The sequence below is a fragment of the Gottfriedia acidiceleris genome (assembly GCF_023115465.1).
In the GTDB taxonomy this organism is placed as follows: domain Bacteria; phylum Bacillota; class Bacilli; order Bacillales; family Bacillaceae_G; genus Gottfriedia; species Gottfriedia acidiceleris_B.
In genome coordinates, this window is sequence record NZ_CP096034.1 from 2651984 (window position 1) to 2882669 (window position 230686).

Below are 230686 nucleotides of genomic sequence, written 5' to 3' on the forward strand. Positions count from 1 at the left end.
CCAAGTTCAGTAGATCGTCGAGAATTATCTTAGGGAAACTTCCCCATAATTGCGATTTTACGAAGTACACAACCCCCTTGAGTACCAAGGGAGGAACTAGTGTTCTTATCAATTATCCATGCAAGTACATATTGCAAATTAGCGTCTTAGTGCTAATTGAATTTTCTCCACTTTACGTATATTCCAACCATTAAGTATATAATATCTTTTTTTAAAAAAATTATAGAATGTTTCCTCCTATACTTGGAACAATACCATTGTATTTACGTAGAAAGGAGGGTAATTAGAAATGGATATTCAAAAATTAGCCGATCATGAATCATTGGATTTACATGAAGTTATTAATTTCAAAACCCTTTGCTTAGCGAAATCAAAACTAATGCAAGGACTGGTATTTGATGATGATTTGAGAGCATTAATGCAAAAAGATGTTGAACAATCCATGCAAGCACTTGGAGAATTACAGGCAATTTATAAACGTGCACCTTTTGAAGCTCCTGTTCCTCAAAACCGTCCAACTCCAATAATAAATTAAAAGGAGGCAAATTCATTGAATCATGACTATTTAGACCCAATAAACTCGCTACATGTACCTGAGCTAGCAGATACCACATTTGCGATGGATTTTCTTCTTCGTGCCAAAGAAGGTGTTCGCAATATTGCGGTCGCATTAACAGAGTCAGCATCACCTGATGTTAGAACCCTCTTACGAAACCAATTAATGCAAGGGATTGCTATGCACCAAGAAATTACAGAACTAATGATTAGTAAAAAATGGTTCCATCCATACGAACTAAGTGAACAATATCAATTAGACCAACTCTCTGCCAACAATACATTAATGATTGGCAAAATGAATCTATTTCCTGTTGAGAACAATAGAAAAGGATTGTTTGACCGAACACCTGATGAACATTAACACTGGAGGCTTGTAACCAATGAAGGCAGTAACGTATCAAGGTATTAAAAATGTAGAAGTGAAAGAAGTTCCAGATCCCAAGATTGAAAAACCAGATGACATGATTATAAAAGTAACAAGTACAGCTATTTGTGGGTCTGATCTTCACCTAATTCATGGCATGATTCCTAACCTGCAGGAAAACTATATTATCGGCCATGAACCAATGGGAATTGTAGAAGAAGTAGGTCCAGGTGTGACTAAGGTAAAAAAGGGAGATCGAGTAATTATCCCCTTTAACATAGCATGCGGTGAATGCCATTACTGTAAAACAAATTTGGAAAGCCAATGTGATAATTCGAATGATAATGGTGATATGGGTGCCTATTTCGGATATTCTGGTACGACGGGTGGCTATCCAGGTGGGCAAGCCGAATATTTAAGAGTGCCATTTGCCAACTTTACCCATTTCAAAATTCCAGAGACTTGTGAAGAATCAGATGAAAAGTTAGCAGTTATTGCCGATGCGATGACTACTGGTTTTTGGAGTGTTGACAATGCAGGCGTAAAGGGTGGAGATGCAGTTATTGTTCTTGGCTGTGGTCCAGTTGGTCTTTTTGCTCAAAAATTTTGTTGGCTAAAAGGAGCAAAGCGTGTCATCGCCGTAGATTATGTAGACTATCGTTTGCAACACGCCAAACGTACTAACAAAGTTGAGATTGTAAATTTCGAACACTTTGAAAATGTAGGAATGCATTTGAAAGAAATAACGAAGGGCGGCGCTGATGTTGTCATTGATGCAGTTGGAATGGACGGTAAAATGACTGATTTAGAGTTCCTGGCAAGCGGATTGAAACTTCATGGTGGAGCATTGGGTGCGTTTATCACGGCTACACAAGCAGTTCGTAAAGGCGGGACTATTCAAGTTACTGGTGTTTACGGAGGGAAATATAATGGATTCCCAATGGGAGATATTATGAACCGAAACGTCAATATTCGATCTGGACAAGCACCTGTGATTCATTATATGCCATATATGTTTGAATTAGTGACGACCGGGAAAATTGATCCAGGTGATGTCGTAAGTCATGTACTGCCACTAAGTGAAGCAAAGCGTGGCTATGAGATTTTTGACACCAAAATGGATAATTGTATAAAAGTCCTTTTGAAACCTTGAGGAAGGAGGTATAAAAAATGAACTACGCCTTACATGAAGTTCTTGAGGTCCATGAGATGGCTGCATTTAAGACCACTTGTTTAACGAAATCTAAAACGATGAAAGCGTTAGTTACAGATCAGCTATTAAAAGATATTATGCAGCAAGACATTGATCTATCTACTAGACAATTACAAGAATATTCTACAATCCTTTCCAACGCTAAGCAGTAAATTAGGAGATGAATAAACATGAATCCAATCATTGAAACTTTAACTGGCATGGACGCACTAACGGATCAAGTGGTTGCAATGGATCTACTCATTTCAGCTAAAAGTGGTGTTAGAAATTATGCCATGGCAGTTACAGAGGCAGGAACACCCGAAATTAAAGACATGCTCACTCGTCATTTAATGGAAGCTCTTGATATGCATGAACAAATTTCCTCATATATGGCAGAAAAAGGATGGTATCATGCTTGGGATACAAACGAACAAATCAATTTAGATTTAAATAATATCAATACAGCATTGAACTTACCCACTCTATAAAATTAAAATAGGAGCAGTTTAGCATTACCAACTTAAACTGTTCCTAATAAACCATTTATATTAAAATGATTAACCACCATTTTCTTTTACAATTACAAACTTGATGTCTTTTCATTTATAAAAGAGCTATATTAAGCTTATTACGACCATTTGCTCGATGCTTACCAGTTCAAATTTCACAAAAAATTGAACCAACTATTTTTATTATCAAATGGTAGGAGCAGGAAATTCATTAATTTTCATACGAAGTAAACTATAAGGTTTTTGTCGCAGGTCTTTTCCATAATGAAATCTTGCCTGCCGATGTAATTGGTTCACAATGACATATAAGTATCCATCAGGGCCAATCGAAAAAGTATCCGGCCATAAAATTCTCGGATCATGTGCGATGGTTTCCATTGTACCATTTGGCAATATCTTTCGAATACTATTGTTCTCATAATCTCCAGCATAAATAGATCCTTTTGCATCAGTAATCATTCCATCAGAAGCACCTTTTTCTCCCAAATACTCCACATGATAAGCTAAATCCATGTCCGGTATATTTCTGTCTCTCAGGGCTTCTGTTGAGATCGAGAACAGATGACGACTTGTTAGTGGACAAAAAAATAATACCTTTCCATCCGGAGAAATCGCAATACCGTCAGACGCCAATCTAAATGGAGAAGTCCCGCCATCTTTATTTCGATTCATCAATACTTTTCCTTCTACTTTCGGTATAAAATAGTGATCGGGTGAAGTTGAATTTGCTCCATTTAACCGTCTAAACGCGTTTCCATTTTCTAAATCTACGACGATAATAGCTCCTGGTCCTTTGGAAGAAGAATCCGTTATATAGGCATAACCTGCGTTTCCAACACGAAAATCAAAGCGGACATCATTCAGGTAAGTTGTTGGCAGGACAACATCTTCTGTAAAGGTGTATACGCTTCTAATTGTATTGGTTTTTAAATCAACAGCGACTAATTTTGCTCCACCTTTAATAGGTTCAGAAAAATTGGGTGCCGCTGTATCTAATACCCAAAGCGTTCCTCTTCCATCAGCAACTACACTTTGGACACTGATGAAAGTCATAGTGATATTCTCGGGATTAACCAAATTGGTTTGTAAATTAGGATAAGGCTGCAATTTATCCTCAACAATTTCCGCCACAGTAAATTTAACATCATCTCCCCATTTCGGAAAACAAATAAAAATTCGACCAGTTTCCGAAACACTAACACCTGTAGGCATAGTGCCATAAAATGCATAAACTAGTTCTAACTTACCGAAATATTTTTCCATAGGTAGCATATGTGTCATGAAATCCTCCTCAACTATTTAAACGGGATATCACCTATATATGATTTATATTTTTTTTAGTGCATGTATTTTCTCAAGAAGACATAGAACGACTGGACTCAATATCTGGTATCGCTACACGTATGGCTGAACAAAATACTCGCCGAAATCGGAACAGATTTAGAGAACCAGTTTGGAAGTGCACTTACATTATGTCCTTGGGCAGCAATAGTTCCTGGACATAATGAAAGTGCTGGTAAAAGGAAATCACCTAAATCAAAAAAAGGCAATAAGTATTTAAAATCAGCCTTAACTGAAGCCGCACATTCCGAGGGTGCATCAACTACCATGGAGCAATGTATCGATGAACAGCAGCACGAAAAGGTAAAAGAAGAGCAGGAATAGTAGTAGCCCAGCCATGGTAAGATTCGCCTATTATCTTCTGACTAGGAAAGAAATGTACAGAGACTTAGGAGAAGATTATGACAAACCAAAAGAAGTATCAATAGTCAGTCATTCGGTTAGAAGGCTAGAAAAATTAGGGTATTCTGTAAAGATCGAAGAAGTCTCTTTATCCATCAATCAATTATCTAACTTTTTAATTTAATGGACGCTTTTTATAAAATATAAAGACGTCTTTTTTCACATTATACCTTGAGGTTTTTTCATGATAGTTGAACAAGCTACACCTAAAAAAAATTTTCACCTTCTTATCTATAAAAAAAGACTTATCATCTTTAAACATGATAAGTCCTTCAAAAAAAGATTAAAGTTTAATAGAGACTAGTTTCAATTCAGTCATCTCTTGTATTGCATACTTTATGCCTTCTCTTCCATAACCGCTTTCTTTTACGCCACCATAAGGCATTAAATCAACTCTAAATGTAGGAACATCGTTTACTAGCACGCCACCTACATGTAATTTTTTAGTAGCATATAATGCCCTTTGTAAGTTGTTTGTATAGACACCAGCTTGTAATCCAAATCGACTATTGTTTACTTCATTTATTGCTTCATCAAACTGTTCATATGAATTAATAACGACAACTGGACCAAAAATTTCTTTACAGGATACATCGCTGCTGTTCTTTACGTTTGTTAAAATAGTTGGTTTATAAAGACGTTCATCTATTATATCCCCACCAGTTACTAGATTGGCTCCATCATTAATAGATTGCTTAACCCATTCATTTATTCTAGCAACATCTTTTTTAGAAATTAATGCACTAATATCTGTTTGAAGGTCTAACGGCGAACCAATATTTAACGATTTAGTTGCATTTTTCATCTTCAATAGGAATTCATTATAAAGTGTATGGTGTACAAAAATTCTTTGTAATGAAATACAAACTTGGCCGTTATAAATAAAGGCTCCCCATACACAACGATTAATTAATTCATCAGTTAACTGGCTATCTTCATCGATGATCAACGCTGAGTTTGAACCTAGTTCTAACGTTACTTTTTTTAGTCCTGCTTTGTTTTTTAATGAGATGCCGACTTCAGGACTGCCGGTAAATGTAATTGCGTTCACGTCAGGATGTTTTACTAAAGCATCACCGATTTCGGAGCCCTTTCCGGTAATCAGGTTAAACGCACCCTTAGGTAAATCCGTTTTATTAATCATTTCAGCTAATGCGATGGCAGAAAGTGGAGTCTGACTAGCTGGTTTTAAAACAATTGTATTTCCTGCAGCAATTGCAGGACCAACTTTATGTGCTACTAAATTAAACGGGAAATTAAACGGTGTAATTGCACCAATTACCCCAACTGGCTCTCTAACTGTATAAGTGACTCGACCTTCACCACCTGCTACTGCATCTAGAGGGATTGTTTCCCCGTATATTCTTTTTGCTTCTTCAGCGGCTATTTTATATGTTGCAATCGTTCGATCAATTTCACCTAAAGCAGCTTTTAGGGGTTTGGATGCCTCTAATGCTAAAATTTCAGCAAGTTTTGAACGATTTTCTTTAAACTGTTCAACTAATTGTTCTAAAATGACACTTCTCTCATATGAACTGAGCTTTTCCATTTGAGTTTTTGCGTTATTAGCCGCTCTGATCGCTTCTTCCAAATTCTCTATCGTTGCGATTGGTATTACAGCTAAAACTTCACCAGAATGAGGGGCAACAAGGTTTTCATGTTTAACTCCTTCAACCCAACTTCCATCTATATAAAATTGTTTTTTCATTCTATTTCACCTCAGTTACAAGTTGACTAGCAACTTGATGTATTGATTGTTTTATAATATCCAGTCCTTCATCTATTTCCTCGTCAGAAATAATTAAAGGTGTTAAGAAACGAAGAACATTACTATGAACACCTGCGCTAAGAATAATGACTCCATTCTCATAACATTTTTTTGTTAATGCTGCAACAAACTCTTTTGCTGGTTGACCAGAAGTAGGATCTATAAATTCGATCCCTACCATTGCTCCTAGTCCTCTAATATCATAAATAATTGGCAAATCATTTTTCAATTGACTAAAAAATAATTTGATTTTTTCTCCAATCGATCTAGCTCGAATCCATAATTTTTCACTTTCAATTTTTCTAATCACCTCGAGCGCTGCTACACAACCTAAAGGACTTCCGCCATAAGTTCCACCTAGTTCACCGGGTGAAGCCGCATCCATTATTTCAGAACGACCCGTCACCGCACTAATTGGTACACCCGCTGCGATTGATTTTGACATCGTGATTAAATCAGGTTCAATTTCAAAAATCGTTGATGCAAATAATTCCCCTGTTCGCCCAAATCCTGTTTGAATTTCATCCGCTATGAACAAAATTCCATGTGACTTACAAATTGTATATACTTCTTTTATAAATTTCTTTGGAGGAACAATAAATCCTCCTTCTCCTTGTACGGGCTCCATAATAACCGCTGCCACTTCTTCTGGTGACACCTCTGTTAAAAGAAAATCCTTAAATTGAGAGATACAAAAATTAATATATTCTTCTTCAGATAACTCTTTTGGTCTATTTGACAAATAAGGGAATTTAGCTTTATATGTAGCAGGAGCAAATGGTCCCATTTTATATTTATATGGTTTTACTTTACTTGTTAAGGACATTCCTAATAAGGTCCGCCCATGAAATCCTCGAGTAAACGAAATAATTCCAGGTCGACCAGTGTACTTCCTCGCAATTTTAACAGCATTTTCAACTGCTTCAGCACCGCTATTTAATAGAATTGTTTTTTTAGAAAAATTCCCAGGCGTTATTTCAGTTAATTTTTTAGCTAAATCAATATAAGACTTATACATTCCTACATGAAAGCAAGAGTGGATTAATCGCTCTGATTGATTTTTAATCGCTTGTACAACATTCTTCGGAGTATGTCCTACATTTAACGTACCAATCGCTCCAGCAAAATCTAAAAATTTATTACCATCAACATCCTCAACGATCGTACCGTTTGCTTTTTCTACAAAAACAGGTGTATTATTTCCAACTCCATTTGGAACAAACTCATTACGAAACTCAATGAGTTCTTTACCCTTTGGCCCTGGAACTCCTGCTGAGACATTAACAAATTTTCGATTATTACTCATGCTAACTCTCCCTCTCGTAAAAATAATTTCATTTCAATCTATAAAATTATTAAATTATTAGCTCATTACTAATATACTCACTTTCAAACATTTAAGAATGAAATAAAACTTGGCAAAGGGCTTTTAAGAGGGAAAGGAAAAAGCCACTCAGGAGAGCGGCAATTTAATTTAAAACATTAATAATTCGCGAATGTCTTCTTCTGTTAAATTAAATGAAGGTTTACCATTCGTTTCAATAATTTCTCCTATTAATTGTTTTTTCTTCTCTTGTAGTTCATTCATTTTATCTTCAATTGTACCTTTAGCGATTAGCTTGATCACTTGAACATCATTCATTTGACCAAAACGATATGCTCGATCTGTTGCCTGGTTTTCAACCGCAGGATTCCACCAATTATCATAAAGAATAACTGTATCAGCACCAGTTAGATTGAGACCCACTCCACCTGCCTTTAATGAAATTAGAAAGAAGTGATGTTCACCAGCATTAAAACGATTACAGATCGATAGACGTTCTTCTGAAGGAGTTTTTCCATCTAAATAAAAAAATTGTTCTCCCATGATAGAAAGTTCTCTACCGATTAAATCTAACATTTTCGTAAATTGCGAGAATATCAATACTCTTCTACCGGCTGTTTTTGATGCCTCAATTATCTGAAATAGCTGTTCAAACTTAGCTGAACTCCCTTCATAACCATCTAAAAACAAAGCTGGATGGCAACAAATTTGTCTTAAACGCGTTAAACCGGCTAAAATTTTGATCTGATTTTTGCCTAATGTAAATTTATCCACTGCTAAGTGTTTTAGTGTGTCGTGTCGTAGTTTTGCTAAATATGCTGCATATAATTTTTTTTGTTCTGGTAACAATTCAACAGATTCCTTCGATTCGATTTTCTCTGGAAGTTCCTTAAGAACATCTTCTTTTAATCGTCTTAATAAGAAAGGCCGCACTCTTTTGGAGATTGTTTTCCTAGTTAAATTACTAAATTCCTTTAACGCTCCAAATAATTCTGGAAAAACTACATGATAAATTGCCCAAAGTTCTTCGAGTGAATTTTCAATAGGCGTACCAGTTAATGCAAACCGTTGATCAGCATTTATCTTCTTTACTACTTTAGCTGTTTGAGTAAAAGGATTTTTAAAATTTTGTGCCTCATCAAAAAATACTGTATGAAACTTTTGCTTTTCGTACCACTTTATATCATTTCTTAACATCGAATATGAGGTAATTATTACATCGATATTGACTAGTTCTTTTTGTATTTTCAACCTCTCATTTTTATTTCCATCAATGACAAGCGCTTGAATTTCAGGTACAAATTTGAATATCTCGCTTAACCAGTTATACGTTAATGCGGTCGGACAAACAATTAGGATTGGTGTATTAAATGAACGGATTTCGTTTAAAACAGATTGTATATAAGCAAGGCTTTGAATCGTTTTACCTAATCCCATATCATCCGCTAAAATTCCTCCAAATCCGAATTTAGCTAAATTCTTCATCCATTTATACCCAAAAATTTGATAGTCTCTTAACAGATTTTTCATTGTTTTAGGTACTTCTTCTACAATTTCATTTGGATTTATTAAACTCTCGTAAAAATGATGCAATCGATCTTCAATTTTAAATAAACTAGTGTCTTCCGTAGAATCTACTAAATATAGACAATTTTTTATGGGTAAGTTTAATACACCTTCATAATCAAATTCCTGCTCAGGTACTGCATTTAAAAATCGCCTGATCTCTTGTAATTCTCTCGTTTCAAGCGAGTACAAAGTACCATCATGTAAACGAAAATATTTCCGTTTCTCTTTCAGTGCTAATAACACTTCTTTGATTTGTTTCTCAGGAATGTCTAATTCAAATTTAAATTCCAACCAATTCGTTCGTTCTCTTTTTAAATTAACGCGTATTTGAGGTTTCTTATTTTCTTTAAATATTCGATTTCGAACAGCGGTCGTTGCATAAATTTCAGTTAGTTTTTCAAGTTTAGGTACTATATTTCTTAAAAAATCGTATTCAAGTTCTTCATTTTGTAAGAAATAGCCACCTTCAGTTTTTGAAAATGAACTATCTTCCATTAATTGTAATATTTCAATTTCTTTTTCTTCATTTCTAATTAACATTTTACTCAGTTGATTTTCTCTTTTATCTAGCCGATTAATCACAATGCGATCATAATGAAATTCAAGCCCTGCAAGTAATTTATTTTTAATACGATCTAAATATAGCTTTGCTCTTAACGGGGTTTCTGAATATTGGTTTGATAATGAAGTAGGTATTTGCACCTTACCAAGCTTTAAAAGACCTGGGATTACTTTCTCAACGTAGAGATGAATTTGGTCTGTGGGAATATTTATTTTTTCATGTGCTGTGTTTTGAAATATTTGTTTTAACTCAACAAGTCGATTAAATTCCTCTATATTAAGATTATATATTCTTCCACGATATAAGACTGTTGAATAAGCTTCCAATATCGTTAATTGTTCGATTCCTTTTGCAGTTAAAAAGTATTGACCATCTAAATGCACAATTTCAAATTCCAATGGTAATTTATCTTCGGTAAATGAAATTTCATTAAATGGTTTTCCGTTTTCGATTATTTTGACGTTTCCTGAAACTGTTAATAAATTAATAAATTGGCTCCAAATTGTCGGAGAAATGAACATATATTCATTTTTCTTAGTCAAAGGATCATTAAACATTTTTTCATCATCTAATAACTTTATTAAAAGTTCCCAAATACGATTAACTTCATTTTGAACACAATGTATATTAGGATCAAAAATAATATCCGCCGAAATTTTACTTGGTTTCCCCTTTTTAACATCCTTTAAAAAATTTCGTAGATTTTCTACATTCCTTTTTCCAAATGTCATTGCAATTCCAAGTAGTTTATATCCTTCACTCATTTCAATGACTTCGCAAATAAAGTCAAAATCTATTATTTGCCGATCGTCAAAATGCTTTAATTGTCCGCTTTTACGAAACGTTTTATTATGAAAAAGTTCTAAAATACCATTCGATCTAATGGAGTTTTCCATAAAAACATCAATTTCTGTTGGAATTCTCTCGTTTTTCTGAAGTTCAAAAATTGAAATTAAAACTGCAGCTATATGTTGACAATCCGTTTTAATTGAAGTTAGTTTAGGACAAGTGCACTTGCAATAAACATCACCATTTTCTTCTTTTAAAACATGAACGGTAAAATCTTCATTTCCTATAACTGTTGCAGTACAAGCATTATCATAATATTTTTCGATTTGTACTTTATTTGCGCGATAAAAAGAGTCACCCCTTTTGAAGGAGACTGTACCGCAGCGTTCTTTTATGATTTTATGATTCAATTTTATTTTCAATTAACTGCTCCTTCCAAAATAAATAGAATGAATATAACTATCTTACCATTAATTATTTATTTATCTAAAATATTGCTTCAAATCTTCTTATAAAAATAGAAAAAAAGAAGCCATTTTTGACTTCTTTTTGTAAAAATCTATTTTTGTTCTACAATTCCATGTCTAAAAGCATAAATTACAGCCTGAGTTCGATCAACCACTTCTAATTTCGTTAAAATATTACTTACATGCGTTTTTACTGTTTTTAATGAAACAAACAAAGTATCGGCGATTTCTTGATTTGATTTACCTTCAGTCATTAAATGGAGCACTTCTTGTTCTCTAGCCGTTAAATCATCATGTAATTCGCGTTGAGTAGATTTTCTCATTCTATTCATCATTTTCCCAGTAACAACTGGTTCTAAAACTGAGCCACCTTTATATGTCGTTCGTATTGCATTAGCGATATCACTAGCTCTAGATGTTTTTAACATATAACTGATCGCACCAGCATCAATTGCGGGATAAACATTTTCATCATCAATAAAGCTTGTAACAATAATGATTTTTGCTTCTGGCCATTTTGATATAATTTGTTTCGTCGCTTCAATTCCATCCATAACTTCCATTATTAAGTCCATTAATACAATATCAGGACGTTTTTCTAATACAAGTTCTACGCCTTCTTTTCCATTACTTGCTTGACCAACCACTTCAATATCAGATTGAGTACTTAAATATGTAGAAACACCCATTCTTACCATCTCATGATCATCAACTAACACGACTTTGATCAAATTTCCCACCTCTATTCAATTACTGGAACTTTTACTTCTATCTGGGTTCCTCTTTTTGGTATACTTACAATTTTTGCCGTTCCACCAATTTCAGAAGAACGTTCACTTATCGATTGCAATCCATACGAACCAGTTTTTCGGTTCTCGACATCAAAACCAATACCATCATCAATCATTCGCACTAATACAAAATCTTCAATTTTTCTAACTCGTATTTCAAAGGTTTTTGCATTTGCATGCCTTAAAGTATTCGATAATGCTTCTTGAATAATTCTAAATATATGATCCTCTACACCTTTTGAGAGTGTAATATCATCGATTTTCCATTTCAATTGAAGAGCTTGACGATTTGTTAATTCAGTTAGAAGCTTTTCTACGCCTTCTTTTAAGCTTTTACCTTCTAACTGAACTGGTCTTAAGTGTAATAAAAGTGCACGCATTTCTGATTGAGCATTAATCGCCATTTTTTCTATATATTGTAATTGTTCTTTAAAGGTAGTTTCACCAAGTTCATTGATCGCAGAAATCATCATCGAAATCGCAAATAATTGTTGGCTAACTGAGTCATGTAATTCCCTTGCTAATCTATGTCGCTCTTTCGTAACGACATCTTCAATTGTCTGAGATTCAATTAATTTCTTTTCATCTACTAATTTTTGAACAGTCTTCCTTGAATCTTCAATTTGCTTAGATATTTTTTGAAGTTGTAATTCAATTTCGTTATCAATTGACCGAATTGAATTCGCTGATTCTTTATGATAAATTCCATTTTCTGCCTTTACTATACCTTTTAGTAAAGCTTTTTCATTATGACGAATCGTGCTTAAAACAGCTGTACTATAAACAATTGATATAATTATGATTGCTACTAATAATATTAATAATAAAGAAAAATTTCCAATTTTATACAAAAACAATTTATCAAGGAAAGTATGATCAATGAAATAATAAACAACGCCACAGATTAAAATACTGGATGTAAATGCAGCAAGACAGATTGATAAAAAGATACCTTTATCAATTTTCATTTATTTGTCACCTCAATATTTCCGATTGCTAAAGAAGTGACAATTTTTAACTTTCTTGAAGCTTCTTTATAATCATTAGAAGTGAACTTACAATTCTTGTTAAACCCGTTCAATTTATTTTTAAGGATATTAATTTTTCCATATAAAGTAGAATGTTGGATTGAGACTTCTAAATCATACGGCACATACAATGTAATGTTACCGATGATTCCATTTAATACCAACACTGTCTCTCCTTCAGGAATAAATGACTCAGAAAGATCGATTATGACATCTCCAATTCCAAAATAATAATTTACATCTTCTAATTCAAATGAATCATTCTTTAGATGAATATTTGTGAAAAAACGATTTGAAATAAGAGAATTTGTTTCAAAGACACCTGTATTCGTTGTTTCAACTATATTTGGTATAATGACTTTTGCATTAAATTTAGAATTAACGAATATTAAATATCCAACATAAATCACAATAAAGGATAGTACTCCTAAGATCGATTTCAATTGAAATACATTACTAATAAATAAAATGATTCCTCCAAAAAACGCGATATTCGCAGAAGTAGAAGGGTAAACTTTACGTTTTTTTGCCCCGTACTGAAACAAATAAATACCTACTCCAGCTGCGATTATTGCAAAAGGATTTAAAAATAGATCAAATAATAATCCTATGCCTGCAATTATGAATAATAATCCTGTTAATTCATTGCTAGACAATCGTCTAAATCGCTTCATATAGCTCTCCTCTATTCACCTAAACTAGCTTGTTAATAGCAATCGAAAGCTTTTGTTATTAACTATTCTACTATGTAGTTTATCTATTTTTTGAGGGTTTTGATACAAACTTAAGTATTGTCTTATCTCGGTCTTAAGACTGAGATTTTTTTGAGGAATTATGTAAGTAATTTTGGACTCGTTATGAGTAAGGTAAGCGCGGATTTTTGTCTTTTTACTTACTCATGAACATCTTATGAGTTACTAAATCCCGGTTTCTTGCCTTTTTCCTTACTAATGAACCTCTTATGAGTCACTAAATCACGCTTTCTTACATTTGTACTTCCTCATAAACCCCATTATAGTCACTAAATTTCAAAAGAAAAAGAAGAGTATAAATACTCTTCTCTCTTACTTATAAGACTTAGTATTCATCATTTTACTAATTTTTTTCCACTTATCTCTTTCTTGTCTAGCTAGTGATGCGTCTTGTTTACGTTCTGCATACGCTAGTTCTCTCATTAATTTACGATAGCTTGTGAGTCTTTGCTGATCTAGTTCGCCGTTTTCGATTGCTCGGTTGACCGCACATCCTGGTTCGTTTGCATGTGTACAGTCAGAGAATTTACATGATTTTGCTAATTCTTCGACATCTGTAAATGTCGAGCTTATATGTTCTTCTCCACCCCAAAGTTGTAATTCTCGCATACCTGGTGTATCGATGACCATTCCGCCAGATGGTAGGAAAAATAATTCGCGGTGTGTTGTTGTGTGTTTACCACGATCGTCACCTTCACGTACGTCCTGTGTTATTTGAATTACTTCACCGATTAGCGCGTTTAATAATGTAGATTTACCAACACCTGAAGAACCAAGTAAAGAAACAGTCTTCCCTTCTGAAATGAGCTGTTTCAGTTCTTCAATCCCTTCTCCATTTGTACTATTTACAGAATAAATCGGTACACCAAATGCAATCTCTTCAACTGCTGCAATTTTGGTTGGTAAGTCAGTGCATAAATCTTTTTTTGTTAAAACAATAATTGGATTTGCTCCACTATCATAGGCAACTAGTAAATAACGTTCTAATCTTCTTATATTAAAATCGTTATTTAATGCCATTACTAAAAACACGTAATCTATATTAGCAGCTACTATTTGTTCTTCAGTTTTTTCTCCTGCAGATTGCCTTGAGAATTGACTTATTCTCGGCAATACCTTTTGGATAATTGCTTTGTTTTCACCTTTTAATGGTTCGATTACAACCCAATCTCCAACGGATGGATAATCACTTTTTACTTTTGCTTGGAATTGAAATTTCCCAGAAACTTCACCAGTTAGTTCAGTTTCTCCATCATGCAATTTATAAATTTGTCTTTGTTCTGAAATTACTCTTGCAACTACAGTATTTTGATCCTTTTCTCCGAACGTTTCGTTCCAACCTAATTGTTTTAAATTCATTTTGTCCTCCAATTATATAAGGACAATAATGAAGATTTACTCCATTTTTTGTCCTCTATTATTTACCCTCTTCTGAACTAAATTAATTAACTTTCCCATATTCATCACTCCGTTTCATATATAGTACTTTTAGTATATCCAAATTTTAGAAAATCGTCCATATGAATTGATTGAATATTAAAAAAGGACAAAACATTCTATTTTTATTTCGACATATTTTGACAATTCCCATTCTTTTGTTTAATTAAACTTTTATAATATTAAAGTAAAAAATAATAAAAACCCTTGAAATATTTCAAAAACTTATTATTATTTAAATATAGGTCTTTTTGTTTAGACTGTACTAATACAGGTCAATCGACAAAGTCTAAAAATACTAGTTTAATAAGAAAAATCAGTATTGCAAGATTTGTCTGACAATATAAAAAACTTTACAGAAATACGCTATTGTGTGTTATACTAAAATAGTAAATTGGTCCCAAGTTTTTTTGCGGATCTAGATAAAAAATTTAGTAGCATTGTTCTGTTGAAAAAAGTTAGAAATTTTTTTTAACTCAAATTGTCGAAATTTGTTGAATTCGGAAATTATTTTTTATAGTAAATTGACAGAATAGTATATGAATTGACGACAATAAATATTCATACAGAAAATTACACAAAATAGCACTAATGAGGGAGGAATTTTGAATGAGCGTAGCAGCAAAACAAAACGTTTCATCAAACGAGCAAAATCAAAAAACGAAACACCCACCTGGCCTTTACTTACTTTTTGCAACTGAGGCTTGGGAGCGCTTTAGTTATTATGGAATGCGTGCACTTTTAGTTCTTTACTTAACAACTTCAGTAGTTCAAGGTGGACTAGGATTTAAAGATGCTTGGGCACTACAACTTTATGGATTATTTACTGGATTAGTATATTTCACTCCAATCATTGGTGGTTGGATTACAGATAATTTCCTTGCAAAGCGTGCTGCGATAACACTTGGTGGTATTATTATGGCAGCTGGTAATATCGCATTATTCGGTATTCATTCTTCAACAGGTTTATATCTTGGTTTAATTTTAATGATTATCGGTAATGGTTTCTTCAAGCCAAACATTTCAACAATTGTTGGTGAACTTTATGAAGGAGATGACCCACGTCGTGATGGTGCATTCACAATCTTCTACATGGGTATCAACTTAGGTGCATTCTTTGCTCCACTTGTTACTGGTTACTTAGCACAAACTTTATTTATGTCAAAAAATGCTGCTGGCGATGATTTATTCGGTTACCGTTATGGTTTCTTAGCAGCTGCAATCGGTATGATTATTGGTCAAATTATTTTCAACTTATTAGCATCAAAATATCTTGGTGACTTAGGTACAAAACCTAATGCAAAAGTTGTGAAAGAGGGTAACAGCGCTTCAGTTAAGGATATCCCTCTTACTAAAAAAGAAAAACAACGTACTACTGTTATCTTTATCTTAGCTGCATTCGTAGTATTTTTCTGGGCTGGATTTGAACAAGCTGGTTCATCATTAACACTTTATACTGAGCGTTTCTTAGATCTTAAAGTTGGAAGCTTCAATGTACCATCTGCATGGTTCCAATCTGTTAACCCATTATTCATTATGCTTTTCGCTCCTGTTCTTTCTATGATCTGGATTAAAATGGCAAGAAATGGTAAAAACATTAGCGTTCCTGCGAAAATGGCAATGGGTCTTATCCTATTAGGTGTTGGTTTCGCATTCACAATTATGGCAGTTATGAAAACAGGTTCTGATCCAAATCATATTACTGTAAAAGCAAACATGTTATTCATGGTTATGACATATTTCTTCCATACAATTGCTGAATTAGTACTTTCACCAGTTGGGTTATCAGCAGTATCTCGTTATGCACCTGCTAAACTTGCTTCATTATTAATGGGTGTATGGTTATCATCAAGTTTCATTGCAAACTTAGTTGGTGGTCAATTAGCTGCATTTACAACAACTCTTGGAATGTTACAAGTATTCTTAGCAGTAGGTGGAGCAGCAATCGTTGCAGGTTTAATCTTACTTGCTTTATCACCAAAACTTGCAAAAATGTTAGACTAATTACAAAATTAAAAGAACTCGATATGATCGAGTTCTTTTTTTATTTCTGCATTTTTATTTGCCAGTACTTCCAAAACCACTAACTCGTTCTTCCCCTGCGAAATCATCATCAGCTAATAAGAACTTTTGGAAAACAGCTTGTCCAATTCTCTCACCTTTTTGAATGATCACAGGCTCCTTCGAAACATTTATTAATTGCATCATGATATGGCCATCGTTTGAAGGATTGCTATAGTAGTCTGAATCAATAACCCCTACCCCATTTCCTTTCATTAAACCTTTCTTTAACGGTGTAGACGAGCGTACAAATAATGCTAAAAATTCGTCTTTTTGCATATACGCTTTTAATCCTGTACCAACAAGTTTGATCTCGTTTGGATTTATAATTGTCTCTTCAATACATTCGATATCATATCCAGCTGCATGAGTAGTTGCTCTTTTTGGTAGATTCACTCCACAATTTTCGAATCCTTTTGCTATTTCAAAACCTCTTATTTTTTCCAAAACTTTCACCCTTTACCATTTAATCCATTTCTAGTGTAACATAGATATTTTCATAATGATAAAATTATTATAGAACGTAAAAAAGAGGCTGTCTTTCTAAACAGACAGCCTCTTACAAATTATTGACTAATTTTATAATAATCTTGAGTGTTATATTGTCTAAATCCACAATCGATATATAATTTCTTCGCGTTACTATTTTCTAGGGCAACTTCTAAATGAATTTCGTTTCCAATCTCGTTTTCTTTTTGAATGGTTTGGAGTAATGCATTTTTTCCATATCCCCTACCTTGGTATTCTGGAAGTATTGCAAATCCATAAATCCAACTCTCATTATTTTCTCGTAGCAAACTCATTTTACCAATTTTTTCATCATTTACTTCTATTATAAATAAATCACGATCTGGTTCATTTAAAATACGTTGATTGTACTTCTTTGCATCACTATTTTCAAATCCAAAACATACAACATCTAAATTTGAAATAAATGCGAAATCTAATTGCTCTGCTTTCGTGAATTTAACGATTGGTGTAAATTCTTTTACCACTTGGTTTTTCCAAACCATTTGATATTCAGAAAATGAATAGTTACATTTATTTTGATTTCGAATAAATCCTTTCGCTGATGCTGAAGCTTCAGGAGCATTTAATAAAATGGTAGTGGTAGGAGCTATTGAATTAAGTGCTTCATTTAACAAACTAGAAAAAATTCCTTTTCGTCGATAATCTGGATGAACCATACCGCAGATTTCAACTTTTTCTCCAAAGTAGTAAGTCGCTAAAAATCCAACTAATTGATTTTCTTCATAGTGAAAGAAATCTTCTTTTATATCTTTTCTTCGATTTCTTAACATTTCCCAGTTTAACTTTAAAGTTATTTCATCAAATTTTTCACATGTTTCTTGTAGTATGTTAATTTCGTTTAATTGTTTTTCTGTCATCATATTTTCCACCTTCTTACACTACTTCGCTTAGTCCCTTTAGAGTTATTCAGCAAAAAAGCATTTCTTCCTTTATTGAGATTCCATTAATCGAAATCAATTACTATTTATTTCTTCAAGAAGTAGATCAAGTGCATAACTTTGATTCGATGATTTCATTTTGGTAATGAAAAAGTCCTTTTTAGTTTGAAGTTCTTCTATTGATTCTTGAAGTGATTTTTTCGTTAAATCCTCTTCTTCCAGCATTAATGCAAAGCCTTTTTCTTTAAAAGAATTTGCATTTACTATTTGGTCTCCCCTACTTTGATTTTTCGTAAGTGGGATGATTAACATCGGTTTATGTAACGCTAAAAATTCAAATATAGCATTTGACCCACCTCTTGTGAGAATCATTTGAGATGCGGCCAATACATCTGCTAGCTCGTCGTGTACATATTCAAATTGCTTATATCCTTGAATATTTTTTAAACTTTCATCAACATTTCCTTTTCCACATAGATGGACAATCTGGTACTTTTTCGTTAGATCTTGTAATGATTCTCTAACAGTTTCATTGATTTTTTTTGCTCCTAAACTTCCACCCATAATTGTTAATATTGGTATATAGCTTTTAAAATTAAGGAATTGTAAGCCCTTTTGCCTTGAGCCATTTAATAGTTCTTTTCTTATAGGTGAACCAATAACTGTTGTTTTATTTTTTGGAAAATAATTTTTTGCTTCTTCAAATGACGTAAAAATTTTTGTAGCAAATCGCTGAGAAATTTTATTTGCAAGTCCTGGGGTCATATCACTTTCATGAATAAAAATTGGAATTTTCAATGTGCTAGCAGCAATGATTACTGGTACAGAAACAAAGCCACCCTTTGAAAAAACTAAACTTGGCTTAATTTTTTTTAATACTTTTCTGGCGTCAAGACAGCCTTTTATTACTCGAAACAGGTCAATAATATTTTCAAAATCTATATATCGTCTTAATTTTCCGCTTGAAATCCCGTAATAAGGTAATTCAATTTTATTTATTAGTTCCTTTTCAATTCCTTTTTTTGATCCAATATAATGGATATCCCAATCATTTTTATTTAATTCATTTATAATGGCGATATTTGGTGTTACATGCCCCGCAGAGCCCCCACCGGTAAATACTATTGTTTTCTTAGACATATTAACTCCAATCTATTTTCTTTTTCAATTCCCAAATTTTTAAAGTCCATACTGGGACCAAAATAGCCTACTATAATATTTTAATCTCCCAAAAATTTTAACTCTCTATTTTTTCTCAATTTTATATCTTTATGTACCTTCATAGCTAAAAAATGCATAATTAGGCAAAGTATTCCCTTCATAAATTCACCAAATCAGAGTGTATTTCCTTTAAAAAGTAAAAATGCATTACTTCTTTTTTTAGAAGTAATGCATTTTCTCTGTTGTAAAATATGTGTACCTTACACCATGTTCACTGGCTAAATGTATCGAATGGATAGCGACTTCGCTCCAAAATCAATAAAATAAATCAAACGAGCCTATCTTTTATCGTTAGGATCTACTTCAAACCATTCAGACATCGATAAGTTGGTAGTAGAGTCTTCCCAATCATCAATTGATAAATCAGAAAAATCCGTTTCTAATAATTGTTCAGATGTCTTCTTTTCATTAGAGACGTTACCATGATTGTTATGTTGGTGTTGTTCTTCATTATGATTTGTAAAATCATAAGTTAATTCCGAATAATTTTTTTCATTAAAACTAGTTAATCCAGTTACTAGACCGCTCGATTTACTTTCGTCCATTGTACTTGCAGAATACTGGTTTATATTTTCTATATTTTGATTATTATACTTTTTCCTATTAGCTACTCTTGAGTTATGCTGCTTTTCCTCAAAAAGGTCTTGATGCTCTTGTTGTTGATGGTCTTCATGCTTATGATGTTCATGATTTTCATGATGCTCTTTATGACCTTCGTGCTTTGGTTCAAAAATACTTGCTGAAAATTCCTCCACATTATGTATTAGATTTTCAGCCCAATTAGGATGATCAGGATGGTGTTCATGACCTTTTTGATGCTTTTGATGTCTGTTTTGCTCATCATGTTCATGATGCTCGTTATGCTGGTGATTTCCTTTATTATGATCTATATTGTGATGTGAGTTTAATTCATTTTCACTGTTAATCATGGATAGTGTAGTTTTTAATTCTTTTTCTATATTCACAATTTGATGGTCAAAATTATGTAATTGCTTTTTAATTTCTTCCATATGAGACTCTATTTCATCTATTCTTTTGTTAACCTTATGCAAATTTTTTTGATGTTCATTTTTTTTCAAATCAAATTGCTCTAATAATTTATCAAATGAAAGATCCATTTTTCTCACCTATTTCGTTTTTTAATATTATGTGTAAATCCACTGTATCCAAATCCTATTTAATGTAAAATTAACATTAATCGTAGTTGAATTTGTAAAATACAAAAGGGACTCCTTTTAGAAGTCCCAATTAGAAACAGTATCATTCATATAATTTAAATAAAATTTTACCAGTAATAACCGTTACATCGTTCTGATTCTTTGCATTTACTTTAAAATGTAGTATATTTTCATCGACTTTATCAAGTGTTGAATTCAATGTGATGACATCATTTAGGAATACCATATTTTTGAATCTTATAGAGTAATTTTCAATAAAGCCAACTTCTAAAAAATCTGAAAAAAGCTTTGCTAAATTACCCATTGTCCACATGCCATGTGCAATAATTCCAGGTAAACCAGCCTTCTTTGCTTCCTCATCAATTGTATGAATAGGATTATAATCCCCTGATGCTCCTGCGTATTTTATTAAATCAATTCGAGATACTGGTTCAAGTACGACAGGTTTCATCGAGTCGCCAATTTGTAAATCTAATAATACCGTCATACCGTTAACACCTTCCTAACCTCTTCAGTTATAATAACAACTGATTTAGTCGTAAAAATAATATTGCCTGCTTGATCTTCTCCGTTATCTGACAGTACTAGAAACCCCATAAAGCCATGTCCACCACGTTTTTCATAATAGTCTTTTATCTCTGTATAACAATTAATGGTTTCACCAATTAAAAGTGGCCTTTTATATTCAAATGTTTGCTCACCATGAATTAGCCCAACATTAGGTAGGTTAAAATTCTCTATCTTCCCATAGTCAAATACTCTAGGAAATGTTGTTGGAGCAATATTTTGTCCATATCTAGATTGTTTTCCGTATTCTTCATCAACATAAATCGGATGTAAATCCCCAATTGCTTCAGCAAATTTTTTCACAGCACTACTTTCTACAGTATTTTTTACTGATTTAGAGCGTTTACCAATAAACGATTTAAACATTAAATTCACCTCATTTTTTAAGCTTTAGGTCCACCTGCAACATATAAAACTTGCCCATTTACATAGGAAGACTTTTCATCAGCAAAGAAAGCAACTGCATTTGCAATATCCTCTGGTTTACCTGTTCTTCCTGCTGGTATCTGACTTAAACTTGCCTCAACAAGCTGCTCAAAAGTAATACCGATTCGATTTGCTGTTTCCTTCGTCATTTCAGTTTCGATAAACCCTGGTGCTACAGCGTTAGAAGTGATTCCATATTTACCAAGTTCAATTGCAAGGGTTTTCGTTAGACCTTGCAAACCAGCTTTTGCAGTTGCATAGTTTGATTGACCACGGTTCCCAAGCGCCGATGTTGAAGAAATATTAATGATTCTTCCATATTTTTGTTTTACCATAAAGGCTTGTGCAGCACGTACAACATTAAAAGAACCTTTTAAGTGAACATCCATAACAGTATCCCAATCTGAATCTGTCATTTTAAATAATAAATTATCGCGAATAACACCGGCATTATTGACTACAATATCTATTGAACCAAATGTATCATGTACTTCTTTCATAGCAGCTTCAACTTCATTGGAATTTGTAACGTTTGCAACTTTAGTGTATATTTCATACTGCTTAAATTCTGAAGCAGTGTGTGAAAGTGCTTCTTCGTTCACGTCAATAATCGCTACTTTTGCTCCTTCTTTTGCAAATAATTCGACAATTCCCTTGCCGATTCCTCTACTACCACCTGTTACAAAGGCTACTCTACCTTCAAATCTTCCGACCATATATCTCTCTCCCATCTTTTAAACGTATTGTCCTAATTTAACATGTCCTTTTAGTAAATTACGTGAAATAATTAAGCGTTGAATTTCATCAGTTCCGTCGTATATTCTCCATAATCTTGCTTCACGGTACCATCTTTCAATTGGTAGTTCTTTTGTATATCCGATTCCACCATGAATTTGAAGGACGCGGTCAACAACTCGATTTCCCATATTCGAACCATATAGTTTCGCCATTGATGCTAAATGTCTATTGTCTTCTCCTTGATCGAGTGTATATGCTGCATTTAACACGAGCCATTTGGCAGCTTCTATTTCAACAGCCGAATCCGCTATTTGCCATTGTATAGCTTGTCGTTCGGCAATTGGTTTTCCGAATGTTTCCCTTTCTTTTGAATAGTCAATAGCCATTTGTAATAAACGTTCAGCTGCTCCAACTGCTGTGGCCCCAACAATCCATCTTGCAAATCCAATCCATTCAAGTCCTAAATTGTAGCCACCATTTAATTCACCTAAAATATTTTCTTCAGGCACACGGACATTATCAAATACTAAACCAGCTGGTCCCCATTCGCCCATAGTATGGATAAATTCGGATTTCCAACCCATTTCCCGGTCGACTATAAAACAAGTTACCCCATCTCTTCCACCAGTTTTTTGATGTCTTTCTTTGTCCGTAATTGCAATGACCATTACAAAATCCGCTTCATTTCCTCCTGTAATAAATGTTTTCTCACCATTTAATACCCATTCATTCCCATCCCTTCTAGCGGTCATTTTAATGTTTTGAGTATCAGAGCCGGCATTCGGTTCGGTCATTGCAAAGCATGATTTTTTATCACCATTTATTGTAGGAATAAGGTATTTCTTTTTTTGTTCTTCGTTACAATAAAATAAAATATTATCCGCATAACCACCAAATTTAAAAGGAACGAATGTTTTTGAAATTTCCATATAAATAATTGCTAACATCATTTGGCCTAAATCAGCACCGCCATATTCAGTAGGTGTATTAATTCCCCAAAAACCAGCTTTTTTTGCTTTCAATTGAAGTTCCTTTTCAACTGCAGGATCTAAGCTTGGTCTACCTTCACGCTCATTTCTAAGTACTTCATTTTCTAAAGGGATTAATTCTTTTTCAACAAATTTTCGAATTGTTTTTTGAATCATTTTTTGTTCGTCAGTGAGGCGTAAATGCATTTAAGTTTCCCCCGTTTCGATCTGAATCAAAGTTTTTCATATCAAAAATTCATTATTTTCTAGGCTCTAAAATCACTTTTCCAACAGTTTTTCTTGATTGCATTATCGTATGGACATTGGCTGCTTCACTTAATGGAAATACCTCTCCAATCGTAATCTTTAATTTTCCTTCAGCTAAATAAGTAAATAACTCTTCTAAGCTTTGTTTAATTAATGCTTTTTTTCTCAAAAGAGGAGGTAAGAAAAACCCAATTACTGATTGATTTTTTGCCATTAATGAAGATGGGTAGAACTTACTTTGCAAACCACTTGCTACACCATAAATAACTAATCTTCCGAAGTAAGCTAAGCAATTTAGCGTTTTGTAAAAAACATCGCCACCTGCCATCTCTAATGCAACATCTACACCTTTTCCATTTGTAGCTTCAAGTACTTTTTGTTCCCAGCCTTCTTCTGTATAATTGATTAATACATCAGCGCCCATCTCTTTTGCTAGCTGTAATTTTTCGTCTGTACTTGCTGTAGCGATTACTTTACCGGCTCCAAAAAGCTTCGCTAATTGCACTGCTAAAGTACCTAGACCACCAGCTGCGGCATGAACTAAAACGGTTTCTCCTGGTTCTAACATACCCATTGTTTTTAAGATATGATAAGCACTTAATCCTTGGACGGGTAATGCAGCGGCTAGTTTAAAATCCATTTCGTTCGGTAATGGAATGATTGACCGCTCATCTGTCAGGGCAAAATCTGAGTATCCACCACATTCCAACATTGAAACAACTCGATCACCAATTTTTACTGAGGTAACCTCATCTCCAATTTCCACTACGACACCAGCAACTTCAGCACCAGGTACATACGGCAAAGTAGTTTTGACTACATATTGATTTTCTCTACGGGCTGTATCAGCATAATTAACACCTGCTGCATGCACTTCAATTAATACTTCTTTCCCCTTTGGTACTGGTCTTTCAAGTTCGACCTTTTCTAATACCTCAGGACCACCAAATTGTTTAAATTGAATTGATTGCATCGTAAACTTCCTTTCAGTTTTTTATTTATTAGTAAAAATCGCTTTTCTTTTTTCTTTAAATGCAGCAACACCTTCTTGATGGTCTTCAGTTGCTACCATTAATGGCTGTGTAATTCTTTCAAGTTCTAGCATTTCATCTAAGGTTGATGTAAAAGATTGATTAATTAATTTTTTCATCATCCCATTTGCTTTTCCAGGACCTGCGGCTATTTTATTTGCAAATTTTACTGTTTCTTCAGCCAAGTTTTCAGGTGCTACTAGTTTGTTAATCATACCTAGCTGATCCATTCTTTCAGCAGGAACTGGCTCTGCAGTAAAGAAAAACTGTTTTGCTAAATATGGACCGATTAATCTTGGTAGGAAATAAGAACCGCCTCCATCAGAGATTAATCCCACTTGAGAGAAGCTTAATGCAAATTTACTATCGTCTGCAGCGATAATTAAATCACATGCTAAAGCCAAGTTAAAACCAGCACCAGCTGCAAAACCATGAACTGAAGCAATTACAGGCTTTTCGATTTCACGAATCGTTTTAATAACTGTATTTAGGATTCCTATATGCTCATATACTGCATTTGGCGTGACGTTTCCCATCGTTTTAACATCTCCACCAGCTGAAAATGAACGACCTGCACCATTTAGTACAATTGCTTTAATTTCCGGATTCAGTTTTGCTTCATTAAGCGCTTCAGTAATTCCATTCAACATGTCAAAACTAAAAGAATTTAGACTTTCGGGCCTATTAAGTGTTAAAGTTAATATCCGCTCTTTAACGTCTACTAATAAATGTTGTTTACTCATTTATTACACTCCTTTTATACGTATCTAGTTAACTGCTATTTCATTGGCAATCCTAATCAGATTTTCTGCGAATTGGTCAAACTTTGCAAAACGCTGATCACTTGTTTGACCCGCTTTAAATCGGTAGAAGATTTGTTGAACAATTACTGCTAATTTAAAATAAGCGAAAGCCATGTAGTAATTTATGTTAGCTAAATCTCTACCACTTTTCTTTGCATATGACTCAATAAATTGATTTCTTGTCATAAATCCTTCTTGAATCGTAACAGGTGGCTTACCTAATCCAAATTTTAATAAATCCGGATCATCATTTTGAATCCAATAGCATAAAGCGACACCTAAATCAGCTAATGGATCACCGATTGTTGCCATTTCCCAATCAAACAGTCCAGTCATTTCTTTTAAATCATGACTAAACATCGAATTATTCAATTTAAAATCATAATGAATGATTGATGACTGATGATTTTTTGGTACATAATTGTTTAACCAACTCATTAGTCGGTCAACCTCGGAAATTTCACTAGTTTTTGCCCTATTATAACGTCCAATCCAGCCATTAACTTGTCTTTCCATAAAATTCTCAGGTTTTGTTATGTCTAGGAGTTTTGTTTTTGTATAATCTATGGAGTGTAACTCAACCAGCTTATTTACCATTACAGTAGATAATCTTTTACGATCTTCAATTGTTACGTTTAAATGTGGGGGAAATAATGACTCAAATACTTCACCATTTTTTCTTTCCATCATGAAAAATGGACTACCTACAATTTCTTCATTTTCAGAATATAAAATGGGCTTAGGTGCAGCCGAAAAGTGTGGATGTATTTCTGATAAAATCCGAAATTCTCTTTTCATATCGTGTGCTTTTGGAGCAACTGGGCCAAGTGGCGGCCGTCTTAACACAACCTCCCATTCCCCAATTTTTAGTAAATAGGTTAAGTTTGAATGCCCAGCTGAGAACTGACGAATCGTTAATTCTCCATCTGGAAGATCATCAATATTTCTTTCTAAAAATTTATGTAAAGCTTGAGGATTTAACTCTTCACCTTTGCGAACATTAATCGTTTCTAATTCTATTTTTTCAGCCATATTACCCCTCCTTCACTTTGAAAATTCAGTTTATTTAACAACTAAATGCCTTTCTAACTGTTCTCTAAATAACTCAGGAAGTATTTCACTACGCTGTTCTTTAAAATTAAAAAATACGATGATCGCATTACCTTTGGCAACCATCTGATTTGTCTCTTCACAACGAATTTCATGCTCGAGATGAAAGCTTTTGGTTCCTATTTTTGAAATATAGGTCGATACTGATAATTTTTGATTAAAGTGACCTTGATTCACAAAATCACATTTCGTAGATGCTAGAATAAACTTCCAATCATCTAGATTCATTGAATAGCCAAGAGATTGGAAGAATTTAATTCGCGCTTCTTCTAAATAAATAAAGTAACTAGTATTGTTTATATGACCTAATGCATCGGTTTCACAAAATCTAGGGGTAACGGTGAATTTTTCCATAAAACAACCTACCTTTATCAATTATTTTGTATTTACCAATACTAACTGGTCGGTATGTAAAGGCGAAGGAGACAAGTGATTAATCCCCTACTTTAATCCCTTTTAAGATCATTTCTTGGAATGACTTCGCGATTTCAAATGCATTTTTTTGTCCCTCTGCGTTATACCATTCATAACTCCAGTTCATAACACCTAAAATACCGAATGAAACGATTGGTACGTCTATATCTGACCTTAAATCACCATTTTTTATTCCTTCATTAAGAAGTTTCTCAATATTAAATCTGTATAAATCTCTTTTTGCTTTAATTTCTGTTAAACTTTCAGGATTTAAATGTCTCATTTCACGATAAAATACCTTTGCACTTGGACCTTGCCTTTTAATGTCCATTAAGCTTAAATAAATGACTTCAAATAGCTTATCTGAAAAGCTTTTCTTTGAATCATTAATAACTTCTTCCTGCTCATTTAATACTTCATCAATAAATTGAAGGTGAATTTCCATAAGAAGCTGTTCTTTGCTTGTATAATAGTAGTAAAAAGTTCCTTTTGTCACTCCAATCGATTCGACGATATCTTGAATAGATGTACTCGTAAATCCTTTTTTATCAAATAGCTGTATAGAGTGTTCCTTAATTTTTTGTTTCATTAGATGTCCTCGCAATCTTAAAAATTCAATAGAATTATATCATAGTACAAGGAAGTCTTTATCATAATCCAATTTTTTCATGTTAATAAATAAGTATGTGTGGTTGGTTTCCACTGCATGATCCTCGCTTAAAGCTTTTGTAATTGTAGGATATAAGAATTTCAACAATATCCAATCTTCCATTACCCTAAATAAATAGAGCTTTCTTCTTCTCTAATAGCTCTTCTTAATATTTTGCCAACATTGGTTTTTGGTAGTTCTTTTCGGAATTCGATTATTCGTGGAACTTTATAAGTCGCTAAATGATTTTTGCAGTATTCCTTCATTTCTTCTAATGTAATATGTTTATCTTCTTTAAGGACAATCACTGCTTTAACTGTTTCACCTCTATAAGAGTCGGGTACCCCTATTACAACAGCCTCTTTTACGTATGGGTGCTCATAAATTACTTCTTCTATTTCACGAGGATACACATTATAGCCACTTGCTATAATCATATCCTTTTTTCGATCTAAAATTGAGACATATCCATCTTCATCGACGCTCGCAATATCACCAGTATATAACCATCCGTCTCTAATTGTATTTGCCGTTTCTTCTGGCAAATTCCAATAGCCTTTCATCACTTGAGGTCCTTTAATAATTAATTCACCAATTTCACCTACTGGAACTTCGTCTAATCCGCTAGCTAAGTCAACGATTTTTGAATCAGTAGATGGATAAGGGATTCCCACGGTACCAGGCTTTCTTGCTGCAAATGCCGGATTACTATGAGTAGTTGGGGATGCTTCAGATAATCCGTAGCCTTCTAAAATAGTAGCACCTGTCTTTTTTTCAAATTGCTTCATTAGTTCTACTGGCATCGGTGCACTTCCACTATTGCAAAGCTTTATTGCATCGATCCCATATTGTTCAGACTCAGGATGATTGATTAAGGCAATATACATTGTTGGAACGCCTGGAAATAGTGTAGGTTGTTCATTTTTTATCGTATTTAAAACTTCTTCTATTTCAAAACGTGGTAGGATGATCATTTCGTTTGCCATGAATACACTTAGATTAATACATACTGTCATTCCATAAACATGAAAAAACGGTATAATAGATAAGACTCGCTCACAACCAGGATTGAATGCGCCTTTAAAAAATTCGCTTTGCTGCATTATATTTGCATATAGATTTCGGTGGGTTAGCATTACGCCTTTTGAACGGCCAGTAGTTCCACCAGTGTATTGAAGAATTGCAACATCTTCATGAGAATCAATCGGGACTGGTTTCACTTCTTGATTTCCGCTTTGCAAAAAGCTTCCAAATGATATTCCTTTGTCATAAATCTCTTCTGTACCAGTTAAATTTACTAGGATAATTTTCCGTAAATTTGTTTCTTCAATTAATGGTTTGACGGTAGGGTACAAACTGTTTAATACAACAATTGTTTGAGTTCCTGAGTCATTTAATAATTCCTTTAGTTCCCTTTCAACCGACATTGGATTTATTTGGGTTACGATTCCACCTACAGTTAGAATTCCATAATATGAAATAACATATTGTGGACAATTTGGAAGCATGATTGCAACACGGTCACCTTTTTGAATACCATCTTTTTGTAAAGCAGAGGCAAATCTCTTTACTGCCAATTGTACTTCTTTATAAGTGTTTTTTTTACCATAAAATGATAAACAAGAATGATTAGGATAGTTCTCAACAGTTTCGTTAAACATTTCTGGAATTGATTTTGCCGGAATAGATAGTTCTTTTGCAATATATTCAGGATAGTGAGCTAACCAAACTTTATTTATTGTCATACATAACTCCCCATTTCTGATCATGAATATTGTTTTAAACAACTTTTCAAACCTACTAGATTAGAATAGTAATCCTCCACCATCAACTGATAACGTAGCTCCAGTCACGAACGATGCTTCATCAGATGCTAAAAATAGTGCAGCTGATGCGATTTCATCTGGAGACCCTATTCTACCAAGTGCATTTGCACGGGATAAAATCGGCCACTTTCTTTCATCATTTTTCCATTCCTTAATAATATTTGTATCAATTATTCCTGGAGCAATGGCATTCACTCGAATATTATATTTTCCGTATTCTAACGCTGCATTTTGCGTTAATAATATTACTCCACCTTTAGATGCATTGTATGCACTTACATATTTCTTTCCTTTTAAGCCTAGCAAACTAGCTGTATTGATTATCACACCGTTGCCAGATTTTTTAAGCTCAGGAATTGCGTATTTTATGCCTAGAAATACACTTTTTAGATTAATTTCGATTACTTGATCCCATTCCTCTTCCGCTAAGTCTACACTTCTTACTTCGGAGTTTCCTATTCCAGCATTGTTAAACAAAATATCAATTCTACCAAAATGTTCTACAGCTCGCTTCATCAAATTTTGAATGCTTTTGCTTTTTGCAACATTCGTTTTAATGAAAATAGCTTCTTGATTTTTTTCTTTTATAACACCTAACGTTTCTTCGCCAGTAACTTCATTAATGTCTGCTATAACAATTTTTGCTCCCTCTTTTGCGAAGCGGATAGCAGTAGCACGCCCGATCCCACTACCTCCTCCTGTAATAACTGCGACTTTATCTTTTAGTCTCATATCGATCCTCTCTCAAACTTAATTTAATTTGAATTAATTTTTTATTGTCGAGAAGTTTTTTTCTGTAGTATGTTTTTTTAATTCTAATCTTGCTAACTGCGCTCGATGTACTTCATCTGGACCATCAGCTAATCTTAGCGTTCTGGCATTTGCCCATTGAGCAGCTAACGTATAATCATCAGATACACCTGCAGCGCCAAAGGCTTGAATAGCGCGGTCAATTACTCGTAAAGCCATTGAAGGTGCGACCACTTTTATCATTGCAATTTCTGCTTTCGCCTCTTTATTACCAACAGTGTCCATCATATATGCGGCCTTTAAAGTTAGTAATCTAGCTTGCTCAATTTCGATTCTTGAATTAGCAATCCATTCTTGAACTACGCCTTGATTTGCGATTGGCTTACCAAATGCAGCTCGATTTTGAACACGCTTACACATTTCTTCGAGTGCTCGTTCGGCAGCACCAATCAATCTCATACAATGGTGGATGCGACCTGGACCAAGTCTACCTTGTGCAATCGCAAATCCTTTCCCCTCTCCCCATAAAATATTACTTGCAGGAACTTTTACATTTGTAAACGTAATTTCTGCATGTCCATGCGGTGCATGATCATAACCGAATACTGGTAATACCCTTTCGATTTTTACTCCAGGTGTATTTAACGGGACTAGAATCATAGATTGCTGTTCATACTTAGGTGCATCCGGGTTCGTTTTACCCATAAATATTGCAATTTTACATCTAGGATCCCCCGCTCCAGATGACCACCATTTCCGACCATTGATGATATAATAATTACCTTCTTTTTTGATACTCGCTTCAATATTTGTTGCATCAGAAGAAGCGACCTCAGGTTCGGTCATTGAAAAGCAAGAGCGAATTTCACCATTTAAAAGTGGTACTAACCAATTTTCCTTTTGTTCTTTCGTACCATATCTTTCTAAAACTTCCATATTCCCTGTATCTGGTGCACTACAATTAAACACTTCTGGTCCAATCATAGATCGTCCCATAATTTCGCATAATGGAGCGTATTCTAAATTCGTTAACCCTGCTCCTAGGTCACTTTCAGGTAAAAATAAATTCCATAATCCTGCTTGTTTTGCTTTTTGTTTTAATTCTTCCATAACCTGCGGTACATCACTCCACCGAGTTTCTTGAGCATTTAACTGCTGCTCATATATTCGCTCATTAGGATAAACATAAGTTTCCATAAATTTTGTTAATTTTAATTGAAGCTCCTTACTTTTTTCCGTATATAAAAAATCCATTCAATCATCCCTTTCAAGTTACAGTGTTTTATAGAAAAATATTTAAATAGTTTCCTTTGAATAATTGACATGAACTACGCTTTCACCATCTACAAATATTGGTACAACATTAAAAATACTTTTACTAGAAACAAATTTTAATTCCTCTTCAAATCCATAGCGAATTAACATTTTACCAACATTCGATTCAGCTAAAATATCATTACATTTTGCTTTCAACCCCAAATAAAAATAATGGGCAGACTTAGCTGCATCGGATAAATTGAAAGGACATGATTCATTTACTAAGCAATCAATAAAATAACCTGCTCCATAAAAATCTTCCAAATTAAATTGTCCTGAAGATCCCGAACATACTAAAATAACAGACTCATCTTTGTAGGATTGTCTTAAGTGATTTGCAACTGCATTTGCATTTAAAATTGATGCAGCGTATACTTTTTTTGCATTTTGAGAATTTTTTAACGCCACTGTTCCATTCGTTGTTGATAATACGATTGACTTTTCAGAAACAATTTTCTTTAATGTTAATGGATTAGGGGATAGAAAACCTTCAATTGTATTCCCTTCATATTCCCCTATTAATAGATATTCTTTGTCCAAATTTTTATTTGTGAAAAGAACTGCCTCTTGTCCATTCATAACAGGTATGACCTCTTTTGCACCAAAGGCTAATGCCGCTGTAATTGTGGAAGTAGCAAGCAATACATCAAAGACGACTACTATCTTTTCATCGTTTAGTTTTTGATCATCAATTTCTTCTTTTTTCATCAAAAGATGAAGTTTGCCCATTTACAAAACTCCTTTTTTGATTATGATGTTTCAATCATTAAACGATCGATGTTCCACCATCAACAACTAGAATAGACCCAGTCACATAATTCGAAGCTGGCGCTGCTAAAAATAAAGCCGCACCTTTTAATTCGTCTTCATTTCCAAATTTCTTAAGTGGTATAGATTCTAATATTTCATTTGTTCCGTGGGAAATAACATCTTTAGACATTTTTGTCGGGAAAAATCCAGGAGCTAATGCATTGACATAAATGCCACTTGGACCCCATTTCGCAGCTAAATCTTTTGTAAAACTGATCACTGCACCTTTACTTGCACTATAACCAACAGCATTCATTACGTCTGGATTCGTTCCCACTAAGCCAGCAATAGAAGCAATATTTATAATTTTTCCAGATTTTTGTGCTAACATGATTTTCCCTACTGCTTGAGACATTAAAAACGTACCGGTTACATTAACATTCATTACTTTATTCCATGCCTCTAATGGCATTTCTTCAGCTGGTGCTCCCCATGAAGCACCACTATTGTTTACTAAAATATCAATTCGGCCAAAACTATCCTTCGTTTCGTCAACTACTCTTTGTACATCCTCTTTCTTTGTTACATCACACTTCAATGCGAAAGATTCTACTCCTAAACTTTTCAATTCTTCACTAATTTCCTGGCATGCTTCCACATTTCGAGAACAAAGTACTACATTTGCACCTGCTTCAGCGAATCCTTTCGCAATTTGTTCACCAAGACCTCGTCCACCACCAGTTACAATAGCTACTTTCCCAGTTAAATCAAATAACTCTTTTACGTGCATTTCAAATCCTCCTAAAATTAGTATTTATTTCATAAAGCCCCTATCTTTGCTCAAAACTATCATTTCATTTTAAACAAACGTCTAGATACTAACCAGTCGGTATGTTTGTTAATTAGATAATACAAGAAAAATTCTGAATATTCAATATTAAATGTTATTTATTTTTTTATGTTACTTTTTATCCATATTCAAATTGACTAGATTATTTGCTTACTATTTTACTTTTAGTTAGAATACATATTTTGAAATATAACTTTTTTAAACTACTATTTCTAGTAAAATCTAACAACAAAAAAACGTTGAAGTGTTTAAACTAATAAATTATTGAACCTCCTTCATTTATACGGCTCCTTTTGTTTGTAGCTCTACAATTGGCTTAATTAGAATTTTTTATCCCGATTATTAGTTCCAATTGCAACCTACAATAAGCAAAAAGGAGCCGTTTTATTCATTATGAAGTACTATATTATTCAAATAAATTTTTCACTATTTAATCTGTTTACTTTGCTGGTTGTGGGCAGTATCATACTAAAGTTTATTTGGATTCATTATCGTTTAATGGTGGATTCGATGTGGTATTTGAATTTGGTTTGCTGTTATACGTGAAAGTGTAAAGAAGAAGAATGAGGATTAGTATACTTGCTAAAATATCTTGAATGTAAAAACTCGTTTTGTGATTTGCCCAAAGTGTTTTGCTAGAGCCTATTTTTTGTTTCGATTCATGAATATATTTTTTTACATCTGGATGGTACGGATAGATTTGTTGGATTCCTTCGAATTTTGACAGAGCATCTTTGTAATAGCCGGCCCAGTAAAAAGTTAACCCTTCTTTGAACAATTTATCAGTTCGGCTTTTTGTATCATGTACGTCAGCTTTATTGACAACTTTCTTCAACGTGTTCACAGGTACCGCAAAATGAAATCCTTGCACTTCTTGATCATTTACCATATCTCCTCGAAAGGTGAGTAAGCCAATCAATTGTCCTTTGTTGTTGATGATGGGTCCTCCACTATTTCCATGGGTAGATGCTGCATTTATTTGAAGGACCGGACTACCTGCTAATGTAGTTTTTGAGATTGCTGAGATTTGCCCTTTATTCATCGTGGGGATAACATAACTATGCATGGAAAGTAATTCAGAATCTGCTGCAGCTGGGTAGCCAATCACCCAAATATTGTCTTGATCTTGAATAGAATCACTGTTTCCAAGGGGAATCGTAGGATAGTTGGAGCCATCGATTTTTAAAAGTGCCACATCTTTTCCATGATCGGTTGGTTGTTGATACCTTTTGACGACTGCGCTAAAAGGATCATCTACTGTCGGTAAGTACACGTCGACGCCTTTTTGGAAAATTTCGTAACTAGTATACTTTTTTAAGTACGCATCTGTGTATTTGTGCGTCCAATTATTTTCCGTAGCAACATCATCCACAAGAATTGAAAATGCCTCAGAAACAATATCATGATCGGACAATTGATGAGAATAAACGAGAACATGTGCGTTTGTCACAATATAGCCGTCCGGATTAATGATTGCGCCAGATCCAAAACCGTCCAGTTCAGTTTTATAATCCCATTTCTTTAATACACTCGTTACGCGTTTATCATCTAAAGGAATCGTCCATTTCACAATCGCATAATCAACAATTCGAACTACCGCTGGCTTTGTCGTTTCAGCTAATTGTTGAGGTTTTAGTATGTAAGGGGCAGATGGTTTCGTCGAAGTGAGCACAAACGATGTAACGATTAAGATCGCCAATACAATACAAAATGGAATGGTCACGAATGCCTTTTTTTTCATTCCAAACATCCTTTCATTTGTTTTGCTTACGATCATCTCCCAATAGGAAGTACATACACTAAAGCAAAAAAATGACATAACACCCTTACTCATCCTTGCACATTTTTCCCATTGGATTCATTCCACAAATAAACTAAATTAGTTAGTTTATTTTCTTTTTCTTTAATGCAAAAGAAAAAGCCGCATTTATGCAGCTTAAACCCTTTTACTATTGTATGGGAATTAAATATAAAAAAGATTTATTTATTGAAATTTCTTCAATAATCAATCCTTCCTTTGTAAAAATACGCTAATTCAAATGTTATTTTTTGAAAATTAAGGGATCGTTATTAAGTCTACATTTAGTAACCATTTATCGATTGCTGATTTAGGATAGTAAAACTCAGAGCCAATTTTTATATGAGGAAGTTCACTTGAATAACCACCGTCTCCATCATCTAACTCAGTTAGTTTGTGAATTTCCTCTTTACTTAAACCTAAATAATCAACTAATTCCGTCTGTGTTAATAGTTGATGCTGTACAGCTCGACTCGTTGTAGCTTTTGTCCCTAATCCATTAGAAATCTTCCAACTTCCAATTATGATACATACCCCTAAAAGAAAAATTGATATAGCTACTAAATAATTTTTCATCTGTTCACCTCTGTTCATTTAATTCAACATAGGTACACATTACCCTTTTTAATAAAGCAAAGGTCTAACGTTTAAAAATATTATTCTTCCTTTTCACATAAAGGCAAAACAGTAGAATTTTTGATTTCTCTTAAAGCTAAACTTGTTTGAATTCTTGTAATTCCGAGTTGATTTAACTTCCGAATAAAGTTCTCCAATTCCTTTCGTTCTCTGTTCGCAACTTTTAAAAGATAGTCATACTCTCCTGTTAATAAGTGGCACTCTAAAACTTGAGGCATGGATTTTAATTGCTTCTCTAACACGTCTAATTTATCAGCTTGATGGATATTTGTGTTGATAAAAATAAAACAAAGTAAGTCAAAACCTAGCTTTTCTTGATTTAAAATTGCAACTTGCCGATCGATGTATCCTTCATTTTCTAAACGTTTAACTCTCGCATGTGTAGCAGGTGGTGACAGGTTCACATGTCGCGCTAGTTCCGTATTACTTATTTGGCTTTCCTTTTGTAACTTATCTAAAATTTTAAGGTCTACTTCATCTAACACTTTATTTCCTTGATATTCCACTATTATCTACTCCCTTTCAATTATTCGGAAAAAAGTTTGAATTCAACATATAAAATGAATTATATTCTTTGAAATGATAAATTTAATTAATATTATTTTGTATTTATAACATTATACAAAATATTATACGGTAAAATAAACAATTATGTTAAACTATTTAAAAAACAGTAAGATATCACTGTGTAAAGTCTTTTAAACCTTAAGAACAATGAATTAGGGAGGTTACATATGCCAATCTTTTATATACTGTTGTTATTATTAACAAGTTTGTTATGGGGAGGGAATTTTGTCGTTGGAAAATCCCTTGTTGGTCATGCTTCTCCAATAACCTTAACAACTTTAAGATGGGGAATAGCAATTATTTTATTATTACCAATAGTATGGTGGAAAGAAAAGAAGATTTTACCTCCACGTAAAGCTATTCTTCCATTAATGATGATGGGAGTTACAGGTGTTGTTCTATTTAATCTTTTTCAATTTATGGCATTAGAAAAGACATCTGCAACGAATGTTGGGTTAATTTCGACCTTAAATACAATTTCCATTGCTTTATTTTCATCATTGTTTTTAAAAGAAAGAATAAACTTTTTACAAATATTTTCGATGATTATTTCGTTCTTTGGCGTTATTCTTGTGCTTTCAAAAGGAGATATGAATCTACTATTCTCAATGAAATTAAATTTAGGAGATTTATGGATGGTCATTGCCGTATGCATATGGGGAATCTATTCAGTATGTAGTAGATGGGCAACAAGGCTTATATCGCCTATGATGTCTACTCTATACTCAGGGATATTTGGATTCATTGTAATCCTCCCTTTTAATCTCACAGATTTTACGCTTGTAAAAATGAATGGCTCATTTATATTTTCAATTTTATATACTGGCATTATTTCAACTGTCTTATGTATGCTCTTTTGGAATATAGGTGTCCAAAAAATTGGCGCAACTTCAGCCGGTATTTTCCTAAACTTCAATCCCATTTTCACAGCCATTTTAGCGTTTTTCATATTAAATGAAAAAATGACATGGATTCAAGGACTTGGGAGCATAATTGTTATATTAGGTAGTTTCTTGTTTACTTACTTTAAAACAATAGGAATGTCTAAAAACAAACTGACTGTAAAAGAAGCAATGAAATCTCCAGCTTAAAGTTTGATCTGTTGTAGGTTAAAGTGATCTAACTAAAAATAGATTGGTAGTAAAACTGTTTTGTTTATTATGATGGGAAGATTGTTCATCCAAAGTATATCGGTTAATTGAATTAACAAATATAAAAATAGCCTGTATCAACGATTAATTGGTAATCTTAGATACAGGCTTTTTCTATTATTCTTGTTTTCTATAAGGTATACTTATAATCTGATGAAAGATTAGTTCCAATTAGACGATCTGTGAGAGATACTAATAATTCACTACAAATTTGAATGCTATATAGTATATTATTGCAGTTTTATTCTATAAATTAAAACCATAACTATTGGGTGCTAATCCCTTCCCCCTGATTTACTTACATAAATAGGGAAACGGTGTCTTTTTTAATGTTAGTTGAAATAGTAATCACATTCTTATTCAACTAACATGCAATTTAGTATAAGAAAAAAATCCAATAAATAGCCGTTCAGTTGTTCAAATTTTACAATGCGTTAGTTGCATAAGTTAGTATAAACTTTGTAAAAAAATTCAATTTGAGCAGGATCAGTATCAATAACAAATTAAAATTGAGGTAACTTATTGATCGAATAACACTATGAATAGTATTAATAAGACTATCCCAATAGGTATCGAAATTAACAATTGTTTCCACTTTTCATAATTAATAATAACTACTATTATGGATACTAATTCTAATATCCATAGAGAAACTCTTTCACTGATATTCAATGAATCTGGGAAATATATAGCAGTTATTAATAAAAGTATAGCCCAAAAAATTGAATATTTAATAATACTTAAAGCTAATTTATAGTGCACCATAATCCATTCCTTATTTACTATTTTTTATGAACATTATCATATATCTTTGTATTAATTTTATAGTACTAGACTCGGAGATTCTTATTTAATGGTTCAGTCGGATTTTTAAAAATTAATTCTTAATCCATGTTAGCATACGTAAAATAAGAAACGGTTCTAACCAAGTAATCAATAAAAACATGATAAAAAACGAAGATACAGCAAAAAACTTAGTGTTCCCTCTTTCTCTTTTGGAAATTGCTATAAAGCTACATATCGCCCCGAATAATAAAGATAAAAAACCAATTAAAGCAATAAGTTCGTTGAAGCCAGGAATTACATAAATTATTCCAAACAAAGCCAATCCAACAATTAATAATATTATCGAAAACGCACTGAAATTTTTCATATTTTCACCTCTTTTAATATCATTAATTTTTTAGGCTCGCTACTTAATATTTTAACATATATTTCCATTTTTTTGTTATCTTATTGAACTATCCTGCCATTTTGTTGAATAAAATAAGGAGCCTGTCCACTCCCAAAATGAAAAACGACTACATAAGCAATCCGATTTTACATCTGAAAACAATATTTTACATCTGAAAACAATATTTTTCATCTAAAACAATATTTTTCATCTAAAACAATATTTTTCATCTAAAACAATATGTATATTTTTTGAAACACTAAACTTCCACTTAGTTTTAGAAAGAATATCGACTTTTTATCCGTTTATTTTATATTCAACTAACGCATTCTACTTAAAAATATAAGGTTAATAACATAAATCCCTTACGCAGATTAATTTGCTTTCGTTCAATTACAATAAAAATATATTTAAATGTCCTCTTTTTGAAGACATTCATTGCTCTATTCTTGTTTAACTCACAAGTTAATTGGAAATTACTGAAAAACTGTATGGTACTTAGTGTATAATAACAATGAGGTGTTTATATGAGTAAAGCTAAAGCTAAAGGCGGTACAGGTAGAGGTACAGATAAGAAGGGTTGGAATAGGTGGCAAGCTAGTGCAAAAAAAGCAAAGAATGCGAAGCCATATGTAAGCAAAGGTACTAAAAATAAGGGAAATTCCAAAACAACTAATAATAATTCAAATGGCTAATTATATTCGATAATTATATGTATCTTCATTTTATATGGTCTTTAATACGTTAAACCATTTTCTTTACCAAGATCCACGTTAAATAGTACCCTTATTCTTTTTGAAAATAAGGGTTTTTTAATTTAAAAGACATAAAAAGAGTCGGATTCTACTTTATAGATTCCGACTCTTTTTTTCAATTAAGCCTTTTTAACATTAGTTGCTTGTGGCCCGCGTTGACCTTGTTCTACTTCAAACGTAACAGCTTGACCTTCATCTAATGATTTAAATCCATCAGTTTGAATAGCTGAGAAATGTACGAATACATCATCACCATTTTCACGCTCAATAAATCCAAATCCTTTTTCTGCATTAAACCATTTTACTTTACCATGTTCCATTTTTGTAACCTCCCAGTGTGGCTAACACACATTGTAATAGCCCAATTTTAACAATATAGTTATGAATTATCAAATTTTCATCAAAAAAAAAATAAAATAACTGAGTAATATGGTTAATTTAAAGTCGATTATTGTATAACTAACTCTTGCAATATTGTAAAAGAGAGTCTCCCTTTTTTTCTCCAAATTACTAATTGTTTGCTCTAATTCCTTGATTTTTTTATTAGAAATAAAAAAATTATTTGCTGCATATAATCTTACTTCTTAAATAATTATAATTACGATAAATACTACTTCTACTCTCGAAACTAATACCTTTCTTCAATATATATTTCACCTTTTATAGTAACAATCTCTAATTGAACTAAAGCAGTGCGTTAGTTGCATAGTAAACTAAAATTTTCTATTGGCTTCTTCCTACTAAAGTTGATGGTAAACAAGTGAAATAACGAGTGCAATTATCGGTAGAACAAAACTAAATTTGATACTTTTCCAGTAAATTTTATTGAGTTTATTAAATTTCTCTGTGTAATCCGAATATGCAGCTTTGACCATTTCATAAACTTCTGTTTCAGTTTCATCATAACTTTTCTCATCTCTTTTATTTATAAACTGCTCAAGCTTTGGGAAAAGTACTTTGTTTATTTTTCGAGAGTTAGAAAAACGCCAAATTATTTGATATAGCCCAAACCCCAAATTCCATGCGAAAAACAAACTGATTAAAGCCTCAATAAAATCTGAGTTTAGATTTTTTCCGAACTCCTTAATAGCACCCATAATCAACATCAAAATGAAAGTAGTTAAAATAATATAGATGAACGCAGTTAACGGCTTTATTCGGTAGATTTTTTTTATATCTTCCAAAATTTCTGTTTTACTCTTCGTCATTAAATTCATTCCCTTTAGATTTATATACAGCATAATGGAATGCACTATTTAAAGAATTGATTCTGTTGCATTTCCCTTGATCCACTATAAATTATACCTAATTAATCGTTATTTGTAATTTGGGGAAATTTTGCCCTTTTCAGTAGATTTTCAAATTATTTTTATTCAAATAATGTGCCATTATGTTAAATAGATCAGAGCCTTGATAATTATTTTTATATTACAAACAACCACAAAGATGAGAGTTACTACCTAAAGGATTTTTAAACAAAGTAAAGAATAATTAAAGTAGTAGAAAATTATTGAATTGACGTTTTTAATTGAAATTTGAATTTCAACTCTAAATTTAGGTATAAAGTATCAAAAAATTTAAAACGATGACACGTTAATCAGATATAGAATCACTATACTTGGATTTTTCTAGGATAGCTTCATTCCCAACTATTACAAGTTCTTCTTTTTTAAGTATTCAATGAATCAATTGAATAATATTGACAGGTCATAGGGAGGTAAAGGATGAAAGAAAATAACAAGACTCTTATTTTAATAGGTCTAATGATTGGAGTCATCTTCTCAGAGCTTGATGAGACAGTCGTTTCAACAGCTATGCCAACAATTATTAGGGATTTAGGAGGTTTAGCGCTTTACGGTTGGGTTGGTGGAGTTTACATGCTTTCGATGACCTCCTTTATGGCAATACTCGGCAAACTTGCGGATTTATATGGACGAAAAAAAATATATTTATTTAGTATGGGATTATTTATGGCTGGCTCAATTATTAGTGGTACAGCTCATTCTATGGAAGTCCTTTTAATTGGTCGTGGAATTCAAGGAATTGGTGCTGGAGGGTTAATGCCACTTGCGATGGTCATTTTCGGAGACAGTTTCCCAGTTGAACAGCGTGCTAAGCTACAAGGTATTTTCGGAGCTGTTATGTTTATACCTCAACTACTTGGACCGCTCATTGGAGGATATTTTGTACAGCATATATCATGGCACTGGATCTTCTTAGTAAATATTCCAGTAGGAGTTTTAGCTGCAATTTTATTAGCTTTAGGATTAAATGAATCGAAAGTAGACAAAAAAATCAATATCGACTGGTTTGGTGGGATTTTACTAGTTACCACATTAATCAGTTATCTGCTTACTCCTGTACTTCATCAAACAGAAGGATATGCATGGAGTGATCCTAAAATGATCGGTTTACTAATTTTAGGAACTATTTTACTTGGATTATTTATATTTGTAGAGTCAAAAGCAAAAGAACCAATTATTCCATTACACTTATTTAAAAATAGAAACTTTGTTGTCATTTCGGCTCTAGTATTTGTATTTGTTCTTGCGATAATGGGCTCACTTTCATCTTTCCCCTTCTTTTCACAAAATGTACTCGGTTTAACACCTACTGAATCTGGTTATTTAAATTTACCAATTATGGTTGGTGCGATGGGTGCAAGTGTAGTTGCTGGTCGAGTAATGAATAAATTCTCTTATCGAAATATTTACGGTGTTTCATTTATTATACCCATGATCGGTTTCTATTTACTTACAGGTATTACCGCTCACACTTCAATTATTACATTCGTAATTTATTTCATTATTCTTGGACTTGGATTCGGTGCACTATTTAACAATGCATTAATTGTTCAAGAATCAGTTGAAAAGGTAAATGTAGGGATTGCTCAATCGGCCGTTATGTTATTTCAATCCATTGGTATGACGATTGGCTTTAGTTTATTTGGTTCTCTATTAGCCTCTAAAATTACATCAGGAATGAAATCATTAGCTGGAAGTCTTACCGTAGATCAAATGCTACAATTAAAAAATGTACAAAATGGTATGATTCCATCCAATCTTGATCCGAACTTACTTGAAAAAGTAAAAACAGTCTTTTCTTATGCATTCCAGGATTTATATTGGGTATCTTTCGTGCTTGCTATTTTAACATTTTTAATTTGTTGGGGTCTGAAAAAGGAAATTTTAATAAAGAAAGATGAAGCAAGTGAAGTAAAAGAAGTAAATTCAATCTAATTAAAAAAACCATTCCATTTTTTTGGAATGGTTTTACTATTTTTAGTCGATATTATTTGTTTGTTATATGCTTAATTACATCTTCTAAAGATTTTTCTGCCATCGATGATAATCTTAAACTATGGTTCTCAAACTCTAAATGTGATGTAACTCGATTCGGAACAATTACACAGTGTAATCCTGCTTTCGTTGCAGCGATTAATCCATTCAACGAATCTTCAAATGCGATAGCCTCTGATGCTTGAACTCCAATTTCCTCAATTGCTTTTAAATATAATTCCGGATCTGGTTTAACTTTCTTTACATCACCCTTCGTCTTAATTACTGAAAAGTATTCATAAATATTTAATTTTTTTAAGAAGCTTTCTACCCACTGTCTTGATGAGCTAGATGCCAAAGCGATTTGTAATCCAGCATTTTTTGCTGAAATTAAATAGTCTTCTACGCTTTCTCTTAATGCGGGCTCGAGGAGTTTCACATCAACTAGCTCTTTTGCCATTTGTTCGATCAGCTCTTTTTCAATAGGTTCTTTTAAATTTGAATTAATAAAATCGAATAAAATTTCATCACTTGTTCCTACAACTTCTGAAAACTTTTGAAGCGTTAACTCCACTTCATACCGATGTAGTACTTCCTTATATGCTTCGAACCATACAGACTCAGTATCGACAATTAGACCATCAAAATCAAAAATTACAGCTTTAATCATCCCATTTCTCCTTTTCCTTAATTAGACAATTTTACTATATTATGGTTATTTTAGTTTCATATTGTACGTTTTATTTAGCCAATCAGGTTTAATGAGAGAAAATACGTTTAAATTATGAGACTCATCCCCTTGAACTAAATAGCCTCTCAGTAATCCTTCTTTTTGAAACCCTAATTTCTCTACTAAAGTAGATGAGGCTATATTATCTGGAAAAATAGAAGCTCCAATTCGATATAGTCCTAGTTTATTAAAGCAATATGATGTAATTTCCTTAATTGCTTCTGACATATATCCTTTTCTCCAATATTCAGGTAATAGATCATATCCAATTTCCGTTCTTCTAGCGTGTAAGACTAGATTATTTAAACCAATTGTCCCGATTAATTTTTTTGATTCTTTTTCAACTATTCCAAAGCGCATTCCTTGTTGATTTTGAAATCTAGTTTGAAAGGAATCTATCATTTTAACCGCTTGATCTTTTTCAGTAAAGGGGTCCATACCATAGTATTTAATTACCTCCTCATTTGAAAAGATGGAAAAAATCTCATCAACATTTTTTTGTGTAATTTGCACTAAAGATAATCTTTCTGTTTCTAAAATTGGAAAATCCATCATGTTACCCCTTTCTTATACGTCGAATAATCTCATAAAATCAGTTTGTTTATTTGAAGTACCTTATTTTACCATATATCATGATTTAATTTTCTTAATTTTTATTCGATTATTTCTTATTCATTTATATCTAATTCCTCATGAAAATCATTCTGTACAAAAGTATCCTTTTTTTTGTATTATCCAAAAGTTGGGAATAATCCATTTTCACAGAAATAGAAATAAATAGACTCATTTCATTCATAAGGGAGAACAGTTACATGAACAATCCATTAAAAGTGAATCCACAGCATTTTTACAAAGACCCATATTCGTATTTTAGTAACGCTAGAAAAATAAGTCCTATGCTTTATACGGAGCTATTTCAGAGAACTGGAGGCTAGTAACAGGCTATAGAGAAGCAGAAATCATGCTAAAAGACCCCCGTTTTATAAAAGAAGCAACCAAAGTCACTCCACCTGAACAAATACCTGAAAGTGTTATGCCTGCAATTGCGATAAATCGAAAAATGATGTTATTTCGAGATGCTCCTGATCATACAAGACTGAGAAATCTCGTGAACAAAGCATTTTCTCCAAGAATGGTTGAAAATTTACGAACATCGGTAAATGAAATTGCTGATTATTTAATTGCAAATATGAAAGGAAAATTTACCCACGAACTAATACGTGATTTTTCATATTTACTACCTGTATTTGTCATAACTGACCTATTGGGTGTTCCTAAAGAAGATCGGGATTTGTTCCGCGATTGGTCCGATGCATTTATTAAATTTATTGATTTTAATACGACTATGGAGGATTTAGAAATAGTTTCAAAAGATCTTCTTGATGCTTCAAATTATTTCAGAAATCTTATATCTAAAAGAAGAATTGAACCTAAAGAGGACTTAATTAGTAATTTAATTTTTGCAGAGGAATCTGGTGATAAATTAAGTGAAGACGAAATGATCGCAAGTTGTCTTCTTTTATTAATAGCCGGTCATGAAACTACTGTTAATTTAATCACGAATGGTTATTATTTATTATTAAAACATCCTGAGCAATTTGAGCTATTAAAAAATGATTTAACGTTAATCCCTTCAGCTATTGAAGAAGTATTAAGATACGAATCACCTGTTATTTTTACATCAAGGTGGGCTAGAGAAGACTTTGAGTTCGCTGGAAATTCGATTAAAAAGGGCGATTACTTTATGGTTTCATTAGGTGGAGCTAATTACGATCCAACAGTCACAATTAATCCTGAAACATTTGATATCACCCGGAAAAATATAAAACATTTATCATTTTCATCCGGCCCACATTTCTGCTTAGGTGCCCCTCTTGCTAGATTAGAAGGACAAATTGCACTTGAAAAACTGATTAGACATTTAGTGAATCCAGTTCTAATTGAGGAGCCAACTCGCCGTAAAAATGTTGCATTTCGAGGGTTTAAAAGCTTAAAGATTCAGGCAAGTATTCAGTAAAGTTTCTAGCAAATTATGTACTTTTCCAGATAGAAATTAAATTTTAATTTTCTAAGTTGTAGTAATGAAAATAATACAATATATAACATAAAAAAGAGCATCTTGATCTCGATGCTCTTTTTTACTGTTCAAAATCCTTCATTAAAAGGGACCAAAGAAATAAAGTTCTAAATGAATTCACATTTGGCTTATTTGTAGTAAAATATTTAATCCTTTTTTTAAATCTTCTAACGAAGCGTAGGCATAAGAAAGACGAATATGGTGTAAATCTCTTGGTTCATAAATATAACCTGGATTGATCAATATATTTTCTTTAAGTAATTTTAAAAATAAAGTCTTATTTACAATCGGATTATGAAATCTGAGCCATATGTAGAAACCACCTTCCGACTTTTTCCATGAAGCTATTTTTTTAAATTCCTTTTCTAAAATTTCTTCTACATAATTAGCTCTTCTTTGCAATTGTTCACGAAGGTTTATAAGATGCTTTTCGTATAGACCGTTTGAGATCCAATGTGAGACGATTTCTTGCGAAAAGGCACTTGAACCATAATCTGTTTGCATTTTAATATCAGCTAATCGTTCAATTACAGGTGAAGGTGCAACAACCCAACCAATTCTTAATCCTGGACTTAGTGTTTTGGATACACTTCCTATATAAAGAACTAGTCCTGAAGTATCAAACGATTTTATAGCAGGTGTTGATGATTCAAAAAGCAATTCGTGATAGACATCATCTTCAATAATCGGAATTTGTAGCTCTTTGCATGTATTAAATAGATTTTGCTTCTCTTCCAACGACCAATTATAGCCCGTTGGATTGTTTAGTGTTGGCACACAGTAGAATAAAGATTGCTTCTTCCCTTTATGTGCCCGTAAATTATCTTTTAAGTGATATTCCCTTGATACTGAAATCATTCGCATACCATTTGATTGAAAGGGATGTACTGAATTTAAATACGAAAATTGTTCTTGAAATAAAATGGATCCCTCTTCCAATAATCCAACTGCAATTAATTGAAGTGCTTGAAGTGCACCCGAAACAATTAAAATATTCTCTGGTGCTGATTCAATACCACGTTTTTTTAAATAATTACATAAAATTCCTCGGAGCTTTTCACTTCCTTGCGGAGATGAATAGCCAATTGCTTTGGAATCAAGTGAGATCTTTCTTAACGAATCTTCTATTTGTTTAGTTGGTAGTAATTCAGGTGATAATTCACCTGTTCCAAGTCGTATGATATGATCCATTTGCTCGTATTCATTTATGAGTTGAATCGTATGGTAGTTTGGTTTATGAATACTTGATTCAATATGTCTCTGCCAATTTGGTTGATATTTGCTCAAAAGTACGTTCCAAGAATTGTTAGCCACATAAACCCCTGAACCCATTTTGGATTCGATCAAACCATCTGCCCTTAATTCATCAAGTGCAAGTTGTACGGTACTACGATTCACATTAAATTGCGTTGCTAGTTGACGCTGTGTTGGAATCTTTGTGCCAACAGACCAATCACCTCGTTCAATACGAGATTTTATCCAATCTACAATTTGCTCTTGCACAGTCAAATGAGAATCACGATTTGGTTTCCATTTCATCTAACTCCCCCTAAATTGGATGGATATAAAACCATCCAATTGGTTGTTTTCTTTTAGTTTTATCATAGTACGATTGTAATTGAAAGGGAGTTGATTTGATGGAAGCCATTATTCATGGTCTAGTCTTAGCATTCGGACTTATTTTACCTTTAGGGGTACAGAATGTATTTGTATTTTCACAAGGTGCCACACAACCAAAACTAATTCGGGCGCTTCCAGCGACTTTTACTGCTGCTGTATGCGATACTTTTTTAATTCTTTTAGCTGTTTTTGGACTTTCCACGATCGTTCTACAATTTGAATGGCTAAAAATTAGCTTGATGATTGCTGGCATTTTGTTTTTAGTATACATGGGGTATGTTATTTGGAAATCTAAACCTGTAGCAAATGAATCGAAGAACAGTGCATTACCTAGCCGACAGCAAATCATTTTTGCTTTATCAGTTTCCTTATTAAACCCCCATGCAATCTTAGATACAGTAGGTGTAATTGGAACAAGTGCATTAAAATATGTCGGTAAGGAGCAAGTTTTCTTTACGATCGCATGTATTACAGTATCTTGGATTTGGTTTTTTGGATTAACGGTCGCAGGCTCAGTCATGAAGAAGGTAGATAGTACAGGAGGTTTAATGAATTTATTCAACAAATTCTCCGCCTTGTTTATTTGGGGAACGGCTATTTATCTTTTAATTGGATTAACTTAATGTAGATTATAGGATGATCAAATCATGATCATCCTTTATTACTAGTGGAACTTAAGCATTGAGTAGTTGATAAAGCTATTTTTAAAATTATCTTTTTTCAATAGGTTTAGCAAAAATAATAGATATTAAAAATTCAATAAATCCACCGCTAATAGAACCGGCAAATGCTGAGTTCATTTCGCCATGAAATAGGAATACTCTAACTAAAAAATACGATATTGCAAAAGAAAATGCGTATATCAAATAGAAATAAATGCTCTTTTTAGAAATCATCTAATCCTCGTTAAATCATTCTATACTAATTAATTCAACAGCTATTTTAATAAACCTTTAAACTATTGAATTAAAAAATAGGAGCTCTTGCCCACGTCATTTAAGAAGTAAAATGACAGACTAAAATCTTGTTATTAGTCTGTCATTTCAATTTAAGTATTCAATTAATTAGAAGCAACTAATTCAATTTCGGACTGATAATTACCAACTTTAATTTCTTTTCCATTCACTTCATTCTTAACAACTAGTTTTCTCATTAATAAGTTTTCCTCAAGCATTCCTTTAAACTTTTCAATGATTTCAATAAACTCTGGATTAGCTGTTATTCCAATGTCTACGCGCATATTAATTGGTAGATTTAATTCTTTTCGGTATTCTTGAATAGATCTGATTAATTCTCTTACAGTACCTTCGTGGATAAGATCTTCTGTTAGTAATGTGTCGAGGGTCACTGTATATTCGCCATTCGTCGCTGATGCAAAGCCTTCTCTTCCGCTTTTTTCAACTAAAATATCTTGTGCGTCGACTTTTACAGTTTCCCCTGATTCAATTAATACATTAACGTACCCACTCTCAATCACTTTTTTTGCATCTTCATTTGTTAATGATTGAAGTGATTTATTGACTAAATTTGAAAGCTTTCCAAATTTTGCTCCTGATTTTTTAAAATCCAGTTTCATTTTTAAGATTGAAAACTCATTTTCGTTGTTTACTTGTTGGAATTTTTTTACGTTTAGCTCATCTAAAACAATTTCTTTATATGACTCCCAATTGATCTCCTCATTGTTACTAACTAAAGTTAAACTAGCTAGTGGCTGTTTGATCTTTAATGAATTTGCATTTCGGATGCTTCTTCCAAGTTCCACAACTTTTAAAACTGCATCCATTTCCTTTTCAAGCAGAACATCGATTAATGTTTCATCGCAAACTGGAAAATCAGATAAATGGACGCTTTGTTTTGTTAAATTAAAATAAACATCTTCCGCTAAGAATGGTGTAAATGGTGCTAATAATTGACTTACTTTTGTTAATACTTCAAACAGTGTATAGTAAGCCGCTGCCTTCTCTTCATTCATTCCACTTGACCAGAATCGTTCTCTTGATCTTCTTACATACCAATTGCTTACTTCATCTACTAGTTTAGCGATGTCTCTTGCAGCATTTGTAAATTGATAATCCTCTAAATTTTTCGTTACATTTTTGATTGTGCTATGCAAACGAGAAATGATCCATTTATCCAATGTACTTGATTGATACTCATATTGTTTTTTTGCATTAAATCCATCTAAATTTGCATATAAACTGTAAAAACTATACACATTGTCGAATGTATCGATGAGTTTCGACTTCGCCTCTTGAACGACTCTTTCAGAAAAACGCTTCGGGTTCCAAGGCGCACTATCTACTAATAATGCCCATCTTAATGAATCAGCACCATATTTTTGAATTAATTCTACTGGATCAAGTGCATTCCCTTTACTTTTAGACATTTTTTGTCCATTTTCATCTAATACATGGCCTAGAGATAATACTCGTTTATACGGTACTTTCCCGGTAAATAAAGTAGATACTGCAAGTAAACTATAGAACCAACCTCTCGTTTGATCAATACCTTCAATGACGACATCTGCTGGGAATTGTTTTGTAAATTTCTCATTATTTTCAAAAGGATAATGATACTGGGCAAATGGCATCGACCCACTATCGAACCAGACATCAATCACTTCAGGTGTTCTTTTCATATTCCCTTTACAATTTGGACAGTTAAGAGTAACTTCATCAACAAAAGGTTTGTGCAGTTCAATTGAGTTGTCAATTTCTTCAACCGAATGGTTACATAATTCATTTATACTTTTTGGTGCTAATTGATGATTACATGAATCACATTCCCAAACATTTAATGGGGTGCCCCAATATCTTTTTCGGCTAATATTCCAATCAACCATTTGTTCTAAAAAATTACCGAATCGACCATATTTTATATGATCTGGATGCCATGTTACTTCTTCATTATTTTTAATAAACTGTTCCTTTAATGCGGTCGTTTTAATAAACCAACTTTCATTCGCATAATAGAGTAAAGGTGAATCACAACGCCAACAATGCGGATAGCTGTGCTCATATTTTTCTTTACTAAATAATAATTCATTTTCGGCTAAATACCTTACTATATCTACATCACACTCTTTAACAAAACGACCTTGAAAATTAGGTACTTCATCAGTATATTGGCCCTTTTCATTTACTACATTTACAAACGATAACCCATTTTCTTGGACAACCTTATAGTCATCTTCACCGTATGCAGGTGCGATATGAACAATTCCAGTACCACTACCTTCAGTTACAAAATCTGCTTTCACAACTTTATGACCAACTTCAACTTTTACGAAATGAAATGGTGGTAAATAACTAATACCGATTAGTTCTGCCCCGAGAAATTCAGATAAAATGACGTATTCAGCTTTTAATACTTTATCTAATAATGCCTTAGCAAGAATATATACTTCTTCACCTTTTTTAGCACGAACATATTCCATTGTAGGATTTACAGCTAACGCTACATTAGCAGGAAGTGTCCACGGAGTTGTCGTCCATCCAAGGAAATAGACATTTTCTTCATCTTGCAATTTAAACTTAACGGTTGCAGATAAATCTTTAACGTCTTTATATCCTTGCGCTACTTCATGTGAACTTAGTGATGTTTGACAGCTAGGGCAATAAGGTGAGACACGATGGCCTTTTACTAGTAAACCTTTTTCATGGATTGTACCTAGGATATTCCATACACTTTCGATATAAGAATTATCCAATGTTACATATGGGTCATCCATATCCACCCAATATCCTAACTGTTCAGTAAAATCTCGCCATTGTTTCTCGTAAGTAAAAACACTTTCTTTACATTTATCAAGGAAAGCTTTTACTCCATAACGTTCAATTTCTGCCTTACCTGAAATGCCTAACATCTTTTCAACGCCGAGTTCAACTGGTAAACCATGAGTATCCCATCCAGCTTTACGAACAACTTGGAAACCAGCCATTGTTTTATATCTAGCTACCACATCTTTTATAGTACGACCTAATGCATGACCAACGTGTGGTAGTCCATTTGCAGTTGGGGGACCTTCATAAAAAACAAATGATTCATTATGTTCTCTTTGTTCAACTGATTTAATAAAAGTATTTTCTTTAGACCAATGTTCACTAATCCTTTTTTCACGATTTTGAACAGATTCTTTCATGTTTTCTTTTTTCATATGATATCGCCTCTCTTATTTTTTTAAAGCACACAAAAACCCGCCCCTATAACAAGGGACGGGTTTAACCGCGATACCACCCTAATTCTATTGAAAACATTCCGCTCTTCAATAGCACTTTAGTCACGTACAATCATACGCGTTCCTTTTAACGGTAGACACCCGTTCAAACTTACTTATGTTTTCAGTTTGACTTCTCGGAGAGGATCTTCATTTAAGTACTATTCACCGGATTTCAGCTTCCCCGGCTCTCTGTATAACAGTAACAAAAATTACTTTTCTCGTCATTGAATTCATTTGTGTGCTTTAATTGTTATTTATTATATCCACCGACTACTAAAAAGTCAAAGTTTTCTTAAATTTTTTTTACTTAACTTAAATTCATATGCCAATGGAGATAATAAATGGCAATGTTAATGATCTTTTTAGTAAAATATCTTTTCTGCAACTAAAGAAAGAAAAGCAGAATTATATCTCTTATTATATTTTTGTTTTATTTCCTTACTACTTTTGTTAATCGTTAAACTTTCTCATAAATTTTTTAAAAACTAATGAAGAATATTGTGTTAAACTGATTTTGGTGAAAATTAACGAGAAAAAGGGGTGCCGAAATGATCAAAACGATGGCTGTATACAAGGACGGAACCCATGCGTTTGATGTATCAATAAAAGAATTAAATTCCGAACAAATTGATTGGGTTTGGGTCGATATTGGAAAACCTGAAAAAGAAGAAATTGACCTATTGAAAACTCATTTCCACTTCGATGAAATAGCAATTAAGCATTGTGTAAGTTATAAAGAAAGACCGAAAATGGATTATTACGATGGCTATCGTTTTATCATCCTACAATCATTGCAGGAGAACATGCAACAAGATGAAATTGATCTCTTTTTATCCCACAAGTACATCGTTTCATTTTGTTGGGAGGAATCAAATGCGATACAAATTGTGTGGAACAAACTAAAAGGATTAAAAAGTACAAAAGGAATAAAACCAGAACGAATCCTGTATCATATTTGTGATGAAATTGTTGATAAATTCTTTCCTATCGTCCAAAAAATTGAAGATGACATCGAAGAGATTGATGAATTAGGATCAAATTCCGATCTAAGCATGATCGATGGAATTAAAACACAATTAAGTAAGTTATCAAAGGTAAGAAAAACAGTTAAACCAACAAAAGATTTAATTTATCGTATATTAAATTCAACACACGTTGAAATTGACAAAGAAACGACAAAGAAATTACGAATCGTCTACGAACACTTAGTAAAATTATTAGATGACATTGCAGATAACAGGGAAATGGCAAATGACATCAGAGAAAGTTATATTTCAACGAACTCACACAAAATGAATAAAACGATGAAAATGTTAACATCGGTCTCGATAGTGTTCATGCCACTAACATTCATCGTAGGTGTATATGGTATGAATTTTGTTCACATCCCTGAGCTTCAATTAAAATATGGTTATTATTACTGTTGGGTAATCATGCTAATCATGGTGTTCGGATTAGTGATGTGGTTCAAGAAAAAAGATTGGTTCTAAACTATTGGTTATAAAAAACTATCTACTTCAAAATTTTTCTTTTTGCATATAAACTATTAAAAAACTATCCAACAAAAATAAGATGATCTCTGTATAGAGGTCATCTATTTTTATTCTATTCATACCTTCGTACTTAGTTTTTTATTTTAAAATTTCAATGAATCTGCTGTTTTTTCAAACATAACACTTTGATCAATTAAACCACAAGTTCCACATTGAACTAAATATTCTGGACCTTTATATGGAACAAAAAATGGATCTAGCCCACTTGAAACGTATTCTTCTATTTCAACATCTCCGCTTTGTGCATTTAATTTAACTGCTTTTGGGTTTTGTTCGATTAAATAAAATCTACTTTTGTTTGTTTTACAACGTGGACATGCTAATTTATGCATATTTTCACCTCATTTTATTCATATAAGGTTACTATTCCATTAGATTATTATATTTATTCATATTAATTTGTATTTAATTTGCCTTCAAATACAATCTTTCTCCCAGTCGGTTCAATTTCTACCTTTCCATTAACCATTTGTTCTGAAAATATTGGGACTTCCATTCTTTTAACTGGTTTATAGCCTTCTCTTTCCATTCTTTCTAAGCAATCATTAATTGTTTCATTTTCAAAGACTTCAAATTTTTTCTTACTCATCTATTTTCCTACTTTCTACTATTGTTAATTCTATCTAAACTTGATCGAATTCAAATCAAAATATAGTAAAAAACCTTACTTTCATTTGAGAGTAAGGTCTGACTGACTAAAATTATTTAATCGCGAAGCCTCGATAGGAATCGAAGTGCTTCAATATAAACCCAAATGACTGTTACTAATAAACCAAAAGCACAATACCACTCGAACTCTTTTGGTGCACCTTGTCTAACACTTGTCGTAATTAGATCAAAATCCAAGAATAGATTTAATGAAGCAATAACAAGTATCGCTAAACTAACAAATATTCCTATTGGACCAGATTGATGGATATATGGAATTGGAACATGGAAAAGTTGAAGGACCATCGTTAGTAAATAAAAGATAAACACTCCGATTGTTAAACCGAAAACAATTGATCTAAAACGGTGCGTTACTTTAACAAGTCCAGTAGCATAACAAATTAATGTTCCTGCTATAATGGCAATTGTTAATAGAACCGCTTGAAGGACAATCATTCCATATGTTGCTTCGTAAACTGCTGAAATATTACCGATTAGAATCCCTTCAACTGCTGCATAAATAGGTGTAGTAATCGGCGCAATTCTAGGAGAAAAAGATGTTACTAACCCAATAATGAATGCAACGATTAAACATCCAATAAACACTTTAGAATTAAGTGTTCCTGTAGCTGTTAGATAAAATGAGTATCCTGCTGTTGCGATTAGTAAGATTAATGCAATCATTGTTTTACCAATTGTCCCACCAATCGTCATCGCTTTAGCAGCATGCCTTGATTTGGTTAATCGATCAGAATTTAAGATAGGATTTGAACTCCTCATTTAAACTCCTCCTTTATTTTATACTTTTATTTTACCATTTTTAGTAAATTTCTTAAACTTTAAACAAGCTTTAGTAAAATATATGAAAAAAGATGTCCAAAAGGACACCTTATTTTAAAAAACTAAATTAAAATTTAATTTTATTAGCTAAAAATGATTGTAATTCACTTATTGCCACACGAGTTTGCTCCATAGTATCACGGTCACGAACAGTTACTTTTCCATCTTCAATTGATTCGAAGTCGTACGTAATACAGAAAGGAGTACCGATTTCATCTTGACGTCTATAACGTTTACCAATTGAACCAGTTTCATCAAAATCAACATTGAAATCTTCTGCTAATGAAGCAAATACTTCTTGTGCATTTTCTGATAATTTTTTTGATAATGGTAAAATCGCTGCCTTATATGGTGCTAATGCAGGATGTAGACGCATTACTGTACGAGATGTACCATCTTCTAATGCCTCTTCTTCATAAGCATCAATTAAAAATGCTAATGTAACACGGTCTGCACCTAATGATGGCTCGATACAATATGGAACGTATTTTTCATTTGTAATTGGATCATGATAGGTGAAATCTTCTGTTGAATATTCCATATGTTGTTTTAAATCATAATCTGTACGAGACGCAATGCCCCATAATTCGCCCCAACCAAATGGGAATTTATATTCAAAGTCAGTTGTCGCGTTACTATAGTGTGATAATTCATCCGCACTATGCTCACGTAAACGAAGATTTTCTTCTTTCATACCTAAAGCTAAAAGCCATTTATTAGCAGTTTCTTTCCAATAAGAATACCACTCTAACTCTTCACCTGGTTTACAGAAGAATTCAAGCTCCATTTGTTCAAATTCACGAGTACGGAACGTGAAATTTCCTGGTGTAATTTCGTTACGGAAGCTTTTACCAATTTGAGCAATACCAAATGGTACTTTCTTTCTCATTGTACGTTGAACATTTTTGAAGTTTACAAAAATACCTTGTGCTGTTTCTGGACGTAAGAAAATTTCATTCGTACTCGACTCAGTAACACCTTGGAATGTTTTAAACATTAGGTTAAATTGACGAATATCTGTAAAATCATGGCTACCACAATCAGGACAAGCAATTTTATGTTCCTCAATCAATTTAGCCATTTCTGAAAATGGAAGACCATCAACGATAATTTCCATCCCTTTTTCTTCAAGTGCATTTTCGATTAATTTATCTGCACGATGACGAGCTTTACAATTTTTGCAATCAATCATTGGATCATTAAAGTTACCAATATGACCTGAAGCTTCCCATGTACGTGGATTCATTAAGATTGCAGCATCTAGTCCAACATTATATGGACTTTGTTGAACAAACTTTTTCCACCAAGCTTTTTTCACATTGTTTTTTAATTCAACACCTAGTGGACCATAATCCCACGTATTTGCTAAACCACCGTAAATTTCAGATCCTGGAAATACAAATCCTCTGTGTTTAGCATGACTTACTACGACATCCATCGATTTTTCTGACATTTCATTTACCTCCAATTTTCAATTGTTTTTTGAAAATGCAAGAATGAAATAAAAAAGCTCTCATCCTTAGGCATTTTCTGCCTAGGGACGAGAGCTGTATACGCACCCGCGGTTCCACCCTAGTTGACAATTAAAAAAATTGTCCACTTTAAAAATTAACTCAGGAATGCCTTTCGCTAAAGGTTTTGATTGAGCTCACACCATCCTCAATTCGCTAGACAAAATAATCTTTAGGTACTTCTTTCCGTCAACGTTATATGTAATAAATAATATGTTGTTATTTTAACAAAGTGACAATGATTAAGTCAAATATTATTATGAACAATTTTAATAAAAAAATACCGTGAAATTTTTGAATATTTTTGGAAAGCTAACATGTAAAGATAAAACCTTTACAGTATGAGCATTACTTGGTATGATAGAAAAGTTGTTTTATTTATATACTATACTATCAGAAGGGAGTGCTAGTTTTGAGTAGCAGCATTTTTTTAAAGAAAAAGAAACGTTCAGCAGTATTGCTTGATAAACATCATTCCATTCGTTTATTAAAGACAAACAAAAAGCGAATCGTAAACAAAAGAAACAATAAAATAAAAGGGTTCGAACAATTACTTGTTAAAGAATTAAACGAGGAAATGATTTCAACTTCAAACAGTACGGTAAATGAAATTTCTGAAAATGTAAATACAGTAGTGATCGAAGGACTTCCAGTAACATTTCTTCTAAAGCTTGGAAAAGAGTTTTTCTCAGATTTAGAAGCAGTGAAGTACTATTATAATAGTAAACATGAAGATTTTTACAAGAATCGTAGTTTACTAGAGGAATCACTTCAATCTTCAATTAACAATGCGTCAAGTGAAGAACAATTAAAAGTTTCGGAATTTATTTCTAATAAATAATAATTATTAATGAGGGAATCCATATGGGGTTCCCTCTTTTATTTTCGATGAGAAAATCATATATAGACCGACTGAACTGCAAATAAACCTTAGAGAGTTCTGCCAAATATCTTTAAAAAAGTCTGAAAAATAGACTTGAAATGATTAGTGCCTCCTAGATCCCCCCCTCTCTGTATACCACACTCGTTCACATCAAAAAAAGGATGATCACATGTCAGTTGACCCGACTCATGATACATCCCCTTTTCGTTTACAGATTCATTAAGCTAAATAAGCTTTTTTCACTTCTTCATTATTCATTAATGTCTTACCTTCACCAACCATTTGGATCTCACCAGTTTGAATTACATACCCGCGGTGAGCAATTTGTAATGCTTGGTATGCGTTTTGTTCGACTAATAAGATTGTCATTCCTTGTTTGTTTAGTTGCTCAATAATTTCAAATATTTGTTCAACGATAATTGGAGCAAGACCCATAGATGGTTCATCTAGCATTAGCAATGATGGTCCCATCATCAGTCCTCTACCAATTGCTAGCATTTGTTGTTCTCCTCCACTCATCGTACCGCCTTTTTGGCTTAAACGCTCTTTCAGTCTTGGAAAATAATCAAATACCATTTCCATGCGTGCAGCGATTAGTTTTTTATCTTTAACGGAGAAAGCACCCATCTCTAAATTTTCTTTTACACTTAATTTAGAAAAAATTCTTCTTCCTTCTGGTACATGTGCGATTCCTTTTAAGGCAATTTCATGAGATTGTAGCTTTATAATTTCTTCACCTTTATAAATGAGCGTTCCAGATTTTGGTTTAACTTGGCCACAAATCGTTTTTAGAGTAGTAGATTTTCCAGCACCGTTACTTCCAATTAACGTTACAATTTCACCTTCATTTACTTCAATGTTAATATTTTTCAGTGCTTGAATACCACCGTAAAAAGAGTTAATATCTTTTAATTGTAATAGCGTCATCTTTTCGTACTCCTTTCACTATGCAGTAGTCACTGCACTTTTTCCTAAATATGCTTCAATTACTTTTTGATTATTTCTAATTTCAAGAGGTTTTCCTTCTGCAATTTTTTCGCCATGATCAAGGACAAATAAATACTCGGATATTTCCATAACAAGCTTCATATCATGCTCGATTAAGACGATTGTTAAGTTAAGGTCATCTCTCATTTGATAGATTAAATTAGTCAATTCTTTCGTTTCTTTCGGATTCATCCCTGCAGCTGGCTCATCTAAAAGTAAGATTCTTGGTTGAGATGCTAATGCACGCGCGATTTCAAGTCGTCTTTGTGCACCGTATGATAGACTCGATGCTTCCTCATTATAAACCTCAGCCAATCCGACGTATTCTAACCATTTATATGCCTCTTTCATCGCCGATTGTTCTGCTTTTTTAAATTTAGGTAAATGGAAGATTGTTGAAAAAACACCATACTTTAAATGCTGATGCATTCCTACCATGACATTTTCTAATGCTGTCATACTATTAAATAAACGAATATTTTGGAATGTACGCGCGATCCCTTTTTTATTAACAGTATGTGGCTTTAGCCCTACTAAACTCTCATTTCCTAGCAAAATTTCACCACTACTAGGAGTGTACACACCTGTAATCATATTAAAAAATGTTGTTTTTCCAGCTCCATTTGGTCCAATTACCGCTGTAATTGAGCCTTCTTTAATTTCAATATTTACATTATTTACAGCAGTTAAACCGCCAAAGCTTTTCGTTAAATTCGTTGTTTTTAACATTTGATAACCTCCCCTCTTAAAATGAAACTGTGCGTGTTTTTTCTTCGACGACAGTTTGATCTACGACGTCTTCTTTTGGAACAACCTTATTTTTGGCAGGCAATAATCCTTTTGGCCTAAAAATTGCTGCAAGTACTAAAATAAGTCCGAAAATCATACGTTGCATTTTAGAAGGCGATAGAGCCGGTGGTAAATTAATAACTCCATCTAATGTTAATTGGTTTAAATAGTTTGTTACCTCTGTTAATACTTGTAAATTTAAGATTGTTACAAGTGTAGCTCCAAGGATAACACCTGGAACACTACCCATTCCGCCTAAAATAACCATTACCAAGATCGTAATAGACTCAAGTAATGTAAAGCTTGTTGGGTCAATAAACATTTGCTTAGCAGAGAATACTACTCCCATCATACCTGAGAAAGAAGCACCGATTGCAAATGCTATTAATTTCGTACGTACTAAGTGAATACCTGAAGCTTGTGCAGCGATTTCATTCTCACGTACCGCCTTCCAAGAACGTCCAAGCTTCGAATCTTGTAATCTAGTAACAGCTAAAATGACGATTGCTAAAACAACTAACACGACATAATAAAATTGTCCTGAATTATCAATCTCTAAACCAAAAATAGTAGGAGCAGGAATCGAAGAAATACCTTGTGCCCCTCCAGTAATATTTACTGGTTTATCTAAGTTATTAAATACAATTCGAATAATTTCTCCAAATCCTAGTGTTACAATTGCTAAATAATCACCTTTTACACGAAGTACTGGAATACCTAATAATACACCTGCAATTGCAGCGATAATTCCACCGATTATAATAAATACCCAGAATGAGTTTCCTGAAAACGGAAGGAAATCAAAATGTAAGAAATTCGTAACTTGTTTAGTTGAGAAAATTGCATAAGTATATGAACCGATTGCAAAGAAGGCAACGAATCCTAAATCTAATAGACCCGCTAAACCAACTACTACATTTAATCCAAGTGCCATTGCAACATAGATTCCAACTAAAGTCGCTACACCCATATATGATTCAAATGCTGTACCTTGTGATGCAACATAAGGCATAATCACCGTTAAAACTAGGATTCCAATGCTCCATTTTAATTTGACTGGAAAATTAGTTTTATATAATAAGTAAAGTGAGAACAAGATTAATAGAAATGCCGTTACGGATTCTTGCAAAAAGTATAATCCTAATGATGTAACAACGAGATAAGCACCTAAGAAAATACCTTGTAGTTTATTTGATTGTTTTAACCCATTTAATAAGCTCTTCATCTAATTCACCTACACTTTCTCAGCTACAGGTTTACCTAATAAACCTTCTGGCTTGAATATTAGAACTAGAATTAAAATTCCAAATGCAACAACATCTTTATATTCTGATGGGAAAATACCATGTGTTAAAGTTGATAAATTTGTTGCTGCAAACACTTCGATGACACCGATCAATAAACCGCCAAACATTGCACCACGAATATTTCCGATTCCACCTAATACTGCAGCTGTAAATGCTTTTAGGCCTAAAATAAAACCGATATATGGGTCAATTGTGCTGTACTGTAATGCAAATAATACGCCAGTTGCACCACCTAATCCAGAACCTAAAAAGAATGTTAAAGAGATGACTTTGTTAACGTTTACTGACATTAATGATGCAGTTTCACGATCCTGTGCAACTGCACGCATTGCTGTACCCCATTTTGTTTTATTGATGAAGTAATCTAATGAAATCATCATTACAACTGCAACGACTAAAATAATGATTGATGCTGATTTAATTTGTGCATTTCCAAATGAAGAAAGAATTGAGCTAGTTTTAATTTGGTGTTGTCCAGAAAATAGTGATGGGCCAGTAATAATGTAATTTCCTTCTTTTAATTCAGCAATAAAACGTACAATATCTTGTAGTAAAAATGAAATACCGATTGCTGTAATTAATGTAATTAACTTTGGTGCTTTTCGCAATGGACGATACGCAACTCTTTCAATCCCCATTCCTAGGAAACCAGTTGCTAATGAAGCTACTATTAAAACAATTGCTAACACGATAATTGCAGGTAAACTACTTAATAAACCTAAACCAGTAAATGTAATTAATACAGCAGTACCAATAAACGCACCTACCATAAATATTTCTCCATGTGCAAAATTGATTAGTTCCAATATCCCATAAACCATCGTGTAACCGAGTGCTACAATTGCATATACTGCTCCTAAAACAAGACCGTCTATTAGAACTTGAGGTAGTGTTTGAATTACTTCATTCATGTATAAGACCTCCTATAAATAATGTAGTATATTTACTATTAACTTCCAAAATTTTACAATTTTTTCATCTTATTGAGAGAAAAAGAGTATCACATTTTACAGGATACTCTTTTCTTTAAGACTGGTAGAGTTTGTTTCTAATTATGGTTTAGTAACTTCGCCTTCTTGAGTACCAGGGTATTTAGCTTCTTTAAACGTATAAATAAATACTTTCGCGTATTTGTTGTCCCCTTTATCGTCGAAGCCCACCTTCGTTACTACACCATCATAATCTTGAATTGCACGTACTGCTTTTTCAACTTGTTCACGTGTTGGCGTTTTTCCTTTATTATCGTTGATCGCATTTTTTAATCCTTCTAATAAAACGCCAGCAGAATCATAACCGTAAGATGAGAACGATTCAATGTTTTTATTAAATTTAGCTTTATACGCGTCAGCAAAAGCTTTACCTTTATCAGTTTTTAACGTATCACCAGCTACTGAAGTATAGTAGAAGTTTTTAACAGCATCTCCAGCAATATCAACTAAACCTGAAGAGTCCATTCCATCTCCACCCATGAATGGGATGTTTAATCCTTTTTCACGAGCTTGTTTTAATAAAATTCCACCTTCAGCATAAAGTCCACCGAAGAATACTAAATCAGGCTTTTTCGCAATTGCGTTGTTTAGTACTCCGTTAAAGTCTTTATCTCCGATTGAGATCCCTTCTTCACCTAAAATTTTAGCGCCTAATTTCTCAGCAGCAGCTTTGAATTCATTAGCTAAACCAGTTCCGTAAGGTGTTTTATCTTGAATGATAAAAATATTTTTTGCTTTTAAAGTATTAACAGCGAAATTTGCACCTGCAGGACCTTGGAAGTCATCACGAGCACAAATTCGGTTAACGACTCCTAATCCACGATCAGTTACTTCATTTGCAGTATTTGAAGGAGATACCATTACAATATGGTCTTTCTCATACTTTACAGAAGAAGGAATTGCTACACCAGAGTTTAAGTGTCCTACAACACCAAGGATTTTATTGTCTGCAGCTAACTGCTCAGCATTTGCTACACCTTTTTTTGGATCCCCTTGGTCATCATAAGGTACAAGCTTTAAATCAAAGCCTAATTTTTTGAAAGCTGCTTTTTGATCCTCTAAAGCAAGCTGAGCTCCAAGTTTAATGGAATCACCTAAAATTGCATTATTACCAGATAATGGTGTATTTGTCGCAATTTTAATGACCTGGTTCCCATCCTTTGAACTATTACTACCACAGCCTGCTAAAATACCCGCAGTTAATGATACTGATGCTAAAATTGCAAATCCCTTCTTAAAAACCATATGTACGCCCCCTTAAAAACCTATTTTTTGAAAATTTAAAATTCTTAAGAAAATAGTAAGCTATATTTTTTCGTTAGACAAGTTCTTTCGATTCAAAATATTTCGACAATTATGTCGATTCGTTGTTATTTTAGGTAATTATTCCCATTAATAACCAATTTTCCTTATTTCAAAATATAAAATTAAAGGATTTTAATATAGTTTACTAGGTTAATCTTAAAAATATATTTTCCTAGTATCATTTTACATTTCCCGACAAATTCGACAAAAAAACCTATTCCAAAAAGCTTGGAATAGGCCTAATTTAACTATTTTCTTCTTTTTTATATCGAATGATCGTCTTTATTTCACCAGAATCATCTGTATCCATAACAAATGATCCATTACTAAATTGATCACTATTTCTTAAATCAGTTGGGTCAACCGTCTCAAATTGGCCAGATTTACTTAATAAAGCAAACATATCATTTTCATTTATTGCGTATACCCCAATTAACAAATGAGGATTATTTTTTAAATCTCGTATTACTTTAACACCTCGTGTACCTCTAGAACTTTGAGGGATCGTATCGAGTTTCATTTTTTTAATTGCCCCTCGATGTGTTGCACAGAATATTTCTTTCACTTCATTACTAATTGTGTCTGCAGAAACAACAAAATCATGATCCTTTAAGTTAATTCCTTTAACCCCACCAGCTCTTAAGCCTTGAATACTAATCTCATCAACATTAAATAACAATGTGTATCCTGAACTTGTAGCCAATAACACTTGATCAGTTTCTGAAGTGACACCAGCAAAAATTAAGGAATCATCAGACTTAATTGACATACCGACAAGTGGTTTAGAATATCGTTGTACTTTTAATTGTTGTATACTTGTACGTTTTACAACACCATTTTTAGTGACAAATAAAATGTAATCTTTATTTTCTTCAAAATTATTTACGACCGTAGCAGAAAGAATTGCTTCATCTCGTTCAATAGGAATAATATTAGCAACATGTTGCCCCATATCTTTCCATCTAATATCCTGCATTTCATGTATTGGTAAATATAAATAGTTACCTTTTGACGTAAATAATAGTAGTGTATCTGTCGTTGTACTTTCAATTTGATAAATTAAACGGTCGCCTTCTTTCATACCGTAATCTTTACCATTCGAAGCTGAATAAGATCTTGGACTTGTTCGTTTAACGTATCCTTCACTTGTAACGGTGACTATGACATCTTCTTGAGCGATTATATCTTCCCTAGAAATTTTAATTTCTTCGATCTCTTCTTGAATTGTTGAACGTCTGTCGTCTGCATATTTTAACTTAATTTTCTTTAAGTCTGTTTTGATAACTGACAATAATTTTGCTTCACTGTTTAAAATTGCTTCAAGCTGTTTGATCTTTTTATCTAATTCATCTGCTTCTTCTTGTAAAGCAGTAATATCAGTATTTGTTAAACGATATAACTGTAACATAACAATCGCTTCAGCTTGTTGTTCAGTAAACTCAAATTGAGCGATTAACTTATCTTTTGCATCGCGTTTATCATTTGCAGAACGGATTGTTGTAATCACTTCATCTAAAATCGATAAGGCCTTCATTAAACCTTCTACAACATGTTGGCGAGCTTTTGCTTTTCTTAAATCAAAATTTGAACGATTTGTAATGACTTCTTTTTGATGTTCAATATAAGCATCTAGAATTGCCGGTAATGACATCTGTTTTGGTGTACGATTATAAATCGCAACCATATTGAAGTTATACGGTATTTGAAGCTCAGTATTTTTATATAAATAATTTAAAATTGCTTCGTTATTTGCATCTTTTTTCAGTTCAATGACAATTCGTAGTCCTGTACGATCTGTTTCATCACGTACTTCCGTAATTCCATCAACTTTTCGATCAAGACGAACCTCGTCCATTTTCTTTACTAAATTCGCTTTATTCACTTCTGAAGGAATTTCTGTAATGATTAATGCCTGTTTTCCACCACGTAAATCCTCGGTATGGACACGGCTTCGAATAATGATTTTTCCTTTACCTGTTTCATAAGCTTTCTTAATGCCATCTACACCTTGAATGATCCCTCCAGTAGCAAAATCGGGACCATGGATTACGGTCATTAATTCATCTACTGTACAGTTTTTATTTTCAATGCGCATAATCGTCGCATCGATTACTTCTCCAAGGTGGTGCGAAGGTATTTCAGTTGCATATCCAGCAGAGATTCCTGTACTACCGTTAACTAATAAATTTGGGAACATTGATGGTAGAACAACTGGCTCCATACTCGTATCGTCAAAGTTCGGCACAAAATCTACTGTTTCTTTATCAATATCTCTCAATAGTTCACTTGCTATTGCTGATAATCTAGCTTCCGTATAACGCATAGCCGCTGGAGGGTCTCCATCAATACTACCGTTATTTCCATGCATCTGAATTAATACATTTCTTAATTTCCAATCTTGACTTAGTCGTACCATCGCATCATAAACAGAAGTATCACCATGAGGATGGTAATTACCAATTACATTTCCGACTGTTTTTGCAGATTTACGGTAAGGCTTTTCTTGCGTGTTTCCTTCAACGTGCATTGAATACAAAATACGGCGTTGAACTGGCTTTAACCCGTCACGAGCATCAGGTAATGCTCGTTCTTGAATAATATATTTACTATATCGACCAAAGCGGTCACCTATTATGTCTTCTAAAGGGATATTATATAATTTTTCCGATGATTGCATCAGACATCGCTCCCTTCTGATTCTACTTCAACTTGCTCATTGTTTAAAATTTTATCCTCTTCATCTAAATCAAATACTACATTTGATTCAATCCACTTTCGTCTAGGTTCAACTTTATCACCCATTAAAGTAGTTACACGACGATCCGCTCTTGCAGAGTCATCAATTTTTACACGAATAAGCGTTCTAGTTTCTGGATCCATGGTTGTTTCCCAAAGTTGGTCAGCATTCATCTCACCAAGTCCTTTATAACGCTGAATCATATACCCTTTACCGACTTTTTTGATTGCATCTTGTAAGTCTACTTCTGACCATGCGTATTCGATTACTTCTTTTTTTCCAGAACCTTTACTCACTTTGAATAACGGAGGTAGGGCAATATAAACTTTACCAGCCTCTACTAATGGTTTCATATAACGGTAAAAGAATGTTAATAAAAGTACTTGAATATGCGCTCCATCTGTATCAGCATCGGTCATAATAACGATTTTGTCATAGTTAACATCTTCAAGATCAAAATCACTACCGACCCCTGCACCAATCGCATGAATTATCGTATTAATCTCTTCATTTTTCATTATGTCAGCAAGTTTTGCCTTTTCAGTATTGATAACCTTACCACGTAAAGGTAAGATTGCTTGGAAACGTCGATCACGACCTTGTTTCGCACTTCCACCAGCTGAATCACCCTCAACTAGGTATAATTCATTTTTCTGGGGGTTACGTGACTGTGCAGGTGTGAGCTTACCGCTTAATGAAGTTTCTGATCGTTTTCTCTTTTTACCACTTCTTGCTTCCTCACGTGCTTTTCTTGCAGCTTCTCTAGCTTGAAAAGCTTTTATTGATTTCTTAACTAATGAAGTTGCAATGTCTGGATTCTCTTCCAGGAAATAAGCTAATTGATCTGAAACAACTGAGTCAACAGCTGATCTTGCTTCACTAGTACCTAATTTCCCTTTTGTTTGTCCTTCAAATTGAAGCAGCTCTTCAGGAATTCGTACAGATACAATTGCAGCTAATCCCTCACGAATATCCGCTCCATCTAGATTTTTATCTTTTTCTTTTAAGAGACTTACTTTTCTTGCATATTCATTAAATGCTCTTGTTAAAGCGGTTTTTGCACCAACTTCGTGTGTACCACCATCTTTTGTACGAACATTATTTACGAAAGAAAGCATCGTTTCCGAATAGCCATCATTAAATTGGAATGAAAATTCAACTTCAATTTTATTTTGTAATCCATCAAAGAATACTACAGGATGTAATGCTTCTTTTTCTTCGTTTAAATACGATACAAATGCTTCGATACCGTTTTCATAATAAAACTCTTCAAACGCATCATGCCGTTCATCTTTAATTGTAATTTTTAAACCTTTTAATAAAAATGCTGACTCTCTAAGTCTTTCACATAAAGTATCAAAGTTGAAATTTGTCGTGCTAAAAATGGTTGGATCTGGTTTAAAATGGATCGTCGTACCAGTTCGTCTTGTCTTACCAACGATTTCTAATGAAGTTACTGCTTTACCTCCATCTTCAAAACGTTGCTTGTAAATTGTTCCTTCACGGTGAATTTCTACTGTTAACCATTCTGATAAAGCATTAACTACTGATGCACCAACACCATGTAGACCACCACTTGTTTTGTAGCCGCCCTGTCCAAATTTACCACCTGCGTGTAATACAGTTAAAATAATTTCTGGAGTTGGTTTTCCCATTTTGTGCATTCCAGTAGGCATCCCACGACCATGGTCTTTTACGCTTAAGCTATTATCTTTATGAATAACCACATCTATTTGAGTCCCGTGACCAGCTAATGCTTCATCCACAGAGTTATCTACGATTTCATAAACTAAATGGTGCAGACCTCTACTATCTGTGCTGCCAATATACATTCCAGGTCGTTTACGTACAGCTTCTAAACCTTCTAGTACCTGTATCGCATCTTCGTTATATGTTGTTTCATTCTTAGCCAACACCATTTCTCCTTTCTAACTAAACACTCTCATAAGAACATCTGTTCCATTATATCATATAAGAAATAAAATGTTTCTTCTAATCGTTCATGTTAATGGTTTTTTTCCTAACTTACAAGTCGAACATGAAAAAAAAAATCGGACAAGTTCATAAAAAGCTGGAATTTAGAATCAAGAAAATGCAGGTTTAATGTTGTAATTTGATAAATTAACTTACAAAATTCAATTTTTACAGATCGTGCAAAATGCATTTTAATTGCTTTTCTAAATTGATACATATGTAAAATTACTCGCTAACTCTATTCTCGATCTTCCGTTAAAAAAACTCACTGATTAACAGTGAGCCAGATTTTAAAACAAATTTAAAAATTTAATTTACAGACTGATTGAAAGCGCTTGACTTTCAAAGCACGAAGGGAAGTTTTAAAACAAATTACCTTTAGCGGTGATGAGCATCCCAGCCTAGGTTAAGCAACAAAGAAAACGAGCGTCTGAAGTGAAACAGTGAGCTTTTTTAACGGCCTATCTTGTCATTGCATGCTCAACTTTAATACAACGATCCATAATGACCGTTTTACCATTTTCCTTTAACAATTGATATGCTTCTTCGTTTTCGATGCCAAGCTGTGCAAAGAAAACATCGCAATCAATTTTTAGAAACTCTTCTGCTACAGGTAATAGGTGTTCAGGTCTTCTAAATACATTTACAATATCAATTTTTTCATTTATTTCTGTTAAACTCGCTACTGCTTTTTCTCCCAATACAGTATCAACTGTTGGGTTTACTGGAATAATTTTATATCCAGCATCTTGCATTGCCTTACTTACCATATAAGATGTTTTAGACGGGTCCCCTGATAATCCAACAACTGCAATTACTTTACTTGATTTTAAAATCTTGCCAATTTCTTCTCTTGATGGGTATTTACTCATTTGCTAATCACCCTTTCTGTTTGCATAAATAAGCGAAAAGATTAACTTTTCGCTTATTTTTTATTCTTTTATCATATTTCCTAAGTCAATTGCCTGTCAATCATTGACTAGAAGCTAATGTTAAAGTTGAATTAGTTAACTTTCCATCACGGTAATAAGTAATCTTTAATTTATCACCAACTTTTTTGTGTGAATATAGGTATTCTCTGACAGAAATTACGTCACTTACTGGTTTGTCATCAAGTGCAACGATAACATCTAATTGTTTCATTCCAACTTTCGCAGCAGGAGTGTTTGGATCAACATGTGTAACAACTGCACCTTTAGTTACTGAACCAGGTAATTTTAATGTTTCTTCAATATTAAATTGTGGTATTTCATCAAGTGATTTTAAGCCTACACCCATTACAGGTCGAGTCACTTCACCAAATTTTTCGATTTGGTCTAAAGCTGGTTTTGCAATATTCATTGGAATTGCAAATCCAATACCTTCAACAGCTTGTTCGGCAATTTTACTTGAATTAATCCCGATTACTTCACCTTTTGCATTGATTAAAGCACCACCACTATTACCAGGATTAATCGCTGCATCTGTTTGTATTACTTGAGTTTGGTAATCTGCAACTCCATCTCCATCGATATCTTGTGGTATTTCACGAGCTTTACTACTTACAATTCCTTGTGTTACAGTGCTTTCTAAAAATCCAAGTGGATTTCCAATTGCAATAGCAGTTTCACCTACATTTATTTTTTCTGAATCACCTAATTTAGCGATATTCGTAACATATTTTGCATCAATTGCTACTACAGCTAAATCTAATAATTCATCTGTTCCAACAAGTTTAGCATCAATTAATTGACCATCTGCCATTTTGACTTTTAATTGTTTTGCACCAGCAACAACGTGGTTATTTGTCGCTACTAAAGCTTTATTTCCTACTTTTTTATAAACGACACCTGAACCAGATCCAGCTTCTTCAGTTTCCATTGAAAATGGATTTGATGATTGATAATTATTAACTCCTACTACAAATTTGCGAGCATTTTGGATCGTAGTTGTTAAATCTTCACGTGATACATTAATAACTTGTGTTGGTACAGTATTCGTATCATTATTTGATAAGTTTGCAGGTTTATTTGTTAAGTTAAAAATATCTGGGGATACGATTGAGATCGTTACAGCCCCAATTATAGCTCCAATAAAGCCTGTAACAAGTGGATATCCTCCACGTCTACTTCTCTTTTGTCTTTTATGATTATTTTCATCATATAAATCTGTTTCATCATAATATCCCATAATTCATTCCTCCAATATGTAGGTATCTTTGATTGATATTAATTTAACCCACTCATGTGTATTTGCTGTGAACTTTTTGATTTAATTTAAATATTTTTTTAAATTAAAAATAAATTCAACTCCATCTTCCTTATTATGAACTTTTATAGATGAATGATGTAAATCAAGGATTGTTTTTACGATTGCTAAACCTAAACCTGTTCCACCATTTTGTCTATTTCTAGATTCATCAATTCGATAGAAGCGATCCCAAATTTTATCAATTTTATCAGCAGGGATTGGATTACCTTCATTAAAAATAGAGATATTTACATAATCCTCTTCATCAAATAAATTCATTTTTATGACACTACCTGGGTTACCATAGTGGATTGCATTTGAAAGGATATTAATGATTACCTGTTCTATTTTTCTTTTTTCACCAATAACGAGCGTATCCTCATCTAGATTAAAATTGAAATGACAATGATTATTACTATTTTCAAACATGCGAATAATCACATTTTCTATGCAATCCACAATTAAGAAAGGTTCACTTTTAAGTGTATATGTACCTGATTGAAGTTTGGAAAGTTCTAGCATATCGACAACTAACCCGTTCATCCGATCAACTTCTTTAAGGATTACATCTGCATAATAACCATTTTTTTCAATATTTAATCCATCTTTTAAACCTTCTGCATAACTTTGCACGATACTCAGTGGCGTTTTCAGCTCATGGGATACGCCACTAATAAACTCTTTTCTTATTTGTTCTAACTGTTTTTCTTTTTCAATATCCTTCATTAATTTAACATTTGCCTGCTGTAAATTTTCAATTGTACTAGCTAAATTCTCGGATAAAGAATTAATTGATTTGGATAATTGTCCAATTTCATCATCAGATTGAATATCAATTTTTTCATTAAAGTTTAACTTTGCTAATTGATCTGTTACAGAATTCATTTTCAACAATGGCTTCGTAATCAATTTCGAATAGTAAAAAGAAACGATCACTATCAATAATAAGGCAATAATAAAAGCGTAAATATAAAAATCTTTTAAAACGTACATTGCTTCATTTACTGGTTGTAGTGATGTAATAGCAAAAATAACTTCTTTTGAACCATTACTAGTATTAATTGGGTAAATAAAAACCTTATTTTCTAATCCATTTGCTCGGTCTAAGTAGCGATAAATTAAAGGAAAATCCTCCTCAGTATAGTTGGAAAAATCTTCATTACTCTTTGTCCAATCAGTTATTGCACCCATTAATGAGTTCATTTGAGCTGAATAGGTATATTGATTTGCAATTGGTAAATGTAAATTAACAACCTTCCCTTTAATTTCAATATTCACCATTTCCTGAAGACTATCATTCGTTGACAATTGAACCGTGTTAGACGGTTGATTTTCCTCTTGCCAAACACCCATATTCGTTTTTATATAGAGTGGGATAAAATAATCATCTTGAACATAACCTCGGATTGTAATCCTTGAATTTTCTTTAATATTAAGTCCTAAAATACTGTCTATTTGATCCGAATATAATAGATTATTTAAAGGTACATATACCCTTTTTCCTTCATTCGTAAGAACGGTTAAATCAAAATTATTCTCAGCTTTTAGTACCCCTCTTTTATCTAAAACTGCTAAAGTTGTATTGTATTTGGAATATAGTTTGGATAGTTCTTGTTGAAACTGATTGTTGTTAAATTTCCCCGCTTTATACCCTTTAGCAAATTGTGTTAGTTCTTCAGTTACAATATTTACTTTCTTATTCGTATAAAAAGATTGCATAAAGATTGATTGACTAACAAATACAATTAATAAAAAAATAACTAGTAATAACGTAATGGATAAAAAAAGTTTACGGACTATACTATTTTTCATTTTCTACTCCTCAAATTTATAGCCTACTCTAATAACTGTTGCTATATGCTTTGCTTTGTCTCCCAATTTATGTCTAAGTTTTTTTATATGTGTATCAACGGTTCTTCCATCACCAAAATAATCAAAGCCCCAAATATTATTTAATAATTGATCTCTAGTTAATACGATGCCTTTATTATCAATTAAATAACATAATAATTCGAACTCTTTATTCGTAAGTTGTAATAACTCATTATTAATTGAAGCTGTCCTTGAAGATGTATTGATTGTAATTCCACAAATCGTTTTCGTTTCTTTATCGTCTTCTTTTAAATCAGCCGTTCTTCTAAGTACACTTTTTGCTTTTGCTACTAGAATTTTAGGACTGAAAGGTTTTGTCACATATTCATCTGTTCCTATATCAAAACCAAGTAATTGATCTTCTTCTTCTGAACGAGCAGTGGTCATAATGATTGGTATACTTGATTGCTCTCTAATTAGCTTACAAACTTCCCATCCATCTAATTTTGGTAGCATTAAATCTAGAATAATTAAATCTACTTGATTTTCGTTAAATTTCTTTATGCCTTGTTCACCATCTTCTGCTTCGATTACTGTAAATTGATCGTTTTCAAAATACTCTTTTACGATTTCTCTTAATCTTTTTTCATCTTCAATGATTAAAACTGTCGGGTTCATATTTTTTTCCTTCCATTAAAATTGATCGATATAAGAACATTTACCTAAAATAAAATGTCCTTTGTTTCCTCATTTGAATTAATATTCTAAAGCTACTATCTATATATTCGCTTAAAATTGTGATAAAATCATATGATACTGCACTAATTTATTATTGTTTGAAAAGGAGCTAGAAAATGAGTTTGGTCATTATTGTACTAGCCTATTTAATCGGATCTGTACCGTTCGGTTTAGTAGTTGGAAAAATATTTTACGGAGTAGATATCCGTCAACACGGTAGTGGAAATCTTGGTGCCACAAATACATTCCGTACATTAGGTAAAAAAGCAGGTATTATTGTAACACTTGGAGATATTTTAAAAGGAACACTAGCAGCTTCATTACCTGTATTATTCCATTATCATGGTATTCACCCTTTAATTATCGGTCTAGTTGCTGTAATTGGTCATATGTATCCAATATTTGCCGGTTTTAGAGGTGGTAAAGCGGTTGCAACCTCTGCAGGGATCTTATTATATGCATCGCCACTACTTTTTGTCTGCTTAATTATTATCTTCGCAATTAGTTTAAAAACAACAAAATACGTTTCACTTTCGTCAATGTTAACTGCTTTTTTAGGTACAATTTTAGCATTTATAATGGAATACACTGGACTAATTAAAGACAATGGGTACATAATTACTTATATTTTGATCGTACTTACAATCTTTGTCGTATATAAACATCGTCCAAATATAAAAAGAATTAAAGACAAAACAGAACCAAAAGTAAAATTTTAATAGTATGATAAGCTAAAGATTAGAGATTGAAGATTAATGATCTTCAATCTCTAATCTTTTTTAATCATGATCATTTTGCTTCTTTTATCCCTTAAGCCTACACCATTGCCTTCTCATATGCTTCATACCAGTCAGGGAACATTTTCTTAAATTTAATCGGTCTAAATGTTTCTTTATGAACAAGGACATGTGTTGAATTTCCTATACAGCAAATATCGCCTTCTTCATTTATTATTTCATATTCATAGCTCACTTTAAGTGGTGTAAGTGCTTTTATTTTTGTTTTTACTTTAGCTGTCTGTCCATAACGTAGACTTTTCTTATATGAAACGTTCAAATCGATCACTGGAGAAATGACACCTTGTGATTCCATTTCTGCATAATTAAAACCCAAATCTTTTATTAATTGAGTACGTCCAATTTCAAACCACACTAAATAATTTGCATGGTACACAACTCCCATTGCATCTGTTTCTGCATATCTTACTTCAACTAATTTTTCTGATACCACAACGTTTCACACACCTTTATCACTTCTTATACATTACTAACTATCCTTAGTATAGGTCTGCACTAAGACTTAAACAAGCAATTTGAATCTAATTTAGGTCCACTTTTTTCAGGAAAAAACTAAGTCATTAAAAAATAATAATTGTTCTATTTTTTAACTTATCCTAAATGTTATAATTTTCTTAGAATAATCTAATAATTTTCTAACATTAGAAATTAGGAGGTCGATCTTCTTGAAGGTTCTAGTGGGCTCAATCTTAATCATCCTTCTTTTTTTATTCGGAGTATGGCTTCTTCTTTCTCCAACATTTGAAAAAATTGGTGAGAAATCAGCTAAAGTAAAAAATATTTTAAAGGATAGGGAGGACAAAAATAGTGGAAATTCGTCCAAATGAAAAAAAGAATTCGTTTTTAAATCGTAAACTAATTGGAGGGATTATCGCCGGTATTGCACTTATCTTAATCGCAACAATTCCAACATTATTTATTGAAAAAATAACACCTGGTTATGTAGGAGTTGTCTATTCACCAAATGGAGGAATACAGAAAAATACATTATCACAAGGTTGGAATTTTGTTGGATTATTCGATAAAGTAACAGAATATCCTGTCCGACTTCGTACTGTAGAATATAAAGATGTTGCATTGGCTACTTCAGACGGTAAAAGGATTGAAATGGATTTATCATATACATATAAAATTGATCCTTCTAAAGTAGTATCAATGTTTAACGAGTTTGGACCTGTATCTATCGAAGAAATTGAGGATACATATTTAAAGAAACGTTTACAAGATGCAGCTCGAATTGCAGTATCAAAATACACAGTTTTACAATTATACGGTGAGAAATCAAGTAATGCCTCAGCTGACATTGAAACAATTTATAAAGACGATGTAAAAGTACTTGGATTTTTTGTTGAAAATCTAACACTAGGAACGCCAAAACCCGATGTAAAAACGCAGGATGCAATTGATGCACGTGTTCAAGCTGCCCAAGAAAATGATCGTAAAAAAATTGAACTAGAAACAGCTAAAATTGAAGCAGAAAAGAAAAAAGTAGAAGCCAAGGCTGATGCTGATTCACAACTAATCCGAGCACAAGGTCAAGCAAAAGCGAACCAAGTCATCCAACAAACGCTAACAAATGAATTAATTGAATACAAAAAAGCAGAGAAATGGGATGGAAAACTCCCTACTGTCTCAGGCAGTAACTCAAATATCATTCAATTCCCACTTGATCCAAATAACGATAAAGAAGCAAAAAAATAAGTATTTCTCCTAAAAACCTAGCTTTAGCTAGGTTTTTTATGTTCAAAATTAATTTCAATTTGCTTTTCCACCTAACCTCTTCTAATCCAAACTCTTTGGCATATATTTAATAGAGACGAATATCTACGTTTAATGGAAGGAGATAAACTTGATGCAAATTCATGTTGTAAAAAGTGGAGAAACAGTAATGAGTATTGCAGATTTTTATGGAGTTGAACGCCAAGCACTCATTAATTCAAATGCTCTTGTAGCTCCTTATAAAATAATAAAAGGTCAATCGCTTGTTGTACCAACTACAGGAAATGAATATTTTGTTCAACCTGGTGATAATTTATATGATTTAGCCTTAACCTATGGTGTAACATCAAGTCAAATTGCAACTTTAAGTGGAATTAGTCCGTATGCTTCATTACATGTCGGCCAAAAGCTACATCTTCCACCACGAAAAAAACGCAATATCGAATCTATTGGCTATTTACAACCTACTTCAAACCCAATTAGACCAGCACTTGAAGAAGCGGCTCGAACCGAAAGTAAGTTTTTAACCTATTTAGCACATTTTAGCTTTGATGCAAAAAGAGATGGTACACTAACTGAACCACCTCTTGGAAACATTCCTCAAATCGCAAGAGATAATCGTTGTATTTATATGATGGTTGTCTCTAATCTTGAAAATGGACAGTTTTCTACATCACTAGCAACCGATATATTACAAAGTCCAGCAGTTCAAGATAAACTGATCAATACAATTATAAGTACTGCTAATAAATATGGATTTAGAGAAGTAAATATAGACTTTGAAGACGTTGCTGCGAAAGATCGTGTAGCCTATATTAATTTTTTAAATAAAGTAAAATCAAGGCTGCCTCAAGGATTCATATTGAGTGCTACTTTAATCCCGAAAACAAGTTCAAACCAAAAAGGTAGATTTTACGAAGCTCATGATTATGCTAACATAGGTAAAGTTGTGGACTTTGTAGTAATCATGACATATGATTGGGGCTGGCAAGGCGGTCCTCCTATGGCCGTATCACCGATCGATCAAGTTCGTAAAGTAATCAACTATGCAAAAACCGTAATTCCTGTACCAAAAATTGTCATGGGTCAAAATTTATATGGATTTGACTGGAAAGTTCCATTTAAACAAGGTACTATGGCTAAAGCATTAAGTGCTGAAGCTGCTACAAATTTAGCAATTCAAATGACAAACGAAATCCTTTTTGATAACAAAGCGAAAGCACCTCATTTCCGATATACAGAATCAAATGGACAAAAACATGAAGTTTGGTTCGAAGATGCAAGATCAATTCAAGCCAAGTTTAACTTAATTAAAGAAGAAAATATACGAGGGATATCGTATTGGAAATTAGGATTACCATTTATTCAAAATTGGGAGCTTCTTGAAGCTAATTTTAATGTAGTTAAAAGAGCATAAAGAAAAGCTAGGTATTTATGAGAAATACTCAAAATACCTAGCTTATTTTTTAATCAGTCATTTGTATTATTAAATGCTTGTTCGTCTCTTAATTCACTTTCTAATGCTGCGATAGATTCCTCGCGACGTTGATTTTTAGCTAATGCATTTTGACGATCTTGTTCATTTCCAAATTTCATTGAAGCCTCTGCTTCTTTCATATTTTCCTTCGTATTGTTTATATTATCTTGAATTTTTCTCGCATTATCACTACGATCATCTGGCTTTGGTGTATTTGTATATTCCATCATAAATCACTCCAATTTAAAATTTGTTTTTGTGTTTTGGATTTTACCCGTTATCTACAATAGGTTGCTTTCCAGTAGGATCTTTATACTGCATTTGTTTACCCTTATTCCCACCAGCTGCTTTGTTTTGAGTACCGATATGATTTGGTACAAAATCTTTAGGATGTTTTTTTGGATTTCCCATTTTATCGCCCCCTAGCGATAGTATGAGTTTTGTTGCTGTAAATATGTAAAAGGAAATTAAAAAATGACCAATTTTGATAACAAAAAAAGAAGGAAATAATTCCTTCTCTTGTATAAACAAAATTCGATTTTCAAAATGACTAATTTACTCTGCTTTAGCTTTTCTTTCTAAACGTTCTTCTAGTCGATCATATATTTTATTCAAAGCTTCTTCATCATTTAATAGAGAATTTTTATTTTCAAGAATTAATTCTTGAAACGATTTATGTCTTTTCTTTCTCAAAATAATCACCTCTTCTTTTAATGTTAGTATTGCCAAAAAAAAGAGTTTTCTTACATTTTAGTAAATTTTTTCTTATTTTAAAAATGCATTTAATTGTTTTTCAGTTAATGGTCCAATTTGCTTAAAAACTACTTCCCCATTCGGATTAATAAAGTATGTAGTTGGTATTGAAATCACACCATATTTACGAAAATTATCACCGTTTTCATCAATTAAAATTCGATAATTCATACTATTTTTATTAACAAAGTTCCTGATAAAATTTAAATCCTTTTTCTCGCCAATATAATCCGCAACACCGATCATTTCAATATCCTTATGCTTTTGATGGAATTTCTCTAATGCTGGTATCTCGTCTTGACAAGGAGGGCACCAAGTAGCCCAGAAGTTTAAGATTACTTTCTTACCTTTGAATGACGACAAATTAACCTTCTTTTCATCTAAAGTCATCAATTGTATATCGGGTGCCTGCTGTCCAACTTGAACACCTAATTTTTGAATTGAAGCAATATAAGCATCATTATTATTACTGACTTTTTTCTCTTCTTCTTTTTTCTCATATAATTGAAAAATTGAATATCCTAACGCTACTAAAAGAATCAGCAAAGGAATTACTTTTTTCATACAAATCACCCTTTTAATGAACTATCTCTATTTAACCATAATAAATACAAAAGTGGAACAAGCTCACATATGTTCCTTAGATAATATCTTCTGGATTATCTTTTATTTATTATTTCCATTCAAATTATCTTAATTTAGTCCACTTTTTTTATATTTTTTACAGGAATGCCTTATTAATTCGTAAATTTTATATCCATTTAGTCCATTTTGTTTTAAGGCTGTTTTTATTTTGCGATTCCATCTTTTTAATTGTGATTCAACAATCTTAATTCGCAATACCATCTACCCAAAACAAAAAAACACGGTCCAAAAGACCGTGTTTTCTATATAAAATTAATGAGTTACTTTAGAATTATTTAATTTATCACGTAATACCATTTGTAGTATACCACCATGACGGTAGTAGTCGATTTCAACTTCACTGTCGAAACGAGCAACTACTTCAAATTCAACAGTTGTGCCGTCTTCTTTTGTTGCAGTTACTTTTACAAGATCACGTGGTTTAACATTCTCATCTACATTAACAGCAAATACTTCTTTACCAGTTAATCCAAATGTTTCAGCATTTTCACCATCTTTAAATTGAAGTGGTAATACACCCATTAATACTAAGTTACTTCTGTGAATACGCTCGAAGCTTTCAGCAAGAACTGTTTTTATACCTAACAGGTTTGTTCCTTTTGCAGCCCAGTCACGAGAACTTCCCATTCCGTAGTCATTTCCAGCTAAAATCATTAATCCAGTACCATCTTCTTTATAACGCATTGCTGCATCATAAATTGACATTACTTCGCCAGTTGGCCAGTAAGTAGTGTATCCACCTTCTGTACCTGGAGCAATTTGGTTACGGATACGGATATTAGCGAATGTACCACGCATCATTACATCGTGGTTACCACGACGAGAACCGTAAGAGTTAAAGTCTACAGGTTTAACACCTTTACTTTGTAGGTAAAGTCCTGCAGGAGTTGTTTTACCGATTGAACCAGCTGGTGAAATGTGGTCAGTTGTTACTGAATCACCGAATTTACCAACGATTTTTAAACCAGCTAATGGTTTAACTACGCCTGGCTCTTTTGATAATCCTTCAAAGAATGGAGGATTTGCGATATAAGTTGATTCGCTATCCCATTTATATAATGAATCATCAGTTGTTTGAATTTCGTTCCAACGTTTGTTATCTTCAAATACTCTTTCGTATTCTTTTTTGAATAATTCAGGAGTAACTGTAGATGCAACAACTTCTTGAACTTCTGCAGATGTTGGCCAAATATCTTTTAAGAATACATCGTTTCCATCTTTATCTTGACCGATTGGCTCAACAGAGAAGTCGATATTTACATTACCTGCTAACGCGTAAGCAACTACTAATGGTGGTGATGCTAAGTAGTTACCTTTAACTTGAGGATGAATACGACCTTCGAAGTTACGGTTACCAGAAAGTACAGATGTTACTAACATATCATTATCAGCAATAGCTGCTTCCATTTCAGGAGCTAATGGACCTGAGTTACCGATACATGTAGTACATCCATAACCAACGATGTTAAATCCTAATTGATTTAAGAAAGGAATTAATCCAGCTTCTTGTAAATATCCACTAACAACTTTAGATCCAGGAGCTAATGATGTTTTTACATAAGCAGGTACTGTTAATCCTTTTTCAACAGCTTTTTTAGCTACTAAACCAGCACCTAACATAACGTATGGGTTTGATGTATTTGTACAACTTGTGATTGCTGCAATAGCAACTGCACCAGTTTTAAAAGTTGTTTCAGTACCATTTTCAAATTTAACAGTTACCTCTTTATCTAATGCTTCGTCAGTTAAACCGAATCCTGCATTACCCATTGGAGCTGAAACTGCTGCTTGGAATGATTTTTTCATTTCAGATAATGGAATTAAATCTTGTGGACGTTTTGGACCAGAAAGATTTGATTCAATTTCTGAAAGATTGATTTCTACTAAATCAGTAAATGTAGGATCTTCTAAGTCAGCTGTATAGAATAAATCATTAGCTTTGCAGTATGCTTCTACTAATTGAATTTGCTCTTCAGAACGACCTGTTAAACGTAAGTAGTTAAGTGCTTCAACATCAACAGGGAAGAATCCACATGTTGCACCGTATTCAGGAGCCATGTTTGCAATTGTAGCACGGTCTGCTAAAGGCATGCTTTGTAAACCTGGTCCAAAGAACTCAACAAATTTATTTACTACACCTTTTTTACGTAATACTTCAGTAACTTTTAACGCAACATCAGTTGCAGTAGTTCCACTTGGTAAAGCACCAGTTAATTTAACACCGATAACTTCTGGAACTGGGAAATATGATGGTTGACCAAGCATACCTGCTTCAGCTTCAATACCACCTACACCCCAACCTAATACACCAATACCATTAATCATAGTAGTATGTGAGTCAGTACCTACTAATGTATCAGGGAATGCTACTACTTCACCATCTTCATTTGCAATTGCATGTACTACGTTTGCTAAGTATTCTAAGTTAACTTGGTGAACGATACCAGTTGCTGGTGGAACTGCACGATAGTTATTAAATGCTTTTTGAGCCCAGCTTAAGAATTGGTAACGCTCTTCGTTACGAGAAAATTCTAAATCCATATTAAAATCTAATGCATCCGCTGAACCAGCTTTATCAACCATTACAGAGTGGTCAATTACTAGATCAACAGGAATTTCTGGATTAATTACTTCAGGATCTCCACCCATATCAGCCATTGCCTTACGTAATGAAGCTAAGTCAACTACAGCTGGAACACCTGTGAAGTCTTGTAAAATAACACGAGAAGGTTTAAATGGAACATCTACATCTTGTAGCTCGCTTGTTCCCCATTTTGCTAAATTTTCAACATGATCTTTTGTAATTACTCTTCCATCTACTTGACGAAGAACTGATTCTAGTAACACTTTAATCGAATAAGGTAATTTACCGATTTTAGCTACTCCAGCTTCCTCAATTGCTTTTAAGCGATAATAATGATAAGTTTTATCGTTCGCAGTAAACGTCGAACGAGATTGGAAAATGTCATTTTTCCCCATGTTTTCTTCCCCCTATTAAGCAAAAAATGTCTGAATATATTTTATATCCAAACTTTTCAATACCTTACAATAATATATTATTACAATGTATATCATAAGTAAATAACAAGTAACTTATCATTTGTAATAAGTATTCCTTATGACCTTATAAATCAAATAGTTCATTTCATAATATTTTGCTCAATTATAACATTGTTTATTTCAATATAATTAATTTATGTCTTTATAAGTCGTGAACAAGATGTGATTTTTATTGGTGTGAGACTAAAAAATGCGTGAACCATTATAAAGACTCCTAAATCTATCTAGGAGTCTTTATTTTTATATATTTATTATAACTACATCTCGGCATTTCACTCTACAACTCCCAATTATTTAAAAAGAATTTTTTTAATTCTTAAGCACACTATTTTTCATTTAATCGTTAGCAGATTTAAATAGAATTACTTGTAGGAAAGTATCAATTTCAAAATGTTGTTCAGAAAAAATGACTATATATGGAAAAAATGGTTGTTCGGGTTACCAAGGTAACGAAACCAATTCGTTTGAATGGAAACAAGCTTCATATCGTTTTATTTTTTCATTCATAATTGTTTTACTGTAATGTGTAAGCTCGAATTCAACAAAAAATGGAGTATTGTTAAAATTCATAAATGCATCTAGTTCAACTGTACCTTTTGAGCCTAATTTCGGTTCTACATCATACACGTTAATATAATTCTTTAATGTGTTAAATATATTGAATATTTCCAGATAATGAGGAATCTTTTTGGAAGTTTCTTTGATTGGATTTTCTTTTGAGAAGTATGTTGCAGGATTTTGTTTTTTTTGATTGTTTAATATGTCCACGATCTCTAAACCTTCTTAATACTGAATTACAATTAGATACTGGACTGCTTTTGCAACTGACAACGCGCTCCATAATCCAAATACTTCTCCATTATGTAAATGCTCATCTTGAGGTTCAAAAACTATTATTTTACAAAATATGTAAATTATACTTAATAATTATTTTGATGGATTAATTTCCCACGAATTATTCAAACCAATTATCTAAAAATATAATTGCATTTACTCTACGTAAAAGGTGGTGAACAAATTGAAAAGGCTGTTGATTGTTATTTTATCTTTATTATTTTCGATACCATTTTTAACCAACATTGTTTCAGCTATGAACGTCAATACTGACGAATACAATTCTACTAACCGATACGATATAAATTATAATTTGGATGAATACAAACCGAATAATATGACTAATAATCGAAATAACAATACAAATAATATAAGTAACATGAGCAATAATCGATACAATCCAAGTAATATGAGTAATAATCGATTGAATCCAACGCCTGTTGCCAATACTATTAATGATGGTGACAATAATAATAATTGGGGATGGCTTGGATTATTAGGGTTAGTTGGTCTATTAGGATTTAGAAGAAAAGATCGAGAAGTCCGAACATAACTTTTATTTTTTATCTTTCTATATCCTATATTTTTCCTATAATGTTTTATTTTGAATTTAAAGTTATATGAATAATGTTTTATTTTGAATTTAAAGTTATATGAATTAAGAAAAATAATATAATTCATCGAACATCAACTGTTTCTAAGGAGATCTATTTTTGATAGAGCTCCTTTTTTATGTTCATAATTAGATCTATTGAAACTAATCTTATGTGAGGTTACTATTTTTTTCAACGTTTTGCTTGGTTTATATTTTCGATATGCATCTTCTCAAAACAATAACATTTGCTTATCGATTAAGTATACTGTTTTCTTCCATCCGCTATGGCCATCATTTGCTGCTTTTTGACCATCTGAATCAGTCATATTAACTGGTCATTTTCACCATAAATATATCCATTTCGACTTAGTGGATTAACATCGTTATTTTGTAAAATTGGGTCATATTCAATGTTCACTTAAAGTCCGTTTTCCATATTGACGACTTTATATTTCAACACTCTGAAAAAAGAGAATCCTCCTGAAAGGGATTCTCTTTTTTTATTTTTAACCAACTAAACATGCGATATTTGAAGATTCAATATTAAAAGAAATTTTGATATTTCATCGTAAAATAATAAACAAGCGTTAAAAGAGCTAAAATTGAAAAGTTATAAAAGCTAAACCTGATCAGGTACTTTTTACTTTTTTGTGGATCTCTCTTAATAAAAAGTTTAAATGAAATTACACTTGCGAGGGAAGCAACAATTGTACCAAGTCCACCTAAATTCACACCTACTAATAAAGGCTGCCAATTCATGGAGAATTTTGATAAAAAGATCGCAGCTGGTACATTGCTTATCAGTTGGCTTAAAATTATGGAACTGAAAAAGATTGATGTGGGACTTTTGAGATTTTCACTGGCGAATGTGTGTACTACCTTTAATTCCGATATGTTTCCTATAAAAATAAAAAAACATATAAAAGTAATAAGCAATAAATAATCAATTTTCTTCAATAATTTTATATCAAGTATACATGTGGTTCCTAATGCGATGATAAACGCAAGTTTGTAGCTTAGAACCCCTAGTATGGATGCAGATATGATGACAAATAGTATTCCCCATACTGTTGCCTTTTTTTTATTTTTTATTGGAATATGCGGTAGTTCCATTTCCAATGTTTTACTATTTAATCTTTGATTAAAAAAGAATAACAGAACAATTCCCAGAACCACTAATAGAAGAATTGTTGTAAAAAATTGTACAGGCCTTATTCCGTAGAAAGTAAATATAAAAAGATTTTGTGGATTTCCCATTGGAGTTAGGCTGCTTCCAATGTTAGCCGCAATTGTCTCTAGTATAATAGTATCCAACATAGAAGTTTGTATAATCTTACTAATTATAAGTGTTAATGGTACAAAAGTTATTAATGCCACGTCATTCGTAACAAGCATGGAACTAAAAAAGCATAATAAAATTAAGATTGCTGAAACACTTTTACTATTATGACATTTACTCAGTATAGCAATGGCGAATTTATCCAATAGTTTAAGATCTTCCAAAGCCTTTACTACGAGCATAAGATTAAATAAACTCACTAATACTTTAAAATTTATATAATCTAGTTTTGGTTCATGGAATAAACAGCTTACGATTGCTAACATGAGTGATATGGTAAATACAATGTCTTTTTTTAAAATTCCAAAGTTCAATTTCACTTTTTTTTCGTTTTCTATATAAAGATATTCTTTCATCAATCCCCCTCCAGTATTTTCTATTTTACTACACACCTCTGTTTCTTGCATTTGAAACATCAATGCACATAAAAAATACCATAATTCCCATTAAATCACAGTTGTGGGGGTAAAGTATGCACCTCAAAATCCAGGCATTTTCTTTTATAAGGCTGGGTATTTTAGTTTCCTTTTTATTAGCACTATTAGTATTAAACAAATTGGGATAATAATTTCTAAAGGAATTTGTAGTAAAAAGGGGACAACCTCACTTGCTTCATTACGTAATGCAACATAATTCGTTGTCATCCACATTGAACAAACTAACATTATTACAGAAGTAGGATAAACTAATTGCCTACTCTCCTTAATCCCAAATAAATCTGCTGCCCCTGACACCGCACAATAGAAATATATAGTAATCTTCACGAAATAATTACATACCGAAATCACGATAATAAAGGTATCTAATCTTTGAACAAAATCAGCAATACTAATATAACTAACAGCTGTAAGAAGCGGATATATGGTTCTTTCTATTTCAGAAACACCCATTATGGAAGTATTTAACATTGAATATAAAGTCAAAATAAGCCCAGTAAATAGTAAAGATGTTATTCCTACTTTTACTACTTTCTTTTGTTTATTTAAATATGGCAAAATCATCGTAAATGTAAATATCTCACCAAAAGGATTTGCAATTAATATCGGAGTTGCCTTTAATACTGGTTTCCATCCACTTTCTAATACAGGTCTTAAATTATTAATTTTGATTAAGCCGGAAATAATCTCTAATCCAATAATTATAAAAAGAATAAACATTATAAATAAAAAAATAAATTCATTTGCACGTGCAAATACTTCAAATCCTTTATGACTTGCATATATGACAACAATCATCATTAATATTCCGATTGAAATATGTGACGAAGCATTGTAAAGAGTAATAACCATTAACTCCTCAAAATTACGCAAAACTCGTGCACCTATATAAATAAAATATAATATATAGATTAGTGCTAACAGTTTTCCAACATATTTACCTAAAATATTTTGTATATATTTAGTAAATGGTTCATCAGGAAAAAATGAATATAATTTTATATATACAAAAAATAATAGACACCCCACAGTAAGTCCTAATAATAAACTCATCCATGCATCTTGCTTGGCTAAAGAATAGATTTCAATAGGTGGCGATGTACCATTAATAAACATAAAAATCATACATAATAATTGAAAACCACTCACTTTTAATTTACGATTCATTATAGTACCTTCATATAATACTTACTTCCTCTATTTTCTTATTTAAAACATGTTTATTTTTTCCATTTTGAATCTAAATTATTATTTATATTACAAAAAACCCTGTAGCGATAATGGATAAAAACATTAATCTACATAGAAAAATAATGCTAAGTACCTATAGTAAGATACGGAGTGTTATTATCTATAATTTAAATATATTTTCGATTCTTACTCTATTCTGAATTAATGCTCCGAACATAAAAATCCTCAAATTTTGGTAGTTCACCAGTAATCAATCATCTATATCTGTAAGCTGGATACCACTTTTTTAAAAAATTTATTAATCTTATGCAGTTTTAACAACAGCCACTTCATATACTTTTTGAGTTATACCAGATTCAGTTGATAAAATTGGTAATATTTTAGAACCAATTGTAACCATTTGAATTTAATGCAAAAAGGTGATCCACTAGTTAACACTTGTGAGAACACACCATAAATGAAAAGCGATAATGTATAGTTTGCTGCAGTTGCAGTAACTGTTACTGATTGCTGTAACTCCACTAAACGAAAAAGTACGAAAAAGAGTAAGGACCATTGTTATTGTGTTGGAGTGTTTCATCAGTACCAGTTATGTTATGAAAGGCAGTTTTTAAAAAACTTGGCGATACAATACTTGTAGATTTAGCGTTGATTTAGGTAGAGACACGAAAATAGGAAAACGAAGACAACAAAACTCATAGTGGGTCTAAAACTAGCTGTATATGCTGAGCTAATCAGTGAAGTAGAAAAAGGCGTTTTATTTTGAATCCAAGAGTATTACTGTTAAAGAAGTGCTCAGGAAATTCGTAAACAGATTCAAAGTAATCTGTATAAAATTGGGATCTTTTTAATGAAAACCGATAGTAAAATTGAAATTATTAATCCAAATGCAAAGTAGAATGTCCAATGTATGATTCCTTTAACAAAAAGCATATCAATAAATTTCAATGTAGCAATTGCAAACCCACCATGGAAAATTAAAATTATTAAGGATTCTCTACCTAAAAAGGTAAAAAACTTTGTCGTAAATTTCATTTTAGACAATAATTTCGCAATCGATAGTGTTACTATGCTTCCGGAAATGCCAGCTATATAAAATACAAAAATGTTATCATAAATCCTATAGTTCATATCTGCATTGTTGAAATACGTTGCAATTCCAAATATTAGAAGAGATAAAATTGATACTATACCAAATGGTTTTAGTTTATGTAATAATTGATAATACTTAAATTTTTTCCCAAAATGCATGAATAAAAGAGCGACTAATGCAATATCTAATCCCCACGGTAAAAATACAAAACGACTTATAGCATAGCCAACATACCCTAAAATTAAGTAAATACCTATTTGTATGTAAACACTAAATCCGCCAATGACCTTTTGAGTGTAACAATAGAGTAATTGAACGCAAAATAAACACACTAAAAACCATATAGGTGCATTGAAACCTAACCATCCGTTAACTCCATTCCCATAAAAAATGCCAATAAAAGGTTTATACCATAAAAAATTATAATCTAAGGGGTTTACTGCGATTAAAATTAACCAATAAAAATAAGATAAGATCCCTGCTGTAAAGTAAGGTACTAATAAAGCATAAAATTTGTTGACCCATAAAAGCCTCGTACCTTTTAAGTAACTCTGACTACTAAAAAGATAACCTGATACAAAAAAAACAACGGCATTCTAAAGTCTCTTAAGATGTTATTTAACCAGATTGGAATAGCCGTGTGTCCCATTACTACCAAAAATATAGTTACCCCCCTTGCGATGTCTATTTCGTTAAATCGTTTCATCCGTATCCTCCTGAAATGCTTCAAACACAAATAATAAGTTTTTGTCCATTAATCATCATATTGGAGGATGTTTTTACAATCTTATATTTTTTAAAACACCATTTGTTTAAGACTCACTTAGCCTTATCGTAAAGTAAGTCGAATATGTTTTGATTAGTCGAAAATTAAAACAAACCCTGTACAATACTGAAACAGGGTTTGGACGTAGTTATTACAATTTGAAATTTTGTATGGTAAATTAACTTTAATCTAAACTAAATTTTATAATGAGGTTTTACCTTTTCTTAGTCAAATAATTTTGCCCAAGTTTTTGGGCCAACTTTTCCATCTACAGTCAGTCCATTTTTCTTTTGAAAATTTTTTACTGCCCGATCTGTAATTGGACCGAAAATACCATCTGCGGTAATTCCTAATTCTTTTTGAACTAATTTAACACTATTTCCTTTTGAACCTACTTTTAAAAGCGTTCCTGGATATGCAGGAGGTTTAGCTTCCAATACTTTATCAGTACCATATCCTTTGTATTCAAATTGTAAATGTGGCTGATCTACAAATCCACTCCAGTCCCCACCCCATGTGAAGCCAATGGATTTAGCATAGTTAATAGCCGATTTAAATGGTTCAGTCTCGTATGAGTTCCACCCTTCTTTACCATTTACAATTGGAACAAAGTCTAGTGCTTGACCTACAAGATGATATGACTTTCTTGTTTGGGACTTGCCATTATCAACTAGTTCTTCTTGACGTTCTTTTGTTCGTGTCGTTTCGTAAATTAAAACATTGATATTGTTTTTTATACAATAATTGTACCATTTTAAAGCAGCTTGCTTTGTATTTGGAGCTAGCTTATTTATATTTGATAAATTTCTTTCGTGATAAGTTGGATTAGTCATTTATGATTTCTCCTTTTAAATAAAATTTAAAAAGCCAACCTACTTAGGAAGACTTATCCCGATAAATAACATCGCTTGCTTTCATACTTTGAACACTTCTAAATAAACATTAAATCGTACACATAAGCCAATCTATTCATAAAATTGAAATATGGTTTGAATAAACAGTCCAAAAGTTTCCGTTTTTTTCTCCCAGACAGGCCTTTATTCCTGTTAATTTTTAAAACCTATTTAAACCCCCGGTAAATTCCAGCAACTACAATCATAGAAAAAAACACCTATTGTAAGATACAGACATTAAACAATTTAATAATGACACTCACATTATTTACCATTGAATTTTTAGGGTACTTTAAAAAATATAGGAGAGAATATTGATTATAAAAGGCAGTTTTCAAACCAATTCATTTAAAAGTGTTGGAGAAAATGCCCTTATATAAGGAGGAATAATCATGTCTAGACGTAAAAATATTTCTGGTAGCGGAATGTCAGCTTCAATCGAACAAGGGAAAGCTGCTGGTTTTAAAGAAGAAACAGCACAAGAGCCACTTTCAGCTGATTATAAGTTAAACAATAAAAAGACAAAAAAAAGACAATAAAAAAAATAGCAAGCAATTTTTAGGAATTGCTTGCTATTTTTTATATTATTTTGATCATTACTCAAAATCATCTTTTCGCTTTCTTAAAATGCCTTTGTTCAGCGTTGATTGAGGCATTAAATAAATAATATCTCCTGTTCTTTTCGTATCTGTATTAACATTACTTTTTCTTCGATTATAGTATAGGAAAAAATTAATCACATTTTTTTGTCTCTTATTATATTGAATTTTCTTGAACAAGAGATAGAGTACGATCACACCCGAATATATAAGACAAACTGTTAGTATTTGCATAATCAGTATCAGTCTCCTCTTTCATTTTGACTATTACTAGTATTGGTCAAATTACTTGTTTCATACATCAAAAGAGTCAGACAAACTAAAAAAATTAACTTTTACTCTATTAATTTCTTAGATTTATTATTGTTTGTCATTTTTTATTATGAAAAATAATTTTCTCAACATTCAATTTTTATAATTAATTTTAGATGAATTAGATCATAAGAATACCTCCCTTTCATTAATTTATTTATATATATGGAAAATGGTTATCGAAAATTATTAGAAAAAAATGATTAAAACGCTTTCAAATATAAATTAGTAAATATTTCATTTTGGCATATTTTTTCGCATACAACTAAAGCTATTTGTAAAGGAAGGTGACAAAAATGACAAACAAATCGTCAAAAAGAAATAGCCCAATTGACCATGAAAGTGGACAACCAAAACCATTAAGCGGTTCTCATAAAGTGAAGAACCAAAATCATACAAGACAGAATAAACATAGTCACCACGATATGTAATTTAAATTAATTAGGTATAATGGAGGGGTTTAATTTGAATGAGAAGAAAAGTACTTACAATTCTAATTTTAATAAGAATGTAAAGCCTGATGGACTTGATGTCGAGTATTCAGCGGAATTAGCAGATCATGATGATATAGAGGCACAAGAACGTTCAGCTCAAGCAGATGCACGTGTAAAGAAAAAAATGTAATTCGTTTTCGCTAAACAAAAAAAGGTATGCGAATACTTCCGCATACCTTTTTTAATAATTTGTTTATTTCAGCGTCAATTGCTGCTTTAATTGATTCTAAGCTAGGGTTGTCCACTGCTTTTCCATTTACAAATATTGTAGGTGTTCCGTTAACACCATAATGGTTAGCAATTGCAACATCGTTAGCAACTTGTTTCATTGCATCTTTTTTGTATAAATCTTTTTTAAATTGTTTTTCGTCTAAATTCGGAATAACAGATTTCGCAATGCTTGCTAATTTATCAGGTGTAGCCCAAGTTGTTGTTTCATCTTCTTGTTTTAAATAAATTTGCTCTTGAAACTTCCAAAATGAATCTTTATGAGTTTTATAAACTACTTCTGATGCAAGAGCAGCTAAATTTGAATCCTTCGAAATAAACGGATAGTTAATAAATGAAAAATTAATTAAACCATTATCAATATAATCTGCTTTTAGTTTTGGAAAAACTACTTTATTCCACTGGGCACAAATCGGACATTTATAATCGCCAAATTCAACTACTTCCACTTTTGCATCATTATTATTAAATGTTGGTTGATCCTTTGTGTCAAACCCATCAACTTTCACTTGATTTACTCCAGCAATTGTTGGATATACTTCTTCAGTCTTTTTATCTTGCAATTTAGAAACTAAAAATAATGCTCCAACTAAAACAACTATTCCAACAAATACAGAAATAGCAAACGTTTGATTACTATTAGATTTTTTCTTTTTACTCATTAGTGCTATATTCCCCCTACAATTATGTACTGTACATTATTGTAACATAAACTCAATTGGCCTAACTATTGATAACCCTCGTAATTGAAAATAATTCTTAATATAAGTACATAAAATAAAGATTTCTTTATCCTAAGTAAAGATCCCTTTTATTCAAAATCTTAATTGAATTCTCTGCTTTTTACATAAATAAAAAAGCGGCCTATTTGCAGATTGTATTGTTTAATTATCCTTAAAATTCAAATCCATCTTTGCACTTTTTGGGCAATATGAAACCAGACCCTGTTTAATTAATTTTTAAAACAGTTATTTTCTAATGCTTCATTTATGATTGGCTAACGCATAAACGCAAGAATATGTTAAAAATTACTAGTCTTGTGAAAGCTCGTTCCCCTTTATAATGAAAGATGATTTGGAAAATTGGAGGAGAATTATGTTTAAAATCATGCGATCAAGCTTTCAGCCGAGTAAGTACAATGAAGTGCTTCATTCGAAAAAACGAAGCATCATCGGTTACTACTTACTGGCAAGTGCCGTGTTAAGTGCGGGTCTATTTGAGCTTTTGATGAATTTCGATATAGCATCAGATACGACTTCGTTATGGACGGTTTTAGAAAATGGGTTCGGAGATCATGCTGAGCTATTTCTACTGATTGTCATCCCGTTCATTGTACTAATCATTCCGGTGATGATGCCAGTCTTGTTTTCACTTGTGTATAAGTATGCTGCACGAAAAAAGGACATTCATTTATCGTATCGCCAGTGGTACAAATTATTTTTCGTTGGTGCGATCTCATTTACGTTCGTTTCATTTATCGTAGAAATCATTGCCTTTTTATTTGTGAACTTTTCATTGACATGGATTGAACGCGTTATGACCCTTCTGTTTCTTACCTTTATGTACAAAGCGGGAAAAGCAGCGACAACCAAAAAAGAAACTACCAAATAAAGTAAAATTTCTGTTGGAGTTTACTGGAATACCCAAACAGCTAGTCTATTGATTCTTCCATTGAAATACTAGTAGGGAATTGGCTTTGATGACGGATAATTGAAAATAGTACTTAGAATAAAAAACATAGGGAGATTTTAGCCTTCCTATGTTTTTATTCATATTATTTATCTGTTTGTTTTTGCTTATTTTTCAAATACTCTGCACGCATTTTTTCAAGCTGCTGCTTTTTATCAAATTTGGCAGGTGTCTGTTTTTCATGAAACTTTGACACAGCCATCTGACCTTTTGTATCCAATTGATATTTTCCCACTTTATTCACCTACTTTTCTATCTTAAAAGAGAATCTATTCAACAAATATAATATACATTAATTTACTGAAGAATACCTTATTACTTTAATAGTTTAATGCTTAATCTTGCATATATCACTAAAAACATTTAAAACTTAGTAAAATAATTCATCACAAAATGGTATTCATTTCATTTCTATAATCAGAATAAAATGCCTGACACCCTGCAAAAACCTTATAATTTTAGTGGTTGAAATAATCTAAAAGTAGCCCATCATTCTCAAGTTCTAGTTCATGCGGTTCGTACTAGTCATTATGATTATAAAAAGACTTCAATATTCTAAAAGCAAAAAGCCAAGTCTATAATTAACTAAACTTGGCTTTCATTTATTAGTTTTTTTTATTGACTAAAATAATCAATTCTTCATCAAATATAATGTCGGAATTTAAAATTAATAATTCTCTTATAAAAGCTTTTGGATTTTCGAGAGTTAAAATAATTGGTTGTACTGACTCGTTAATATGAATTAATAAAGTGATTACTTCTTTATTTTTTCCATAAACTTCGACTAGTTGCTTGATTTCTGTAATATCATTGACCTTTAGTTTAACTGTTAGAATGCCTTTATGAATAATAATTTCATCCTGGATTAATACAATATCACTTCTTATTAGGCGGAAAGCTGTAACACTTAAAACAATTACGACTACAGCGATTTGCAGATAAGTCTTTAAATCATTTCCGTTTCCTACAAGCATTGATATTAACTTGTACAGTATAACCAGGAATATTGAACTGGCAGCCATATAAAATAAAACACTTAGAAACGTAAAGTGAGAAGAGAATTTAGTTTGTTTCACATTCTTTCGCCTCCTCTACGACTTTTTTCTTTATTTTTTCTACTATATGATTCAAATACTTAAAATGAAACTAGTACTTAAAAATAAATGGTCATTTTTTGACAAAAAACATATGTACTTGCTTGATACTTGTCATATTTTCTTACTATAATAGTGGTATGTTTACCTAATACAAGGAGGATACATATGTTTTCGTTCTTTTCTCAAATTATGATTGTCTTATGGACAATTTTCTTGTTAGGAATGATGTCAATCGGCGGATACTTTATGTTCAGAAAGTTTTTGAAAAGATTACCTAAAGAGGATGGGAAATCGATTTTAGATTGGCAGGAAGAATATTTACAAAAAACAAGACATTTATGGTCGACTGAACAGAAAGAATTACTTGAAGAATTAGTAAAACCTGTTCCATCTTTATTTAGAGATATAGCTCGAGATAAAATAGCTGGAAAAATTGGTGAATTGGCATTGCTAAATAACGCTTCGCAAATTACACAAAGCTTAATTATTGAAGGGTATATTAAAGCAACCCCTAAGCGGGATCATGCATTTTTAGTTAAAACACTAAAGAAAAAAGAAATTGATTTTGCTGATTATAAACATTTACTTGCAAAATAAAACGTGTACCGAAAAGGTACACGTTTTTTTCAAGTGATAATTGTATTTGAAGGAAGCTGTCTTCTCATTTTTTGATATGATTTGTACATTGCTAAGCGCCAAGGAACAATCATTGAAAATGCTAATAAGAAGAACATACCACTTAATTGGCCTACATCGATTGATGAACTTAAATATAACTTCATCACGATTCGAACGACTAATAAACCAAGTAAGATAAAGACAAATGCTTTAGATCTTTTTAAATAAATTTCATTATCCACAATTTCAAATTTAGATGTTTTAATTAAAAATAACGAAAAAAATACTCCCATACAAACAGCTTCTAATACTTCAGAACCTGTCAATCTAAACTCTGGTACTAAGTACATTAAAGCTCCACTGCTCATAAAAAATGGAGGTAAAATTATTTTTCTAAGGTTTGTCGGCTTTTTAGCAGCTCTTAGTCTAACGACAATAACACCTAAAGCCATACAAGTTGCTAATACTGTGCTAAAAATTATACTCATATCTTTACTCATTTTTTTCACTACCTTTTTTCTCAATCTTAAAGAATAACAATTCTCATATGCATTGACTATTTTAAAAACTGATTATTACAGTTTTTGTGAATATAAAGCATTCTTTTTATCATATAAACTGATTATATAATACTGCTTCTATCACATCGATGCAAATCCAATAACTTCAAATCCTTCAATTTTTTTCATTGGAAAGATATTGTTTAAAACCCAGTAAATCCACCAAAAAATCTAGTAAAATAAATTGTTATTTTAGTCAACCAATCAAAATATAACATGATTCCCATAATGATCATGATATAACCACCAAAAACGACGATTTTGTGTGAATACTTTTTAATCCAACCTAATGAGCCTAAATAAAACGACAATACAAAAAATGGAATAGAAAATCCAAGTGTATATGCTAACATATAAAATAGACTAGAACCTGGGTTACTTACTGCAAGTGCAAATACTGAAGTCAAGATTGGTCCAGTACAAGGTGTCCAACCTGCTGCGAAGGCTAATCCAATTAAAGTAGATCCTACAAATCCTGAAGGACGTTTTGAAAATTGAAACCTTCGATCATTCATTAAAAACTTCGGTTGAAAAATACCCGTTACAACTAATCCTAAAAATACAATTAAAATCGCACCAACTTGACGAATAAAATCTTGATAACGCATAAAAAAAGATCCAATTATGGAAGTACTAAAACCTAAAACAATAAAAATGATTGTAAATCCTAGTAAAAAGAACAAAGTATGTAGTAAAGTTTTACTTTTATGTATTCTTTTTTCATTTTGTAAATCACTTAAAGATACCCCTGTAATATACGATAAAAACGCTGGATAAATCGGTAGACAACATGGAGAAATGAAGGAGAGAAATCCCGCTCCAAATGCAATACCAATATTTAAATCCCCCATTAACTTACATCCCTTCTCATCTTTACATTCTAGATAATATTATAACAGAATTACTTTTTATTTAGTATTAAAAGTAGTTAATAGACCGCATCATACTCATATTTCAAGAACCACTAATCATTCATTCATTACCAATAAATTGAAGAATAGTGATTAAAATGGAATATTTTCACTTAAATTTCGGAACACTTCTTAATAAACTAATTTATATTAAGGTGGAAACATGTTAAAAAAAATATGGCCAAGTATTTTATTATTATTAATCCTTATCATTTATTATTGGGAAATATTACCTATAATTTATAAATATCATGAATAAGTCAAAATTTTTTATGACATTTCCAAAAACTCCTCTTTTAACTTCATAATAATCCCAAAGATTAAACAAATTAAATTTTAGTATTTTGAAAATTTTATTAATTTTATAGTATAATCATATGATAATCTTTGATGGCCAAATCGTTTTCCAACTAAACAAATATTAGTTGCAATTATCTTATCATTCCTTACTTTACATATCATTTTCGTAGTATTTGGAGCAATCGAAACGGTTTTAGTGATGAAGCTTTATTTTATTTAGTTATTTTCGATATCTTTAAGTTCGTTTCAGCGATTAAGTAAACAAAAAAAAGTCGCAATAATATGCGACTTTTTATTATTTAATTTATTTTTCTGGAGTACTGAAATTATCAGCTAATTTTGCTACATCAGGTATGCCAAGTCCTGTAGCTTGGTTATAAAGCGTACCTGGTGTACCAGAATAGAATAGATTATCGTTTTGCGCGCCTGTTTTATTTAATGGTGTGAAAGGCGAAGAACTTTGTTGTGCAAAACGGTAAATTTGTGGATTCCAGAAACCTACTTGAGTATGATCTGCACTATTAATTAACGCTGATAAACCATTCAATTGAGGTGAAACGAAACTAGTTCCGCCAAATACAGCATATCCTGAATTTGTACCTGGTTTACCTGGTGCACTTAAATAAACGTAATATCCTGTGTATGGATCTGCAGCCATTGATAAATCTGGAAGGTTACGTCCTGTACCTTGTCCTGAAATAACAGTTGGTTGTTTGTATGTTACATTTGATAAATCAGGTGAAATAGTAAACTCATCTACTGCAGAATACTGATTAACACCACTAATTCCTTTTTGGTAATCTGGCGTTTCAAAATGAGTACTGAAACCTCCACCACCACCATTAATTAAATTAGCATCTGGTAGTTTTCTAGCTTTGTAATATTCATTTAGATAATCCCAACCCCAAGCACGTTCTTCCCCTACTTTGACATCGACGCCTGTTGAATTAGAATGGAATTGGAAAGGTAATGTCGTTCCGCCCGCTACAGTAATGTACGGACTTGCTGCTGGGAAATCAGCTGTAAGTTTAAATACTTTATCTGCACCTCTAGTTTCGTCATAAGCACCTGCATCACCAGCTGCGGCAAACATCGAAATCCCTTGTGCTGCTGCCTGCATAAATAATTGATTAAATGTATCTTCATACTCTGGGGCTTCCATTTGCTGCTGTACGTATGAATCTATACTCAATTCGCTTGATCCCCAACTTACTGAAATTTGTTTAGCTATATTATCATTAATTGCATTTGAAAATGCATCGACAAATCCAGTATCCGAGTTCGGACCTACATACACATTAATATTTGCATCAGGAGCAATTGCACCCGCTTGCTGAACATCTAAAGTAGTTTCTTCATAGCCATCCCATCCAGAACCGCCATCAACCTCATTTACTTTAATACGATTAGGCTTTGTTTTAATTCCTACATTATCCCAGAATTTATAAGCATCGTCTGTATTAAATTCTGCTAATGTAACAATACCGATTGTTTCGCCAGCACCAGTTGCTCCCTTTTTATAAAGTGGATTAACATTGTAATGACTTTGTAAATCTTGTGGTGTTAAACTAAGGGGACCAGTTGGTACATCCTTTTTATCAATTATTGCTGGTTGTTTAACAGATCTTGATTCTAAATTAGAATAATTATTTAAACCTAAAATACATAAAATATTATCTGAAATTACTTTTGGTAAAGTTGGGTTCTTTTTAGTAGCATGAATGCTTTTACCTTTAAAACTAGCATATTTTAAATCGACACTTAAGGCTTTATTTAATTGAGCAACTGTTCCTGTTGCTGTAATCGTTAAGTTATTTGCATGAACATCAGTTTTAATACCATATGATTGTAGGTAAGACGTAACAGAATGGATATAAGCTGGATTAGGTGCATATTTAGCTTTAAATTCATCAACACTTAAATATTTACGATAATGCGGAGAATATGGTGTAACTGTTTCCTTTATATATTTTTCTAAATCATCTTTGTTTTGAAGTTTCAAAACAAAATCGATGGATAGCGTAGTATTTGGATCCATGTCTCCAAAATAATTTGTTCCATCTAGCACAGCAGCCCCAGTACCTTGAGCTACTTCCTTATTTACTTGTGCGGCTACTTTAAATGTTGGTGCATTAACTAATAATAAAGAACTTGCTGCTGCTACAGTCATTAATGGTTTTTTCCAATTTTTCAAAGCATATTCCTCCTTGTTGAGTACGTAAAACTCCTAAATTATAAGAATATTATAGTAGAATAATAAATTTAATACCCATTCATTTTCATATTTAATTTCAAAATACTAAATTTATTCTCTGATATCGATTATAATTCTCGAAATAGTCTTAAAAAAGAAATATTATTCGATATTAAACGCTAAAAATATTCAATTTTCGCACAATTACAACAAATTCCGTAAATTTTTTGGTAATATTTTCCTTTTCTGAACAATACGAAAAAAACCTTAATTAGAAAAAAATAATAAAGTTTTTACTTACAATTATTAAATTTAACTGAAATTTAATTATTATAAAATAATAAATAGCGAGTGTAATATGCGATATCCAGTAAAAATTGGTACTTTAACACCAAAATATTCTCATTTCGCTCTACCTTCCTGATCTTCGAGACACCCCATATTTGAACTATTATTGTGATCTTTTTCTATTCATTTTGGGAGAATTCTACTATTTGTAAATTAACTAGTTTTATTATGAACTTAACAACTTATTTAATGTTAAATTTACTAGGATAATTTAACACATAAAACTGCTAAATTGAGATTCGATTAATTTAGCTCCACTTTATAAATAGATTAATAATGAATTAATTTTTACTAATATCATCCTGAATATAGTTCTATCTAAAAAAAGCAGCTAGAAAATCTAGCTACTTTTTCACTACTCGGCCAATAATAAAGACCCTTTATTTTGTAATAGATACATATTATAGTACAACCCTTGTTTTGCAAGAAGCTGTTGATGGTTGCCTTCTTCCACGATTTTCCCTTTGTGCAATACATATATGCAATCAACATCTTGAATTGTTGATAAACGATGGGCAATGATAACAGTAGTTCTACCTTTTCTCATCTCTGTTAAAGCTTCTTGAATTGCTTCTTCTGTTTCACTATCAATATTTGCAGTTGCTTCATCTAATATAAGAATAGTAGGTTTAGCTGCGATCGTTCTTGCAAACGTGATTAATTGGCGCTGTCCACTTGATAAAGTTGAACCTCTTTCAACAACTGCCTCATCATACCCATTTGGTAATTTTTCAATAAATTCATTTGCTCTAACTAATTCGGATGCTTCTTTAATTTCTCTTTCAGTTATTTTGTTATTATACATTGAGATATTTCCTTTTATATCTCCAACAAATAAGTAAGGATCTTGTAAAACTAATCCGATATTAGAACGTAATTCACTTTCTTCAAATGTTGATAGTTTTTGATCATCAATTTGAATTTCCCCGTCTTTCACATCGTAAAAACGTAATAATAGATTCATAATTGTTGACTTACCACTTCCTGTATGACCAACAAAGGCAACTGATTGACCTGGTTTAACTGAGAATGAAATATCATGAATGACATTGTGTACTCCGTCATATGCGAATGATACATTTTTAAAATCAATACTTCCTTCTTTTACTTTTGGTAGATCAGTTCCAACTTTAGTAGGAGCTTTTTGTTCTTCATCCATTAAGTCAAATACTCTAGATGAAGATACGACAGCTTGCTGTAATAAAGATAATTTCATCATCATTTGCGTAATCGGTTCAAAAAATCTTTCTAAATAACTTACAAAAGCATAAACAGTACCAACCTCAACTGGATTGCTAAAAGAAGAAATTCCAAAGAAACTAAGAACAAACATTATTCCAATTGTATAAATTAAATCTGTTGCCGGTCTTAAAAACAGAGAATCTAATCGTATTGTTTTTACACCTGCATTATAGTGAGACTTATTAACTCCCTCAAATTCATTTTGTAATCTTTTTTGTTGGTTAAATGCTTGTATAATTGACATACCTTGTAAGTGTTCGTTTAATTTAGCATTTAAATTACTTAACTGCCCTCTGGTTTCCATAAAAAATGGAAAACTTTTTTTACGGTAGGTAAGTATAATAAAATAAACAATGACAACTAACCCTACACAAATCGTTGCTAATTTAACGTCTAATGAGTACATCGCAATAATGATTCCCACTAAAAAGACAATTTGCTGGATAAACGTTGCCAGTACACTCACGTAAAAATCTTTAATAGCTTCTGTATCATTCGTAATTCTTGATACAATGCTTCCAATCGGCGTTTTATCAAAAAATGAAAAAGCTAATGAATGGACATGCTCATAAACTTTCATTCTTATATCTTGAACAACTTTAAAAGCAATTTGTTGAAACATTAAAAGCTGTAAATATGATAAAACGATTTTTCCGATTGTTATTGCAACATAAATAGAAAATAACATTGCAATTGTATCTTTTGGAAAATATCTTTTCATTAAATGATCATCTAGAAATCTTTTAACTAAAATTGGACCATACATTTCACATGCTGTTGCAAGGAATAAGAAAATAAATGCAAAAGTCAGTAAAACTTTATATTTTTTTAGAAATGATAGAAGACGAATTAAATCTTTTTTCTGCCTTTTAGCATCGATTTCAATCTCTTGATTCATTTTATCTCCCTCCTTGCTCTACTAGTTCTTCTAGTTGTTGTCTTTCAAACATTTCTTTGTACCAACCATCAATTTGCACTAAATCTTCATGTTTACCACGTTGTATAATTCTTCCTTCGTCTAAAACGATGATTAAATCACTATGCATGACAGCACTCATACGATGAGAAGTAATAAATGTTGTTTTCCCACTTCTCTCATCCTTTAATGAGTGTAATATTTTTTCCTCTGTTTTTGCATCCACCGCGGATAAACAGTCGTCTAATATTAAAATATTAGGATTTTTAATTAAAGATCTAGCGATTGAAATTCTTTGTTTCTGTCCACCAGATAATGATACCCCTCTTTCTCCTACAATCGTGTCGTAGCCTAACGGGAATTCTAAAATATCCGCATGAATATTAGCAATCTCAGCAGCTTTATGTACTGTTTCGATTGATGAATCAATTTGGCTAAACGCTATATTTTCCTTAACTGATGATGAAAATAAGAAATGTTCTTGCGGTACATAACCGATATGTGATCTAAGAGATAATAAAGTTGTATCTTTAATATCTAAATCGCCAACTGAAATACTCCCGTTAATTACTTCATATTCTCTCAATAAAAGTTTTAAGAGAGTTGTTTTTCCTTGACCAGTTTTACCAACAATTCCAATTGTTTGACCTTCTTGCACATTAAAATGAATATCTTTTAATTCAAAATTTGATTCTTCATTAAACTTAAATGAATCAATTGAATAAGTAATTTCACCCATGGGAAGTTTTTCTAATGCATTTTTCTTATTTTTAATTTCAGGTTCAACATTTAATAAAGAACGAATTCGATCATAAGAAGCGCGACCTCTTTCAACAATATTGAATAACCATCCAATTGCAAGCATTGGCCAAATTAAAATTCCTAAATAAGTAACAAATGTAATTAATTGTCCAACAGTAATATCATCTGCAATAACTAATCTAGAACCATAAACAACTGCAATAATATAGCAAATCGAAACAACTAACATGATAGTTGGATCAAAAAGTGCATCAATTCTAGCAACTCTCATATTGTATTTCACTACTAAATCTGCTTGGTTTTTAAAAGCGGTTACATCTTCTTTTGTTTGCCCTAAACTTCTGATAACCTTTAAGCCACTCATACTTTCTTGAACTTTATTATTTAATTCTGAAAATGATTCTTGTGCTAAATGAAAACGTTGATGTAATAATTTACCATAATATTGAGTCAAAATGGCCATAACTGGCAATGGTAATAGACTAATAAGTGTTAACTTCCAACTTATTGAAACTGCCATCATTATTAGTACTGATCCACCTAAAATAATAGAATCAACAAAAGTTAAGATCCCAGCTCCAGCGGTCTCGCGTACTGCTTGAACATCGTTTGTTGCGTGAGCCATTAAATCTCCTATTCTATTTTTTTGATAAAAAGATGGAGACATTTTTGAAAAATGATTATATAAATCATCTCTTAGCTGTCTGGCTAACTTTAAAGAAGAACCAAATATTAATCTCCTCCACCAATATCGAAATGCATAAAGAAGTAACCCATTTATAAAAATTAAACCTACCCAAAAAAGCAAATTTTTACTATTAAGTGAGTTTTTTACCATTTCATCAATGACATAACCTATAACCTTCGGAGGTAGTAGCTCTAAAATTGCAACGATTACTAAAAGAGATATTCCCCATACATAGTTTCTTTTTTCTTGTTTAAAAAACCAAAACAAATCTTTAAAAACTGACATTCCTTCACCCCCGCAATGCTATCAAAATTAATTTTACAATTTTTAGAAAACTCAAAACACAGTGTTCATTATAACATAAAAATTAAATCATTTTTAATAATCTGCCTTATTTGAAATGGTTGAAAATTTTCGGTAATGCTAAAGATATGCGTCTCTACTTCGTTATATAGCAAAATTTTAATATGGAGGTGAATTATGGAAAATAAAAAGGAAAAAGTAACCTATTTTACGGACTAGCCCTCAGGTACCTTACCAAAAACGATTTAAAGAAATTAGTTTATTATTAAACTTGAATAGAAAAATAAAGGATGAAATTAATAAATTTTAAAAAACAAATAATGGTTGTTCTCCCTAGAGATCTAAAGAGTTCATAACTAGTAAAAGCCCCGGAAATTAATCGGAGCCTTTTAACTATGTTCTTTATTACAAAAAAAACCACTTTCAATTGGTTCATTTCCCAATAGAAAGTGGTTTAGTATGTTATCTCCTGTACCAGCTCATCCTATGCACAGGTAATCTATCCTGAACTGTCAATCTACCCTATTTCCAAACCTCAATCATTGCATCTGCATAAGCTTTTAAATTAGTATACGCTTTTACGGAAACCTTTTTCGAAGCATTTTCATTCTCTAAAAATCCTTTAAAATCATTAATATGTTTGATAACTTTATCCGAAGAACCTTTCATTTCAAATTGCTCTACAGACCTCAAATGTGCCTTTAATGCTTGCGCTGAACCTGCTTTGAAAGCTCCCGCATTTTCGAAGATGTCGATTAAAGAACTTACACCAGCTGCATTTAGATTGCTCAGTAAAAGATTGTTATCAGTAGCGCTTTGATTTGAGTCTGTTTCTGAAGTTGCCGTAAAGTTAATGTTTGCCGGAGCTGTCATACCCTTAGGAATTTTAACATACACCGGTACATCAATGCTTTTCCCCGGTTCTACTGCAACAATATTTTGATCAAGTTGAACCGTCCAATCTTCACCTACAGAAGCGTTAACTCGAATAAGATCCTTTGCATCGCCGGTATTTGTAACATTAAAATGGTAAACTGCCACTTTGCCCGCAACGGCCGGTTGTATTGTACCTGCACTTACATTTACGTCGCGTTTATAAGCACCTGATCCTTCCGTGTTACGAACTGCAACTTGATAATGAAGTACCCCGTCATTGCCTTTGTATTTGCCTAAAATGTAGAAGTGAAGATGATTGTAAGGATCGATGTACTCACTGACAACATCGTCTTTTCTAATAGAACCATCGAATTTCCCGCTTACTAAGCTAGCTCCATTCCCTGCATGGAATAAAGAATCCAATGTTTGCCTTGGGTCACCTTTTGTAACCGACACTTTTGTTCCGTCAGGCTTTGTAAAGTCCTTCAATGCGATATCTTCAGGATGTGAATCAACTGGCCAGATAAACGGTGCAGTCTCCGCATTTTTCGTTTTGGAAATCAATACACCAGAATCGGCTGCAAAGGAATCCGCTCCAACTCGATCTACTACTTCAAGGGTGTAGTTATTGTACTTAGCGTTGTTTACGTTGCCGATCATATCGTTACGCCAGTCTCCGCTTAAGTAATTGCTTGGAGTTAAATCAGTCATACTGATATTGATCCCATGGAGTCCGTTTCTGCCGAATTTACTGCCAATTGGTACTTCGCGCGCGATAATATCCGCAAAAGCCGGACCAGACTCTTTTAATTCATCACGATTGAGTTGCAGTACTTCATCATTAGATAGAAATCCTTGTTTCATCTTGTTTCGAAGCGTATGTGGAGCTGGCAAGGAAGAACCAAGGGTAGCTGGAATCATCCAGCGAGTGTGCGTTCCACCTGGACCGTTAAATGATCCACGACTCATCGTTTCCCAATAACCCGCATAGGTTCGAGGATCTAAAGCTGCATTATTATAGTTATCGCCCAGTCCTTTAAGATGACCAAATTCGTGAGCAAATGTCGACATGCCATCGCTTTCTCCTTGAATAGAAACACGAATCGATTTGCCGTTTAATGTTGCACTCGATGCAGCAGACCAAATAGATTTAGCTGCAAACCAAGAAGTCCAAGGTACATAGCGTGTTTTTGCCCAAGTTGGCATGCTCTCAAATCCTGTTAAATTTGGAGGACCAAATTCAGAAGGTACCGAGTTCTGATTCATAAACTTCATTTCACCCAGTTCTTGCCAAACAGTTGATTCATCATAGCCAGCATGTACAATAAACGCAAAGTCATAGTTTTTTCCAGAAGCTATAATATCGGCTGTTGCCGCATTTATGCCGTCTTGGAAGAGGTTTCCGGTTTTATAATTACTTGGCAGAAAACCAGCATTAAAACTATCTAGCCCATACTGAAATTCATATTTATCTAAGCGGTAAGGACCGTAAGAATCAAGAGTTACGCCCCATTTTCCATATGAATTCTCTTTCCAAAAGCCATCGATTGTCTGATAATGATTTAACTCACTCGGTACATTTAAGTAATTCGTCCAAAACTCCCCAAGCTTTTCGCGGGGAACAGCATTGACTTGTGGATTACCGATGAGATCTTTACCTTTGGGCAAAGTCAAGATAAAATCCTGACCTGGAAAGTCAACTAAAATCAATGCCCCTTTAAGGTTTGTTTCCGGTTGAATACTCTTATCGGTACTCCAGTTAATACCCGGGACTGGTTTATAATCATTCCAAGTCATATCCTCTGGATTCACCCATGACTGGGGATCCACTGGACCGGGCATTTGATTTAGCCCTGGTTCAGCAGCGAATGCGGCTGTTGAATACATGGAAATTATTAAAGTGGTCGATAATACAGCAATCTTAAATCTACGCTTCAAATAGATTCTCCTCTCACTTGTAAACTAACCTATAATTTATGTAGTTTTCTTTTTCCAATTTTGCCATGTCGAATATGTGATACAATCACTTTTTTTCCTCTTTAACGTCACCTCCTAATTAAGTCCCCCCTTTAAGAGCTATTAACATATAATCATAAATCGGAAAACAACCTGCCAAATTTCCTCCTTCTTCATGAAATCTATCTTTAAGATAAGCCTAGCAAATTACTCCTTAATAGACTTCACTGATAGTTTCCTAGTTGCACTAATATGTAGAAGCATAATAAATTTTATAATAGTTTACTAATAATTCTAATCTTTTAATAATGAGTAAATTGACAAACATTGGAACTTCCATGAACTTTTTTATCGACTTTTTTCTTCGTGTAACTTGTTAAACGGTTAGAAATCGCCGAATAACACGATTCATTTTCAAAATATTTGTCAACTTTTTGTACATTTCGGTATGTTCTGTATAAAAATATTTGTTCTAAAATAGTTTAGCGATGTACTAAATGATTAAAGGATCGTATTCACATTATTAAACAAGTACTGTATTGGAGTGTTAATTAAAAATGATATGAAAATCAGAATTCTTCTAAATTCAAAATTAAGAAATAAGATAAAAAAACACCAACCTTTCTTGAAGGCCGGTGTTTTAATTTTTTATTTACTTTTCTAATTTAGGGCCAACTTCTTTTTGTATTTATTAAAATTTCCCTCTAAAAAACATAAAAACCACTTTCCCATTGGTTATTTCCAACAGAATAAGTGGTTTAAATTAGTAAAATGATTCATGATTTAAATAATTACAAATTCTCGAAGTAGGATTCACTGTAAAGATCTGTTTCCTGAAAGAATATGTTCAATATTTATTTCTTAACAAGCTATAAAGCCTTATATTTTAAAAGGTTTTATTATTTTGTTTGGTTGTTCATAGCCTTCATCATTTGGTTAATTTTCTTTTGTGAAGGTTTTTGTCCCATTTGAGCCATCATTACTTTTAACATTTGTTCATTAATTGGTGGATTTTTCTTTAGGTAGTTCATTGTATATTGACGAGCTATGAAAAATCCAATCGCTACACCTGCAATTAATGCTAAGATGCCGACTAGAAAGTATACCCACATTTTATTGCTTCCTCCTTAAAATCATCTAGAAACAATTTTACTAAAACTAACCAGTTTATACAAGAGCAAACTGCAATTTAATCGTTTAAATATACTTTTGATAGGCGATAGGTCTAAGCCAGCCAAATCGTTGATCCTTCACATCAATTGCAATGAACGTTGAACGAAATTTTCTTAATAGCTCAAAGAATATTGTTTCTGCCTCTAATGATCCTTCTGCATATAAAATTAGTTCGTTAGGATAAAGTTTTAGCTGAGCTTTTGCACCATCAACAAGTTCGAGAAGATACTCTCCAGTTTCTTCATAAAAGTAGATCTGTTGAGAATCAAATTTGCGAATAAAAGTATGTAGCTCAAATAATGGTATTGGTTCTGTTATATATTCTAATTGTTTTTCGATAATTTTCCTTAGTTCAATAGATGAGTAATAATACTCATATACTAGTTGATATATTTTATGCTCTTTCCCATAAAATTCTATAGACAGTGGTTCTCGAATTAAAAAAATTTTATATTCCCTCATATCTTGTCCACTCCCAACAACTATCTGTAAGGAAGATTATATAAAATTCCATTCAAAATATTTGTCATTTTTAAGGAGTGAAAACCAACTAGTTTTGTCGAAAAATCTTTAATAAAGTATTATATTGAAAAAAGTTTAGAAAATAGGAAAAGAATTTAAAATTCTTTCCCTACTTTTTCCATCTTTACCTTTTATTGTAATACTTTTTTTGCTGCTGAAACGACATGATCAACAGTAAATCCGAATTTCTCCATTAATAAGTTACCTGGAGCAGATGCACCAAATGTATCGATTGAGATAACTTCTCCATCGAATCCTACATATTTATGCCAGCCGAATGAAGACCCCATTTCTACTGCTACTCGTTTTGTAACTTCTCTTGGTAATACTGATTGTTTATATTCATCAGATTGCTTTTCAAATAAGTCCATTGAAGGCATTGAAACAACCGATGCAGAAATTCCTTCTGCCTGTAGTTTTTCTTGTGCTCCAACTGCTAATTGTACTTCACTACCTGCTGCAATTAATACAATATCAATTTTATCTTGTTTTGCAGGAGATATAACATAAGCACCTTTTGAAACTTTATTATAAATATCAGTAGTAGTCCCCTCTAAAGTTGGTAAATCTTGACGAGATAATACTAACATTGTAGGTGCGTCTTTAGCTTCTACAGCCACTTTCCATGCTGCTGAGCTTTCATTTCCGTCTGCTGGACGAATTACATTCAGATTAGGCAATGATCTGAATGCTGCTAGTTGCTCAACTGGTTCATGAGTAGGTCCATCTTCACCAACTGCGATACTATCATGTGTAAATACATAAGTAACTGGTAAATTCATTAAAGCTGCTAAGCGAATTGCTGGTTTTAAGTAATCAGAGAACACAAAGAATGTCGCGCCAAACGCATGAACGCCACCATGTAGAGCCATACCATTTAAGGCTGCACCCATTGCAAATTCACGTACACCGAACCAAATATTACGTCCATCGTAGCTTTCTCTCGTAAAGTCACCTTTCCCATTCATATACGTTTTGTTAGATCCAGCTAAGTCAGCTGATCCACCGAAGAAACTAGGTAATACGTTTGCAATAGCATTAATTGCTTCACCTGAAGATGAACGAGTCGCAATTTTTTTACCTACTTCATACTTTGGTAATGCTGTTTCTAAATCTACAGTAATATTACCTTCAATCGCATTCTTTAATTGAGCTGCTAATTCAGGATATTTTTCTTCGTATTTTGCAAATGTAGCATCCCATTCTGCTTCTTTCTTTGCACCAGCTTCAACGATTACTTTATTAAAATGTGCATATACTTCTTCTGGAACGTGGAATGCATTTTCATAACCCCAAGCATACGCTTGTTTCGTTAAAATCGTTTCTTCTTTTCCTAATGGCTCACCATGAGATTTTGATTTACCAGATTTATTCGGAGAACCGTAACCGATTGTTGTTTTCACTTCGATTAAAGTTGGTTTTGATAATTCTTCTTGAGCTTTTTGGATCGCTGCAGTAATTTCATCTAAGTTATTACCATCTTCTACTCGGATAACTTGCCATCCATAAGCTTTAAAGCGGTCTTCTACACTTTCAGAGAATGAACGATTTAATTCACCGTCTAATGAAATATCATTTGAATCATAAAGAACTACTAAGCGCCCTAACTGTAAATGTCCCGCTAATGAAGCTGCCTCTGCAGAAACACCTTCCATTAAATCTCCGTCACCACAAATTGAGTATGTAAAGTGGTCAACTATATTTAAATCTTCTTTATTATATGTACCTGCTAAATGACGCTCTGCTAAAGCCATCCCAACAGCCATCGCAATACCTTGTCCTAATGGACCTGTTGTAGCTTCAACACCGTGTGTATGTCCAAATTCAGGATGTCCTGGGGTGTTACTTCCCCATTGACGGAAGTTTTTAATATCTTCAATTGACACTTCGTAACCTGATAAATGTAACATGCTATATAGTAACATTGAACCATGGCCTGCTGATAAAACAAATCGGTCTCTGTTAAACCATTTTGAATTTTTTGGGTTATGATTCATAAATTTTGCAAACAATGCATATGCCATTGGTGCAGCACCCATTGGCATTCCTGGGTGACCAGAATTAGATTTCTCGATTGCATCAATTGATAATGTACGAATCGTATTGATTGCTAACTGTTCAATATTATTAGACATAAATTTCGCTCCTTTAGCTTATTCATAGATATTATCATATAATTTACCATGATTTATTACAATAACTAACACTAAGTTTTGACAATTTTAACAAATTCTTTCCAAGAAATAGAAAAAAGCAGAATATTCTTCTGCTTTTTCTATTATTTTTAACAAAATATGAAATTTTATATTGTAAAAATGTTTTTAATGTAAGTTTTTTTTACGCATTGCTTTTTCATATTTTAACTTTGCAGGAGTAATATCATTCCCTTTTTCATCAACAATCTTAATTGAAGTCAATTCATCGACCATACGAGAGCGGAAATCTGCTAAATATTCTTTTCTTAATTGATCTTGTTCAACTTTCTCTTCAGGACTTAAACCTACTTCTTTTGACTTTTTTGATAATTCATTTATTCTATCTAAAGTTTTTTTAGTAACCAATAATAACCTCTCCTTTAATTGTATCTTATCTATTCATTGTTAGTTCCATCACTTTAATAATCAGACGATTAATTGTATGTTCTTTGCTAGAATGTCTGACGACGAGCTATCTTACCATTTGGGTAAAGAGCACCGCGCTTAGCAGGCATGCACCAAGAAAGTGATCGTTAGTCAGAGTCTAATATTCTATTCAATGTATCTCATCTTACAATAAATTGCATTAGCTTTCAATATCGGAGATTTCTTTCATATGTTCATTATACCTTCTATTAACAGTTGCCTTTGAAACGTTATATCCAAATCCTTTTAAGGTTGCAGCAATTTCTTCAAATGTTAGATCATTTTGACGTAATCTTACTATTTCGGAAATCGGTAATTCCAACTTATCTCTACCACCTGCGTTTAAACTACCTTCTAAGTTTTTTTGAGGCTTATACCCGTTTTCAACTGCCTTTTTCATACCTCTTTTTATTTTCATATTATGAATTTTCCGTTGATATTCCTCTACAATACTTAAAATTTCTAAAACCATTTCATCACTTTCACTTAATTGAAATTGTCCATTTTGTGAAGAGGTAAATAATCTTATTCCTTCCCTTTTTAAAAAATGTAATAAAGCGATTCTTGCATGACCTCTTCCTAATCTTGTTTCATCTTGTATTAACAAAGCATCAACCTGATGCTCTTTTATAATTTGGAATAGCTGAAATAGCCCTTCTCTTTCTACTTCATACCCACTAGCCTGTTCGCCTATTGTTTCTAGAATACACATTCCCATCCGCTCACCTAATTCGGTTAGTTCACTTATTTGTCTATGCAATGATGTTTCTTGTGAATCCTTTGCTGTACTTACTCTCGCGTAAATTATTGCATTCATTAACTGTTCCCTCCATACGAACACGAAAACTACTTTAATTAAAAATAGAACTAACGTTTGTATATCTTATCCTATCATGATATAATGAAAAAAATAAAGAGGAACGTATTATCTACTTTATAGGCAAGGGGGAAATTCGAATGAACAAACTATCGAAAAGGCAAGCAGAAATTTTAGCTTATATTAAAGATGAAGTAAAAATTAAAGGTTATCCACCTTCAGTTCGAGAGATTGCTGAGGCTGTTGGTTTAGCTTCAAGCTCTACAGTACATGGTCATTTAGAGAGACTAGAACAAAAAGGCTATATTCGAAGAGACCCTACGAAACCGCGTGCAATCGAGATTCTTGGAGATACAGCAACTGTTGTGAATGAAGTACAAGCATCATACAGTGAAATCTATAACGATATTATTAACATTCCAGTAATCGGTAAAGTAACTGCAGGTATTCCAATTACTGCAGTTGAAAATGTAGAAGAATATTTCCCTTTACCGACATCTGTCGCTCCATCTAACGAACAAGTTTTTATGTTACGAGTTGAAGGAGATAGTATGATCAATGCTGGTATTTTGAATGGCGATCTTGTCATCGTTAAAAAACAATTCACTGCTGAAAATGGCGAAATTGTTGTTGCCATGACTGAAGATAGTGAAGCTACTGTAAAGCGCTTTTATAAAGAAAGCGACCATTTTAGACTTCAACCTGAAAATGATGCCCTGTTTCCTATTTTATTAAAACAAGTATCAATTTTAGGAAAAGTAATAGGAGTTTATCGTACATATCATTAAACCTTTTAAAAGCAATGACATCTTTATGTGATTGCTTTTTGTTTTTCATAAGTATAGACAAGCAAAATAATCTAAACTGACTTATCATTAAAGGAGTTTTTTTAGTGAGTAAACTTGAGTGGAGAAAAAGCTTAAAAGAAATTTATTTACCAAAAAGTAAGCCTAGTAAAATTAAAATACCAACCTTTAAATATATAACGATTGAAGGCAAAGGTAATCCAAATAATGAATTATTTAAAGAAAATGTCGAAGCGCTTTATTCTTTAGCATATGCCATTAAAATGTTACCCAAAAAAGGTATAGTTCCAGAAGGATACTTTGATTACACTGTCTTCCCTCTTGAAGGTGTTTGGGATTTAGATGAAGAAGGTCGAAAACTTGACTACTTAAATAAAGAACATTTTCTATATAAATTAATGATACGACAACCCGACTTTGTTACAGAAGATTTAACGTACATCATTTTAGATCAACTTAAACAAAAAAAGAAAAATCCACTGCTAGCAAACGTAAAACTAGAATCGATTACTGAAGGTTTATGTGTTCAAGCCATGCACATCGGAAGCTATGATGACGAGCCAAGAACTTTTAAATTAATGGAAGAATTCTGTATGGTGAATCATCTACAAAGAGTTCAAAAAACACATAAAGAAATTTACATTTCTGATGCAAGAAAAACTCAACCTGAAAAATTGAAAACCGTTTTAAGATTTCAAGTGGAAGAACGATAATAAATTAAAAGAGCTTGGAAGTTCCAAGCTCTAGACTTACTATTCGTTAGTTGGAATAGATCACTTCTAAATTAATCACTTTATCATTCACTATAACTCTCAAAATTCTTCTCTAAATCATCTCTAAACGCAATAGCTAAATAATTATCAATTATATTTCTAGTAATAGGTGATTGAAATACTTGACTCTTATATGCTCCACCATCATATTCAATTATATCAATCTTATTTTCGACCTGTTCATTTTGCACCTCGTCAAAATATTTAATACTAACTACTACCCCAGCGTCATCAATCGTAATTAATAACTCTCTTTGATTTAATAAGACCTCAATAACACTATCTTTATCAATCATAATATCAAACTCACCATTGGAAACTTCAATTTCCTTTTTTAAAGACTCTTTTAAGTCAACAAAATATGATTCGAATTTCTCACACATCTTACTGTATGCCATATTTTCTGAAACAGTTTCTTTATATATTGCTTTTGTTTTTAAGATGAATTCCCTTTTAAAATCCATATTTCCACTCCTTGTAGTGATATAATTGGAGCATTTATATATTATTACTATTCATCATGTACTGAAAAATAGAATAACAGGAAGAATGTATTTAAAATTTTTTTATACTAATTAGTCTAAAGTAACAAATCGATCATTGCATCAGGACTTTTTACACATTTTTTTAAATTATGTGAATAATAGTAAACCTTTTCAATTTAACGATGAAAAGATAGGATTATTTCAAACTACGTATGAGAAACTGTTGGGAATAATTTTATATAGTATTTAAGATGGGTATTGGAAAGTGGCTAATAATTGGGGTAATAAAATATTTTTATTCTTCATCAAAAAATAAATCACCAAAAATATCGTTTAATCTATTAATTTAACATAAATAAATTCAGGATCTCCTTCATCTAAATTATCGATAAATCCACTTTCAATATATCCTAGAGATTGAAATACTTTTTGCATTGGGATATTAGATTTGTTAGTAGATGAAAATAATTTCTTTTCTGAAAAAGCTTCAACATATTTCATGAGATTTTGAGCTATACCAATCCTCCTAGTTTTTGGTGAAACAATTATTAAATCAATAAATAAATGGCCAAAGAAAAATTTATGATAAATCATGAAACCTACTATCCTTTTATTCATTTCATAAACAATGCATCGATTTTCTACGATTGATCGTTTAATTTGATGTTCTCTAATTCGACTTTATATAATTTGAGAATCTAGAATTACGATTGATTCACAATCATTCATTTCCGCATTTCTAATTTCCACTTTCGTTCTCCTTTCCTAGATCGTTATTGTTAACTTTTCTATAAAATTCTTTCAATCCCTTTATGTAGTAGGTTTAAATTAAAAAACCTGTATTTAAAATCATACAGGTCATTTTATAAATGATTAAATACCTTATAGATTTGTTGGATTGAAAAGTTTCTCCCATGTTTTTACCCCAACAATTCCATCAACTACTAAATCATTTTTTCTTTGAAATTCTTTCACTGCTTTTTCGGTTAAAATCCCGAAAATCCCATCCACTTTAACACCTATTTTTTCCTGAATTTTCTTTACTTGCTCTCCCCTTGATCCTTTTTTTAAGATCCCTTTATAAGGATGTAATTCAATTTGAATAATCCTTTTATATAATCCATTTTTAATATTTGCATTATTAACCGAGATGAGCACATCTGCATAATTAGGGGCTACTGCCCAACCTGCATCAGCAATCGCTTGAAATTGTTCATTAGCAGTTTTGTATGTTTTGACTTTACTGTACAGTGGATTATTTAAAATAAAATCAACATAGCCCTGAACAGGATCATTATATTTTATATAATATCCACCCTCATTTTTAGGTCTAGCTGTTCCTCTACTACTAAGAGGTAAGCCTGGATACCATGTTTGACCTGCGATATTGTTATTTTTCTTAAAATTTTTTGACGTAAAATGTGCTGTTTCTACTTGCCATTGAGTATAAATTACTTCGGTTAACCAGCCAATCTTTTTTGAAACCTCTTGAGCAGATTGAAAATATTTAATTGTATTAGACACTATTAGACTAACCCTCTCCTTAAAGTGCTTGTCCTATAGAGTATTCATTTGCTCCAACCTTGGTACTAAGGAAATAGTAGAATAAGTAATAGAAACTTACTATTTTTTTATTTAAATTTCATATTTCTATTACTCCTCTTGTATTTAACAACTATTAAACTTTCTTCATACTATGGTTAAAAACTGGAGCTGATAAAATGACTAATTGGATCTACATTTCTACATCAAACCGCCAGCTAAAACTTTTCGATGGAAACAATCTGCTTAAAACTTACCCAATCGGTGTTGGAAAAATGCTTACACCTACTCCTACAGGAACCTATACAATTATTAATAAAGATCCAAATCCTGGTGGACCTTTTGGGGTACTATGGATGGGACTATCCGCTCCACATTACGGAATTCATGGAACTGATAATCCATCAACAATTGGTCACTTTGTTTCACATGGTTGTATTCGAATGTATAATAAGGATGTTCTTGAATTATCCTCAATGGTTCCAATTGGTACAGGTGTCGTTATTCATCAATAGATGTAAAAACCTACGAGATGGATTTTCATAGCTTAATAGGTACTTCTATGTAAAAAATTTTACATTCCCATAATGCTGCTTTATGGCTTGAATAGTAGAACTTAGAAGAACATTTAAAAACCCTTACTTTACTATAAAGGGGTTTGGAAAATGAATTGAAAATCTTATAATTCTTAATATTTATTCCCAGACTTTTTGTATATTTAAGAAATAATCTTGTTCACCTAGAAACGAAGTAATTTATACTCTGCCATTAGCAACTATCTATACTAAAGGGCTATAAAAAATAAATCATCATATTAAACCTATGAACTTATACGTAAATGGGGAATAGGAAATACAAGGCTTCCCTTTCGATTTTTTAGTGTTCCAGAAATTTCAGTTTTTACTTTAAAGAATAACTGATAAAACCCGCAAGGAAATATGAATTCCTTGCGGGTACATAAAAATAATCCTTTATCAACAAAGTTAACAAAAATTGCTTTCTTATTTATTCTTATCTACAACTTATACATAATAGCTTAATTAGAGAGGATAATATAAAAAATAGAAGTTTCTATTAGAGGTGCTTATGGAAGAAACAAAATCACTGAACGCATCTGAAAATATAACTAGTCTTATCTGGAGATTATCAATAGGTTCTACATTAGCATGGGAAATCTCAAAATTTTTTGGTTCCTCACACCCCTACTTAGGTCCAGTTTCTCTTATACTTACTGTTCAATCGACAATTGACAAAACAATTAGTTTATCAATCAATCGTGTAATTGGAACAATGATTGGAATTGGTATTACTGTAATAATTGCCAGTTATCTGAAAGTCACTGGATGGAACTTAGGACTTTTAATTTTAATTGGTACATATATTGCTAAATATTTAAAATTAGACAAAAAAGTACTTCACCAAGTCGCCCTCACAATTCTATTTGTCTTTGCATTTGAACAACAATCAAAGGATTATGCGATGGATCGAATGAGGGATACGCTTATAGGTGTTTTGACCGCTGGATTAATACAGTTCGTTTGGTCTAAATTCATATCAAGAAAAAAGATCTGAAATAGTACAAATACTAAGCTGATTTGTTCATTTTTTAGTTTTTAAGAGGATTAATTTAGAATGATACTCAATTCAATCCTTTTAATCTTTAGGTTTTTCATAACGATGCTGTACAACAAAACATCAGTCTTACATGTTCTCACTATTGAAACTACAATTGATTTGCTTCCTTCATTTAAACCCACGATGGCAGTTCTTATAAACTTTTCGTGAAATTTAATCATATTGAAATAAGTGAGCAGCAATAGACTACTTTCTACTTTTAATTTTATTTGAATATCTATTTATTAAATTGATTACAAAATTACATACTTGTTGTATTTAAACATTTTAGTTTCTTTTCAAATTTTTACGGTTATTTTCTTTATAATCACAGAAAATAGTAGAGCATAGTAATTAATGGAAAAGGAGATTTACCGATGAAGCTTTGGATTACTTCTATTTTCTCTATATTAGTAGCTCTATCTATCACCTGCTCTTCAGCATTTGCTGAGCCTAATCATAAGCTTGCTATAGTGATTGATGATTTTGGTAATAACATGAAAGGAACGGAGCAAATGCTTTCACTACCGATCCCATTAACAGTTGCAGTAATGCCTTTTTTACCTTCTACTAAAAAGGATGCAACTGTAGCTCACTCTAAGGGCTATGAAGTAATCGTTCATTTACCAATGGAACCAAGGAAAGGGAAAGAAAGTTGGTTAGGCCCAAATGCGATTAAGACCAACTTAAGTGATGACGAAATTCGAAGAAGAGTTCTAGCAGCTATTGATGATGTCCCATACGCAATAGGAATAAATAATCATATGGGTTCAAAAGCAACTTCCGATGAGAGAGTAATGCGCGTTGTCTTAACAGCATGTAAAGAAAGGGGCCTATTTTTTTTCGATAGTAAAACGAATTATCGGAGCGTAGTTACTAAAATTGCAGATGAGATAGGCGTGCCGGTCATTGAAAACAAGTTATTTTTCGATGATTTATACACCTATAAACATATAGAAAAGCAAACTCGATTACTATTAGAAAAAGTAAAAGTCGAACCAACTATGATTGCGATTGGACATGTAGGAGAACCCGGCGAAATTACCTCAAATGTAATAAAGGAATACATACCTAAAATTAAAGAAGAAGCTAAATTTGTATTTTTATCGGAATTAGTAGAAAACCTTCCAATTCCACTACATTAAGAGCTTGCTACTATATACAAAAAAATTAGGAACCGCTATTTTGCGATTCCTATATTTTTTGATCTGTGTTCGTTAAAATAATCTTCAACTTCATTTAAATTATTAACGACCAATATTTTATCATTGTAATCTTTAAACTTTTTAAAAAATATTGGTTTCCCCACTTCTTCAAAATACTTATTCCATTTAAACATTCTGAAGAATATTTTAAGTGTCGGTTTATAATTCGACTTCTCTAATTTAAGTTTTTGTAAGAAATATCTTTTTATGATTCGGTAAGTTCTAACAGAATAGCTAGTATTTAAAAAAATAATCAACTCTGCATTTTGAAAACTATTACCTACCCACTCTTCATTATGAACACCTTCAATAATCCATGTATCCGAACGAGTGAGTGTATCTATATAGTATTCTTTTTCTTGTTCGGAACGCCTGATATCTTTCTGTCCCTTTTGCCTTTTCCATACAACATTATCTAACTCATAATAAGGTATATTTAGTTTTTTGGACATCTGCCTTGCTAATGTCGTCTTTCCACTTCCAACTGAACCAATGATATGTATTTTTTTTGGAAGGCTATTTTTCACTTAAATCACCACTTATCTTAAAACATTGATTCTATAATATTCGATTTAGTACTTAATATGACCTTGTTACTTTTTAAATCTTTCTGAATAAAAAATAGGAGCTGCTCTAGTCAGTTCCTATTTTTATTTATTGGTTCTGCTATTAAATTAAATTGAAAGTATCTTTATTTGCGCCAAAAAGTCGTATATTCCGCTTTATCTTGAATATTGAACTCAATCATTTTTTCAAGTAATTCATAATTAACTGGGACTTTCCAAGAAATACGAAACAAACCTTTTGTAGCACTATAGCCAGCATTTGCAATTTCATCGGCAAATTGAACAATACCCTTTTCTTCAGGTGAAACGCTTATATGTTGCTTTGCATTTGAAATGCCAATGATGAATGTGCCATGATTGGAAAACATCGGCGTATTCCATTTAATTTGTGGCTCTAGATTAGGAAATTTATTCGAAATCCAATCCAAAATTTCTGCAGTCCGCTCACGGTGGTCTGGATGATCAATACCTGCTAAATATTCTGCAAAAACTTCCATGTCCGTCCTCCTCAATCAAAAATTATGTAGATACGTTAGACTTTAATATAAACTATATACATTTAGATCTAAACAGTCAAAGTTGCTCACTATTTTTCATAATAAAAAACTATTTCTCTACTTTTTTTCATACGAAAACCTTTGTTTTATTTGTTCTTATTAAAAAGTCATATTATCATTCATTGAAAAAAAAGTAATAATTCCTAAAACTAAAATGATAATCAAAATTGTCTGGATGCTTATTCCAACAATACTGCAAACTCTTCCGGATATTGCTAAACCTTTCCCTTTTTCATTCGTGCAATTAATTTCTGCAATACTCTTTCGAGAAATAAATAAACCTATTATACCAAGTATAAAGCCAATATAAGGAATGATGATTGATAAAACGCCTAAAGTTAATGAAGATATTGATTTACTGTTTGTTGTTACCACTACTATTTCCCCCATGAATTTAAACATAAAATTTAATATAAATAACAAAATTCTAATTTCTAAATAAAAATATAATTACCATCCTATTATTTATAATTCAATTATAATATTACACTAACAACTTCTTTTTGTAATTTGGGTTATTTCTGACCTTTTTTATAAAAAGTATTATAAATTTCAATAAAAATATAAGATTGAAATAATGAGGTATTGTTTTAAAAGGAATAATGACAGATTGGAATCAATTTAAAAGTTGAAAATATTTTAAAAAAATCAAGAAGGAAATAGTTGGATTGAGTCCATATTCTGGAGAAAACCTGAATAAAATGAGGAAGATTACTTCACAAATGTAACTCAAGCCAAGAATCATTTAAAGAGTATACAACAAAAAAAGGATCGAAATAATTTCCATCCTTAAATGTTATCTCTTTTTCTTTAACCTAATCAGTTTTCGGTACAATTGGAGCTACTTTTGAAAGTTTTTTTACTTAAATCGTTTAAAAGATATACCCCTCTAAACAAAGTTCCAACTAAAATTCCGAAACCTAAAATTATACCGACTTCTCCTAACATCAAAAGAATATGGCTAAAATTTTTTAAAAAAGCAGTTCTAATAAAAAAAACAGTGGAAAGGTACAATTTCCCACTGTTTATAATTTTTAGATTATGAATTTCTGTACTTAGCGAACATTATTTCGTCATGATATTTATCTAGATCCGGCAATTTTAAATCTTCAGCAATCATAAGTTCAGCTTCTTTATTATATTCCACCCTTACAAATTGGATTGAATTTGTTGAATAGGACCCATCAAGAATCGCATATGACGCTGAAGTTAAATCAAGGGAATTTCCAACACTTCCTACATTGCATAAAATTCCGTTTTTGAAAGTTTCCATAAAAGTAGTATGTATATCTCCATAAAAGATGATATCAGGATTCTTATCATTTTTATTTGAATTTGTTATCTCACTATTTTCAAACATACTTAACCGTTTTTCTATTGGATGGAAAGGTAGAATCCTCTCAAATTCACTCCTTGGTGAAGCGTGAAAAAACCTGATTAATTGTCCATTTAATTCAAGGTCAATATGAAATGGTAAAGAAGCTAGAAATTGAAAGTCTTCTTCTGTTAATCGATCTCTAAACCATTGAATAAAATCATTTTCTGCAGGTGACTGAATAAATACATCCCAATTGCCACGGACTACTTTTTCGCAATTTTTTTGAACGAGCTCTATACACGCTGAGCCTTGAGGCCCTTTACCAATTAAATCACCTAAGCAAAAAATCCTCTCAATTTCTCTTGAGCGAATGTCTTTTAAGACTGCTTCTAACGCAGTTTTATTTCCGTGGATATCTGAAATAATTGCTATTTTTGTCATGATGCTACCTCCTGTTCTCAAACATTTGCATTTTACATCAAAGCCCCAATCTAATTATGCCTTATAAACTAGCAAACATTTATACGTTTTGAAAATGTTAAAGGGAACTACTCATAATTGTTATCTATAAAATATTCAATTTAAAAGAATATTTATCCTTCCTTATTATGTTACCACAAAAGAAAAAAGGAGCTATTTTTAGCTCCTAGTTTTTACGAGTTGTTCAATAAAATTTTAAATTTAATTCTAGTAGAGCTATGAATCATCAGAAATGAATAGCATTGTCATTTAGATAATAATTATAATGTTTTGTCATACTTACTTCTAAATAATCAAACGAATTTAGTAACTCTAATGCTTTTTCTTTGTTATCATATATCGTATCAACACTCGGTAAATTTACTATCCTGTTGCTCAATGTAGGATGTGTAGCGTATTCTGCTTCATGATCACTTAAAGCTTTACCTAAAGACTCTTCTATTTGCTTATTGTAAGTTTCAATATGCTCACGGTAATAGCTAAAATAATTTTCAAATTGAAAACCATGAACAATTTTCTCGGTCATTTGTTCATCAATTAATCGATTAAAAACATTACCATGACCTATTAATTTGGATAATGCCTCTTTAAAAATTTCATTTCCACACATTTTTGATGCAATATAATCGGCTCTGTACTCCATTTCTCTAGAAATTTTCATATTATACTTGTGAAAAAATTTAAGATAATACTCCATCAGTACTTTTGGTAATATCATTGGAATCGATATAAATATTGGACGACGACGACCATTGTAATTAAATAAGGATGTTATATAGTCTAAATACTTATTTGCACCTTTATAGACTGGCGAAACAAACCTATTGAAAACTAAATCTCTACCCGTAAAATGTGAAAGTTCATGGGCAATAATTGCACGTAGTTCATTTACCGTTAATACATGAAGTAAAGGATAACTAATTGATAATATTCTACCTTTTGCATTTCCATTAAAGACATTAATTTTGCCTTCAGACACAAAAAAATTTGATTTCACATGCAAAATGATTGCGTCTGGCATTTGTGAACCCATTTTTCCAGAAAGTTCAGAAATTAAATCACGCAGTTTTGGATGATCATGGGGATTAATTAAAATAGCCGGCTCAAATTGTTTATTTTTAAAAAACATAGAAATAATTGCAATAAAACAACTCACCACACCAAATATCATTCCAAAAAAAGGTAAAGCATCGAGTAAAATTAATCCAAAATATGCAAATCCTAATTCACCTAAAAATTTACCTACAAAATAATGAATGATAAAGATTAAGCCACTTCCAACAAATAGGATTAATCCAGTTGTAAATAAAACCATAAGATAAAACCCTGGGACAAATAAAAGAGATGCAAAGATTTTCTTTTTTGATACATTTGGTTCACATTTGATACTATTTTCTGACAACAGATCACTTCCTTTTTATAAAAAGTTCATAAATACTGTCTAACTTTTAAATACTAGATTTATTTAGTTTATCTGCTTCTCTGTTATGCTTTTACTAGGGGATATTTCAGCGTTTTTTATGATTATTCCTCGCTCCTCTCTCATTATGAATATAAAATTCTACATTTTTCTACAAATCCCTTTTTTAAAATTTTGTCAACTTTTTTACAATTATTCTATCCACTCAATTTTTAGTACAAAAAAACATTTCACAATTAAAAATGGAATGCTTCTTATGGTTTATTTTTTAAGCCCATTACTTGTTAAATAGCTTCCTAGATAAAAGTGTTCCTGTTAATAGTTCTGTTCTGTCTACATCATCAATTAATAAACCACTAATTATTTCCATATATTTTTAATAGTTTTAACAGTTCTATTTGTCCCTGCATGTTTTAATCCGTAAATATCCTCTATTGTATGTAAAAGATTAAAATGGTTTAAATTTTTGTTATATTGTCCTTTTTTTACCATGGGTCCGACAAAAACGGTGGAAATTTTGTTATTATGTGAAAAGTCATCTTCATCCCATGTTACAATTAACAAACTATTATTCTTTTTAGCCCATTTGACATAAGCACTAATTTGTTTTTTTAACCACTGATCTCCTTGTTTAATTGTTCCGTCGTGCATGTCATTTTGGAGATTTGGGATGATAAACGAAACAGTTGGCAGTTTACTAAAGTTTGTTGGGAATTTTTCTAATGGTTGATTTGCTTTTTTTGAGACATTTGTAAAATTAGTCCAGGGATTGTGTTTGCGTGCATAATCTTTGTTGTATTCTCCATTAAAGCCTATAGAAGGCAAATCTTCAGAATAACCGGCAAATGTTAGTTTTTTTTCATTAAGCTCACTTGCTAAATTATCTGTTGAGAATTTTGTTTTTGGTAAACCATCGTCAGTAACACCTTGATTTGAACCAGAGAACAAGTCCAAATAATTCGGCTGGCTAGGGTGTTCTATTGCATGATAGTTAATTAAATTTGCACCTTGGTTCATTAGTGAATTAATATAAGGTGCAGAAAGATTCCCCATAATCTGCTGTTTCGCATGATTCTCCTCAATTACTACTACAATGTGATCAATTTTTGGAACTCCCGATTCTGATAGCGAATTGAAATTAAATAAATTAAACGTATTTTGTTTTTTAGTAGTAATCTGTAAACAAACAATTAAAACAAAACAGATTAAATAAAGTACTATAGCCCATTTTCTTCTCAACATAACACTACCTTTTCTTAATTATTTTATTGTTTTAATGTAATTAAATTATCTTTAGCATAATTATTTCTTCCGTTTTTTTCATAAAACATTAATTCTCTTTGTATATGTCATTACCCTTCTTGGATTTATTTCTTTCATTTAGTAAAGAATGATGATCTTCTTTTTGATGTTAAGCTTGCTGGGCACTCAAAAAAAAACATCCCATTAGATAAATTGGAATGTTTTTCAACAGAAATTATTTTTTTAAATCCATTGCTTGTTTAATAGCCTCATAGATATAAGTGTTTTCATATGTTCCTGATAATCGTTCCGCTCCTGCACCAATTGCTGTTAAAGGAACAGATACACCACCGTGTCCACTTGTTGTCCAGTCAATCATGAATTGATTGCTACTGTTTGCCACATTAAATGGCCCGTCTTCTTTAGAGATTCCATCGCCTGACTCATCTTTTGTGTCCACATCTTCAATTGATAAGCCGCCACATTCATGGTCTGCTACTACTAGAACAAGAGTATCAGGGTGATTCTTTGCGTATTCTTTAGCTACAGAGACTGATTTATCTAGTTCTTGACCAGCTTTAATCATTTTTTCAGCATTGTTCTCATGAGACATTTCGTCTGTACCCTCTTCTTCAACCATTAAGAAAAAACCTTTTTTATTATCCGATAAAGTATCGATCGCTTTTTTTGTCATGTCAGGAAGAGATACTACTGGATCATAAAGATCACCTTTTCCCTCTTCTCTTTGTTCAAACATTTCTTCATTTGCAAAAAGACCTAACAACTTACCATTTTTCGCATTTTGTAGCTCATTTGCATTCGTCACGTAATTGTAGCCAAGCTTTTTCGCTTCCTCAACAAGATTTCCTTGTGTTCCTTTACTTTGTTCAGAAGAGTCCTTTGCTGGGTGATCTTCGTAGCTTCCAGCATTTCCTGCAGGATACCAAAAGTCCTCTCCTCCACCTAATAGCACATCGACTTTGCTGTTTTCAAGATACTGCTTAGCAATGTCACTTTGTTTTGAACGATCTGTTACATGAGCACCAAATGCTGCTGGAGTTGCATCCGTAATCTGGCTAGTTGTGACTAAACCAGTTGATTTCCCAGCTTCTTTCGCCATTTCTAATACTGTTTTTACTGACTTTTTGTTTGCATCAACACCAATTGCCCCATTATACGTTTTTACCCCTGACGCCATAGCAGTAGCCGCAGCAGCCGAATCTGTTATGGCAGTAGTTGAGCTAGTATGTACCAATCCTGCGTATGGCATATCATCCATTGCTAGTTTACCAGTTTGTCCAACAGTAGCCAGTCGGATCGCCTCACGGTGTGCAGCCCCCATTCCGTCTCCAACAAAAACAATTACATTTTTAGCCTTTCCTTGTTTGTCATTATCGGATTCTTTTGCATCTACAAAATGATTAAATCCCAATGTTGTTGCAGTTGCAATTGTTAATGCAGTACTAATAATCGTTTTCTTGTTCACCATAAATAACACTCCCTATTGATTATTTCTTACTTTCAATATATAGGAAGAGTATTTAGGAACTGTTTAGATACTGTAAATATGGTATAAATTTGTATGAACATTTTGTAATCTTTTTAAAGTGGTTCGATTATTAAATTTGTTCCTTTTTAATATTTGAATTGAAATAAATATCTTTTAACAGAGGAAAATAAAAAACCAATCAAATTGTAGATTCTTTTTTCTATTAAACTATGATCTTCTAGATTTCTTAAAAATTCTATTTATTAGTACAAATATTGCAACTAGAATAATTAAGACTAAACCAGGAAAAACGAAATTAAGCATTTTAGACCAACTTTTCGGGTAGTAGTGTTTTATATGATTCGCTACAGTTCTACTTTTCACCTTTATTTCTATTCCAGACAATCTGGTGGTTTGAACTAGTCCTATAAGGCCAAATTAAAAGCCACCAGTCTATCCTGGTTTAACCAGATTAATCCCTGTCCAAATGTAGTGCATTAGATGTATTTTCCATTTGGTCTTCAAGTGATAATGTTCTTCTTGTTGTGCAAATATTATATACAACACAAGAACCGTCCCTTTGACAAAAAAACATCCCGCCTAAGCATTTTGCGGGATGTTCTTAAACTATTATTTTTTTGGAAATTCTGCATTAGGATCTGTTTGCTTAGCTTGGACCTTAAAGCTGACTTTTAAGGCAACTCCTTGCATTTTGTTGTCTGCACTTTCTTTTAAACGTAATTTTAAATCGATCTCGATTTTGTCGTTTACTTTTAAGCGGTCTGAATCATCCTCTCCCTTACCCGGAAGCAGGTTATCTAATGTCGTCTGCAGATCATCAAGGTCGATCCAGTCAATGTCCGATACGGTCTCGCCGTTATACAGCATTGTCGGTTGAACTTCATAATTACTCAACAGCTTATCAAGCGATACGCCAGCTGGTGCATTGTCAATCGTAAAATGGACTTTACCACGGATAAACATATCATAGTCGCCTGTATTCTTAATCACGATCGGTGACATTTCGCTTATTTGGGAAGGCGCAAGCTTATCAGGCGAGAACGTCAATTGCTGCTCATTTTGTCCGTTATTTATCTCAAACGTTCCGTTTTGGACCGTTCCGCTAGCGGTCATTTGCGCGGTAAACCATGAATAGGTTCCGTATCCGGCCCCAACCACTAAAGAACCTGCCAATGCGGTTCCGATTAATGCTTTTTTTACTTTACTCATTTTCATTTCGGTATTCCTGCCTTTCTAGTTTTTAATGCTGAACGTTCGTTTCATTTTGATTTCCAAAAATGCCGAGACGCTGAAAGATTTCGAGTATTACCACTAACAAGAGCGGCAGTACAATCAAAAGAAAAAAACCAAACCAGCTGGAGAAAAATTTGGAAATATATCCAACACTCGGGATGGAGAAGGTTTCTACCCCCAAAATATCTTCCTTAGCCACGTAGCCATCATCTTCTAGATTGTTGGCGTCACCCTTGGTTACAAAGAGAGGTTTTCCGTCCTTCATTGTCATTCTCACAATTCGGTGTGTGATGAATGTGCCATCTGTTCTTTTATAGGTCACAACATCGTTTACTTGCAGTTCCCGATTCACCTTGATCAACACCAAATCGCCCGCTTGGAAGGTCGGCTTCATACTGTTAGACAGTACAATTAACGGCTTGTAACCGAGAACGCTTGGAACTTTTTCCACATTCCCCTTTGACTTTGCAAAGAAATAAATGACGGTCCCTGATCCGATGACGAGCATCATGACTAGGAGGAGAGAGAACCATTTCCATACTTTCTTCATGCTTTCAACACCTATCTTTAGTCATAATCTGCCGGCAGCGCCAATCAAAATCGCCACCGGCCTATGGTTGTTAAAGTCCTAATTCTTTCTTAATATCAGCAATTGTTTTTCCGTCGATTTTCTTAACAGGCGCCGGTGCATTATCTACGGTCGGGTTCTGCAGAGCGAAGTTCTCTTCGACATAGCCGAAATCTTTTTCATCAATGACACCGTCAAAGTTGATATCGGCACCACGGTTGTAATTTCCGTCGACTGCATGCGCCCCGAAGCTATCCTGAATGGCAATGGCATCCTTAATGTCGATAACGTTGTCTTTATTGACGTCTCCGGCAGTGGCATTCTCGATATCATTAGGGTAGCTTAACGTTTTCCAGTCACCGTAGTCCACCCCGTCTAGTGTTCGATATTCATTAAAGGTGCTATACATAGTGAAATGTCCTGGTAGATCTTGGATAAAGGTTAAATCGTCACGCGTGACTGGAAGTCCGTTAATCGTAAACCCACCGAACTTGTTGTTAATAGTCCCTGCATACGTGTTTCCTTCACTGTCGACCACCGATACTTTCGCACCAAATTTCGTATAGTCACGCGAAACAAGATTTCCTTTCGCATCCAGGAGTTCTTCTGGGCGGATCATCCCATAGACAGATGAGAAATTCGGCAAAATCCCAGTAGGAGGAACCCAACTGTAAGGTCTAGTCACCGTTCCGCTCACACTTGTAAATGTCGAGGATACCGCGTTCGTCATGCTCGATGAATCTGTATAATCGGGCGTATTTGGAATTTGAATCGTGACATCGACCATCGGTATGTTGCCATTTACGCCAGTTGTCGGGTCAAAATTAACCGTGACATTGTTGGTTACCTGGGTAGATGATGGCGATTTCGTGTACGTAAGCGTTGCGCCGAGTGCTGCTGCTGCCGGATTTAAGGACACATTGGTTACGACTGTGTCGACGTTTCTTGTGATAAAGCGGTAGGCCGCTGTTTTTAAGTTCTTTACATGGTTGGCTGTTATCGTATAAGTGATGGTATCGCCTTTATGGGTGAAGACATAACTCCCGCGCATTGGCACATTCGGCTTCCCATATACATAGGTGTAGTTGTTCGGAACAATGAAGTAGCGTTTTCGGCCGAACGTGTTACCTGCATGGTCAATTCCTTCCAGTTCGAAATCAACTAAATTTCCATTTGGATCCGTACTGACTTGGCTTTGATAGTTTCCTTTTGAATCTAAGTTATAAATTCCGGTTGGACCTTGTAAGCTGTTATAGAAATAGTAAAGATAGTTTTTGGACTGGTCGACCTTTTGACCTGAAATCCCATTGTCATGGACAAAAGCGTTAAACGGAATTGATTTCGTTCCCGGCTCATACTCCACAAACGGATTGTTCGGCTGTTCTCCCTCTAGATGAGTATCGAATGCATCCGGCATCGTGTTGTCGATATTTATCTCGGCGGTTGGTGAAACAAACGCCTTTCCTGTATCATTGAATCCAATCATCTGTAACTTATAATGACCTTCCTTCGCATTGAAAAACTTGGCTGAGAGCGGGTTGTCGTCATCGCCAGTAAACGGATAGTACGTTCCGTCAAATCCAGTGCTATACTGGACGCCTTCATTGATCAGCATTCCGTCCCCGTAGTTTGTGACCCCGAGCTCATTACCCTCATTGTCAGTGATGATCTCGTAAACGTATCTCATATGCGACTTTAAGGTGAAGTGGCCATATACGGTTGGGTCAAAGACTAGCGTGCTAAGATGATTGCGTGCCGTTGTGGTGCTATCATAATCAAAGAAGTAACTTTGGATTCCCTCTTCTACATAATGCACGGCAAATGGAACACGGTAAGTTTCCGTTTTATTGCCGCGGTTAGTGTACGTGATATATCCTTCGTAAATCCCTTTTTGAGCTTTTTTCGGAATATAAAGACTCGCTTTACCATTAAACTTGCTGTTTGCATTCATTTTAACAGTCGATGGCGTCATCAGTTTCACTCCATTTTTACTAGCATCGAGCGAACCTCTTACCCCGTTTTGGAAAGTAACTTTGACGTCAAACGTCTTTGTTTTGCTTCCGTTGTTTTGAATGGTATAACTGCGCGTACTTAACATGTCTTTTCCAGCAAAGGACAGATTTCCGAAGTTCATTGCACCTGTCTTTTCATTGATTTTCGATAGGTCTCCTTTTGATGTTAACGTCGGCGTTGTTTCTTTCACTTGAAATTCCATTGTAGAGTGGATTGCTTTGTACGGATCAACGCGCCCTGCTCCTTGTTCAAAAACGCTATATGTTCCATTTAACGGATCTGCTGTATTCATTAAAATCGTTTTAATATCTTCTGGATTAAGATTTGGCTTTGCCTGCAATAGAAGCGCTGCAATACCGGTTACATTCGGCGTTGCCATGCTCGTTCCGCTCATCCGCTCATATGCGGTGCTGTAATCGGACGGATTGTCAGGTGTATGCACAAATCCTGGCACAGTCGAAAGTACATTTACGCCTGGTGCAGTCACTTCCGGCTTGATGTCATATGTCGTTCGAGATGGACCACGGGAGCTGAACGACGCTAAGTTATCTCCTGATGTCTTATAAGAACTTAAATTGGCAAAAGAAAATTGCGTCATACCAGATGCGATTTTCGCCTTTAAAGCAAGGCCGTCTGAGTTGGTCAAGTTAAACGCTGGTATAAAATCGGTCCCTTCACCCAAATAAAATGGCATATACCCTTCTGTCGAGTTGTTGTTCCAAATCAGGATTGCCACTGCGCCTTTTAGTTTCGCCTGAAGGATTTTATCGTTAATGCTTTGATTGTTTCCGCGTTGAACAAGAGCCACTTTTCCTGCTACATTTATGTTCAGGTAATCATTTACTGCTCCGTAATTTGGAACCGCTACGATTGGTAGTGTCTTTCCTTGGAAACTTGCGAAATCGTCATTCCACCCTTTTGCTAGTCCGCGCATAGTAGAACTCACGCTGTCCAAATTCCCTTTCATAGTCGGGATCACCTGTGGCACATCACTTGCACCAACGGTCAAAGCAAGTTGCGCATTTCCTGGTGAACCCAAGGTATACATGCCGTCTCCTGTATTTCCTGCTGCAATAACAGCCGTTACACCAGTTAGGACTGCGTTGTTGATTGCGATGCTTGTTGGATAAAACGGGTCATTGTAGTTTGCCCCGAGAGACAAGTTCATGACGTCTACACCGTCTGCGACCGCCTTGTCTATTCCTGCCATTACACTTTCGTCACTGCCACTTCCACCAGGACCCAGCACACGGTACACATAGAGACTTGCATCCGGTGCAATTCCGTTTGTTGCATAAGGGCTGTTGTTTTTCCCTTGACCGACAATTGTTCCAGAAACGTGTGTGCCGTGTTCGGTTTCGTAATCACTTGCTTTTAGAGTCGTCGTTGGATTCACTTTTTTATAATTTAGGTAATCCTGATAAGTGGTTTCCATTGGATTAGAATCGTTGTCCACGAAATCATATCCACTTTTAAACGCCGCTTTGATGTCCGGGTGGTTATAATCTACGCCTGTGTCGATGACTGCTATTTTTACACCTTTTCCAGTGTAGCCTTCTTTATGTAGTTTGTTGATATTAAGGAAGGCGTTCTCTGCTGCCATTCCTTGTCCCTGCGGATCGCTTGATGGCATCGCATCCTTGATTTTTACAGGTGGATCCGCCATGATTTTGTTGTTGCTGTATATCGCTTGAACGGCTTTTGATTTCATGATTTCCTGAATTTTGTTTGCCGGTAAAGTCAGCGCCACACCATTAAAGGCATATTTATATTCGCGCTTCAATTTATAAGTGCCATCTTGTTTTTGTTTAAATACCTCTGCTAAATCCTGTTTGAATAGTTCATGGTCACCATTGGCCTTGCTTTTTGCTTGGGCACTCGTCAAATTTCTTCCATTTACTGCTGCCTCCAGCACTGCAGTCTTTTCCGGCTTATTTTTAAACTGGACGATGACAGAAACATTTGCTGTACTTGCGAGTTTGACTTTTGGGTCTAAAAACAGACCGGATTGGTCATTAGCTGTTAACTTTTGCAGGGCTTGTCTTTGTGCTGCCGTCAACTTGGATAGGATCTGCACCGCTGTCGGATTAGTTTCAGCATGCACGGGAGTTGGCGAAGATGGATTGAAAGCAGATAGGCCGCTTGTAACCAAGCCTGCCCCAAGCGCTAAGGTTGTCGCTTTTTTTATTATTTTCTTTTTCTTGTCCATTTTTTTACGTCCTCTCTATTTCCTAACTATGTATAAATTGATATTTCTTTAATATGAAAATTTCATGTTAGTTACTTAATTTCACATTTAAATCCTCTGAATTCTTTTTCTACGTTAGGATTTTCCGTGCAAATTAATAGTTTGATAACATAGAATATTCAGAAATATCAACCTGTACATAGTATAGTCCTTTGCTGATGTTCTTGTATATTGGGGAAATTCTATCTCTTTTTTATTATATTTTTAAACAAGATTCTACAAGAACAGAACATTTTAATGTTGTATTTTATCTAATGCGGTAGAACGAATAGGGATTATGTTGTAATTTATCACGGAATTCAGAAAAATTTTTCGCTGAATTTGGGGGATTTTTGATAATCGTTACACTTGATAAACTATGTGCTCGTTCTTTTCTTGATCGCTCATATTCCGATTATGTTTGCTAGATGTGTTTTTCCTACACAACTTGTACTTAAGCTTTGTAGAAGGAGACCAACAATATCGGTAAAGAAAAATCTACATAGAACCAGTCTATAGACAAATTAAGCACTATCGAGGATTTAAGAGTTTTGAATTAAGTAGCCTATCTCCAAAAACTACGCTTTGGATTTGTGTTGGCCATAATCTAAAAAATGGTAATTCAATTACAAGAAACAGATGAAAATAAGGAAAAGTTGAGAAGATTTCATTCGGTTAGAAAACAAAGAATTCCTAAAAAAACTTCAAAAATTATAGTGAAATGAAAAACTGACTCAAAAAAGTCTTTTTTCAACGACCTTTTAAGTCAGCTTCTAACTATATTTCAGAAGAATATTCTTCTCATCATAACTAAATACTGTACTTATTCTCAATTTTCGTCTCTAAATGAACTCCTCTACCCCGCAACTGATGAATATAAGGCATTACCTTCCCCACACACTACACATCAAGTTTCATATTTTCATAGAAATGTTTGAAATAAAGCTCAATATTTTTTAATAGTCACCTTCTTATAGAACGATGTATGGAAATCCTCCATTTACCCTGCTGACAATAACTGATCCCTTACTTTTTCCCATGCCTTATCAGTGACTTTATATTCCTTACTTTGTCGTTGGAATAAATACAATCTTCCCGCATGACGAGTTCTTTAGGTAAGTAGTTTGGAATAAATGAACTACCGGACTCAAACTCTCGTACTTTAAACATCTTTTCTCGTCCGTTGCCAGGTTTAACGCTTTATCTTTCATTTCTTTTTTTGGATTATTATATTGCTCTTCAACATCTTTAAACATTCTTAGTCCTAAATAATACGGGTTAATGCTTGTTTTCGATGGCTGAACTAGGTCTGTGTTAAATCTACATTTATTCCTTTATACAGCTCTTCATAATTCAATACTTGTAACAATCTCTTCCAAAATAATATTTGTTTTTGCTTTCAGCCGTCTAAAAATACTTCTTAAGTCATAGCTCACCATTTAAAATATGAAAAACTAAGTCGAATTACTCAATTTCATTTCTTATACGTAATCTCAATTTCATTTTCCTACGTTAATACCAGATATTCCCCCGAATTCGATGTCGAATAATCCGCAAAAAAAATACAGTGAATTCGGGGGAATTTTTATTTCTTTCATTTTTTTCTACAAAATGTAACAGAATCTAAGTGTTTCGGCATGAAATTTTAAGAAAATACAAACCATTTTTTAATATATTTCCCCCAATATATTTTAAAGCCATGTCTAAATATAATATTAATTGTTAGATGATTCGGAATATTTAGTTTTAAATAATTTGAAACTCTTACGACAGTTATCTTCATCTTTCAAAGTTCATTCCGTGTATGAAATGTGAAGGATCGTAACTCGGACGAAAACAACACATTTTTACAAATATATTAATCATTAAATATTGTATGAAAAGGGAGAGGTTTTATGGGGAATAGTAGAAACAAAAAAATTATGAAAGTCATGTCGGTCGGGGCATTATCAACAAGTATTCTAGCAACATGTTTTATACCCGGACAGACATCTTTTGCAGTGACAGATTCCAGTACTACTATTAAGGATATTGACAGTTACATAAAAAATATATCCAATGCTGATCGCGAAAGAATTCATAGTATGCAAGAGACAGACTATACAGGACTTATGATTTCACCAGATGTGAATTTAAATGAAGATACTCCATTAAATGTTATTGTTCAATTTAAACAAGCTCCTTCTGAGATTGATTACAAGGAAAAACAATCAAATGGAATTACGGCAACTCTTGATGATTCTCTGAAACTAGTAGATGAATCTCATAAAAAATTTAAGGATCAGCTAAATGGTAATTCCAAATTAAATAATTCCGCTGATATTAAACGAGAATACAAGTATGTTTTCAATGGAGTTTCAATGACTTTACCTGCTAATCAGGTAAAAGAACTATTAAACTTAGATTCTGTAAAAGCGGTATACGAAGATAAAGAAGTTTCAGTAGAACCGCTCGTAGAACAAAACGGAGAGCCTGCAAACAATTCTTCCATAAATTTAAATAATATGGAACAAATTGGTGCCAAAAAACTACATAACGAAGGGATTACTGGAAAGGGTGTAAAGGTAGGAGTCATCGATACTGGAATCGATTATACTCACCCAGACTTAAAAGATGTTTATAAAGGTGGATATGACTTTGTAAACAACGATTCAGATCCAATGGAAACAAGCTATGATGATTGGAAAAAATCTGGCCAACCAGAATTTAATCAGCTTTCGGGTGAACCATACTACACAGCTCATGGGACACACGTATCGGGTATCATTGCTGGTACTGGAAAAAATCATTCAAATTTCGCCGTAACAGGTGTTGCTCCACAAGTTGAACTTTATGGTTATAAGGTTCTTGGACCGTATGGGTCTGGTGGAGATAGTAACATTATTGCAGGGATCGATAAAGCGGTAGAAGATAAAATGGATGTTATCAACTTGTCTTTAGGAGCAGGTATAACCAACCCTCTAGACCCCATGTCAGTTGCAATTAATAATGCAACGTTAGCTGGAACAGTTTGTGTTATTGCTGCAGGTAATGGTGGAACTGGTGGAAAATATACAATTGGTAGCCCTGCTTCTTCAGCACTTGGTATAACAGTTGGTGCGAACAGCTCTCCAATCACAATTCAAACTAATAACGCAGTTGCAAATTCAGTAAATGAGACATTTAAATTAGACAATATGAGAATGATGGCTACTGATTATTCTGATATCAATACGTTAAAAGGATCTACTCTTCCAATTGTTTTTGTTGGAAAAGGAAACACATATGATTTCACTGGTAAAAATGTGAAGGATAAGATTGTACTGATGGAACGTGGGGATTTAACATTAAATGTAAAAATTAAAAATGCAAAGGCAAATGGAGCCAAAGCTGTCATAATGTTCAATAATATTCCAGGTGAGACTTATATTCCATATTATTTTGGAAACAATTTTGATTTTATCCCGACCTTTAGCATTCCAAATGATCAAGGTATAAAACTGATCAATATGTTAAATAAAGGTGCCGTTAACCTCACTATGAATGATTTTGGAACATTTGAATCAGAAGGTGATAAATTAGCTGACTTTAGTTCGAGAGGTCCAGCAAGAAGATATTATGATATTAAACCTGAAATCACTGCGCCAGGTGTTGCCGTATTTTCTTCAATTCCTGCTTACTACAACGGAGCAGCTCATAAGGATGATTATGAGCATGCATATGCAAGATTTGACGGTACTTCAATGGCTGCGCCACATGTTGCAGGCTCTGCTGCCTTGATTTTACAAGCCCATCCTGACTATACACCTCAGCAAGTTAAGTTAGCTCTAATGAATACAGCGGATGAATTAAACGGGTCTTATAGTGTATTCGAAAAGGGTTCAGGAAGAATAGATACGGACGAAGCTGTCCACACTTCTATTCAAATTGGGGTTAAGGACGAAGTAGCAACAATGGAAGATGGTCAAAAAGTTATGATTTCAGAAACATCCGGTGACTTAAGCTATGGAGCAATCGTAACGACTGATAAGGACTATAAAGACAAAAAGTCAATTGAGATTACAAACAACTCAAATAAAAACAAAGTATTTGACGTTAAAGTTAAATTCAATAAGATTCCAGGTTATGATCAAGATGCAGAAAAAAATGGCATTTCTTTGGACATGCCTTCTGAAGTCACTGCTAAAGTAAATGGCACTTCAAAAATTATGCCTAAGCTACATGTTCCAGCAACTGCTGAGTTAGGTTTATATGAAGGAACTATTTATTTTACAAATAAAGATGACAGTAATGAAGTTTATCAAATCCCATTTGGATTAAATAAAATGGAGCAAGGAATACAAGATGTATTTTTAACAACGAAAGCCTTTAATACAAGAAGAGATTTACCTTTTGCAATAAATGGAGGAACTGGAATTGCTTTCTCTCTGAAGAGCCGCATGGAGACTGTTGATATCGTATTGAAAAATGCAGATACTGGTCAAGAATTGGGGATTATTGATTCTTTCGATGATGGGTTTAATGAAGGGAAGACTTTTGGTTTGGATGCTGGATTTAATGGACTTTACTTTCCATTCACTGGAAATCCTGACCAGCCAGTTCACATTACTAAATCACTTGCTTCACCAGGCAGATACGAGATTGAAATTATTGGTACAAATGAAGATGGAAAAGTCTTTAAAAAGTCCAAACAAATCATTATTGATAATACACTACCTACGTTAAAAACAAATGTACCAGGTGGAGTATATGAAGTAGATGATACTGGATTAAAAATCAGTGGGAATATTACTGATTCTTCCATTGACCTATGGAATAAAAACGGCGAAAATATTGATCAATCTAATAATAAAGTAAATGTTACCTCTGCTACAAACCCATCTGGTAACGTACCGTTAGTTGTTGACAGTAAAGGAAACTTTGAATACACAAGAATGATTCAAGCTGGAAGAGATTTTTCAACAATGACTCTACAATCTCAGGATATTGCTACGAACGGCGTTCAAAATCATCCTGATTTTACTTACACATTGATCAGAAAAGGCCTTCCATACATGAAGTTAACGGCTGACAAAAGTAATGCAAAATATGGTGAAACAGTTAAAGTAACATTAAACGAACAAAATATTAAAAATTTCATGGGTGGCGAGTTTACTATCGCTTATCCTTATCAACTATTTGATTTCCAAAGCGCTGAGTTAAATAATGAATATGTAAATGCTGCGAAGTCCATGGGACTTACAGCCAAACTAACAGCACAAGATCTTAAAACTGATACATCAAACAACTGGGTTAAATTAGTGACAAATTTAGATGGAACTACCCCTTCATCTGGAATCAATGCAAATATGCCTATTGCCACACTTACTTTCAAAGTGAAGGATGCTCCAAGTGTCTATACAAAGTGGGTTCAACAATTTGGTTTTCAAACTGCAAAGGCAAATATTTTAGGACAACCACAAACGACAATTACCAACAAGTTTGGTAGAGGATTAAATATTATTCCAACCTATTCAATTCTTGAAGGTGGATTCTTGCCAGACGGCTTTATCCCAAGCAATCAAATTTGGTTAGATCCTAAAAAAGACTATTCAAAAGTTGGAGCAGAAGTGTATGTCATTGGTGGCACAGATGGAAAACGTTATGATGCAACAATCAATAGTGCTGCAAGATTCTCAGTAAAGAATCTGCCATTACTAGACCAATCCTATGAAATCGTTATTAAAATACCTGGCCACTTCGAAAGACATGTAAAAGTTGATGAAATGGTCGATACCTATGATGGAATGGCAGCTGGAAAATTAAAGTATTTTTACTACGCTACTATGCGAGCTGGAGATGTTAACCATGATAATGTCATCGATATACTTGATGCAGTCTACATTACTAACAAGCTTAATACAAATGACCGAGAAGCTGATATCAACTTTGATGGAGTCGTAAATGCGAAAGACCTTGATTACGTTAAGAAAAACTATTTAATGCAAAACCCTGACGCTCCTTCTGGACATATTCAGCCAGTAACAAAATATAAAGGGAAAACATTAGAAGATTTTACTGCACCATTAGGTTAAGATCAATTACAGTAAAACTACACACATCAAAAACCACCAGCATTTTGACTGGTGGTTTTTTTAATGGTAGATGTGATTTCATAAATAGAAGCAATTATCTTTCAATTCAGCGAAAGTGAATGTTTAACGATTTTAAAATTTGTAAGATTTGACACTTAGCTCACTAAACAAAATTGAAATCAAACCTATCTTCTCTTCAAACCCATTACTTTTCTCTACTAAAATACTTAATTATTAAAAAACCATCTATAGAAAGGTGGCCTCAAATTCACTTCCCATTTTAACTAAACACCATAGACTTATTCTCAGAACCACATCATTTATGATAAAGAAAACTGGAAAAAGATTGACAAGGAAGAGGATAATAAATATCTTTTTCGAAATTCATTTGCTATGGTAAGTGATATGATTTAATATGATTCAACCTCAATAAAGTGACCTCTCCACTTGCTACAATTAATTCAATGACACCATCTTCTACACTCTTGAGTATTCCAATTTTCATTGGATCAAGCCCCCCATCAAATACGACAAATTTTCCTTCTTCTTTTTTTAATTGTGTATCAAACAAGCGTGAAAATGACAAATTTGCATTTTCAGGTAATAGATTGATTTTAGAGTTATAGGGGTTGGCATTATGGCTATATGGTGTTAACCATTTTAAATGTGATAAAGGGATATACAACATTTTAAATACTGGTGAATAAAACACGATATAGTCACTTAATACGTTTATAATATTTCCATGAAATGTGATATTACCTGTAACATATATCTCTGCAAAGATCCCTTTTGCATTTGATAATATTTTACGATAAGAGATTGTTCCAATATCTTCTGCTATTGACGGTCCAGTCGGTTTATCTATTTTGTCTTTATAATTGCTGCTTAGACTAACCCTGTGAACGTGAAGCCATGGAATATAATAGTATTTTTTTCCGTTGTACAATACTAGGACGTCTCTACCATAATCTGTTAGTATTCCTTCAAAATAATTACCACCTGATAATTGTACATAAATTTTTTCTCCAACTAATGATTGTACCTCACTCACTTGCATCTCCTCTTTCTATTAGATTGTCATTGTTTATTAGGCGAAAACTAATTGCACCCAATAGTATAGTAGAAACAACGTTACGATTGTTGTTAATGGTATGACAATTAATGATACATTTAGATAATCCTTCCATTTCACCTTAATTTTATTTTGCTTTAATATGTGCATCCAAATTAGGGATGCTAAAGTACCAACTGGAAGTAATAACGATCCAATATCACTACCGATAATATTAGCTAAATAAATTGTCTTTAATGTAATTGGATCAAGCCCCATTTCTGTTAATGTAATAGTTCCAACCATTAAAGCTGGATGATTATTAAACAGATTAGATAGGATTGAAACTAAACCTCCCATGATAAAGCTTGCTTGAAATAAGCCTTGATTTACGATTGGCTCACAGAATTTTACTAAAGCTGCCGTTAAACCAGCATTATGGAGACCATAAATTATCACATACATCGAAAAAGCAAAGACTAAAATATGCCAAGGTGTCTTTTTTAAGATATCAACAGGGCTTGTCCGTAAGTGATACCATCTCCAAAGTAATAAGACGAGTGAACCTAAAACTGCTACATATTGAATCGGTATTCCTAGAAATGACGCGACGAATAATAAGCAGCGCATTAGGAAAACAAATCCTAATACCTTTAACATAAATTTAGTTCTTTTTTGTTTTGTTTCTACTGACATTTTGCCTTTTAAAGGATGAAAATTTTTCATAAAAAATGACTCTTCTATGTCATCGGTTGACACCGGCAATTGTTTTGGTAATTTGTTCCTTAATACCATATACATTAGCCATGACATAAATAACAATCCTGTACTTGCAGGGACAAACATCATAGCTGTATGCATATAAAGTGTCATATGAACAATTTTTAATGCGATTAAGTTTACGATATTACTTACACCGATTGGTGCACTTGAAGCTGTGGCAATTAATGCTCCGCTAAGAAGATATGGAATTTGTTGATGTGGTTTTAAACGTAAATTTTTTAATAGGAGAATTAAAATCGGCGTTGTAATTAAAATACTACCATCATTATTAAAAAGTAATGTCATTAAAAAGCATAAAAGCTGGATATACCAGTATAATCTGCGCCCTGACCCTTTAGCTAATCTAGCAAGTCTAGCAGCAGACCAATGGAAAAATCCAAAACTTTCTAAAATAATCGCCATGACAATCGTTGCGATAATTGTAATAGAAGCTTCACCAATTTTGTGTACAATATCGATCAAATTACTTTTTGTTACAATCCCAGTCACTAAAATGATTACTGCTCCAATTGCAGCAGGCCATGCTTCATTTATACCTTTTGGTCTCCAAAAAATGACCGCCATCGTTAATAGAAATACAGAAGCACTCATTAGAATTTCGAAATTCATAAAACTCACCTTCTTATAAAATATTTTCCAATGAAACTTGTCCATTTGTTATATTGTTATTCAAATATAACAATGATGTTTTAGATGATTTCATTATTTTATAGAAGATGGTTGTTTTACCTATATAATGCAAATGCCCCTTAAAGATAAATAACTAAGGTAACAATTGCCCATCAATCCTTATTTAAAAATCACAATAAATATCACATTAAATGGGTATTTAACTTACATTTGAAATGATCTACTCCGATTTATATTTTTTCTAATTATATAAACTAGAAATTATCTTTTATTCTGATTCATTATATTAAAATATTTTTTACTATAAGAAACCGATTAAAAAGGGAAGCTCTAAAATAAGAGCTTCCCTATCAGTTAGTGTTTCATAAAAAACCAATTCATTTAAGGCAAATGAACAGACTTAATATGGTTAAGTCTTAAATAAACTACCTCCCCACTTGCGACCGATAATTCAATTACACTATTTTCAATCGTATTCAGCAAACCAATTTTCATCGGATCATTTCCACCATCAAAAATAACTAGTTTTCCTTCTTCTTTTTTTAATTGGGATTCAAAAGAGCGCACAGGGGAGATTTTCGATGGATTTATTGGAAAGTTTGCATTATCAATTGAGTAAGGTGTTACATTTTGATGATATGGTGAGAGCCACTTTAGATGAGATAATGAGATATACATCATTTTAAATACTGGTGAATAAAAAACGATATAGTCACTTAAAACACTTGTTATATAGCCATGAAAGGTCAAATTACCCGTAACATATATTTCCGAGAAAATCCCTCTCGCATTTGTTAATACTTTTCTGTAGGAAATTGTTTCTATTTCATTTGCAATTGAAGGCTCGTTAGGAGTATCTATCTTATCTTTAATATGCTGACATAAATGTACTCGATGAACATGAATCCAAGGGATATAATAATATTTTTGACCATTATATAATACAAGTATGTCTTGTCCTGCATCAGTTAAAATACCTTCAAAAGCAATATCTCCAGATAGAAGTACAAATACTTGTCGATTTAGTAATGAATCTATATAACTCAACTTTTCTCCCCCCTTTTATAATTTAAAATAAAAACATTGTCTTTTAAAAAAACAAATATGTTCTTTCTATTAATCGTACAGTTATTTATTTCTACAATTTTACTATTATTCTTTTATTAGTTAATATATGCAGCTAAAAAATGTCTATTGTTACATTAAACATGTGAAAAATTTATCTAGATACCAAGGTATGTATTAGTTGAAGAAAGAGTTAAGATAGAGACCATAATTTTTTTCATCAGATGCTAAGGCATGTCTTCCCTTATTATGGAGACTAAAGATTTAGAAAAGGTATATAAAAAATGGAAATTCGCAATAAATATAGGCGTTAGAGCAAAAAATTGACCTTAAAACCATTAAAAAAAGTAACCCTTTGTACCAGCTGGAACAAAGGATTACTTTTTGTTATAAAATACCTATCTAATGAATACCTTTAAATCTTAATACACATCACGTTGATAACGCCCTTGCTTCTGCATATCTTTAAGATGCGCTTCAGCTGCATCGCGTTCCATCGCACCTTCTTTTTCAAGAATCGTAATAAGCGCTTCGTTGACGTCTTTCGCCATATATTCTTTATCTCCACAAACGTAGAAATAAGCTCCTTTTTCGATCCATTCAAACAATTCTTTGCTGTTTTCAAGCATTTTATGCTGTACATAAACTTTTTGATCTGTATCACGGGAGAATGCAGTATCAATTTTTGTCAATACTCCATCTTGTTGATATTTTTCTAACTCGCTTCTATAAAGGAAATCTGACGCTTCATGCTGGTCTCCAAAAAATAACCATGAACGGCCAGTGACTTTATTGACTGCTCTTTCCTGGATAAACGAACGGAATGGTGCAATCCCCGTTCCAGGTCCAACCATAATAATATCTTTGTCCCCAGACTCTGGCAAATAGAAGTGTTTATTTGCTTGAACATAGACTGGAAGAGTATCTCCTTCTTTAATACGTTCTGAACATAAAACAGAACAAACACCTTTTCGCTCGCGTCCGTGTGCAGTGTAGCGTACTGCACCAATTGTTAGATGAACTTCATCTGGATTTGCAGCAATACTACTTGCGATTGAATAAAGTCGTGGAGTCATTTTTCTTAATAATGAAACGATCTCTTGAGCAGATGCACTCCATGGACCAAAATCACGTAACATATCAAGTAAATCTCGCCCATTGCAATATTCCTTTAGTTGAGTTGCATTTTCAACCAACACAAGGTTTTTCAACTCTTCGTTTTCTGTAAATACAGCAGCTTGTTGTAATATTTTCTTCGTTAACAGTGTAATTTCAAAATAGGATGTAAGCGCTTCTTTTAAAGATAGTGTTTCACCTTGCTTACCAACAGTTACAACTGCTTCTTCATCCCATTTCATTTCATTTATAAGAGCAGCAACTAGCTCAGGATCATTTGAAGGAATCACACCAAGTGCAGCACCTGGAACATAAGTAAATCCTGACCCTTTCAATGATAATTCAATATGCCTTGTTTCCTTGTTTGAGTCAGTTCCATTTAAATTAATATTTTTTAGAACCTTCGCTGGAAATGGATTGGTTCTTGAATATGGGAGTTTCTCATTTGTAGTATCATTTAATGTAGATTTCATTACTCGTAACCTCCAAGAATTGTGTATATAACTAAGATAACATAGAAGTGGGAAATAATGTATTAACATCTACGACTTTTTTACCTTTTTTTGTGTTTTTCTTTAGCCACGTGTCCCGAAATCTTACGGATTCTCCTCTTGTCCACTATTTATACAGTGAATTTTTAGATTATATACTGAAAACTGTAGAGGATAAATAAAATATTAGTAGTATCTATTATATTAAATAGCAGTTACTAATCATTGGGAGGAAAAAACTCATGAAGAGTTTTACGAAGCAAGAAAATAGTTGGATTTTCTACGATTGGGCCAATTCAGCTTATTCCATTATTATTAGCACTGCGGTATTCCCTCTTTTTTATAAAGCTTCTGCTTCAAAAGCAGGAATAAGCGCTTCTGATTCTACTGCTTATTTAGGTTATACGATCGCAATTTCTACATTCATATTAGCTATGTTAGGTCCAATTCTTGGAACAATTGCCGACTATAAAGGATTTAAAAAGAGGCTCTTTACTTTCTTTTTTTCTCTCGGTGTTTCTTTTACTGCATTACTTACTATTATTCCTAATGATAATTGGCTGTTATTATTGATTTGTTATACGCTTACAGCTATTGGCTTTGCTGGTGCGAATGTATTTTATGACGCTTTTTTGGTAGATGTAACGTCAAAAGAACGTATGAATAAGGTATCCGCTCGGGGGTATAGTCTAGGATATATAGGTAGCACAATCCCTTTTATCATTAGTATAGCTTTAATCGTATTAGCTCAAAAGGAGATACTTTCTATTTCAACAACTCTCGCAAGTCAAATTGCCTTTCTCATAACTGCTGTTTGGTGGGGTATTTTTACAATTCCTTTGTTACGAAACGTTCGTCAAAATTATTATATTGAACCTGAACAAAATCCTGTATTAAATAGCTTTAAGAGGCTAGGAAAAACCTTTAAAAATATCCGACAATATCGTGCTTTATTTATATTTTTACTTGCATATTTCTTTTATATCGATGGTGTTGGGACGATTATTACGATGTCAACAGCTTATGGAACTGACCTTGGAATCAGTTCAACAAATCTATTAATTATTTTGTTTGTTACACAGGTTGTTGCTGCTCCATTTGCAATTATTTACGGAAAACTTGCAGATAAGTTTTCCGGTAAAATTATGCTTTATGTTGGAATCATGATCTATATGATTGTTTGTATATATGCTTACTTTTTAAATTCTACATTAGACTTTTGGATTTTGGCTATGCTTGTTGCCACATCTCAAGGTGGAATCCAAGCTTTAAGTCGTTCATATTACGCAAAACTTGTCCCTAAAGAAAAATCAAATGAGTTTTTTGGCTTCTATAATATTTTCGGTAAATTTGCATCGATCATGGGACCGTTAATAGTAGGCTTGACAGCTCAACTTACAGGTCATTCTAATATGGGTGTATTTAGTCTAATTATTCTATTTGTTATTGGTATTTTCTTTTTAACTCGTGTATCTGATCCAAATAATACAGAAGTAGCCAAAACTACAAATTACTAAAAAAAGGAAACTTTCCCCTCTTTTTACGAACATTGGGCAAGTGAAAATGCTGTTTAATAAAGATTGAAAAGAGGGTGTTAAGAAATTAACACTCTCTTCTTTCAATCTAACTTCGATGTTCAACTAAGTCAATGGCACCTAATACTATATGGGCTAAACCAAAACCAAAAACTGTGTTTGCGATCATTTTATTCGTTCCTCGTTTTTGTTTTAATGCATAACCAGTAGCTGTTACAGCAGAGCCTAAAACTGTTGGAATTAAACCTTCACGAATATTCATATAAGTTTACCCCCTACATCGAAGTTTATGATGTAATTTACACCATAATTTTAGTATCGGCTTTAATAATTCTATGTATGTAAGAATCCAATAAGCAATATGAATTTAAATCCAACTTGACTTAAGATTACATGAAATTGAAGTCCACTTATGTTTTACTCTCAAAGTTATTATTTTGAGAAGAAAAAAACCTATCTTACCACATGGATTAAGATAGGTTTAATTTATAATATGAACCTTATTCTTTACAGGCTCTTATAGAATAATACGGTTCATATATGTTTTGTCGTCTTGTTTATTTTCTAACACGATTCCAATTGATACATTACTTTATTTTATTTGCTTCAAAAAGATTTATTTGAATAGGCGCTGTAAGGTAATCTGAGGCTTTTTCAGCAAACGCTGTAAAATGAGCACTTGTATTATGTGCATTTACAGCATTTAAATCTTTCCAAATTTCGACCATGATGAATTCATTTTCACTATCCGTTTGTTTTGTCAAATCGTATGAAATGTTACCTTCTTCTGCTCTTGATAATTCTAAAAGCGAAGTCATTTCCTCTAAAAATTTCGTTTCTTTTGCTGAATCAATTGTCATTTTTGCATGAATAATAATCATAATATATACCTTCTTTTTATTGTGTTTTATTATATTTTACTTTTTATTTTTTATTTCCACTCTGCTACACGTTCAACTGGTAAACGCACAGATTGGTATCCTGCATCAACAGCTTTACCTATTGATATCAACATAACAGGAACATATCGGTCTTTATCCATACCGAAAGCTTCTGCAATTTTGTCTTTTTCAAAGCCACCGATTGGACAAGTGTCATAACCATAAGCACGAGCAGTTAGCATAAATTGCATTGCTACCAATCCACCATCAATTAAAACAGTATCTTTCATTTGCTCTGCAGTACTGTTTGCAAAGAAACCACTAAGTGTTTCTAGTTGCTTCTCTTTAACGTCTGCTGGCATATAACCTAATTCAACTGCACGACCATATATTTCTTCAGCAAAGTCAAAATTATTTAAATCGCCAAATAGTGCAATCATCGCAGAAGAAGTTTCAACTTGTGATTGATTAAATCGAGCTAATGGAGCTAATGTAGCTTTTGCTTCATCACTTTCAATTACTAAGAATCTCCACGGTTGCATGTTTACTGAAGAAGGTGCTAAAGTAGCTGTTTCTATTATTTCATGCATTTCCTCTACCGGGATTTTAACATTTGGATCATATTTGCGGATTGAGCGTCTTCCTTTTAAAATTTCGTTAAAATTATTAGTTAATGTTGTCGTAGTCATTGTTGTATTCTCCTCTTTACTAATTTTTAAGTATTATTTAGTTATCGCGACCAGAATTAATTTGGTTCATATTTATTTGTATACGGTTTAAATATTCAAGTGTTAAGTCAATTTCTTCTTCGGAAAAGCCAATAAGCATGTTCTCTACAAACTCTACTTTTTCCTTCCATAAACTTGACATTTGATCTTGTCCCATTTGTGTTAATCTAACTAAGGTTATTCTGTTATCAGACTCACACTTTCTTCTAGTGATCTTTCCATTTAACTCAAGTTGTTTTAAATGTCTAGTAATAGCAGCACTATCAATCTTTAATGTTTTTTGAAGCTGGGATTGACTAATTTCACCGTACTCAAACAATTGATTCAAAATTTCTAATCGTGATTGACTAATACCCATACATTTTTCAAATGTTGTTTCAATTTGAACTTTTAATTCTTTTAATAGTGATAGTACTTTTGTTTCTTTTGTATTAGGCACGCGCTACCTCCAAAAAATATGATGAAATATTATTAACAGTTAATAATTATTGATACATCAATATTTGACGGGTCAATCATTGATATGTCAATTAATATACACCTTAGTCCTACATGAATCAAGTACAAAATTAAAATTTAATGTTGTTATAAATTTCAGACGATTCAAGATCATTTCTTTTTTGAAATTACACACTATTGTATCTGTCCTTTAACAGAGGTTTCTTGTCAAAAAAGGACAGGACTTTTTACTTAAAATGGTTATTTAATGTATATATTTTCCAACAATGGATGATTTCATATCGGTGATTTGTTTACAAAAAAAAGCCGATTCCAATGGATATTGGCTCAGCTTTATCACTAAATGGTAAAATTTTTCTGAATGTAGAATTGGAATATTTCATGAAAATTATATTTTTTTCTTTAGCTTTGCATTTAAAAAAAGGCAGAGGATTAAGACTCTATCTTAGATACAATATGTTGTATTCTAATATACCTAAAAAATTAAGTGATGGTACACGCTTACATTTTACTGCCCACAATAAAAAAGAGGCTGTTTAATTTTTAAGCTAAATATTAGAAATGATAACTTGGATTAAACTTTAAGAATTTCTTCTTTTCAAATTACAAAAAAGGACAAAAACTCCCTTATTTAGCAAGTTGTACTGTTAAATAAGGGAGTTTTTAAATTTAAAATTTAATATTAATATTTATCTTTTTATAGGTTGAATTTCTAGTTTGGTTATCACTCTCCATAACCATTCTAACAGTCCTATTCTAAAATATTTTAACCATAATTTACTTAAGTAAATCTGAATCGTATAAATGACAAATGTAATCGCAATTGCTTGCCAGGTACTTATTTTCTCATATAAACCTAAACCGTAACCATAGAATAAAATAGAATATAGTATAGATTGGAAAATATAATTTGATAGAGCTAATCGTCCTGTATACTCAAAGTTTTTTAAAAATTTATTAAAACGCTTATTTTTAAATAATAATATAAAACATGATGCAAAACTTAATGATAATATTGGACCTGTTAAGAATTGGTTGAAAAACAAAACAATTACACTTGATAACGGAGGAAGCGTTTCAAACATGAAAATGATAATGAAATTTAATGATAAACCAATGACCAAACCCCATTTTGCAATTTTGGAAACTAGTTGTTTATTTTTTTCTATATCATATAAATATCCTTTTTTCCCTACAAAATAACCTAATAAAAACATAGATAACACTGAGGGGATTCTTGAAAATAGTAAAGGAAAAATTCCAATATAACCTACTATTCTTTCTTTAGCTGCTTCAAAAAAAGAACTAGTTGTTAAAGGGTTATTGGACTCAATTTGTCCTTTCTTAAATTCATTTAGAAAGGAAACATCAATATGATGTATTTGAATTCCATATTCTGGTATATTTCTCAACACTGTTATTCCAATCAAGACTATTGTAAGTAAACAAATAGGTATGATTAGTAGCCCACCTACCCATTTAATAAGTTTTTTTTCACTAGAATTTCTAAATAAAAGTAAGATCCCACCTACAAGTGCATAAAGTAATAAAATATCACCATCCCATAAAAAATAAATATGCGCTAATCCAAATAAAAATAATCCAAATAATCTACGAGTAAATTGTAGAATGAATAATTTATTTTTTATATTCGCATTAATTAGTTGAATTGAAAACCCCACTCCAAATAAGAAAGAAAAGAGAGTAAAAAATTTTGATTCAACTAGTAATAGTAAAATTGTGGTCATCCAATTATCAATTTCATTGCTACTTTTAACAAATCCAGGTGGACCACCAATTGTAAATGAAGCGATGTTTATAGTAAAAATTCCATATAAAGCAAAACCACGAATTGCATCTAATATATCAATCCTATTTTCAGACGAAACCATTCGTTTTTCCATCTACTATACTCCTCTTTTTAAGATTCTATTAATAATTAACAGATCTGTAAGGTATTTAGCAAAGAAGAGCACTCAAATATCACTGTACACTTTAATTTCTATAAAAAGAGCGTTCTTCATTTTGTTATTTTTTAAAGTACTATCGAAAAACAGATGTGTTTTCACAAGTTACTAATTTTTGTTACTATTCCTATCCAAAAAAATGATCAAGATACTGAAATAACAAATTAATTGAGTATGTGTAAAAAAAGTAATGCCCCGAAAATGTTAGGCACAAATAACATTTTTCGGGGTGTTTTTTTATCGCTAAATTTAATTCTTTTTTGAAAAGCAAATGGGAGAATTTTTAGGACAAATTTTCAACATCTCTCTACTATGTAATTTATTATTTCATAAATATGTTATTTATTTAAATAATACAGATTAAAGGATAAATAGGTTGCAAATATAGTCCATATAGCATATGGAATTAATAATACAGCGGCTAACATCGAATAGGGTATAGTCAAAATGATTAATAATACCGCTGTAACTGCTACAATTAAACAATCTAATGCTGCTAAATCAAGTCTTTTTAATTTAAATTGAAAATAACTAAATGCCTGGTTACTTATATAATTTATGATCCAGATAAGCAAATAAGTAACTGAAGTATTTTTTAGACCAACTTTGTACTCTACTATAGCGAGTGACAGTGCAATTAATACATAGAGCACTCCCCATACGATTCCAAATAATTTACTAGGTGGAATCCATTCAGGTTTTTTCAACTTGCTATACCATTTAATATCTATTGGAAATAAGATCCCAGACAATGAAAATAATAATAACGCCAAAATAAATGTAAGAATTGAGCTCACATTCGTACCTCCCTATACTTGTACTATATCAATATATATGTTTAATTTTATTTTTTAGTATGAAAAAAAAAGAGTACTTTATTAAATACTCTTTTTTCATGCTGTTGAAAAACTACCTTGTCAATTAATTATTAAATTTTCGAGAAAGGAGTAGAGTGAGGTTGATTTCCATTACAGGATGCTCGCTTTCCATGGGGCGAGATTCTTTAGCCTCCTCGGCAAGCCTGCGGGGTCTCAGCCTTCCCGCTTATCCCATAGGAGTCGAGCATCCCTCCATTCCAATCAACTTATTCATCTAAAAATGTCTGCGATAAACCCTAATCAAATAGCCTTTCCTTAGAGTAATCTAACTTTAATCAGATTGTAGATCAATTAATATCGAAAAATTATTAAACTAAACAATCGAATTTGTTTTTTAACTTCTAAAAAAATCATTACTAGTATTGTTAGAAAAGAAAATCGCTCAAACACATTTAAAATCATTAAAAAATCATTCAAAAAATGCTAATTATATCATTATTAAATCTTCATTTAAAGTCCGTTTTTCCTATTGACATCTTTATATTTCAACACTCTGAAAAAAAAATACTCTTTTTTTACACAATATAATATTATTTTCAACTTATACGATCATTAATCCTATCGTATTACTACATTTATCGGTTTAATATCTAACGAAACGTTTACCACGCTATAATCATCTTTTTGACCATCCTTATACGTCCAGTACCCATTCGTTTCAGCTGTTTTTCTAAATAATAGTTCAAATCCTTTATCATCATTAAAACTATAGCTCTTTACTTCTTTGGTTTGATCATTATCAACTAAATGATATGCTAAGAAATTTTTTAACAAACCATGAGGAGAAAATACTCCTGTGTAAGGGGCTACGTTTGAGTCATAATATTCAAATCCTTTTGTTGATGACTTTAAGTTACTTACGCTTACCTCATTCGTTAATAAATTAACATGATCTCCAGGTGAAATAACTGAAACAATAACATTTTTATACTTATTTGGCATATTTTTACTTGTTTTTGCTTTCGATAAATCAATGACAGTTAATCCTCCACGTCCAACTACATCGACTTGATGTTTGTTGTTATTAACAATCATAGCCGTGTCTTCATCAACCCCATATGCTAATTGATTTTTCTTCCCTTTTTCATTTGCAGTAACAATTAAACGTCCTAACCTAGCTTTCTTATCAAAATGCTGATCGACAATTCCATCTTGAAAGAAATTCAATCCTTTTTCTAAGTAAACTGGTCCACCTTCCTGTTGTTCCATATCATCATAAGACTTTGTAAATCCATATCTTAAAGCCCCATAACTGTCACCTCCAGCTATCATTGTATTGCTCATAATAGCTGCTCCTGCACTTGTTCCACCTATAACAGCACCATTTTCATAAATCTTCCAGATGGCATCTAAAACTTTTGAATTTGAACCATTTCCATTTAATAATGATGAAGTAATTAACGTCTGGTCCCCACCAACAAACCAAATACAATTTAATTTACTAATCTTTTTAACCAACTGATCATCGTTCATATTGTTAATCCATTGCTTTTCGTCTTCTGGAGTACCTTTAAAATCATGATTTGAAATTGGTAGAATCTCAATAGAATCTTTTTTAACTCCGTATTTAATTAAATCTTTTGTAAAATCATTCGAAGAAGTCAGTTTTGTACTAGCTGCAGGGATGATTCCTACTTTTGCATTTTCAGGTCCACCTGCAAGTTCAATCAATTTATTATAAACTGCACTATTACTACTTCCCAACGCTCCACCGACAATGACTAAATTCCCTCTTATAGGTCCTTCGCTAGTATGATTGGATCTATTAAAATCTGACTTCTTATAGTCAATTTCCGAATCTTGTTCACTAAATACTAATTTTTTAGGATGAATATCCATTGTTACATTTTGAATAGAATAATCATCTTTTTGTCCGTCAGTATAATTCCAGTAACCATTTGTATCCTTTGATTTTCGAAAAGCTATTTCGTACCCTCTGCCTTCTTTATCATATATATATGATTTTATTGCCTGCGACGATTCGTTATCAACAAGCGAATATGCTAAATAATCTTTTAACTTTCCATAAGGAGTTAGTAACCCTGTATTTGGTAATGCTTTAAAAGAGTAATATTCATATCCTTTTGTTTCATATTTAGCTTTCGAAAAATCAATCGTATTAGAATCAAAATGTATCTTGTCACCTTGAGCTAAGTAACTAATTTTAATGTTTTCTAAATTTCCATTTCTTTTTGCTTCGTTTACATCGATAACTGCTACTCCACTGCGACCTATTACTTCTATGGTTTTTTCTTTGTTGCTAACAACCATTGCAGTGTCTTCGTCAATTCCATAAGCAAGATTCCCATTATTTTCATATTGGATTGCTGTAATAGCTAATCTAGCGTAACGAGCTCTTTCGTCCATATGCTGATCAACTATACCATTTTGAAAGAAACCTAGTCCTTTTTCAACTGACAGAGGTTCATACTCTTTACCTTCTCCTTGGTTTTGATTTTTTTCATAATATCCCTTTAATGCACCAAGGCTATCTCCGCCTGTAATCATCGTATTGCTCATTATTGCAGCTCCAGCGCTCGTCCCACCAATAACTGCACCATTTCGATAAATATCCCAAATTTCTTGTAAGACTACTGAATCTTTTCCTTCTGATCGTAGTGTATCAACTATACGGTGTTGGTCTCCACCTACGAACCAAATAGCAGTCAGCCCTCTTATTTGCTTTGCAATTTCTAAATTATTAGCATGATCCTTCCAATTAGACTCATTTTCATCTGTATCAGAAAAATCATGATTTGATAAAGGTAAAATCTCTACTGATTCTGGACTTACACCATAATTTATTAAATCTTGTTTAAAATCTAAAGAAGATTTTAATTTACCGCTAGCAGCAGGAATAATGCCAATTTTCGCCTTCTTAGATCCGGCTAACCCAATAAATTTTTCATACACTCCTTTATTCGAAGAACCTAACCCACCGCCAACAATAACAAGGTTTCCTTCAATACTTTCTTGTGGACTTTGAGCTCTTACATAAGATAACCCTGAAATTGAAAACGGTAAAATAAAGCAAATCAAAAAAGCAATAAATTTTTTTCTCATTTCATAACCCCTTTACTTATTTTTTAGCTTACTTCTGAATATAAGCAAGTTTTATACCAAAAATAAGTAGCTTGACTAGACAAGGGTTCAATACTATTTATTCCATTTAAAAACTAGTTTTGGGTGAATTATTACAACCAATTCTAACCAAATAGACATGAACTATTTAGCGATCGTAAAGAAGTTTATTTTGTATCGTAGCTTTTAGAAAATGCAAGTATTCAATTCCATTAGTAGTAATCTTCGTACCTGCTCTTCCTCTTCCTTTTGTTATAAAGCCCTTATTCCCCATAATTTCTAATCGAAGTCTTATTTGCTGTGGAGATAAGTATCTTCCTTTTTCCTCACTCGAGCTCGATATAAGATCTCTACTTGCTGCTTTACCTAAATCATTACAGTTCTTTATCGCTTCAAGAATTGTAATAGATTCTTCAATTTCAAGAACACTTGTAGGAAGTTCAAATTGATTCGGATCTCTTTTTGGGTGTTCACTGTTCTCTGTATAGTTATAATGAGGAAAGTCATTTTGAGAAATCGTATTTCCCTCACAAACAGTAAGCATATAATCAATAACTGATTTCAATTCCCTAATATTACCTAACCAATTTAAACCCATTAATTCATTTAAAGCTTCTTCCTCAATCAAAACCCCTTTTCCACTTTTAGAGATAAAGTGTTGAACGAGCAACGGTATGTCTGTTCTTCTTATACGTAAAGGTGGAATGATGAGATTTAAGACATTTAATCTGTAATACAAATCCGAACGGAATGAGCCGTCTGAGATTTTATGATGGATATCTTTGTTAGTTGCAGCAATGATGCGAACATTAATAGGAATGATTTTTCTGCCACCGATTCTACGAATTTCCTGTTCTTGGAGAACACGAAGTAAATGCGATTGAACATTTAAACTTATGTCACCTATTTCATCTAAGAATATCGTTCCTCCGTCTGCAATTTCAAAAAGACCTTGTTTCCCACCTTTTTTTGCTCCAGTAAAAGTCCCATCTTCATAACCAAATAGTTCACTTTCTAGTAAACTCTCAGTAAATGCACTACAATTTATGGCTAAAAAAGGGCCGTTTTTTCTGTTTGATTGTTTATGGATTGCGTGTGCAAAAAGCTCTTTACCTGTACCTGTTTCACCTTGAATTAAAATAGGATGCTCAGCTTTTGCAAGTTTTGTTGCTATGCGTTTACATTCTAAAATTGTGTAATCCTCACCAATAATATCTGCAAAGTCATATCTTGCATAAAACCCTTGCTTTCTAAACTCTCTCTGCGCTGTTTTTTCTATTTCAAATGCTTGATTAACACTCTTAAAAGTAGCAACGATCCTGTCATCTTCATGACTATACGTCCGGTAGATAACAATATCAATATTGTCTATTGAAAAGAATTTTGATTCATCTGTACCATTTAAAATAAAGTCTCTTATATTTTGTTCCTTAATAATCTCGTCTATATACCTACCTTCATAGTTACTTTTAGTTAATTTAAACAACTTAATAATCCGATCATTTAGCACCGTTATTCTTTTATATCCATCAATCGCTAAAATTCCATCATCAACCGTGTTTACAACACTTTGGATATGTCTATTTACTTTCTTTACACTTTGCTCTGCATTGAAAAGTTCTCTATGTAATTCAATAATATTGCGTAAATACTTTTCTGAAATTAATGTTGCTATATTATCGTTAAAATGAAAATATTCTACAATGTGTAAAATTGTAGAGATATCAAAAAGTCTTACACCGATATCCAATACATGTTTTATATATGACGGACTTAAGTGAGTTTCACCTGGTGAAACCGAAAGATTAATATCTGGATAATATAGTTGATCACTTTTAAATGGAAAATACTCCAAATGATTAATCCCCAATTGGTACAAGGACTGAATAAGTTCGACTGTTGAATGAAAATCATCATTAACTACAAGAACTTTTGTCCCCTCCTCAATTCTCAATAATTTGTCTACATTTTCATGATTAAGTGTTCTTTTCCCAACTATGATTTGTTTAGCACTTAATTGTGCAAATTTTTCAGTTTCAGCTTTTACTGCCTCAGACGAAAAAAGTATAAGTTCATCCTTAAATACTTTATGTTCTCCTTCGTCAATTGCATATGAGTTAATCGTTATGTATTCTTCTAGCAATTGAGTTAGTTGATTAGACAAAGCCTGTCTTGTTTTTGAACTGCCTGTTATCAATGTTAGTGAATTTTTCATCTTTAATTTCTCTCCATATTTAATAAAATTGGTTTTATTATAGCACCAAACAAACCAAAAAGAACCAATTAATTTAAAGAATGTATCAAATTTTCTTAAAAATAAGACATTTAAAGTTGGCACACAACTTGCTTATAGAATGTTATAGCCATTTTAATAGATTTTGAGAATTCAAATTAAGGAGGGAATACTTGTAAGCGTTTTATTTATCAAATTCTATTATAATTAATTAGCTACTTAATCATCAAAAGGAGATGGACCTATGTCACAAATTCACGCAAATAAAATCACACCTAAGACAAAAGTTATGAAAGAACGTAAAATTAATGTTTTTGCATTACTTTTAGTAATTCTATTAATCGCGACAGCTCTTACTTATGTATTACCTACTGGGGAATACGCCCATATCGACGTTGACGGACATTCATCAGTCGATCCGAATTCATTTAAATCAATCGCTGCTACACCAGTTGGGCTCTTCGATATGGTAAAAGCCATTCATTCGGGTATGGTAGAAGCAGGTAATATCATTTTCTTCGTTTTAATAATTGGAGGATTTTTTGGTGTATTAAGTGCTACTGGCACAATTGAAGTTTTAATCTCAACAATGGCTAGAAAACTTGCTACTAGAGAAAAGTTATTAATCCCTATTATGATGCTGTTCTTTGCAGTTGGAGGTTCCTTAATGGGAATGGCTGAAGAAACTTTAGCTTATATTCCACTTCTGGTTCCGTTAGCACTCGCTTTAGGATTTGACACTATGACGGGAACTGCAATCGTATTAGTTGGAGCGTCAGCAGGTTTTACAACAGCGATTATGAATCCGTTTACAGTTGGTATAGCTCAAGGAATCGCAGAACTTCCTACATTTTCTGGTATGGGCTTTAGACTTGTCCTATTTGTAGTTGTTTATTTAATATCTGTTATTTTTATTTATCGATATGCTATGAAAGTAAAGAAAAATCCTAACATAGGATTCTATGGAAAATATTCAATTGAACAAACTAACGATCTATTAACTTCTAAAGCTAAATTATCTTCTAGACATAAATGGATTTTAACTGCATTTCTAATAAACTATATTATTTTAGCTTTTGGAGTTATTAAATATCAATGGTATATTACTGAAATTGCTTCTTTATTTATTATCTTAACGATTGCAATTGGAATAATTGGAAAATTATCAATCGATGACGTTGTTAAATCATTTACTGGGGGATCTGCTTCTTTAATTAGTGGTGCTCTTATTATAGGTGTTTCCCGTGCAATTCTAGTTGTTTTAAATCAAGGACATATCGTTGATCCAATGCTTCACGGAGTATCTGAAGTCATTAAACATATCCCTGCTTCTTTAAGTGTAATTGGGATGTATAATTTCCAAGCAGCTATACACTTTATTTTAGCTTCAGGTAGCGGTCATGCCATGTTAACAATGCCAATTATGGCTCCGCTTGCTGATTTACTAGGAATTACAAGACAAACTGCTGTTCTATCATTCTCTTTTGCTGATGGTATTGGTAATATTATTTTCCCAACAGCAGGAACTTTAATGGCAGGTTTAGCAATTGCAGGTATACCTTGGACGAAATGGGCGAAATGGATTTTCCCATTAGTATTTGTTCAATATATTATCGGTTTAATTGCTGTTGTAATCGCACATTTAATGAACTACGGTCCTTTTTAATGAATTAACAAAGGATTTAGGAGGAGAAAAAAGTTGTTAACCTTAATAAAAAACGGTCAAGTATACACACCACACTCTATTGGCAGAAAAGATATACTTTTAGCAGGTGGAAAAATTGAAATGATAGCAGATCAAATCACTATTCCACCTGACTTTCCTTCTTGCGATGTCATAGATGCCTCCAACTCTTTTGTTGTACCAGGTTTTATTGATTCACATGTACATATCATTGGAGGTGGTGGGGAAGGCGGATATAAAACACGCACTCCAGAACTAATGCTTACTAATGTTACTACTGCTGGTGTAACTACAGTAGTTGGTGTATTAGGTACAGACGGTACAACAAGAACAATGGAGAATTTGCTTGCAAAAGCACGTGGTTTAGAGGAAGAAGGGATTACTTGTTATATTCACACTGGTTCTTATCAAATCCCTGTAAAGACACTAACAGAATCAATTCAAAGTGATATTATTCTTATTGATAAGATTATTGGAGTTGGTGAAATTGCTATTGCAGACCACCGTTCCTCAGAACCAACTATTGAAGAACTTGCAAAGATTGCATCTGCTGCACGCAATGGAGGAATTTTATCTGGAAAGGCTGGCATCTTAGAAATTCATGTTGGTGATGGGAAAGATAAACTTTCCCTTCTCCATCAACTAGTTGAACAGACGAATATTCCAATTCGTCAGTTCCACCCGACTCATATTAATCGGAATGAAGAATTGTTTAAAGCTGGTATTGATTATGCACTTAAAGGTGGTTTTGTAGATTTTACTACAAGCACGATCCCTCAGTTTTTAGAAGAAGGCGAAGTAAAGTGTAGTAAGGGACTACGAGTTATGCTAGAAGAAGGAGTTCAGATTGAGAACATTACTTTTTCATCCGATGGCCAGGCAAGTCTTCCCTTTTTTGATACAAATGGAGACTATTTGGGACTTCAAATAGGAAAAATTTCATCTTTATATCAAGAAGTAAGAGATGGAGTAATTGATGAAGGAATTCCATTAGAAGTAGCATTACAAGTCATTACTTCAAACCCTGCACAAGTGCTAAAACTACCACACAAAGGTAATATAAAACCTGGTAACGATGCTGATATTGTCATGTTGAATCAAGATACTTTAGAAATTGAAACAGTATTTGCACTTGGGAAAAAGATGGTTGAAGAAGGTATTCCGGTTGTAAAAGGCACTTTTGAATAACACATTTCAGGAGGTATTAATGATGAAGTTGAAGTACAAGTTTAAGATTTCAATCGTATTATCATTTGCTTTAGTATTTTCGTTAGTTTTTGGAACTTCTTTCTTACGATCTGAAAAAAGTGTTGAAGCTGCAGCAGCACCAAAAGTATTTTTAATGGGTGGTGCAATTGATGATAGTAATGCCGAAATTTACAATGCACTAAAAGCTGCAACTGGCAAAACCAATCCAGTAGTTGCAATTGTATGTAGTGCAGCTGCTGACTACGCAACTGCATTGGACGCATACACCAATGATATAACAGGTCACTTATCGTATAAAAATTTATTTACTAGATATGGTTTTACACCAGTATTTATTCCTGTAGCAGTTGATAACTATACAACTGAAGCTTATAAGCAAAGTAATATTGATCTAATCAACACAGCAGACGTTATATTCTTTAACGGTGGTGATCAGTCCCGTCATGTAAGAAGTTTATTAAAAGACGATGGAACGCCTACCCCACTTTTTGCAGCAATCCAACAAAGAGCAGCAGCTGGAGCTATAATTTCAGGAACAAGTGCTGGAACTGCTGTCCAAAGTCCGAAAACTTACGGTGAAGGTGTAAGTTATGGATACTTATATTACAATCGTTTATTATCTAAGAAAATCAGTGACATCTCACTAGCTGATTCTCAATATCCAGATAACGGTGGATATACAACAGGTTTCGGTTTTGTAAATGCTGCAATTGATACACATTTCGATGCAAGAGGTCGCATAGGTCGTATTCTTTTAGCTGAAAGAGACTTAGGTCAGAAGGTTGGCTATGGAATTGACGAAAACACAGCACTTTATTTGAACGGTACTACTGGTAAAGTTTATGGTGAACACGGTGTTTTCATAGTTGACTCAACAAATGCAACATACGGAACTGCTGCATCGTTTACGGCAAATAATGTAAAAGTAAGTTATTTAACAACCGGTGATGCTTATAATACGAGCACGAAATCAATTACTTCATCTAAATCATTAATTACAACACCATACTATTCGACAATTCGAGATTCTTCTGATATATTTTCAGCGTATGAAACAACTACGACGATTACAAGATTGGTAGATACAAATGTTTCTTATTTGTATGGTGATAGTTATGAATCTGGTCCTAGATTTACATTAAAGTTTATAAAAGACGCAAACACAAAAGGATACTATAGCAATAGTAAATATACTGTTAGTAATGTTTTACTGAATGTAAGTTACTAACTTAAAGTAAAAAAAGAAGATTTACGCAAAGTAAATCTTCTTTTTTAAGCATTTCCAAAAGAAATGAATTAATTGTTCGGACTTCTCCTCATTTGAGGATAAAACTTATTTTTGATCTACATCAACCCTATCAGTGAAGATTTAAAGTTAACCTGAGGTACTACTACTTCAAATGCTGAAGAAATACAAAAATTAATACAAACAGCAAAAGTCGTTAAAACACTAAGAAAAGTTGGACTTGATAAAATGATTGTTCCAACGGTTAACTGGGGAAAAATAACGATGCTTAGCAATTTGTATGGAAAAGGGAGTCGTTTTTTTAAAACGACTCCCTTTTCCATTTAAAAAACGTAATTAAATGTGACCAAGAACCACCTTCTAAAAAAAGTTATAACACTTTTTTATTTAACTTCACAAAAAAAGTTATCCAATCATCTTTTAATTCGACCCAGATACTTCCTTTATGAAGTTCAACAATTCGTTTAGTTATAGCAAGTCCTAATCCAGCACTGCCTTCACTTTTTCTTGAGGAATCTTCCCGATAAAATTTTTCAAAAAACCGTTCAAGACTAGCTGGGTTTACATTTATACTGTGATTCGATATCGAAAGTAATACTTCATTAGATGTCTGAGTTAGACTTACTTTTATAGTTGATGGTTTAACACTATATTTCATTGCATTCATAAATAGGTTATCAAAAACTCTAACCATTTTTTCAACATCAATCGTAATTTCAATATCTTCTGCAATCGACTCCTTTTTGATGTTTAATCCTTCTTTTTGAAAAATAGGTATATTCTCACCTATTATTTGTTCAATCAACTGACTTAAATCAACCTTTTGTTTTGATAGAATAATATCTGGACTAGATAACCTCGTAAATTCAAAAAGTTCATTGATTAAATTCTTTAAATCATGCGATTTTGTATAGATTGTATTCAAGTATTCGTATAATTCATTTTCATTCTTGTATTCTCTATTCTTTAATAAATTACTATATCCTAGTATTGAGGTTAGTGGCGTTCTTAGATCATGTGAAACACTAGTTATCAATTCATTTTTGACATTTTCAATATGACGTTCATTTTTAAATTTCTGCTCTAACTCCTTGGACATTGTATTAATATTCATACTCAACTGAGTTAATTCGTCTCGCCCTTTTAACTCAATCACAGCTCCAAGTTTACCTTGAGAAATTAGTTGAACAGTACTTGAAATTTCTTTTAAATAAAGAATCTTTTTTCTAATTAGTAACAGAAAACTAATAATGAAACTTAATATAATCATCACAAATGTTGGAATAATAATGAGATTATATTGTAATGAATTTACCTTATTTTGATGGGAAACAAAATAAGGTCCTATAAAAATTTGTGAGATAAAAATTGTTACAATCAAAGAAACACCGAAACTAATTGTAATTGCTACTAATAGCTTAATACTAATTCTTTGCCAGTTATGAATTAAATTCTTCATACTTTGTATCCAATTCCCCAAACTGTTTTAATATAGATAGGATGCTTAGGATCATCTTCAATTTTTTCTCTTATATTTGTTATATGAACCATTACAGTATTATCAGATTTTAAAAAGTCTTCCTTCCAAATTGCTTCATAAATCTTACTAACACTTAGTACGATTCCTTTATTTCGAACTAGTAATTCTAATATATCAAACTCTTTTGGTGTTAGTCTCTTTTCGTTCTTTCTGATCCAAACTTGCCTTGTCTCTGTATTTACTTGCAAGTCACCAAAAACTAACACTACTTCATCATTCTTTTGGATATTGTTATATTTTTTATATCTTCTAAGCTGAGATTTTACTCTAGCGATCAACTCAAGTGGATTAAATGGTTTAGTTAGGTAATCATCTGCACCTGAGCTTAATCCTTGTATTTTGTCTAGATCTTCAGATTTTGCCGAAAGCATAATGATTGGTAATGTCCTTTCCTCTCGTATCATTATGCAAGCTTCTATTCCATCAATTTTTGGGAGCATAATATCTAATATAATCAAATCAAAATCTTCATCTTTTAAAAGTTCGAGAGCTTCCTCTGCATCGTTTGCTAAAGTAGTAGAAAACCCTTCATTTTCAAGATAAATTGAAATTAATTTTTTGATTTTTTCATCATCATCTACAACTAATATTTTACTTATCAAGTTTTACTACTCCTTTCAAAACTGTATTTTAATTATTGCAACTTAATACATATGCTGGTGGCAAATTTCTATATTCCCTTTTAATATCTATATTTTTAAAGTAGGTATTAATAAATTTCATTTTTCTTTGAGAATATTGGAATGTAACGAATCTTCCTTGTTCTGCGAGTATTTTTTTGGTGTTTAATAAAATTGTTTTTGATACGTTTAAAGGTAAACTAGTAAATGGCAGACCAGAGATGACATAATCGACATTGTCTATACCAAACTCTTCTAAATACTTCATAATACTTTCCGCACTATCATTAATAATCGTTACATTATGATTATCTCCAAACTTTCTAATTAAATGGTTATAAAACTCATAATTTTTTTCTACTAAAATAATTTTTGTAGTTGGCAATTTTAGCTCTAGTAATTTTTCAGTAAAAACTCCTGTACCCGGACCGTATTCAATAATCGTATTGGCTGTCTTAAAATTAATATCATCTAACATTTTTTCAGCCAAAAACGATGAACTTGGCATTAATGCGCCAACCGTTCTTGGTCGTAATATATATTGAAATAGAAATGATAATTTTTTCATAAACTTAACCTCCAAATTTCTAACTTTTTAGGATGAAATCATAAAATAAACTTCTGAAGAAAAAGTCACTAAATTTCTTAAGAATTTTAAAGAGGTCTAAATTCAAACTTAATTGTCATAAATGGACATATGATCCCAATAATACATACCATAAAGCATAAAAAGTGTTACTTAGCAAGACAATCATAATGTATGGTCTATACCTCATTCCCGATGCAGATGAAATTAAACAGGCAGCATCAGTAGGGCATGTTGGAACTGCACCTAAAATAAAGAGCATCCAATATTGGTTTTTCTTTATTCTTTGTCCTATTTTTGGATGTTTGTTTAAGAAGTTTTTATACCATATTGACTTATTTATTTTTTTACCAATGATGAAAATGATACTTTCTGTAATGAACATAGAACCTAGTGAAAATAATAAGACAATCCAAGGATTAAAAAGAAAAATCCCAGTCAGTAAAAATAAAGAACTTGGGATCATTAATACAAATCTTAATGAAAAAATAGCAAAGTATAATAAAAGAACATAGTCCTGTCTATCTGTAATAAATTGAATTAATTCATTCTTAGAAAATGGTATTATCCCAAATTCATACATACAAACTAAAAGAATACTCCAACTAGTCAATAAAGTGATTACACGATATTTCACTTTCTTTCCTCATTTCTTAGTTTAATAATTAAGCATTCATATTTTCGTCTATACTTATTAACTTTTCCAATACTTTTTTATTAATAATTCTTAAGAAATCATAAAGAACTTTTAAAAATTTTTTAGAGTGTTTTGATTATGCATATCAAATTTAAGATTGGAAAAATTAATAGAGGTACTATTAAGTAATAAGTAGATTGTAGGTGTTTTATTATTAGCACAAATATTTCTAAGTCCTTAGTTGCTTTAGTCTTACTGATTTTTTGGGAACTTTTAATGAGTCAGTCACAAGGACTATATCAAACAATGCATTGGATTATCATCATAAGTGTAATTGGAATTTCGTGTATATTATTTTTAGGAAACCGGAATCCTCAAAGCACTATTTCCTGGTTATTAATACTCTCCCTAGCACCTACTTTCGGCGTTATATTATACGTTCTATTTGGACGGTTAAAGAAGCGGCGAAAAAAATTAATCAATCATTCAATGTTTAAAACACCTCAAATATTGAGTGTAAAGAATGATATTAAATGTAATTCTCTCTCAAAAAAATCGCAAAAATTAAGTACCATCATCGAAAAGTTTACAGGGGTATCCATTAATCGAAATTCAAGTGCTTCATTATTAATTAATGGTGACGAAATGTTTTCAAAACTCAAAGAAGCTCTCCTGGATGCAAAAAACTATATTTATATTCAGTACTACATCTTTCGAGCAGATACAATCGGTAGCGAGTTACTTGACATTTTAAGAATGAAAGTGAATGAAGGTGTTGTAGTTCGCTTATTAGTTGATGGTTTAGGAAGTAAAAGTTTAAAGAAGAAATTACTAAAAAATTTAAGTTCTGCTGGAGTTAAAGTATCTATATTTGATCCTATTACTACATGGTCAATCGGTACAATAAATTATCGAAACCATAGGAAAATTGTTGTGGTCGATGGAATTAAAGGATTCACTGGAGGTCTAAATGTAGGTGATGAATATTTAGGTAGATCAAAAATTGGTTTTTGGAGAGATACCCATTTATACATAGAAGGAAGTGCCGTTGAAGAGCTTCAAAACTTATTTTTGCAAGACTGGCATTATTCTACATCTGATAATTCAAGTGAAAAAATTCAAGTGAACAGATTAAGCTCTCATGAAAAAAGTATTGGTCAATATCATCAAGATGAAAAAAATAAGGTAAGTGGAGCAATTCAAATTTTTGGAAGTGGACCTGACACGAAGGAACCAACCATGAGGAATGCTTTTCATACCCTGCTTTCAATCGCTGAAAACAATATCTGGATTGCCACTCCTTATTTCGTTCCAGACCAAGAGATTTTCACGATTTTAAAACTTAAAGTAATGTCTGGATTAGACGTACGGATAATTTATCCGGGAAAAAGTGATAGTATTTTGAGTGATTCAGCATCTAAGTCATATTTCTCTCCCCTATTAGAAAGTGGCGTGAAAATTTATACATATAAAAACAATTTCCTTCACTCAAAGGTCATGTTAATTGATAATGAAATCGCTTCCGTTGGTACTGCTAATCTAGATGTAAGAAGTCTGCATTTAAATTATGAGTTAACATCGTTTTTATATGAGTCACATGCCGTTGATCAAGTGAAACAATCTTTTTTAAATGATTTTTCTATTTCTACTCAGTTAGATAGTAAGGAATTTATAGAACGTAGTTTATTTAAAAAGTTAATTGAGTCACTAAGTCGCTTATTATCACCTTTATTGTAAATTGACAGAGGTAAGTGCTTTTTATATTTTTTTATTTAAGAGCCTCATTAAATTTAATATATTAAATTATCTACAAGGAGCTTAAGGCTCCTTTTTTAAGTTAAAATCTAATTAAGCTTTCTTTTTTTAAAAAATTTAGTAAGGAAAAAGAACACAAGAACTATTATTGAGATTAATATTATTATTTGATTTGTTGATAAAGAAAATACCTTAGTTAATTCTATCGAGTATGCAAGTAGTGAAGATGTTATTAATTTTGATATACATACGATTAATATATATTTTTTAGTGGAAACATTGGTAATACCTGCACCAACACTGACAATTTCATCCGGTAAAATAGGCACAATCAATAAAATCGTGATAAATAGCGTTTCATTTTTTTTAACAATTTCATTATATTTTGTAAGGTGCTTTGTTTTAATAAATCGATTAACTACCTTCAATCCTCCATATCTTGCTAAAAAAAACATAGTAATATTTCCTAAAACTATACCTACAAAATCAATAATAAAACCATAAAAAGAACCAAACACTGTACTTGCAGCTAAGACAGTGACTGCTTCTGGGATTGGCAAAGCAATTGGGTGAAAAAAACAGATTAAAAAATAGATCCACTTAGCAATTTTTATATTTTTCCTAAATAGTCCTTCAAAACCATAGTAATCAGTTATAACCATAATATTAGATATGTAATAAATTAAAAAAATTAAAAATACTACCGCAAAGTAATAAAAAACTAGAATTCGAGTTAACTTTAGAAATTCTTCACTCTTGTTGAAAAAAGCCGTTACCGCAAATGTCACAATGACAAATGAGAAAAAAATACCAACCATTCTAAATTCATAAAGTAAAGTTTCTAAAGAACTTACTAAGATAATAATTGGAATAAAACTTACAATCAACTGCAGAAATAATCTTACATATCTCCAATTTGAATACTTAATTCTAGATATAGCGTTCATTTAATTCTCCTTAGGCTAATTATTATTCTGCGTAAGCAAAGATCTATTTTGCTCTTTTAATAGAGTGAATTGTTTTTTGGTTATATTATTCAATTAATATAGACTATATATACTTTAGTAAGTACAAGAAATCAGCCTGTCTATTTGTTCGTCATATAAACAACATAATGTGAATGATGATTTTATTATTTTCTTTATTAAAAATAAATATCCATATGTAAATCCTCCATTTACTGACTAACCACCAGTGGTCTCTTATATTCTCCACTTTATCAGTAACCTTATATTCCTTGCCTCGTCGTAAGTGTAAATACATATATTCACGCATAACGAATTCTTCAGGTATGTTGTTTTGTTTCAAACAAAAAGAACTTATTCTTCTGGTATAAGAATAAGCTCTTCAATTTGCGATTTTCATCTATATGACGAAGTGCACTAAACTTCTTTTTACTTTAGAACTATTTTAAATATATCAGCATATGGAAAATATGAGAGTTCCCAATTTTCAAGCAACATAACGAATTTACTATATTAAGTATAAATAAAACCGGTAGATTAAATACTTTGAAATTAACTTCTCCAAATTAAAAAATTAATTTTATGTACTAGTTTGAATACAATTTAATCATTTAAGTAAGTCTAAATAGTCTATAACAAATTGTTCAAACTTAATTGGTTCTCTCCCTAATAATCCTTCTAAATCTGTTGTCACTTTTTTTGCAAGTCCTAATTTTGCGGTTGTGTATATCCCTATCATAACTATAATAAAATCGCGTGCTAACCCTTTTTTTCTCATTTTTCTCCAAAAGGTTAAAATACTTGGATTTGTATATATTATGTCTTTTCGTAGGTGCTTTGATAATATCTCAGCCACCTCGTAATAACTAATAGCTTCATTTCCAGTTAATGAATAAGATTTGAATCTATGACCATTTTCGGTTAGTGCTTTTGCGGCCACTATACCAATATCTCTTGTATCGATAAAACTCGTTTTCCCTTTACCCGCTGGTACAAAAATAATATTTTCCTTTATTAGTTCTTCAACATGTTGATTTAATAAATTCTGCATGAAAAAACTTGGTCTTAAAAATGTATAAGGTATTCCTGAGTTGATAATTAATTCCTCTATCTTGGAATGCGGAACTACCTTATTTTTATCAGCACCTAATAAAGACAAAAATACAATCTGTTCAATCCCTACTTCTTTTGCAATCTCAATAACTGGTTCAAAATATTTCTTATCCGCAAGATGTGGAGGACGTATTAAAAAAAGCTTAGTAATTCCTTGAAAAGCTGGTCTAATTGATTTAGGATCTTCAAAGTTTAAATAAACATGACTAGTATTTTTTTTACTTGTGGATAGTTTAAAATTAGCATTTACCTTTAGTAGTTCTCTCACAACTTCTTTACCTACAGTACCTTTTGCACCTGTGACTAGAATCAAATTGTTCACTTCTTTCTATTACTTTCTTATATCGTAATATTATATAAGTTGCTATAATAGTCCTTTCAATCGTACAACCTCATTTATATTTACTTGAACATCTTTTGTTACTACTACTCCAGAGCTTCTAATAACATTTTTACCGATCGATATACTTCAACGATTATTATATCCAAAATAACATCTAAAATTTGGTTATATCACATCACTTTATTCGTACTAGTCTGAATATCATATTCTAATTTTAGTTTGATTGATCGTGTTAGATATTACTTAAGCTTACTTCCTTAAATCATTCCAAGTCCCAAGTCTTATAGTGTTCACCTAATATTTTTTTGTTTTTCAGTTTGCATTTTGTTATCACTTCCAAAGACAACGTAATATTAATAATCTTTATTAATATTTTCTAGTAGTTTATCCTATTTATATATACTTAAAAGTTAATTATTTAGAAATAAATGTGAACATTCAACTTATCGTTCAACGTATTCAAACATAACCTCTCGTCATAACGGTGGTTTGCTATGCAGGTGTAAACCTTTGTTACTGAGCAAACCCTAAAGGGCTACTGAACAGTTCGCCAGAAGTATTACTTTTACTGGCCAGACCTCAAAGGCCTTCTGCTTACTTACTTTTCTTTTTTTTGTATCACTTCATCAGCAAATGGATCTATGTATCCCATCACGCCTAACTGTTCCGTCACTTCTTCATCTTGTAGTTGATTTCGTATCTATTCTTCTACGGCGATTCATGAGTAATATAATAAATTTTTATAAAACCCAACAAACTGCCCATAAATAAAAAACCCTCAACGCCAATAGCGTCAAGGGTTGATTTGATTAATATACTGACATATATTGATCTCTTTCCCAAGGGTGAACTTGAGTACGGAAGATATCCCATTCGATTTCTTTTGCTTCTACAAAGTGTTCGAATAAGTGTGATCCAAGAGCACCAACGATTACTTCGTCAGTTTTTAATAGATCAAGTGCAGCTGCTAAAGTTGCTGGTAAATCGATGATTCCAACTTCTTCGCGCTCTTCTTTAGACATAACGTAGATATTACGGTCTACTGGAGCTGGAGCTTCTAATTTATTTTTGATTCCGTCTAAACCTGCTGCTAATAATACTGATAATGCTAAGTATGGGTTTGCAGCTGGGTCAACTGAACGTACTTCTACACGTGTGCTTAAGCCACGAGATGCAGGAATACGAATTAGTGGACTACGGTTTCTTGCAGACCAAGCAACGTAACATGGAGCTTCATAGCCAGGTACTAAACGTTTGTATGAGTTTACAGTTGGGTTTGTAACAGCTGTAAAGTTTGGAGCATGTTTTAAGATCCCTGCGATGAAGTGACGTGCAGTTTCACTTAAACCTAATTCACCAGTCTCATCGTAGAATGCGTTTTTACCATTTGTAAATAATGATAAGTTACAGTGCATACCAGAACCGTTTACACCAAATAGTGGTTTTGGCATGAATGTAGCGTGTAAACCGTGTTTACGAGCGATTGTCTTTACAACTAATTTAAATGTTTGAATGTCATCACAAGCTTTGATTGCACCAGCATATTTGAAATCAATTTCATGTTGTCCTGGAGCTACCTCGTGGTGAGATGCTTCAATTTCAAAGCCCATTTCTTCAAGTTCAAGAACGATATCACGACGGCAGTTTTCACCTAAATCAGTTGGTGCTAAGTCGAAGTAACCACCTTTATCATTTAACTCAAGAGTTGGTTCACCTTTTTCATCTAATTTAAATAAGAAGAATTCTGGCTCAGGCCCTAAGTTGAAATCTGTGAAGCCTAGAGCTTCCATTTCTTTTAACATACGTTTTAAGTTATTACGAGGATCTCCTTCAAATGGAGTGCCATCTGCATTGTAAATATCACAGATTAAACGAGCTACTTTTCCTTTTTCAGCAGTCCATGGGAATACTACCCAAGTGTCTAAATCAGGGAATAAATACATATCTGATTCTTCGATACGAACGAATCCTTCGATTGAAGAACCGTCAAACATCATTTTATTGTCTAAAGCTTTTTCAAGCTGACTTACTGGAATTTCAACGTTTTTGATAATCCCTAGTAAATCCGTAAATTGTAGACGTATGTACTTTACGTTTTGTTCTTTTGAAATACGGAAAATATCTTCTTTTGTAAACTTAGCCATTATAAAAGTTCCCCTTTCGTATGCAACAAACAAAATTAGTCTAACACACTTTAAAATAGAAAAGTAGAGATATCCTACTTCCACTTTTCTATTTTTTTATTTTAAGTTTAGTGATTAGCAGTTTAAATATGTTTCTTTTTCCCATTCTGATACACGTAATCGATATGCATCCCATTCTTCTTTTTTGTTTTGAAGAAATGAATAAAATACGTGTTTCCCTAAAACCTGCTGCAGGAATTCACTGTTTTCAAGTTCTGTAACTGCTTCAAGTAAGCTTCCAGGCAATGTTTCAATACCTTCTGCTTTTCTAGTTACATCATCCATCAAATACAGGTTTTCACTTCGTTCGACTGGAGGTGTTAATTTTCTTTCAATACCATCCAAGCCTGCAGATAATAAAACAGCTAAGGCTAAATAAGGATTTGCAGATGGGTCTGGATTTCGTACTTCGATTCTAGTACCAGCACCTCTTGCAGCTGGTATACGAATTGTACATGTACGATTACTTTGTGACCAAGCTACGTAAACTGGTGCTTCATAGCCAGGAACTAAACGTTTATATGAATTAACTGTAGGATTTGTAACTGAAGCATTTGCACGAGCATGTGTTAAAACACCTGCAATAAATTGTCGTGCTGTTTCAGATAATCCAATTGAATCATGCTGATCATAAAAGGCATTACCATTATCATTTCCTAGACTCATATGACAATGCATACCTGAGCCATTTTCTCCAAAAATTGGTTTTGGCATGAATGTAGCAACTAAGCCATTTTTTTCAGCAATTGATTTAACGGTATATTTAAATAATTGAATATTATCAGCTGTTTGTAATCCTGGTGCGTATTTCCAATCAATCTCATGTTGACCGATTGCAACTTCGTGATGTAAAGCCTCAACTTCTAACCCTAAAGCTTGAAGTGCTTTCGTAATTTCACGTCGTATTGTAACTGTTTTATCTAGGGGGGCTACATCAAAATATCCACCATTGTCATTTGGAACTAACTGATTTCCTTCCTTAGTAAATAGGAAAAATTCAGGTTCAGGTCCTACATTAAAAGAAGTAAATCCCTTTTCAGTCGCTTTTTCAATTGCTCGTTTAAGCACATTTCTTGGATCACCTTCAAAAGGTGTACCATTTGGATAATAAACATCGCAAATGAAGAGTCCAACTTTTTCGTTAAGGTCGACTTTCCAAGTATTCAAATCTGGAAAAAGCATCATATCACTTGCTTCAATTTTTGTGAAACCGTTAATACTAGAGCCATCAAACATAGTTTCATTATTAAGTATTTTTTCAATTTGTGTGATTGGTAGTTCTAAATGTTTGAATACCCCTTCTACATCTGTAAAAAATAACTGTACAAATTCAAGACTGTGTTCTTCAACACTATTTAAAATCGTTTCCTTTTTCATTTATATTTCCCCCCATATAAATATAAAAGCTAGAATAATCCTGACTTAATCAATAACTTAATGAAAGAATCGAGAAATATCGCCTTGTCGTAAAGAAGTTCTACCTAACTTACCATTTTGATATAACTCTTGACGAAGCATTTTTCGAAGCTGTTCATCTGATATTGATTTTTCAACAATGACTTGTTGAACCACTGTTTCTTTGGATTTTTCTGACGATTTTAAATTGAGTACTTCTTTAATTCCTGCTAAATTCAAGCCTTGTTCTATAAAAGTTTTAATTTCTAATAAACGATCGACATCATTGAAAGAAAATAATCTACGATTACCTTCCGTACGAGCTGGACGAATTAAATCATGCTCTTCATAATATCGAATTTGTCTTGCAGATAATTCAGTTAACGAAATGACTATTCCGATTGGGAAAAGTGGCGTTGAGCGTCTTACTTGATCATTCATAGCAATGCTCCTTTCGTTCATCTATAAGTATTTTATTTCATGTTAGATAATCTGTCAATACGATGTTAGAAAATCTAACATGAAAATATTTGTTTTTTATTCTATGCAATATTAGGTAAAATTCTACTATTTTATTAAAAAAAATAATCTCCATTAGTTTGGAGATTATAACGGTTTGTATTCTCTTCATTTATGATTAAATACGATTATTTGTTGGGCTTATTTTAGCTTGGCTTCATTTTCTTACCGCTCCATAATCATCTCTTTTCTTCCATAAAGTATATCATTCCTTATTCATCTATCTGCCAAATTAGCTCAAAAAAACGATTATAAAGGCGATCATGTTAGTCAACCAAAGTATACTTAGTTAACAACGGAAATTGTTTTAATCTAAAATTCTTCAACATACAGACCAAGTTCCTAAATAGAAGAAATAATCGGGGCTAAACATTAGTTACATAATAAAGCCAATCCCTACAGTAAAGGATTGGCTTTATTATGTATTTTCAGGATTTTATATATAGTTTCTATATTAATAGAAGATTCCGATTCAAAAAACGTATATTTTGAAACTCAAAATCTGGGGTTTTTATATTTTTAATCACAACTTAACTTTACCTAGCCAATCTTTTACAAATAAAGTTTTATGATTGAACAAGTATGAAGTAAGAATGAAGAAAGCTGCACTTTTTAACTATTTCCTAGGGAAAAACGTAACGAATAAAATTGTATTCGTAATTTCTCTTTTTCTCTTTTAAATACAATCATTTAATTATCAATCAAAATCCCTCAAAACCTAATTGAGGGACTTTTACAATTGATGAATGCTCACTTAGTGGAGTTAAATTACTCCTGCTCCCAACTTTTAAACGTTTCCTTATAATCGCTAGAAACAATTCCTTTTTCCGTAATAATCGCCGTTATTAATTCATTCGGCGTCACGTCAAATGCTGGATTTAATACATCTATTCCTTCAGGGGCAATTTGAACATTTCCGATATGCGTTACTTCAGTACGGTCGCGTTGTTCAATTACAATTTCATTCCCTGATTCGATTGATAAATCAATTGTCGATAATGGAGCAGCTACATAAAATGGAATTTGGTAAAAGTTAGCTAAAATCGCTAATTGTAAAGTTCCAATTTTATTTGCAGTATCTCCATTTGCTGTAATGCGATCAGCACCAACGATAACTGCATCTACTTTTTTATTTTGTAATAAGTAGCCGACCATATTATCAGTTAATAATGTAACTGGAATACCACTTTGGTTCAATTCCCAAGATGTCAGTCTCGCACCTTGAAATACTGGTCTTGTTTCTGTTGCATAAGCCGAAATTTCCCAGCCTTTTTCTTTTGCTAAGTGAAGTGGAGCTAAAGCTGTTCCGTATCGACTTGTCGCAATACTCCCTGCGTTGCAATGAGTTAATACTGCAGCTCCGTCATGTAATAATGTTAAAGCATTTTCTCCGATTTCCTTGCAAGTTGCCTCATCTGCTACATGTAATTTAATCGCTTCTTCCATGATGATTAATTTAGCTTCGGATACAGTCACTGCTTCTTTACTTGATCCAATTAGTTTTTCAACGGCCCATGCTAAATTAACTGCAGTTGGTCTAGCACTAATTAGTTCATCCGCTAATAATCTTGCTTGTTGATGAAATTCATCAATTTGTTCAGTTTCAAGTTCTCGAACACCTAAATAAAGTCCATATGCAGCTGCTAAACCAATCGCTGGTGCTCCTCTTACTTGTAATTTTACGATTGCTTCACGTACATCTAATAATGTCGTTGCATCAAAATAGTGTATTTCCGTTGGTAGTTTAGTTTGGTCTAAAATTTTTAAACTTTCACCGTTCCATTGTAATGATTCAGGTATTTGCTGTAATGTAGTCATCGATTATTACTCCAATCCAATAAGTAAATTTCCAATATTCCTAATAGTAAATCTATTTTTTATACAATAAACTCCGAATTTTAAGACTTTTTTCTTTGCTTCTATTTTTTGATTATGTTCTAATGAATCAATATCTTCAACGTGAGCAAGACCGATACTTCTTCGGATTAATTCACATCCAATAACCCCAATTGCATCCACCCAATAACCTTCTAATTTTTCTTTAATCAGAGCTTTTTGGTTAAATGGTCTAACACTATGCTGTTCCCATAGTCGAATAAATGTTTCATTAAACACTTTTTCAATGTTTAAAATGTGTTCAATAATTTCGTCTTTTAGTTCAGTACGGCTGAAAAGTTGAAAAAGCAAATTTGCTTGAATTTGCCCTAAATCAAATCCGATCGGTCCGACAAATGCAAATTCCGGGTCAATTACTTTGGTTTCAGTTTCAGATACGAAAATGCTTCCCGTATGTAAATCACCATGTAATAAAGCTTCTTTTTTCGATAAAAAATCTAATTTTAGTTTCGCAACCTCAATTTGTAAATCTGCATCATTCCATAGTCCTTGAATTTCATCTGTTAATTCTTCTTCAAAACTATTTGTTTCACTGTTAAAGAATGGATCTGTATAAACAAGGTTTTCTGTAATATCACATAAGTCAGGGTTATTAAAAAGATACTCTAGCTCTTTTTTCTTAGCTGGTGAAGTTCCGAAGTCTGAAGTGAAAAATAATGATTTAGCTAAAAATTCACCGATATGTTCAGCTAAAAACGGATAGCTTTTTTTCTCAATGAAACCTTTTCGTAAAATTTGTAAGTGTGAAAGATCCTCCATTACAGTTACGGCTTGCTCTTCATCATGTTCTAAAATTTTCGGTGCATGTAACGGGATTAACTCATTGTATATTTTTGTCGCATTACTCTCGATCGTAGCTCGCTTTAAAGTAAGTGGCCAGCTTTCACCAACAACTTTTGCGTATGGTAGAGCCTGTTTAATAATTAACCCTTTCTCGCTTCCTACTGGATTAACTTTAAATACTAAATTTAAATTCCCATCCCCAATTTCTATGCATTCACATAGTTCATTTTTAAAATAGCCAAGTTTTTGTAAATAAGTAATTGCAGTTGCTTCTGTTAATGGTCTATATTCTTTTCGTTCAATGACAGTCACTAAATTCATCCCCCTTGAATTTTGCAAAATAAAAAGCCTCTTTTCAGAGACGAAAAGAGGCAATGCTAATTGGCTTTCGTCTCTTATCTACCAGAAAATTTCTTTTCTGTTGGAATTAGCACCGTGCCTTACTGAGCATTTAAGCTCAGGCGTATTCAATACGCCCCATTTCACAATGGTATTACGGTCGGTTGCTGGGCATCGTCGGGCCAAATCCCTCCGCCTACTCGAAATAAGAGTTCGCATATTTGATTTTATAATCGTATTTTAGTTTATCGTTTTTTAATTTGTCAATTACTTTTTTAAAACTTTTTGTAAATTTCTTCTTTTCTGTCTTCAAAAATAGGAATTGTACCACGTATTTCATCGACTTTTTTCGGATCAATTTCGCCAAAAACGATTTCTTCATTCGTGCTACCTTTAGTAACTAATTCTCCCCAAGGGTCAATGATCATTGATCCTCCACCAAATGTATTTGCTAAATCTTTTCCTACTCGATTACAAGCAACAACATAACACTGATTTTCGATTGCTCTTGCTTTTAATAAGATTTCCCAATGGTTCATTCTTTGAATTGGCCATTCGGCAACGAAAAATAAAACTTTTGCACCTTTTTGGGAATGAGCTCCAATCCATTCCGGAAAACGCAAATCATAGCAAACAAAACCTGCAGCCGTTAATCCATCAATTTCAAAAAGGCCATCTGTTTCACCTGATTGTAGATAATGATGCTCGTTCATTAACTGGAACAAATGAACTTTATCATAAGTTTTTACTAATTCGCCAGTACAGCTAATAACAAATAACGTATTCGTAACACCATTTTCCCTTGCAATTGGGAACGAACCAGCAATCAATATTACGTTATTTAATTTTGCGATGGACTGAAGTTCAGAAATAACAGCTTCTTGTTCTCCTGTGTGCAAACCAATTTCTTCCAAACAATAGCCTGTTGTCCATAATTCTGGTAATACTATTATACGGACATTTTCTTTAACAGCTTCGTTTATTTGAGTTTTCATTTTTTCTAAATTAGCTTTTGATTTACCTAAAATAACGTCAGATTGAATACACGCAATTTTAATCACAATTTATTCACCCTATTCTAAATTTTATAGACATTTTTAAATCGAGCATATATGATGGTGAAAGTTATTGCAACAGTCGTTCATGAAAATCATTCGATTAAGAAACGATCTATTCAAATTAATTTTATTATATTTTTGGAGTGATTAACTTGAATCATAGTAAACTATTAAACAATTTACCAAAACAATTTTTTGCTTCACTAGTCCAAAAAGTGAATCAGTCAATAGGTAATGGTCATGATGTCATTAATCTTGGTCAAGGAAATCCAGATCAACCTACACCAGACCATATTATAAAAGCATTGCAAAAGTCTGTTGAGAACCCATTAACTCATCGTTATTCTCCGTTTAGAGGAATGAGCTCTTTAAAAAATGCTGTTGTAGAATTTTATAAACGAGAGTATGATGTTGATTTAGACCCAGATGAAGAAGTAGCCATATTATTCGGTGGAAAAGCTGGATTAGTTGAGCTACCACTTTGTTTATGTGACGAAGGAGATACAATTTTAGTTCCAGACCCAGGCTATCCAGACTATTTATCTGGTATATCTCTTTCAAAAACAGTTCCATACATGCTTCCATTACTTGAAGAAAATCAATTTTTACCAGATTATAAATTAATTCCTCAGGATGTTTTGGAAGCTAGTAAAATATTATTTATTAATTATCCAAATAATCCCACAGGAGCTATAGCAACAGAAGAATTTTTTAAAGAAACTGTTGAGCTAGCAAAAAATAATCAAATTACCGTTTGTCATGATTTTGCTTACGGTGCATTTGGTTTTGACGGCAAAAAACCTTTAAGTTATCTTCAAACGCCAGGAGCAAAGGAATCCGGGATTGAAATTTATACCCTTTCTAAAACTTATAATATGGCTGGCTGGAGAATCGGTTTTGCAGTTGGAAATAAAGAGGTTATTTCAGCAATTAATCTATTACAGGATCATCTTTATGTTAGCATCTTCCCTGCTGTTCAAGAAGCTGCCACTGCTGCGCTAACTGAATCTCAAGAAAGTGTAAAACAACTATTGGAACTATATGAAGAGCGTAGAAATGTATTTATTAGCGGTTGTCACGAAATTGGATGGGAAGTAACTGCACCAGCAGGTTCATTTTTTGCATGGTTAAAAATCCCATCAGGCTTTACCTCACAGGAATTTGCTGATCTATTACTTGAAAAGGCTCACATTGCAGTCGCTCCTGGAAATGGATTTGGAGAATATGGTGAAGGCTATGTAAGAGTTGGCCTACTTTCTGATACTGACAGATTGAAAGAAGCAGTTACTAGATTAAAAGAGATAGAAATATTTTCAAAATTTAATGTTTGACAATTGTGATTGTTCATGAAATAATGCGATTAGATTAAAAATTCAAAATTAAATATTACTTTATTCAGAGTAGGTGGAGGGACCGAGCCCGATGAAACCCGGCAACCGGCTAGTTAACTAGTACGGTGCTAATTCTCGCAGCATTTGCTGGCAGATAAGGTGTAGGTAAACCTCTCCTTAGTGGAGAGGTTTTTTGTTTGATTAAAATTTTTGGAGGTTTTGAAATGAGTGGAGTAATAGCAACTTACCAAGTTTATGATAAAAATCATCAGTTAGAAAAAAAGGCAGAGTCAATCGCGTTAGGTTTAACGATTGGTTCGTGGACAAATTTACCTCAAAATGATCAAATTCAATTACAAAAGCATAAAGGCAAAGTTCTTTCAGTTCGTGAAATAGAATGCGAAGAAAATATCGTTAACTTTTTAGGCTATAAACCGACAAAAGGGATTATTGAAATCTATTATCCTAGCTTAAATTTTTCAGCTGATCTACCAGCAATTTTAACAACAGTTTTCGGTAAGCTATCCCTTGATGGTGAAATTAAACTAATTGATTTAAATTTTACGGATGACATTTTAGCTCTTTTTCCGGGTCCAAAATTTGGTATTAAAGGTATTCGAGAGAAATTGGATGTATATGATCGACCTTTATTAATGAGCATTTTCAAATCAATTATCGGCAGAGATATTCAATACATTTCCGAAGAATTAAAAAAGCAAGCTTTAGGTGGCGTTGATTTAATTAAAGATGACGAGATTCTTTTTGACACAATTACATCTATTACGGATCGTGTCACTCACGGAAAAAATATTTTGAACCAAGTTTATGAAAAAACAGGACACAAAACATTATACGCGGTAAATTTAACGGGCCGTACATATGAGTTAAAAGAAAAAGCATTACGTGCTGCTGAAGCTGGTGCTGATGTATTTTTATTAAATGTATTCTCGTATGGAATTGATGTCCTGCAAGGATTGGTAGAAGATCCATCAATTAATATACCAATTATGGCTCATCCTGCTGTGTCGGGTGCGTTTAGTTCCTCTCCAATTTATGGTATTGACGCAGGATTATTACTTGGTAAACTTTTACGAATTGCGGGTGCAGATTTTAGTCTTTTCCCTTCACCATATGGATCAGTTGCATTAAAAAAAGAGACAGCTTTAAAAATCGCTGAAAATTTAACAGTATCAAATGGATTAAAAGAGACATTCCCAGTCCCTTCTGCTGGAATTCACCCAGGACTAGTGCCTCAATTAATTCAAGATTTTGGAATTGAGCAAGTTATCAACGCTGGCGGTGGTGTTCATGGTCATCCGGATGGACCAATCGGTGGAGGTAATGCATTTAGAGAAGCAATTTCAGCAACATTATCTGGAGTTGAGCTAAAAGACTATGCACTTCCAAATACATCACTACAAAAAGCATTACAACTTTGGGGGTAAACAACAATGGCAATAAAGATTTTTTGTGATTTTGATGGAACAATTACGGTGGGAGACAATATCGTTAATTTAATTAAAGAATTTGCTCCACCTTCAGTAAGTGAATTAACAAGTGAAGTATTAAATGGCAATATCTCGATTCGAGAAGGCGTAGAGAAAATGTTTGCTACGATTCCTTCAACTAAAAAACAAGAAATGACTGATTTTGTAATCGATCGTACTGTCATTCGAGATGGTTTTAGGGATTTTATTCAATTTGTAAGCGTTCAGCAATACGAGTTAAAAGTTGTAAGTGGCGGACTAGATTTTTTTGTTCATCCAATATTAGCGGATTACCTTTCACCCTCGGATATTTTATGTAATCGTACCGACTTTACAGGCCAAACTGTAAAAATTCATTGGGACCACTCTTGTGATCAAAACTGTACGAATGATTGTGGAATGTGCAAACCATCTGTTAAGAGAAAATTTAGTGAAGCAAATGATTTTATCATTGTCATTGGCGATTCAATTACTGACTTACAAATTGCAAAAGAAGCTAATTTAATTTTTGCTCGAGATTTCTTAAAAGATAAATGTGAAGAACTAGCTTTACCTTTCATTCCTTTTGAAAATTTCTATGATATTCGAGCTTCATTAGAGAAGGAGGTGCTAGTATGAAGGACTTTTTCAAACATTTTGATGAAATCCGTGAAGTAAAAAAAGTACTGGCTGATCGAGATTGGTTTTTAGGAACTAGCGGAAATTTATCAATTAAAGTAAATGAAAATCCTTTAAACTTTTTAGTTACAACTAGTGGTAAAGATAAAACTAAACATACTTATGACGATTTTTTACTCGTTAATGAATTTGACAAATCTGTTTGGGATGAATCAAAAAAACCATCAGCTGAAGCCATTTTACATCGCCTAATTTATCAACACACAAATGCTAAATGCGTTCTTCATGTACACACTTTAGCAAATAACTTTATAACAAAGGATTTCCCATATCAAGATGAGTTATCTTTTTCTGGTATTGAAATTATTAAAGCATTGGGTCTTTGGGAAGAAGATGCAGAAATTACAATTCCAATTATAAAAAATCATGCGCATATCCCTACTCTTGCAAATGAATTTCTTCCACATATAAAGAATGATCATGGTGCTGTATTAATTCATAATCATGGTATAACAGTATGGGCCGAATCAGCATTTGAAGCAAAAAAACACCTAGAAGCATATGAGTTTCTATTCCAATATGCATTACAAGGAATACAAAAAAATACATTTATTAAGAACTAATTAGGAGGAATGAAGAATGGCAACAATTTGGGTAGAAAAAAAAGATTATCATATTACAAGTGATCTTGAAGTAAAAGCATATTTAGAAGAACAAGGTGTCATTTATGAAAATTGGAATATCGAACAATTAGATAGTTCGTTACAAGAAAAATTTATTTTATCAGATGATGAAAAAGCAGCGATTCTTGAAACATTTAAAGCTGAAATCGATCGTATTTCATCAAGACGTGGCTATTTAGCGAGTGATATTATTACTCTATCAGAAGCAACTCCAAATCTTGATGAATTACTTAAAAACTTCAACCGTGAGCATCATCATACAGATGACGAAGTTCGGTTCATTGTTAGTGGTCATGGTACGTTCATCATCGAAGGAAATGAAGGCTTTTTCCATGTTAATTTGAATCCTGGCGATTTAATTTCTGTACCACCAAATGTACGTCACTACTTCACATTAGCAGATGATCGTAAAGTAGTTGCTGTTCGATTGTTTGTTACAACTGAAGGCTGGGTGCCGATTTACGAATAATTTGACAAAAACTAAATTGACTCATATCCACTTAGGATGTGAGTCAATTAATTTTCCTCTTCATTGAAATGATCTTCTCGGTAGTCGATATATAACGACCCATCTGTTTGTACTTCAACAAAAAACACATCTGAAACTGATTTTATGCCTACCCTTTCGAGTTGAGCCATTAACCATCTTTTATCCAAGTTTAAATTTGATAATGCGTCTTCATTTACTTCTCCGTCAGATACCACTGCTGTTGAAGTCGGAAATAATAAAGTTTTTTTCCATGTTTTATTTTTTTTCGTTTTAACATCTTTTGTTTTCATAATAGATAAACTGCCATCGATTTCAAAAATAGCGTACTCTACATCTTTTAACGAATAAATATTCTCATTACGAAGCATTCCTTGAAATTGCTCTGTATCTAATCTAGCCTTTTTTAATGCATTTTCCATTATTTTCCCTTGTCTAATTAAAATAATTGGTTCTCCAAGAATCACCCGACGAACAGTTTTAGACTTTAAACTTAAATACCCCATGATAATCGTCAAAACCGCCCAGCCAACTAATCCAATGATCCCATCCCCAATATCTAATGTTTTAGATGTCGTAATTGAAGCTGCTATATTCCCTATTGTAATAGCTGTTACAAATGTAAAAACATCTAATTGACTAATTTCCTTCTTCCCCATTAATCTTGTTAAAATAAATAAAACAAAAAATGAGCATATAACTCTAAATACTACTTCATTAAAGCTCATTTATTTCATCCTTTCTCTTTCACAAAAGCATTTTAAGTATTTATTAATCAACTTAGCGTTTGAAAAATAGAACGAAACTATTCTTTATTATGTTTAAAAAGATTAGTAAACCTGAATGGTTATTATGTCCTCATAAATTACCGATTATTGAAGAAAATATTACTATTCATTTATAATCGACTAATTACCTGAGGTGAGATCTTGAGTAAAAAACTTTCACTCGTTGGCTTAATTTTAATGGTTTTTACAACTGTATATGGTTTTGGAAATATACCTACAGCTTTTTATTTAATGGGATATAGTGCAATTCCCTGGTATTTACTCTCAGCTATTACGTTTTTTATTCCTTTTGCTTTTATGATGGCTGAGTTCGGAGCTGCATATAAGCATTCAGAAGGTGGAATTTATACATGGATGGCTGATTCAGTTGGGCCTAGATTCGCATTTATTGGAACCTTTATGTGGTTCTCTTCCTATGTAATTTATATGGTTAGTGTCTCTTCAAAGGTTTGGATTCCGCTATCAACCTTTATTTTTGGTAGAGACAAAACGCAATCCCTTTCATTATTTGGACTTTCATCTACTCAATCAATTGGCTTATTGGCATTATTTTGGATGTTAGTTGTGACATATTTTGCCTCAAAAGGGATTGAAAGTATTAGTAAGGTTACAACGATTGGTGGGGTTACAGTTTTCTCATTAAATATAGTATTGCTAATCACAAGTATCCTTATTTATCTATTCAATGGAGGTAAATTAGCTCAACCAATAAAAAGCTTTTCATCAGCATTTGCTCACTCACCTAATCCAAATTATCTTTCTACCCTCGCAATCTTATCATTTGTTGTATTTGCAATCTTTGCATATGGCGGTTTAGAAGCAATCGGCGGATTAGTTGATCAAACGGAAAACGCTGAACGTAATTTTCCAAAAGGGATTACGATTTCAGCCATTATTATTTCAGTAGGATATTCGTTAGGTATTTTTTTGGTAGGAATTTTTATTAACTGGTCTAATGATTTAAGCGCTAGTACAACAAATTTAGGGAACATAACGTATGTTCTAATGTACAATTTAGGATTAGAACTTGGTAAAGCTTTAACTTTATCATCAGATACTGCCGATCTAATTGGTATTTTGTTTGCAAGAATTACTGGATTATCAATGTTTCTTGCTTATACCGGAGCATTTTTCACATTAATTTATGCACCATTAAAAACAATCATCAAGGGCACACCAAAATATTTATGGCCGAAAAAATTTTCAGAAACAAATGAAAAAGGTATGCCTGTCAATGCAATGTGGGTACAATTTGCAATTGTTTCAATCATTATTGTCCTTACTTCCTTCGGCGGTCAAGGAGCATCTGCATTTTTTAATAAAATTACTTTAATGACAAATGTTTCAATGACTTTACCTTATATTTTTTTAGGCATTGCCTATCCAATGTTTAAAAGGAATAATCGAATCGATAAACCATTCCAAATTTTAAAATCAAATTCATCCGCTATATTCGCGAGCATTCTCGTTATATTGGTAGTTGGATTTGCAAACTTTTTTACGATCATTCAACCGGCTATCGAAGGTGATTACAACTCAACAATCTGGATGATAGCAGGTCCAATCTTCTTTTCAATATTAGCTTTACTAATTCTGAACCGTTCAAGAAAAAGTACCCAAAAAGAGAAGAAAATTGCTTAGTAACTTCCCACTTATTGTCAATAACAATTCCGAAAGTATGTTGGAATAATAGCACATACTAAGTTTGGAGGTGATATTCATGGGTCACAATCAAAATCCGCATGTAAAAAAGAAAAACAAAAATAAAGGGCAACCTACACCAGCTGCAGTTAATTCAGAAGGTTATTTTGCTCCAAGTAAATCAAATACTGAAGCACTTAATGAAGTTAAAAATTCATAAAAAAATTCGCTGATTGGCGAGCACTTAGGAGATGTCAGAGTCGTAGTTCCATTTATACTTATACCGATTTACGTCGATTTTTCTTCTCTGTTTGCCAATTTATACTTTCTTAATATAAAAAAAGACCGTCATTTTTTTGGCGGTCACTTTTCATTATTTACTCATCGAATTCGCAGTTTTTACTAAATCTCGAATAGTGTATTGTTTACCAGTTTCTTCTGAAAAAAGAAGAGAAATTGAATGATAAAGCCCTTCTTTCTTCCAACGAATTGTTTTTGTATTATCATCATCAGCAACAATCAAAACTTTTGTACCATCTTTTAATTTGGTTGTTTTTAATGGTTGTTGTTCATCTTGGAAGGAAGGTTTTTTATTATGATAAGTGATGACAAACATCGTGACCTCTACTTCTTCATTAGAGTAATTAAACGAGGTAGCATTAATAGCTCCATTTTTTTGATTTTTTTGTACATCCATTGTGACATCCTTTGCTCTAAACGGTATCTTTTCTGGTACAACTAGTTCTTTTTGTACATTTTTAGGTAATTGATCTACCACTTGCTTTATCGTTTTAGGATATTCTTTTTTTAATGATTCAACTGCACCGTTACTATGCGAACAAGCAGTTAACAAAAGAATTGAGAATAAAAGAATAATTTTTTTCAATCCATATGCCTCCTATTTTTCCAAACCTACCGTTTCACTTAATATCTCTAAATGTCATCATATTAGTCCTGAAACAAATAAAAACTGCCTGTATCTACAGGACAGTCTTAAAACCTTTTCTTAAGGTTCAACAATTACAATTTTTCCTTTTTGCACATATAGCAATATTTCCGCGTTTTCCGTTTCATTTCGGTAAGTGTAGCATGTAACATCATCAATCCCACCGTGTGAAACATCATGAACTGTATCAACTAATTTGTATTTATTACCTCTAAATTCTATTTTTCTTTCAATTGATGGCTGCTCCGTTAAAATTTGTTCCTTTGATCGAAAATTCATCAAATCACTCCTTTGGTCACCATTAGTATAGCCATATTCTTAGTTTTCAATTTTATGTATTATATCGAATTTAATTAACTAACTGTCTATGTCTCGTACAGATTCTTCCTTCCAAACTCCCACAGACTATTTCGCTTTATTCAGTCTCGGAAACGATTATAGTACTATTTTTCGTTCAGATTCATGAAATGCTACCATTTTCAACATGATAAAAATTTAGTGTTCATAATCTAATATTAGTGATAATTATTGGAAACATTTTTCCTAAAATTCTTAAAGTTTATATAAGGAGGTTTTTCATGCCAAGTTGGAAAAATAAATTCATCCCAATTAATCAATATACAAGATCTGGTCAAAAATTAAATGGAGTTAATAAAATCGTTATTCATTGGACTGCAAATCCTGGTGCAACTGCTAACGGTCATTATAAATATTTTGGTGAGGTATTACCCCAACAAAATGCAGAGGCAATTAGCCAAGGGCGAAAACCATCTTATGCTTCGGCACATATTTTTGTGGATCCTAAAGAGTCAATTTGTATTATCCCTTTAAATGAGGTCACATTCCATGCCAATGAAAAATATACTTATGTGAATGGTGTACCCTTTCGAGGTGTAGAAGCATTAAAGCCAAATGCCAATTTATTATCGATATCAGTTGAAATGTGTGTTGAAAAGGATAATCGTATTTCAAATACGACAATCAATCGAACAGTTATGGTCGTTAATGATTTATGTTCAATGTTTAATTTAACTCAAAAAGATATTGTACGTCATTTTGATGTTACTAGAAAACCATGTCCATACCCATTTGTAAAATATAGTGAGATTTTTAATAATTTCAAAATAAATGTAGGGCATTTATTGAATCACTCATTAAAATACCCTGGTCATGTTATAAAAATAGGAGATTCAAATATTTATGTCATTACTATTCAACAGCTTTTAGGCATTACGCCAGACGGTCATTTCGGTACTCAGACTGCAAATGCCGTAAAGTTTTTTCAAAAACAGATCGGTCTAACACCGGATGGGATTGTTGGAGAAAAGACTTGGAAAATGTTAAATCAATAATTCTATTCGGGAAGTTAATTTAATAACAATCCCGAATTATCATTCTACTTCGAGAGCAAATTTTAAAAATTGCACAAACAAAATCGATTGTTCTTCCATCATTATTTCTTCCGCTGAGAGTATTGCATAGTCTAGTGCAAGTCCATCAATAAATGAAACAATCATTCTTGCTAAAATTTCACTATCATACTTTTTACTAAATTCTTTGTTTTTTTGACCTTCTTTTATGACATCAGAAAAGATTTTAATACCATAAAAATATCGTTCTTTCCCATACTTTTTTCTTCTTTCATCATTTCTACCAGTTATGAAAAACTCTAGAGTAATTGGTGCCAAAGGATCCATTCGATCATTTGGCACTCTGCTTTCACCGAACATTCTTAATAAAAGTAATTCCCAATATGAATCAACATGTTGATTCAATCGTTTCCTTGTTTCTTCAGACACTCTCAATAGTGACTCATATAAAAGTGATTCAAACAATTCTTCTTTATTAGCAAAATATTGATATAACCCACCTCTACTTACATTTGATGCGTCCATCACATGCTTCATAGTCGTTCTTTCATACCCATTTTCTATAAACACTTGTTTTGCTGCTTCTAAAATTTTAATTCGACGTTGCTGTTGGTGCTCCTTGCTGACTTTCGGAGACATCTTTCTTCCCCCGCTCCATTCTATTTTTCGTTAAGAATCCTATTAGTGAGACTAATACTAAAAGTGATGCAGATATAATAAATGTTGGAATGACACCAATTACCGTTGATAGCCATCCACCTAATAAAGGTCCAATTATTGTTGATGTTGTAGTGACACTTCCTATTACGCCAAATACTCTACCTGTTAACTCAACTGGTGTATCCACTTGAACAGATGCCTGGAATGGAACAAATACTAAGCCAGCTGCAAACCCTGCAAACAACCCTAATATTGGTGCCCAAACAATTGAAAAATCGAGATTAAAATGTGTGAATAATGCCATCATACCAAAACCAAATCCGATTCCACAAACCCCAATTAACATCAAATTATACGCACGATAATTTGTTTTTTTCGCTAATATTAAACTAGAAAAAAACATTCCTACACCAGAACCAGTTACTAAATAGCCAAATAAACCTGGTGACGCATGTTTAAGTTCCCTTATCAAAACTATAATTTGCGAATCTGATAACTGCAAGATTAAGAGACTAAAACCTAAAAATAACATACCGACTAAAATTTGAGAATTGGATTTAATAAATGATACACCTTCCATAAATTCTGTTTTATAGGAAGATTTAGCTTTATTTTTCACTTTTTCTTCTTTAATCTGCTGGGCAACTTTTGGAAGCCAGAAAATTAAGATCGCAGAGATAATAAATGATACAGAATTAATATAAAATACTGGCGTTGTTCCAGCTGCGGAAACTAGAATTCCACTCAAAATCGGTCCGAAAATTTTTGTAGCTGAGTCAATCATAGTTGTAATTGACATCGCGCTCTTTATTTCTTCATTCGAAACTAGTTCCTTTAACTTACCATTTTTCGCAGGATTAAAAACTGCAGAAAACAATCCAATTGTAAACAAACAAATATAGACCATCCACAACGTATTTGCTAATGCAAGTAAAACAAATAAACCAGCACGTACAATGTCTGATAAAACCATTAATTGCTTTCTACTAAAACGATCAGCTATCGTTCCCGCCACAGGTCCTAATAAAGCCATCGGAACAGCAAGACATAATATAATAAATGAAACCTCAATCGGCGAAGCATTCCATTTTAACCCTACAAGCGTAATGATTGCGACAATACTTAACCAATCACCAATATTTGAAATCGCTTGAGCAGCCATTAATGTTAAGAAACCCTTATTATTACTAAGACCTTTCATCTTGTTTAGCCCCCTTCAAACCGACACTAATGTCGTTTTTATTTAATTATAACGACATTAGTGTCGGTTTTCAATCGTTTTTTCTGAAAATTAACTTTATTCTACGTTTAACTTTATTCAAAAATGGAATTAAAAGTATTAACTTATTAATTAATTCTAATTTTCTTGTGCATCACATCTTATTTGATAAAACTGTTGAATTAACGAATTTGTTTTATTATTAATTCCCAAACTATTCAATGTACTTTTCCCTAGCCTCTGATCTACCATTCCAAGTGCTCGAATTATAATACTCTTTAAACCTATTACAAAGAAAAAAAGCTACCGAAGCAGCTTAAAGTTTAATCAAAATATACCAACATTCAGTATTTGGCAGTATAGTTGTTTTAGGGTTGATTAATGAAGTAAATGTTTTGGAATGATGAATTACTTCTTTTGAATCATTGTTAATCCAATGTTTAGCCAACTAGTCTATTCGAATACTTGGCGAAGTTCAATCTGTCCTTCTCCAAGACCATGTGGGTCTGGCGCCCGCATCGCCCATTCTATAGCTTCCTCTCGAGATTTCACATCTATGAACCAGTATCCTGCAATCAACTCATTGACTTCAGCGAAAGGCCCCTCTGTAATGGTCGGCGGTTCTCCAGGAACAGGGTAAGTAATACGAATACCATTGGAGCTTGGATGGAGTCCACCAACTGACACCAGAACTCCAGCTTTCTTCAGTTCTTCATTATATTTCTTCATCGCAGCAAACATCAGATCCATCTGTTCTCTTGGCATAGTCCCTGCTTCAGAATCCTTTGAAGCCTTCACCACCATCATAAATTTCATAAATAACTCCTCCTCTGGGTTATGGCTTTCTTATGTAAACCCCTAATACATTGTTAACATTCTTACTGTTGAAGCTATCTACATTATATCTTGGTTCAAGCTTTTATAAAATGAGTTATACTTCCATTTCAAATTTAGTAATTGTCACATTATCTTCAAGATAATCATAAAGTTCACTTTGTTAATTATATTGAAAAAGTAGCTTTTCCTTTTTAAATTATTTGGCATCTGAGTTAAAAAAGCAAATCTTGTTGTTCAACTAAAGCACTGCGTTAACCAACCATGAATCAACAATTCACCACAGTGAATGGAAGTTTAAAACTCACTTCCATAGTAGTTGTATTAGAATTAGTTTTCTATGAACATAAAAATAGAAATTATTATTATTAATAAACTAAATATAAATAAAATTAATCTCTTAACCATTGAATTGTATTATCAAAAATTGCTCCGATTATTGCTTCAGTATGAAAAATTCATCATTAAACCGAAGAACATTGCTGTTTTTGTAAAGTATCCAAAAATAAGTCGACGTTTGGTATTGCAAAGGTTGTTAAAAAATCCGCCCACCAAACTTGTACAGCTGGATGTGCCCCTGAAGAATCTAATGCTGCTTCTCCCTGAAGGAAACTAGAGCATCAAATCCCCCACCAGTTAATTTCCCCCAACCTGCTGTGATCCAACGATATCCTAAATAAAGACGAAGCATCGTTAAAACAAGTTTTATTGAACTTATTGTGAACGTTATTTAATAAACATTATATTAACTAAAAAAACTGAGCTATAAGTCAATTACTGAAATGGTAACGTAAATCAACAGCTTATTTTTCTCGTGTAATTGTAATAATAAAGAAATAATAGAAGAGAGGAAGATTTCCATGTTTGGAGAATTTTTAAGAGAAAATAAAATTACAGCTGCGTTATAACAATCCTTCGTATCTACCTTGGATATCTATGGTTACATTCAGGTTTACTAAAGCTTCAATCAGGAGCATTTGATGCAACAGGATTCCTGAAAAATGCGGTAGAACATCCAGTAGCAGGACAAAATGGAGTTGTTTATCCTTGGTACGTAGCCTTCTTACAACGATTTGCAATACCTAATGCTGACTTATTCAATACAATCATTCCTTATGCAGAATTCCTTATTGGCATTGGATTAATTCTTGGTTGCTTTACAACATTAGCTGCATTCTTCGGACTTACAATGAATTTCTCATTCCTACTTGCAGGTGTCGTTGCAGCTAACCCAACGTTTATTGTATTAGGTTTCATCATTTTAGCTGCTGGTCCTAATGCTGGACGCTATGGCTTAGATCGATATGTATTGCCACATGTACGTAAAATGGTTAAAAAAGAATAAATAAACTTACCATAGAGCCTAACGATTTTTGCTAGGGTTCATGGTAAGCTTTTTTTGTCTATAAACAAAAAACCACATAAAGTGAATCATTCTTCAACTAGTGCAAGGCATATGTTAACTTCTTATCCTATTCAACTTATCTGCCATTTAGCAAAATAAAAAAGACCACCGAAGCAATTAATCGTTGTTCAACTAATGCATGAGTTAGTTCAATAAGGATATCATTTTTTTTTACTATCCGATTCAATAATCACCTTACAAAGATAGCCGACAATATACTCTCTTTTAGTAGTTTCTTCAATATCATTATTTTCTACAAGATCATTAATACCTTTATTAATTACATTCCATAAAGGTGTATTTTCAAATTTTTCATATGGATGTGACAAGCTATTTCCTCCATTTATCTCATACTCAACAAAAGCATGCGTTAGCCATCCATGAATCCTCAGATTCACAACAGTGAATGGAAGTTATAACATACTCCCATGGTAGTTGTATAAGGATTTACATATTTGTGATCGATATAAGTTCATCATCACCAATTAGGTAATCTTCATTTGTTTCTTCGTGAAAAACAAAAAAACATGTTTCTCCATTTGCTCCTTCAAATGCTATATTCATCATTCTAACTTTTGAAAATGGATTATTTGAATTTCCTAATTCATAACCAGGTTTAAATTCAAAGATGTACTCTTTATCTTCTTCAAGAATATATTCTTTGTATTCAATTTTTAATTTTATAGACATTTTACTCATTCTTAATCCCCTTGTCTGTAAAATGTAGAATTGATCTTAAACAACTAATGCATACGTTTAGTTGTATAAGTAAAATTAGTTAAATATTAGTTATCGATAAAAGTTCTTCTTGTGCAATTAGATAATCTTCACCTGATTCTTCATCCAAAACAAAGAAACGAATACTTCCATTATCATCTATAAGAGCAAGTGAAAGATCTATTACCAAACATTTGCAATATGGATTTTTAGAATCATTAAGTTCATAGCCTGACTTAAATTCAAAAATATACCTTTGATCTTCTTCAATAATATATTCTTTATTTTCAATTGTTAGTTTCAATGTCATCTTTCTCATTATTATGTTCTCCTCTGCCTTTAAGAAGATTTGGGTCTTCATTGCTAAACTATTGAACTATCGCATGCGTTAGTTGAACAAGAAGTTTATAATAATAAACAAGTTGAATTAAAAAGTTGTGCTGAATGGTATTAAAAATAAATGTGCTACAAATATTGACCAAGTTAATTTATTATTCTTATTAAAAATTAATTCTTTAAAAATCATATTCAACGATATGGAACCTAAAATGCTAATAAATAATATATTGCCATAAAATATTATTTCCTTTGTTGATGAAGAAATGTCGTTAGCATAAAGAAGTTCACCAATAATGAAAAAAAATGGTGTACTTAGAGGAAAAATGACTACAAAGGAACATAAATAAACTATTATCCCCAATACAATTTTATAATTCTTCTTTTCTTTCAATTACATATCCCCTAATCTAATAAAATTTGTATAATTAACTATATTTTAATTAAATTTTAACAATAATCTTCTTAGAATTTCTAATGCAAATTTTCCTATTTCCCACCCAATCTTATACAACTATACTGCCATTTAGCTGCATAAGAAAAACGATCCTTCGTTATTGAAGAATCGCACTGCGTTAGTTAGGTTTTAATTATTATTTCTCCAAGTCTAAAAGCATCAAACATTAAAAAAATGGAAAAACAAACAATTAATAAATAAAATACTGACTTGGACATTTTGTGTTTAAATAAAGAAATAGTATTTAAAAGAATACCAAATCCTATACACAAATGTGATACCAAATATATAACTTCTTTATGAATTAAGAAATTATAGATAGTAAGAGCCATTCCTATTGTTAATAATAGTAAAATCAAAAATTTTTTCAATTTTTCTCTCCTTTTATATCGTTACCAAATCTCCTTTAAAGCAATAAATTGCGATTTATCACCTCTAAAAAAAATATCAAGTTATAATCTCTCTTTTTTTACTATATCAATAGAAACGTTATTTGTAATTTGGGGGAATTTCACATTTTTCTTATAAAATCAGACAATCTTAATGCAAGTAATCTGCCATTTTGTTGAATAAAAATAGAGCTGACCAAGCAACTCTTGTTGTTCAACTAAAGCGCCAGTTAGTTTTATAAATGGCTATATCAGATGTGATGGTACACATATTTAAGACTTCTTTTTTATCAACGGTAATAAAAGCCCTTCCTAATTGGTCATGAGCCTTTCGATAATTCGTGACAGTAAACTGTACTCTATTTTTCAAAGAATCACAGATAAAGCCCTCTAACTTTTTCTTTACTTTACTCAACTGTTGGTTTCTCAAGTTTATCCTCCACAATAAAACATTCATAACTCTTACTAACATGATATTTTCATATGAATCTTTAATTTTTTATGAACGTTCACCAGCAATTAGAATGGGGTTCGGTTCATTCTTTTTTACAATGATAATATATCGCGCTTACAGATGGAAAAAGCGTACAAATGAAATCATTTACAGCGACGACTTACTACACTGGGGAGTTTCAAAAATAACATTCAACGTCTTCGCTGACATACTTTGGGAAGTAAAATAAGAGCCAATTTCGGCTCTTTTTTTTATTTTATATTTTGTAAATTTCCGCACATTCCGCCCCAGTCGGCTCATAAAAGCAATGATTCTTCCAAACTCCCGCATAAGGCTGACCATACCATTTAGGCGGACACTGGGTATTTTGAACTCCCGCTCCCGATGGATTGAAATACCACAAAGAATACACAGCAGGATATAGTCGCCAATTCTGTAAACATTGTCTAGCAAGCTTCAAATAAGGCTCGGTCGCTCTTTGATAAAAAGATGGCGATTGAATCGCGTCGAAGGAAGCGTCGCTCCCATGATATTGATAAATGACCTCTCGAATTGTATCAACATTTTTGAAATCTGAACACTTGACCAAGGCTCGATTTATCACGACAGCACCAACAGATAACATCCCCCTTTGTCCTTCCGCTTCCGCTTCGGTTCGGATTAATCTTGCCAATAATTCAATATCACTTTGAATGTATTTTATTCGAGTCATAGAAAAACCCCCTTTATTCAAGATATGATTTTTCACAACTTTTTACGTTAAAAAACCTCGCTTTTAGAAATGATAATTACATTCTCTAGGAAAGAAGGTTATTAATCAATGTCAAAAAAGCAAGGCTTCAAGGGTAGGATCCCCCGACCCCATTCCTATTACCATATACAAAGGTAAACTCACAGGAAAAACTAATAAAAAGGAAAAAAAATAAATTAAAGTACCAAATATTATTATAGTGTCCTTCAAATATCTAAAGCAAATTATCCTATTTATTCATCACTCTAAAAAACAAGCTATCCTGACAAATACTTAAATAAAAAAACCAACATGTGGCAGTTCACACCGCTTTTAAATATGATTTTCGTCAATAATACTTTTAAGAAAGTTTTATTGGAGGGAATTTACTAATGTTATTATCCACTACTTGGCAAAGTTACTATAATGATAAATTAATCGAAGGATACTCATTAATCACATTACAAGCATATCAGTTATAATCGAATCTATTAATCAAACATTTTGGTGATATCACTATTGACAAAATTACAACTGATGCATTGAAACAGTACCTAGGAAAGGTTGGTGCAACCTTAAAACCTGCAAGTCTTGTACATCGTGTACGTTTTATTAAATCATTTTTTCGTTGGGCGCATGAAGAAGGGAAAATCCAAAGAAAACCTTCATCAAAACTAAAAGAACCAAAGTCAGGACTTCGGATCCCTAAATTCTTAACTGAAAAAGAAATAGAACACCTTCGTGAAGCATGACAAACTTGGATAGTTATTTTTCATCAGGTGCTTGGCTTGTACAAGTAATTGGAATAGGAATAATAGTGATTGCATACTTCCATACAAAAGAACGTCATGAGAATGCAAAAAATAGAGGGAGTACATACTTTTCAGTAGAACTCTTTTTATTATTGCCATGGTACATTGCAAAAGGATTGATAGTCTTTTTAGGAGTATTTTTAATTTTGGTACCTATCATTTCTTTGTAAACTCTATTCAACTAACGCATGCGTTAGTTCAGCGTGAAATCAGTACATTTATTCTTAAACTAAAAGTTTTAACTGATGAACCTTTCTATTTCGAATGATTATCAAAATTATTCGAACCATTCGAAATTAGTCACAAAAAATTCATATTTGCATGTGATGTATTTCACAAAATACACTCTTTTCGATATATAATCAATTTGTAATCGCTCACATATACACCAAGTGAAGAGTAAAAAAACGCATTACTCATACTAGGAGGAATAATGATGCTTACTATTATTTTTACTGAAATCAAAAAAATGTGGTTTGACCTTTCATGTACATATGAAAGGTTTGAGGAAATTGATCGCCTTGAATCCAAGCACACTCGAGTGCGTTTTGATAAAGATATTTATGAAATCATCCGTGTCCAATAATATCGGATGAAAATTTATATTAGGAGAGTAACTATGAATGATTTAAAAATATAACTATTCGTTTAGAAAGAAATAATCAAGAGTATTATGAAAATTACAAATCTAATTATATATAAACTTCAAAAGTCTAGCACAAACGGTTAGGCTTTTTTCTACTTGTTCAACTATCCTACAATTTTTGTTGAATAAAAAAAATCGACTAAACAGCCGATCTTGTTCTTCAACTAAAGCAGTGCGTTAGTTGAATAAGTTAAATACTGTATGAAGTTTTTCTTATATCTAAAACTTCAGCTTTTGAACAATAAAAATGCAATCTATCCTCTTCATAATCCGTCACTTCAAGACTTAAGTTCTCCCATCTCCGTTTGCTAATGTCTATTATATCTAATGATATTTGGTGATAGTTTCCACCAGATTCAAATTTGATTTCTTGTGGATCATGAAACCTAATAATTGTTTTAAACAAAGATCCAGTTCTTTCAATTACAAATTCAATATCAAGAACTGCTTTCTTTTCAAATGCTTCTTCAAACATTTTTAAATGAAAATCAGTAATTAATTTAACATCAAAAAAAGAAAAATCGCTTATTTTCCTTTTTTCTAAGTCTATATTCTTATCCATTTTTACCCCCACTTGAACACTCAAATAATAACATCCATGATCAAATCTTATGTAACTAACGCACTGAGTTAGTTTAAATATGTTTTTTATAAATCTGTGGTTATTTTTAGATGGTTTTTCCTTGAATTAGTGATTAATTGAATGAGTTTAATTGGCAAATAACCTAATAACCCTCCAAAAGTATTTAAAATTAAATCATCAATGTCAAAACTTCCAAAGTCAAATAATAGCTGAATTACTTCATAAGTTAAACTTAAACTAAAAGTTGTAATTACGATAACTTTAAAATTTTTGAACCTTTTCAATAATATTGGAAGGATGAAGCCAAAAGGTACAAAACCTATAATGTTTCCAACTAAGTTTGTAATCCTTATATTTAAATTTATGTCAGCTAAAAACAAATAATAAATAATAGTTTTTAAAGGAATAAAATTATGTTCATGCCAACGTTCATCAATATTGTTAAATTTAAAATGACTGATTATTTCTGATGGAGAAACATATTTAAATAGTATTTGATTTGTAAGGACGACAAGATAAAGACAAAATGCTAAGGTTAAGACAATTTTCATAAATAATTTCATTGATTTCTACGACTCCTAATAGTTATTAACCACTCACCCAATATAACATAATTTACCAATTTTGTTCTATTCCTTATGCTACTAATCTGCCATTTTGTTGAATAAAAAAATCGACTATACAGCCAATCTTGTTGTACAACTAATGCATGCATTAGTTGTACAAGCACTCTACATTTATTTTAATTACCTATTTACAATAAATATACCCTACCTTTTTGGTAGGGGTTCTTTTTTCTCTATACAACTCTAAAAGTAAATACAAAGGATAAATTGCAACTGCAAAGCATAATACTCCGATAATCTTCAATTTTTTATCGGTATATATCAGATTCATTACTCCTAATAAAATGAAAGTAATCATTTCAAATATATTTTTCATAAACTCGCTATGGTTTGAGGGCTTATTAATATCAATTAGCATAAAAATCGTCAAAGCAATTATGTCTAATATAAATAAATAAATGGTTTAGGTATTCTTTTTTCATTTTTTTCCATTTTGATTTTACCCCTTTGTTTGTTAATTGTAGTAATTATACGTTGTAAATCCACTACTGTAACTTGGGGGATTTCAGCCTTTTCCACATGATTTTCGGATAATCCTTATTGAACTAATCTGCCATTTTGTTGAATAAAAAAAATCGACTATACAGCCTCTTGTTGTTCAACTAATGCATCATTTAGTTGCATAAGACCTACTTCATTTTCACGAATATCAGAATATCCTATACATTTCTAGTTTAAATAAATTAGCTTAACTGTAATTAAAAATGTCAAAAATTACCACTATAAAAAATCGCACTATTATTATATTTACGAATACTTTATATTAACTCGTCTATTGGTGGGGGCGAGGGGGACAAGCAAGCTACACTTCTTTCAATAGCAAAAAGGGTCTTCAATAGAAGATCTTTTTTTGTTGCTAATTCAACTAATGCGTTAGTTGCATTAAAATACTGTGTTATTCAGTATCTTTTTTTCATTTTTGACAGGGTAAAGAAAACATCGTGTGTTGTTAATGCAATTACTGTTTCATTCTTCTCAAAAAAGCGAGCAGCACCTAATTGATCTTCCTCATGCTCTACCCAACCTTTACTTTTGATTACTTTCAAGTAGTTGGCTGGAATACTTTTAATTTCATCTGCTTCTTTCCATTTATACTTAGCGTACTTTTCTATATTAAGATTTTCCCCTTTTCCCCCTGTTAATTTTGCATTTTCAGGAATCGGAAAGTTTGAGTGAGTAGCTAAAGGTTTATATGATAATTAAACTAATCTGCCATTTAGTACAACAAAAAATGGACTAATGAAGACAGTCGATCGTTATTTAACTATCCTGAAAATTACTATTTTCAGGATAGTTGTGGTAGACTCAACAATGAGTTTGCTCTTATTTTTCTTTTTTTGTGAAAAAAGTAAGTACGAAAGGAATCAGAGGTACTAGCACAAGTAATCTAAACCAATTCTCTGATGCAATAAAAAAATACAGAGTTGGAAGTAATAATACAATTCCACTTATTAGTAATGATGTCCAAGATTTTTTCCAAAGACCCCATGCAAATAGAATCAATCCAGAAAACATTAATACCCAAAAAATGAGACTTACCCAATCGATAACAACTGGAGCATCGATAACAATTGGAGCAGGTATTTCCGAAGTTCCACTTGCATCATCTACTAAAGTCACATTTCTTATCCTCATTATTCCACCTCTTATCAAAAAGAAAAGTTTTATAATAAATATTAAATATAAATATCAAATAGACCTTCTTACAACAATACCAACTGTCAACACAACGAAAGACTGTAAAACAGTTCTTGATGATCTTCAACTAACGCACTGCGTTAGTACAATAAGGAATTAATTTATATTAGTGCAAATTTGATAATTTTCTTCATCAAAACATACAAAAACAACTTCTTTAATTCCTTCATTGTTTTCAAGGTATTCGTTTACCGTTTTTACTGCAATTTGAGCTGCAGGTATTTTCGGGTATCCATAAATACCAGTGCTGATGTTTGGAAAGGCAATGGTTTCAATTCCATTTGTACGTGCCAAATCAAGCGAATTTAAATAACAACTCCGTAATAGAACATCTTCGTTTTTATTTCCTGCGTTCCACACTGGACCAACTGTATGAATTACATACTTTGCCAGCAAGTTCCCACCGGTTGTAATCACAGCGGCCCCTGTTTGACAACCGCCTTGTTTGTTTCTTATAGCTACGCATTCTTCGTATAAACCTTTTCCTGCCGCACGATGAATAGCACCATCAACTCCTCCGCCGCCAAGCAGGCTTGAATTTGCTGCATTGACAACGGCATCAACGGTTTGTTTGGTGATATCGCCTTTAATTACTTTTATTTCTCCCATTTTCATCACCCTTCGTTTTAATTAAAAACGATTTAATCATTCTATCTTTGATGTAATTCTAGCCAAAAATAATTGACTACTTAATCCTTAAATTTTACATTCTTGTTTAATCTTTTGTAATTTGGGGATTTTTTCATTTTTTACTTAAAATTTCTCATAATCTTTATGCAACTCAATTTAGATACATTGAAAGTAATGAAATAAACTTATTAAACAAAGTGAATCATTTAGTAACACAAAATGTTCAAATTTCATGTGAAAAAAGTCACAAATATTGTGTACAATAAGTATGTAATCAAGAAACAACAAAGTAACAAGAAACAAGAAAACAGAAGTAAATTAATTAAAATAAAACTTGCTGAGGTAATATATATGTTTATCAATTTCTTAAGAACTAATAAAGTGGCAGCTGCTGTATTAACTATTTTTCGTCTTTATGTAGGATATGAATTCATACATGCAGGTTGGGGTAAGTTATCGGCTGGTGGATTTGACGCTTCAGGTTTTTTAGGATTTGCAGTAAAAAGTGCAACAGGTGAACATCCGGCAGTACAAACTTGGTGGGCAGACTTTTTAACAAATTTTGCAATACCACATGTTGATTTATTTAACTTCTTAGTGCCAATTGGTGAATTTGCAATCGGTCTTGGATTAATTCTTGGTTGCTTTACTAAAACTGCAACATTCTTCGCTTTAATGATGAACTTTGCATTCATGTTTAGTGGTACAACAAGCATCAACCCACAATTAGTATTATTAAGTACATTCATCATTGTTGCTGGAACAAATGCAGGTCAATTTGGTTTAGATTACTTCATTACAAAATTTGGTACTAAAAAATTTCCAAAAATAAACGAGTTAAAAGAAAATAGTTATCTTATGAAAAAAACAGCTTAATTAAAAATAATGATATAGATAAAGGGCTATCAATTGATAGTCCTTTTTTTATTAGGCTACCTTGAAAATTAACCTTAAAAAAGGCAACACAAAAGTAAGAGATCTTAAATCTTTTTTTTAAATCCCATGTTTACCTTTTATACTAGTCAGGATTAACAGGGTTAAGCCGTTTTTTCCGTTAAAGTAGCGTCGTTACTTGTAATGTTGCCTTTCTTTTTCCAAATAACTCGACATATAATCTTAACCTTAAAGAGTGTATATAAGTTGATTTTGGATCTTCTTCATCATAGGGGTAACCTCTTACAAAAAAATCAATAATTTCATCAACGTTTTTGTCGACGATTTCGATTTTGTTAGTGATCTCAGATAACTTATTAATAATAACCTGTATAGTTTTCGTTTTCTCTTCTTTTAATTCCAACAAGAAACTAACTTCAAGGAAAGGACCACCTTTCAACCATTGTGCCCACTCCATCAATGATTCCTCCTAAGTCAACTGATAACTACATTCTAAATTCTATTTTCTTATTCAAACGATATGAACGAAACTGTCAACTCACCATACCCAAATGGTTTTGATTTTATGTTTTAGACAGACTTATTCTAAGACTACCAACTTAGTTTTTTATTTTTACTAAGTCTGTGAATTACCATTCTTATAGGTAAGAATAAATGTTTTTATTTTCAAACCTTAAGAATAACCTCCTTAAAACCTTGGCACGAAGGCAAAAATTATCAACAGTGATTTACAATCTGATATGCGTGGGTTGGTTACCACATTTCATTCTATCCGTTACGGAGCTGCCTCGATCTATCCGCGCACGTTTAGTATTTTACCTAGTGCATAGTTGAACTAGAGGGTTCTCCTTACCGTGTTTGCCACCGAGCCAAAATTTCAATTTTAGTTAGACTTTAGATTTCAAATTTCCTTTAATGTTTCGAGTGAAAATTTAGCTATTAAGCAACAGATTGGTTTAACTTTTGATCCTCAATACTACATCCAAATGCCCAGATAAATCCAATTAATTCACGAGCTACGGCTACAACCGCAATTCTTGCCAAGTGCAACCTACGATAAGCAAAATGGAGCAGTTTCGTTCATTATGACTATCCTGCCTTAGCTAAATAAGGAAATCAACAATCCTTTTAACAGATTCAAAAAGAAAAAAGATAGAAACTATTGCTTCTATCTTTTTTGAGTTAACGCACTCGTAACTATTACACGAAATAATAAAATCAATTATTCAAAAGAAAATCCCACAGTTTGATTCTTTTGCCAATTTTGTTTTTTTTGTTTACGTAAAGTTGATCTCATTTCGTCGCATAGTCGAATGATATCTACTTTTTGTTCACAGTCCCACTCAATTATGATTGAGATATATAACTCATTTAATTGAGCATATGAGAAGTCATTCGTTGAATCGATTAGTAGTTGTAGTTCTTCATTGTTTAAAATTCGATTTAGCTTTTTCTTTTGTAAGTATTCAGAACGCATTTCTTTTGTTGGTTGTTTAATTTCATATGCTCGATCAAATCTTCCGGAGCGATTCATTAAAGCTGGATCGATTTTTTCAGGATAATTAGTCGTTCCAATTAAAAATAATCCTTCTTTAGAAGTTGCCCCATCAATCGTGTTTAAGAATACTGAGCGAACTGAAGGAGGCATGCTATCAATATCCTCGATAACTAGTACCATTGGCGTTAATTTTAACACTGAACTAAAGACCTCTTTAATGGTGTAACTTGATGTATATTCAGTAATTTGCCAATATGCAACCGGTGCGTTAATACTACTGGCAATTGATTTTACTAATGTTGTTTTTCCATTTCCTGGATTTCCATATAATAAAAATCCTCGTTTATATGGGATATCATATGTTTTAAAGAAATCTCGACCTTCATTAAAGAAATGGTCAATCGATCGATAAATTTCTCTTTTTAATGATTCTTCTAAAAATACATCTTCCCTACTAACCATTTTGGTAATATTTTCAATTGATGTTTCGACACCATCATCTGTATCGGTATAGACTGTTACATAATTTTTAATATAATCTCGTTTTCTTTTTAATACGTATTGAAAAAAGGATGAAAGACATGAATCATTTTTAGCAAAAATCAGGTCTCTGTTATATTGATTATCCGCTTCAAATATCATCGCTTTCGATAAAGCTACTCCGTAATTCGGATAATAATATAATCCATTTTCAACCCTTGGCTTAATGATCAGTTCCAATTTTTTATCAGTGTGATTCGAAGAAATAGTTTTTGTTTCAAGCTCATTATAAATATGGCTGATTAATTGAACTTCACTCGATTCTTCTTTAAGATCTTCTTCTAGAATTTCCCAGATTTCATTTGTAGTATCCTCATCTGAATACATTTGAAAATCTACTCCAAATGTATCAATTAGCTGACTTTGAATAGTTGAAATGATCTTTCCGTAATCGTAGTAATAAGGTAATTTATTTCGTTCCATATCCTTCGAATCAAATAATACATTTATTTTTGTCATGCAATTCTCCTTTGTTTTCAAATCTTTCTTATAATTCTAAATCCTTAGTTTCTATAAGTCTAGTGTTGAAAGGATTAGACTTTCATTATTTTTTATCATTATGATCTGTATTCATGAAAAACACCAAAACCCCACAAGGATCTTTTATTTCCATTGTGGGGTGTACTTAGTATGTATTAATCTAATCTCCTACTGACTTATGCGGTGGAATTATTTTTCCCTTTCTAGAAGGATTTGAAGAATGCTTGTCTTCTTCTGTATTTATTTCTTCAGGTAAACGAGTTGGAGCTATAGGGACATTTCTTACTTCATAATTGATTACATCGGAAGAATGAAGTGTAACGATCATACTTCCACCATATTGTTTTGCTCGAATTAGAATGGGCTGATTATATTTATTTTGAAAACGGAAGTCTGGTCCATACCAACTAACAGTAGCATCACGTCCTGCCGGTACATATGGTACTCGTCTACTATGGGTATACCTTTCAATAATTTTTAGACCAGCGCGATCTACTGCATTAAAGAGAGTAGAGGAAACTTGACATATTCCTCCTCCTACTCCTTCAGACAATTCTCCCCTTACAATGATTGGTGCACGTTTATAACCCTTTACTCCACTTCTCTCTCCAACTACCTTATTAAAAGAAAAAACTTCATTTGGGAAAACTACGTAATTATCAATTGCTTTTGCTGCTAGTGAAATATTATGTACCCGACTTTTATTATTCGAATTAAAGTAGGTTACATATTGTCCAATTTGTTGAATCCTAATATGAGCTAATAATTCACTATCGACTTTAGGATAAATATCTAACTCCGGTACTTCAATCTTAGATGGTCCTTTACTATAAAAATAGGTAGTAAATTTATCCTTAAACTCTTTTTTATAAAGCCTGTATCCTACCTGTCCCGGTACAATCCTACCTTGTTCATTGATTGTCGCATTTATAGGGTTACGATAAATTTGTTGATCAAGTTTTTCAATAAATTCATTAAACTTTTTATCGTTTATCAATGGTGTACCCGGAAGTGACATTGTAAAATCTTCACGATTAACTACTGCAATTGGATGGCCTTGTTGAATAATAGTTAAGCTGTCAGGAAGTTCAACTGATTGCGTCATTAATAAAAAACTTGCTAGTAATTTTTGAATCATAGTCGTATTTCACCCCAACATTAGTATGAACAAGATTCAATACTTTCATGTTTTTTCATTATAGTCATACTCGCATGCTTTTTCTTTCCGATACCTTTTTACCATAAAAATAGAGAAGAACTTTTCGTCTTCTCTAAGTATTTTTACAGTTTATTAATTGTTTTTTGAATGATTTAATAGAACGTATCGTTGCCACTTAATTCTACAGGCTTTATTTCTAATTGAGACCAAATTGGAAATTGTTCATTCATTCATTCATTTTTGTACTAATTCAACATTTATTTTATCCATTTAATCTCCCAGTCTAATAGATATTTTTTATTTTACTTTTGAGTTATCAATATGAATGTAACGCCGAACTTGTCTGTAACTGTTCCGAATGCGGGACTAAATGGTACTGCTTCTAATGGTGCAATAACATGTCCATCTTGTTGTAATGAATTAAAAATGCGCTTTGTTTTTTCAACGCTATCGATTGAAAGATTAATCGTAACTTCTACTTTTTTATTTTCATAATTAGGTGCATTTTGTTGAAAATCTTTGTCCACATTCGGATTCGATTGAATAGGGGCATCGAATAACATAAGGTCACTTTCTCCGATTCTTAAAATTGCATTTGCAACACTATTTTTTAATGCTTCTGGACAAGGTATTGGCATTTCACCGTATGTTTGTAAATTAAGAATCTCTGCTTCAAGTTCTTTTTCATAAAAATGTACCGCTTCTTTAGCATTCCCACTCATAACAATACATGGTGTTATTTTTAACGTCATAATGCCATCTCCTTTTCTATTTCTTTCTAGCTTTTACAGCTTTCTCTAATCGTGTCATGGCTTCTTCTAATGTTTTACGTGTACAAGCGTAATTCAATCTCATAAAACCATCCCCATTTATTCCAAAACCGCGACCTTCATTTAAACCTAATGTAGCATCATTAATCATAAATTCGTTTAATTGGTCACCTCTTAGGCCTAAACCTCTAAAATCAAGCCACCCTAAGTACGTCGCTTCTGTAACCCTCATTTTTACTACTGGAATAGTTGTTTTTAAATAATTATGTATGAACTCCGCGTTTCCTTTTAAATAAATCAATAATTCATCAAGCCATTTTTCACCTTCGTTATAAGCTGCTGTTACTGCCTCAATTCCGAAAATATTTAAGTTTTCCAAGCTTGAACGAACAATTGCATGAGAAAACTCTGTAAATAAATCTTGATTTGGAATAACAGCAAGTGACGAAAATAAACCTGCAATATTGAATGTTTTGCTTGGCGACATAAATGTAATACTCATATTGGCTGCATCTTCACTTAATGAATAAAAAGGTGTGTGACTACCTTTCTTGTAGACTAAATCAGCATGAATTTCATCAGCTATTATAACAATTTTATTTTTTTTACATATTTCAAATAAACCTGATAATTCCTCTTTCGTCCAAACTCTTCCAACAGGATTGGCAGGGCTACAGAGAATAATCATTTTAGTTTTAGAAGTAATTTTATTTTCTAGATCTTCTAAATCCATATAATAATAACCATCTTCTTCTATTAAAGAATTTTCAACGATATTTCTTCCATTATTTCTAATTGTACTGAAAAATGGGAAGTAAACTGGTGGCTGAATGATAATTTCATCACCTGGTTTTGTGAAAGCATAAATGGCCAAATTTAAAGCCGGAACCACTCCAGGTATATTTGTTAACCATTCTCTTTTAATCGATGTATTATAACGTTTACTTGCCCAATTCATTGCTGATTCAAAAAATTCTTCTGGAATATGCCCATAACCATAAATAGGATGTTGAGCTCGTTTCGTAATAGCCTCTACAATCCCAGGTGCACAAGCAAAATCCATATCGGCAACCCATAAAGGTAGAACATCCGTACATCCAAATATACGATCAACTGCGTCCCATTTTGTACTATTTGTATTTTTTCTATTATGTTCGTCATTAAAGTTAAAGTTCATTTTTAATCCCCCACCATTTTTCAATCATTTATAATTAAGATTTGACTACTTTTATGCCAGTATATAGTTAATGAATAGTATTTTCGTAAACATAATTTATATCCAAATTATCCTATTACGCTAGAAAATTCAAATTTTAATATTAATTTAAAAAAGTATGAAATACCTAGCCTGAACAACACTTTATTAAAATGGTGAGGTTTTTATGAATTTATTCTAGTTTCAAATCTTTCATTAGATGTCTATATATTTCAAAAAATAATCTATTTTTTTCATAAAGCTAGCAAATAATAATTAACATCTAAATGTGAAGGAGGGATCTGTAATGAAAAAAGAAGATGAATACACTGATGATATGAATCAAATTTTAGAAATTATCAATGCAAAAGGTGATACTGGTGAATTACTTGAAATTGTAGACAAATATAAACAAGCTGAAAATCCAGAATGTAATCATGACCTTTTTTATCAAGAACTAAGAGTAATTGCTGAGGATAGTGCAAAAGAAGATTAAATGCAGTAGGTAAATGCGTAGTGGAACGATGGTAGTTCCACTACGCATTTACTATTTTTTACAAATCGAAACCGTACATTTATTCTTATGTATTACGAATAAATTTATAAACTATATTCTTCAGTTGGAATTTTACCTTTTAAAATATCATATTCAGCTTTCATTTCACCAAACTTTTGAGGATTTCCATGGTCTGGTGCATAATCAGGATGCCAAAGCTTTGTGTATTCTCTCATCTGTTTCTTCCAAACTTCAGCACTATCATTCGGATTGAAATACTTGAAATTATGTTTTTTATTTTTCTTGATTGAAGTAGAGTAATTTCTTAAATACTCTTCCCAGACTCTAGCCCAATCAACTATTTTCTTTTTATATTCTTTTGCTTTCTCAGCATTTTTCCTTTTTTCTTCTTTCTTCCAATCTTCCATTCTTTGACTGAAATCTTTAATACCTTGTTTTGAGTTTCGCCATCTTAGCTCTGCATCTCTTATTTCTTGATCTGTAATTTCCTCAAATAAATTTTCATCGTTAAGAACTTCATTTAAATTTTCTTCATATTCTTTTGAATTTATATGTAGGTCATACATTTCTTCTATCATTTTTTCGATTAATTCTGCACTAGTTTTCCCTGTAAGTTGGGATAGCTTTTCCAGTTTTTCAGTGGATTCTATTTGAATCTTGTGTGTTAAATAGACGTATTTAGTTTTGTTTCTCAAGCACCTCAACTCCTTAAATAAATGTTACTATACAAGGATAAATCTATCTATTAAATAATGAAGTCATTCATGTTACATTTTTAGGAATTTTCTCTTCTTTGAAATAGGACTGGTCTAAAAATAGGCCAATGTAAAATAGTAATAATGTAGAGAAACTTAATGGATTGTATTGTCTTAATAAAATTTGTACGATAGTATCTAGATTTTCACTTCAATCCGCTCTTTATTTACATAATGTTTAAATTCAAGATGTTAAAAGATTAAACTATTTTTTATTATCAACTTATTTTATTCGATATTAATCTATTGCAACCTTTCTTAATTCAATAATTATTTTTTATCAAGCCTAATAATTTTTCCGAAATTCTCACGAGAACAAATTCTATATATAATTTCATTAAATAAATGATTTATAAGGGAGTGATTTTTATTATTAATCAATTTAAAAAGATACCAACAACTTGTATCTCAGACGTAATGGATGGACTAAATAATATGGATCCGTCAATAAAGCCTTTAAAAGAAGAATATAGATTTGCTGGAAGAGCACTGACTGTTAAAATCCCTGTTGGTGATAACTTAGCTGTATTGAAGGCAATTCGTGAAGCAAATCCAGGCGATGTCATCGTAATCGATGCAAAAGGGGATCGATACCGGGCAATTGCAGGAGACTTTGTTGTTGGAATGGCACAAACAATGGGTGTAAGTGCAATAGTTGTTGATGGGGTAATCCGCGATATAAGCGGTATTAAAAAATTAAATTTCCCAGTATTCTGTAAAGGAACTACTGTAGCTGCAAGTGGAAAAATTGGAGTAGGTGATATTAATATCCCAATATCATGTGGAGGTACATCAGTTAACCCAGGTGATATCATTGTTGGTGATGCAGATGGAGTAGTTGTAATCCCTCAATCGGAAGCAAAAACGATTTTAGAAAAATCATTAGATAAAATAAAGAAAGATGAACAAAGAGAAAAACAAGTATCTGGTAATATTGAAGCTATTAAATCGTATATTGATCGTATGCTTTTAAAGTAACTGGTTTAAATTATTTATTTAAACAAAAAAAGGTTCTTAATATAGTTTTTTTGAAAAACCTTTTTAGAACCTTTTTACTTTTCTAAAATTTTAATTTTTCCAACTGACTTATAAATCGATCAATTTCTTCTGATAGTTGTTTTAAATGAAAATAAAGGGGCATTTTCCAATCTCTTCTCTCATACTTTCACAATAATTCATAAAGCCTCCTAATCTGAAATATTAAGCTACTAATTTTTCATATCATTTAACTCAATTTTTTTCTATACCTTGAATTAGTTTTTTAGCTTCATCCATTATTTCATTTATTAAGTTTTCTACAGATTCCTTTTTAGCTAATCTAGGACTTTGTCCCGACCAGAGTGACATAAACTCTTTATTATTTTGTAGGGAGGATGCTTTCCTCATCGTTTGGGTAATTGTATTTTGAACGGGAAACTGTGGAAAATCAGCTTCGTATTTTTTCATTTCCGTAATAAATTTATTTTCGATTCCCCTTGCCCATTTTCCTGAAAATGCACGAGTCAAAACTAACTGGTCTTCTGTAGAATTTAGTATTGCATTTTTATGTACTTCATGTGCCCCACTTTCAATACAGGTTAGAAAAGCTGTACCCATTTGAACAGCTTTCGCCCCTAAACAAAGGGACGCCATTAAGCCTCTTCCGTCCATAATTCCACCTGCTGCAATTACTGGAATACTAACCTGATCAACTACTTGTGGAATGAGCGAAATTAATCCAATTAAACTTTCCTCATGATCGTTTAAGAAATTACCTCGATGTCCACCTGCTTCACTACCTTGTACGACAATTAGATCCATTCCTAATTTCTCACTTTCAATTGCTTCATTTACAGTAGTTGCTGTCCCAATCAAAATAATATTATGAAGCTTTAACTCTTTTATCATTTCTTTGGAAGGTAAACCGAATGTAAATGAACAAATCGGAACACCTTCTTCAATGATTACTTTAATTTGTTCATGAAATGTATCATTAACACGTTCAAAATTTTGAATTTGTACGAGTTCATTTTGTTTTATATTTAAATCTTCATTGAACGGTTGTAATAAATCATTGGATTTTGAAATTTCATTTTCGTTTACTATAAAATCATTTGGGACAAATAAATTAATTCCGAAGCTTTTATTCGTTAACGTTTTTATTCCTCTAATTTGTTCACGGATTTGTGATGGAGTCATATAGCCTGCTCCGATTGTACCTAAAGCTCCACAATTTGATACTTCAGCTACAAAATTTGAAGTTGTTATTCCCCCAGCCATCGGAGCTTGAATAATTGGATATTTTATATTTAAAAGTTGAGTTAGTTGATTTTTAAACATTAATTCACCTCTATTAATTTTAACTTTTTTCTACTCACCAAAAAAAGTCCCGAATAGTCTAGCAACACTACCCGGGACTTTACCTATTATTTTATTACATTCGGAGATTTTGAGGGTATATTTACGCCTAGATTTAAAAGTCCATGGCCTTCCTCAAACGTACTGTATCCGATTGGTATTGTATGACTAATTAACAGTTCGAACAAATCTGGTTCAGTGATTTTCTCATTATTCTCTAACTCAAACTGTTGAATTAATAATGCAATTGCCCCTGATACATGTGGTGTTGCCATTGATGTACCAGAAAGCACAGCATATTGATTTGTCGGATAAGTCGAAATAATCTTTTCTCCCGGCGCGACTAAATCAATTTCGTTATTTGTATTACTAAAATTTGATAATCGTTTTTGAAGACTTACAGAACCTACTTCTATAACTTCATCGTAAGCACCTGGATAGCTATATTCATTAGTTGAACCATCTCCATCACCTTCGTTACCAGCTGCGCATACAACAGCTATATTTTGTTCAACCGCTCTTTGAATTGCTTCATGTAACGAAGAATCATCCTCTGGACCACCTAATGACATTGATATTACTCGAACAGTTTCTCCATTAGAGCCTTTCCAATTCGTCGCATAATCAATCGCTTGTACAATTGAGTCAATGGTTCCTTCCCCAGCACCAGAAAGTACTTTTAAAACGAGAAGTTTAGCTTTTGGAGCTACCCCTACAACACCTTCTCCATTTTCAGAAGCTGCAATCGTTCCACAAACATGTGTTCCATGACCGTTATTATCTAAGAATACGTTAGGATCCCCACCGTAATCTTCAGTAAAATTATATCCACCAATAATTCGTTCTTGTAATTCAGGGTGATCAGTCTGACAGCCAGTATCAATAACTGCTACAACAACGTCTTCCCCTTGACACCCTTTGTCCCAAATAGATTTAGCTTCAATTAAACGAACTCCAGGTGGTACTTCATTTGTACTACCTTTAACTTCTTCCAGCTTGTAAGGAATTAATCTAAATTTAGACATACCTACCAACTCCTTTTTGGGATTTATTCATAAAGGATAAATCTTTGAGGTATAGATTAGTATTCTACATCCATCCATAATTTTCCTTTAAATAAATTCAACTTTATTTAAAATAAATGCTAAAATACGTCGGAGATTAATAGATTCACTTATTTAATTAAGCAATTTTAAATCTTCTTTCCCTACATAATAACTTTGTAAACTTTTACATCAGATTAATCTTAGCTTAAAACAATGGATTTATAATCTAATAGTGTTAAGGCATTATTCAAACTAGGGGGAATAAAATGCTTACTAATTTATTAACTGAAATCAAATTTTGGTGGTTTGGAGAGTTACGAGAAGAAATAGAAGAAATTGAACGAATTGAATCCAAACATACAAGAGTTCGATTTGACTCTGATATTTATGAACTAATCCGTATCCATTAGAAGAATATGAGGAAGCTTGTCAAAATTTCCAATAGATAAAATTAGAACCACAAGATCAATCATTTTGTCTTGTGGCTTCTTTGTTTATTCTCAAATTCAAAATAGTGCTCAAAGTACAATGACTTTTAAGAGCACTTATTATGTTATCAATCTATTTCTATACTAAATAATGTATGGGACAACATTGTATGAAATAATGTTTCGATCGCGATACGTTTGAGTTATTACATCACTTTTTGTGCTTAATATTCCATTTTGCAATAAGACTGGTTTAAATCCTCTTTCGCTAGCTCCATTATAAGTAAATAGAACACAATGTTCTGCTGCAAATCCAGCTATTATAACTAACTCAACATCATTTCCTTTCAAAATCTGCTCTAATTCAGTATTCCAAAATGCATTTGAATGTTCTTTTGAAACACAAATATCTTGTTCTTCTACATTAATTTCCGGAATGAAAGAAATTAATTCTGAATTTAGATCATCTACTCCTTCAATATCTTGAACATGTATAACTAAATGATTTTTAGAACGGATACGGTCAGCAACATAATTTATATATTCACAAGCACCTTCGACATTCAATGATTCTTTTTTACCATCTAAAAATATTTTTTGCATATCAATAATAAGAAAACCAATTTTCATTATTTACCCTCCATGACAATCTATATTCCTCTTAAATAATTATTCTATTTGTTTTGTTATAGTCCTACCATTTTTTTAAAAATAGGCTTTTAGATTGTTGATGTTCTTATTCAACCAATCATTTTTGGTTTAACGTATGTATTCTTTCTGCCAGATAAACCTTCTTATATTTTTATCATTGATATAACTATAAACCAACCAAGATATTTACTAAGTAATTGTTTCTTTATTCTCAAATCTGTAAAAATAGAAATAAAAAAGCCTAATCTCTTGATAAATTAAAAATTAGACAATTAAAATGTAATTACCAACACTTTCTTTAATAAATTGTTAAATTAAAAAATGACAGACCATTAATGTGTAGTGGTCTGTCATTTTTTTGACTAATTTACACTTAGACAATTACATTATTAAAATATGTTATTTAATTTTTTAATTTCTTTTTGACTGCCATTGATTGGTAATTTTTTTACACTATATTTTCTTTGATCAGTATGAGGCAGAGGTAAATTCAATATATTTATATTTTTATCAGCGATTACTTTATTTTGAGCTTCAATTTGAACGTGTTCTTTTAGTGTTGAGTTAGTCTTTTTTATACTAATTTGATAAAAAGCCATAAGATTAACGCCTAAACAAATAACAATTGTATAAACAAAAAATATAAATTTTTTCATTATAGCCTCCTAACTTAATGCTTGTCCAACTTTAAGTTTAAGAGTATTTTATGTTAGTGTTTTCGCTATTAGAACTTTATAAAACCTTTCTAGTAAGATTTTTGAATTCCATAATCTATATTAAGTTAATATTGTATTTTTCTACTAAATCTTTAAAAGCTGGTCTTTCATTTCCATCTCTTCCAACAATATGTGTAGCTGTTACTAATGAGTTTAAAACTGCTTCTTCTGTTGCTTCTCCTACTGCTCTAAACGCTAGATCAATATCTTCTTCATGTATAGTCGGAACCGTAATGCAATGCGCTGTTTTTTCATGAGGTATTTTTGTTGCAGTTGAAAAGCCAATGACGACTTCACCGCTTCCCGTTGTAATAATTGAGCCCGTTCTTGATAAACCGGTAATGGTTCTTTTAATTATACGATTTAGCTGCCTTTCAGATACGGGAAGGTCAGTTGCAACAATCATAATGATTGAACCCTTATCTTGTTCGTCTCGTTCTTTTAAAATATGGTCTCGCAATTCCGCTCCAATAGGTTTTCCATTTACTTTTAAATCGCTTAAAATCCCAAAGTTAGATAAGACTAAAACACCCATTGTATATGTACCATGTTCCATCTTCATTACTCGCGAAGACGTACCAATCCCACCTTTTAATGAATAACAAAGCATTCCAGTTCCTGCTCCAACAGTTCCTTCTTTCACATCTGAAGAAGCGTTATTTAATGCTTGAAAAACATGTTCTTTCGTTATGTATCTAGCTCGTATATCATTTAAAAGCATATCATTACACTCACAAATTACTGGGTTAACAGTACCTGTCGTACGACCTATTTCTGGATTACGTTCTAACATATATTCAATTAAAGCGTCTGCAGCTGTCCCGATGCTTAGCGTATTTGTTAAAATAATTGGCGTTTCGATCGTTCCTAACTCATTAATCTGAATCGTTCCCATCGACTTACCAAACCCATTTATAACATGCGAAGACGCGATTAACTTGTCCTTAAATAGATTTTCTTGATGAGGTAAAATTGCTGTAACACCTGTATGGATGTCTTGATTGCTGATCGTTACATGACCTACTATAACCCCTTCAACATCTGTAATAGAATTTAGTTTTCCAGTTTCTAGGTACCCAATATTAACACCATAATCTCTAATTCTTTTTTGACACATTAGATATTCCCCCAGTTTCATATTGAATAAGTGTGGTAGCATTTTAATGAAGTGATTTTAATTTCTAAACTATAAAAAGCCCTTATTCAGAGCTTTATTGTTTAAAAATCTATCCGTGACTTTCATCATAAGTTGATTTCACCTTTTATGATGAAACTTACGAATAATTTTAACAGATAACTTAAGAAATTAGATAATTACTTGATAAAAATAAAAATCTCAATTACTCCCCATGATCATCTTCAATCCATAAATTCCTATTATTAACTAATAAGTAAATTATTACCATCCAGGAAAAATGAACTTTTCCAATTTCGTATCATACCCTGTATTAACCTTGTTTTCTTGGTGGTATTGGCAAACAGGTGCACATCACTTTTATCTTCATGGTAAAAGTGATTTTTTAATTAAAATTTATAAAAAAACACAAGGTAAAATTTTACCCTGCCCTATCAAAATGTACTAAAAAAAAGAGTTACTCTTGCAACTCTTATAATAAAAATTACTGATTAAATTTATCAAGCGTATAATCATAATTGATTTCAATAAGTCCATCATTTAACGCAGTAAGAAACCTATTCACTGACTCAACTAATTCATCTGTATTAATATATCCTGTCGGTTCAAACATTTGCCACACCGAATAAATCCCCCACTTGTCATCTCCTTTATATAGGAAGTTCATAAGATCTTCATTTCGATTAATCGATTCATAATTCATGTTATCTCTTGATCCATTTTCTACCTTTTGAACCCATTCACTTAATTGACTCGCAAACTCAGTTAGATTTAAATTCGGATCATGAAAAAATAAAGTTTCATTTAAATAGATATTTAAAGAACCATCTATATATTTTCCAGTATTGGCAACATAAGCCGGTTCTGTAGGTATATAATCATTTAATATAAACAAGAATTTTATATTCATAAAATTCTCCTTTCGTATTTAGTTCAATCTTTATTTATGTATTTTAGTACTTAATGTTTATTGTTTCCTATTTTTGGTATTTTCCTCAATTTTATTTTTCTTTTTTAGCATTATTTTAGATACTTTAATTATTAAAACCTATAAATTTTTATACGATTTATAAATAAAAAAAGTGGAATAACAATCAGTAATTCGAAGTAGCTTATGTAAACATTCAAAACTATAAATAACTTGTATTTCTACATTTTCAAACTCTCTTAATTCAACTCTTTGTTTTATCGTTTTTAAAATTCGTTACTCACGATCAATTGATTAAAAAAGTAATCCGTTTTTATGTACTGCCAACAATAAAAGACACATTTGGTTTTTTTGATTTAAGATCCAATCCTACCATTTCTTTTGCTTTTTCATTGTATTTCATAGTAAATTCTCCATGTCAACACCCTACATCTAGAACAGTTTTGTTCTTAATCATTTCAAATACTTCATTATTAAAAATTAACTAAACTTCCCATTCGGCTCTGTAATTGTTGAATTCCAAGGATATGGGTATTCCCCATATAATTTGCTTATTTGTTCTTACCATATTTTGAATGTAGTTACCCAATCTTTATGTAATGTGGGATCGATTAATTTCATAATTAATACTCCTTTAGTCTGTGGAGAAATCCCTGCCTATAATGAGTAAAAATATTCATAGAGTATTTGACTTATTGATTAATTCGATAAATTTCGCGCGCTATTGATTCAATTATATAGACCACAGGAACTTGAGTAGTAATATTTGCTTTTTCAAAATACTCTTCTGTTACATAATATGGAATATTTAGATCAGAAATTTTTGCTATTGTTGATAATTTGTTGTTCGTAATACTAATAATTTTACAACCTTCTTGTTTAAGTAAATTAAGATGATTTACTGTGAAAATAGTTTCTCCAGAGACTGACAAAGCGATTGCTATACTATTTTTTGTTAATTTTGAATGGATCGGAAAATGTGGGTCTTTTATATAAAGTGAAAACTTTCCTAAACTTGAAAAATACCTCGAACCATATTCAGCAAGTATACCTGAGCTACCTATTCCGATAAAAATTACATTTTCAGCTTTGTTTATTTCAAAAGCAGCTTCTTTCACTTTATCTTCTATATCCCCTTTTAAAGATCTCTCAAAAAATTCCACTAGCGTATGTTGAGCGCTTTTTACAAAGGTTCGTTTCTCCTCTTCCAAATACATTTTTAACTTTACTTTAAATTCAGAAAAACCGTCGCAATTTAGTTTTCTACAAAAACGTAAAATTGTTGAAGTTGAAACATGTGTTTCATCTGCAATTTCACGTATACGCATATAAGCAACTTTTTCCAAATTTTGCGAAATATAATTATATAAAGATGACTCTAACTCATTAAAAGACGCGATTTGATCATTTGAAAACATTTTATATAGTTCTCCTTTAATAATTAGGTAATAAATATAGTAAATCTATTTATTATCTTAACATACAAAATAAAAAAACAAGGCGTTACATTTATGAAACAATTATTTACTTTTGTGAATAGAAACTAGATTCCATTCACTTATTTACTAACATCTCCGTTAACGTTATGATTCGTTTATATTCTAAATAATTAAAAATATAGACCTATGTAAAAAATTAAAAAGAAATTAGGAGGTAAAAAATGAATCAGTTTAAGTTTCCTAAAGATTTTTTATGGGGTGGCGCTACTGCTGCTAATCAAATGGAAGGCGGATTTTATGAAGGGAATAAAGGTTTAAATATAGCCGATGTTCTTCCAGGCGGAAAGGAAAGACTGAACATTTTACAGTCACCTGGATTTAATTTTGAGATTGATCGTTCAAAGTATAATTATCCTAATCACGAAGGAATCGATTTCTATCACCGATATAAAGAAGATATTGCTTTATTTGCGGAAATGGGTTTTAAAGTTTTCCGAATGTCAATTGCTTGGACAAGAATCTTTCCAAATGGAAATGAATTAGAAGCAAATGAAGATGGTTTGGCTTTCTATGACCGTGTTTTTGACGAACTACACAAACATGGCATTGAACCAGTTGTTACAATTTCACACTATGAAATGCCAGTAAATCTTGTAAAACAATATGGCGGTTGGAGAAATCGAGAAGTAGTAACCTTCTTTGAAAGATATGTGAACACAATCTTTAATCGTTATAAAAACAAAGTAAAATATTGGATGACTTTTAATGAAATTAATAGTGGATTAATTATGCCAATTATGAGCCTTGGTTTTTCAATAAAAGAAGAAAAAGATAAATACCAACCAACATTTCAGGCATTTCATCATCAATTTGTTGCAAGTAGTATTGCTGTCAAAGCATGTCATGAAATCATTCCAGATTCTCAAATTGGATGTATGATTTTATATGCTCCAGTTTATTCATTTGATTCGAATCCTAAAAACGTAATGTATGCTCTTGAAGAAGAACGCTTTTTTAATTACTTCTGTGCAGACGTTCAGGTTCGTGGCGAATATCCGTCATTTATCAAACGCTTCTTTAAAGAAAACAATATTAAGATTGAAATGCAAGATGGGGATTTAGAATTAATTAAAGAAGGCACTGTTGACTATATTGGCTTCAGTTATTATATGTCTAGAACAGAGAAAAAAGAAAAATCCGACTTAGAAAGCTCCCAAGGAAATCTGATTGGCGGCGTTAAAAATCCATTCCTAAAAGCAAGTGATTGGGGCTGGGAAATTGATCCAGTAGGCTTAAGAATAAGTTTAAATCAATTGTATGATCGTTACCAAGTACCGTTATTTGTTGTAGAAAACGGCCTAGGTGCATATGACAAAGTAGAAGATGATGGATCAATTAATGATGATTATCGAATTGATTATTTACGTGAGCATATTAATGCTATGGGAGAAGCAATTCAAGATGGCGTTAATTTGATGGGTTATACTAGCTGGGGTTGCATCGATCTTGTTAGTGCATCATCAGGTGAGTTCTCAAAACGTTATGGTTTCATTTACGTCGATAAACATGACGACAGTAGTGGAACATTAGAACGAAAGAAGAAAAAATCATTTTTCTGGTACAAAGACGTAATTGCTTCAAATGGAGAAAAACTATAATAAAATATATAAAGGAACTTCATGTAATTTGTGAAGTTCCTTTATTCATATTATAAATCCGATAGATGTGTATTTAACATTCAAACATTTTTTAGACTTCTAAATCCTTATTCATTATCTATTCTCACCATTATTTTACCGTCTTTATAAATTGTTAAGTAAACCGTATCACCGACTTTCAAGTCAGGGTGAGAATTTTTGTCTATTATTTCTTTGGCAGTAAATCTGTATTTCCCAGAATCATCACAAACAATTTGATACTGACTTTTATTATCTGTTTTTGGAAGTTCAAGAACTTCACAAACATTAGTTTTTAAATTTGAATCTACGTTCATTAATTCTTCTTTATTAACTAGGGTAATTATTCTTTCAGATTCAGGAATTTTGATAATAATGGGATGTGCTTTAGCGTGATTAAAATTAATAATAGAAATAGATATGATAATTCCGAGGGCTAAAACAAAGGTACCTAAAATTACTCCTGCTGTCTTCAATTTTTCAATTTTATCTTTCTCCAAATTAAAGTACACCTCATCTTTTTAGTATCTATATTCCCTAAAACTATATGAAATCCTTCTTTCAATTTTATGCAATAAAAAAGGCTTTTTACATCGTTAAATGTAAAAAGCCTTTAGCTTTTATAATGATTTTAACCGTTCAATGCGTTTTTCTAATGGTGGATGCGTTGAGAATAATCTTGCGAATTTCTCTTTTCCGCTTATTTTAAAAGCTGCAATCGATTTTTGACGATCATCAACTAATCTAATATTTCGATTTAATGATTCTAAAGCATGAATCATGTTATCTTTTCCACTTAGTTCTGCTGCATACCTGTCAGCCTTAAACTCCCTTTTTCTTGAATGCCAGAAAATTATTGGACTACTTAAAATACTAAATACGATCTCAAATACAACTGAACAAAGAAAATAAACTACATAAGATAACTCTTCTCTTACAAAATTAGAAATAATTTTTGCCACTAAACGGGAGAAGAAAATGACAAAAGTGTTAATTATACCTTGTAATAAAGTTGTAGTTACCATGTCTCCATTTTTTATATGGGCAATTTCGTGCGCTAAAACACCACTAATCGCTTGGCGATCCATGGTCTCAATCATTCCACTAGAAACAGCTACTAATGATCGTCTTTTACTAGGTCCTGTAGCAAAAGCATTAACTTCAACTGAATCATATACGCCCACTTGTGGCATTTTCTTCAAACCAGCAAGTTTTGCTAATCGATAAGTCTCTTCTAGTACAAAATTAAATCGATCAACTTGTGGAGAACGAGGATCAATTATTTTTACACCCATAACCCATTTGGCCATTATCCGAGAGAATAACAATGAAATGATCGCTCCACTAAATCCTGCAATTACACTAAATGCGAGCAGTGCCCAGTATCCCCCATTACCAATATAACGAGGTACACCTAATAATGTTGTAATCGTAGTAATTGTAATTAACACTAAAATATTAACAAAAATAAAGAAAGAAATACGTTTAAACAAAATCGTTCCTCCCTAAATAAATACTTGAAAGACTATCATATTTAACTTTTATTCATAAATATAGAGTCTAATTTCTTATACAATTCAAGAACATAATAAATTCTTAAACTTATATTCATTCTACTATATTACTCGAAATTTGTTATATTAGATTTCTTAAATTTTATGACATAAGAAAGTTTGCTAGATTTTCCCCAGATTAAAGTAAAGATAGGATTAAGATCCCTACTGAAAATCCAATAATTTGATCTATTAAGAATTCACCCGTTTTCATTAAATGAATGATAAAAGTCCCACCAAAAATAATGTTGATTAGTAATGATAGTTGTAGCATATATTATATATTTTTATCTTTTCACCTCCACTTCATTATACCATTTTCCTTAATTAAGTCATTCGTACTACATTCCGTTTTTTTCGCCCTAATAATACAAACTTAAAGAACTATGAAAATTCATTAAAAATGTCATTTTCTTTAGTTATTTTAAGCATATTTAAAAAAAATGACAAATGGACAACTTCTACAAACATAGGATTAATTGATTAAGTCTTTGAAAAAATGATTCGGGAGGGATGGTATTGTTAAGAAAATGGCTTGCTGTTTTAATTTTAACCTGTCTTATGTTTGTGGGTATTGGTATTAAACCTAGCCAGGCAGCTACATCTCAATTCATTATAATTAATAAATCAACAAATCAACTAGCTTACTATGAAAATGGTAAACTCTACAAAGTTTTTAAAGTAGCCACTGGTAAAAGTCCAACTCTGACGCCAGAAGGTAAGTTTAAAATTGTAAATAAGATTGTGAATAGACCTTACTATACAGGTCATATTCCTGGCGGTGATCCAAGGAATCCACTCGGAAACCGTTGGCTTGGATTAAATGCTCGTGGTACATGGGGAACTACATATGCTATCCACGGTAACAATAACCCAAGTTCGATTGGAAAATACGTCAGCCATGGCTGTGTTAGAATGTATGATAATGAAGTAGAATGGCTTTTTGATAGAGTAAAATTGAGCACACCTGTTGTCATTACAACTTCAAGTAAATCATTTGACTCAATAGCAAATGCAAATGGTTACAAAGTAACAAGTAGTAGTGGTGGTTCAAATGCTGTTATCCCAACTGGAACTGTTTTAAAAAAGGGAAATCGTGGAGCTACAGTTAAAAAGCTTCAACAAAAGCTTACAGCACTCGGCTATAATACAAAAGGTGTCGATGGCATATTTGGAAACAATACAGACCAAGCCGTGCGCAAATTTCAAAAAGACCGGCATTTAAAAGTGGACGGAATTGTAGGACCTGCCACGATTAAAGCACTTGGCGGTTTATAAGTACGACTATTATAGAGGATCTTCCTCTATTTTTTTATATTCTAGTAATCTTTTTACTTTATTTATTTTTAACTTATAAAATTAGAATAAATTTTGGTTCTAAATTTACTATTGTATTAAGTAGTACAAATTAGGATAAAAAAAGGTCTTCTACTGAAAGAAGACCTTTAATAATCACCAATATTAAATTGTAGTTGAAATAAATACCGTATAGATTGCACTTTGTGTATTTTGAGGTGTTATATATAATGAAATAGAGTTAGTTCTTGAGACTGGATTTCCTGGAATTGTACTTTTATTTTATTGGAAGTGAAAAAATGTTTACATATTATTCTATGCTCATAGTAGGATTGTTTTGATCTTTATGCCAATGTATATTAATCGAGAATACTCGTTGGTAAATATAAGTAAAAGACGTCAACAGCTACTGTCACATGGACTCCTTTTTCATATACTCCACCCTTTTTTACTATTTAATAGAAGGCATTTGATATACAAAAATTAATAGATAATCTATATTTATTCTCGATTATCAAAATCTAGTAATTTATTAACAATTTCTTTTTTCATCATCTTAGGTATAAATTGAACCAAGGAATGTTTGAAATGGCACGTGTTTTATTTATTAATGGAGGCTCATAAGGGCATATCAATCCTACTGTAGGAGTTGTAGAAGAGCTTATGTCACGTGGTGAAGAGGTTAGCTACTTTTCGATAGAGTCTTTTCGAGATCGAATTGAAAAGACTGGAGCTACATTGCGGACATTTGATGAACAAAAATTTATTAAAGCCTTTCTCTCAGGTGGTCGAACTCGCTTACTAGAACGAATCAATGGTCTATTATATACAGCAGAAGTCGATATACCTAGTGTTTTTGAACAGATTAAAGGAGAGCATTTCGTTTAATATCATACACGATTCAATGTTTAGTTGTGGACGTTTACTTGCTCAAATTCTTAATCTTACCGCAATCAGTTTTTGTACCTTCTTTTGCAAAGACAAAAGAAACATTAGATAAAATGTTGGATAAGCAGTCAAAGAATTTTCCTGAAGATCATTAAACCGATTAATGATGAATTTAAAAATCTGTCATTAAAAATTAAGAAAAAATATGGTATAGAGATCAATTCATATTATGAAGTTTTTTGTAATCCTGCCCCATTAACAATCGTATATACAACTAGAGAGTTTCAACCTGATGGGGAAGTCTTTAATCATACATATAAATTTGTCGGCCCATCTATCGGTTCTCCAATACATCAGGATTCCTTTGACCTTTCTACTATAAATAGTCCTATAAATATTTCTCTTGGAACTGTTTTTAACCGCTCAATTGATTTTTATAAGTTATGTTTTGAAGCATTTGGAAATAGTGAACACTCAGTCGTAATATCAATTGGTAAACAAACCCATCTAGATATTTAGGGATTATTCCTTTAAACTTACACAAAATTTAACACCAATTCAACACCTGAAGCCGCGGAAAATGTGTTAAATAATAACACGTCTTTTAATAAAGCATATCACCAAGCTGTTAATAAGATTTTCCAATTTTATAAAAAGTTAAGTAACACCTTCTCATCTCTATCCTTTTTTTAACTAGTCTTCTTAAGAGTAAAATGAGAGCCGGTGTTCGGCTCTTATTTTTTTATTCAACAATAAATTGATACTGATCCATAACCAATTATAGACTGGCATTGATGCTCTAGTTTTATAGAAATAATTCTAAAATAACTGTTTTAATTTTATACAAATTGGGAATGTATAACTAGTATTGATTAAAATTAAGGAGATCTTTTAAATGGATAATAAACATTCGATAAAGCAGGCAGTACTTGACAAAAAAAGGGATAATCTTGAAAAGGGAAAAATATCTAAACTTTCTTGGTGGCAGCTTTCTTTGATCGGAATTGGATCGATCATTGGGGCAGGTTTCTTTTTAGGTACTGGTTTATCGATCCAAATAGCAGGTCCAGCAATATTACTAAATTACATAATTGGGGGAATCACCGCCTTTTTTGTATTTAGTGCACTTGCGGAAATGACAGTAGCCGACCCAGAGCCAGGCTCTTTTAGAACGTACGCGAAAAAAGCATTTGGTAACTCGATGGGATTTGTATCTGGTTGGATGTATTGGTTATCTGGTGTATTTATAATCTCCAGTGAAGCTGTAGCACTTGGAACCTTTGCTAAATTTTGGTTTCCGAATGTTCCTCTTTGGATTTTTACAGTTTTCTTTGTCATTATTGCATTCGCTATTAATCTTTTAGGAGTCAAAAATTTTGGGAAAATAGAATCGATTTTCGCCATAATAAAATTATCTACTTTAGTTATCTTTATTTTATTTGGGATATTATTAATATCCCAAATTATTACCCCAGAATCTACTTCAGTTAAAGGTTTAAACAGCATTCACCCATTTTTAGCAACCGGAATGAAAGGAATGTGGTCAGCTTTAATATTTGTATTTTTTTCTTTTGGAGGCATAGAAATAATTGGAATCGCTTCATCTGAATTGAAAAATAGAGAAGAAATTCCAAAAGCGGGAATCGGAATGCTCATTGCACTAGTTGCTGTGTATATTTCATCTATTTTCTTTGTACTAATGATGGTACCTTGGTCAAAAATTAACGCATCAAAAAGTCCCTTCGTTTCAGCTTTATCGATTTTTCATTTTCCTTATATCGATTCCTTTTTCAACTTAATTATTATTAGTGCTGCTTTATCAACGATGGTGGGGTCTCTTTTCTCAGTTACTAACATTATGGTTTCTTTAGCGGAAGATGATGAGGCCCCAAGGAGAATAGCAAACAGGGACAAGCGAGGAACTGCTTTAAAAGCATTATTTCTAACGGGGTTTGCAGTAGCTATTTCTTTAATATTATCTTTTATTCTACCGGGAAAAATATATGAATATATAACTACCGCAGCAGGCGTTATGATGATTTTGAATTGGACAACAATCTTATCATCACAAATTAAACTAAGAAAAGAAAGAGTTAATAATGATCATTTTAAAATGTTCGGTTACCCCTTCACTTCTTACTTAGGCATTCTATTAATACTAGTTGGAGTCTCAGGCGGATTAGTTCATGCAACTCAAAGAATGGGAGTCTTTATTAGTTTAGGTTTAATTCTCATTATCTTCATCAGTTACTTTTTTATTTTCAAAAATGGAAAAAAGTCATATCAAAATTAAAGAAAAAGCTGAATCGAGATAATGATTCAGCTTTTTTTTTGAAAATTTCAAAAAAATAATGTGATACTTTAACACCTTACATGTTTTCGTTTAAATCCTAATAAACCTTTTTCTAAATCTTTTTGAATTTTTTCAGAACAAAGTAAAATGGTGCTTTTTTTCTTGTCCTTTTTCATTTCGACTGGTCCAATTGCTTTTGCAGTTTCAACAGCTTTTTCATGTTGAGGTACATATGAAATTGCTACTGTATATACAAAATTATTCATCGCAGATTTTGTTCGTTCTGGAGATTCATGGATTGTATCTCTCACCTGGTCAAGCAGTTTTGAAATCTTGATTGCATCAAATTCAGTATCCGAGCGATTCCCTAAAAGCCAACAATAACAGCTCCAACCAGCTGACATTTTAAGTTCATCTCCGCTTGCAATCCATTTATCGGCTACCTCTTGCGCAATATCAGCTTCAGCTAAAGTAACTGCAACTACATAGTCTGAAAGCATATAGAAATAAGCTCCATCAATCCAACTTTCAAAGTCTTCTTCAGTCATTTTCAAAGGCTCTGCAATAATACCCGCAAAATACATCGCATCGTAATTACCTGTTGCATATAATTGATTCGCTAATTGTTGATCAAAATTAATTTTTTTAGCAATCGGCTTCATTGCGCCTGTTGCCACTCCAAATAGTGGTTCATGTGCCCCGTTACTTATGTATGTCTTTTTTGTCCTTTCCTTACCAAGTGCTTCTAGCTCCTGCATAACAGCTTCCAATTCCACTGTTTTACACTCCCTTTCTTCACATTCCCACTACATTGTTTCCTTTTTTGAAAAATTTTTTAAGAAATACTAAAATAGTACACAATATTAATCTAACATTTATACTTTTTAGACCACTACAATATTATATCATTTCTGCTACTACTAATTGTCCAACCAATTCTTCCCTATAACATCAAAAAAATAAGCTGCCAACACAACTCATTTACTAAAACATTATTTAATCATTACAAATCTATGTATTTTATTATAGTTTTTATTGATTTTGCATTCTCAATCCCAACGCTTCGATATCCATTAAATCCATTAATTTTTATGATAGCACCACTTTTTGTGAACCAAAGTAATGAACTATATTCAACTGTTTTATCTAATGGACTTCTGAATGATAACTGAACATCATATTTAGCTAAATCAACAATTGGTTTTTCTATTTTTTTACTAAATAAAAATATTTCTTCTAATTGATTTAATTTTGCTTGTTTTTCTACTTTTACTGGTTTAAATTTGATTACATTTTCCCCAAAATTTGTGTAGTTATATCCAATCCATATTTCATTTTTTCCTTTGGTATACTTCATTTTTTCAAAATAAAATCCACCTAAGCATAAAGCTAGGATTGCTACGCATATCAAAAATATATATGGCTTTCTCAATTTGGCCCCTCCGTAAAAAAGATCCGCTTTCCAATATGATATAACCATATTTTACCATTTTTAGAAGTAGTTTAATATAAAAAACATTTCAAGTTTCATCTATTTCACATATTTTACTAGTTGTATTTGATGACTAGATTTTCCTGGGTTGCACATAATTAATTTAAGTTTTTTCCTTTATAGTGGGTTTATTAAGTAAAGCAAAAACTCGCTATACTATTTAGCGAGTTAATTTTTGTATATAAATATAGGTGTATATGAGAATTTAAAACATTACTTTGGTATAAATTTTCCAATCTCATTTGACAAAATTGAAGTGTCCCACGGATACCAGTAGTAGTTAGCACCGTCAAATTCAATCGTATACTTAAAAGCGATTGGTTCATCTGTATACAATACAATTTCATAGTGAATAGAATCTGTCTGATCATTATTTGGTTGAAAATTTGAATCTTCCTTACTATTCTTTAAGATATCCAGAAAGTTAACTATTTTTTCTTTGTGTTTAATCTCTGATATCTTTTTCCTGTTAGGTGAATAAGATTGGTAGATTTCAATCAGATCTACTTTTTCGATTGGTACGTCTTTAAAATACCACTTATAATCAGTTGTTCCTTTTGCATAATAGATTCTATATCCATTTATTGCAGTTTTGTCTCTTAAGGCAATTAATTCAGGATTACCCTTGATTGTATAAATTTCTGTTCCTTTCTCATGGAATGCAGCATCTCCATCTTTTATTTTATAACTGGGATTTGTAACATGATCTGCTACCCTGAATTTTACTTCCCCTACTTTTTCATCAATAAATTCTTCATTAGCTAAAATTCCTGATTGTATGCCATTGTACTCAACCCCGTTCCACCTAACAAAGTCTACCCAATCTATAATTGATTGACTTTCTGAATGGGTGAAACGACAAGCGACAAGTAGTAAAGGCAATATGATAAACGATAGTTTGAACAGACTAACTCTTTTCATTAAATCCCCCTAAATAATTGTCTATTTTACATAGTATTTGAATTTAATAGGTTTGATGCTTGATGTCCAGTAAATCCTTGTCCTTTTCCAATGAAATTCCATAGATCATTTAAGCACGCATTAACAAATAGATTATATCGATTAATTCGAACTCCTCTTAATTTCCTAAAGTGAATTAATATGAAAACGATCTCTTATTTACCGTGACAAACGCACATTTTTTATAAAAAGTTGTCTTTGAAAGCACTTACATTTTACTTGCACATAAAATATATTGAATGGAGGGATGAATGAATGGAAAGAATTTTTTTAATGTTAGCTAGTATTATTGCTGGTTTCGCTTTAATCAAAATGCCTTTAGCAGGCACATTCTTATCAAGTGTAGAGCCATTAACAGATTTAATTGGTATTTTAGCTATTTTAATTTTCTCCCTTTTCCTAATTTACAAAGGGTTTATGAGTCTTATCGGTAAGTAGAAAGTATATTAGGTTTAGGCATCTTATTGAAATATACTAACGATCCAAATTATTAAATAAACCTGTATCTGATTACTAGTTAATCTTAGATACAGGTTATTTTTTTTATGATGCCAAACATACATACTTCTACATTTTTGCTTTTTTAGTGTTCTTTCCTTTAATTCTCTTTAACGTAGCTACGATCAGAAAGCTTACAATTACTAATAAGAGCCATGAACTTACTTTACCTAGATGAACTAAACTCCATGCAACTGACTGATTAGGATATTGCCAAGCACCAAAAAAGGTAGCAATATTTTCGGCTATCCAAATAAAAAATCCAATTAGCACGAAAGATAGTGCAATTGGCATACGGTACCTGGTTCCATTAACTTCATAAGTGACCCAAGATTTCCAAAAAACAATTATGACAAGCCCTGATAACCACCAACGAACGTCAATCAAAAAATGGTGAGTAAAGAAATTCAAATAAATTGCTGTTGCAAGTGAAGCAACTACAAAAAATGGTGGCCAATTAACTAGTTCAACATTCAACCTTCTCCATGCTTGACATAAATAACTTGCAACACTTGCGTACATAAAACCACTATATAGTGGCACTCCAAATAATTTGGAGTATCCTTCCCCCGGATAAGCCCAAGAGCCCATATGTACCTTAAAAAGTTCAAGCGCAAGTCCAATTAGGTGAAAAAGTGTGATGACCTTTAATTCATCCAATGTTTCAAGCTTAGTACGCACCATTAACCATTGCATCAAAATACAAATCAAAAGTAACCAATCATATCGTGGTAGTAATGGCAGTGGAACAATTTTAGTAAAAGCTAAAGAGGCAAAAATTACAACAGGAAAAATACATGATAAAGCCTGCTCCCAACCAAATCGAACAAGTTGTTTGAACGCTCTTATAAAATGTGACTCAGCCTTTGGAAGTATTAAATTCACAATTAGCTCTCCTTCATAAATTAATATTAATCTCAACTAACTATTGTTTTCTTCATCAATTTGATACTCTAAAATATCTCCAGGTTGACAGTCTAAGGCCTTACAAATCGCTTCTAAAGTTGCAAATCGAATCGCTTTTGCCTTACCGTTTTTCAATATCGAAAGATTCGCCATTGTAATTCCAACCTTTTCCGAAAGCTGAGTTACACTCATTTTCCTTTTTGCCAACATTACGTCAATATTGATAATAATTGCCATGTTCTTCACCTCAGACTGTTAAATCATTTTCTGCTTTTATATCAATTGCTTCTTTCAAGAGCCTTTCTAGAACCGCTGCAAAAACTGCAATTACCAATGAAGCAAAAATCAAGACCATGCCAATAACCATAAATCCTGGAGCGTCATCCATATCAGCAATTAAATAAAAAAGTGGTAACCCTAGTACATACAATACACTGATTGCGATTGCGCTAAATTTTATTTTCTTTAATGCGTTAACCGATAATTCCGAGAATGCTTTGTTTTTATCTATGTAGCTTAAAAGTTTAAAAGCTTGATAAAGAGCAAAATAGAAAGGAATCGCTGCAGCATATAGATCGATAAAAATAAAATATTTCATTAAAGCAATATTCGGATACAGTTCTGCAGCAAATTCTGCAATCTTCGGAACCACAAATAGACACAATGCAAGAACTGGGAGTCCAATAAGAATCACGACTAGTTTTAAAAAGAGAGTTGACCCTCGTTTCATAAAAGCACCTCACTAATTTATTTCCACTTTGAATTTACCATATAATTTATCGTTTCACAATAAATTATTGTTGTTTTTTATTATATTATAATTTAAGAAATTATCCTTACATTTTATAAATCGTAAAAAAGGAATCGTCGCGTATAAAAAATTCTGATACGACTCCTAAATCATCCAAACCCTCACCAACACGGAAAGAAAAAGTTTTTATTAAGTTTGAGTTGAATTAACTTTACAGATTTTTTATACTGTTAGTAACATATTACTGTTAATAACAGTATACTATTAATAACAGTTTAAAATAATTGTGAGGAAATTATACGAATATAGGAGGTTTAATAAATGAAACATACAGGCCGACATACTGGTGCGTTTCTTTTATTGTTTTTAACAGAGGGAGACAGTTATGGCGGGAAGCTTTTGCAGAAGTGTGAGGAAGAACTACCAATAAATCCGATAGACAGTTCGATCTTATATCGAACTTTAAAGCAATTAGAGACTGAAGGTGCTGTTGAATCTTATTTAGGTACATCAGAGCAAGATAAACCGATTAAGATGTACAAAATTACTGAAGTTGGAAAAGAAAAATTGAAGGAATTTCAAATAAACATTGAAGAAAAGCTTAAGAATTTAACATTTTTCATAAACAAATTCCATGAATGGAAAGAAGGAGAAGAATCATGATTAATGCTTCGATCCTATACAGTTTAGCAATAATTCTTACTATTATTTCATTTATAAAAGATCGAAATAAAACGAAGGAAGCTCTATTAAAATCTTGGAGAATGTTTTGCAATATTTTACCTGAAATTTTAACTATTATGTTATTTATAGGACTATCCTTATCCTTTTTAACGCCTACAATGGTTTCATCAATTATTGGAGAACACTCTGGGGTGAAAGGAATTATACTATCTACATTAATTGGTTCTGTTGGACTAATTCCAAGTTTTATCGTTTTTCCTCTTGGAGAAACATTAGTCCAAAATGGTGCTGGATTACCACAAGTAGCAGTGTTAATGTCAACATTAATGTCAGTAGGAATTATCACATTACCGATGGAACAAAAATTATTTGGAAGAAGTTTTGCATTTGCACGTAATGCAAGTGGACTTTTAATGTCTCTTTTATTTGCATATATTATTTGGTTGGTGATGGTATGAGTCAATTAAAAAAATATCGTTTCTTTTTTATTTTATTACTAGCGTTAATCGTTCTAACCTTAATAAACCACTCACTTGGAATGAAAGCATTTCATTTAACTGGAAGTAGTATTTTAAATATGCTGTTTCTTCTCCCACCTGTTTTAATTTTTGTTGGCTTACTTGATAAATGGGTTAAGAAAGAAACCCTTATTAAATATATGGGAGATAAATCTGGTATTTACGGTGTTCTGTTTGCTCTCTTACTAGGAGGTATTGCAGCTGGTCCTCTATACCTAGCTTTTCCGATTGCCGTACTTTTATTGAAAAAAGGAGCAAGTATTCGCTATGTTGTTTTCTTTTTAGGAGTTTGGACAACGGCTAAATTACCTGTAGTTATCTATGAACTTGCTTCATTTGGTATTAAATTTACACTTATTCATTTATGTTTTGGCTTAGTATTTTACTATTTAATGGGCATCATTTTTGAGAAGTTTTATAATCATAAGCAATTGTTAAATTATGAAGATCACCAAGATATATCTATCTAACTATTTACTGTGAATAATTGATAACAGACTCTTTATTAAATAAATATTAGTGAAAAAAGAGTACAAAATGAGGAGCAAATTTTTCCTCAACAAAAAACTACATGAATAACTGTAAACTTAAGAAGACTAGCGCGTATGCTAGTCTTCTTGAAATGTAAACCGCTATCTATTATAATCAGGTGAATTGTTCAATTATCTAGCCTATTTCACTTGTCGTAACATTACTCAAAGTGGTTAATCTTAAAGCTTCCTCTTCAATTTTTTGTAAAATCTATATGAGTGTCTAGTAAAATCCAAAAATTTCAGCGGGATTTTTATAGGTACATTATACAAAGTTTTTTTATATAGTTTATAGTAGGCTTTGACTAAATCTTCCCACTTTTCATCTTTTCCTTTTTTGTAAAAGTCAGATATATCCACAACGTATCCCCTACCATCTTTCATCATCACGTTTTTCCCATGAACGTCGTATGGATTTAGCCCCCGACTTATCGCATACTTAAGTGCAATATTTACATCATTAATCACACTCTCAGGTATTCGAACACCATTTGCAAGGGCGTTGTATAACGTAATACCTTCTAATCTTTTTAATACTAGATATGATTCACCGAATTGGATTAATTTTGAATAAGCTGGATGCTCTCCTAATTGTTTATAGACTTGAACTTCTTTTTCTAAACCATCTAGATCTTTTCCATACACTTTAACAACCACATTTGGTTCAGAATGGTGTATAAAAACAGCAGCATAATTACCAGATCCAATACATTTCCAGCCTTCAGGTATATTCTTTACTACTATTGGATCATTTGGACGTTCACTCTTGAGATTTACATTCTGAATTAATTCCTTTTCAATTAGAACTTTATATTCAGATTGATTTGTTAAAATAGACATTCGTTTACCCCTTTATATCCGTTTACTACTTTATCTAAACCTATTATCATATTAAATTTTATCAATCGTTTTAATAATGACTTATAAAAGTTAAAGACTTTATTTCCTAAATAACTGACCTATCTTGTTTTTATTATTTAAATTACTATGGATTAGTTTCTCTAATTCCTTTTCATTCGTATAAGAACTTAAATCTTTTCCATACCATTCATCAAGTTGTTGTCTTGTCACAGTATATTTTTGATCAGCAAAATCAAAAACAATCGATTCTACGTTTTGGATCAATGCAAATAAGTAGGTTGCATTATTTATGATTATATTTTTAGTATTAGCCGGTAAATTCTTATATTCAATCGTTATACTATAAGGCTTCTTTTTTGTTTGAAGTGACATTTTGGTGAATTCATTATGATTTGGTAATCGTTTTATAATGCTTCCTACAGCACTGTTATTACCGACATAAGAATTTTTATAATGAAAAATATCCTTATTTGTGTGTGTGTTGCTAAAGGAACAGCAGGTTAAACTGATCAATAATAATATGAGTATGAGGTAACCTAAGATTTTTTTCATATTTCCCCCTTTGCTCTTTTAATTGATGACGAATTCAATTCGTTTGCAAAAAAAGTTACGATTTTACTAGGAAATTAATTAAACTTCTTTACAAGCGCAAATTGTGAAATAGGAGCTGATTATTCAGCTCCTATTTTATCTTATTTATTTTACAGATGAAGACCTTGTTCGCGTTCTTTCTTTCCTCCACGTGACCAAATCACGACTGGAATAAGGATTAGGGATAAGATTCCTCCAGCTAATGATAATGTTGCATAACTTGAATTCGCAACAATCATTCCAGACAATGCGCCACCTGAAGCCCCTGCTAGTGCGACAAATACATCCACAGTTCCTTGAGTCTTGGCGCGTGTAGTAGAATCTGTTGAATCAACGATTTGAGCAGTCCCACTGATTAGTCCAAAATTCCATCCTAATCCTAGTAAAGAAAGAGCAACTACTAGTAGAATCATCGAATCACTTGGTGCTGATGCGGCTATTACTCCTGCTAGTAATAAAGTGGCTCCAGATGCAATTGACATAGCTGTTCGCCCTATTTTATCTACAAGAATACCTGTAATGAGTGAAGGCAGATACATTGAGCCAATATGGAACGCAATCACAATACCTACTTCGTTTAGTCCATGACCGTGATGTTTCATGTGAATAGGTGTCATTGTCATAATAGCTACCATAACTATTTGCGTCAGTACCATTGTCGTTGCACCTACAGTAATACCCCTCTTTGCTTTCAGACTTTCAATTTGTGTGGAATGAACTACATCCACTATTTGTGTTTTATTTGACTCGATTATTTTTGCTAAAATCAACGGGTCAGGATTAAGCATCATGAAAAGAAAAAGGCCGGCCAAAATAAAAGCAGTTGCGGATAAAATGAATGGACCTGCAAGTGCTGGCACGCCAATGGAGACTGCTAATTTACCCATTGGGCCTACTAGATTAGGACCTGCAACCGCACCAAATGTTGTGGAAACCATGGCAATACTAATCGCTTTTGCACGTTGTTTATTATTTGCTAAATCAGTTCCCGCATATCTAGCTTGCAAATTGGTTGCTGTTCCTGCACCGTAAATCAAGAGTGATGCAAATAAAAGGATTATACTGTTTGTCATTGCCGCAATTACTACACCGATTGCTCCAAGTCCACCAGTAAAAAATCCTGCAGCAAGACCGATTCGTCGACCAAATCTTTGAGAAAGCCTACCAACAATTAATGCCGCTCCTGCTGAACCTAGTGTAAAAAGGGATGCTGGAAGACCAGTAAAAGCATCTGTCCCAAGCATTTGTTGAGCTAGTAGTGCACCGACTGTAACTCCGGCAGCTAATCCTGCTCCACCAAAAATTTGCGAAATGCTAACCATCAATAGTGTCCGTTTATATAGCATTTTTTGTTTTTCCTCTGAATTTACATAATCCATTGCAAAATTATGTGCTCGATTATTCATTTATACACCTTCTTATAGTCGTGTGATTTTTAAAAAATAATTGCAATAATATCAATGAATGTAAGCGTTTAATTTACATCTCTTTTATTTTAACAAATATCACTTTATATCAAACTATTATTTTTAGTTTCTTTCGTAAATTTAACAGATAAAACAAATGCATCTAGCCTATTGACTTGATGCATTTGTTCATTTAATAGAATTTATCAATCACGATACTACGCTTTTTTAACAAACTCAGACTTCAACTTCATGGCACCAAAACCTTCAATTTTACAATCGATATCGTGATCACCTTCAACTAAGCGAATACTTTTCACTTTTGTACCAATTTTCACGACAAGTGACGTGCCTTTTACTTTTAAATCTTTTATTACTGTAACTGAATCACCGTCATTTAAAATATTTCCGTTAGCATCTTTTACTACTTTTGTTTCGTCATACTTATGTTCTGCTTCCATTGACCATTCATATCCACATTCCGGACATATTAAAAGATTTCCATCTTCATATGTATATGCTGAATTACACTTAGGGCAATTAGGTAGATTTTCCATTGTTTTTCCTCCGCTCATTATTGAATCTATACTGTTTACTCAACTTCTATATAGTCGCATACTCCTAACCTTAATACAAGATTAGCTAACAATTATCGAATTTTAATGATAGTGTTAAGGTTAATTTAAGAATTGACCTGTAAAATATAAATATAGTTTCAACCTTCTTCATTATGAAAGTAAGTCCCCAATTATTTTCATATATAAAATAGCTCATGACTAGAGGTCATGAGCTATTTTGTTTTAAATTTCTATTAGATTTTTTTCAATTAAAGAATTAACTGCTGAACAAATTGCGATTTTCACATGAGCATAAGTTAAGCCACCTTGAACGTATGCAACATAAGGAGCTCTTATTGGACCATCTGCCGTTAATTCAATACTTGCACCTTGGATAAATGTCCCCGCTGCCATAATTACATCGTCTTCGTATCCAGGCATATAGTTTGCTGTTGGCGTAAAATGAGCATTGATTGGTGAAGCTGCTTGAATTGCCTGACAAAATGCGATCATTTTTTCTTTATCATCAAATTGAACAGATTGAATTAAGTCGGTTCTTACTGCATCCCATGAAGGGTTTGTGTTCATTCCAAGCTTTTCTAAGAATGCTGCAGTAAATAATGCTCCTTTTAATGCTTGACCAGTAATATGTGGCGCCATAAAAAATCCATGATACATATCTTGTAACGCATAAAGTGAAGCACCAGCTTCACGTCCAATTCCTGGAGATGTTAAACGATAGCCACATTTTTCGACTAAATCTTTACGTCCTACAATATAACCACCTGTTTTGGCAAGTCCACCACCAGGATTTTTAATTAATGAACCTGCCATTAAATCTGCACCTACATGGCATGGCTCAAGTTTTTCAACAAACTCACCATAGCAATTATCTACAAAAACAATGACATTTGGATCAATTTCTTTTACAAAATCAATCATCTCTTTAATTTGTTCAATTGTATATGATGGTCTTGTTCCATAACCTTTTGAACGCTGAATACCGATTACTTTCGTATTACTTGTCATTTTATTTGCTACTTTTTCATAATTGATTCGTTCATCATTTACTAATTCGATTGATTCGTATCCAATACCAAAATCTTTTAATGAGCCATTTCCACTTTCCCCACGAATCCCTACGATTTCCTCTAATGTATCGTATGGCTTCCCGGTAATATATAAAAGCTCATCCCCTGGTCTTAGTACGCCAAATAAAGCAGTTGAAATTGCATGGGTTCCAGAAATGATTTGCGGTCTTACTAAACCAGCTTCTCCTCCTAAAACATCAGCAAAAATCTCCTCTAATGTATCTCTTCCGATATCATCATAACCATAACCAGTTGTTGGGATAAAATGACTATCACTTACTTTATGCTTTCGAAAGCTTTGTAAAACTTTGTATTGGTTATACTCAATCACATCGTCAATTTCTTTATGGGCTTCTGAAATCAATTTTTCAACATCTGCCACTAATGGTGCAATTTTTTCCCCGTTTGATAAAAATTCTAGCATTGATTATTGCTCCTTATATATTCTATATCTTTTAACTGTATCATAAATTGAATGTTCTTTGAAAACGTAACCAGTAATTTGATAGATTTCTGCTTCTTCATTAAAGTTGATTGATTCAATCATCGTTAATTTTTTGATTTCATGAATCAATTTCCCTTCGTTTGCAGGTACAAATACTTCAAAATATTCCATGTATTGTTTACATTCAAATTCGATTCTTTGACGCAATTTACTTAAATCATCTTCATTTAAAGCACTCATTTCAATAAAACCATCAGATGGTGATGGTACAAAGTCCTCATGAACTTGATCTATTTTATTATAGACAGTTAAAATGGGAATATTTTCAACATCTAAATCATTCAATAATTTCGAAACTGTTACTTCATGGCTTTTATAATTTTCATGAGATGCATCGACAACATGAAGAATGAAATCCGCTTCCGTTGCTTCTTCTAGTGTTGAACGGAATGCTGCAATAAGTGAAGTTGGTAAATCCTGAATAAAACCAACCGTATCTGTTAGTAAAGTTGTCATACCATTTGATAAAACAAATTTTCTAGTTGTAGGATCTAATGTCGCAAACAGTAAATCTTGTTCATACACATCAGATTTAGTTAGTCGGTTAAATAATGTTGATTTTCCTGCATTTGTATAACCTACTAACGAAATATGAAACATTTCATTTTTCTTACGTCGCTCACGATAACGTTTACGATGTTCAACGATTATGTTTAATTGCTGTTTAATATCATCAATGCGTTTTCGTATGTGACGACGGTCAGATTCTAGTTTTGTTTCACCAGGTCCCCTTGTACCAATACCTCCACCAAGTCTTGATAACTCTGTTCCTTGGCCAACTAATCTTGGCATTAAATATTGTAATTGAGCCAATTCAACCTGTAATTTACCTTCTTTAGTTTTCGCACGCTGTGCAAATATGTCTAAAATTAATTGTGTACGGTCAATTACTCTTTTTTCTAATCTTGCAGATAAATTACGTATTTGAGATGGAGTCAGTTCATTATTAAAAATAACAACATCAGGTTCTAACTCTGCAATTGCTGCCTCTAACTCTTCTACTTTACCTGTCCCTATGTATAATGCTGGATGATATTTAGTTCTTTTTTGTGAAGTTATTAGGACTACTTCTCCATTTGCCGTTTTCGTAAGTGAAGCTAATTCTTCCAATGAATAATTAAAACGATCATCATCTACGTTTTGAAGCTGACATCCAACTAAAATGGCTTTTTCTCTCAATTCATTCGACACAAAATTCCACCTTTTCTTTAACCAATTCTAAGCAATAAATATTCTTTACTCTTAACTGTCTCTTTATTATAATGATATCTGGACTATTTTTCATCTTTTTATTGGAGGGCAGGGGAATTGCTTCTTGGAAACATGGGATTTATTTAGCATTATTGGTACTATTTCCTTTGCATTAAGTGGTGCAGTAGTTGCGATGGAAGAAGACTATGATTTATTTGGTGTCTATATTCTAGGATTTGCTACAGCCTTTGGTGGCGGTGCATTACGTAATCTATTAATAGGTTATCCAATTAACTATTTATGGAATCAAACAACTAATTTTACAATTGCGTTAGTTGCGATGACAATTATCTTTTTCTTTCCGCAATTATCAAATAAACCATTTAAAAAATTAGATATTTTATTCGATTCAATCGGTTTATCCGCTTTTGCCATTCTCGGTGCAAATTATGCCATGGAATTAAAATTACCTGTTAGCGCTGTTATTGTAGCATCTGTCTTAACTGGAATCGGTGGCGGTATCGTACGAGATCTACTTGCAAAAAGAAAACCTATGGTATTACATTCAGAAGTATATGCTTTTTGGGCAATACTTGTAGGCGTTTTAATTGGAAATAAATTTGTTGATACAAATTTTGAACTTTTATTATTATTCATTGTTATTGTTCTTCTTAGACTATTATCTGTACATTATAATTGGAGTCTACCTAAAAGATCATTTAAAGACTCTACAGTTAGTTTAAACGAATCAAGCACTCAAAAATTAAATTAATAAGTCCAATAAAAACAAACCTTTTAAAATGATGGTTTGTTTTTTTTATTATAAGACAAATAGTTGTTATATTCCCCCTCGGCTCTTTCGCTTCTTTGCAACAAACAACCTTTTCAGTCTCATTTTTTATTATCACGAAAAAACAAACCCAAAAAAGTGTTTTCTTCACATAATTTACCTATTCTTGCCAACACTATTTTAGAAATTTATTTAAAGGAGGAATTTCATTTGAAGAGATATAATATTACAAAACAGTCAGTCGAAACAATTGATGAATTTTTCCTTCCAACTAAAGATGAAATTCTTTGGTATCACTTTAATAATAAATCCTTTGATGAGTTAACTACTATTATTGAAAGTTTGAATATTCATCCTTTAGCAAAAAAGAAACTTCTACATAGTGATCATAAGCCAAGAATAAATGTCTTTAAAAACGAGGCAATCCTTTCCCTATATGCGTTATCTAAATTATTTAAACCAACAAAAATAAATATTCTAGTTTGTAGTAATTTAATTATTTCATATATAGAAGACCAGGAAATAGATTTATTTAAATATGTAACCCAGGAATTCAGTCAAAATTATATAAAAGTAGACCATGCTGGTCATGTGTTATATCAAATTTTCCATGAAGTCATTGAGAAGTTCCTGATCTCAATTGATCGGTTTGCAAATGAAATTGAAGAAATTGAACGAGACTTATTTAATGACCCATTTCGAAAGGATTTAGATCAGAAAATTTTCAATTGGAAAGTTCAACTTCAAGATTTAAGACAGCTTGTAGAACCCCAAGTAAATGTCATTACCCAAATTGTAGAAGCTGATTTTCCTTTTTTAAGTCAGGATGCAGGTTTTTATTTTAATGAGTTGAAAGAGAACTATGAACGTATTATTAATGCCCTTGATAATTTTAAAGAAAGTATGG

The 230686-nt window shown here is 32.3% G+C and carries 214 protein-coding genes, 7 pseudogenes, 2 riboswitches and 2 other annotated features (2 of these 225 cut by a window edge); of the genes and pseudogenes, 62 read left to right on the forward strand and 159 right to left on the reverse strand.

Translation table 11 applies throughout. The annotated features are described in order from the left end of the window. The 6 genes from MY490_RS12650 to MY490_RS12675 all read left to right on the forward strand — a co-directional run. Positions 1-33 carry the 3' portion of a DUF3231 family protein gene (locus tag MY490_RS12650; protein WP_248266044.1) on the forward strand. 153 nt of this gene lie to the left of the window's left edge, so 33 of the gene's 186 nt are visible here — the last part of the coding sequence; its start codon lies off the left edge, out of view; the stop codon is at positions 31-33. A 256-nt stretch (positions 34-289) separates the two neighbouring features. Then, complete coding sequence (locus MY490_RS12655; RefSeq protein WP_248266045.1) at positions 290-535, forward strand: spore gernimation protein GerQ; 246 nt, start codon at positions 290-292, stop codon at positions 533-535. Positions 536-550: 15 nt separating this feature from the next. Continuing rightward, the gene (locus MY490_RS12660; RefSeq protein ID WP_248266046.1) at positions 551-919 is read left to right on the forward strand and encodes a spore coat protein; all 369 of its coding nucleotides are present in this window, start codon (positions 551-553) and stop codon (positions 917-919) included. A 19-nt stretch (positions 920-938) separates the two neighbouring features. Then, on the forward strand, positions 939-2075 hold the full coding sequence (locus MY490_RS12665) for a zinc-dependent alcohol dehydrogenase (protein ID WP_248266047.1): 1137 nt from the start codon (positions 939-941) through the stop codon (positions 2073-2075). Between the two features lie 17 nt (positions 2076-2092). Continuing rightward, positions 2093-2287 (forward strand): hypothetical protein, encoded by a 195-nt coding sequence (locus tag MY490_RS12670; RefSeq protein ID WP_248266048.1) that lies wholly within the window; start codon positions 2093-2095, stop codon positions 2285-2287. Positions 2288-2305: 18 nt separating this feature from the next. Further along, positions 2306-2605: a spore coat protein gene (locus tag MY490_RS12675; protein ID WP_248266049.1), complete on the forward strand. Its 300-nt coding sequence runs from the start codon at positions 2306-2308 to the stop codon at positions 2603-2605. Between the two features lie 207 nt (positions 2606-2812). Here MY490_RS12675 and MY490_RS12680 read toward each other — a convergent pair whose 3' ends face one another. Continuing rightward, positions 2813-3907, reverse strand: coding sequence for a major royal jelly family protein (locus MY490_RS12680; RefSeq protein ID WP_248266050.1), 1095 nt, complete (start codon positions 3905-3907; stop codon positions 2813-2815). A gap of 147 nt (positions 3908-4054) precedes the next feature. Here MY490_RS12680 and MY490_RS22345 point away from each other — a divergent pair, with 147 nt between their 5' ends. Next, the gene (locus MY490_RS22345; protein ID WP_432707076.1) at positions 4055-4291 is read left to right on the forward strand and encodes a transposase; all 237 of its coding nucleotides are present in this window, start codon (positions 4055-4057) and stop codon (positions 4289-4291) included. Positions 4292-4652: 361 nt separating this feature from the next. On the opposite strand, the gene MY490_RS12685 is transcribed toward MY490_RS22345, so the two are convergent. From MY490_RS12685 to rsgA, 7 genes are all read right to left on the reverse strand, one after another. Continuing rightward, positions 4653-6077: an aldehyde dehydrogenase family protein gene (locus MY490_RS12685; RefSeq protein ID WP_248266051.1), complete on the reverse strand. Its 1425-nt coding sequence runs from the start codon at positions 6075-6077 to the stop codon at positions 4653-4655. 1 nt (position 6078) lies between these two features. Beyond that, entirely contained in the window at positions 6079-7443 is a 1365-nt protein-coding gene (gene gabT, locus MY490_RS12690) for a 4-aminobutyrate--2-oxoglutarate transaminase (protein WP_248266052.1), read from the reverse strand. 168 nt (positions 7444-7611) lie between these two features. Next, a complete protein-coding gene (locus tag MY490_RS12695) occupies positions 7612-10803 on the reverse strand; it encodes a DEAD/DEAH box helicase (protein WP_248266053.1) in 3192 nt (1063 codons plus the stop codon). Positions 10804-10940: 137 nt separating this feature from the next. Next, positions 10941-11579, reverse strand: coding sequence for a response regulator transcription factor (locus tag MY490_RS12700; RefSeq protein ID WP_248266054.1), 639 nt, complete (start codon positions 11577-11579; stop codon positions 10941-10943). A gap of 11 nt (positions 11580-11590) precedes the next feature. Beyond that, positions 11591-12607 carry a sensor histidine kinase gene (locus MY490_RS12705; protein WP_248266055.1) on the reverse strand — a complete coding sequence of 339 codons (1017 nt, stop codon included), beginning with the start codon at positions 12605-12607 and terminating at the stop codon, positions 11591-11593. Then, complete coding sequence (gene liaF / locus MY490_RS12710) at positions 12604-13341, reverse strand: cell wall-active antibiotics response protein LiaF (protein ID WP_248266056.1); 738 nt, start codon at positions 13339-13341, stop codon at positions 12604-12606. Before liaF ends, MY490_RS12705 begins: the two co-directional genes overlap by 4 nt. A 390-nt stretch (positions 13342-13731) precedes the next feature. Beyond that, a complete protein-coding gene (gene rsgA, locus MY490_RS12715; protein WP_248266057.1) occupies positions 13732-14778 on the reverse strand; it encodes a ribosome small subunit-dependent GTPase A in 1047 nt (348 codons plus the stop codon). A gap of 687 nt (positions 14779-15465) precedes the next feature. On the opposite strand from rsgA, the gene MY490_RS12720 reads away from it, so the two are divergent. Continuing rightward, positions 15466-16860 carry a peptide MFS transporter gene (locus tag MY490_RS12720; RefSeq protein WP_069032427.1) on the forward strand — a complete coding sequence of 465 codons (1395 nt, stop codon included), beginning with the start codon at positions 15466-15468 and terminating at the stop codon, positions 16858-16860. A 54-nt stretch (positions 16861-16914) separates the two neighbouring features. Here the strand turns inward: MY490_RS12720 and MY490_RS12725 are convergent, their stop codons facing one another. From MY490_RS12725 to MY490_RS12825, 21 genes are all read right to left on the reverse strand, one after another. Then, the gene (locus MY490_RS12725) at positions 16915-17364 is read right to left on the reverse strand and encodes a dCTP deaminase domain-containing protein (RefSeq protein WP_248266058.1); all 450 of its coding nucleotides are present in this window, start codon (positions 17362-17364) and stop codon (positions 16915-16917) included. A 119-nt stretch (positions 17365-17483) separates the two neighbouring features. Then, entirely contained in the window at positions 17484-18305 is an 822-nt protein-coding gene (locus MY490_RS12730) for a GNAT family N-acetyltransferase (RefSeq protein WP_248266059.1), read from the reverse strand. Positions 18306-18401: 96 nt separating this feature from the next. Further along, positions 18402-19466 carry an undecaprenyldiphospho-muramoylpentapeptide beta-N-acetylglucosaminyltransferase gene (locus tag MY490_RS12735; RefSeq protein WP_248266060.1) on the reverse strand — a complete coding sequence of 355 codons (1065 nt, stop codon included), beginning with the start codon at positions 19464-19466 and terminating at the stop codon, positions 18402-18404. Between the two features lie 359 nt (positions 19467-19825). Continuing rightward, positions 19826-20665 carry a hypothetical protein gene (locus MY490_RS12740; protein ID WP_248266061.1) on the reverse strand — a complete coding sequence of 280 codons (840 nt, stop codon included), beginning with the start codon at positions 20663-20665 and terminating at the stop codon, positions 19826-19828. Positions 20666-20807: 142 nt separating this feature from the next. After that, positions 20808-21212, reverse strand: a complete 405-nt coding sequence (locus MY490_RS12745) for a MaoC/PaaZ C-terminal domain-containing protein (RefSeq protein WP_248266062.1) — start codon at positions 21210-21212, stop codon at positions 20808-20810. Continuing rightward, complete coding sequence (locus MY490_RS12750; protein WP_248266063.1) at positions 21209-21658, reverse strand: MaoC family dehydratase N-terminal domain-containing protein; 450 nt, start codon at positions 21656-21658, stop codon at positions 21209-21211. Before MY490_RS12750 ends, MY490_RS12745 begins: the two co-directional genes overlap by 4 nt. 17 nt (positions 21659-21675) lie before the next feature. Beyond that, the gene (fabG, locus tag MY490_RS12755) at positions 21676-22434 is read right to left on the reverse strand and encodes a 3-oxoacyl-ACP reductase FabG (RefSeq protein ID WP_248266064.1); all 759 of its coding nucleotides are present in this window, start codon (positions 22432-22434) and stop codon (positions 21676-21678) included. A gap of 18 nt (positions 22435-22452) precedes the next feature. Further along, positions 22453-23631 carry an acyl-CoA dehydrogenase family protein gene (locus tag MY490_RS12760; RefSeq protein WP_248266065.1) on the reverse strand — a complete coding sequence of 393 codons (1179 nt, stop codon included), beginning with the start codon at positions 23629-23631 and terminating at the stop codon, positions 22453-22455. Between the two features lie 52 nt (positions 23632-23683). Next, on the reverse strand, positions 23684-24664 hold the full coding sequence (locus MY490_RS12765) for a quinone oxidoreductase family protein (RefSeq protein ID WP_248266066.1): 981 nt from the start codon (positions 24662-24664) through the stop codon (positions 23684-23686). A 21-nt stretch (positions 24665-24685) separates the two neighbouring features. Further along, the gene (locus tag MY490_RS12770; protein ID WP_248266067.1) at positions 24686-25465 is read right to left on the reverse strand and encodes an enoyl-CoA hydratase/isomerase family protein; all 780 of its coding nucleotides are present in this window, start codon (positions 25463-25465) and stop codon (positions 24686-24688) included. Between the two features lie 24 nt (positions 25466-25489). Next, on the reverse strand, positions 25490-26557 hold the full coding sequence (locus tag MY490_RS12775; protein ID WP_248266068.1) for a phosphotransferase family protein: 1068 nt from the start codon (positions 26555-26557) through the stop codon (positions 25490-25492). A 30-nt stretch (positions 26558-26587) separates the two neighbouring features. Further along, a complete protein-coding gene (locus tag MY490_RS12780) occupies positions 26588-26989 on the reverse strand; it encodes an acyl-CoA thioesterase (protein WP_248266069.1) in 402 nt (133 codons plus the stop codon). A 79-nt stretch (positions 26990-27068) separates the two neighbouring features. Beyond that, complete coding sequence (locus MY490_RS12785) at positions 27069-27638, reverse strand: TetR/AcrR family transcriptional regulator (RefSeq protein WP_248266070.1); 570 nt, start codon at positions 27636-27638, stop codon at positions 27069-27071. Between the two features lie 182 nt (positions 27639-27820). Then, a complete protein-coding gene (locus MY490_RS12790) occupies positions 27821-29443 on the reverse strand; it encodes a long-chain-fatty-acid--CoA ligase (protein WP_248266071.1) in 1623 nt (540 codons plus the stop codon). Positions 29444-29503: 60 nt separating this feature from the next. Beyond that, entirely contained in the window at positions 29504-30256 is a 753-nt protein-coding gene (locus tag MY490_RS12795) for an SDR family NAD(P)-dependent oxidoreductase (RefSeq protein WP_248266072.1), read from the reverse strand. A 33-nt stretch (positions 30257-30289) separates the two neighbouring features. Further along, positions 30290-31528 (reverse strand): acyl-CoA dehydrogenase family protein, encoded by a 1239-nt coding sequence (locus tag MY490_RS12800; protein ID WP_248266073.1) that lies wholly within the window; start codon positions 31526-31528, stop codon positions 30290-30292. 42 nt (positions 31529-31570) lie between these two features. Then, complete coding sequence (locus MY490_RS12805; protein WP_248266074.1) at positions 31571-32320, reverse strand: 2-phosphosulfolactate phosphatase; 750 nt, start codon at positions 32318-32320, stop codon at positions 31571-31573. 37 nt (positions 32321-32357) lie between these two features. Next, positions 32358-33131 carry an SDR family oxidoreductase gene (locus MY490_RS12810; RefSeq protein WP_248266075.1) on the reverse strand — a complete coding sequence of 258 codons (774 nt, stop codon included), beginning with the start codon at positions 33129-33131 and terminating at the stop codon, positions 32358-32360. Between the two features lie 535 nt (positions 33132-33666). Next, on the reverse strand, positions 33667-34932 hold the full coding sequence (locus MY490_RS12815; RefSeq protein WP_248266076.1) for a S1C family serine protease: 1266 nt from the start codon (positions 34930-34932) through the stop codon (positions 33667-33669). Between the two features lie 315 nt (positions 34933-35247). Continuing rightward, positions 35248-35565, reverse strand: coding sequence for a helix-turn-helix domain-containing protein (locus MY490_RS12820; protein ID WP_248266077.1), 318 nt, complete (start codon positions 35563-35565; stop codon positions 35248-35250). An 80-nt stretch (positions 35566-35645) separates the two neighbouring features. Then, positions 35646-36131, reverse strand: a complete 486-nt coding sequence (locus tag MY490_RS12825) for an Lrp/AsnC family transcriptional regulator (RefSeq protein ID WP_248266078.1) — start codon at positions 36129-36131, stop codon at positions 35646-35648. Between the two features lie 228 nt (positions 36132-36359). On the opposite strand from MY490_RS12825, the gene MY490_RS12830 reads away from it, so the two are divergent. Continuing rightward, positions 36360-37283 carry a DMT family transporter gene (locus MY490_RS12830; RefSeq protein WP_248266079.1) on the forward strand — a complete coding sequence of 308 codons (924 nt, stop codon included), beginning with the start codon at positions 36360-36362 and terminating at the stop codon, positions 37281-37283. 937 nt (positions 37284-38220) lie between these two features. Here the strand turns inward: MY490_RS12830 and MY490_RS12835 are convergent. Beyond that, on the reverse strand, positions 38221-38496 hold the full coding sequence (locus MY490_RS12835) for a hypothetical protein (protein WP_248266080.1): 276 nt from the start codon (positions 38494-38496) through the stop codon (positions 38221-38223). 548 nt (positions 38497-39044) lie between these two features. Between MY490_RS12835 and MY490_RS12840 the strand changes: the two genes are divergently transcribed. After that, positions 39045-39212, forward strand: coding sequence for a DUF3934 domain-containing protein (locus MY490_RS12840; RefSeq protein WP_248266081.1), 168 nt, complete (start codon positions 39045-39047; stop codon positions 39210-39212). A gap of 179 nt (positions 39213-39391) precedes the next feature. Here MY490_RS12840 and MY490_RS12845 read toward each other — a convergent pair whose 3' ends face one another. Both MY490_RS12845 and MY490_RS12850 read right to left on the reverse strand, forming a co-directional pair. Continuing rightward, complete coding sequence (locus MY490_RS12845; protein WP_069032402.1) at positions 39392-39592, reverse strand: cold-shock protein; 201 nt, start codon at positions 39590-39592, stop codon at positions 39392-39394. Between the two features lie 420 nt (positions 39593-40012). Beyond that, the gene (locus tag MY490_RS12850; protein ID WP_248266082.1) at positions 40013-40480 is read right to left on the reverse strand and encodes a hypothetical protein; all 468 of its coding nucleotides are present in this window, start codon (positions 40478-40480) and stop codon (positions 40013-40015) included. Positions 40481-40996: 516 nt separating this feature from the next. Between MY490_RS12850 and MY490_RS12855 the strand changes: the two genes are divergently transcribed. After that, on the forward strand, positions 40997-42511 hold the full coding sequence (locus MY490_RS12855) for an MDR family MFS transporter (RefSeq protein WP_248266083.1): 1515 nt from the start codon (positions 40997-40999) through the stop codon (positions 42509-42511). Between the two features lie 52 nt (positions 42512-42563). Here MY490_RS12855 and MY490_RS12860 read toward each other — a convergent pair whose 3' ends face one another. Then, positions 42564-43220, reverse strand: a complete 657-nt coding sequence (locus MY490_RS12860) for an HAD family hydrolase (RefSeq protein WP_248266084.1) — start codon at positions 43218-43220, stop codon at positions 42564-42566. A gap of 45 nt (positions 43221-43265) precedes the next feature. Then, positions 43266-43832, reverse strand: a complete 567-nt coding sequence (locus MY490_RS12865; RefSeq protein ID WP_248266085.1) for a GNAT family N-acetyltransferase — start codon at positions 43830-43832, stop codon at positions 43266-43268. A gap of 409 nt (positions 43833-44241) precedes the next feature. Here MY490_RS12865 and MY490_RS12870 point away from each other — a divergent pair, with 409 nt between their 5' ends. Next, on the forward strand, positions 44242-45297 hold the full coding sequence (locus MY490_RS12870) for a cytochrome P450 (RefSeq protein ID WP_248266086.1): 1056 nt from the start codon (positions 44242-44244) through the stop codon (positions 45295-45297). Between the two features lie 177 nt (positions 45298-45474). Here the strand turns inward: MY490_RS12870 and MY490_RS12875 are convergent, their stop codons facing one another. Next, positions 45475-46896, reverse strand: coding sequence for an aminotransferase-like domain-containing protein (locus MY490_RS12875; RefSeq protein ID WP_248266087.1), 1422 nt, complete (start codon positions 46894-46896; stop codon positions 45475-45477). A gap of 98 nt (positions 46897-46994) precedes the next feature. Between MY490_RS12875 and MY490_RS12880 the strand changes: the two genes are divergently transcribed. After that, complete coding sequence (locus MY490_RS12880; RefSeq protein ID WP_248266088.1) at positions 46995-47600, forward strand: LysE/ArgO family amino acid transporter; 606 nt, start codon at positions 46995-46997, stop codon at positions 47598-47600. A gap of 437 nt (positions 47601-48037) precedes the next feature. Here the strand turns inward: MY490_RS12880 and ileS are convergent, their stop codons facing one another. Continuing rightward, positions 48038-51118, reverse strand: a complete 3081-nt coding sequence (gene ileS, locus MY490_RS12885) for an isoleucine--tRNA ligase (protein ID WP_432707077.1) — start codon at positions 51116-51118, stop codon at positions 48038-48040. A gap of 66 nt (positions 51119-51184) precedes the next feature. Next, positions 51185-51430, reverse strand: a binding site (T-box leader). A gap of 314 nt (positions 51431-51744) precedes the next feature. Between ileS and corA the strand changes: the two genes are divergently transcribed. Then, positions 51745-52686, forward strand: coding sequence for a magnesium/cobalt transporter CorA (gene corA / locus MY490_RS12890; protein WP_248266090.1), 942 nt, complete (start codon positions 51745-51747; stop codon positions 52684-52686). Positions 52687-52832: 146 nt separating this feature from the next. Here corA and MY490_RS12895 read toward each other — a convergent pair whose 3' ends face one another. The 4 genes from MY490_RS12895 to MY490_RS12910 form a co-directional block, all read right to left on the reverse strand. After that, positions 52833-53081 carry a DNA alkylation repair protein gene (locus MY490_RS12895; protein ID WP_069032392.1) on the reverse strand — a complete coding sequence of 83 codons (249 nt, stop codon included), beginning with the start codon at positions 53079-53081 and terminating at the stop codon, positions 52833-52835. A gap of 62 nt (positions 53082-53143) precedes the next feature. Continuing rightward, positions 53144-53338, reverse strand: a complete 195-nt coding sequence (locus tag MY490_RS12900) for an NETI motif-containing protein (RefSeq protein WP_248266091.1) — start codon at positions 53336-53338, stop codon at positions 53144-53146. Between the two features lie 116 nt (positions 53339-53454). Continuing rightward, entirely contained in the window at positions 53455-54177 is a 723-nt protein-coding gene (locus MY490_RS12905) for a Bax inhibitor-1/YccA family protein (protein ID WP_248266092.1), read from the reverse strand. A gap of 127 nt (positions 54178-54304) precedes the next feature. Next, on the reverse strand, positions 54305-55690 hold the full coding sequence (locus tag MY490_RS12910) for a glycine--tRNA ligase (RefSeq protein ID WP_248266093.1): 1386 nt from the start codon (positions 55688-55690) through the stop codon (positions 54305-54307). A gap of 80 nt (positions 55691-55770) precedes the next feature. Then, positions 55771-55950: a binding site (T-box leader), on the reverse strand. A 210-nt stretch (positions 55951-56160) separates the two neighbouring features. Here MY490_RS12910 and MY490_RS12915 point away from each other — a divergent pair. Further along, positions 56161-56589: a hypothetical protein gene (locus MY490_RS12915; protein ID WP_069032388.1), complete on the forward strand. Its 429-nt coding sequence runs from the start codon at positions 56161-56163 to the stop codon at positions 56587-56589. Between the two features lie 261 nt (positions 56590-56850). Here the strand turns inward: MY490_RS12915 and MY490_RS12920 are convergent, their stop codons facing one another. The 11 genes from MY490_RS12920 to MY490_RS12970 all read right to left on the reverse strand — a co-directional run bounded on the left by MY490_RS12920 (position 56851) and on the right by MY490_RS12970 (position 71438). Further along, positions 56851-57558, reverse strand: a complete 708-nt coding sequence (locus tag MY490_RS12920; protein ID WP_069032386.1) for an ABC transporter ATP-binding protein — start codon at positions 57556-57558, stop codon at positions 56851-56853. A gap of 18 nt (positions 57559-57576) precedes the next feature. Next, on the reverse strand, positions 57577-58347 hold the full coding sequence (locus tag MY490_RS12925) for an ABC transporter ATP-binding protein (RefSeq protein WP_248266094.1): 771 nt from the start codon (positions 58345-58347) through the stop codon (positions 57577-57579). A 16-nt stretch (positions 58348-58363) separates the two neighbouring features. After that, positions 58364-59632 carry an ABC transporter permease subunit gene (locus MY490_RS12930; protein WP_248266095.1) on the reverse strand — a complete coding sequence of 423 codons (1269 nt, stop codon included), beginning with the start codon at positions 59630-59632 and terminating at the stop codon, positions 58364-58366. A gap of 9 nt (positions 59633-59641) precedes the next feature. Continuing rightward, positions 59642-60625 carry a branched-chain amino acid ABC transporter permease gene (locus MY490_RS12935; RefSeq protein WP_248266096.1) on the reverse strand — a complete coding sequence of 328 codons (984 nt, stop codon included), beginning with the start codon at positions 60623-60625 and terminating at the stop codon, positions 59642-59644. Positions 60626-60766: 141 nt separating this feature from the next. Beyond that, positions 60767-61948 (reverse strand): branched-chain amino acid ABC transporter substrate-binding protein, encoded by a 1182-nt coding sequence (locus tag MY490_RS12940; protein ID WP_248266097.1) that lies wholly within the window; start codon positions 61946-61948, stop codon positions 60767-60769. A 304-nt stretch (positions 61949-62252) separates the two neighbouring features. After that, complete coding sequence (gene parC / locus MY490_RS12945; protein WP_248266098.1) at positions 62253-64685, reverse strand: DNA topoisomerase IV subunit A; 2433 nt, start codon at positions 64683-64685, stop codon at positions 62253-62255. Beyond that, on the reverse strand, positions 64685-66658 hold the full coding sequence (gene parE, locus MY490_RS12950) for a DNA topoisomerase IV subunit B (RefSeq protein ID WP_248266099.1): 1974 nt from the start codon (positions 66656-66658) through the stop codon (positions 64685-64687). Before parE ends, parC begins: the two co-directional genes overlap by 1 nt. 522 nt (positions 66659-67180) lie before the next feature. Next, positions 67181-67591, reverse strand: a complete 411-nt coding sequence (locus MY490_RS12955; RefSeq protein WP_248266100.1) for a CoA-binding protein — start codon at positions 67589-67591, stop codon at positions 67181-67183. 100 nt (positions 67592-67691) lie between these two features. Then, complete coding sequence (locus MY490_RS12960) at positions 67692-68888, reverse strand: S1C family serine protease (protein ID WP_248266101.1); 1197 nt, start codon at positions 68886-68888, stop codon at positions 67692-67694. 81 nt (positions 68889-68969) lie between these two features. Next, the gene (locus tag MY490_RS12965; protein ID WP_248266102.1) at positions 68970-70760 is read right to left on the reverse strand and encodes a sensor histidine kinase; all 1791 of its coding nucleotides are present in this window, start codon (positions 70758-70760) and stop codon (positions 68970-68972) included. Positions 70761-70763: 3 nt separating this feature from the next. Further along, positions 70764-71438, reverse strand: coding sequence for a response regulator transcription factor (locus MY490_RS12970; RefSeq protein ID WP_248266103.1), 675 nt, complete (start codon positions 71436-71438; stop codon positions 70764-70766). Positions 71439-71614: 176 nt separating this feature from the next. Here MY490_RS12970 and plsY point away from each other — a divergent pair, with 176 nt between their 5' ends. Beyond that, a complete protein-coding gene (plsY, locus tag MY490_RS12975) occupies positions 71615-72217 on the forward strand; it encodes a glycerol-3-phosphate 1-O-acyltransferase PlsY (protein ID WP_069032376.1) in 603 nt (200 codons plus the stop codon). A gap of 97 nt (positions 72218-72314) precedes the next feature. On the opposite strand, the gene MY490_RS12980 is transcribed toward plsY, so the two are convergent. Then, the gene (locus MY490_RS12980) at positions 72315-72680 is read right to left on the reverse strand and encodes an acyl-CoA thioesterase (protein WP_248269372.1); all 366 of its coding nucleotides are present in this window, start codon (positions 72678-72680) and stop codon (positions 72315-72317) included. Between the two features lie 280 nt (positions 72681-72960). Here MY490_RS12980 and MY490_RS12985 point away from each other — a divergent pair, with 280 nt between their 5' ends. The 3 genes from MY490_RS12985 (at position 72961) to MY490_RS12995 (ending at position 75431) form a co-directional block, all read left to right on the forward strand. Further along, positions 72961-73122, forward strand: coding sequence for a hypothetical protein (locus MY490_RS12985; protein WP_248266104.1), 162 nt, complete (start codon positions 72961-72963; stop codon positions 73120-73122). After that, positions 73109-73996, forward strand: coding sequence for a prohibitin family protein (locus MY490_RS12990; RefSeq protein WP_248269373.1), 888 nt, complete (start codon positions 73109-73111; stop codon positions 73994-73996). The genes MY490_RS12985 and MY490_RS12990 overlap by 14 nt, the downstream gene beginning before the upstream one ends. Before the next feature lie 148 nt (positions 73997-74144). Continuing rightward, on the forward strand, positions 74145-75431 hold the full coding sequence (locus MY490_RS12995) for a glycosyl hydrolase family 18 protein (protein WP_248266105.1): 1287 nt from the start codon (positions 74145-74147) through the stop codon (positions 75429-75431). 53 nt (positions 75432-75484) lie between these two features. Here MY490_RS12995 and tlp read toward each other — a convergent pair whose 3' ends face one another. The 6 genes from tlp to MY490_RS13025 form a co-directional block, all read right to left on the reverse strand. Next, positions 75485-75718, reverse strand: coding sequence for a small acid-soluble spore protein Tlp (gene tlp, locus MY490_RS13000; RefSeq protein ID WP_248266106.1), 234 nt, complete (start codon positions 75716-75718; stop codon positions 75485-75487). 43 nt (positions 75719-75761) lie between these two features. Next, the gene (locus MY490_RS13005; RefSeq protein WP_056476763.1) at positions 75762-75902 is read right to left on the reverse strand and encodes an acid-soluble spore protein N; all 141 of its coding nucleotides are present in this window, start codon (positions 75900-75902) and stop codon (positions 75762-75764) included. A gap of 144 nt (positions 75903-76046) precedes the next feature. Beyond that, complete coding sequence (locus MY490_RS13010; protein WP_082459651.1) at positions 76047-76184, reverse strand: FbpB family small basic protein; 138 nt, start codon at positions 76182-76184, stop codon at positions 76047-76049. Positions 76185-76256: 72 nt separating this feature from the next. Continuing rightward, positions 76257-76808 (reverse strand): TlpA family protein disulfide reductase, encoded by a 552-nt coding sequence (locus MY490_RS13015; RefSeq protein ID WP_248266107.1) that lies wholly within the window; start codon positions 76806-76808, stop codon positions 76257-76259. Between the two features lie 333 nt (positions 76809-77141). Then, on the reverse strand, positions 77142-79868 hold the full coding sequence (gene acnA / locus MY490_RS13020) for an aconitate hydratase AcnA (RefSeq protein ID WP_248266108.1): 2727 nt from the start codon (positions 79866-79868) through the stop codon (positions 77142-77144). A 519-nt stretch (positions 79869-80387) separates the two neighbouring features. Then, positions 80388-80717 carry a hypothetical protein gene (locus MY490_RS13025; protein ID WP_248266109.1) on the reverse strand — a complete coding sequence of 110 codons (330 nt, stop codon included), beginning with the start codon at positions 80715-80717 and terminating at the stop codon, positions 80388-80390. A gap of 250 nt (positions 80718-80967) precedes the next feature. Here MY490_RS13025 and MY490_RS13030 point away from each other — a divergent pair, with 250 nt between their 5' ends. Beyond that, a complete protein-coding gene (locus MY490_RS13030; protein WP_248266110.1) occupies positions 80968-81336 on the forward strand; it encodes a WGxxGxxG family protein in 369 nt (122 codons plus the stop codon). Between the two features lie 585 nt (positions 81337-81921). On the opposite strand, the gene MY490_RS13035 is transcribed toward MY490_RS13030, so the two are convergent. The 5 genes and pseudogenes from MY490_RS13035 to MY490_RS13050 form a co-directional block, all read right to left on the reverse strand. Next, positions 81922-83073 (reverse strand): SLC13 family permease, encoded by a 1152-nt coding sequence (locus tag MY490_RS13035; protein WP_248266111.1) that lies wholly within the window; start codon positions 83071-83073, stop codon positions 81922-81924. A gap of 144 nt (positions 83074-83217) precedes the next feature. After that, on the reverse strand, positions 83218-84321 hold the full coding sequence (locus tag MY490_RS13040; protein ID WP_248266112.1) for a GerAB/ArcD/ProY family transporter: 1104 nt from the start codon (positions 84319-84321) through the stop codon (positions 83218-83220). An 840-nt stretch (positions 84322-85161) separates the two neighbouring features. Next, positions 85162-85962, reverse strand: a pseudogene (locus tag MY490_RS13045) (acyltransferase family protein); the annotation flags it as partial. A 466-nt stretch (positions 85963-86428) separates the two neighbouring features. Beyond that, positions 86429-86641 carry a peptidoglycan-binding domain-containing protein gene (locus MY490_RS22245; protein ID WP_348983797.1) on the reverse strand — a complete coding sequence of 71 codons (213 nt, stop codon included), beginning with the start codon at positions 86639-86641 and terminating at the stop codon, positions 86429-86431. 6 nt (positions 86642-86647) lie between these two features. Beyond that, positions 86648-87037, reverse strand: a pseudogene (locus MY490_RS13050) (M15 family metallopeptidase); the annotation flags it as partial. A 452-nt stretch (positions 87038-87489) separates the two neighbouring features. Between MY490_RS13050 and sspO the strand changes: the two are divergent. The 3 genes from sspO (at position 87490) to MY490_RS13065 (ending at position 88632) form a co-directional block, all read left to right on the forward strand. Next, complete coding sequence (gene sspO / locus MY490_RS13055; RefSeq protein ID WP_248266113.1) at positions 87490-87636, forward strand: small acid-soluble spore protein SspO; 147 nt, start codon at positions 87490-87492, stop codon at positions 87634-87636. 668 nt (positions 87637-88304) lie between these two features. After that, positions 88305-88439: a small acid-soluble spore protein P gene (locus tag MY490_RS13060; protein WP_432707009.1), complete on the forward strand. Its 135-nt coding sequence runs from the start codon at positions 88305-88307 to the stop codon at positions 88437-88439. Between the two features lie 34 nt (positions 88440-88473). Then, a complete protein-coding gene (locus MY490_RS13065; protein ID WP_248266115.1) occupies positions 88474-88632 on the forward strand; it encodes a YfhD family protein in 159 nt (52 codons plus the stop codon). 10 nt (positions 88633-88642) lie between these two features. Here the strand turns inward: MY490_RS13065 and MY490_RS13070 are convergent, their stop codons facing one another. Beyond that, the gene (locus MY490_RS13070) at positions 88643-89392 is read right to left on the reverse strand and encodes a DsbA family protein (protein WP_248266116.1); all 750 of its coding nucleotides are present in this window, start codon (positions 89390-89392) and stop codon (positions 88643-88645) included. Between the two features lie 445 nt (positions 89393-89837). On the opposite strand from MY490_RS13070, the gene MY490_RS13075 reads away from it, so the two are divergent. Further along, positions 89838-90341, forward strand: a complete 504-nt coding sequence (locus tag MY490_RS13075) for a hypothetical protein (protein ID WP_248266117.1) — start codon at positions 89838-89840, stop codon at positions 90339-90341. A 163-nt stretch (positions 90342-90504) separates the two neighbouring features. On the opposite strand, the gene MY490_RS13080 is transcribed toward MY490_RS13075, so the two are convergent. Then, the gene (locus tag MY490_RS13080) at positions 90505-90654 is read right to left on the reverse strand and encodes a hypothetical protein (RefSeq protein WP_091021567.1); all 150 of its coding nucleotides are present in this window, start codon (positions 90652-90654) and stop codon (positions 90505-90507) included. A 370-nt stretch (positions 90655-91024) separates the two neighbouring features. Beyond that, positions 91025-91495: a hypothetical protein gene (locus tag MY490_RS13085; protein WP_248266118.1), complete on the reverse strand. Its 471-nt coding sequence runs from the start codon at positions 91493-91495 to the stop codon at positions 91025-91027. A gap of 186 nt (positions 91496-91681) precedes the next feature. On the opposite strand from MY490_RS13085, the gene MY490_RS13090 reads away from it, so the two are divergent. Beyond that, on the forward strand, positions 91682-92113 hold the full coding sequence (locus tag MY490_RS13090) for a DUF2621 family protein (RefSeq protein WP_248266119.1): 432 nt from the start codon (positions 91682-91684) through the stop codon (positions 92111-92113). Positions 92114-92142: 29 nt separating this feature from the next. On the opposite strand, the gene MY490_RS13095 is transcribed toward MY490_RS13090, so the two are convergent. From MY490_RS13095 to MY490_RS13145, 11 genes are all read right to left on the reverse strand, one after another. Beyond that, entirely contained in the window at positions 92143-92622 is a 480-nt protein-coding gene (locus MY490_RS13095) for a CcdC family protein (protein ID WP_248269374.1), read from the reverse strand. 215 nt (positions 92623-92837) lie between these two features. Continuing rightward, positions 92838-93545: a cytochrome c biogenesis CcdA family protein gene (locus MY490_RS13100; protein WP_248266120.1), complete on the reverse strand. Its 708-nt coding sequence runs from the start codon at positions 93543-93545 to the stop codon at positions 92838-92840. 664 nt (positions 93546-94209) lie between these two features. After that, a complete protein-coding gene (locus tag MY490_RS13105; protein WP_248266121.1) occupies positions 94210-96099 on the reverse strand; it encodes a S53 family peptidase in 1890 nt (629 codons plus the stop codon). 703 nt (positions 96100-96802) lie between these two features. Then, complete coding sequence (locus MY490_RS13110; RefSeq protein ID WP_248266122.1) at positions 96803-98587, reverse strand: ABC transporter ATP-binding protein; 1785 nt, start codon at positions 98585-98587, stop codon at positions 96803-96805. Between the two features lies 1 nt (position 98588). Then, entirely contained in the window at positions 98589-100340 is a 1752-nt protein-coding gene (locus MY490_RS13115) for an ABC transporter transmembrane domain-containing protein (protein ID WP_248266123.1), read from the reverse strand. A 540-nt stretch (positions 100341-100880) separates the two neighbouring features. Then, a complete protein-coding gene (locus MY490_RS13120; RefSeq protein WP_248266124.1) occupies positions 100881-103172 on the reverse strand; it encodes an FIMAH domain-containing protein in 2292 nt (763 codons plus the stop codon). A 917-nt stretch (positions 103173-104089) separates the two neighbouring features. Beyond that, positions 104090-104302 carry a YneF family protein gene (locus MY490_RS13125; RefSeq protein WP_056476721.1) on the reverse strand — a complete coding sequence of 71 codons (213 nt, stop codon included), beginning with the start codon at positions 104300-104302 and terminating at the stop codon, positions 104090-104092. An 85-nt stretch (positions 104303-104387) separates the two neighbouring features. Next, a complete protein-coding gene (sirA, locus tag MY490_RS13130) occupies positions 104388-104825 on the reverse strand; it encodes a sporulation inhibitor of replication protein SirA (RefSeq protein WP_248266125.1) in 438 nt (145 codons plus the stop codon). Between the two features lie 191 nt (positions 104826-105016). Continuing rightward, positions 105017-107020 (reverse strand): transketolase, encoded by a 2004-nt coding sequence (gene tkt / locus MY490_RS13135; RefSeq protein ID WP_248266126.1) that lies wholly within the window; start codon positions 107018-107020, stop codon positions 105017-105019. Positions 107021-107206: 186 nt separating this feature from the next. Next, positions 107207-107446: a DUF896 domain-containing protein gene (locus MY490_RS13140; protein ID WP_098231729.1), complete on the reverse strand. Its 240-nt coding sequence runs from the start codon at positions 107444-107446 to the stop codon at positions 107207-107209. A 220-nt stretch (positions 107447-107666) separates the two neighbouring features. After that, complete coding sequence (locus tag MY490_RS13145; RefSeq protein WP_248266127.1) at positions 107667-108323, reverse strand: YneB family resolvase-like protein; 657 nt, start codon at positions 108321-108323, stop codon at positions 107667-107669. 140 nt (positions 108324-108463) lie between these two features. Here MY490_RS13145 and lexA point away from each other — a divergent pair, with 140 nt between their 5' ends. Further along, positions 108464-109111, forward strand: a complete 648-nt coding sequence (gene lexA / locus MY490_RS13150) for a transcriptional repressor LexA (RefSeq protein WP_098232921.1) — start codon at positions 108464-108466, stop codon at positions 109109-109111. A 104-nt stretch (positions 109112-109215) separates the two neighbouring features. Then, positions 109216-109842, forward strand: coding sequence for a GyrI-like domain-containing protein (locus tag MY490_RS13155; protein ID WP_248266128.1), 627 nt, complete (start codon positions 109216-109218; stop codon positions 109840-109842). 83 nt (positions 109843-109925) lie between these two features. Here MY490_RS13155 and MY490_RS13160 read toward each other — a convergent pair whose 3' ends face one another. From MY490_RS13160 to MY490_RS13170, 3 genes are all read right to left on the reverse strand, one after another. Then, positions 109926-110366 carry a hypothetical protein gene (locus tag MY490_RS13160; RefSeq protein ID WP_248266129.1) on the reverse strand — a complete coding sequence of 147 codons (441 nt, stop codon included), beginning with the start codon at positions 110364-110366 and terminating at the stop codon, positions 109926-109928. Between the two features lie 354 nt (positions 110367-110720). After that, positions 110721-111005: a GNAT family N-acetyltransferase gene (locus MY490_RS13165; RefSeq protein ID WP_248266130.1), complete on the reverse strand. Its 285-nt coding sequence runs from the start codon at positions 111003-111005 to the stop codon at positions 110721-110723. Between the two features lie 264 nt (positions 111006-111269). Continuing rightward, complete coding sequence (locus MY490_RS13170; protein WP_248266131.1) at positions 111270-111911, reverse strand: glucosaminidase domain-containing protein; 642 nt, start codon at positions 111909-111911, stop codon at positions 111270-111272. Between the two features lie 197 nt (positions 111912-112108). Between MY490_RS13170 and MY490_RS13175 the strand changes: the two genes are divergently transcribed. The 3 genes from MY490_RS13175 (at position 112109) to MY490_RS13185 (ending at position 114688) form a co-directional block, all read left to right on the forward strand. Then, positions 112109-112444 (forward strand): L,D-transpeptidase, encoded by a 336-nt coding sequence (locus tag MY490_RS13175; protein WP_098234807.1) that lies wholly within the window; start codon positions 112109-112111, stop codon positions 112442-112444. A gap of 571 nt (positions 112445-113015) precedes the next feature. Beyond that, complete coding sequence (locus MY490_RS13180; protein ID WP_248266132.1) at positions 113016-113501, forward strand: FUSC family protein; 486 nt, start codon at positions 113016-113018, stop codon at positions 113499-113501. A gap of 419 nt (positions 113502-113920) precedes the next feature. After that, positions 113921-114688 carry a divergent polysaccharide deacetylase family protein gene (locus tag MY490_RS13185; protein WP_248266133.1) on the forward strand — a complete coding sequence of 256 codons (768 nt, stop codon included), beginning with the start codon at positions 113921-113923 and terminating at the stop codon, positions 114686-114688. A gap of 35 nt (positions 114689-114723) precedes the next feature. On the opposite strand, the gene MY490_RS13190 is transcribed toward MY490_RS13185, so the two are convergent. From MY490_RS13190 to MY490_RS13240, 11 genes and pseudogenes are all read right to left on the reverse strand, one after another. After that, complete coding sequence (locus MY490_RS13190) at positions 114724-115275, reverse strand: AAA family ATPase (protein WP_248266134.1); 552 nt, start codon at positions 115273-115275, stop codon at positions 114724-114726. Positions 115276-115439: 164 nt separating this feature from the next. Further along, entirely contained in the window at positions 115440-115811 is a 372-nt protein-coding gene (locus tag MY490_RS13195; RefSeq protein ID WP_248266135.1) for an iron chaperone, read from the reverse strand. Positions 115812-115970: 159 nt separating this feature from the next. After that, positions 115971-116246: a DUF4190 domain-containing protein gene (locus MY490_RS13200; protein WP_248266136.1), complete on the reverse strand. Its 276-nt coding sequence runs from the start codon at positions 116244-116246 to the stop codon at positions 115971-115973. Positions 116247-116910: 664 nt separating this feature from the next. Next, entirely contained in the window at positions 116911-117630 is a 720-nt protein-coding gene (locus MY490_RS13205; protein ID WP_248266137.1) for a metallophosphoesterase family protein, read from the reverse strand. 265 nt (positions 117631-117895) lie between these two features. Next, positions 117896-119071 carry a M48 family metallopeptidase gene (locus MY490_RS13210; protein ID WP_248266138.1) on the reverse strand — a complete coding sequence of 392 codons (1176 nt, stop codon included), beginning with the start codon at positions 119069-119071 and terminating at the stop codon, positions 117896-117898. Positions 119072-119449: 378 nt separating this feature from the next. Further along, entirely contained in the window at positions 119450-120328 is an 879-nt protein-coding gene (locus MY490_RS13215) for an alkaline phosphatase family protein (protein ID WP_248266139.1), read from the reverse strand. A gap of 238 nt (positions 120329-120566) precedes the next feature. Then, complete coding sequence (locus tag MY490_RS13220) at positions 120567-121817, reverse strand: alkaline phosphatase (RefSeq protein WP_432707078.1); 1251 nt, start codon at positions 121815-121817, stop codon at positions 120567-120569. 633 nt (positions 121818-122450) lie between these two features. Then, the gene (locus MY490_RS13225; RefSeq protein WP_248266141.1) at positions 122451-123056 is read right to left on the reverse strand and encodes a TasA family protein; all 606 of its coding nucleotides are present in this window, start codon (positions 123054-123056) and stop codon (positions 122451-122453) included. Positions 123057-123081: 25 nt separating this feature from the next. Next, the gene (locus tag MY490_RS13230; RefSeq protein WP_248266142.1) at positions 123082-123624 is read right to left on the reverse strand and encodes a signal peptidase I; all 543 of its coding nucleotides are present in this window, start codon (positions 123622-123624) and stop codon (positions 123082-123084) included. A gap of 70 nt (positions 123625-123694) precedes the next feature. Further along, a complete protein-coding gene (locus MY490_RS13235) occupies positions 123695-127864 on the reverse strand; it encodes a S8 family serine peptidase (protein WP_248266143.1) in 4170 nt (1389 codons plus the stop codon). Positions 127865-128655: 791 nt separating this feature from the next. Beyond that, positions 128656-129204: pseudogene (locus MY490_RS13240) on the reverse strand (SpoVR family protein); the annotation flags it as partial. Between the two features lie 573 nt (positions 129205-129777). Here MY490_RS13240 and MY490_RS13245 point away from each other — a divergent pair. After that, positions 129778-133935 (forward strand): S8 family serine peptidase, encoded by a 4158-nt coding sequence (locus tag MY490_RS13245; RefSeq protein ID WP_248266144.1) that lies wholly within the window; start codon positions 129778-129780, stop codon positions 133933-133935. Positions 133936-134326: 391 nt separating this feature from the next. On the opposite strand, the gene MY490_RS13250 is transcribed toward MY490_RS13245, so the two are convergent. The 4 genes from MY490_RS13250 to MY490_RS13265 form a co-directional block, all read right to left on the reverse strand. Next, positions 134327-134989 (reverse strand): DUF2642 domain-containing protein, encoded by a 663-nt coding sequence (locus tag MY490_RS13250; protein WP_248266145.1) that lies wholly within the window; start codon positions 134987-134989, stop codon positions 134327-134329. Between the two features lie 36 nt (positions 134990-135025). Further along, positions 135026-136381, reverse strand: coding sequence for an arsenic transporter (locus tag MY490_RS13255; RefSeq protein WP_248266146.1), 1356 nt, complete (start codon positions 136379-136381; stop codon positions 135026-135028). A 402-nt stretch (positions 136382-136783) separates the two neighbouring features. Continuing rightward, complete coding sequence (locus MY490_RS13260) at positions 136784-137449, reverse strand: DUF2642 domain-containing protein (RefSeq protein ID WP_248266147.1); 666 nt, start codon at positions 137447-137449, stop codon at positions 136784-136786. Positions 137450-137889: 440 nt separating this feature from the next. Next, positions 137890-139056, reverse strand: a complete 1167-nt coding sequence (locus MY490_RS13265; protein ID WP_248266148.1) for a sulfite reductase subunit alpha — start codon at positions 139054-139056, stop codon at positions 137890-137892. Between the two features lie 260 nt (positions 139057-139316). On the opposite strand from MY490_RS13265, the gene MY490_RS13270 reads away from it, so the two are divergent. Beyond that, positions 139317-140591, forward strand: coding sequence for an MFS transporter (locus MY490_RS13270; protein ID WP_248266149.1), 1275 nt, complete (start codon positions 139317-139319; stop codon positions 140589-140591). Positions 140592-140697: 106 nt separating this feature from the next. Here MY490_RS13270 and MY490_RS13275 read toward each other — a convergent pair whose 3' ends face one another. From MY490_RS13275 to MY490_RS13310, 8 genes are all read right to left on the reverse strand, one after another. Next, positions 140698-140871 (reverse strand): hypothetical protein, encoded by a 174-nt coding sequence (locus MY490_RS13275; protein ID WP_025671792.1) that lies wholly within the window; start codon positions 140869-140871, stop codon positions 140698-140700. A 325-nt stretch (positions 140872-141196) separates the two neighbouring features. Beyond that, positions 141197-141490 (reverse strand): putative quinol monooxygenase, encoded by a 294-nt coding sequence (locus MY490_RS13280; RefSeq protein ID WP_248266150.1) that lies wholly within the window; start codon positions 141488-141490, stop codon positions 141197-141199. Between the two features lie 50 nt (positions 141491-141540). Beyond that, on the reverse strand, positions 141541-142179 hold the full coding sequence (locus MY490_RS13285) for a nitroreductase family protein (RefSeq protein ID WP_248266151.1): 639 nt from the start codon (positions 142177-142179) through the stop codon (positions 141541-141543). 37 nt (positions 142180-142216) lie between these two features. Further along, positions 142217-142657: a MarR family winged helix-turn-helix transcriptional regulator gene (locus MY490_RS13290; RefSeq protein WP_248266152.1), complete on the reverse strand. Its 441-nt coding sequence runs from the start codon at positions 142655-142657 to the stop codon at positions 142217-142219. Positions 142658-143366: 709 nt separating this feature from the next. Then, complete coding sequence (locus MY490_RS13295) at positions 143367-144581, reverse strand: DUF418 domain-containing protein (protein ID WP_248266153.1); 1215 nt, start codon at positions 144579-144581, stop codon at positions 143367-143369. A 401-nt stretch (positions 144582-144982) separates the two neighbouring features. Continuing rightward, positions 144983-145441, reverse strand: a complete 459-nt coding sequence (locus MY490_RS13300; protein WP_248266154.1) for a TspO/MBR family protein — start codon at positions 145439-145441, stop codon at positions 144983-144985. A gap of 639 nt (positions 145442-146080) precedes the next feature. Next, complete coding sequence (locus tag MY490_RS13305; RefSeq protein ID WP_248266155.1) at positions 146081-148585, reverse strand: cyanophycinase; 2505 nt, start codon at positions 148583-148585, stop codon at positions 146081-146083. 166 nt (positions 148586-148751) lie between these two features. After that, positions 148752-150818, reverse strand: a complete 2067-nt coding sequence (locus MY490_RS13310; RefSeq protein ID WP_248266156.1) for a sigma-54 interaction domain-containing protein — start codon at positions 150816-150818, stop codon at positions 148752-148754. A gap of 262 nt (positions 150819-151080) precedes the next feature. On the opposite strand from MY490_RS13310, the gene MY490_RS13315 reads away from it, so the two are divergent. Genes MY490_RS13315 through MY490_RS13325 form a run of 3 tightly spaced genes read left to right on the forward strand, consistent with a single transcriptional unit; the run spans position 151081 to position 154957 of the window. Then, positions 151081-152502, forward strand: a complete 1422-nt coding sequence (locus MY490_RS13315; RefSeq protein ID WP_248266157.1) for a YfcC family protein — start codon at positions 151081-151083, stop codon at positions 152500-152502. Positions 152503-152535: 33 nt separating this feature from the next. Then, positions 152536-153708: a beta-aspartyl-peptidase gene (gene iadA, locus MY490_RS13320; protein ID WP_248266158.1), complete on the forward strand. Its 1173-nt coding sequence runs from the start codon at positions 152536-152538 to the stop codon at positions 153706-153708. A 22-nt stretch (positions 153709-153730) separates the two neighbouring features. Further along, a complete protein-coding gene (locus MY490_RS13325; RefSeq protein WP_248266159.1) occupies positions 153731-154957 on the forward strand; it encodes a cyanophycinase in 1227 nt (408 codons plus the stop codon). 388 nt (positions 154958-155345) lie between these two features. Here the strand turns inward: MY490_RS13325 and MY490_RS13330 are convergent, their stop codons facing one another. The 4 genes from MY490_RS13330 to MY490_RS13345 form a co-directional block, all read right to left on the reverse strand. Then, a complete protein-coding gene (locus MY490_RS13330; protein ID WP_248266160.1) occupies positions 155346-156434 on the reverse strand; it encodes a HAMP domain-containing sensor histidine kinase in 1089 nt (362 codons plus the stop codon). Further along, positions 156431-157117, reverse strand: a complete 687-nt coding sequence (locus MY490_RS13335; protein ID WP_248266161.1) for a response regulator transcription factor — start codon at positions 157115-157117, stop codon at positions 156431-156433. The genes MY490_RS13330 and MY490_RS13335 overlap by 4 nt, the downstream gene beginning before the upstream one ends. Positions 157118-157145: 28 nt before the next feature. Next, complete coding sequence (locus tag MY490_RS13340) at positions 157146-157703, reverse strand: class I SAM-dependent methyltransferase (protein ID WP_248266162.1); 558 nt, start codon at positions 157701-157703, stop codon at positions 157146-157148. A 115-nt stretch (positions 157704-157818) separates the two neighbouring features. Beyond that, positions 157819-158358 carry a TVP38/TMEM64 family protein gene (locus MY490_RS13345; RefSeq protein ID WP_248266163.1) on the reverse strand — a complete coding sequence of 180 codons (540 nt, stop codon included), beginning with the start codon at positions 158356-158358 and terminating at the stop codon, positions 157819-157821. A gap of 276 nt (positions 158359-158634) precedes the next feature. Here MY490_RS13345 and cls point away from each other — a divergent pair, with 276 nt between their 5' ends. Then, the gene (cls, locus tag MY490_RS13350) at positions 158635-160095 is read left to right on the forward strand and encodes a cardiolipin synthase (protein ID WP_248266164.1); all 1461 of its coding nucleotides are present in this window, start codon (positions 158635-158637) and stop codon (positions 160093-160095) included. 107 nt (positions 160096-160202) lie between these two features. Here cls and MY490_RS13355 read toward each other — a convergent pair whose 3' ends face one another. From MY490_RS13355 to MY490_RS13390, 8 genes are all read right to left on the reverse strand, one after another. Continuing rightward, positions 160203-161060: a TVP38/TMEM64 family protein gene (locus MY490_RS13355; protein ID WP_248266165.1), complete on the reverse strand. Its 858-nt coding sequence runs from the start codon at positions 161058-161060 to the stop codon at positions 160203-160205. Between the two features lie 625 nt (positions 161061-161685). Continuing rightward, positions 161686-162504 carry an SDR family oxidoreductase gene (locus tag MY490_RS13360; RefSeq protein ID WP_248266166.1) on the reverse strand — a complete coding sequence of 273 codons (819 nt, stop codon included), beginning with the start codon at positions 162502-162504 and terminating at the stop codon, positions 161686-161688. 839 nt (positions 162505-163343) lie between these two features. Continuing rightward, entirely contained in the window at positions 163344-164678 is a 1335-nt protein-coding gene (glnA, locus tag MY490_RS13365; protein WP_056470085.1) for a type I glutamate--ammonia ligase, read from the reverse strand. A gap of 114 nt (positions 164679-164792) precedes the next feature. Beyond that, complete coding sequence (locus MY490_RS13370) at positions 164793-166094, reverse strand: glutamine synthetase family protein (RefSeq protein ID WP_248266167.1); 1302 nt, start codon at positions 166092-166094, stop codon at positions 164793-164795. A gap of 57 nt (positions 166095-166151) precedes the next feature. Then, complete coding sequence (locus MY490_RS13375; RefSeq protein ID WP_248266168.1) at positions 166152-166553, reverse strand: MerR family transcriptional regulator; 402 nt, start codon at positions 166551-166553, stop codon at positions 166152-166154. Positions 166554-167399: 846 nt separating this feature from the next. Beyond that, a complete protein-coding gene (gene mtnA / locus MY490_RS13380; protein ID WP_248266169.1) occupies positions 167400-168449 on the reverse strand; it encodes an S-methyl-5-thioribose-1-phosphate isomerase in 1050 nt (349 codons plus the stop codon). A gap of 6 nt (positions 168450-168455) precedes the next feature. Further along, a complete protein-coding gene (gene mtnK / locus MY490_RS13385; protein WP_432707079.1) occupies positions 168456-169631 on the reverse strand; it encodes an S-methyl-5-thioribose kinase in 1176 nt (391 codons plus the stop codon). 71 nt (positions 169632-169702) lie between these two features. After that, positions 169703-169861, reverse strand: a riboswitch (SAM riboswitch). Positions 169862-169924: 63 nt separating this feature from the next. Then, on the reverse strand, positions 169925-170707 hold the full coding sequence (locus MY490_RS13390; RefSeq protein WP_348983798.1) for a carbon-nitrogen family hydrolase: 783 nt from the start codon (positions 170705-170707) through the stop codon (positions 169925-169927). A 143-nt stretch (positions 170708-170850) separates the two neighbouring features. On the opposite strand from MY490_RS13390, the gene MY490_RS13395 reads away from it, so the two are divergent. From MY490_RS13395 to MY490_RS13415, 5 genes are all read left to right on the forward strand, one after another. Continuing rightward, the gene (locus tag MY490_RS13395; RefSeq protein ID WP_282439796.1) at positions 170851-172038 is read left to right on the forward strand and encodes a pyridoxal phosphate-dependent aminotransferase; all 1188 of its coding nucleotides are present in this window, start codon (positions 170851-170853) and stop codon (positions 172036-172038) included. 57 nt (positions 172039-172095) lie between these two features. Next, positions 172096-172199: riboswitch (SAM riboswitch) on the forward strand. Positions 172200-172262: 63 nt separating this feature from the next. Beyond that, positions 172263-173483, forward strand: coding sequence for a 2,3-diketo-5-methylthiopentyl-1-phosphate enolase (locus MY490_RS13400; RefSeq protein ID WP_248266173.1), 1221 nt, complete (start codon positions 172263-172265; stop codon positions 173481-173483). Between the two features lie 6 nt (positions 173484-173489). Then, positions 173490-174143, forward strand: a complete 654-nt coding sequence (locus MY490_RS13405) for a 2-hydroxy-3-keto-5-methylthiopentenyl-1-phosphate phosphatase (RefSeq protein WP_248266174.1) — start codon at positions 173490-173492, stop codon at positions 174141-174143. Beyond that, a complete protein-coding gene (locus MY490_RS13410; RefSeq protein WP_248266175.1) occupies positions 174140-174766 on the forward strand; it encodes a methylthioribulose 1-phosphate dehydratase in 627 nt (208 codons plus the stop codon). Before MY490_RS13405 ends, MY490_RS13410 begins: the two co-directional genes overlap by 4 nt. A gap of 16 nt (positions 174767-174782) precedes the next feature. Continuing rightward, complete coding sequence (locus MY490_RS13415; protein WP_248266176.1) at positions 174783-175295, forward strand: cupin domain-containing protein; 513 nt, start codon at positions 174783-174785, stop codon at positions 175293-175295. Positions 175296-175342: 47 nt separating this feature from the next. On the opposite strand, the gene MY490_RS13420 is transcribed toward MY490_RS13415, so the two are convergent. Continuing rightward, a complete protein-coding gene (locus MY490_RS13420) occupies positions 175343-176041 on the reverse strand; it encodes a DUF421 domain-containing protein (protein ID WP_248266177.1) in 699 nt (232 codons plus the stop codon). 201 nt (positions 176042-176242) lie between these two features. Between MY490_RS13420 and yjeM the strand changes: the two genes are divergently transcribed. Together yjeM and MY490_RS13430 are read left to right on the forward strand one after the other, a co-directional pair. After that, entirely contained in the window at positions 176243-177742 is a 1500-nt protein-coding gene (gene yjeM / locus MY490_RS13425) for a glutamate/gamma-aminobutyrate family transporter YjeM (RefSeq protein WP_248266178.1), read from the forward strand. Between the two features lie 79 nt (positions 177743-177821). Further along, entirely contained in the window at positions 177822-177962 is a 141-nt protein-coding gene (locus MY490_RS13430; protein ID WP_175403438.1) for a hypothetical protein, read from the forward strand. Positions 177963-178115: 153 nt separating this feature from the next. On the opposite strand, the gene MY490_RS13435 is transcribed toward MY490_RS13430, so the two are convergent. Both MY490_RS13435 and MY490_RS13440 read right to left on the reverse strand, forming a co-directional pair. Beyond that, a complete protein-coding gene (locus tag MY490_RS13435) occupies positions 178116-178628 on the reverse strand; it encodes a hypothetical protein (protein WP_248266179.1) in 513 nt (170 codons plus the stop codon). 120 nt (positions 178629-178748) lie between these two features. Next, complete coding sequence (locus MY490_RS13440; RefSeq protein ID WP_248266180.1) at positions 178749-178967, reverse strand: hypothetical protein; 219 nt, start codon at positions 178965-178967, stop codon at positions 178749-178751. A 299-nt stretch (positions 178968-179266) separates the two neighbouring features. Between MY490_RS13440 and MY490_RS13445 the strand changes: the two genes are divergently transcribed. Further along, positions 179267-180040, forward strand: a complete 774-nt coding sequence (locus MY490_RS13445) for a peptidoglycan recognition protein family protein (RefSeq protein ID WP_248266181.1) — start codon at positions 179267-179269, stop codon at positions 180038-180040. Positions 180041-180079: 39 nt separating this feature from the next. On the opposite strand, the gene MY490_RS13450 is transcribed toward MY490_RS13445, so the two are convergent. The 4 genes and pseudogenes from MY490_RS13450 to MY490_RS13465 all read right to left on the reverse strand — a co-directional run. After that, complete coding sequence (locus MY490_RS13450) at positions 180080-180697, reverse strand: TetR/AcrR family transcriptional regulator (protein WP_248266182.1); 618 nt, start codon at positions 180695-180697, stop codon at positions 180080-180082. Beyond that, a complete protein-coding gene (locus MY490_RS13455) occupies positions 180651-181919 on the reverse strand; it encodes an MFS transporter (protein WP_248266183.1) in 1269 nt (422 codons plus the stop codon). Before MY490_RS13455 ends, MY490_RS13450 begins: the two co-directional genes overlap by 47 nt. Positions 181920-182390: 471 nt before the next feature. Further along, positions 182391-182753: a YciI family protein gene (locus tag MY490_RS13460; protein WP_248266184.1), complete on the reverse strand. Its 363-nt coding sequence runs from the start codon at positions 182751-182753 to the stop codon at positions 182391-182393. A gap of 465 nt (positions 182754-183218) precedes the next feature. Beyond that, positions 183219-183462, reverse strand: a pseudogene (locus tag MY490_RS13465) (hypothetical protein); the annotation flags it as partial. A 228-nt stretch (positions 183463-183690) separates the two neighbouring features. Between MY490_RS13465 and MY490_RS22250 the strand changes: the two are divergent. Continuing rightward, positions 183691-183906, forward strand: a pseudogene (locus MY490_RS22250) (Crp/Fnr family transcriptional regulator); the annotation flags it as partial. 54 nt (positions 183907-183960) lie between these two features. Then, entirely contained in the window at positions 183961-184116 is a 156-nt protein-coding gene (locus MY490_RS22255) for a hypothetical protein (RefSeq protein WP_348983766.1), read from the forward strand. A 221-nt stretch (positions 184117-184337) separates the two neighbouring features. Here the strand turns inward: MY490_RS22255 and MY490_RS13475 are convergent, their stop codons facing one another. From MY490_RS13475 to MY490_RS13500, 6 genes and pseudogenes are all read right to left on the reverse strand, one after another. After that, entirely contained in the window at positions 184338-184505 is a 168-nt protein-coding gene (locus MY490_RS13475; RefSeq protein ID WP_248266185.1) for a hypothetical protein, read from the reverse strand. Between the two features lie 118 nt (positions 184506-184623). After that, the gene (locus tag MY490_RS13480) at positions 184624-184875 is read right to left on the reverse strand and encodes a hypothetical protein (protein ID WP_248266186.1); all 252 of its coding nucleotides are present in this window, start codon (positions 184873-184875) and stop codon (positions 184624-184626) included. A gap of 79 nt (positions 184876-184954) precedes the next feature. Then, positions 184955-185212 carry a hypothetical protein gene (locus tag MY490_RS13485; protein WP_248266187.1) on the reverse strand — a complete coding sequence of 86 codons (258 nt, stop codon included), beginning with the start codon at positions 185210-185212 and terminating at the stop codon, positions 184955-184957. 108 nt (positions 185213-185320) lie between these two features. Continuing rightward, positions 185321-185623: a hypothetical protein gene (locus MY490_RS13490; protein ID WP_248266188.1), complete on the reverse strand. Its 303-nt coding sequence runs from the start codon at positions 185621-185623 to the stop codon at positions 185321-185323. A gap of 702 nt (positions 185624-186325) precedes the next feature. Beyond that, a pseudogene (locus MY490_RS13495) lies at positions 186326-186532 on the reverse strand (SF0329 family protein); the annotation flags it as partial. Between the two features lie 253 nt (positions 186533-186785). Beyond that, a complete protein-coding gene (locus MY490_RS13500; protein WP_248266190.1) occupies positions 186786-187241 on the reverse strand; it encodes a cell wall hydrolase in 456 nt (151 codons plus the stop codon). A 560-nt stretch (positions 187242-187801) separates the two neighbouring features. Between MY490_RS13500 and MY490_RS13505 the strand changes: the two genes are divergently transcribed. Further along, positions 187802-188011: a hypothetical protein gene (locus tag MY490_RS13505; RefSeq protein WP_248266191.1), complete on the forward strand. Its 210-nt coding sequence runs from the start codon at positions 187802-187804 to the stop codon at positions 188009-188011. A 496-nt stretch (positions 188012-188507) separates the two neighbouring features. Beyond that, positions 188508-188657, forward strand: a complete 150-nt coding sequence (locus tag MY490_RS13510) for a hypothetical protein (protein ID WP_248266192.1) — start codon at positions 188508-188510, stop codon at positions 188655-188657. 250 nt (positions 188658-188907) lie between these two features. On the opposite strand, the gene MY490_RS13515 is transcribed toward MY490_RS13510, so the two are convergent. From MY490_RS13515 to MY490_RS13530, 4 genes are all read right to left on the reverse strand, one after another. Further along, positions 188908-189279 carry a hypothetical protein gene (locus MY490_RS13515; RefSeq protein WP_248266193.1) on the reverse strand — a complete coding sequence of 124 codons (372 nt, stop codon included), beginning with the start codon at positions 189277-189279 and terminating at the stop codon, positions 188908-188910. Between the two features lie 86 nt (positions 189280-189365). Beyond that, a complete protein-coding gene (locus tag MY490_RS13520) occupies positions 189366-189863 on the reverse strand; it encodes a VanZ family protein (RefSeq protein ID WP_248266194.1) in 498 nt (165 codons plus the stop codon). Positions 189864-191249: 1386 nt separating this feature from the next. Then, on the reverse strand, positions 191250-191561 hold the full coding sequence (locus MY490_RS13525; protein WP_248266195.1) for a hypothetical protein: 312 nt from the start codon (positions 191559-191561) through the stop codon (positions 191250-191252). Between the two features lie 159 nt (positions 191562-191720). Further along, a complete protein-coding gene (locus MY490_RS13530; RefSeq protein WP_248266196.1) occupies positions 191721-192233 on the reverse strand; it encodes an O-acetyl-ADP-ribose deacetylase in 513 nt (170 codons plus the stop codon). 372 nt (positions 192234-192605) lie between these two features. Here MY490_RS13530 and MY490_RS13535 point away from each other — a divergent pair, with 372 nt between their 5' ends. After that, positions 192606-193130: a DoxX family protein gene (locus tag MY490_RS13535; protein WP_248266197.1), complete on the forward strand. Its 525-nt coding sequence runs from the start codon at positions 192606-192608 to the stop codon at positions 193128-193130. Between the two features lie 178 nt (positions 193131-193308). Here MY490_RS13535 and MY490_RS13540 read toward each other — a convergent pair whose 3' ends face one another. The 5 genes from MY490_RS13540 to MY490_RS13560 all read right to left on the reverse strand — a co-directional run bounded on the left by MY490_RS13540 (position 193309) and on the right by MY490_RS13560 (position 198772). Beyond that, complete coding sequence (locus MY490_RS13540) at positions 193309-193605, reverse strand: hypothetical protein (RefSeq protein WP_248266198.1); 297 nt, start codon at positions 193603-193605, stop codon at positions 193309-193311. Positions 193606-194370: 765 nt separating this feature from the next. Beyond that, positions 194371-195645 carry an ATP-binding protein gene (locus MY490_RS13545; protein ID WP_248266199.1) on the reverse strand — a complete coding sequence of 425 codons (1275 nt, stop codon included), beginning with the start codon at positions 195643-195645 and terminating at the stop codon, positions 194371-194373. Between the two features lie 181 nt (positions 195646-195826). Beyond that, positions 195827-196804 carry a VanW family protein gene (locus MY490_RS13550; protein WP_248266200.1) on the reverse strand — a complete coding sequence of 326 codons (978 nt, stop codon included), beginning with the start codon at positions 196802-196804 and terminating at the stop codon, positions 195827-195829. A 323-nt stretch (positions 196805-197127) separates the two neighbouring features. After that, a complete protein-coding gene (locus MY490_RS13555) occupies positions 197128-197577 on the reverse strand; it encodes a VOC family protein (RefSeq protein ID WP_248266201.1) in 450 nt (149 codons plus the stop codon). Between the two features lie 16 nt (positions 197578-197593). Continuing rightward, positions 197594-198772 (reverse strand): MalY/PatB family protein, encoded by a 1179-nt coding sequence (locus MY490_RS13560; protein WP_248266202.1) that lies wholly within the window; start codon positions 198770-198772, stop codon positions 197594-197596. Positions 198773-199097: 325 nt separating this feature from the next. On the opposite strand from MY490_RS13560, the gene MY490_RS13565 reads away from it, so the two are divergent. Further along, complete coding sequence (locus MY490_RS13565; protein WP_248266203.1) at positions 199098-199286, forward strand: hypothetical protein; 189 nt, start codon at positions 199098-199100, stop codon at positions 199284-199286. A 104-nt stretch (positions 199287-199390) separates the two neighbouring features. Here the strand turns inward: MY490_RS13565 and MY490_RS13570 are convergent, their stop codons facing one another. Continuing rightward, positions 199391-200002, reverse strand: coding sequence for a hypothetical protein (locus MY490_RS13570; protein ID WP_248266204.1), 612 nt, complete (start codon positions 200000-200002; stop codon positions 199391-199393). 405 nt (positions 200003-200407) lie between these two features. Between MY490_RS13570 and MY490_RS13575 the strand changes: the two genes are divergently transcribed. Further along, positions 200408-201040, forward strand: a complete 633-nt coding sequence (locus MY490_RS13575; RefSeq protein WP_248266205.1) for an RraA family protein — start codon at positions 200408-200410, stop codon at positions 201038-201040. 252 nt (positions 201041-201292) lie between these two features. On the opposite strand, the gene MY490_RS13580 is transcribed toward MY490_RS13575, so the two are convergent. Further along, on the reverse strand, positions 201293-202381 hold the full coding sequence (locus tag MY490_RS13580) for an NAD(P)H-dependent flavin oxidoreductase (RefSeq protein ID WP_248266206.1): 1089 nt from the start codon (positions 202379-202381) through the stop codon (positions 201293-201295). An 86-nt stretch (positions 202382-202467) separates the two neighbouring features. After that, the gene (locus MY490_RS13585; protein WP_248266207.1) at positions 202468-203424 is read right to left on the reverse strand and encodes a S8 family peptidase; all 957 of its coding nucleotides are present in this window, start codon (positions 203422-203424) and stop codon (positions 202468-202470) included. A gap of 287 nt (positions 203425-203711) precedes the next feature. On the opposite strand from MY490_RS13585, the gene MY490_RS13590 reads away from it, so the two are divergent. Continuing rightward, the gene (locus MY490_RS13590; protein WP_165346879.1) at positions 203712-203855 is read left to right on the forward strand and encodes a hypothetical protein; all 144 of its coding nucleotides are present in this window, start codon (positions 203712-203714) and stop codon (positions 203853-203855) included. Between the two features lie 162 nt (positions 203856-204017). Here MY490_RS13590 and MY490_RS13595 read toward each other — a convergent pair whose 3' ends face one another. The 5 genes from MY490_RS13595 to MY490_RS13615 form a co-directional block, all read right to left on the reverse strand. Next, the gene (locus MY490_RS13595) at positions 204018-204503 is read right to left on the reverse strand and encodes a cysteine hydrolase family protein (protein ID WP_248266208.1); all 486 of its coding nucleotides are present in this window, start codon (positions 204501-204503) and stop codon (positions 204018-204020) included. A gap of 410 nt (positions 204504-204913) precedes the next feature. Beyond that, positions 204914-205180 carry a hypothetical protein gene (locus MY490_RS13600; RefSeq protein WP_248266209.1) on the reverse strand — a complete coding sequence of 89 codons (267 nt, stop codon included), beginning with the start codon at positions 205178-205180 and terminating at the stop codon, positions 204914-204916. A gap of 115 nt (positions 205181-205295) precedes the next feature. Continuing rightward, positions 205296-206357 (reverse strand): DmpA family aminopeptidase, encoded by a 1062-nt coding sequence (locus tag MY490_RS13605; protein ID WP_248266210.1) that lies wholly within the window; start codon positions 206355-206357, stop codon positions 205296-205298. Positions 206358-206859: 502 nt separating this feature from the next. After that, positions 206860-207285, reverse strand: a complete 426-nt coding sequence (locus tag MY490_RS13610) for a DUF7878 domain-containing protein (RefSeq protein ID WP_248266211.1) — start codon at positions 207283-207285, stop codon at positions 206860-206862. 710 nt (positions 207286-207995) lie between these two features. Further along, entirely contained in the window at positions 207996-208721 is a 726-nt protein-coding gene (locus MY490_RS13615; protein WP_248266212.1) for a MurR/RpiR family transcriptional regulator, read from the reverse strand. Positions 208722-208963: 242 nt separating this feature from the next. On the opposite strand from MY490_RS13615, the gene MY490_RS13620 reads away from it, so the two are divergent. Further along, positions 208964-210400 carry a glycoside hydrolase family 1 protein gene (locus MY490_RS13620; RefSeq protein WP_248266213.1) on the forward strand — a complete coding sequence of 479 codons (1437 nt, stop codon included), beginning with the start codon at positions 208964-208966 and terminating at the stop codon, positions 210398-210400. 107 nt (positions 210401-210507) lie between these two features. On the opposite strand, the gene MY490_RS13625 is transcribed toward MY490_RS13620, so the two are convergent. After that, complete coding sequence (locus MY490_RS13625) at positions 210508-210918, reverse strand: hypothetical protein (RefSeq protein WP_248266214.1); 411 nt, start codon at positions 210916-210918, stop codon at positions 210508-210510. Between the two features lie 120 nt (positions 210919-211038). Continuing rightward, entirely contained in the window at positions 211039-211911 is an 873-nt protein-coding gene (htpX, locus tag MY490_RS13630; RefSeq protein WP_248266215.1) for a protease HtpX, read from the reverse strand. Positions 211912-212490: 579 nt separating this feature from the next. Here htpX and MY490_RS13635 point away from each other — a divergent pair. From MY490_RS13635 to MY490_RS13645, 3 genes and pseudogenes are all read left to right on the forward strand, one after another. Beyond that, positions 212491-213249 carry a L,D-transpeptidase family protein gene (locus MY490_RS13635; protein WP_248266216.1) on the forward strand — a complete coding sequence of 253 codons (759 nt, stop codon included), beginning with the start codon at positions 212491-212493 and terminating at the stop codon, positions 213247-213249. 648 nt (positions 213250-213897) lie between these two features. Next, positions 213898-214665 (forward strand): annotated as a pseudogene (locus MY490_RS13640) (macrolide family glycosyltransferase); the annotation flags it as partial. A 385-nt stretch (positions 214666-215050) separates the two neighbouring features. Further along, positions 215051-216448 carry an amino acid permease gene (locus MY490_RS13645; RefSeq protein WP_248266217.1) on the forward strand — a complete coding sequence of 466 codons (1398 nt, stop codon included), beginning with the start codon at positions 215051-215053 and terminating at the stop codon, positions 216446-216448. A gap of 68 nt (positions 216449-216516) precedes the next feature. On the opposite strand, the gene MY490_RS13650 is transcribed toward MY490_RS13645, so the two are convergent. The 3 genes from MY490_RS13650 to MY490_RS13660 all read right to left on the reverse strand — a co-directional run bounded on the left by MY490_RS13650 (position 216517) and on the right by MY490_RS13660 (position 218861). Continuing rightward, positions 216517-217206 carry a DNA alkylation repair protein gene (locus MY490_RS13650; RefSeq protein ID WP_432707080.1) on the reverse strand — a complete coding sequence of 230 codons (690 nt, stop codon included), beginning with the start codon at positions 217204-217206 and terminating at the stop codon, positions 216517-216519. 245 nt (positions 217207-217451) lie between these two features. Further along, positions 217452-217880 (reverse strand): hypothetical protein, encoded by a 429-nt coding sequence (locus MY490_RS13655; protein ID WP_248266219.1) that lies wholly within the window; start codon positions 217878-217880, stop codon positions 217452-217454. Between the two features lie 273 nt (positions 217881-218153). Further along, on the reverse strand, positions 218154-218861 hold the full coding sequence (locus MY490_RS13660; protein WP_248266220.1) for a hypothetical protein: 708 nt from the start codon (positions 218859-218861) through the stop codon (positions 218154-218156). A 294-nt stretch (positions 218862-219155) separates the two neighbouring features. Between MY490_RS13660 and MY490_RS13665 the strand changes: the two genes are divergently transcribed. Then, positions 219156-219338 carry a hypothetical protein gene (locus MY490_RS13665; protein ID WP_248266221.1) on the forward strand — a complete coding sequence of 61 codons (183 nt, stop codon included), beginning with the start codon at positions 219156-219158 and terminating at the stop codon, positions 219336-219338. A 129-nt stretch (positions 219339-219467) separates the two neighbouring features. Here the strand turns inward: MY490_RS13665 and MY490_RS13670 are convergent, their stop codons facing one another. The 3 genes from MY490_RS13670 to MY490_RS13680 all read right to left on the reverse strand — a co-directional run bounded on the left by MY490_RS13670 (position 219468) and on the right by MY490_RS13680 (position 221034). Continuing rightward, the gene (locus MY490_RS13670; RefSeq protein WP_248269375.1) at positions 219468-220247 is read right to left on the reverse strand and encodes a DUF817 domain-containing protein; all 780 of its coding nucleotides are present in this window, start codon (positions 220245-220247) and stop codon (positions 219468-219470) included. 72 nt (positions 220248-220319) lie between these two features. Further along, on the reverse strand, positions 220320-220541 hold the full coding sequence (locus MY490_RS13675) for a helix-turn-helix domain-containing protein (protein ID WP_248266222.1): 222 nt from the start codon (positions 220539-220541) through the stop codon (positions 220320-220322). A 10-nt stretch (positions 220542-220551) separates the two neighbouring features. Then, complete coding sequence (locus MY490_RS13680; protein WP_248266223.1) at positions 220552-221034, reverse strand: DUF2975 domain-containing protein; 483 nt, start codon at positions 221032-221034, stop codon at positions 220552-220554. Positions 221035-221376: 342 nt separating this feature from the next. Between MY490_RS13680 and MY490_RS13685 the strand changes: the two genes are divergently transcribed. Genes MY490_RS13685 through MY490_RS13695 form a run of 3 tightly spaced genes read left to right on the forward strand, consistent with a single transcriptional unit; the run spans position 221377 to position 222727 of the window. Continuing rightward, positions 221377-221718 (forward strand): PadR family transcriptional regulator, encoded by a 342-nt coding sequence (locus tag MY490_RS13685; RefSeq protein WP_248266224.1) that lies wholly within the window; start codon positions 221377-221379, stop codon positions 221716-221718. Then, a complete protein-coding gene (locus MY490_RS13690; RefSeq protein WP_248266225.1) occupies positions 221715-222197 on the forward strand; it encodes a hypothetical protein in 483 nt (160 codons plus the stop codon). Before MY490_RS13685 ends, MY490_RS13690 begins: the two co-directional genes overlap by 4 nt. Next, complete coding sequence (locus tag MY490_RS13695; protein WP_248266226.1) at positions 222194-222727, forward strand: permease; 534 nt, start codon at positions 222194-222196, stop codon at positions 222725-222727. The genes MY490_RS13690 and MY490_RS13695 overlap by 4 nt, the downstream gene beginning before the upstream one ends. 240 nt (positions 222728-222967) lie before the next feature. Here MY490_RS13695 and MY490_RS13700 read toward each other — a convergent pair whose 3' ends face one another. The 6 genes from MY490_RS13700 to hflX all read right to left on the reverse strand — a co-directional run bounded on the left by MY490_RS13700 (position 222968) and on the right by hflX (position 228989). After that, positions 222968-223627 carry a serine/threonine-protein kinase gene (locus MY490_RS13700; protein WP_248266227.1) on the reverse strand — a complete coding sequence of 220 codons (660 nt, stop codon included), beginning with the start codon at positions 223625-223627 and terminating at the stop codon, positions 222968-222970. A 99-nt stretch (positions 223628-223726) separates the two neighbouring features. Further along, positions 223727-224200 (reverse strand): DUF4825 domain-containing protein, encoded by a 474-nt coding sequence (locus MY490_RS13705; RefSeq protein WP_248266228.1) that lies wholly within the window; start codon positions 224198-224200, stop codon positions 223727-223729. 149 nt (positions 224201-224349) lie between these two features. Further along, entirely contained in the window at positions 224350-225645 is a 1296-nt protein-coding gene (locus MY490_RS13710) for an MFS transporter (protein ID WP_248266229.1), read from the reverse strand. Positions 225646-225863: 218 nt separating this feature from the next. After that, positions 225864-226202: a zinc ribbon domain-containing protein YjdM gene (locus MY490_RS13715; protein ID WP_248266230.1), complete on the reverse strand. Its 339-nt coding sequence runs from the start codon at positions 226200-226202 to the stop codon at positions 225864-225866. A gap of 243 nt (positions 226203-226445) precedes the next feature. Further along, complete coding sequence (locus MY490_RS13720; RefSeq protein WP_248266231.1) at positions 226446-227717, reverse strand: methionine gamma-lyase family protein; 1272 nt, start codon at positions 227715-227717, stop codon at positions 226446-226448. A gap of 3 nt (positions 227718-227720) precedes the next feature. Continuing rightward, complete coding sequence (gene hflX / locus MY490_RS13725; RefSeq protein ID WP_248266232.1) at positions 227721-228989, reverse strand: GTPase HflX; 1269 nt, start codon at positions 228987-228989, stop codon at positions 227721-227723. 124 nt (positions 228990-229113) lie between these two features. Here hflX and MY490_RS13730 point away from each other — a divergent pair, with 124 nt between their 5' ends. Continuing rightward, positions 229114-229761 carry a trimeric intracellular cation channel family protein gene (locus MY490_RS13730; protein ID WP_248266233.1) on the forward strand — a complete coding sequence of 216 codons (648 nt, stop codon included), beginning with the start codon at positions 229114-229116 and terminating at the stop codon, positions 229759-229761. Between the two features lie 228 nt (positions 229762-229989). Beyond that, a protein-coding gene (locus MY490_RS13735) for a magnesium transporter CorA family protein (protein ID WP_248266234.1) crosses the window boundary here: on the forward strand, positions 229990-230686 show its 5' portion. The gene runs 260 nt beyond the window's last position; the window shows 697 of its 957 coding nt (coding positions 1-697); it begins with the start codon at positions 229990-229992; its stop codon lies off the right edge, out of view.

What these genes read in the sequence shown, in the direction of transcription:
- MY490_RS12655 (WP_248266045.1), top strand. Translation starts at nt 290, where the DNA reads ATGGATATTCAAAAATTAGCCGATCATGAATCATTGGATTTACATGAA.
- MY490_RS12665 (WP_248266047.1), top strand. Translation starts at nt 939, where the DNA reads ATGAAGGCAGTAACGTATCAAGGTATTAAAAATGTAGAAGTGAAAGAA.
- MY490_RS12670 (WP_248266048.1), top strand. Translation starts at nt 2,093, where the DNA reads ATGAACTACGCCTTACATGAAGTTCTTGAGGTCCATGAGATGGCTGCA.
- MY490_RS12675 (WP_248266049.1), top strand. Translation starts at nt 2,306, where the DNA reads ATGAATCCAATCATTGAAACTTTAACTGGCATGGACGCACTAACGGAT.
- MY490_RS12680 (WP_248266050.1), bottom strand. Translation starts at nt 3,907, where the DNA reads ATGACACATATGCTACCTATGGAAAAATATTTCGGTAAGTTAGAACTA.
- MY490_RS12685 (WP_248266051.1), bottom strand. Translation starts at nt 6,077, where the DNA reads ATGAAAAAACAATTTTATATAGATGGAAGTTGGGTTGAAGGAGTTAAA.
- gabT (WP_248266052.1), bottom strand. Translation starts at nt 7,443, where the DNA reads ATGAGTAATAATCGAAAATTTGTTAATGTCTCAGCAGGAGTTCCAGGG.
- MY490_RS12705 (WP_248266055.1), bottom strand. Translation starts at nt 12,607, where the DNA reads ATGAAAATTGATAAAGGTATCTTTTTATCAATCTGTCTTGCTGCATTT.
- liaF (WP_248266056.1), bottom strand. Translation starts at nt 13,341, where the DNA reads ATGAAGCGATTTAGACGATTGTCTAGCAATGAATTAACAGGATTATTA.
- rsgA (WP_248266057.1), bottom strand. Translation starts at nt 14,778, where the DNA reads ATGAATTTAAAACAATTAGGTTGGAACGAAACGTTCGGAGAAAAGGAT.
- MY490_RS12720 (WP_069032427.1), top strand. Translation starts at nt 15,466, where the DNA reads ATGAGCGTAGCAGCAAAACAAAACGTTTCATCAAACGAGCAAAATCAA.
- MY490_RS12730 (WP_248266059.1), bottom strand. Translation starts at nt 18,305, where the DNA reads ATGACAGAAAAACAATTAAACGAAATTAACATACTACAAGAAACATGT.
- MY490_RS12735 (WP_248266060.1), bottom strand. Translation starts at nt 19,466, where the DNA reads ATGTCTAAGAAAACAATAGTATTTACCGGTGGGGGCTCTGCGGGGCAT.
- MY490_RS12740 (WP_248266061.1), bottom strand. Translation starts at nt 20,665, where the DNA reads ATGGATCTTTCATTTGATAAATTATTAGAGCAATTTGATTTGAAAAAA.
- MY490_RS12745 (WP_248266062.1), bottom strand. Translation starts at nt 21,212, where the DNA reads ATGACGGTATTATTAGATTTACAAATTGGCGACTCGATGAAACCTGTC.
- MY490_RS12750 (WP_248266063.1), bottom strand. Translation starts at nt 21,658, where the DNA reads ATGTTTAAATCGTTTATTGGTAAACGCTCTAAATCAGTAAAAAATACT.
- fabG (WP_248266064.1), bottom strand. Translation starts at nt 22,434, where the DNA reads ATGGTCGGAAGATTTGAAGGTAGAGTAGCCTTTGTAACAGGTGGTAGT.
- MY490_RS12760 (WP_248266065.1), bottom strand. Translation starts at nt 23,631, where the DNA reads ATGCATTTACGCCTCACTGACGAACAAAAAATGATTCAAAAAACAATT.
- MY490_RS12765 (WP_248266066.1), bottom strand. Translation starts at nt 24,664, where the DNA reads ATGCAATCAATTCAATTTAAACAATTTGGTGGTCCTGAGGTATTAGAA.
- MY490_RS12770 (WP_248266067.1), bottom strand. Translation starts at nt 25,465, where the DNA reads ATGAGTAAACAACATTTATTAGTAGACGTTAAAGAGCGGATATTAACT.
- MY490_RS12775 (WP_248266068.1), bottom strand. Translation starts at nt 26,557, where the DNA reads ATGGCTGAAAAAATAGAATTAGAAACGATTAATGTTCGCAAAGGTGAA.
- MY490_RS12780 (WP_248266069.1), bottom strand. Translation starts at nt 26,989, where the DNA reads ATGGAAAAATTCACCGTTACCCCTAGATTTTGTGAAACCGATGCATTA.
- MY490_RS12785 (WP_248266070.1), bottom strand. Translation starts at nt 27,638, where the DNA reads ATGAAACAAAAAATTAAGGAACACTCTATACAGCTATTTGATAAAAAA.
- MY490_RS12790 (WP_248266071.1), bottom strand. Translation starts at nt 29,443, where the DNA reads ATGACAATAAATAAAGTTTGGTTAGCTCACTATCCTGAATATATTGCA.
- MY490_RS12795 (WP_248266072.1), bottom strand. Translation starts at nt 30,256, where the DNA reads ATGAGACTAAAAGATAAAGTCGCAGTTATTACAGGAGGAGGTAGTGGG.
- MY490_RS12800 (WP_248266073.1), bottom strand. Translation starts at nt 31,528, where the DNA reads ATGGATTTTTTATATACGGAAAAAAGTAAGGAGCTTCAATTAAAATTA.
- MY490_RS12805 (WP_248266074.1), bottom strand. Translation starts at nt 32,320, where the DNA reads ATGGGCAAACTTCATCTTTTGATGAAAAAAGAAGAAATTGATGATCAA.
- MY490_RS12810 (WP_248266075.1), bottom strand. Translation starts at nt 33,131, where the DNA reads ATGCACGTAAAAGAGTTATTTGATTTAACTGGGAAAGTAGCTATTGTA.
- MY490_RS12815 (WP_248266076.1), bottom strand. Translation starts at nt 34,932, where the DNA reads ATGAAAAAAAAGGCATTCGTGACCATTCCATTTTGTATTGTATTGGCG.
- MY490_RS12820 (WP_248266077.1), bottom strand. Translation starts at nt 35,565, where the DNA reads ATGAAAAATTATTTAGTAGCTATATCAATTTTTCTTTTAGGGGTATGT.
- MY490_RS12830 (WP_248266079.1), top strand. Translation starts at nt 36,360, where the DNA reads ATGCCAATCTTTTATATACTGTTGTTATTATTAACAAGTTTGTTATGG.
- MY490_RS12835 (WP_248266080.1), bottom strand. Translation starts at nt 38,496, where the DNA reads ATGAAAAATTTCAGTGCGTTTTCGATAATATTATTAATTGTTGGATTG.
- MY490_RS12840 (WP_248266081.1), top strand. Translation starts at nt 39,045, where the DNA reads ATGAGTAAAGCTAAAGCTAAAGGCGGTACAGGTAGAGGTACAGATAAG.
- MY490_RS12845 (WP_069032402.1), bottom strand. Translation starts at nt 39,592, where the DNA reads ATGGAACATGGTAAAGTAAAATGGTTTAATGCAGAAAAAGGATTTGGA.
- MY490_RS12850 (WP_248266082.1), bottom strand. Translation starts at nt 40,480, where the DNA reads ATGACGAAGAGTAAAACAGAAATTTTGGAAGATATAAAAAAAATCTAC.
- MY490_RS12855 (WP_248266083.1), top strand. Translation starts at nt 40,997, where the DNA reads ATGAAAGAAAATAACAAGACTCTTATTTTAATAGGTCTAATGATTGGA.
- MY490_RS12860 (WP_248266084.1), bottom strand. Translation starts at nt 43,220, where the DNA reads ATGATTAAAGCTGTAATTTTTGATTTTGATGGTCTAATTGTCGATACT.
- MY490_RS12865 (WP_248266085.1), bottom strand. Translation starts at nt 43,832, where the DNA reads ATGGATTTTCCAATTTTAGAAACAGAAAGATTATCTTTAGTGCAAATT.
- MY490_RS12870 (WP_248266086.1), top strand. Translation starts at nt 44,242, where the DNA reads ATGCTAAAAGACCCCCGTTTTATAAAAGAAGCAACCAAAGTCACTCCA.
- MY490_RS12875 (WP_248266087.1), bottom strand. Translation starts at nt 46,896, where the DNA reads ATGAAATGGAAACCAAATCGTGATTCTCATTTGACTGTGCAAGAGCAA.
- MY490_RS12880 (WP_248266088.1), top strand. Translation starts at nt 46,995, where the DNA reads ATGGAAGCCATTATTCATGGTCTAGTCTTAGCATTCGGACTTATTTTA.
- ileS (WP_432707077.1), bottom strand. Translation starts at nt 51,118, where the DNA reads ATGAAAGAATCTGTTCAAAATCGTGAAAAAAGGATTAGTGAACATTGG.
- corA (WP_248266090.1), top strand. Translation starts at nt 51,745, where the DNA reads ATGATCAAAACGATGGCTGTATACAAGGACGGAACCCATGCGTTTGAT.
- MY490_RS12895 (WP_069032392.1), bottom strand. Translation starts at nt 53,081, where the DNA reads ATGCATAAATTAGCATGTCCACGTTGTAAAACAAACAAAAGTAGATTT.
- MY490_RS12900 (WP_248266091.1), bottom strand. Translation starts at nt 53,338, where the DNA reads ATGAGTAAGAAAAAATTTGAAGTCTTTGAAAATGAAACAATTAATGAT.
- MY490_RS12905 (WP_248266092.1), bottom strand. Translation starts at nt 54,177, where the DNA reads ATGAGGAGTTCAAATCCTATCTTAAATTCTGATCGATTAACCAAATCA.
- MY490_RS12910 (WP_248266093.1), bottom strand. Translation starts at nt 55,690, where the DNA reads ATGTCAGAAAAATCGATGGATGTCGTAGTAAGTCATGCTAAACACAGA.
- MY490_RS12920 (WP_069032386.1), bottom strand. Translation starts at nt 57,558, where the DNA reads ATGACGCTATTACAATTAAAAGATATTAACTCTTTTTACGGTGGTATT.
- MY490_RS12925 (WP_248266094.1), bottom strand. Translation starts at nt 58,347, where the DNA reads ATGTTAAAAACAACGAATTTAACGAAAAGCTTTGGCGGTTTAACTGCT.
- MY490_RS12930 (WP_248266095.1), bottom strand. Translation starts at nt 59,632, where the DNA reads ATGAAGAGCTTATTAAATGGGTTAAAACAATCAAATAAACTACAAGGT.
- MY490_RS12935 (WP_248266096.1), bottom strand. Translation starts at nt 60,625, where the DNA reads ATGAATGAAGTAATTCAAACACTACCTCAAGTTCTAATAGACGGTCTT.
- MY490_RS12940 (WP_248266097.1), bottom strand. Translation starts at nt 61,948, where the DNA reads ATGGTTTTTAAGAAGGGATTTGCAATTTTAGCATCAGTATCATTAACT.
- parC (WP_248266098.1), bottom strand. Translation starts at nt 64,685, where the DNA reads ATGCAATCATCGGAAAAATTATATAATATCCCTTTAGAAGACATAATA.
- MY490_RS12955 (WP_248266100.1), bottom strand. Translation starts at nt 67,591, where the DNA reads ATGAGTAAATACCCATCAAGAGAAGAAATTGGCAAGATTTTAAAATCA.
- MY490_RS12960 (WP_248266101.1), bottom strand. Translation starts at nt 68,888, where the DNA reads ATGGGATATTATGATGAAACAGATTTATATGATGAAAATAATCATAAA.
- MY490_RS12965 (WP_248266102.1), bottom strand. Translation starts at nt 70,760, where the DNA reads ATGAAAAATAGTATAGTCCGTAAACTTTTTTTATCCATTACGTTATTA.
- MY490_RS12970 (WP_248266103.1), bottom strand. Translation starts at nt 71,438, where the DNA reads ATGAACCCGACAGTTTTAATCATTGAAGATGAAAAAAGATTAAGAGAA.
- plsY (WP_069032376.1), top strand. Translation starts at nt 71,615, where the DNA reads ATGAGTTTGGTCATTATTGTACTAGCCTATTTAATCGGATCTGTACCG.
- MY490_RS12980 (WP_248269372.1), bottom strand. Translation starts at nt 72,680, where the DNA reads ATGGGAGTTGTGTACCATGCAAATTATTTAGTGTGGTTTGAAATTGGA.
- tlp (WP_248266106.1), bottom strand. Translation starts at nt 75,718, where the DNA reads ATGGAATATACAAATACACCAAAGCCAGATGATCGTAGTGATAATGCG.
- MY490_RS13005 (WP_056476763.1), bottom strand. Translation starts at nt 75,902, where the DNA reads ATGGGAAATCCAAAAAAACATCCTAAAGATTTTGTACCAAATCATATC.
- MY490_RS13015 (WP_248266107.1), bottom strand. Translation starts at nt 76,808, where the DNA reads ATGAAAAAAGTAATTCCTTTGCTGATTCTTTTAGTAGCGTTAGGATAT.
- acnA (WP_248266108.1), bottom strand. Translation starts at nt 79,868, where the DNA reads ATGGGGAAAAATGACATTTTCCAATCTCGTTCGACGTTTACTGCGAAC.
- MY490_RS13035 (WP_248266111.1), bottom strand. Translation starts at nt 83,073, where the DNA reads ATGAAAGAATATCTTTATATAGAAAACGAAAAAAAAGTGAAATTGAAC.
- MY490_RS13040 (WP_248266112.1), bottom strand. Translation starts at nt 84,321, where the DNA reads ATGAATCGTAAATTAAAAGTGAGTGGTTTTCAATTATTATGTATGATT.
- sspO (WP_248266113.1), top strand. Translation starts at nt 87,490, where the DNA reads ATGTCTAGACGTAAAAATATTTCTGGTAGCGGAATGTCAGCTTCAATC.
- MY490_RS13060 (WP_432707009.1), top strand. Translation starts at nt 88,305, where the DNA reads ATGACAAACAAATCGTCAAAAAGAAATAGCCCAATTGACCATGAAAGT.
- MY490_RS13070 (WP_248266116.1), bottom strand. Translation starts at nt 89,392, where the DNA reads ATGAGTAAAAAGAAAAAATCTAATAGTAATCAAACGTTTGCTATTTCT.
- MY490_RS13075 (WP_248266117.1), top strand. Translation starts at nt 89,838, where the DNA reads ATGCGATCAAGCTTTCAGCCGAGTAAGTACAATGAAGTGCTTCATTCG.
- MY490_RS13090 (WP_248266119.1), top strand. Translation starts at nt 91,682, where the DNA reads ATGTTTTCGTTCTTTTCTCAAATTATGATTGTCTTATGGACAATTTTC.
- MY490_RS13095 (WP_248269374.1), bottom strand. Translation starts at nt 92,622, where the DNA reads ATGAGTATAATTTTTAGCACAGTATTAGCAACTTGTATGGCTTTAGGT.
- MY490_RS13100 (WP_248266120.1), bottom strand. Translation starts at nt 93,545, where the DNA reads ATGGGGGATTTAAATATTGGTATTGCATTTGGAGCGGGATTTCTCTCC.
- MY490_RS13110 (WP_248266122.1), bottom strand. Translation starts at nt 98,587, where the DNA reads ATGAATCAAGAGATTGAAATCGATGCTAAAAGGCAGAAAAAAGATTTA.
- MY490_RS13115 (WP_248266123.1), bottom strand. Translation starts at nt 100,340, where the DNA reads ATGTCAGTTTTTAAAGATTTGTTTTGGTTTTTTAAACAAGAAAAAAGA.
- MY490_RS13125 (WP_056476721.1), bottom strand. Translation starts at nt 104,302, where the DNA reads ATGTGGGTATACTTTCTAGTCGGCATCTTAGCATTAATTGCAGGTGTA.
- sirA (WP_248266125.1), bottom strand. Translation starts at nt 104,825, where the DNA reads ATGAGGGAATATAAAATTTTTTTAATTCGAGAACCACTGTCTATAGAA.
- tkt (WP_248266126.1), bottom strand. Translation starts at nt 107,020, where the DNA reads ATGTCTAATAATATTGAACAGTTAGCAATCAATACGATTCGTACATTA.
- MY490_RS13145 (WP_248266127.1), bottom strand. Translation starts at nt 108,323, where the DNA reads ATGAATGCAATAATTTACGCGAGAGTAAGTACAGCAAAGGATTCACAA.
- lexA (WP_098232921.1), top strand. Translation starts at nt 108,464, where the DNA reads ATGAACAAACTATCGAAAAGGCAAGCAGAAATTTTAGCTTATATTAAA.
- MY490_RS13160 (WP_248266129.1), bottom strand. Translation starts at nt 110,366, where the DNA reads ATGGATTTTAAAAGGGAATTCATCTTAAAAACAAAAGCAATATATAAA.
- MY490_RS13165 (WP_248266130.1), bottom strand. Translation starts at nt 111,005, where the DNA reads ATGAATAAAAGGATAGTAGGTTTCATGATTTATCATAAATTTTTCTTT.
- MY490_RS13175 (WP_098234807.1), top strand. Translation starts at nt 112,109, where the DNA reads ATGACTAATTGGATCTACATTTCTACATCAAACCGCCAGCTAAAACTT.
- MY490_RS13180 (WP_248266132.1), top strand. Translation starts at nt 113,016, where the DNA reads ATGGAAGAAACAAAATCACTGAACGCATCTGAAAATATAACTAGTCTT.
- MY490_RS13185 (WP_248266133.1), top strand. Translation starts at nt 113,921, where the DNA reads ATGAAGCTTTGGATTACTTCTATTTTCTCTATATTAGTAGCTCTATCT.
- MY490_RS13195 (WP_248266135.1), bottom strand. Translation starts at nt 115,811, where the DNA reads ATGGAAGTTTTTGCAGAATATTTAGCAGGTATTGATCATCCAGACCAC.
- MY490_RS13205 (WP_248266137.1), bottom strand. Translation starts at nt 117,630, where the DNA reads ATGACAAAAATAGCAATTATTTCAGATATCCACGGAAATAAAACTGCG.
- MY490_RS13225 (WP_248266141.1), bottom strand. Translation starts at nt 123,056, where the DNA reads ATGAAAATGAGTAAAGTAAAAAAAGCATTAATCGGAACCGCATTGGCA.
- MY490_RS13230 (WP_248266142.1), bottom strand. Translation starts at nt 123,624, where the DNA reads ATGAAGAAAGTATGGAAATGGTTCTCTCTCCTCCTAGTCATGATGCTC.
- MY490_RS13235 (WP_248266143.1), bottom strand. Translation starts at nt 127,864, where the DNA reads ATGGACAAGAAAAAGAAAATAATAAAAAAAGCGACAACCTTAGCGCTT.
- MY490_RS13245 (WP_248266144.1), top strand. Translation starts at nt 129,778, where the DNA reads ATGGGGAATAGTAGAAACAAAAAAATTATGAAAGTCATGTCGGTCGGG.
- MY490_RS13255 (WP_248266146.1), bottom strand. Translation starts at nt 136,381, where the DNA reads ATGAATTTCGAAATTCTAATGAGTGCTTCTGTATTTCTATTAACGATG.
- MY490_RS13265 (WP_248266148.1), bottom strand. Translation starts at nt 139,056, where the DNA reads ATGAAATCTACATTAAATGATACTACAAATGAGAAACTCCCATATTCA.
- MY490_RS13270 (WP_248266149.1), top strand. Translation starts at nt 139,317, where the DNA reads ATGAAGAGTTTTACGAAGCAAGAAAATAGTTGGATTTTCTACGATTGG.
- MY490_RS13275 (WP_025671792.1), bottom strand. Translation starts at nt 140,871, where the DNA reads ATGAATATTCGTGAAGGTTTAATTCCAACAGTTTTAGGCTCTGCTGTA.
- MY490_RS13280 (WP_248266150.1), bottom strand. Translation starts at nt 141,490, where the DNA reads ATGATTATTATTCATGCAAAAATGACAATTGATTCAGCAAAAGAAACG.
- MY490_RS13285 (WP_248266151.1), bottom strand. Translation starts at nt 142,179, where the DNA reads ATGACTACGACAACATTAACTAATAATTTTAACGAAATTTTAAAAGGA.
- MY490_RS13295 (WP_248266153.1), bottom strand. Translation starts at nt 144,581, where the DNA reads ATGGAAAAACGAATGGTTTCGTCTGAAAATAGGATTGATATATTAGAT.
- MY490_RS13305 (WP_248266155.1), bottom strand. Translation starts at nt 148,585, where the DNA reads ATGAGAAAAAAATTTATTGCTTTTTTGATTTGCTTTATTTTACCGTTT.
- MY490_RS13310 (WP_248266156.1), bottom strand. Translation starts at nt 150,818, where the DNA reads ATGAAAAATTCACTAACATTGATAACAGGCAGTTCAAAAACAAGACAG.
- MY490_RS13315 (WP_248266157.1), top strand. Translation starts at nt 151,081, where the DNA reads ATGTCACAAATTCACGCAAATAAAATCACACCTAAGACAAAAGTTATG.
- MY490_RS13325 (WP_248266159.1), top strand. Translation starts at nt 153,731, where the DNA reads ATGAAGTTGAAGTACAAGTTTAAGATTTCAATCGTATTATCATTTGCT.
- MY490_RS13330 (WP_248266160.1), bottom strand. Translation starts at nt 156,434, where the DNA reads ATGAAGAATTTAATTCATAACTGGCAAAGAATTAGTATTAAGCTATTA.
- MY490_RS13340 (WP_248266162.1), bottom strand. Translation starts at nt 157,703, where the DNA reads ATGAAAAAATTATCATTTCTATTTCAATATATATTACGACCAAGAACG.
- cls (WP_248266164.1), top strand. Translation starts at nt 158,635, where the DNA reads ATGAGTCAGTCACAAGGACTATATCAAACAATGCATTGGATTATCATC.
- MY490_RS13355 (WP_248266165.1), bottom strand. Translation starts at nt 161,060, where the DNA reads ATGAACGCTATATCTAGAATTAAGTATTCAAATTGGAGATATGTAAGA.
- glnA (WP_056470085.1), bottom strand. Translation starts at nt 164,678, where the DNA reads ATGGCTAAGTTTACAAAAGAAGATATTTTCCGTATTTCAAAAGAACAA.
- MY490_RS13370 (WP_248266167.1), bottom strand. Translation starts at nt 166,094, where the DNA reads ATGAAAAAGGAAACGATTTTAAATAGTGTTGAAGAACACAGTCTTGAA.
- MY490_RS13375 (WP_248266168.1), bottom strand. Translation starts at nt 166,553, where the DNA reads ATGAATGATCAAGTAAGACGCTCAACGCCACTTTTCCCAATCGGAATA.
- mtnA (WP_248266169.1), bottom strand. Translation starts at nt 168,449, where the DNA reads ATGACTACATTACAGCAAATACCTGAATCATTACAATGGAACGGTGAA.
- mtnK (WP_432707079.1), bottom strand. Translation starts at nt 169,631, where the DNA reads ATGAATTTAGTGACTGTCATTGAACGAAAAGAATATAGACCATTAACA.
- MY490_RS13400 (WP_248266173.1), top strand. Translation starts at nt 172,263, where the DNA reads ATGAGTGGAGTAATAGCAACTTACCAAGTTTATGATAAAAATCATCAG.
- MY490_RS13405 (WP_248266174.1), top strand. Translation starts at nt 173,490, where the DNA reads ATGGCAATAAAGATTTTTTGTGATTTTGATGGAACAATTACGGTGGGA.
- MY490_RS13410 (WP_248266175.1), top strand. Translation starts at nt 174,140, where the DNA reads ATGAAGGACTTTTTCAAACATTTTGATGAAATCCGTGAAGTAAAAAAA.
- MY490_RS13415 (WP_248266176.1), top strand. Translation starts at nt 174,783, where the DNA reads ATGGCAACAATTTGGGTAGAAAAAAAAGATTATCATATTACAAGTGAT.
- MY490_RS13420 (WP_248266177.1), bottom strand. Translation starts at nt 176,041, where the DNA reads ATGAGCTTTAATGAAGTAGTATTTAGAGTTATATGCTCATTTTTTGTT.
- MY490_RS13430 (WP_175403438.1), top strand. Translation starts at nt 177,822, where the DNA reads ATGGGTCACAATCAAAATCCGCATGTAAAAAAGAAAAACAAAAATAAA.
- MY490_RS13440 (WP_248266180.1), bottom strand. Translation starts at nt 178,967, where the DNA reads ATGAATTTTCGATCAAAGGAACAAATTTTAACGGAGCAGCCATCAATT.
- MY490_RS13445 (WP_248266181.1), top strand. Translation starts at nt 179,267, where the DNA reads ATGCCAAGTTGGAAAAATAAATTCATCCCAATTAATCAATATACAAGA.
- MY490_RS13450 (WP_248266182.1), bottom strand. Translation starts at nt 180,697, where the DNA reads ATGTCTCCGAAAGTCAGCAAGGAGCACCAACAGCAACGTCGAATTAAA.
- MY490_RS13455 (WP_248266183.1), bottom strand. Translation starts at nt 181,919, where the DNA reads ATGAAAGGTCTTAGTAATAATAAGGGTTTCTTAACATTAATGGCTGCT.
- MY490_RS13460 (WP_248266184.1), bottom strand. Translation starts at nt 182,753, where the DNA reads ATGAAATTTATGATGGTGGTGAAGGCTTCAAAGGATTCTGAAGCAGGG.
- MY490_RS22255 (WP_348983766.1), top strand. Translation starts at nt 183,961, where the DNA reads ATGAATTTCTCATTCCTACTTGCAGGTGTCGTTGCAGCTAACCCAACG.
- MY490_RS13480 (WP_248266186.1), bottom strand. Translation starts at nt 184,875, where the DNA reads ATGAGTAAAATGTCTATAAAATTAAAAATTGAATACAAAGAATATATT.
- MY490_RS13485 (WP_248266187.1), bottom strand. Translation starts at nt 185,212, where the DNA reads ATGAGAAAGATGACATTGAAACTAACAATTGAAAATAAAGAATATATT.
- MY490_RS13500 (WP_248266190.1), bottom strand. Translation starts at nt 187,241, where the DNA reads ATGACTCGAATAAAATACATTCAAAGTGATATTGAATTATTGGCAAGA.
- MY490_RS13510 (WP_248266192.1), top strand. Translation starts at nt 188,508, where the DNA reads ATGCTTACTATTATTTTTACTGAAATCAAAAAAATGTGGTTTGACCTT.
- MY490_RS13515 (WP_248266193.1), bottom strand. Translation starts at nt 189,279, where the DNA reads ATGGATAAGAATATAGACTTAGAAAAAAGGAAAATAAGCGATTTTTCT.
- MY490_RS13520 (WP_248266194.1), bottom strand. Translation starts at nt 189,863, where the DNA reads ATGAAATTATTTATGAAAATTGTCTTAACCTTAGCATTTTGTCTTTAT.
- MY490_RS13525 (WP_248266195.1), bottom strand. Translation starts at nt 191,561, where the DNA reads ATGAGGATAAGAAATGTGACTTTAGTAGATGATGCAAGTGGAACTTCG.
- MY490_RS13530 (WP_248266196.1), bottom strand. Translation starts at nt 192,233, where the DNA reads ATGGGAGAAATAAAAGTAATTAAAGGCGATATCACCAAACAAACCGTT.
- MY490_RS13535 (WP_248266197.1), top strand. Translation starts at nt 192,606, where the DNA reads ATGTTTATCAATTTCTTAAGAACTAATAAAGTGGCAGCTGCTGTATTA.
- MY490_RS13540 (WP_248266198.1), bottom strand. Translation starts at nt 193,605, where the DNA reads ATGGAGTGGGCACAATGGTTGAAAGGTGGTCCTTTCCTTGAAGTTAGT.
- MY490_RS13545 (WP_248266199.1), bottom strand. Translation starts at nt 195,645, where the DNA reads ATGACAAAAATAAATGTATTATTTGATTCGAAGGATATGGAACGAAAT.
- MY490_RS13550 (WP_248266200.1), bottom strand. Translation starts at nt 196,804, where the DNA reads ATGATTCAAAAATTACTAGCAAGTTTTTTATTAATGACGCAATCAGTT.
- MY490_RS13555 (WP_248266201.1), bottom strand. Translation starts at nt 197,577, where the DNA reads ATGACGTTAAAAATAACACCATGTATTGTTATGAGTGGGAATGCTAAA.
- MY490_RS13560 (WP_248266202.1), bottom strand. Translation starts at nt 198,772, where the DNA reads ATGAACTTTAACTTTAATGACGAACATAATAGAAAAAATACAAATAGT.
- MY490_RS13565 (WP_248266203.1), top strand. Translation starts at nt 199,098, where the DNA reads ATGAAAAAAGAAGATGAATACACTGATGATATGAATCAAATTTTAGAA.
- MY490_RS13575 (WP_248266205.1), top strand. Translation starts at nt 200,408, where the DNA reads ATGATTTATAAGGGAGTGATTTTTATTATTAATCAATTTAAAAAGATA.
- MY490_RS13580 (WP_248266206.1), bottom strand. Translation starts at nt 202,381, where the DNA reads ATGTTTAAAAATCAACTAACTCAACTTTTAAATATAAAATATCCAATT.
- MY490_RS13585 (WP_248266207.1), bottom strand. Translation starts at nt 203,424, where the DNA reads ATGTCTAAATTTAGATTAATTCCTTACAAGCTGGAAGAAGTTAAAGGT.
- MY490_RS13590 (WP_165346879.1), top strand. Translation starts at nt 203,712, where the DNA reads ATGCTTACTAATTTATTAACTGAAATCAAATTTTGGTGGTTTGGAGAG.
- MY490_RS13595 (WP_248266208.1), bottom strand. Translation starts at nt 204,503, where the DNA reads ATGAAAATTGGTTTTCTTATTATTGATATGCAAAAAATATTTTTAGAT.
- MY490_RS13600 (WP_248266209.1), bottom strand. Translation starts at nt 205,180, where the DNA reads ATGAAAAAATTTATATTTTTTGTTTATACAATTGTTATTTGTTTAGGC.
- MY490_RS13605 (WP_248266210.1), bottom strand. Translation starts at nt 206,357, where the DNA reads ATGTGTCAAAAAAGAATTAGAGATTATGGTGTTAATATTGGGTACCTA.
- MY490_RS13610 (WP_248266211.1), bottom strand. Translation starts at nt 207,285, where the DNA reads ATGAATATAAAATTCTTGTTTATATTAAATGATTATATACCTACAGAA.
- MY490_RS13615 (WP_248266212.1), bottom strand. Translation starts at nt 208,721, where the DNA reads ATGTTTTCAAATGATCAAATCGCGTCTTTTAATGAGTTAGAGTCATCT.
- MY490_RS13620 (WP_248266213.1), top strand. Translation starts at nt 208,964, where the DNA reads ATGAATCAGTTTAAGTTTCCTAAAGATTTTTTATGGGGTGGCGCTACT.
- MY490_RS13645 (WP_248266217.1), top strand. Translation starts at nt 215,051, where the DNA reads ATGGATAATAAACATTCGATAAAGCAGGCAGTACTTGACAAAAAAAGG.
- MY490_RS13650 (WP_432707080.1), bottom strand. Translation starts at nt 217,206, where the DNA reads ATGCAGGAGCTAGAAGCACTTGGTAAGGAAAGGACAAAAAAGACATAC.
- MY490_RS13660 (WP_248266220.1), bottom strand. Translation starts at nt 218,861, where the DNA reads ATGAAAAGAGTTAGTCTGTTCAAACTATCGTTTATCATATTGCCTTTA.
- MY490_RS13665 (WP_248266221.1), top strand. Translation starts at nt 219,156, where the DNA reads ATGGAAAGAATTTTTTTAATGTTAGCTAGTATTATTGCTGGTTTCGCT.
- MY490_RS13675 (WP_248266222.1), bottom strand. Translation starts at nt 220,541, where the DNA reads ATGGCAATTATTATCAATATTGACGTAATGTTGGCAAAAAGGAAAATG.
- MY490_RS13680 (WP_248266223.1), bottom strand. Translation starts at nt 221,034, where the DNA reads ATGAAACGAGGGTCAACTCTCTTTTTAAAACTAGTCGTGATTCTTATT.
- MY490_RS13685 (WP_248266224.1), top strand. Translation starts at nt 221,377, where the DNA reads ATGAAACATACAGGCCGACATACTGGTGCGTTTCTTTTATTGTTTTTA.
- MY490_RS13690 (WP_248266225.1), top strand. Translation starts at nt 221,715, where the DNA reads ATGATTAATGCTTCGATCCTATACAGTTTAGCAATAATTCTTACTATT.
- MY490_RS13695 (WP_248266226.1), top strand. Translation starts at nt 222,194, where the DNA reads ATGAGTCAATTAAAAAAATATCGTTTCTTTTTTATTTTATTACTAGCG.
- MY490_RS13700 (WP_248266227.1), bottom strand. Translation starts at nt 223,627, where the DNA reads ATGTCTATTTTAACAAATCAATCTGAATATAAAGTTCTAATTGAAAAG.
- MY490_RS13705 (WP_248266228.1), bottom strand. Translation starts at nt 224,200, where the DNA reads ATGAAAAAAATCTTAGGTTACCTCATACTCATATTATTATTGATCAGT.
- MY490_RS13710 (WP_248266229.1), bottom strand. Translation starts at nt 225,645, where the DNA reads ATGAATAATCGAGCACATAATTTTGCAATGGATTATGTAAATTCAGAG.
- MY490_RS13715 (WP_248266230.1), bottom strand. Translation starts at nt 226,202, where the DNA reads ATGGAAAATCTACCTAATTGCCCTAAGTGTAATTCAGCATATACATAT.
- MY490_RS13720 (WP_248266231.1), bottom strand. Translation starts at nt 227,717, where the DNA reads ATGCTAGAATTTTTATCAAACGGGGAAAAAATTGCACCATTAGTGGCA.